The sequence below is a fragment of the Pseudomonas sp. BN505 genome, assembly GCF_029873175.1.
Lineage (GTDB): Bacteria > Pseudomonadota > Gammaproteobacteria > Pseudomonadales > Pseudomonadaceae > Aquipseudomonas > Aquipseudomonas putida.
The window spans coordinates 168,550-394,364 of sequence record NZ_SSOI01000067.1 but is presented as its reverse complement, the minus strand read 5'-3'; the positions used below and the strand labels follow the sequence as shown (position 1 = coordinate 394,364).

The window sequence follows — 225,815 nt, the reverse complement described above, 5'->3', positions numbered from 1 at the left end:
AACCAGATCAAGAAGATACCGCCGACGATCATCGGCAAGCAAAGCAACTGACCCATGGTCAACCAGCCGAAGGCAATGTAGCCAAGCTGGGCATCAGGCACCCGCACAAACTCCACGATAAAGCGGAAAATGCCGTAGAACAGCGCGAACATGCCGGAAACGGCCATGGTCGGGCGAGGTTTGCGCGAGTACAACCAGAGAATCACGAATAATGCCACACCTTCCAGGGCAAACTGGTACAGCTGCGACGGATGACGGGGCAACTGGGCAGGGTCGCTGAACGGCGGGAACACCATCGCCCACGGCACGTCGGTCGCCTTGCCCCACAGCTCGGCGTTGATAAAGTTGCCGATACGCCCGGCACCCAGGCCGATCGGCACCAGCGGGGCAACGAAGTCCATCAGCTCGAAGAACGACTTGTTGTTGCGCTTGCCGAACCACAAGGCCGCCAGCATCACGCCGATGAAGCCGCCGTGGAACGACATGCCGCCCTTCCACACCTCGAAGATCAGCGTCGGGTTGGCCAGGTAGGCATGCAGGTCGTAGAACAGCACGTAACCCAGGCGGCCACCGACGATCACCCCCATCGACAACCAGAACACCAGGTCGGAAAGCTTCTCGCGGCTCCAGGTGGGGTCAAAGCGGTTCAACCGGCGCGAAGCCAGCAGCCAGGCGCCGCCGATGCCGATCAGGTACATCAGCCCGTACCAATGGATTTTCAGCGGCCCGATGGCCAGGGCCACGGGGTCTATCTGCGGGTAAGGCAGCATGGAACTTCCTCTCGATTCAAATCAAAAAGCTGAGGCCGACACAGAACAGCAGCGCTGCGAACAGGCGTTTCAACAAACGGGGCGACAGCTTGTGCGCCAGACGCGCGCCAAAGCGGGCGAAAAACATGCTGGTCACGGCAATGCCGACCATCGCCGGCAGGTAGACGTAACCCAGGCTGTGGGCCGGCAGGTGCTCCTCGTGCCAACCCAGCAGCATGAAGCTCAGGGCACTGGCCACGGCAATCGGCAGGCCACAGGCCGAGGACGTGGCCACCGCCTGCTGCATGGGCAGGCTGCGCCAGGTCAGGAATGGCACAGTCAACGAACCACCGCCAATGCCGAAAATGGCCGAGGCCCAGCCAATTACCCCACCGGCCCCGATCAAGGCGGGTTTGCCCGGGATGCCGCGACTTGCCTTGGGTTTGAGGTCCAGGGCCATCTGCGCGGCGATAACCAGGGCGAACACGCCGATGATCTTCTGCAGCAGCGGGCCCTGGATCAGCGAGGCGGTCTTGGCACCGACACCGGCCCCCAGCAGGATGCCGAGGGTCATCCAGGCGAAGATCGGCCATTGCACCGCGCCCTTGCGGTGGTGCTCAAGCACGGCGTTGATCGACGTGAACACGATGGTTGCCAGCGATGTGCCGACCGCCAGGTGGGTCAGCACCGAGGCGTCGAAGCCCTGCAAGGTGAAGCTGAACACCAGCACCGGCACGATGATGATGCCACCGCCCACGCCGAACAGCCCGGCCAGCACACCGGCACAGGCGCCCAACAGCAGATAGAGCACGAATTCCATTCGGCTTCCCCGAAAAATCAATCCGGCATGGTAACGGAAGCCGGCCTCGGGGCTCTAGTGAACTCTGTGTCAGGATGGATCGGCCACGCCGCTGTGGGTACAGTGGCAGAAAACACAGAGGCCAAACCGATGTGCCTGATCGTATTTGCCTGGAGGCCGGGGCATGCCCTGCCGCTGATCGTCGCGGCCAACCGCGACGAGTTCTATGCCCGCCCCACTCAACCCTTGGCGGCCTGGGAAGATGCGCCCGGAGTACATGCCGGGCGCGACCTGGAGGCCGGTGGCACATGGCTGGGCGTGGGGCCGCAGGGGCGGTTTGCGGCGCTGACCAATATCCGCGACCCGGGCCAGGCACTGGGGCCGCGCTCGCGGGGTGAACTGGTGGCGGCGTACCTGCAGGGTGAGCTTGGGGTCGAGGCTTACCTGGACAAGGTGGCCAGCCGCAGCGGGCAGTATTCGGGCTTCAACCTGCTGGTGGGTGATGCGCGGCAGCTGGGTTATCTGCATGCCCGTGACGCTACGCCCTGCCTGCTGGACGCCGGGGTGTACGGGTTATCCAACGCCGGGCTGGATACCCCGTGGCCGAAGCTGGTGAAGGCACGTAGCGGGCTGGAGGGCCTGCTGGAAACGCCCGAACCGCGCCGGTTGCTGGATTTGCTGGCCGATAACGAGCCGGCAGCTGATGGTGACCTGCCCGAGACAGGCGTGGGGCTGGCGACCGAGAAACTGCTGTCGAGCGTATTCATCGCCAGCCAGAACTACGGGACCCGGGCGAGTACGGTGCTGATCGTGGATGATCAGGGACAAAGGCGGCTGATCGAGCGCAGTTTCGGGCCCTTTGGCGGGCATTTGGGGGAGGTTGAGTTAAAGGTTTGAGGGCCATGGGGCTGCTGCGCAGCCCATCGCGGCACAAGGCCGCTCCTACAGGGCTACGCGATCTCCTGTAGGAGCGGCCTTGCGCCGCGAAAGGGCCGCAAGCGGCTCCGAAAAATCAGAGGGTTTTGTTGGCCCCTGGGCCGATCATCCGCGCCAACCCGAGGTTTTTAAGGGCCAGCTGCAACGAGCTGTGGATAACTTGCGGGTTGTCATGGCTCAGGGCCTCGGCCAGCAGTTCCTTGGCCTTGCTCATGTTCACCTGGCGCAGCATCCACTTCACCTTCGGCAGGTTGGTGGCGTTCATCGACAAGCTGTCGAAGCCCATGGCCATCAGCAGGATCGCCGCCGCCGGGTCACCGGCCATCTCACCGCAGATGCTCACTGGCTTGCCTTCACCATGGGCATCGCGCACCACCGTGCTCAAGGCTTGCAGCACCGCCGGGTGCAGGTAGTCGTACAGGTCGGCAACCCGCGGGTTGTTGCGGTCCACCGCCAGCAGGTACTGGGTCAGGTCGTTGGAGCCGACCGACAGGAAATCCACCTGCCGCGCCAGTTCCTTGGTCTGGTACACCGCCGCAGGTATTTCCACCATCACGCCCACCGGCGGCATCGGCACATCGGTGCCTTCGTCACGCACCTCGCCCCAGGCGCGGTGGATCAGGTGCAGCGCTTCTTCCAGCTCGTGGATGCCGGAAATCATCGGCAGCAGGATGCGCAAGTTGCTCAGGCCCTCGCTGGCCTTGAGCATGGCGCGAGTCTGCACCAGGAAGATTTCCGGGTGGTCGAGGGTGACGCGGATGCCGCGCCAGCCCAAGAAGGGGTTTTCTTCCTTGATCGGGAAGTACGAAAGCGCCTTGTCACCGCCGATATCGAGGGTACGCATGGTTACCGGAAGCGGGTGGAAGGCCGCCAACTGCTCACGGTAGATGGCCAGCTGCTCTTTCTCGCTGGGGAAGCGCTGGTTGATCATGAACGGCACTTCGGTGCGGTACAGGCCTACCCCTTCGGCGCCGCGCTGCTGGGCACGGGCCACGTCGGCCAGCAAGCCGGTGTTGACCCACAGCGGCATGCGGTGGCCGTCGGGGGTGACGCATGGCAGTTCGCGCAGGGCGTCCAGGCCCTGGGCCAGCTGGCGCTCTTCCTCGACCACTTCGCTGTACTGCTTGCGCAGCACTTCGCTGGGGTTGGTGAACACCTCGCCCTTGTAGCCGTCGACAATCAGTTCGATACCGTCGACCTTGGAGTACGGCAGGTCGACCAGGCCCATCACCGTGGGGATGCCCATGGCGCGAGCAAGGATGGCGACGTGGGAGTTGCCCGAACCCAGTACCGAGACCAGGCCCACCAGCTTGCCTTCCGGCACTTCGCCGAGCATGGCCGGTGTCAGCTCTTCACTGACCAGAATGGTGTTGTCGGCATACACCAGCGACTGCGAGCGGGCTTCCTGCAGGTAGGCCAGCAGGCGCCGGCCAAGGTCCTTGACGTCGGAGGCGCGCTCGCGCAGGTAGTCATCGTCCATCAGCTCGAAGCGGCTGACGTGCTCGCCAACCACCTGGCGCAGGGCGCCCTGCGCCCACTGGCCGGTCTTGATGACTTCGGTCACCTCGCCGCCCAGGGCTGCATCTTCGAGCATCATCAGGTACACATCGAACAACGCGCGCTCTTCAGGGCGCAGCTGGGTGGCCAGCTTGGCCGACAGCTTGCGCATGTCGTCGCGCACGCCTTCAAGGGCGTTCTGGAACAGCTTGAGTTCGGCGTCGATGTCATCGACGGCCTTGTCCGGCACCACTTCCAGGTCGGCCGGCGGCAGCATCACCACCGCACGCCCCACGGCAGCGCCAGGCGAACCAGGGACACCGACGAAGCGGGCCTCCTGGATACCCTTGCCCTGGCGGCCAAGGCCACGGATCGAGCCAGTGGCTTCGGCGTGAGCAATTACCCCGGCAAGCTGGGCGCTCATGGTGACCAGGAAGGCTTCTTCGCCCTCGTCGAACTGGCGGCGCTCCTTTTGCTGAATGACCAACACCCCGACCACGCGGCGGTGGTGAATGATCGGTGCACCCAGGAAGGAGGCGAATTTTTCTTCACCGGTTTCGGCAAAGTAGCGGTAACGCGGGTGGTCGGCGGCGTTTTCCAGGTTCAGCGGCTCTTCCCGGGTACCGACCAGGCCAACCAGGCCTTCGTTGGGGGCCATGCTGACCTTGCCGATGGAGCGCTTGTTCAGGCCTTCGGAAGCCATCAGCACGAAGCGGTTGGTTTCCGGGTCGAGCAGGTAGACCGAGCAGACCTGGCTGCCCATGGCCTCCTTGACGCGCAAGACAATGATCCCCAACGCCGACTTGAGATCTTTGGCGGAGTTTACTTCCTGGACGATCTTGCGCAGCGTATTGAGCATGGCTCGGGGTCGAACTCCGTCGTCAGTCGCGCGTCAGCAGACGCGGTGCTAGCTCTTTCAGGGCGCGTCGGTACACCTCGCGCTTGAATGTCACAACCTGGCCCAGCGGATACCAATAGCTCACCCAGCGCCAGCCGTCGAATTCCGGCTTGCCGGTCAGGTCCATCCGCACCCGCTGTTCATTGCTGACCAGCCGTAGCAGGAACCACTTCTGCTTCTGGCCGATGCACAGCGGCTGGCTGTGGGTACGTACCAGTCGCTGGGGTAAACGATAACGCAACCAACCGCGGGTGCAGGCAAGAATTTCCACATCATCGCGTTCAAGGCCAACTTCTTCGTTCAGCTCGCGGTACAGGGCATCTTCCGGCGTCTCGTCAGGGTTGATACCCCCCTGGGGAAACTGCCAGGCATCCTGGTTGATCCGGCGAGCCCATAGCACCTGCCCGGCATCATTCGTGAGAATGATCCCGACATTGGGGCGAAAACCATCCGGGTCGATCACGGCAGCAACCTCGCAAACGCATGTCACCGCATTGTTCCACAAAGCTTGCGAGCGCAGCAACGCGCCCGCCAAGCTTATGTGCAGCCGGGTGAAAACTCCGTATTCTGCGGGCCTACCTGTAGCTGATGCGAGTGACCGCAATGCGCCTGGCTTTATTCGACCTGGACAATACCCTCCTCGGTGGCGACAGCGACCATGCCTGGGGTGATTACCTTTGCGAGCGCGGCATTCTCGACCCGGTCGCCTACAAGCAACGCAACGATGGCTTCTACCAGGACTACCTCAACGGCACCCTGGACCTGCAGGCCTACCTGGCCTTTTCCATGGAGATCCTGGCGGCAACGCCTGTGGCCCAGCTCGACGAATGGCACCGCGACTTCATGCGCGACTGCATCGAGCCGATCATCCTGCCCAAGGCCCTGGCCTTGCTGCAGCAGCACCGCGAGGCGGGCGACCAGTTGGTGATCATCACCGCCACCAACCGTTTCGTGACCGCCCCGATTGCCCGGCGCCTCGGGGTTCGGGTACTGCTGGCAACCGAATGCGAGATGCACGACGGCCGCTGTACCGGCCGCAGTACCGATATACCGTGTTTCCGTGAAGGCAAGGTGACACGGCTGGAACGCTGGATGCTGGAAAACGGCTTCGACCTGGAAGACAGCTACTTCTATAGCGACTCGATGAACGACCTGCCGCTGCTGGAACGGGTGACGCATGCGGTGGCGGTGGACCCGGACCCGAACCTGCGGGCCGAGGCCGAGAAGCGCGGGTGGCCGGTGGTTTCGCTGCGAGATTGAGGTTTTCCTGGGCCGGCCCTTTCGCGGGTGAACCCGCTCCCACAGGTACTGCGCTGCCCTCAGGCCTTGTGCAGTCCCTGTGGGAGCGGGTTTACCCGCGAAGAGGCCGGTACGGGCAACCCAGGACTGTCAGACTGGCTTGGCGCCCATCAGCCCGGCAATGGACAGGAAGCAGACCCCGCTGAACACCGCCAACGCCAGGGTAAACCGCAGCCCCACCGCTTCAGCCTTGCGCAGCCGGTTCAGCCGCACCAGCAGCCACCACACGGCAAAGGCGCCGACGGTATAGATGACGCTGGACGCCAGCACCCAGGTCTGCCCCAGCGGCCAGCCCACCAGGTGCACCAGCCACCAGCCGGTGAACGGCATGCTCACCAGGCACAGGCCCATCACCAGCCAGACAAACACCAACGGCCGGCGCAACAGCTTGGCGTAGGCCTCGGCATCGCCTTTGCGGCGAGCGCGCACCGTCCACACCGCCAGGCCCAGGGCGCCCAGTAGCAGCAGGGCGGTGGCGATGATGTGCAGGGTCTTGAGGGTGGTCAGGTGTTCCATGTCTTCACATCCTTGAGCGATAAGCCAAGCTTAGCCGCTCAGCCCAGGAACAGCTTGTACGCCGGGTTTTCGGTTTCGTCCCAGTAGGGGTAGCCGATCTTGGCCAACGCGGCTGGCACCAGGTGACGCTCGTCCTCCGGCACCTGCAAGCCCGCCACCACGCGCCCGTCAGCCGCGCCATGGTTGCGGTAATGGAACATCGAGATGTTCCAGCGCCCGCCCAGCTTATTGAGGAAGTTGAACAACGCCCCTGGCCGCTCGGGGAATTCGAAGCGCAACACCATTTCATCGCTGGCACCGGCCGAATGGCCGCCAACCATGTGACGAATGTGCAGCTTGGCCAGCTCGTTGTCGGTCAGGTCGGTAACCGGGAAGCCCTGCTCGGTCAGATGCTGCACCAGCGCCGCACGTGGGTCGTTTTCCGGGTGGGTCTGCACGCCAACGAAGATGTGCGCCTCGTCGGAGGTGTGCTTGCGGTAGTTGAATTCGGTGATCTGCCGCTTGCCGATAGCCTCGCAGAAGGCCTTGAAGCTGCCTGGGCGTTCCGGGATGGTCACGGCGATGATCGCTTCGCGCTTCTCACCCAGCTCGGCACGCTCGGCCACATGGCGCAGGCGGTCGAAGTTGACGTTGGCGCCGGAGTCGATCGCCACCAGGGTTTGCCCGGTCACGCCGTACAGCTCGACGTACTTCTTGATGCCCGCAACGCCCAAGGCGCCGGCAGGTTCGGTGATCGAGCGGGTATCGTCATAGATATCCTTGATAGCTGCACAGATTTCGTCGGTACTGACCGTCACCACTTCATCCACATGGTGGCGGCAGATATCGAAAGTGTGCTGGCCGATCTGTGCCACCGCCACGCCGTCGGCGAACAACCCGACCTGTGGCAGCACCACGCGCTCACCGGCCGCCATGGCCGCCTGCAGGCAGTTGGAGTCGTCGGGCTCGACACCAATCACCTTGATTTCCGGGCGCAGGTACTTCACATAGGCGGCAATGCCGGCTATCAGGCCACCACCGCCCACGGGCACGAAGATCGCGTCCAGCTGGCCAGGGTGCTGGCGCAGGATTTCCATGGCCACGGTGCCCTGCCCGGCAATGGTGTGCGGGTCGTCATAAGGGTGGACATAAACAAAGCCCTTCTCGTCGACCAGTTTCAACGAATAAGCCAGCGCTTCTGGGAACGAGTCGCCATGCAGCACGACCTTGCCACCGCGCGAGCGCACGCCTTCGATCTTGATCTCCGGGGTGGTCTTGGGCATCACGATAGTGGCCTTGATGCCCATCTCGCGCGCAGCCAGGGCCAGGCCCTGGGCGTGGTTGCCGGCCGAGGCGGTGACCACGCCACGGGCCAGCTCTTCCGGGGTCAGCTGGGCCAGTTTGTTGTACGCCCCTCGAATCTTGAACGAGAACACCGGCTGCAGGTCTTCACGCTTGAGCAAAATCTGGTTGCCCAGGCGCTTGCTCAGCTGCCCGGCGCTCTGCAGCGGGGTTTCGACGGCAACGTCATAGACGCGCGAGGTGAGGATCTTCTTGACGTACTGTTCGAGCATCGGGAAAGCATCACTGGGCCGCGGGACGAGGGCTGCGAGTCTACCCCAGCGCTACGTCGGGCGACCACAGCAAAGCCGCCCAAGCCGTTATACTAGGCAACTTTGAAAACCGCCCTGCCCCTTTTCGGAGCCCGCATGACCCAGGACCAACTCAAACAGGCCGTCGCCCAGGCCGCTGTCGACTTCATTCTGCCCAAGCTGGATGAAAAGAGCGTCGTCGGCGTCGGTACCGGTTCGACTGCCAACTTCTTCATCGACGCCCTGGCTCAGCACAAGACTGCCTTCGACGGCGCAGTCGCCAGCTCCGAAGCCACCGCCCAGCGTCTGAAGGGCCATGGCATCCCGGTCTACGAGCTGAACAGTGTCAGCGAGCTGGAATTCTACGTGGACGGCGCCGACGAGAGCGACGCGCACCTGAACCTGATCAAGGGCGGCGGTGCGGCCCTGACCCGCGAGAAGATCGTCGCTGCTGTGGCCAAGACCTTCATCTGCATCGCCGACGGCAGCAAACTGGTGCCAGTACTGGGCGCTTTCCCGCTGCCGGTCGAAGTGATCCCGATGGCGCGCAGCCATGTGGCCCGTCAGCTGGTCAAGCTGGGCGGCGATCCGGTGTACCGCGAAGGCGTGGTCACCGACAACGGCAATGTAATCCTCGATGTGCACAACCTGCAGATCACCAACCCGGTGGAACTGGAAGCGCAGATCAACGCCATCGTCGGCGTGGTGACCAACGGCCTGTTCGCGGCGCGGCCGGCGGACTTGCTGCTGCTGGGTACCGCTGAAGGTGTGAAGAGCCTGAAGGCCGAGTAATCTTCGGTGAAGGCTTTGCCCTCGTTTCGCAGCACAAGGCTGCTCCTACAGGGGTACGCGATTACCTGTAGAAGCAGCCTTGTGCTGCGAATGGGCTGCAAAGCAGCCCCACCTGCTCACTCCGCCGCCTGCTTGAACACATAGAACAGGTTAGGCTCACTGACCAGATAGATGGTCCCCGTCTCGTCCATCGCAATCCCCTCCGCCTGCGGCACTGTTGCCCGCAACCCCTGGAAGCCCTTGCGCAACGACAAGGTGCTCAGCGGCCGACCTTCAACATCCAGCTCCAGCACCAGGCGCGACTCGTCCGACAGCGCCAGCAAATGCCCACTGCGCTCATCGAACTGCAAACTCGACAGGTCCCGCACAAACAGCCGTGAATCACGCTTGCGGTCCTGCACCACATGCACGGCGTAGGGCTTTTCCGGGTTGTCATGCGGGAAGCCATGCACCTCATAGATCAGCATCGGGTCACGCTCCTTCGCCACGAACAGGCGCTTGCCCGCCGAATCGTAGGCCAGGCCCTCGAAGCCCTTGTTGCCGTTCAGGCCAATGCCCAAGCTGAGCTGTTCGGCATCAGCGGCATCGAGGAACATCGTGTCGTCTTCCAGCCGTACACGAATCAGCCGTTGTTGACGCTCGTCGGTGATCACGTAGCTGTTAGGCCCTACGTATTCCACGGCCTCCGGGTCGCCGAATCCCGTCAGCGGCACCCGCCGCAGGATGCGGCCGTCCAGCGACAACTCGATCAGTTCCGAGCGGGCGTTGGTGACGGTGAACAGGGTCTTGCGGTCAGGGTCGTAGGTCAGCGCGGAGATATCGTCATCCAGCCCTTCGACCGGCTGCGCCTCCACCACCACCCGGTAGCGGTCCAGGCCGATGCTCTGCCCGGCGGGCTGCCACCAGGTCTTCAGGTTGAACCAGCCACGCTCGAACAGGCGAAACTCCTGCCCGGCCCAGCCGAGCAGGAGCAGACCGATAACGGCCAGGGCAAGAAACAGGCGAACAAGAAGACGCATGGGGCAGACTCGACGTGGGGGTGGCGAATCTAACCATGTACAACTGAAATAAAGCTTAATGCCAGCATCAGAAACGTCGGATGTTGGGGTCAGTTCTTTCTGAAGCGATAAAACAGGGCCGGCTCGCTGACCATGTACAGGTTGCCCTTGTCGTCCATGGCTACACCTTCAGCGCGCGGAATGGTGTCTTCAAGCCCGTTGAAGCCGCCCAGCAAGGTCATGAAGCTGACTTGCTGGCCCTGCTCGTCCAGCTCCAGCAGCATGTTGGAGTCGGCCGAGAGCACCAGCAGGTGGCCCGTACGCGGGTCGACACCCAGTGCAGACAGGTTGCGCAGGTCGAGCTCTTCGCTAGGCAACGGCTGCTTCTGGCCCTTGAGAGGGCTGCGGCCATCGGTGTTCCAGGTGTACAACTTGGGCGGGCGCTCCTCGCCGATGACCAGGCGCTGACGCAGCGGGTCCCAGGCGATGGCCTCGAAGCCCTTGTTGCTCTTCACTGACGGGCCCAGGTCGTGGCTCTGGAAATCGGCGTGGTTCAACGCCGAGGTCTGCGCATCCACCTTGACCACGGTCAGGTCATGCAGGCGCTCGTCGGTGATGGCCAGGTAGCCATCCTCCAGCACGGCGACGCCTTCCGGGTTGTTCCAGCCGTTGAGCGGGATCTTGCGCAGTACATCGCCCTCCAGGCTCAGCTCGACCAGTATCGGGTTCTTGCCCATGACCGCGAACAGAGTGCGGGTATGCGGGTTGAAGGCCAGGTCCGAGGCTTCGTCATCGTCCATACCCGGTAGCGGCTTGGCATCGATATCGACCTGATAGTCCGGCAGCCACACGCTTTCGCTGCGCTCGGCGGTGCTTTCAAAGCTTTCCTTCAGCCACAGCGCGCCGCGGTCATCCCAGTGCATGGCCACCGCGACGCCATAACCAATCACCGCCGCCACGGCCAGGCCGAAGGGCCAGCGCAGGTAGAAGCGACGCTTGGGAGTTGCAGGGGCGCTGGAGGGTGATGGCATGCGGGTGTCCTGGGGAATGGGCGTAGGTCCGCGCATTATCCGGATAGGGTGTGAAAAAAGGGTAAACAGGGCCGGCCTCTTCGCGGGTAAACCCGCTCCCACAGGTTCAGCACAGTATTCAAGGCCTGTGCAGTACCTGTGGGAGCGGGCGAGCCTGCGAAGAGGGCGACGCGGTTTCGGGTTAAAGCACCCGGCTTTCGAAGCGGCTCACGCCCGGCAGCTCCAGCACCAGTTCGTCACCGACATTGAACGGCCCCACACCTGCCGGGGTGCCGGTGAGGATCACATCCCCGGCCTGCAGCGAGAAATGCGCCGCCATGTACTGGATCATCGGCACGATCGGGTTCAGCATCATCGCGCTGTTGCCGTCCTGGCGCACTTCGCCGTTGACGGTGAGGCGCACCGGGATGTCGGCCACGTCCTCGAAGCTGGCAGCGGAGACGAACGGCGGCAGCACGCAAGCGCCATCAAAACACTTGGCCAGTTCCCACGGCAGGCCCTTCTCTTTCAGCTTGGCCTGCACGTCGCGCAGGGTCAGGTCCAGGGCCGGGGAATAACCGGAAATGGCGTCCAGCACCTCTTCCTCGCTCGGATGGGTCGACAGCGGCTTGCCCAGCAGCACGGCAATTTCGGCCTCGTAGTGCACCGCACCACGCTCGGCCGGGATCTTGAAGCCGCCCTCGGCAGGCACCACGCAGCTGCCCGGCTTGATGAACAGCAGCGGCTCGGTGGGGATCGGGTTGTCCAGTTCCTTGGCATGCTCGGCATAGTTACGGCCAATACACACCACCTTGCCCAGCGGGAAGTGAATGCGCGTGCCGTCTACGTACTGGTGCTGGTAACTCATGGCCGACTCCTCTGGATACTGCTTTTTATTCAGGTGAAAAGATCTTACCCGGATTCATGATGCCGTTAGGGTCGAAGACGGCCTTTATTGCCTTCATGCAGGCAATTTCTTCCGGCGAGCGGCTGTAGCCTAAATAGTCGCGCTTGGTCATGCCTACACCGTGCTCGGCCGAGATCGAGCCGTTGTAGCGCTTGACGATATCGAACACCCACTTGTTGACCTTGGTGCACGAGGCAAAGAAGTCGTCCTTGCTCATGTGTTCGGGCTTGAGGATGTTCAGGTGCAGGTTGCCATCACCGATGTGGCCGTACCACACGACTTCGTAATCCGGGTAGTGCTGCGCGACGATGGCGTCGATATCACGCAGGAACGCGGGCACTTTCGACACGGTGACGGAAATGTCGTTCTTGTAGGGCGTCCAGTGCGAGATGGTTTCCGACAGGTACTCGCGCAGCTTCCACAGGTTTTTAAGCTGGGTGTCGCTCTGGCTCATCACCCCGTCCAGCACCCAGCCCTGCTCCACGCAATGCTCGAAGGTGGCCAACGCTTCGTTGGCGACTTCATCAGTGCTGGCTTCGAACTCCAGCAGTGCATAGAACGGGCAGTCGGTCGCGAACGGGGCGGGTACATCGCCGCGCGCGAGGATCTTGGCCAGGCCCTTGTCGGAGAAGAACTCGAAGGCTGTAAGGTCCAGCTTGCCCTGGAAGGCGTGCAGCACCGGCATGATCGAGTCGAAGTCCGGTGTGCCAAGCACCATGGCAGTGAGGTTGCGCGGGGCGCGGTCCAGGCGCATGGTGGCCTCGACCACGAAGCCCAGCGTGCCTTCGGCGCCAATGAACAGCTGGCGCAGGTCATAGCCGGTGGCGTTCTTGATCAGGTCTTTGTTCAGTTCCAGCAACTCGCCCTTGCCGGTGACCACTTTCAGCCCGGCCACCCAGTTGCGGGTCATGCCGTAGCGAATCACCTTGATTCCGCCCGCGTTGGTGCCGATGTTGCCGCCAATCTGGCTGGAGCCGCTGGAAGCGAAGTCCACCGGGTAATACAGGCCCTGCTCTTCGGCGTAGGTTTGCAGCTGCCGGGTGATTACCCCGGGCTGGCAGACCACGGTGCGGTCGAAGGCATTGAAGCCGAGAATCTGGTTCATGTAGTCGAAGGAAACGACAACCTCGCCGTTGGCCGCCACTGCGCCGGCAGAAAGCCCGGTGCGCCCACCCGATGGCACCAGGGCCACCTTGTGCGCATTGGCCCAGCGCACAATGGCCTGCACCTGTTCTACTGTCTTGGGGAAGACGATGGCGCTGGGCGCCGGGGGGTAATGCTTGGTCCAGTCCTTGCCATACGCTTCGAGGGAAGCCGCGTCGGTCAGGACCTTGCCAGGGTCGACAAGGGTCATCAGTTCTTCAATAACAGCGGGGTGGGTCATCGCTGGAACTCTCGACTTATTCATAGTCACCCTGAGCACTCTTCACCTGTCGGGATAAGCTCAGATTGTGTCGCGTATGCTAGCATAGCCCTCCCGCTGTTCATGCTAAGGCTGCCCTTGCGCCTGGCATCACCCCTCGCCATTTTTTCTCCGGGATACAGGTTTACGCAGATGAGCAAGACTTCTCTCGACAAGAGCAAGATCCGGTTCCTTCTTCTTGAAGGTGTGCACCAGAACGCGGTCGATACCCTCAAGTCCGCCGGCTACACCAACATCGAATACCTCACTGGTTCGTTGCCGGAAGCCGAGCTGAAGGAAAAGATCGCCGATGCCCACTTCATCGGCATCCGTTCGCGCACCCAGCTCACCGAAGAGATCTTCGACTGCGCCAAGAAACTGGTAGCCGTTGGCTGCTTCTGCATCGGCACCAACCAGGTCGACCTGGAAGCTGCCCGCGAGCGCGGTATCGCCGTGTTCAACGCGCCTTACTCCAACACCCGTTCGGTAGCCGAGCTGGTGCTGGCCGAGGCCATCCTGCTGCTGCGCGGCATCCCTGAGAAGAACGCCTCCTGCCACCGTGGCGGCTGGATCAAGAGCGCGGCCAACTCGTTCGAAATCCGCGGTAAAAAACTGGGCATCGTCGGCTATGGCTCGATCGGCACCCAGCTGTCGGTCCTGGCCGAGAACCTGGGCATGCAGGTGTACTTCTACGACCCGCTGACCAAGCTGCCACTGGGCAACGCCGTGCAGGTCACCAGCCTGAACGAGCTGCTGGGCCTGGCCGACATCGTCTCGCTGCACGTGCCTGAGCTGCCATCCACCCAGTGGATGATCGGCGAGAAGGAAATCCGCGCGATGAAGAAGGGCGCGATCCTGATCAACGCCGCCCGTGGCACCGTGGTCGAGCTGGACCACCTGGCCGCCGCCATCAAGGACAAGCACCTGATCGGCGCCGCCATCGACGTGTTCCCGGTCGAGCCACGCTCCAACGACGAAGAGTTCGAGAGCCCGCTGCGCGGCCTGGACAACGTGATCCTGACCCCGCACATCGGTGGTTCTACTGCCGAAGCCCAGGCCAACATCGGCCTGGAAGTGGCCGAGAAGCTGGTCAAGTACAGCGACAACGGTACCTCGGTGTCCTCGGTCAACTTCCCGGAAGTAGCCCTGCCGGCCCACCCAGGCAAGCACCGCCTGCTGCACATCCACGAAAACATCCCAGGCGTGCTCAGCGAGATCAACAAGGTCTTCGCCGAGAACGGCATCAACATCTCCGGTCAGTTCCTGCAGACCAACGAGAAGGTCGGTTACGTGGTGATCGACGTCGACGCCGAGTACTCGGACCTGGCGCAAGAGAAGCTGCAACAGGTCAAGGGCACCATCCGTTCCCGCGTCCTGTTCTAAGTTTGCTTGCAGCATGAAAAAGGGAGGCCATGGTGGCCTCCCTTTTTTTATTTCACGTCAACAGTGATCTTCTTCGACTCTACGCTTGGCTTGAACGGCACGTGATACTGGTCACCCAGGATCAGTTGCAGGGTGTGCTTGCCCGGCGTCAGGGTGATGCTGGTTTCGGTCTGCGCCTTGCCGAAGTGCAGCACTTGCGGGCCCGCCGGCAGTGCGGTGCCAGCTTCTGGCATCAGGCTGGTCGGCAGCGGCATGTCGGCCACGGGTTCTTTGTCCACATCCACCAGCAGGTGGTGGTGCCCGCTGTGCGGGGTCTGGTCACCCGCTGGCTTGAGTGCCATACCCTCGATGCCGAACTTGACGGTGAAGGTCTTGTCGACCGTTGCGCCATCGGCGGGGGAAACGATGAAGACCTTGGCATCCTTGGGCGGCTCCTGGCTCTTCAGGGCGTCCGCAGCAACGGCGAAAACCGACGCTCCCATCAGCAGACCGGCAACGGCAGCGCGCGAAAATAGGCTGTTCATTCACTTCTCCTGTGATTCACTTATTGACCGCCGCCCTTTATCCGGCGGCGACGGTAGTTCACCTTAGTTGAAATAATCGCCAAGGTGTTCACATTGCCTGACAGAAATATTTCGGTCAGGGTTAAACAATGCCGAGGCTTCAAGGTCATAGGCTGCGCTCGATCACGGCGAGGAAGAAAGCCGTGGCGAAAGTTATTCATCTGCTAAAAGAAAAGGGGCAATCATGCGTTCGACCATAGGGGTACTGCTGGCAGTACTGATCAGTCCATTGGCCCAGGCGGAGCTGATCGACGAAATCGCCGACCGGGGCGAACTGCGCATTGCCGTACAGGCCGACAACTCGCCGTACGCGTTCAAACAAGACGACCACCTGACGGGTTTCGACATCGAATTTGGCCAGGACCTGGCCAGGGAACTGGACTTGCGCGCCGAGTTCGTAGAAGCCCCGGCTGCCGAAGTATTGAGCGGCGTCGAGAGTGGCAAGTACGACGTCGCACTCACCCCATCGAGTGAGGCGCCCAAGGGCGACGGCCCGCTCGATGTGAGCCTGCCGTTTGGCGAGAAGAAGCTGGTGATCCCGTTCCAGAAGGACAACCCGGCGTTCGAAAGTGCGGTGAACAATGCGCTGCAACGCTTGAAAGACAGTGGCCGCACGGCCGAGCTTGAGCAGAAGTGGTTCAAGGGTGTGCAGGAGACTGCAGCCGGGCAGTAAGATTTTTATCGCCTGTGCCGGCCTCTTCGCAGCACAAGGCTGCTCCTACAAGGGTACGCGATCCCTGTAGGAGCAGCCTTGTGCTGCGAAGAGGTCTGTACAGGTTTACCCCAAAGCCCGCTGCGCCTGTTCCAGCTCCAGCTCGCTGAACACCTGCACCCCAGCCCGCCGCAACAGCGCCGTGGTCACCCCTTCCCCCGCCACCTTCACCCCACTGAACGTGCCGTCGTAGGTCAGCCGGTTACCACACGAGGGGCTGCCAGACTTCAGCACTGCCACACGGATGCCATGCCGACGCACCAGCTCCAGCGCCAGCTGCGCCCCGGCCAGAAATTCGGCACTGACATCTTCACCCGCCACCGTCAGCACCTGTGCAGTGCCATCAAGCACCTCGCCGCCCTGCCCGCCCGGTATCTCCGCTGGCGGGCGCGGGGTGGGCAAGCCACCGGCCACCTCGGGGCACAACGGCACCACGCGCCCTTCGGCCTGCCATAGCTGCAACAGGTCCGGGTGCCCGCTGGCCCGGCCGTCATAGCGCACCGGCTGCCCCAGCAGGCAGGCGCTGACCAGCACCTTGGGCAAATCAGAACGGGTCATTGCCACGTCGCCTGAACCAACCCGTCAACGACAACCGTTCACGGCCGGCCGGGAGCACTTCGTGGGGCACTTCACCCGACAGAAACACCACCAGGCAACCCGCCACAGGCTCGACGTCGAGCGCCACGTCGTCTGCCAGGAACATGCGCAACTGGCCACCGTCCTGCGGCTGCCAGCCTTCATTCAGGTACAGCACGGCCGAGACCATGCGCCGGTCATCGTCGCGAAAGCGGTCCAGGTGCCGGCGATAAAACGCCCCCGGTGGGTATAGGGCAAAATGGCATTCGAAGTCTTCCAGGCCCAGGAACAGGCCCTGGTTGATGGCCAGGCGCAGTTGGTCCATGGCCGACAGATACTGGTCGCAGGCCTCGGCCTGCCCCGGATCGATCCACTGGATCTGGTCGCCGCGAATGGCTTCGCGCACCTCCTGGGTAACACCGCGCCCAACTCCCGCAGGGTTGAGCTCGCCTTCGGCATCACGCCGCCGGCATTCGGCCGCCAGCGCGCGCACCAGTTCGCCAGGCAGAAAGAGTGCCTGCCGGGACCAGCCATGGGTGGCCAGATCGTCGACGACGGCCGCAAGCATCGGGTGTTCAGGGGAGATGTGCATGGCGCGCATCATATCCATTCGCCCTGTCGCCGCACAGCGCCACTTGGCCGAGAAACACGCGGATATCTCGACAAACCGGCGCCGGGCCAAGGACAATAGCCACCTGCCGACAGGAGTCCTGAATGCGCCGTCTGTTTTCCCTGATTCTGCTGATGATCTGCACCATGCCTGTCTGGGCAGACAACCTGGATCAACTGTACAAGGCCGCCGGCTGGCCCGACCAGCGCGCCCACTTCAACGATGCCCTGAGCGCTGCCCAGGAACGCTACCGCAACAGTTTGCCACCCGCCGTTTACCAGGCGCTGGTCAACAACAGCAACCAGCGCTTCCAGGCCCAGGCGGTGGACCGTCGCGCCCAGGCAAAGCTGCGCGCCACCCTGGCCAACCCGGCCCCGGCCCTGGCGTTCTTCCAGTCACCGCTGGGGCGCAAGGTGGTGGCGGCGGAACTCAAGGCCACCCGCAAGGATGAGCTGGCCAAGAACGCCAAGGGGCTGCCGAAGATCCAGGCCAGCGACGACCGCCTGCTGGTCATTGGCCACCTGGCCCAGGCCCTGCCGGCGCGTGAAGCCGGTGCCGAAGTGAGCCTGGCCATCGCCGGCGTGGCAGCCGATAGCCTCAGTTCGATGATCCCCGGCCTGTTCGGCGGCGGCCAGGCCCAGGGCCTGCTCGACGGCCAGCGCCAGCGGTTGATGGGGCAGATTGGCGAAGACCTCAACAACACGCTGCTGTACGTCTACCGCGATCTGTCCGACGCCGAGCTGGAAGAATTTGCCACCTTCGCCGAGTCCCCCGACGGCAAGGCTTACTACCAGGCGGCCCTGGCCGCTGTCCGCGCGGGCCTGGCGGTTGGCCAGAGCACCAACGACCTGAAGTGATCAGCCCAGGCGCTGGTCGATGAAGTCGAAGTAGCGCTGGCGAATGCCCGGCAGCTCGTTGGCCAGGTGGTGACGGGCTTCGGGCAGCATCAGGATTTGCGGCTCGGCAAACTTGGCCTTGAGCACTTCAAGGTTGTAGGGCCAATCCACCGTGCCATCGGCCTCCCCCTGCACGATCAACGGCCGCCGCGAACTAAGCGGCGCGGCCTCGATGCGTTTGACCCAGGCGATCAGTGCGCCCACCCAGGCAGTTGGCAGGCGACGGGGTTGCAGCGGGTCGGCCTCCAGAAACGGCAGGAAGGCCGGGTCGTTGGTGTTCTCGCTGAAGCGCCGTTCGATGCCGTTGACGAAATGCCGCAGCACCCGGTAGCTGAACTTCGACCAACGCCAGGAACACGGCCGCACCAGCGGTGCCAACAGGATGACCTGGCCATCGATGGGGCTGCGCGGGCCTTGGTGCAGCAAGTGATCCACCGCGATGGCGCCGCCCGTACTCTGCCCGCACAAGTGCCACGGGCGCGGCAGTTGCAGCGTGCGCACCTGTTCGAACAGCGCCTCCAGCACCTGCTGGTACACCGCGAAATCGCTGATGCTGGCCCGCTCGCCGCTGGACAGGCCGTGGCCGGGCAGGTCGCAGCTGATTACGGCGAAACCCTGCTTGAGTGCCCACTCGATCACATGCCGGTAGAGGCCCATGTGGTCGTAGTAGCCGTGCAGCAGGAACAGCGTCGCGGTTGGCTGGTCAGGCAACCAGGCCTGCCCGACCAGGTCGAAGCCCGCCGCCTGGAAACCGCCCAGCCAGCTGTGTACCGACAGGTTCAGGCCATAGAAGCGCTGGTAGTCCTGTGCCTCGACCGACAACGGCTGGCGAGCAGTAAACGGCAAAAGGCTGAGGCGCAGGTGGTCGGGGTGAAAAGCAGCGGGCATCGAGCACATCCACATTGATGCAATGTATTGATCTGGAATCTTCAGCTCTGGCCGGCGCCATGGCAAGCTTGGGCTATGTGTCACCTGAACTGGCCCTATCGCCGGCAAGCCAGCTCCCACAGGTATCCTCGGGCCTGAGGTCAGCGGATAACCTGTGGGAGCTGGCTTGCCAGCGATAGGGCCAGTGAACCCACCACAAGATATCCGCAGACATCCATGCAGACGCGACTCGTCAAACCAATCTTGATTGCCCTTGCCCTGCCACTCTGCACCGCTCTGGCCTGGCAGGCCTACACCACCTTTCAGGCCCGCTACCTGCGCCCGTTCGACAACCAGACCACGCTGTTCGACGGCAGCCAGCTGCATCTGCCTGCCGAGCTGGCCGGCCCCGGCCCGGTCCGGGTGGTGCATTTCTGGGACCCGGCGTGCCCGTGCAATGTCGGCAACCAGCAACACCTGGGCGACCTGGTAAACCAGTTCGCAGGCCACGGCGTTACCTTCCACGTGCTGCAAAAGCCCGGCAGCCACGGCCAACTACCCGCCAACCTCGCCGCCCTCAAGCCCATCGCCAACCTGCCGGGCAGCGAACACCTGCCGGCCTCCCCGGCCGTGGCCATCTGGGACCGGCAAGGCCGCCTGGCCTACTTTGGCCCGTACAGCGAAGGCGCAGTGTGCAATGCCAGCAACAGCTTCATCGAGCCAATCCTCAAGGCCTTGCTCGACAGTCGCCAGGTCAGCGCCTCCAATACCCTGGCAGTGGGCTGCTACTGCCCTTGGGCGGGCTGACGCACCCGCGCCGGGTTACCTACTACCGTCGCACCCGCCGGCACATCCCGCGTCACCACACTGCCGGCGCCCACCACGGCGTTGTCGCCAATGGTCACCCCCGGCAGGATGATCGCCGCACCGCCAATCCACACGTTGTTGCCAATAGTCACCGGCCGCCCACTCTCCAGCCCACTGCGTCGCACCTCGGGGTCAAGCGGATGGTCGGCGGTGTAGATCTGCACATTGGGCCCAATCTGGCAATCGTCGCCGATATGCACCTGCACCACGTCAAGGATCACGCAGTTGAAGTTCATGAAGGTATTGCGACCGACGCTGATGTTGTAGCCGTAGTCGCAATAGAACGGCGGGCGGATCACCGCGCCTTCGCCAACTTCATTGAAGTGTTCGGCCAACAGCCCGTGACGCGCATCGTTGAGCAGTTCGACGCTGCTGTTGTAACGGTGCATCCAGTGCTTGTTGGCGATCTGCTCGGCCTGTAGCTCGGGGCAGCCAGCGTGGTAGAGCTGGCCGGCGAGCATTTTCTGTTTTTCGCTGAGGGACATGGAAACTCCTTCCTGGGGCTATGCTCTGTTCGCGAATCCGCCGATGATCGGACCACATTTTCCGCTTGAACGCACAAGGAGTCTGCATGAAGCGCAGCCTGACCCTGTTGGCCGTGGTTGTGGCCGTGGCCACTGGCGCCGGTTACTGGTACGTGCAGGGCAAACTGCCACAACGCGAGGGCGAGGTGGCCATGGCCGGCCTGCAGGCGCAGGTCACTGTGCGCTACGACGGCCGCGGCGTGCCGCACCTGCAGGCGCAGAGCGAACCAGACCTGTATCACGCCCTGGGCTATGTGCATGCCCAGGACCGGCTGTTCCAGATGGAGATCCTGCGCCGGCTGGCCCGTGGTGAACTGGCCGAGGTGCTGGGCGACAAGCTACTGCCCACCGACACCCTGTTCCGCAGCCTGCGCATTCGCGATCAGGCCGCACTGATGGCCAAGCGTCAGGACCCGCAATCCCCTGCCTGGCAGGCCCTGCAAGCCTACCTCGACGGGGTCAACAGCTGGCAGGCCAGCCATGCCAAGCCCATGGAGTTCGACCTGCTCGGCATCACCCCGCGCCCTTTCACCGCCGAAGACACCCTGAGTATCGCCGGTTACCTGGCCTACAGCTTCGCGGCCGCGTTTCGCACCGAGCCCGCGCTTACCTACATCCGCGACCAGCTAGGGCCTGAATTCCTGAACATCTTCGACCTCGGCTGGCAGCCCGAAGGCGCCTTGGGCACGCCACTGGCGGCTGCCGACTGGCAAAGCCTGGAGGCCCTTGCCCGGCTCAGCCATGAAGCACTGGGCGACGCCGGTATCCCGCAGTTCGAAGGCAGTAACGCCTGGGCGGTGGCCGGCAGCCATACCCGCAGCGGCAAGCCGCTGCTGGCCGGCGACCCGCATATCGGCTTCGCGGTGCCGGCGGTGTGGTACGAGGCCGAACTGTCGGCGCCCGGCTTCAACCTGTATGGCTACTTCCAGGCGCTCAACCCGTTCGCCTTGCTGGGCCATAACCGCGACTTCGGCTGGAGCCTGACCATGTTCCAGAACGACGACGTCGACCTGATCGCCGAGCGCACCAACCCTGCCGACGCCAACCAGGTCATGGTCGACGGCAAATGGCAGGCGCTGGAAAAGACCGAACAGCAGATTGCGGTGAAAGGCGAAGCGCCGGTCACTCTCAGCCTGCGCCGCTCGCCCCATGGCCCGATCGTCAACGACGTGCTGGGCGCCACGGCCGGGCCCACGCCAATCGCCATGTGGTGGGCATTTCTGGAAACCGAAAACCCGATCCTCGAAGGGTTCTACCAGCTCAACCGTGCCGATACGCTGGGCAAGATGCGCGAAGCCGCTGCCAAAGTTCACGCGCCGGGGCTGAACTTTGTCTGGGCCAATGCCCGTGGCGATATCGGCTGGTGGGCGGCGGCAAAGCTGCCAATCCGCCCAGACGGCGTCGACCCGGCGTTCATCCTCGACGGTGCCAGCGCGCAGGCCGACAAGCTCGGCTTCTACCCCTTCAACGCCAACCCACAACAGGAAAACCCGGCGCGCGGCTACATCGTCTCTGCCAACTACCAACCGCCGGCAGCGGTGCCGATACCGGGTTACTACAACCTGCCCGACCGTGGCCGCCAGCTCGACCGCCAGCTGGCCAACCCTGAGGTGAAATGGGACACGCACAACAGCCAGTCGCTGCAGCTGGACGCCGCCAGCGACCATGGCCCGCGCACCCTTGCACCACTGCTGGCAACGCTGCGCGCGGTGGCCGAAGGTGACGAAGAGAAGGAACTGGTTGAGCAGCTGGCTGCCTGGCGCGGCGACTACCCGCTGGACTCGACCAGCGCCACGCTGTTCAACCAGTTCCTCTACGAACTGGCATTTGCTGCCCTGCATGACGAACTGGGTGACACGTGGTTCCCGGTACTGATCAGCACCCGCGCCATCGATGCCGCCTTGCCGCGCCTGGCGGCGGATGCCGATTCACCCTGGTGGAACACCCGCGCAGGCAACCTGCGCACCGACCGTACCGCAGTCGTGCGCACGGCTTGGCAGAGCAGTTTGAAGCACCTGCGTGACACCCTGGGCAGCGACCCGGTCAGCTGGCAATGGGGCAAGGCGCATACCCTGACCCACAACCACCCGCTGGGGGTGAAAAAGCCGCTGAACCTGCTGTTCAACGTCGGGCCGTTCGCCGCACCCGGTACGCACGAAGTGCCGAACAACCTCTCGGCGAAGATCGGCCCGGCGCCGTGGCCGGTCACCTATGGGCCGTCGACCCGGCGGCTGATCGACTTTGCCGATGCCGGGCAGGCACTGACCATCAACCCGGTCGGCCAGAGTGGCGTGCCGTTCGACAAGTATTATGCGGACCAGGCCGAGGGGTATGTGCAGGGGGAGTATCAGCGGGCGCAGATGGGGGTGATTCCGGCGCAAAGTACCCTGAGGCTGGTACCGGGTGGGTGATCGATGGGGCTGCTTTGCAGCCCATTCGCAGCACAAGGCTGCTCCTGCACAAGACCGCGCAATCCTGTAGGAGCAGCCTTGCTGCGAATGGGCCGCAAAGCGGCCCCAATCACACGGTCAGCCCTGCCACTTGCCGCCTTCGACGATCACGCTTTCCGGCTTGGTGTCATCGCTCAGTTCCTTGCGCACATACTGGTCATACAGCTTCAGCAGAAACTTTTCTTCCCCCAGCTTGGCCAGCTCGGCATTCACCCAGTCACGCAGCTCGGTGTTGCCCTTCTTCACCGCTGGCGCAATCGGTGCTTCGTCACCCAGCAGCTGCGGCAGCACGCGGTAGCCCGGGTTCTGCTTGGCCCAGCTGAACAGGATCAGGTTGTCCTGGGCATAGGCATCGCCACGGCCGGTGGCCAGGGCCTGCAGCGACTCGCTGTTCTTTTCGAACTTGAGCAGTTTCCAGTCAGGGTGATTTTTGGTCAGCCAGATATCTGCCGTGGTGCCGGTGGTGACGATGATGGTCTTGTCGGCCAGGTCGTCGAGCTTCTGTACCGAGCTGCCATCAGCCACGATGGCCTGCACGGCAACGCGCAGGTTGGGGTTGGTGAAGTCCACCGCTTCCTTGCGCTCCGGGGTCACGGTCATGTTGGCGAGGATCAGGTCGACCTTGTCGCTCTGCAGGAACGGAATGCGGCTGGCCGGTTCCACGGCAACGAACTCGACCTTGTTTTCATCACCCAGCAGGTCCTTGGCCAGGCGCCGGCCAATGTCGGTGTCAAAGCCCACATAGCGGCCTTTTTCATCGACGAAGCCGAACGGCGGCTTATCGGTGAACACCCCGACAATCAGCTTGTCGCGGGCCTTGATGGTTTCCAGGTAGCTGGTGGCTGGCGATGCCGCTGCCGGCTTGGGCGGTTCTTCGGCCTTGTTGCAGCCGGCCAGCAGGGCCAGGCCAAACAACGGCGCCAGCAGTTTGGTGAGGTTGGCAGTTTTCATGACAGTTCCTTGTGCAGTGTCTTTGGCAGGCTTTCTACGAAGGAGAATTTCTCCAGGAACTGCTGCGCGCGTGCGGTCTGCGGTCGGGTGAAGAAGCTCTCGGGGTCGCCCTGTTCAAGGATCCTGCCGGCCTCCATGAACACGATGCGGTCGGCCACCGCGCGAGCGAAGGCCATTTCGTGGGTAACGATGAGCAAGGTCATGCCGTCGCGGGCAAGGCCCTGGATCACCTGCAGCACCTCCTTGACCATTTCCGGGTCGAGTGCGGCGGTAACCTCGTCGAACAGCATCACCTCGGGTTTCATGCACAGCGAGCGCACGATGGCGATGCGCTGTTGCTGGCCGCCGGACAATTGCCGGGGGAAGGCGTCGCGTTTGTCCAGCAGGCCGACCCGCGCCAGCAGCGCCTCGGCCTGGGCCTGCGCTTCGGCTCGTTCGCGTTTTTGCACCTTGAGCGGGCCGAGCAGCAGGTTGTCGATCACGCTCATGTGGCCGAACAGGTGGTAGCTCTGGAACACCATGCCAACCCGCTGGCGAACGTCGCGCCAGTCGGTGCGCGGGTCAAGCAGCTCTTGCCCGGCCAGGCGCAGGTGGCCGCCATGGGCCTGCTCCAGGCCGTTGAGGCAGCGCAGCAGCGTGCTTTTGCCGCAACCGCTGGGGCCGAGGATGACCACCACTTCGCCGGCCGCCACCTTGAGGTCGACGTCCTTGAGCACCTGTTGCTCGCCAAAAAATTTGTTGAAACCCCGGAATTCGATCAATGCGCTCATGAGTGTGCCCAACGGCGTTCCAGCACGCGTGAAGCGGCGGACAGCGGATAACAGACGATGAAGAAGAACAGGAACAAGGCGCCATAGATCAGCACCGATTCGTAGGTGCGTTCGATGATCTGCTGGCCGGCCTTGATCACCTCGACCACGCCGATCAGCACCGCCAGCGAGCTGGTCTTGATGATCCGCGTGTAGATGTTGATAGTCGGTGGGGTCATACGCTTGAGCGCCTGCGGCAGCAGCACATAGCCGTACAGCTGCCAGCCGGCCAGGCCGATCGACAACCCGGCCTCGCGCTGGCCCCGCGGCAGCGAGGCCAGTGCACCGCGCACCACCTCGCCTACCTCGCTGGCGCCCCACAGGGCCAGTACCAGCACGGCGCACCAGAAGCTGGGGATGCTCAGGGCAAAGAAGATCGGCAGGCCGAAGAACACCAGGTACAGCCAGACCAGCACCGGGATGGCGCGGAACAGCTCCAGGTACACCTGCAAGGCGATGTTCAGGGCACGGTTGCCCAGGGTTGCCAGCACGCCGTACAGCACGCCACCCAGCGTTGCGAACAGAATACCCAGCGCCGAGATGGCCAAGGTCTGCGCGGCGCCGCCGGCGAGCTGCGGCAACACCTGCAGCAACAGGTCAAATCCCGAACTGGCCATGTTGCAGCCTCCTTTCCGCATAGCGCAGCAGCAACGACAGCGGCAAGAACAGCAGCACGCAGAGCAGGGTCAGCACGGTGAGCATTTCGTAGGTCTTGTAGTACAGCGCGATGTAGTTCTTGGTGGTGTAGAGGATTTCCGGCACGGCCACCGCCGACACCACAGTGGTTTCCTTGAGGAGGAAGATGAAATTGGCGAACAGTGCCGGCAGGCTGAGGATACCGGCCTGGGGCAGCACCACATGGCGCAGCAGTTGCCCCTCGGAAAGGCCGATGGAGCGCCCGGACTCAAGCTGGGCACGGGGCATGGCTTCGATGCCTGCCCGCAACACTTCGGTGAGGTAGGCACCGCCCATGAAGGTCATGGTGATGATCGCAGCGGAAAAACCGGAAATCTTCAGGCCCAGGCCCGGCAGTGCGAAGTAGACGAAGAACAGCTGGATGAGCAGCGGCGTGTTGCGGGCCAGCTCCACGTAGGCTTTGACCAGACGCCACAGGTAGGGGGTGCGTAGTACCAGCAGGGTGGCATTGACCAGGGCAACCAGTAGCGAGGTGGCGATGGCGATCAGGCCTACCTGCAAGGTCACGCCCACGGCCTTGAGGAAGGCGGGTAGCGTGCTGAGGATGAATGCGGTGTCGAGGGTCATGGGTAAAGCAAGTCTGCGGGGTGCGCGGGGGCACGATTGCTAGACTGTAATGATCTAAAAACTTTTTAATAAATATCTTTATTGCATATGCATAGTACCGGCAAACACGCCCTTTGCAGGAGCGGCCTTGTGCCGCGAAAGGGCCGCAAAGCGGCCCCGGCAATGGCAGGTGAATTGCAAAAATCCTGGGGGCGCTCCGCACCCCTTTCGCGGCACAAGGCCGCTCCTACAGGGGATCGCATCTCACCCAAATGCATAATCCCGAAATGAAAACGCCGACACAGGGGTGTCGGCGTTGGGTTATGCAGGGTATCGCAAGCGAATCAGAACGCCGGCAGCACAGCGCCCTGATACTTCTTGGCGATGAATTCCTTCACCTCCGGGCTGGTCAGGGCCTTGGCCAGTTTCTGGATGGCTTCGCTGTCCTTGTTGTCCGGGCGGGCAACCAGGAAGTTCACGTACGGCGAGTCGGCACCTTCGATCACCAGCGCATCCTTGGCCGGGTTCAGGCCGGCTTCCAGGGCGTAGTTGGTGTTGATCATGTCCAGGTCGACCTGGTCCAGCACACGCGGCAGCATGGCCGACTCAAGCTCGCGGAACTTCAGCTTTTTTGGGTTCTCGGCGATGTCCTTGGGGGTGGCCAGGGCATTCTTCGGGTCTTTCAGGGTGATCAGGCCAGCCTTCTGCAGCAGGATCAGGGCACGGCCGCTGTTGCTGCCTTCGTTAGGGATGGCAACTGTAGCGCCTTCCTTCAGCTCGGACAGGTTCTTGATCTTCTTCGAGTAACCACCGAAGGGTTCGACGTGTACGCCAATGACCGTTTCCAGGTGGGTGCCTTTACCTTCGTTGAAGCTCTTCAGGTATGGCAGGGTCTGGAAGTAGTTGGCGTCCAGACGCTTCTGGTCTACCTGCACGTTCGGCTGTACGTAGTCGGTAAAGACCTTGATCTGCAGGTCCACCCCCTCTTTGGCCAAGGTCGGTTTGATCAGCTCAAGGATTTCGGCGTGCGGTACCGGGGTAGCGGCAACCACCAGTTTCTCGGCAGCGGCGGCCAGGCCGGAGAACGACAGGGCAGCGGCCAGGGCGGTGGTCAGCAGGGTCTTCTTCATGGTGGTCCTTGTTCTGAATCTGGGCCATCGGCGATGGCGAATCGGTTGCCCAACCGGTTCACCAGCGGGCGTGAAACGGACAATACCTAGATTTTTTATTCCGTAACAATATCTTTTATTTAGCTGCTTATTCCAAAAGCAAACTGCCACCAGCCACTTTGCTTATGAGCGATGTCTAGCGTGCGGTGTTGGGCAAGTCGAGGTCCTCTGGCTGGATCTCTTCGCTGTCATTCACCAGCAAGGCAAAGTGAATGACGTTCTCCAGTTCGCGGGTATTGCCAGGCCAGAAATGCGCCTCCAGTACCTGCTGCGCCGCCTCGCTTACCAACGGCACAGGCCGCTGCAGGCGTACGCTGTAGATGCCCACGAAGTACTCGGCCAGCGGCAGGATATCGCCCGGCCGCTCGCGCAGTGGCGGCAGTTCCAGCGCGCCCTCGCGCAGGTACTGGTACAGGCGCTCGTTGAAGCGCCCCGCACGTACCACCCGTGCCAGGTCGATGCTGGTGGCGGCGACCAGTCGCACATCCACCGGCTGTGGCTGCTGCGCGCCCACCCGGGTGACCTCGCGGTTTTCCAGGGCCGCCAGCAGCTTGCCCTGGATGGCCAGCGGCAAGTCGGCAATTTCGTCCAGGTACAGCGTGCCGCCGTTGGCCGAACCGAACCAGCCAGCGCGGCTGCTGGCCGTACCGCCATGGCTGCCGGCGCTGTAGCCGAACAGCTCGGCATCGGCGTAAGTGGGGCTGATGGCCGCGCAGTTGACCGACACGAACAGCCCTCCACGGTCGCTGGCACGGTGGATCTGCCGGGCCAGCAACTCCTTGCCGGTGCCGGTTTCGCCACGGATCAGCACAGGCAACGGTTGCGGCGCCAAGCGCTCGAGGTCTTCGCGCAACTGCTGGGAACGCGGGTCAATGAACACCAGGGCCTTGGCACGGATGCTCAGCGGGCTTTTGTCCAGCTCGGGGAAGGTCAGCAGTGGCTGGCCAAACGGGTTTTGAAACGTCATGACGAACTCCCGCCCCAGGCCTTCATTGGCCGGGCGTCAGGTAAACGGAAAACGCTAAGGCCTATCAGGCGCGACGCAGTGCGCGCTGCTCGACCCGGCTTTGCAAGCGATACAAGTAGGCGAAGCCTTGTTCCCAGCGCTCATGGCCGGACTTGACGTTGATGTGCCCGGCATTGCTCAGCAACCCCGCTTCGGCGCCCCACGCCTGGGCCAGGTGCAGGGCCCGCGGCACGCTCACGGCAGGGTCGTTGTCAGAGCTGACGACCTGGCTGGGGAATGGCAAGGCTTCGGTCGGGATCGGCGCGAAGTTGCGCAGGGCCGGCGCGCAGGTCGGCCGTTCGACGTCTGCCGGTGCCACCAGCAGTGCACCCCGCACCTGCCGCCGCAAGGCCGGACGGGCCTGTGCAGCCCAATGGGCGACAGTGACGCAGCCAAGGCTGTGGGCAATCAGGATCACCGGCGAGGGCTCGGCGGCAATCGCCTGCTCCAGCGCCCGCACCCAGTCCTGCCGTTGCGGGGTGAGCCAGTCGTGCTGCTCGACCCGCGCACTGTTGGGCAGGGTGCGCTGCCAGTGACTTTGCCAATGGTTGTCTGGCGATCCTTGCCAGCCCGGCACAATCAGGTAACGAATGGACTCATGGCGCATGGGGACGCCTCCAGTAAGTTTGCGTGCTTGGAGACAAGTATAGGGAGGGAGTTATATTCGTAAAGGAATAAGAAGATATTTATTAATAACCAAAAACCAATAGCTTGTGCGATCCCTGTGGGAGCGGGCATGCCCGCGAAGCAAGCACCGCGGTGGATGGCACGGGCTTCGCCCGTGTTCGCGGGCACGCCCGCTCCCACACGGATCACGCAAAAAAAAGAGGGCCATCCCCTGCCAAGAGATATGGCCCCAACGCACTTGCGAGAGTCACTTGCCTGAAGAGGTTTTGCAGGTATCAGCGCGCGGTTATCACCGCCAGTTTGCTAATACCCGCACGTTCGATGGCTGCCATGGCCCGCGCCACTTCGCCGTAGTTCACGCCGTCATCGGCCTGCAGTTGCACGCGCACGTCCGCGTCCTTGTCCTTGGCCGCCTTGAGGTTGGTTTCCAGCAGGTCGGGCTGGATCTGGTCCTTGTTGATGAACAGCTTGCCTTCACCGTCAATGCTGACCACCAGCGGGTCCTTCTGCTCCACCGGGGCCACGGCCTCGGTCTTGGGCAGGTTGATAGGGATGGCGTTGGTCAGCAGCGGCGCGGTGACGATGAACACCACCAGTAGCACCAACATGACGTCTACCAAAGGCGTGACGTTGATTTCACTGAGGACTTCGTCGCTGTCCTGGGTCGAAAAGGCCATATCAGGACGCCTCCTTCACGGGTTGGGTGAAACCAGGCTGGGCTTTTTGCACAGCAGGGTGCACCAGCACACGGAAGGCACTCTTCTGCGCCAGGCTGTAGAAGTCGTGGGCGAAGTCATCCAGGTCGGCAGCCGTCAGCTTGAGGCGACGCAGGAAGTAGTTGTACACCAGCACTGCCGGCACCGCGACGGCGATACCCACACCAGTAGCCACCAGTGCCGCACCGATGGGCCCAGCAACAGTTTCCAGGCTGGCGGAGCCGGCCGCACTGATGCCCTTGAGCGCTTCCATGATGCCCCACACGGTGCCGAACAGGCCGATGAAGGGCGAGGTGCTGCCGATACTGGCGACCACCGCCAGGCCGGTTTCCAGCGAGCGGCGCTCACGCACGATCTGCTGACGCAGGGCGCGCTCCAGGCGGTCCTGATGGTTGATGGCGTGGCTCAGGTCATTGGCCTGGGTATCACCAACGGCAATCGCGGCATAGCCGGACTGGGCAACGCGGGCCGCCGGGCCGGGCAGCTCATGGCTGAGTTCGGCAGCCGAGTCCAGGCTGGAGGCAGCCCAGAACTGCTGGTGGAAGCGCTTGTCCTGGTTTTTCAGCCGCACGAACTGCGCGACCTTGACCAGGGCCAGGCCCCAGGTGACGACAGAGAAACCGACCAGCAGCCAGATGACTGCGCTTTCAACGGATTCGAGGGGGGATGCCAGCAGGCTCATGATGGTGTCTTCCTGTGTTCTGCGAAATAGTTAGCGAAGCTTGAAATCGATCGGCACGCTGACCCAGCCGGTCTGGGCCACATCGCCCTGCTTGGCGGGCACGAAGCTCCAGCGCTTGACCGCGGCCAGCGCGGCAGTGTCGAGGGCGTCACGGCCACTGCTTTTCTGTATCTGGATCTGCCCGGGCTTGCCGCTTGGCAGCACCTCTACGCGCAACAGCACGGTGCCTTCCCAACCACGGCGCTGGGCCATTTGCGGGTATTCCGGTGCCGGGTTCTTCAGGTACGCGGCGTTGGCCGATGCCGGGGTTATCGGGGCCGGCGCGGGTGGCGCTGGCGCAGGCGGTGCGGGGGCGGCCACCGGCGCTGGCGGTGGTGCCTCCACCGGTTTGGGCTGTGGCTTGGGCGCTTGCTTGACCACAGGCTTGGGCACGGGCTTTGGCTTGGGTTTGGGCTTGGCGGCCAGTTCGTCGACTACCGGTGGTGGCGGCGGTGGTTCGACCACGGGCGGCGCTGGCGCTGGCGGCGGTGGTTCGACCACGGGCGGCGCTGGCGCTGCGAACTCGATGGTCATGGGCGGCACCTGTGGCGGCACCACTGGCAGCTCGGGCGTTGGCGCCTGGCTGACCCAGTACGCTGCAGCGCCATGCAGCACCAGCACCAGCAGGCCCAACACCAGCTTGTCGCGGCGCTTGAGCCCGCTGACGGGCGTGCGTTGCAGGCGCAGCTGGCCAAGCGGGAGGCGAAGCGTGCGTCCAAGCTCGACCAGGTCACCCGGCGCCGGGCGCCATGGCTGGTCGTAGGCCCTGACGGCCGACTGGACATTACCCATTGATCAAACTCCTGGGGTCTCGATTCAGGTGTGTGGCTGAATCATCGGGGCCAGAGGCTTATCTCTTAAAGTAATGTTTAAAATTATGGTTAGAACTGAATTGAATATTGTTTTTTAGGGGGGGCGTGAAACCCACGAATTGCGCGGCCTGCGGCTTTCAGGGGTAAGTGCGATGCATTGTCGGCATGCAAAATATTCGCGCAAGGCATGAGAATGCCGCGAGGGCTGCGCCCTCGATCGCCGGCAAGCCAGCTCCCACATCGGCCGCGGCACACAGCCCCGGCAATCTGTCAGGCGAAAAAAAGCCCGGAACCAAGCCCGGGCTTTTTCATCTTCAACGGCGGCTCAGATATCCGCCACCTTCTGCCAAACCTTCGGCCGGAAGAACAACGTCTCGCCCCGCGCCAGCCCGGTCAGGCTGTCATGGTCCTTGACCACCTCGGCCTCGATCAACTCGCTCTGCCCTTCCACCTTCAAGGTCACCCGCGTGGTAGCGCCCAGCGGCCGGATATCCCGCACCTCGGCAGCATGGTGCCCTTCGGTCTCATGCCGCGACAGCGACACCTCGTGCGGGCGGAACAGCACATGGTGCCCTTCGCTCACCGCCAGGCGGTTGGAATCGCCCAGGAAGTGGTAGACGAAATCGTTGGCGGGCTTTTCGTACACCTCGCCCGGCGAGCCGATCTGCTCGATCACGCCCTTGTTCATGACCACGATGCGGTCAGCCACTTCCATGGCCTCTTCCTGGTCGTGGGTGACGAACACCGACGTCAGGTTGATGTCTTCGTGCAGCCGCGCCAGCCAACGGCGCAGCTCCTTGCGCACCTTGGCGTCCAGCGCACCGAACGGCTCGTCCAGCAGCAGCACCTTGGGCTCCACGGCCAGGGCGCGGGCCAGGGCGATACGCTGGCGCTGGCCGCCAGACAGCTGCTCCGGGTAGCGGTCGGACAACCAGTCCAGCTGCACCATGTTCAGCAGCTCGTGCACTTTCTCGGCAATCTTGCTCTCGCTCGGGCGCTCGCCCTTGGGCTTCATGCGCAGGCCGAAGGCGACGTTGTCGAACACGCTCATGTGGCGGAACAGCGCGTAGTGCTGGAATACGAACCCGACGTTGCGGTCACGCACGTCGTGGCCGGACACATCCTCGCCATGGAACACGATGTTGCCCTGGTCCGGGGTTTCCAGGCCGGCGATGATGCGCAGCAGGGTGGTCTTGCCACAGCCGGACGGGCCCAGCAGCGCCACCAGCTCGCCGCTGTTGATGTCCAGGTTGATGTTGTTCAGGGCCTGGAAGCTGTTGAAGCGCTTGCTGACATTACGAACTTCGATCGACATGAATCATTCCTCCGCGGCGCTGTGGCGCAGGCGGTTAATACGGTTCTCGCTCCACTGCTTGAGCAGCAGGATGAAGAGCGCCAGGATCAGCAACAGGCTGGCCACGCTGAAGGCTGCGACGTGGTTGTACTCGTTGTAGAGGATCTCTACGTGCAGCGGCAAGGTGTTGGTCACGCCACGAATGTGGCCCGACACCACCGACACTGCGCCAAACTCGCCCATGGCCCGTGCAGTACACAGCACCACGCCATAGATCAGGCCCCATTTGATATTGGGCAAGGTCACGTGCCAGAACATTTGCCAGCCATTGGCGCCGAGCAGGCGCGCGGCCTCCTCTTCTTGCGTGCCCTGCTCCTGCATCAGCGGGATCAGCTCACGGGCCACGAATGGCACGGTGACGAAAATGGTCGCCAGGACGATGCCCGGCAGGGCGAAGACGATCTGGATGTCATGGTCCTGCAGCCAGGGCCCGAACAGCCCCTGCGCGCCGAACATCAGCACGTAGACCAGGCCGGCGATTACCGGCGATACCGAGAACGGCAGGTCGATCAGGGTGACCAGGATACTTTTGCCACGGAAGTTGTACTTGCTGACGCACCAGGCGGCGCTGACACCGAACACCAGGTTCAACGGTACCGAAATGGCTACGGCGAGCAGGGTCAGCTTCAGCGCCGACAAGGCATCAGGCTCGAAGATCGCCTCGAAGAAGGTGCCAAAACCGTTCTTCAGCGCCTGCGACACCACGATCACCAGCGGCAGCAGCAGGAACAGGGCGAACACCAGCCAGCCAAGGCCGATGAGAATACGCCGCGAGGTAGCACTGCCACGGCGGGCTGCGTTGGCGGCGGCGCTTGCACTCAGGGATGAACTGGACATGCCGGCCTCCTTCAAGGGGTTTCGATGCGGCGCTGCAGCAGGTTGATCAGCAGCAGCAGGATGAAGGAAACCACCAGCATCAGCACGCCGATGGCAGTCGCGCCGGTGTAGTCGTACTGGTCGAGCTTGACCATGATCAGCAGCGGCAGGATCTCGGTCTTCATCGGCATGTTGCCGGCAATGAAGATCACCGAACCATACTCGCCCACGCCGCGGGCGAAGGCCAGGGCAAAGCCGGTGAGCCACGCCGGCAGCAGGGCTGGCGCCAGTATGTGACGGAACACCTGCAGCGGCTTGGCTCCCAGGCAGGCCGCGGCCTCTTCCACTTCACGCGGGATATCGGCCAGTACCGGCTGCACCGTGCGCACCACGAAGGGCAAGGTGACGAAGGTCAGCGCCAGGGTGATGCCCAGCGGGGTGTAGGCAATCTTGAAGCCCAGGTCGGTGGCGAACTGGCCAACCCAGCCCGCAGGCGCGTACAGGGCAGTCAGGGCGATACCGGCAACGGCGGTGGGCAGGGCGAACGGCAGGTCGATCATCGCGTCGATGACCTTGCGCCCAGGGAAGGTGTAACGCACCAGCACCCAGGCCAGCAGGGTGCCGATCACCCCGTTGATGATGGCGGCGAACAGGGCGGTGCCGAAACTCAGCTTGAGCGCGGCGATCACCCGCGGCGCACTGATGATGTTCCAGAACTGCTCCCAGGTCAGCTGCGAGGCATGAATGAACATGGCTGCCAGCGGTATCAGCACGATCAGGCTGAGGTACACCAAGGTGTAGCCCAGCGTCAGCCCGAAGCCGGGTATGACGGGGGAAATACGACGCGACATAAGTGTCCCTGGTTGAATGCACTTGGCCCAGTATCGATCCGGGGCCGGTGCAGGCTTCTGAATCCTGGGGCTGCTTTGCAGCCCATTCGCGGCACAAGGCCGCTCCCACAGGGATCGCGGTTCCACAGGGGATCGCGGCTCTGTGTGGGAGCGGCCTTGTGCCGCGAATGGGCCGCAAGGCGGCCCCCGCTTTTCCCTGGCGTTTACTGTGCCTGATAGATCTGGTCGAACACACCGCCATCATTGAAGAATTTGGGTTGTGCAGTTTTCCAGCCACCGAAGTCCTTGTCGATGGTTACCAGGTCCAGTTTCGGGAATTGCTTGCCGAATTCGGCGGCGACCTTCTCGTCACGCGGACGGTAGAAGTTCTCGGCGGCAATCTTCTGCCCGGCCGGGCTGTACAGGTGCTTGAGGTATTCGGTGGCAATGTCGGTATTGCCCTTCTTCTCGGCGTTCTTGTCCACCACCGCCACGGGCGGTTCGGCCAGGATCGACAGCGACGGTACGACGATGTCGAACTTGTCGGCGCCACCGTCTTCCTTCAGCGCCAGGAAGGCTTCGTTTTCCCAGGCCAGCAACACATCGCCCTGGCCGTTGTTGACGAAGGTGATGGTCGAGCCACGGGCGCCGGTATCCAGTACGGGTACATGCTTGAACAGCTCCTGCACATAGGCTTTGGCCTTGTCTTCGCTACCACCGGCTTTCAGGCCATAGGCCCAGGCCGCCAGGAAGTTCCAGCGCGCACCGCCGGAGGTTTTCGGGTTCGGGGTAATGACCGAAACGTCCTTCTTGATCAGGTCGCCCCAGTCCTTGATGCCTTTCGGGTTGCCCTTGCGCACCAGGAACACGATGGTCGAGGTGTACGGGGTGCTGGCATCCGGCAGGCGGGTCTGCCAGTTGTCCGGCAGGGTCTTGCCGAGCTTGGCCACTTCGTCGATGTCGCCGGCCAGGGCCAGGGTCACCACGTCGGCGCGCAGGCCGTCGATCACCGCACGGGCCTGCTTGCCCGAGCCACCATGGGATTGCTGGATCTTCACCTTGTCGCCCGGGTGGGCCTGCTGCCAGTGCTTGATGAACTCGGCGTTGTACTGCTGGTACAGCTCGCGGGTCGGGTCGTAGGACACGTTCAGCAGTTCGTAGTCCTTGGCGATGGCGGAACCGGCAAAAACAGCACTGGCCAGAGCGGCAAGCGCATAACGGCGAATGGACATGGTGAAGCTCCCGATTGGCATTTTTCTAATTTTGGAGGTGAGGCGCGATCAGCCGGACTTGTTGCCGGGCTGTTGCAGGCGGAACTTCTCCTTGCGCTCGATCTGTACGACCTGAGCGTTGTGCACAGTGATCTCCACCGCACCAAACCGCAGGTCGCGCAAGGCGCTCTGGATTTCACGCAGAATGGTGGCTTCGTCCTGACCGTCGATGCTACGCAGAGATGCACTCATGCTCGTTCTCCTTGGAGTGAGGGTGCCGGGCAGAGGTTTGAAGGGGATTTGCGCCTGGCTTGAGGGCAATAGTAGTGAGGCGGAGTTATTCTTAAAAATACTGTTTAAGAATGTTTATATAACCAAATTCAAATCGTGATTTTACAGGTGCTCAAATGCCTCTGTGGGAGCGGGCGTGCCCGCGAATGCGACAGTGAATCCACCATCGCATTCGCGGGCACGCCCGCTCCCACAGGGTTCAGTGTTGGGTTTTAGTGCTGTTTTCAGGCTCGCGGATCTTGTACCAGGCCACATACAAGGCCGGCAGGAACAGCAGCGTCAGCAGGGTGGCAACGATGATCCCGCCAATCATGGCGTAAGCCATCGGCCCCCAGAACACCTCGCGGGCAATCGGGATCATGCCCAGGCTGGCCGCCGCCGCAGTCAGCAGGATTGGCCGGCGCCGATGGTTGGTGGCCTCCACCACCGCATCCCAAGGCGAGAAGCCCTGGGCTTCGAACTCGTCGATCTGGGTCACCAGAATCACCGAGTTACGAATGATGATGCCCGCCAGCGCCAGGATGCCGAGGATCGCCACGAAGCCCATCGGGGTACCGGTGGGCACCAGCGCCAGCACTACACCGATCAACCCCAGCGGCGCCACGCTGACCACCAGGAACAGCTTCTGCACGCTGTGCAGCTGGATCATCAGGAAGGTCGCCATCAGGAACAGCATCAGCGGAATGACCTTGGCGATCGGGCCCTGAGCCTTGCTGCTCTCCTCTACCGTACCGCCAGTGGCCACTTCGTAACCGACCGGCAGCTGGCTGGCGAACTCATCGATCTTCGGCTTGAGCTGCGCCACCAGGTCGGTGGGCTGGATCTCGCCAGTGACCGAAGCCTTGAGGGTGATGGTCGGCTTGCGATCCCGGCGCCACACCAGCGGCTGCTCCAGCTCGTAGCGCACGGTAGCGAATGACAGCAGCGGGATCGAAGTTCCATTGGGGGTGAGAATCTGCAGGTTCTGCAGGGTATCGGGCGAGCCGCGCTCACTGTCTTCGGCCCGCGCGACCACGTCCACCAGGTAGATGTTGTCGTTGACCTGGGTGATCTGCACGCCACTGACGATGCTGTTCATCACATTGGCCACGTCTTCCGACGACAGCCCCAGCTGGCGTGCCTTGTCCTGGGCGATTTCCACCCGCAGCACCTTACCCGGCTCGTTCCAGTCGTAGATCATCTCGCCGATGTGCTTGTTCTGGTCAAGCAAGGTGGCCAGTTCGATCGCGTGCTTGCGCACCTGATCGATATCAGGACCACTGACCCGGTACTGGATCGGCCGCCCTACAGGCGGGCCCATTTCCAGCGACTGCACATTGGAGCCAATGCCGACGAACTCTTCATGCAGGATCTTCTGCAGACGCTCCATCATGCCCTGGCGCTCTTCGAAGCCTTTGCTGACAATCACCAGCTGCGCGTAGTAAGGGTTCTGCAACTGCTGGTCGAGGGGCAGGTAGAAGCGGACCGCCCCCTGACCAATGTAAGTGCTCCAGTGCACCAGGTCCGGGTCGTCCTTGATCCGCGCCTCGAAGCGGTCGACCACCTTGCGCGTTTCCTCGATCGAGGCGTTCTGTGGCAGGTTGAGGTCGACGAGAATTTCCGGGCGGTCCGAGGACGGGAAGAACTGGTTCTGCACGAAGCGCATGCAAAAGAGCGCCAGCGCGAACAGCACCACGGTACCGATGATGGTCAACCAGCGGTTGCGCATGCACCACAGCAACCCGCCTTCAAATGCCCGCCCGACACGGCCAGGCTCGGCCTCATGGGCCTTGACCTTGTCGCTCTTGAGAATATGCACCCCTAGCACCGGCGCAAAGAACACTGCCACCACCCAAGACACTATCAGGGCCACGGCGATCACCGCGAACAGGGTGAAGGTGTATTCACCCGCGGAGCTGGCGTTCAGGCCGATAGGCACAAAACCCGCCACGGTCACCAAGGTGCCGGTCAGCATGGGAAAGGCTGTGGAGGTGTAGGCGAATGTCGCCGCCTGCTCCTTGGTTTCGCCCATTTCCAGCCGCGTGACCATCACCTCCACGGTAATCATCGCATCGTCCACCAGCAGGCCAAGCGCAATGATCAACGCCCCCAGCGAAATCCGCTGCATGGTGATGCCGCTGTACTCCATGAACACGAACACCATGGCCAGCACCAGCGGGATCGAACAGGCCACCACAAGGCCCGCACGCACGCCGAGGCTGACAAAACTGACGGCCAACACAATCACCACTGCCTCGAACAGCGCACTGGTAAAGCCGCCGACCGCTTGCTTGACCACCACGGACTGGTCCGACACGGTGTGGACGCCGACACCTATCGGCAAGTCCTGGACCACTTTGTCCATGCGCTTTTTCAGCGCCTCACCGAACACCTGGATGTTGCCACCGGCCTTCATGCCGATGGCCAGGCCCAACGCCGTCTGGCCATTGTAGCGGAACATCGGTGAAGGCGGGTCGACGTAACCGCGCTCGATGTCGGCGATGTCGGCCAGGCGGAAGAAGCGGTCGTTGATCCTCAGGTTGACGGTTTGCAGGTCCTTTTCCGAGGCAAACTGGCCGGAGGTACGCACCGAAATACGTTCCGGGCCGGCCTCGATGACGCCAGCCGGGGTCACCGCGTTCTGCGATTGCAGGGCCTGCATCACCTGGCGCTGGTCAATGCCCAGGGCGGCCAGCTTGCGGGTGGAGAAGTTCAGGTACAGCACTTCGTCCTGAGTGCCGACCAGCTCGATCTTGCCGATGTTGGGCACATCGCGCACCTCGGCCCGGGTCTGTTCCACGTAGTCACGCAGTTGGCGCAAGGTCAGGCCGTCGGCGGTAAAGGCATAGATCGAGCCGAATACATCACCGAATTCGTCGTTGAAACCCGGGCCCTGGATGCCCGCCGGGAATTCGCCACGAATGTCCTGGATCTTCTTGCGCACCTGGTACCAGATATCCGGAATGTCCTTGGCCTTGGTGGTGTCGCGCAGGTAGACGTAGACCGTGGATTCACCGGGGCGGGTGTAGCTCTTGGTGTAGTCGAGCGAGTCGAGTTCTTCGAGCTTCTTCTCGATGCGGTCGGTGACCTGGTACAGGGTTTCGTCCTGGGTCGCACCGGGCCAGCGGGTCTGGATGACCATGGTTTTGATGGTGAACGACGGGTCTTCCTCACGCCCGAGGTTGAAGTACGAAAAAATCCCCATCAGCAGGCCAACGAACATCAGGTACCACACGAATGACTGGTGCTTGAGCGCCCATTCGGAGAGGTTGAAGCTTCCTTTCATTGCGCATCCTCGTCGAAGGTGACCTTCTGGCCAGGCTTCAGGCTGTTCACACCTGCGGTAACGACGCGCTCACCGGGCTGCACGCCCGACGTCAGCACGATGCTGTCGGCGGTGCGTTCGATCAGCGCCACGTCACGGGTTGCAACGGTCTTCTGCTGCGTATCGATCACCCACACCTGGGTCTTGCCGTCACGCTCGAGCAAGGCACTGCGGGGCAGTTCGCTGCGGGGCGTGACTTGCGAGCTCAAGGTCACGCTGATCGCGGTGCCCAGGTGAAAGGCCGCAGGCGTGCCGGCCAAGGTCAGGCGGGCGCGGCGGGTGCGGGTGGTGGCGTCGGCCTGAGGTTCCAGTTCGCGCAGCGTGGCGGTGGTGTTGATGGTGGGGTCGAGCTGCGAGGCGACGGTGAAGGTCAGGCCACTGCTCAGTTGTTCGGCCAGGCCGATGGGCAGGTCGATCACCGCTTCCTTCACGTCCGGACGGGCCAGGGTCACCACGGCCTGGCCGGCCGTTACGGTTTGCCCGGCTTCGGCCTGCCAGGCGGTAATCACGGCGGCGTGGTCGGTGCGCAGGGTGCTGTAGTCGAGCTGGTCACGGGCCTGGCTGAGCGCAGAGCGCGCCTGCTCCAGCGCTGCGCTGGTGGTTTTCAGGTTGGTCTGGGCGATATCCAGCTGGGCCTGGGCGCCAACGCCGCGGTCATACAGCTGTTGCTGGCGACGGGCATCGGCCTGGGCGTTGATCCACTGCGCCTGCACCTTGGCCAGGTCGCCTTCGGCGGCGCGCAGCTGGTTCTGCTGGTCGGTCGGGTCGAGGGTGGCCAGGGTGTCGCCCGGCTTCACCTGGGCGCCCACATCCAGCCAACGCCGGGCAATGCGTCCGGAAACACGAAAGCCCAAGGTACTTTCAAAACGCGCCTGGATACTGCCGGCGAAGCGGCCCAGTTGCGACTGCACCTGGGGTTCGACCTTGACCGACAGCACCGGCCGAATCGGCTCTGGTGCTTCTTCTTCGCTACTGCAGCCAGCCAGCAATACGCCGGCCGACAGCATCAGCAGCAGGCGTTTCATAGCTCACCCCCTTGGGCCTTGGCGTCGACCTTCTGCACCTTCATGCCGGGGTGCAGCAACTGCCCGCCAGTGACCACCACGGTTTCGCCGCCCTTCAGGCCGCTGGCGACCACAATCTTGCCGGTGAGATAACGGCTGACTTCGACTTTGCGCAATTCCACCTTGTCGCCCTCGCCCACCACCCATACGGCGGGGTCATGCAGGGCCTTGGTCAGCGCCGACCACGGCAGTTCGACGCTGGGCCGGCCCTGGGCATTGGTGGAGGCGGTGACTGGTGCACCCAGTTGCATGCCGGGTGGCACGTCTTTAAGGCCCACCTTGACCTGCACCGTGCCGCTTTGCGCCGACACCGTGGGCGTGATTTCGCGCACGAAACCCTGCGCCTGGACCTTGGGGTCGTCCAGCAGGCTCACGACTACCCCGGCATCGCTGGGCGGCGCCACCAGCAGCGACTCGTAGACATTGAACACCGCATCGCGGTCGCCATCCACGGCCAGGCTGAAGATCGGCATGGTCGCCTGCACCACCTGGCCGACTTCGGCCTGGCGCTCGGTGATCACCCCGGCGGCCTCGGAGACCAGTGCGGTGTAGCTGAGTTGCTCGTTGGCATTGGCCAGTTGCGCCTGGGCGGCCTTGAGCGCGCTCTGATTGCTGCGCAGCGCGGCCTCGGCAGCATCGTATTCGCTCTGGCTGGTGTAACCCTTGGGCAGCAGTTTTTGCTGGCGCACGAAGGCGGCGCTGGTCTGGGTGACCCGCGCCTGCGCGGCGAATACTTCGGCCTTGGCCGAGTCGACGTTGTTCTGCAGGTCTTTCGGGTCCAGCCGGGCCAGCACCTGGTTGGCCTTGACGTGATCGCCAACATCGACGCTGCGCGAAATGATCTTGCCGCCGACACGGAACGACAGATCAGTCTGCACCCGCGCCTGCACATCGCCGGTCAGGGTGACCCTGGCAGCGAAATCGGTGGACTGGACCTGTTGCACACCCACCCGAGGCAGCGTCTCGGGGACCTCTTCCTTGCTACAGCCGGTGAGCATGTAAAGCAGCCCCAGGCAGACGACCGACAGCGGACGCATCAACGCCATGCTGGCTCCTTGCTCGTGCACAAATGATTTGTGGAATGCGACTGTGAGCGTAGTTCAGGGTTCGATAAACATCACTGACGCGGATCAGTTCGGCATTTTCAAAGCCTGTGCCGGCCTCTTCGCGGGTGAACCCGCTCCCACAGAGATCGTGCATATGCTGAATCCTGTGCAGTACCTGTGGGAGCGGGTTCACCCGCGAAAGGGCCGGTCCTGCCATATCCAGAAATCATCTGCTTCCCTGGGGGTGCAACACAGCCACTACCTTGGGATGTTGATCTCTATTCAAGGAAGAACCTGATGCCCAGGGCCCAATCCCGTCTGCTTCGTCGTGGTCGCTATTCAGAACTTGACAGGCTTTATCTGCTGACCACTGTTACCCATCAGCGCAAGCCGCTATTCGATGACTTCCACCATGCCCGGTTAGTCATTCACCAATTGCGGCAAGCCGATCAGGAGCACGCCTGCCGCTCACTGGCGTGGGTGCTGATGCCAGACCATCTGCATTGGCTGATCGAGCTGAAAGGAACAACACTGGCTACCCTGATGCGCAGGTTCAAGTCCCGCTCCAGTCTCGCATTACATCAGGCAGGGGTTAGGCATGACCCGGTATGGCAGCCTGGGTATCAGGACCGGGCATTGAGAACGGAGAAAAGCATGGTGCATGTAGCCCGGTACATTGTTGCCAATCCATTGAGGGCTGGATTGGTCAGAAGTGTCCGGGAATATCCACACTGGGATGCAGTATGGCTTTGATTCGATGCTGGAGCCTTCGCGGCGGTTCGGCGCGAAAGGGCCGAACCGCCGCGAAAGGGCCGGGTCAGGCCGACGCAGCTACCTGTGTCGGGCGCTTGACCTGCGGCTGCGAAGCGTTGGCCGCAGCGCCTTCCTCGATCGCCTGCTGAATCGCCTTGCGACGACGCTCTTCGCTGCGGCGGCTGAAGTACCAGACAAAGAAGGTCACCAGCGACACCGATAGCAGGATCAGGCTGGCCACGGCGTTGATCTCCGGCTTCACGCCCAGGCGCACTGCCGAGAACACTTCCATCGGCAAGGTGGTCGAACCCGGGCCGGACACGAAGCTGGCCAGCACCAGGTCGTCCAGCGACAGCGCGAACGACATCATGCCGCCCGCCGCCAGCGACGGCGCGATCATCGGGATGGTGATCAGGAAGAACACCTTCCACGGCTTGGCACCCAGGTCCATTGCCGCTTCTTCGATCGACAGGTCCAGCTCACGCAGCCGCGCCGATACAACCACCGCCACATACGCCGCACAGAACGTGGTGTGGGCGATCCAGATAGTGACGATACCGCGCTCCTGCGGCCAGCCGATCATCTGCGCCATGGCCACGAACAGCAGCAACAGCGACAGACCGGTGATCACTTCAGGCATTACCAGCGGCGCGGTGACCAGGCCACCGAACAGCGTACGGCCCTTGAAGCGGGTGACCCGGGTCAGCACGAAGGCCGCCAGCGTACCCAGCGCCACCGCCGCCACCGCCGTGTAGCAGGCGATTTCCAGCGAGCGCATCACCGACCCCATCAACTGGGTGTTGTCGAGCAGGCCGACGTACCACTTGATCGACCAGCCACCCCACACCGTCACCAGTTTGGAGGCGTTGAACGAGTAGATCACCAGGATCAGCATCGGCAGGTAGATGAACAGCAAGCCGAGCACCAGCATCAGCTTGGAGAAACTGAAGCGTTTCATGCGCGGCCCTCCATTTCTTTGGCCTGGCTGCGGTTGAACAGCAGGATCGGCACAATCAGGATCGCCAGCATCACTACCGCAAGCGCAGAGGCTACCGGCCAGTCACGGTTGTTGAAGAACTCCTGCCACAGCACTTTACCGATCATCAGGGTTTCCGGGCCGCCGAGCAGTTCAGGGATCACGAACTCGCCCACCACCGGGATGAACACCAGCATGCAGCCGGCGATGATGCCGTTCTTCGACAGCGGCACGGTAATTTTCCAGAAGCTGTTGAAGGTGCTCGAACCCAGGTCGGATGCAGCCTCGAGCAGGCTCGGGTCATGCTTCACCAGGTTGGCGAACAGCGGCAGGATCATGAATGGCAGGTACGAATAGACCACACCGATGTACACCGCCAGGTTGGTGTTGAGGATCTGCAGCGGCTGGTCGATCAACCCGGTCCACATCAGGAAGCCGTTGAGCAGGCCGTTGTTGCTGAGAATGCCCATCCAGGCATAGACGCGGATCAGGATCGCGGTCCAGGTCGGCATCATGATCAGCAGCAGCAGGACGGTCTGGGTTTCCTTCTTGGCGTTGGCAATGGCGTAGGCCATCGGGAAGCCGATCAGCAGGCACAGCAGGGTGCTGAAGAAAGCCATCTTCAACGAGCCCAGGTAAGCCGAGAGGTACAACTCATCCTCGGTCAACAAGCCATAGTTGGCCAGGTTGAGCACCAACTGGATCTTGTCTTCGACGTAGCTGTAGATCTCGGTATACGGCGGGATCGCCACGTCGGCTTCGGCGAAGCTGATCTTCAGCACGATGAAGAACGGCAGCATGAAGAACAGGAACAGCCAGATGAACGGCACGCCGATCACCACGTGCCGCCCCCGCGGGGTCAGGCGCTGGAAGGCTCGCTTGAGCTTGCGCAGTTTCATGACCGCAGTACCACGCCGCTGTCGTCTTCCCACCACACGTACACTTCATCGCCCCAGGTCGGGCGGGTACCCTGGCGCTCGGCGTTGGCGACGAACGACTGCACAACCTTGCCGCTCGGCAACTCCACGTAGAACACCGAGTGGCCACCCAGGTAGGCGATGTCGTGCACCTTGCCGCGCGACCAGTTGTGCTCGAAATCCGGCTGTTTGGTGGTTACCAGCAGCTTTTCCGGGCGCAGCGCGTAGGTGATGTGCTTGTCTTCCACCGAGGTGGTGATGCCGTGGCCCACGTAGATCTTGCGCTCAAGCTCCGGGCTGGCAATGATCGCGTAGCCTTCGGCATCATCGACCACATCACCTTCGAAGAGGTTGACGTTACCGATGAACTCGCACACCAGGCGGCTGGTCGGCGTTTCGTAGATATCCACGGGCGAGCCGATCTGGGCAATCCAGCCCAGGTGCATGATGGCAATGCGCTGGGCCATGGTCATGGCCTCTTCCTGGTCATGGGTCACCATCACGCAGGTCACGCCCACGCGTTCGATGATCTCTACCAGTTCCAGCTGCATCTGCGAACGCAGTTTCTTGTCCAGCGCACCCATCGGCTCGTCGAGCAGCAGCAGCTTGGGGCGCTTGGCCAGGGAGCGGGCCAGGGCTACGCGCTGACGCTGTCCACCGGACAGCTGGTGCGGCTTGCGCTTGGCGTACTGGGTCATGTGCACCAGCTTGAGCATCTCGGCCACGCGGGCGTCGATGTCAGCCTTGGGCAGCTTGTCCTGCTGCAGGCCGAAGGCGATGTTCTGTGCCACGGTCATGTGTGGGAACAGGGCGTAGGACTGGAACATCATGTTGATCGGCCGCTCGTAGGGCGGCATGTCGGTGATGTCGACGCCGTCGAGCAGGATCCGCCCTTCGGTAGGGCGCTCGAAGCCTGCCAGCATGCGCAGCAGGGTCGATTTGCCGGAACCGGAGCCACCCAGCAGGGCGAAGATCTCGCCTTTGCGGATTTCCAGTGACACATCGTCTACGGCGATGGTTTCGTCGAACTTCTTCGTGACCCGGTCGATTTTGACCAGCACCTGCTTGGGTTGCTGGCCACCCTCGAGGGCTTTCTTATAGGCACCGGAGGCAACTGCCATGAGTGAAACTCCCAACAAGATTTGTGTGCCCGCCCCTGCTTGGGCGGCGGGCCTGGATTGTTACTTGCCCGACTTGACCTTGGTCCAGCTACGGGTCATCAAACGTTGCACCTTGGGCGGCAACTCTGAATTCACGAACATCTTGTCCAGCACTTCCTGCGGTGGGTAAACCGCAGCGTCAGTCCTCACGGCCTGGTCCATCAGGTCGCCAGCCTTGGGGTTCGGGTTGGCGTAACCGACGTAATCACTGACCTGGGCGATAACCTCAGGTTTCAGCAAATAGTTGATGAAGGCGTGGGCCTCTTTGACGTTCTTGGCGTCGGCGGGGATCGCCAGCACGTCGAACCAGAGGTTGCCGCCTTCCTTGGGAATGGCGTAGGCCAGGTTCACGCCCTTCTTCGCTTCTTCAGCGCGGGCCTTGGCCTGGAAGATATCGCCCGAGAAGCCTGCCGCGACGCAGATGTCGCCGTTGGCCAGGTCGGTGATGTACTTGGACGAGTGGAAGTAGGTCACGTACGGGCGCACGGCCAGCAGCTTCTGCTCGGCTTTTGCATAGTCCTTGGGGTCGGTGCTGTTGGGGTTGAGGCCCATGTAGTTGAGCACCGCCGGCAGCATTTCGTCCGCCGAGTCGAGGAAGGCCACGCCGCACTTGGAGAGTTTCTTCATGTTCTCGGGTTCGAACAGCACGGCCCAGGAGTCGATGGTGTCCACGCCCAGCGCGGCCTTCACCTTGTCGACGTTGTAACCGATGCCGTTGGTGCCCCACAGGTAAGGCACGGCGTACTGGTTGCCCGGGTCGTTCTTTTCCAGGCGTTTCATCAACGCCGGGTCCAGGTTGGCATAATTGGGCAGCAGGCTCTTGTCGAGCTTCTGGAACGCGCCCGCCTTGATCTGCTTGCCGAGGAAATGGTTGGACGGCACTACCACGTCATAGCCGGTGTTACCGGCCAGCAGCTTGCCTTCCAGGGTTTCGTTGGAGTCGAACACGTCCTGCACGGGCTTGATGCCCGTTGCTTTCTCGAAGTCCGCGAGTGTGGTCGGGCCGATATAGTCGGACCAGTTGTAAAAGTGCACCGTAGGCGCCGCTTGGACGCTGCATGCCAGCGTCAGGCCCGCACCGGCCATCAAGGCCTTGCGGAATACAGAAATAGACAAGTGGGTGCTCCTCACAATCAGTGCCTGGGTCGCGACAATGCTGCCGCACACGCAAAACCGGCGCGCAACTTACCTTCGCAGCTTCGATGCCGCAATCAACAATTGCCTTTCACTGGCTCCGGGCCGGTAAAGCCCGGCCCAGAGGTGTCGCATCGGGCTTATTTGCCCGATTTGATCTTGGTCCAGCTGCGGGTGATCACACGCTGCACAGAAGCGTCAGGCGCAGCGATTGCGTACAGCTGCTTCTTCACTTCGGCAGGCGGGTAAATGCTCGGGTCACCGCTGATGTCTTTATCCACCAGCGCAGTGGCAGCCTGGTTGCCGTTCGGGAAGCGCACGGCGTTGGTGATCTCGGCCATGATTTCCGGCTGCAGCAGGAAGTTCATGAACTGGTAGGCCTCATCCTTGTGCTCGGCATCTTTCGGGATGGCGACCATGTCGTAGAAAGTACCGGCGCCTTCCTTCGGAATGACGTAGTCCACTTTGACCTTGTCGCCGGCTTCGTGGGCACGGGCCTTGGACTGCTCCAGGTCACCCGAGTAACCGACGGCTACACAGATGTTGCCGTTGGCCATGTCGCCGATGTACTTGGAGGAGTGGAAATAGGTGATCGAAGGACGAATCTTGAGGAACAGGTCCTCGGCGGCCTTCAGGTCTTCTTTCTTGGTGCTGTCGCTCGGCAGGCCCAGGTAGTGCAGCGCGGCCGGGATCATTTCGGTCGGTGCATCCAGGAAGCTCACACCGCAGCTTTTGAGCTTGGCAATGTTCTCAGGCTTGAACACGACGTCCCACGAGTCGATCTTGTCCACGCCCAGCGCGGCCTTGACCTTCTCCGGGTTGTAGCCGATGCCGATCGAGCCCCACATGTACGGGAAGGCGTGCTTGTTGTCCTTGTCGCTGGCATCGCCAACGGCTTTGAGCAGGTCCGGATCGAGGTTTTTCCAGTTAGCCAGCTTGGAACGGTCCAGTTCCTCGTAAACCCCAGCCTTGATCTGCTTGGCCAGGAAGTTGTTGGACGGCACCACGATGTCGTAGCCCGACTTGCCTGCCAGCAGCTTGGCTTCGAGGGTTTCGTTGCTGTCGAAGACGTCGTACTTGACCTTGATACCGGTCTGCTTCTCGAACTTGGCGATGGTGTCCGGCGCGATGTAGTCCGACCAGTTGTAGACGTTCAACACCTTGTCGTCAGCCTGTGCAGCAGTAGCCATGGCACCCATCAGGGCTGCGGCCAGCAACGTCTTGCCCATTTTATTCATGCGTCATGCTCCAGAATTTTTATTTAGCCATCTGTTCAGCAGCCAGGACCTACGGTGCAGAGCGCGCGGCGACTGAATCAGTCGCTAGTCTGGCAAGTTACGAGGCTCTGTTTCAAGGAAAGCAGAGCCTTGTAACGACTTAATGTCACATCGCTAGCCTAGCAAATGCCTACCGAATCGCCTCAAGGGTCAAGTCGAGGCATTTGCGTGCCTTTTCCACCAGTTCGTCGATTTCCGCATGGCTGATGACCAGCGGCGGCGCGATGATCATGGTGTCACCCACCGCACGCATGATCAGGCCGTTTTCGAAGCAGAAGGTGCGGCAGATCATGCCCACGCCCTTGCCCTCGTAACGGCTGCGGGTGGCCTTGTCTTTCACCAGCTCGATCGCGCCAAGCATGCCAAGGCCGCGCACTTCACCCACCAGCGGGTGGTCCTGCAGCTCACGCAAACGCTTTTGCAAATACGGTGCCGCTTCAGTACGCGCCTTCTCGACAATTTGCTCGTCGCGCAGGATGCGCAGGTTTTCCAGGCCCACCGCCGCCGCTACCGGGTGGCCCGAATAGGTGAAGCCGTGGTTGAAGTCACCGCCTTCGCTGATCACCTTGGCCACTTTGTCACGCACGATCACACCGCCCATTGGGATGTAACCGGAGGTCAGGCCCTTGGCGATGGTCATCAGGTCGGGCTTGAGGTCGTAGTAATCAGAGCCGAACCACTCGCCGGTACGGCCGAAACCACAGATGACTTCGTCGGCAACGAACAGGATGTCGTACTTGGCGAGAATCTCCTTCACCTTCGGCCAGTAGGTTTCCGGCGGGATGATCACGCCGCCTGCGCCCTGGATAGGCTCGGCGATGAAGGCGGCGACGTTGTCTTCGCCGACTTCGAGGATTTTCTTCTCCAGCTGTTCGGCCGCCCAGATACCGAACGCATCCGGGGTCATGTCACCGCCTTCGCCGAACCAGTACGGCTGCGGGATGTGCACGATGCCCGGAATCGGCAGGCCGCCCTGCTCGTGCATGCCGCTCATGCCGCCCAGGCAAGCACCGGCGAAGGTGGAGCCGTGGTAGCCGTTGATACGGCCGATGATGGTCTGCTTGTGCGGCTTGCCCTTCAACGCCCAGTAGTGGCGCACCATGCGCAGCACGGTGTCGTTGCCTTCGGAGCCGGAGCCGGTGAAGAACACATGGGTCATGCCCTCGGGCGCCACATCGGTAATGGCCTTGGCCAGTTCCAGTGCAGGCGGGTGGGCCGTCTGGAAGAACAGGTTGTAGTACGGCAGCTCGCGCATCTGCTTTTCTGCTGCCTGCACCAGCTCTTCACGGCCGTAACCGACCGCCACGCACCACAGGCCCGCCATGCCGTCGAGGATCTTGTGCCCCTCGCTGTCCCACAAATGCACCCCCTGGGCCTTGGTGATGATGCGCGGCCCCTTCTCCTTCAGCTGCTTGTAGTCACTGAAAGGTGCGAGATGGTGCTCCCCGCTCAGGTTTTGCCATTCACGGGTTTGCGGGTTGTTGGTGCTCATGTGCTTCTCCGTTGTTCGACAGCCGCGCTCCAGCGGCCCCAGGGTTTATCAGACAGCGAACAGCAGGAACTCTCGCTCCCAGGAACTGATGACACGCTTGAAGTTTTCATGCTCGGCGCGCTTGGTTGCGACGTAGCCGGTGATGAACTTCTTGCCCAGGTACTGCACCAGCGCCCGGCTGTTTTCCATGCGCTCCAGGGCGTCTTCGATGGTCAGCGGCAAGCGCAGGTTGCGGCGTTCGTAGCCACGGCCCTGTACCGGCGCGCTGGCCTGAATGCCTTCGACCATGCCGATGTAGCCACACAGCAGGCTGGCAGCAATGGCCAGGTATGGGTTGGCGTCGGCGCCCGGCAGGCGGTTCTCGACCCGGCGGCTTTGCGGGCCGGCATCCGGTACGCGCAGGCCGACTGTGCGGTTTTCTTCGCCCCACTCCACGTTCACCGGCGCCGAAGTGTCGGGCAGGAAGCGGCGGAACGAGTTGACGTTGGGGGCGAACAGCGGCAGTGCCTCGGGGATGAACTTCTGCAGGCCACCGATGTGGTGGAGGAACAGCTCGCTCATGCTGCCGTCTTCATTGCTGAAGATGTTCTTCCCGGTGGCCACGTCGACCACGCTCTGGTGCAGGTGCATGGCACTGCCCGGCTCGCCGGTCATCGGCTTGGCCATGAAGGTGGCAGCCACGTTGTGCTTGAGGGCCGCCTCGCGCATGGTGCGCTTGAACACCAGGATCTGGTCGGCCAGGTGCAGGGCGTCGCCGTGACGGAAGTTGATTTCCATCTGCGCCGTGCCGTCTTCGTGGATCAGCGTGTCCAGGTCCAGCTGCTGCAGTTCGCACCAGTCGTAGACGTCTTCGAACAGCGGGTCGAATTCGTTGGCGGCTTCGATCGAGAACGACTGGCGGCCGGTTTCCGGGCGGCCCGAACGGCCTACCGGGGGCTGTAACGGGAAGTCCGGGTCTTCGCTGCGCTTGGTCAGGTAGAACTCCATCTCAGGCGCGACAATCGGCTGCCAGCCCTTGTCGGCGTAGAGCTTGAGGACTTTCTTCAAGACGTTGCGTGGCGACAGTTCGACCGGGTTGCCCTTCTTGTCGTAGGTGTCGTGGATCACCTGCGCAGTCGGCTCGATGGCCCACGGTACAAGGAACACGGCATTCTCGTCGGGGCGGCAGATCATGTCGATGTCGGCCGGGTCGAGCAGTTCGTAATAGATGTCGTCGTCGACGTAGTCGCCGGTCACAGTCTGCAGCAGCACGCTCTCGGGCAGGCGCATGCCTTTTTCGGCGATGAATTTGTTGGTGGGCGAAATCTTGCCGCGCGTGATGCCGGTCAGGTCACTGATCATGCATTCGACTTCGGTGATCTTGTGCTCTTTCAACCAATCGGTGAGCTGGTCGAGGTTGTTACTCATAAATACCTCAGGAGGTAAGGTGGGCCGCGCATTGATTCTGGATGGAGTAGATTGCTAAAGCAAAAACCCCCGCGCAGCGCCGCAGTGGATACACTGAAAACAAGTGTGTCCGTAATGAGTTCGAAGGGCAGGAAGACGAAGCGAAGGGCGGCAAGCCGCTACGAGGGCGGGCCCGGAAACGCCAAACGTCAATTATTGCGGCCAGGGCGACCACGCCATTGACGAAGCTTGCAAAAACGACAGAGGTACCCGTTGGCACTGCGCAGGCAGTGCTTTCAGGTCGCGGCAAGCGGACCATGTGACCCTCGTATTATTGTGTTCTGGGTTGTGACCGAGCTTAGCCTTGTTCATTTTTTTACACAACACCCGCGTAAAAAATAAAAGACGGTACGCTTGAGATAGCCCTTCACACGTGAAATAGCGGATAATGGCACGCCCCGATTTGCAGCAAATCTGCCGTAGATGTGCCATTTCAGGGCATCATGGGGTTGGCTTGACATCAGTATGGCTTTTCGATTGACTGGTCCTGCAAGCCCCCCTTGATTGATATTTTTAACAACAAAGGTGTTGCATCATGTCGGTACCCCCGCGTGCCGTTCAGCTTAACGAAGCGAACGCGTTCCTTAAGGAACATCCTGAGGTTCTCTACGTTGACCTTCTGATTGCAGATATGAATGGTGTGGTGCGTGGCAAGCGCATTGAGCGCACCAGCCTCCACAAGGTTTACGAGAAAGGCATCAACCTGCCGGCCTCCCTCTTCGCCCTGGACATCAACGGTTCCACCGTCGAAAGCACCGGGCTTGGCCTGGACATCGGCGATGCTGACCGCATCTGCTACCCGATCCCCGACACGCTCTGTAATGAGCCGTGGCAAAAGCGCCCCACTGCCCAACTGCTGATGACCATGCACGAGATCGAAGGCGAGCCGTTCTTCGCCGACCCTCGTGAAGTGCTGCGTCAGGTAGTGAGCAAGTTCGACGAACTGGGCCTTACCATCTGCGCTGCATTCGAGCTGGAGTTCTACCTGATCGACCAGGAGAACGTGAACGGCCGCCCACAGCCGCCGCGCTCGCCAATTTCGGGCAAACGCCCGCAGTCGACCCAGGTGTACCTGATCGACGACCTCGACGAATATGCCGACTGCCTGCAGGACATCCTTGAAGGCGCGAAAGAACAAGGCATCCCGGCCGACGCCATCGTCAAGGAAAGCGCCCCGGCGCAGTTCGAAGTCAACCTGCACCACGTGCCCGACCCGCTCAAGGCCTGCGATTACGCGGTACTGCTCAAGCGGTTGATCAAGAACATCGCCTACGACCATGAAATGGATACCACCTTCATGGCCAAGCCCTACCCGGGCCAGGCAGGCAACGGCCTGCATGTACACATTTCCGTGCTGGACAAAGATGGCCACAACATCTTCACCAGCGAGGATCCCGAGCAGAACGCCGCGCTACGTCACGCTGTCGGCGGTGTGCTCGAGACCCTGCCCGCGTCCATGGCGTTCCTTTGCCCGAACGTCAACTCGTACCGCCGCTTTGGCGCGCAGTTCTATGTACCGAACGCGCCAAGCTGGGGCCTGGACAACCGCACCGTAGCGCTGCGTGTGCCAACAGGCTCTGCCGATGCCGTGCGCCTCGAGCACCGGGTAGCCGGCGCCGATGCCAACCCGTACCTGATGATGGCGGCCGTGCTGGCTGGCGTTCACCATGGCCTGACCAACAAGATCGAGCCGGGCAAGCCGATCGAAGGCAACTCGTACGAGCAGCTGGAGCAGAGCCTGCCGAACAACCTGCGCGATGCCCTGCGCGAGCTGGACGACAGCGAGATCCTCAACAAGTACATCGATCCGAAGTACATCGACATCTTTGTCGCGTGCAAGGAAAGCGAGCTGGAGGAGTTCGAGCACTCGATCTCCGACCTCGAGTACAACTGGTACCTGCACACCGTGTAAGAAAACGCCGCCCACAAGGGCGGCGTTTTTCATTCCGGACCGCGCCGCTTGCTTCGCGGGTAAACCCGCTCCCACAGGTATTGCACAGCATTCAGTCCTTGTGGGAGCGGGTTTACCCGCGAAGAGGCCGGCACAGGCTTACAGGGGTTTCTCGAAAATCTTCGAGTTGCGCTGGTAGTTGTACAGCGATGCCCGCGCCGATGGCAGGCGCTCCACGCCGCTGGGTGCAAAACCGCGCTCGCGGAACCAGTGCGCAGTGCGCGTCGTAAGCACAAACAGGGTGTTCAAACCCATCTGCCGCGCCCGGCTCTCGATGCGCTCCAGCAATTCATCCCCGCGCCCGCCGTGGCGATATTCCGGGTTCACCGCCAGGCATGCCAGTTCCCCTGCCTCGGAGTCGGCAATCGGGTACAGCGCCGCACAGGCGATAATCATGCCCTCGCGCTCCACCACGCTGAACTGCTCGATCTCCCGCTCCAGCACTTCACGCGAGCGGCGCACCAGGATGCCCTGTTCTTCCAGCGGGCTGATCAGCTCCAGCAAGCCGCCCACATCCTCGATGGTCGCCTCACGCACCACCTCGAACTGCTCCTGCGACACCAGCGTACCGCCACCACCACGGGTGAACAGCTCGGTCAGCAGCGCGCCGTCCTCGGCATAACTGACAATGTGGCTGCGGGCCACGCCGCCCTTGCAGGCCTCGGCGGCGGCGTCCAGCAGCTCGCCCTGGTAGTCGCTGCCCAGGCGCTGCAGGTGCGGGGCAACCTGCTGCGGGCGCAGTTCCCGCACCAGCTTGCCGTCTGCGTCCAGCAGGCCCGGCTCGGCGCCGAACAGCAGCAACTTGTCGGCGCCCAGTTCGATGGCGGCACGGGTAGCCACGTCTTCGCAGGCCAGGTTGAAAATTTCCCCGGTGGGCGAGTAGCCCAGCGGCGACAGCAGCACGATGGAGCGCTCGTCGAGCAGGCGGCTGATGCCCTTGCGGTCTACCCGGCGCACTTCACCAGTGTGGTGGTAGTCCACCCCTTCGAGCACGCCGATCGGCCGTGCGGTAACCAGGTTGCCGGACGCCACGCGCAGGCGCGAGCCCTGCATCGGCGACGCGGCGATGTCCATCGACAGGCGTGCCTCGATGGCCAGGCGCAGGGCGCCTACGGCATCGATCACGCAGTCCAGGGTAGCGGCATCGGTAATACGCAGGCCATGGTGGTAGTGCGGGGTCAGCCCGCGATCGGCCAGGCGGCTTTCGATCTGCGGGCGCGAGCCATGCACCAGCACCAGGCGCACGCCAAGGCTGTGCAGCAATACCAGGTCGTGGACAATGTTGCCGAAATTAGGGTGTTCCACCCCATCGCCAGGGAGCATGACCACGAAGGTGCAGTCGCGATGGGCATTGATGTACGGGGAGGCATGACGCAGCCAGTTGACGTAGTCGGGCATGACAGGGCCTGTGAATAAGTGGACGGAGAACGGCGATACAAGGGGCGTTCAAGATCATCGTCGGAACAGGCTTGCGGTCACGCGCGGTCTCCTCTAGGCAGGAACGAATCAACTCGATTGACGTTTAGTGCAGGCAATAGTGCCGGATCAGGTCACGCAATAGACGCACGGTAGGCTCGATTCGTGACATTTCAAGGTATTCGCCGGGCTGGTGGGCACAGGCGATGTCGCCAGGGCCCAGCACGATGGTCTGGCAGCCCAGCTGCTGAAGATAAGGCGCTTCGGTGCCGAACGCCACCGCTTCGGCGCGATGGCCGGTCAGGCGTTCCGCCACTTGCACCAGCTCGGCATCGGCAGCCTGCTCGAACGGCGGCACCTCCGGGAAAAGTGGCGCGTAGTCGATGCGCACATCATGGCGCTCGGCCACGGGCACCAACTTCTCGCGAATGGCTGCGCGCAGTTGCTCTACATCCATGCCCGGCAACGGTCGCAGGTCGAATTCAAGCGCACACTGGCCGCAGATGCGGTTGGGGTTGTCGCCGCCGTGGATGCAGCCAAAGTTCATGGTCGGGGTCGGCACGGTGAACTGTGGGTTGCGATAGGTTTGCTGCCATTGCTGGCGCAGGCCCATCAACTCGCCCATTACCGCATGCATGGCCTCCATGGCGCTGCGGCCCAGGTTCGGGTCCGACGAATGGCCGCTGCGCCCGAGGATGTCGATGCGGTCCATGAGAATGCCCTTGTGCATGCGGATCGGCCGTAGCCCGGTAGGCTCGCCGATGACCGCCGCACGGCCCAGCGGCTGGCCGGCCTCGGCCAGGGCGCGGGCACCGGACATGGAGCTTTCTTCGTCGCAGGTGGCGAGGATCAGCAGTGGTTGCTTGAAATCGTGCTCCAGCAGCGGGATGACGGCTTCGATGACCAGGGCAAAAAAGCCCTTCATATCGCAACTGCCCAGGCCGACCCAGCGGCCATCGACCTCGGTCAGCTTCAACGGGTCGCTGGCCCACAGTTGTTCGTCATAGGGCACAGTGTCGCTGTGCCCGGCCAGCACCAGCCCACCCGGGCCGCTGCCACGGCTGGCCAAGAGGTTGAACTTGCCCGGCGTGACCTGCTGGATGTCGCATGTGAAGCCCAGGTCGCCCAGCCACCCCGCCAGCAGGTCGATGACCTGGCGGTTGGACTGGTCCAGCGCGGGCTGGGTGCAGCTGACCGAAGGCGCGGCGATCAAGGCGGCAAACTGGTCTTTCAGCGTCGGCAACGGCATGCGCAAACTCCTCGGAAGCGTTGCCCATCATAGGACTATCCGCCGTCTGGAATAAACCGTTGGCGGCTGACTGCTGTAGACTCTCCGCCAACCACGCCCCTCTTTCGAGTCTGTGATGCACAAAGAAACCGAACTGAAGCTCCGCGCCAGCCGCGAGACCCTTGCCGCCCTGCGCGAGCACCCTCTGCTGAAAAAGCGCAACAAGTCCGGCTGGCAGACCCGTGAACTGCTCAACCAGTACTTCGACACCCCCGAGCGTGAGCTGTCCGCCGCCCGTGTCGCCCTGCGCCTGCGCCGCGATGGCGATGCCGTCATCCAGACCCTCAAGTGCCGCGGCACCAGCGTGGCCGGCCTGTCCGAGCGCAACGAGTACGAATGGAACCTGGACAAGGTCAAGCTCGATCTGAAGAAGCTGGACGCCACCTGCTGGCCCGAGCAACTGGCAGGCCTGGACAAGAAAACCATCAAGCCGCTGTTCACCACCGACTTCAGCCGTGAATACGCCGAAATCGCCTGGGGCCGTGGCAAGAGCAAAGTCGTGATCGAGGCCGCGCTGGACCAAGGCTTCGTGATTGCCGGCAAGCGCAAGGAAGAGATCTGCGAGCTGGAGCTGGAACTGCGCGAAGGTGACCCGCAAGCGCTGTTGGAGCTGGCCGCCGAGCTGGCCGCCAGCCTGCCGCTGATGCCCTGCGACATCAGCAAGGCAGAGCGTGGCTACCGCCTGCTGGAGCCGGACAGCTACGAGCTGGGCCTGCCGCACACCGAGCTGGAAGCCGAAATGGCCCTGGACGACGCCTACGCCGCATTGGCCTGGCAACTGCTGGGCAGCAGCCAGCGCCTGGCCGAGCAGTACCGCCACAACGGCCACTGGCGCCTGCTGCAGGACTGGGTCGAGTGCCTGAGCGAACTGCGCGCCCTCACCGCCAGCCTTGGCCAGGCCGCGCCGCGTGCCAGCACCCGTGACCTGCGCAGCAGCCTCGATGCCCTGCTGGAAGACTGGCGCCCGCTGGTGCAGGCCGGCAACGACGACGAAGACATCCGCCGCGCCGCGCCCGAGCAGTTTGCCGAAGAGCTGGAAGACGTGCGCTGGGGCCAGTTCTCGCTGGAAACCTCGCGCTGGCTGCTGGCCCGCGCCTGGACCGTGGAGCGCAAAGGCCGTGGCGAGCGTCAGGGCAAGGCGCAGCTGGCCAGCTGGCTGGCTCACCTGCTGGGGGAGGAAGGCCGTGCGTTGAAGCTGCCGCTGTACACCCAGCGCCCGGAAGACCTGGCCGAGCAGCTGCCACGTATCGAGCAACTGCTGGGCTGGCTGCACCACGCCCGCCAGGTGCTGGAAGCGCCGCAGATGGACCGCCTGTATGGCGACCTGAAAAAGCTGCACGAGCTGGCCGAACTGCCGATCAGCGATGAAGTGCTGGAAGCGCGCATCGAACAAGCCCGGGCAGTGGATCAGAGCCGCGGCTGGAAGCACCTGATCAAGGCTTGATACCGCGTCGCCATTTCGCGGCGGTTCGGCGCCGCGAATGGCCTCACCGCGACAGCCGCAGGCTGGTGGTGGACTTGATCTCGGACAGCGCCACAATGGAGTTCACTTCCTGAATGCCCGGCACGTTCGACAGCTTTTCGAAGAAGAACCGTTCGTAGGCCTCGATATCCGACGTGACGATGCGCAGCAGAAAGTCCACCGCCCCCATCAGCACGTAACACTCAAGCACCTCCGGAAACCCGCGGATCGCCTCGGTGAACTCGGTGAAGTTGGAGCGCCCGTGAGCATTGAGCTTCACCTCGGCGAAAATCTGCGTGTTCAGGCCGACCTTCTTGCGGTCCAGCAAGGTCACCTGTCCGCGAATCACCCCCTCTTCCTTCAAGCGTTGTATGCGCCGCCAGCACGGCGACTGCGACAGCCCTACGCGTTCGGCGACCTGCGCGCTGGACAGCGAAGCGTCCTCTTGCAGCAGTTCGAGAATGCGGCGGTCGTAAGCGTCCAGCTCGCTATGCATTGTTCAATCTCCTGAGCGGCGTTATTTGAATTGATCAATTCATCAATACAGCGAAATGATCAGATCATAGCGAAAAAATTCCGCCACTGACGTGCAAGAATTTCTCCCACATTTGCGGAGACCAGCATGAACGCACAACCCCGTACCGACGCCTGGGCCGCCAGCAACGCCCACAGCACCGTGCACTACCGCCTGCAGGCCGACGCCGAGCCCGACAGCCTGTGCCGCGTGCTCAACCTGTTTGCCCTGCAGTTCCTGACCCCGCACAGCGTGCACGTCAGCCAGCAGGAAGACTGGCTGGATATCGAAGTCGGCATTGGCGGCCTGAGCTGGCACCGGGCCGAAGTGATTGCGCAGAAACTGCGTAATTTGGTGTGTGTGGGTGAGGTGAGCCTGACCAATGTACAGCGGGTGGCGTTGGCAGTGGTCTGACCCCTCTGCTGTGTCTGCGCCGGCCTCTTCGCGGGCTCGCCCGCTCCCGCAGGAACACCACAGTATTTGAGGTCGGTGGACATCCTGTGGGAGCGGGCGAGCCCGCGAAGAGGCCAGCACAGGCATAGCAAAATTCCGAAACCCTTCAGTTTCGGTAGATCTCACCCATCCGACTAGCCTGATCAGCACTCCCCATCAGGCACGGACGCCACCATGCACACCCCCGACAATCTGGAACTCGACCTGAAGCACGTGCTACAGGCCCTGCTCGCCGACCAGTACCTGCACGCCACCGACACCCTGCAAGTGCTCGAACACGCCGCCGCACACCCCACCGCCCACCCCTTGGAACAAGTCGCCGCCTGCTGCCTGAAAGACCGCCGCCATCCCGGCCAACTGCTGGACTTGGACAGCCTCTGCCAATGGCTGGCCAACAGGGTCGGCCAGCCCTACCTGCGTATCGACCCCATGCAACTCGACCTGCCCCAGGTCGCCGGCCTGGTATCCCCCGCTTTCGCCCAGCGCCACGGTATCCTGATCGTCGCCGACGACCCTTCCGGCATCACCGTGGCCAGCGCCCAGCCTTACCAGAACGACTGGCAGGCTGACCTGGCCCGCAGCCTGGGTCGGCCGATCCGCCGCGTGCTGGCCAACCCGTTGCAGATTCGCCAGTCAGGGCAGTCGTTTCACCGCCTGGCCCAGTCGGTAAAGGGCGCGCAGCACCAGCAATCGACCAGCCTGGGCGAACTCGAACAGTGGCTGGAGCTAGGCAAGCGCCAGGCCGAGGCCAGCGCCGACGACGCGCACATCGTGCATATCGTCGACTGGCTGCTGCAGTACGCCATTGATCAGCGCGCCAGCGATATCCACCTGGAACCCCGACGCGCACAGGGCCAGTTGCGCTACCGCATCGATGGCCTGCTGCACACCGTCTATGCCTTCCCCGCCGGGGTCACCCTGGCGCTGGTCAGCCGCCTGAAACACCTGGGCCGCCTGGACGTTGCAGAAAAGCGCCGCCCGCAGGACGGCCGCCTGCAAAGCCGGCTACCAGGTGGCGGCGAAGTGGAGCTAAGGCTGTCGACCCTGCCGACCCCGTTCGGCGAAAAGCTGGTACTGCGCCTGTTCGACCCGCACCAACTGCACGAGGGCTTCGAGCGCCTCGGTCTGGAGGGGCCACAACTGGCCCAGTGGCAAGGCCTGCTGCGCCAGCGCCAGGGCATCATCCTGGTCACTGGCCCCACCGGTTCCGGCAAGACCAGCACGCTGTACGCCAGCCTCAAGCTGCTGGCCACACCGCAGGTCAACCTGTGCACCATCGAAGACCCTATCGAGCGCCTGGAACCGGCCTTCAACCAGCTGCAGGTACATCCCGCGCTAGACCTGGGTTTTGCCAGCGCCGTGCGGGCCATGCTGCGCCAGGACCCTGACATCATCATGATCGGCGAGATCCGCGACCGCGAAACGGCGCTGGTGGCGGTGCAGGCGGCCCTGACCGGGCACCTGGTACTGTCGACCCTGCATACCAACGACGCCTGCGCTGCAATCACCCGCCTGCAAGAGCTGGGTGTGGCCGACTACCTGATCAAGGCCACGCTGGTCGGGGTCATGGCCCAGCGACTGGTGCGTACTGTGTGCCCAGACTGTGTGGCGAATCCATCAGCCAGTTGCCTGACCTGCCGTGGCACCGGTTTTCATGGGCGTACGGGCCTGTTCGAGCTGCTGCAGCCCAGCGAAAGCCTGCGTGCATTGATTGGCCCGAACGCCGACCTTACCCGTTTGCGGCAACAGGCACTGGACGATGGCCTGGTTGACCTGCGCCGTTGCGGCGAGGCCAAAGTGGCTTGCGGGCAGACCCGTGCCAAGGAAGTGCTGCGCGTCTGCAGCTGACGAAAAGTCCTTTGTATTCAAGGAACTTGCCTTGCCCGGAAAGATCCAACCGCGCATCTTCAACCCTCACCCTTCGAGGTGTTTCAACATGCGTCTCAAAACCGCCATCGCTGCCGCTGCCTTGCTTTCGCTGCCCATTGGCTCGGCCATGGCCGATACCTTCTGGCGTAACGTGATGACTTCCGGTGCAACCACGGCATCGAGCTACCTGACCTCGCGAGATCACAAACTGGTTGTGGCCGCACAGGATGACGCTAGCAGCTTCGTCGCCAGCGAAGGCGCGATCCGCGGGCCGTTCCTGGAAGCGGCCATGCGCCAGGCGCGGGCAGAGCACCCAGGGATGCAGGCTTCCGACATGGAGCTGGCCAATGCCATCCTGGCCAAGAATGCGGTAGCCGAGTAACCGCGTCGCCTGCTTCGCGGGCCTGCCCGCTCCCACAGGGACTGCACAAGGCTGAATCTTGTGCAATTCCTGTGGGAGCGGGCAGGCCCGCGAAAAACCCAGCACCAATCTCAGCGGTAAGCCTCCACCGGCACACACGCGCAGAACAGGTTCCTGTCCCCATACACGTTGTCCACCCGGTTCACCGCCGGCCAGTACTTGTGCTGGCGCACGTGAGCACTGGGCGCCACCGCCTGCTCCAGGCTGTAGGGTCGGTCCCACACCCCCAGCACATCGGCCAAGGTATGCGGCGCGTGCTTGAGCGGGTTGTTCTCCGCTGGCCAGTTGCCTTCCTGCACCTCGCCAATCTCTGCACGAATCGCCAGCATCGCCTCGACGAACCGGTCCAGCTCGGCTTTCGACTCACTTTCGGTTGGCTCTACCATCAGCGTACCCGGCACCGGGAACGACATGGTCGGGGCGTGGAAGCCATAGTCCATCAGGCGCTTGGCTACGTCCTCCTCGCTGATGCCAGTCAGTGCCTTCAACGGCCGCAGGTCCAGGATGCATTCATGCGCCACCCGCTGGCTGCGCCCGCGGTAGAGCACCGGGAAGGCGCCGCCCAGCTGGCTGGCCAGGTAGTTGGCCGAAAGGATCGCCACCTCGCTGGCATCGGCCAACTGCGGCCCCATCATGGCAATGTACATCCAGCTGATCGGCAAAATGCTTGCGCTACCCCAGGGCGCAGCGCTGACCGCGCTGTTGTTCGGGTCCAGGCCGGGCACCGGTACCACGGGGTGGCTGGCTACAAACGGCGTCAGGTGCGCGCGGATACCGATCGGACCCATGCCTGGGCCACCCCCGCCGTGGGGAATGCAGAAAGTCTTGTGCAGGTTCATGTGCGAGACATCAGCACCAATGTCGGCCGGACGCGTCAGGCCCACCTGGGCATTGAGGTTGGCGCCATCCATGTACACCTGGCCGCCGTGCTGATGGACCACTTCGCAAATTTCGCGAATACCCTCTTCGTACACCCCGTGGGTGGACGGATACGTGACCATCAGGCATGACAGGCGCTCCCCGGCCGCGTGGGCCTTGGCCTTGAGGTCGGCCAGGTCGACGTTGCCGTGCGCGTCGCAATCCACGATCACCACCTCCATGCCCGCCATTTGCGCCGACGCCGGGTTGGTGCCGTGGGCCGACGACGGGATCAGGCACAGCGTGCGCTGTGGCTGGTGGCGGCTGCGATGGTAGCGAGTAATGGCCATCAGGCCTGCGTACTCGCCCTGGGCACCGGAGTTGGGCTGCATGCAGATGGCGTCGAAGCCGGTAATCGCGCACAGCCAGCGCTCGAGTTCATCGATCATCGCCTTGTAACCCGTGGCCTGGGCCGCCGGGGCAAAGGGGTGCATCTGGGCAAAGCCGGGCCAGGTGATGGGGATCATCTCACTGGTGGCGTTGAGCTTCATGGTGCACGAACCCAGCGGGATCATCGACTGGTTCAGGGCCAGGTCCTTGTTCTCCAACTGCTTGAGGTAGCGCAGCATCTCGGTTTCGCTGTGGTGCAGGTTGAACACCGGGTGAGCGAGAAACGGCGTGCGCCGCACCAGGCCGGCAGGAATGCCTTCGGGCAGGGCCAACTGATCGAGGGCAGCGATCTCCAGGCCGTGGTCCACACCGAGAAAGATGTCGAGCAGGCGCAACACCGTGTGCTCGTTACAGGTTTCGTCCAGGCTCACGCCCAGGTGCCCCCGGCCAAGAATGCGCAAGTTGATGTGCGCGGCTTCAGCGCTTTCGATAATGGCCGCCTGGGCACCGCCTACATCCAGGGTGAGGGTGTCGAAGAAATGCTGGTTGAGCCGCTGGATGCCTTTGGCTTCCAGGCCAGCCGCCAGGATGAAGGTCAGCCGGTGCACACGCTGGGCGATGCGCTGCAGGCCTTCAGGGCCGTGATACACCGCGTAGAAGCCGGCAATGTTGGCCAACAACACCTGGGCCGTGCAGATGTTGGAGTTGGCCTTCTCGCGGCGGATATGCTGCTCGCGGGTTTGCAGGGCCATGCGCAGCGCCGTGTTGCCACGGGCATCGCGAGACACGCCAATGATGCGTCCCGGCATGGCACGCTTGTAGTCGTCGCGGCAGGCGAAGTAGGCCGCGTGGGGGCCACCGTAGCCCATCGGCACGCCGAAGCGCTGGGTCGAGCCCAGCACCACATCGGCGCCCAGCTCGCCGGGGGGCGCCAGCACCACCAGGCTGAGCAGGTCGGCAGCCACGCAGGCCAGCGCCTGCTGGCTGTGCAGATGGTCGATCTGCGGGCGCAGGTCGCGCACCTCGCCGTGGGTATCGGGGTACTGCAGCAACGCGCCGAACACCGCGTGTTTGCCAAGGTTATCCACAGCGTCGACGATCAGTTCGAAGCCAAAGCCCTCGGCGCGGGTCTTCAGCACCGACAGTGTCTGCGGGTGGCAATGCTGGTCGGCAAAGAAGGCGTTGCTCTTGTTGCGCGCCATCCGCTTGGCCAAGGCCATGGCCTCGGCGGCGGCGGTGGCTTCATCGAGCAGCGAGGCATTGGCCAGCGCCAGCCCGGTGAGGTCGATGACCATTTGCTGGAAGTTCAGCAACGCCTCCAGCCGGCCTTGGGCGATTTCGGGTTGATACGGCGTATAGGCGGTGTACCAGCCGGGGTTTTCCAGCACGTTACGCAGGATGACCGTGGGGGTGATGGTGCCGTGGTAGCCCATGCCGATGAGGCTGGTCCAGACCTGGTTCTGCTCGGCGTACCCGGCGAGCTTGGCCAGGGCGGCCTGTTCGTCCAGCGCCGCTGGCAGGTCGAGGGGGCGATTGAGGCGGATGTCTGGCGGTACGGTCTGCTCGATTAGCTCGTTGCGGCTGGCAACACCCAACACGTTGAGCATGGCCTGCTGCTCTGCGGCATCGGGGCCCAGGTGGCGACGCAGGAAAGGGTTGAGCTCTTGCAGTTGATGCAGGGATGGCGACTGGGACATGACGACGCTCTCTTCCTAGACCAGGTCTCATGGAGACTTACAAGTCTAGGAAGGGATTGCCGATTGTGCGGGGAAACTTGCTTGGTCAGTACCGGCCTCTTCGCGGGCATGCCCGCTCCCACAGGTTGATCAAAGGCCAGCGGCGGGCGCTATCCCTGTGGGAGCGGGCGCGCCCGCGAAGCAGGCGACGCGGTCTTACTCGCCGATAGCGGCCTGGTAGCCAGCAGCATCCAGCAGCTTGTCCAGCTCGGCCGGGTTGCTTGGCTTCAGTTTGAAGATCCACGCGCCGTAAGGTTCTTCGTTGAGCTGCTCCGGGCTGTCGGCCAGCTCTTCGTTGACTGCGATCACTTCGCCACCGATCGGGGCGTAGATGTCCGAAGCGGCCTTGACCGACTCGACCACACCGGCCGCATCGCCAGCGGCGAATACCTTGCCGACTTCAGCCAGCTCGACGAACACCACGTCACCCAGGGCTTGCTGGGCGTGGTCGCTGATACCCACGGTCACACTACCGTCGGCTTCCAGGCGAGCCCACTCGTGGCTTTCGGCAAAACGCAGGTCGGCGGGGATATTGCTCATGTCTTGAATTCCTCGATTGGCTCAGCGGTACGCCCGCCGGTTAAAAAATGTTCAGATCAGGATCTTGCCGTGGCGCACGAATGTCGGTTTGACCACCCGCACCGGGTACCATTTGCCGCGGATTTCCACCTCGGCCCGGTCACCGGTAGCCATGGGTACGCGCGCAAGGGCAATGGACTTGCTCAGCGTAGGTGAGAAACTACCACTGGTGATCTCCCCTTCGCCAATCCCGGCCACACGCACCACCTGGTGGGCACGCAGCACGCCGCGCTCTTCCAGCACCAGGCCGACCAGTTTTTCCTGCACACCCTGTTCGATTTCTGCCAGCAGGCCGGCGCGGCCGATGAAGTCCCGCTCGGCCGGCTCCCAGGCGATGCTCCAGCCTAGGTTGGAGGTCAGCGGGGTGTGGGCTTCGTCGATATCCTGGCCGTACAGGTTCATGCCGGCTTCCAGGCGCAGGGTGTCGCGGGCGCCGAGGCCACTTGGGGCGATGCCGGCGCCGACCAGGTCGTTGAAGAATGCCACCGCCTGATCGCCCGGGAAGATGATCTCCAGGCCGTCCTCACCGGTATACCCGGTGCGGGCAATAAACCAGTCGCCCTCGGCAACGCCTTCGAACGGGCGCAGTTCGCGAATCAGTGCTGCGCGCGTGGGGCTGAGCAGGGCTGCCACCTTTTCGCGGGCACGCGGGCCCTGGATGGCGAGAATGGCAAGATCGGGGCGGACCTGGAAATCCACTGCAAAACCGGCCTGCTGCTGTTGCAACCAGTCCAGCACTCTGGCCCGGGTGGCGGCGTTGGTGACCAGGCGGTAGCCGTTTTCCGTGCGATAGACGATCAAGTCGTCGATCACCCCGCCCTCCTCATGGAGCAGCGGGCTGTATAGCGCCTTGCCGGTTTCTTCGAGGCGGGCCACGTCGTTGGCCAGCAAACGCTGCAGCCAGGCAGTTGCGTCGCTGCCATCGACATCGACCACGGTCATGTGGGACACATCGAAAACCCCGCAATCGCTGCGCACCTGGTGGTGCTCCTCAACCTGCGAGCCATAGTGCAGGGGCATGTCCCAGCCACCGAAATCGACCGTTTTGGCGCCAAGCGCCAGGTGCAGGTCATACAAAAGCGTGCGCTGTCCCATGGGTTTCTCCTTCCGGGCGTGGCGAAGCGGCGGCGGTCGATGACGTTTGATCGTCAGCTCTTCTTGTAGGACCCACCGCGCGAATGCCGCGCATTGTAGCCGCAAGGACGCAGGCTGGCACCCTCAGTGATTGTGACCTGGTCGATGTGCCGAACGGCGGATCAGGCCGATGACCGGCAGCAGGCCCACCAGTACCAGCGTCAATGCTGGCAGCGAGGCACGTGCCCATTCGCCCTCGCTGGTCATCTCGAACACCCGTACCGCCAATGTGTCCCAGCCGAACGGTCGCATCAGCAAGGTGGCCGGCATCTCCTTGAGCACATCGACGAACACCAGCAGGGCGGCGCTGAGGGCACCGGGCACCAGAAGCGGCAGATACACCTTGAAAAACAATCTGGGCCCACTCACGCCGAGGCTACGGGAGGCCTCGGGCAGTGACGGGCGGATACGCTCCAGGCTGCTTTCCAGCGGCCCGTAGGCCACGGCGATGAAACGCACCAGATAGGCCAACAGCAATGCCGCAAGGCTGCCCAGCAGCAGCGGCTTGCCTGCCCCGCCCAACCAGCTGGACAGCGGGATGACCAAGTGGTTATCGAGGTAACTGAAGGCCAGCATGATCGACACTGCCAGCACCGAGCCGGGCAAGGCATAGCCCAGATTGGCCAGGCCAACCCCGGCGCGGATACCCCCAGTCGGCGCCTGCCGCCGGGCAAAGGCCAGCAACAGCGCCACGCTCACCGTGACCAGTGCCGCCATGCTGCCCAGGTACAAGGTGTGCAACACCAGACCGACATAGCGCTCGTCCAGGTCATGCCGGCCGCGTTGCCAGAACCACGCCAGCAGCTGCAGCAGCGGGATGACGAAGGCGCAAGCAAACACCAGCAGGCACCAGCCACTGGCCAGCAACGCCTTCATCCCACGCAGGTGGTACAACGCCTGCGCCCGCGGCCGCTCGTTGCCGCTGCGGCTGGCGCCCCGGGCACGGCGCTCGCCATACAGCACCAGCATCACTGCAAGCAGCAACAGGCTGGCCAGCTGGGCGGCGCTGGACAGGCTGAAGAAGCCGTACCAGGTCTTGTAGATGGCGGTGGTGAAAGTGTCGAAATTGAACACGGCCACCGCGCCGAAGTCGGCCAGGGTTTCCATCAAGGCCAGGGCGATGCCGGCACCGATCGCTGGCCGCGCCATGGGCAGGGCCACGCGCCAGAACGCTTGCAGGGGCGATAGCCCGAGGACGCGCGCCGCTTCCATCAGGCCTTTGCCCTGGGCCAGGAAGGCCGTGCGCGCCAGCAGGTAGACGTAGGGGTAGAACACCAGCACCAGCACGATGATCACCCCGCCGGTGGAGCGCACCCGCGGCAGGCGCATCGGCCCGAACACCTCACGCAGGGCGCTTTGCACCGGGCCGGCGAAGTCCAGCAGGCCGACGAAGACAAACGCCAGCACATAGGCAGGGATGGCGAACGGCAGCATCAGCGCCCAGTCCAGCCAGCGCCGGCCTGGGAACTCGCAGAGGCTGGTGAGCCAGGCGAGGCTCACGCCTAGCACGGTGACGCCGATACCTACGCCCACCACAAGCGTCAGGGTATTGCCCAACAGGCGGCTCATCTGGGTGTCGAGCAGGTGCGACCAGATCTGCATATCGATCGACTGCCACGACAGCAGCAGAACGCTCAGGGGCAGCAGCACCAGGGCGGCGATCAGGGAGACCGGGAGGTACCAGCGGCGTTGGGGGGTGTGGGGCAAGGCTGAAATCTCGAGTGCGATGGCGACCGCTGCGCGGTCGTTCGCGGGTGAACCCGCTCCCACAGGGACTGCACAAGATACAAGTATTGTGCGATCCCTGTGGGAGCGGGTTCACCCGCGAAGAGGCCCTGAAAGGCCCCGGAAGGATAAGGCCTGGCGCTTAGTTGTAGCCAGCCCGATCCATCAAGCGAATGGCTTCGGCCTGTCGCTTGCCGGCAATTTCAACCGGAATGCTGTCAGCCTTGAAGCTGCCCCATGCTGCCACTTCCTCGGAAGGCTTCACCTTCGGGTTGGCCGGGAACTCCTGGTTGATGTCGGCGAACAGCTTTTGCGCGTCTTCGCCCGTCATCCATTCCACCAGTTTTTTCGCCGCTTCCGGGTGTGGCGCGTGCTTGGTCAGGCCAATACCCGACAGGTTGACGTGCACACCACGGTCACCCTGGTTAGGCCAGAAGATCTTCACCGGCAGGTTCGGGTTCTGCTTGTGCAGGCGGCCGTAGTAGTAGGTGTTGACCACGCCCACGTCACACTGGCCGGCCTCGATGGCCTGGATCACCGCGTTATCGTCGGAGAACACATCGGTGGACAGGTTGTTGACCCAGCCTTTGACGATCTGCTCGGTCTTCGCCTCGCCATGGGTCTCGATCAGGGTGGCGGTGAGCGACTGGTTGTACACCTTCTTCGCCGTGCGCAGGCACAGGCGGCCTTCCCACTGTTTGTCGGCCAGGGCTTCGTAGGTGCTCAACTCCTCGGGTTTGACCCGCTCTGTGGAGTAGATGATGGTGCGGGCGCGCAGGCTCAGGCCGGTCCAGTCATGGGACGAGGCGCGGTACTGCGGCGGAATGTTCTGGTCGATGATGTCGGACTTGATCGGCTGCAGGATGCCCATCTGCTCGGCTTGCCACAGGTTGCCGGCATCGACGGTCAACAGCAGGTCGGCCACGCCGTTGTCGCCCTCGGCCTTGATGCGTTGCATCAGCGGGGCTTCCTTGTCGGTGATGAACTTGATCTTGACCCCGGTCTTGGCGGTATAGGCATCGAACACCGGCTTGATCAGCTCGTCGATGCGCGAGGAGTACACCACCACTTCGTCCGCCGCTTGGGCGGTGCCGCCGAACAGGGTCAGGGCCAGGGCGGCCAGTAGGGGCTTGCGTGGCAACATGGGAAGCACTCCTCGGATCGTTTGAGAGGTGCGAATGGTAGTGAATCCCATTTTCTGGCTCATCTACCTAGCAGTTACCGGATGTTGCAGAGCTTGCACCGCCCATTGCAGGAGCAGCCTTCAGGCTTTGGCCAGATCCGGCAGATCACCACTCAAACCCAACGCCTGGCGCACAAACAGCGCCTTGGCCTCCGGCATCTGCTCCACCAGTTTCAACCCGCTATTACGCAACCAGCGCAACGGCAGCGGGTTGGCCTGGAACAACCGCTCAAAGCCCTCCATGGCCGCCATCAGCGCCAAGTTGTGCGGCATGCGCCGCCGCTCGTAACGGCTCAACACCTTCACATCCGCCAGCCGCTCGCCACGCTCGCAGGCATTGACCAGCACCTCGGCCAGTACCGCAGCATCCAGGAAGCCCAGGTTGACGCCCTGCCCCGCCAGCGGGTGGATGGTGTGCGCAGCATCGCCGATCAAGGCCAGGCCCTCGTCCACATAGCGTTTGGCGTGGCGCTGGCGCAGCGGCACGCACACCCGCGGGTCGGCCTGCAGCACGTCACCCAGGCGCCCCTCGAAGGCCCGCTCCAGGGCCTGCAGGAAGGCGGCTTCATCCAGTGCCATCAACTGCTCGGCATGCTCCGGGGTGGTCGACCACACAATCGAGCACCAATCTTGCTGGCCATCGCGGGTCAACGGCAGAAACGCCAACGGCCCCTCATCGGTGAAGCGCTGCCAGGCCGTGCCCTGGTGCCCGGCACTGCAGCGCACGCTGGTGACGATGGCATGATGCAGGTAATCCCATTCGCGGGTTTCGCAACCGGCCAGGCGCCGCACCGCCGAGTTGGCGCCGTCGGCGGCGATCACCAGTGGAGCACGCAGTTGCCGGCCATCCGCGAGGGTCAGCAACCACTCGTCCCCCGAGCGACGCAACTGCTCCAGCCGCGCATTGGGCAGCAGGCCGATGTCGCTGTCGTGCAGGCGCTCCAGCAGGCCATCCTGCACCACCCGGTTCTCGACGATATGGCCAAGCACCTGGGCATGCACGCTGGCGGCCGAGAAGTGAATCTGCCCGGTGCCGCTGCCATCCCACACATGCATGTCGGAATACGGCGTAGCACGCCGCTGGGCGATGCCGTCCCACGCGCCGAGGCGCTCGAGGATGCGCTGGCTGGCCGCCGACAACGCGCTGACACGCGGTTCGAAGGGCGCCTGGGCATCGAAGGGCTTGACCGTCAGCGGGCCGCCATCGAGCAAGAGGATTTGCAAGCCACTGTGGCGCAACGCCAGGGCCAGTGCACTGCCGACCATACCGGCACCGACAATCAACAGATCTGCGCGCATTTCCATGCCTTACGCCAGCCTCGCTTGCGGCTTGAGCCGCACGTATAGGGTTTTATCGACCCGCGCCACCAGCTCGCCGGCGCCATCGCGGATATCGACCTGCAATCGCGGCAGGCACTTCTTGCCGGTGGCGGTCTGCTGGCGGATGTCGTCCAGCAGCGCGTCATCGACGTGGAACTCGGCATACACCGGGCCTTTGCCCGGCGAGATGAAGTCGATGCTGGCGGCCTTGTCCCAGACGATGTAGTCGCGGCCCAACTGCTCGATCAGCAGCAGCATGTAGAAAGGGTCGACCATCGAATACAGGCTGCCGCCAAACTGGGTACCGACATAGTTGCGGTTCCAGCGGGTCAGCTTCATCGCCACCTTGACGCTGCGCAGGTCGGGGCTGATGGATTGCACGCGGATGCCCGCCCCCAGGTACGGCGGGTAGAGGTTCAGCATCCAGCGCAACATACGCGCACGACGTGCCAGTTTACGCGAGTTGCTCATGCCTGCCCCCGCGGATCGGGGCGGGTGCCCAGGCCCATGGCCTGGCGGGCGAACCAGCTTTTGGCCGGCGGCAGCAAGTCGAGCCCGAGCAGCCCCAGGTTACGCCCGGCGGCCAGCAAGGGCTGGTTGCTACCGAACAACCGGGTGACCTGGTCGGAAAAGCCGATGGTCATGGCCTGGTCCAGACGCTGGCGCTTGGCGTAAGCCTGCAGCGTGGCCAGGTCGCCAGGCTGCTGCGGGCCGGCCAGCAATGCATCGGCCAGCGACTGCACATCGCGCAGCGACAGGTTGAAGCCCTGGCCGGCAATAGGGTGCAGGCTGTGCGCGGCATTACCCAGGACCACCAGGTGCGGCCGCACCTGCTCCTGGGCCTCGATCAGCGACAAGGGGTAAAGGTGCCGTGCCCCGACCTGGCGCAACGCGCCCAGGCGATAGCCAAACACGCCTTGCAGTTCGCGCAGGAAGCTGCGCTCATCGATGTCGGCAAGGCGCCGCGCATCCATGCCCTGGCGGGTCCACACCAGCGCACAGCGGTTTTCCGGCAACGGCAGCAGGGCCATGGGGCCTTCTTCGGTGAAGCGCTCGAACGCCTGGCCGCCGTGGGCTTCACCCGGGGTGATGTTGGCAATCAACGCGCTCTGCTGGTAGGGCGTGTGACGCACGTGAATCCCCAACTGCTCGCGCAGGCCGGAACGGCCACCGTCGGCCAGTACCGCCAGGTCGCATTCCAGCTGGGTGTCGTCATTCAACCCCAGGCGGTAACCCCCTTCGATCGCCTCCATCGAGGTCACTTCCGCCGGGCAGCGCCAGCTCACCACGTCGCTGTCCAGCCCTTGCCACAGGCACTGGCCAAGCCAGGCATTTTCCACCACGTAGCCCAGCGCCGGCACACCCTCTTCCTGGGCATCCAGGCGGGTGGCGCCGAAACGGCCACGGTCGGACACGTGAATTTGCCGAATCGGCTCGGCACGGCGGCCGATAGCCTGCCACAGGCCGTGCTGCTGGTAGATCTGCTGGGTGCCGAACGACAACGCCGAAGAGCGCGCATCGTAGCTGGGCTGGAAGCTGTCGCCGGGGGCGAACGGCTCGATCAGCAAGATCTTCCAGCCGCGCGCCTTGGCCCCGGCCTGCAGGGTCAAGGCCAGGCTTGCGCCCACCAGGCCACCGCCAATGATCGCCAGGTTCACGCGGTTCATGCCGCGTCCTTGCGGGCGGCCTGCATCAGCGCCTCGATCTCGGCAACCGTGCGCGGCACGCCCGAAGTCAGGATTTCACAACCTTGCCTGGTCACCACCACGTCGTCCTCGATCCTTACGCCAATGCCGCGCCATTTCCTGGCCACGGCCTGATTGTCGGCGCCTATGTAGATGCCCGGCTCGACGGTCAGCGCCATGCCGGGCTCCAGCACCCGCCACTCGCCGCCCACCTTGTACTCGCCCACGTCGTGCACATCCATGCCCAGCCAATGCCCGGCACGGTGCATGTAGAAGGCGCGATAGGCCTCGCTGTCGATCAGCGCCTGCACCTCGCCCGAAAGCAGGCCAAGCTCGACGAGGCCTTCGGTGATGACCTTCACGGTCGCCTCGTGGGCGTGGTTCCAGTGCTTGCCTGGGGCGATTTCGGCAAACGCCGCGGCCTGGGCCTTGAGCACAAGCTCGTAGATGGCCTTCTGCTCGGGGGAAAAGCGCCCGCTGACCGGGAAGGTGCGGGTGATGTCGCTGGCGTAGCAGTCGATTTCGCAACCGGCGTCGATCAGCACCAGGTCGCCATCCTTGAGCGGGGCGTCATTCTGCTGATAGTGCAGGATGCAGCCATTGCGCCCGGCCGCGACAATCGAGCCGTAGGCCGGCATCTTCGCGCCGCCCTTGCGGAACTCGTAGTCCAGTTCGGCTTCCAGGCTGTATTCGTGCAGCCCGGCCCGGCAGGCCTGCATGGCCCGCACATGTGCCCGCGCCGAGATGGCTGCGGCGGCACGCATCACCTTCACTTCCGCTGCCGATTTATACAGGCGCATGTCGTGCAGCAGATGATCCAGCGCAACGAACTCGTTCGGCGGCTGCGCGCCCAGGCGGGCCTTGGAGCGGATCACGTTGATCCAGTCCATCAGCCGCCGATCGAACTCGGGGTTGCTGCCCATGGCGCTGTACACCCGCTCGCGGCCTTCGATCAGGCCCGGCAGGATCTCGTCGATATCGGTGATGGGGAAGGCATCGTCGGCGCCGAAATCGCGCACCGCGCCTTCCTGGCCGGCCCGTAGCCCGTCCCACAGTTCGCGCTCCGGGTTGCGCTCACGGCAAAACAGTACGTACTCGCCATGTTCACGCCCCGGGATCAGCGCAATGACCGCCTCAGGCTCCGGAAAGCCGCTGAGGTACTGGAAGTCGCTGTCCTGTCGATACACGTGCTCGACGTCGCGGTTGCGGATGGCAACAGCGGCGGCGGGCAGGATGGCGATGCTGTTGGGGACCATCTGCGCCATCAGCGCCTTGCGCCGACGGGCATACTCGCCCTTGGGAATGTGGCTCATGGGCAGACTACCCCCGGTTGATCAGTGCAGCGATGGCTTGGGCGCGGGTGCGGCCGGCTTGGCCAGCTCGGAGAACAGCAGCAGAGGTGCCACGCGCAGGTACTCCATGACTTCCATGTAGTCGCTCTCGCCGTCTTCGGACTCTTCGAGGGCTTCCTGTACCTGGGAAATGGCCACCAGGTCCTGCAGCACATCCTTGGCTTCGTCAGACAAGTCCTTGCCGCCGGCATTCAGGCCGAAACCGGTAATGAAGCCTTGGCACCACTGGCCCAGCGCGGTGGCGCGGTCGCTCAGGGCGGCGTCGTCGGAAGGCAGCAACAGGACGATGGCCATGTCGTCGCTGGTCAGCTCGCCCTTGACCATTTCCTGCAGGCCGATCAGGGCGTTGCGCACGGTGTCACCCGGCTCGTTTTCCAGCAACTGGGCGGCATCGGCCAGCCAGGCATCGGCGTCGAAGCCGGCGCCGGCGCAACTGCGGCCGACCAGCAGGCCGTGCAGTTCGGCCGGGGTGACAGGATGACCATTGCTCGAGAGCAGCATGGCGAAGGCGATGTAAGGCGATTGGGTATTGGGCATGGGCAGCTAGGCGCCAGACGGCGCAATGACTAGAATGGAGACCTTGTATCCTAGCACCGGCAGGCGCGCCAAGACCATCGGCACTGGCCGTCGCCGCCCAGGGAGAGGCATCATCGCCAGGTGACTCAACGACGGAGCGAATCGAGTGCAACCCACGCAAGAGAACGACCTTCAGGCACTGATGAGCCGATTCGAGTTGCTGATCGAACGCGTCGAGCAACTAAAACGGCAAAATGCACTCCTAGTAGCTCAGGAAAAATCCTGGCGCGAAGAGCGCGCCCACCTCATCGAAAAGAACGAGATCGCCAAGCGCAAGGTCGAGTCGATGATCTTACGCCTCAAGGCTCTGGAGCAAGACTCATGAGTTCAAGCAATAGCGTCACCGTGCAGATCCTCGACAAGGAATACTCGATCATCTGCCCGCCGGAAGAGCGCAACAATCTGGTCAGCGCCGCGCGCTACCTGGACGGCAAGATGCGCGAGATCCGCAGCAGCGGCAAGGTGATTGGCGCCGACCGCATCGCGGTCATGGCGGCATTGAACATTACCCACGAAATGCTGCATCGCCAGGAAGACCGCGCCGAAGCCCCGGCCAGCGGCGCGAACCGCGAACAGGTGCGTGATCTTCTGGATCGGGTAGACAAGGCTTTGTCCGACGACACGGATACCAAAATCGGCTGAGATTGGTATACTGGCTCCACTCCCTGGTGGATGCGCCAGTCGGTTATGTCCCTGAGCCGATACGCACAACCACGGGGGTTGCACGCTGGGGCCGGTGTGCATGTCCGCCCGACGGAAAGCCTTAACGCCCCCTGCAATCTCCACCTTGAACTTTCGGGTTCAAGGGCTACACCGACAGCGGTCTGATCGGGGAGCCTGAATTTTTTTTGCCCGCCCCTTCAGGCGGGCAATTCGTTTTGGCCGACCGTCCAGTGCCGGCCAGTACATCTGGGATCGCCCGTGCCATGACCGACACCGCGCCGCTCACCCGCCCCCAGCTCCGTCGCCTGCTTCGCAATGCCCGCCGCGCCCTTACCCCTGCCCAGCAACGCAAGGCCACCCTCGGCCTGTACCGCCAGCTGGCGCAACACCCATTGTTCCGCCGCGCCCGCCACATTGCCTTGTACCTGCCCAACGACGGCGAAATCGACCCTTGCCTGCTGCTGCGCGAAGCCCAGCGTCGCGGCAAGCGTACCTACCTGCCGGTGCTGCACGCCTGGCCGCGCACGCGCATGGTATTCCAGCGGTTCGAGCAGGGCGAAAAGCTCAAGCCCAACCGCTTCCGTATTCCAGAGCCGGTGACCGACCGCAAGCGGCAGCGACCGGTCTGGGCGCTGGACCTGATCCTGCTACCGCTGGTCGGTTTTGACGAAGTGGGCGGGCGTCTGGGAATGGGCGGCGGCTTTTATGATCGCAGCCTGGCCTACCAGGCGCGTCGGCAAACCTGGAAAAAACCATTGCTGCTGGGGCTGGCGCACGAATGCCAGAAGGTCGAGCGGCTGGCGCAGGCCAGCTGGGATGTACCACTGCAGGGGACGGTCTCGGACCGTGGCTGGTACCTGGCACCGCGTTGAGCGGCGCCAGCGGGGGCATCAACGTTGTGGCTGGCTGGCGTCGACCGGCATCTGGTAGGCGCTGTCCAGCTTGCGCTCCCACAAACCCTGCGCATAACCGGTAGTGACCACACCCAGGCCAAAAATGAACACCAGGATCCACAGCAGATCCGGCTTTTTGCGTTGATTCATTGAAGATTGCCCCCCAGGCAAACTGTTCAGTGCTTGGCGATTTTCTGGGTATCGCCAGCGCATCGCGCTTTAAACGGGGCGCATTTTCCGACAACCTGCGTCCGCACGCAAACCTTGACGCCAACCGGCTGTCGGTTTCGTGCAACAGGTTATTTCAAACCTTTTCAGGAGCAGCATCCATGGCCTATTGGCTGATGAAATCCGAGCCCGACGAACTCTCCATCGAAGGCCTCGGCCGCCTTGGCGAAGCGCGCTGGGACGGCGTGCGCAACTATCAGGCGCGTAATTTCCTGCGGGCCATGAATGTGGGTGACGAATTTTTCTTCTATCACTCCAGCTGCCCGCAACCGGGCATCGCCGGTATTGCCAGAATCACACGCGCGGCGTACCCCGACCCCACCGCGCTGGACCCACAAAGCCACTACTACGATGCCAAGGCCACGGCCGACAAGAACCCGTGGAGTGCGGTGGATGTGGCCCACGTGCAAACTCTGCCACGGGTGCTGGAACTGGGCAGGCTGAAGCAGCAGTCCGGCCTGGCCGAGCTGCCGCTGGTGCAGAAAGGCAGCCGCCTGTCGGTGATGCCGGTGACACCCGAACAATGGGCGGTGATTGTCGCGTTGCGTTGAAACAGTGGCTAAGGTCAAGGGTTTGACCGATATCAACACGCCACGAATGGCCCCGCGCCATGATGTGGTGTGCAAAACCGCAAGGATGCAGATCGATGAACCGATACGCCCCCAGAATCTTCGCCACCGCGCTGATCGCCCTGCTCGCTGCAGCCGCAGGGCTGGGGTACTGGAAGTCGCTCCACGACCAGCTGCCCGAAGGCCTGAGCATGGGCAACGGCCGCCTCGAAGCCACCGAAGTGCAGATCGCCAGCAAGATCCCCGGCCGCTTGGCCGAAGTGCTGGTCGACGAAGGCGACAAGGTCACCCGCGGCCAGCTACTGGCGCGCATTGACACGCGCACCATGGAAGCCCAGCGCACCCAGGCCGAAGCCGAAGTGCTGCGCGCGCGGGAAAACTACGCCGCGGCCCAGGCCAGCGTACAGCTGCGCCAGAGCGAACTGTTGCTGGCCAGCCAGGACCTCAAGCGCGTGCGGGAAATCTTCCAGCGCAAATACGCCAGCCAGCAACTGCTCGACCAGCAACAGGCACGCTTTGACACCGCCAACGCCGCCGTGGTCGCCGCCCGCGCCCAGCTGGCAGCGATCAAAGCCGCCATCGGCGCAGCCGAAGCCCAGGTGGCCCAGCTCACCAGCGAAATCGACGACAGCAGCCTGCGTGCGCCCATCAACGGCATTATCCAGCTGCGCCTGGCCGAGCCCGGTGAAGTGCTGGGTGCCGGCGGCCGCGTGCTGATGCTGATCGACCCCAGCGACCAGTACATGAACCTGTACCTGCCGGCTTCCACCAGCGGCACGCTGACCGTAGGCGACCAGGCGCGCATCGTGCTCGACGCCCTGCCCGAGCGCGCCTTGCCGGCCAAGGTGGCCTTTGTCGCAGCCAAGGCCCAGTTCACCCCCAAGCAGGTCGAAACCCGCGACGAGCGGCAAAAGCTGGTGTTCCGCGTCAAGCTTCGCCTGACCGACCCCGGCGCAGTGCCGCAGGCCAAACCGGGTATGCCAGGCGCCGGGTATGTGCGCACGGCTGAGGTGGACTGGCCGGCCAACCTGCAATGAACGCCCCGGCACTGCTGGCCGAGGGCATCGGCCACCGCTACGGCGACCTGGTGGCCTTGCACACCCTCGGCTTCAGCCTGCCTGCGGGCACCCGCTGCGCGCTGATCGGCCCTGACGGCGCCGGCAAATCGACCTTGCTGGGGTTGATCGCCGGCGTTAAACGGCTGCAACAGGGCGAGCTGCAGGTGCTGGGTGGCTCGATCCGCCAGCGCCGTCATCGCGCGGCGCTGTACCCAAAAGTGGCGTTCATGCCGCAGGGGCTGGGCAATAACCTGTACCCGGAGCTGTCGATCAGCGAGAACATCCGCTTTTTCGCCACCCTGTTCGGCCTGGGCCGCCGCGAGTGCGAACAGCGCATGGCCAATCTGCTGCAGGCCACCGACCTGCAACGCTTTGCCGAGCGCCCGGCCGGCAAGCTGTCGGGTGGAATGAAGCAGAAGCTGGGGCTGTGCTGCGCGCTGATCCACGAGCCAGACCTGCTGATCCTCGACGAACCCACGACCGGCGTCGACCCGCTGTCGCGGCGGCGCTTCTGGGAGCTGGTCGAACAGGTTCGCGCACAGCGCCCGCAGCTGACCCTGCTGGTGGCGACCGCCTACATGGAAGAGGCCGAACAATTCGAGCATTGCCTGATGCTCGATGGCGGCCGCCTGCTGGCCGCCGGCCCCAGCCACGACTTGGCTGCAGTCACCCCCAGCGGCAAGCTGGACGACGCCTTCACCCACTACCAGGGCGAGGGCAAGGCGCAGCAGCAACCCTTGCGCATCCCGCCGCGCCCGGCCACGGACAGCCCGGTCGCCATCGAGGCCCACGACCTGACACTGCGCTTTGGCGACTTCACGGCGGTGAACAAGGTCAGTTTCGCCATTGGCCGTGGCGAGATCTTCGGCTTCCTCGGCTCCAACGGCTGCGGCAAGACCACCACCATGAAAGTGCTCACCGGGCTGATGCCGGCCAGCGAGGGCAGCGCCAGCCTGCTCGGCCGCCCGGTGGACGCCAGTGACCTGGGCACGCGCAAGCGGGTCGGGTTCATGTCGCAGAGTTTCTCGCTGTATGGCGAGCTCAGCACCCGGCAGAACCTGGCCTTGCATGCCCGCCTGTTCGACCTGCCCAAAGCCGAGAGCGCCCAACGCATCGATGAGCTGATCGAGCGCTTCGACCTCGCCGCTATTGCCGACCAACCGTCCGGCGCCCTGCCCCTTGGCCTGCGCCAGCGCCTGTCATTGGCGGTGGCGGTACTGCATCGCCCGGAAGTGTTGATTCTCGATGAGCCGACCTCCGGCGTCGATCCGGCCGCTCGCGACGACTTCTGGCGCCTGTTGGTGGAATTGTCACGCGAACAGGGCGTGACCATTTTCCTCTCCACCCACTTCATGAACGAAGCCCAGCGCTGCGACCGCATCTCGTTGATGCATGCCGGGCGGGTACTGGCCTGCGACACACCCGATGCCCTGCAGCGCCAGTACCAAGGTGACACTTTGGAGGACGCGTTCGTGCGTTGCCTGGAGCAGGCCCAGGAGCTCGCGCCGCCAGCCGCGGACAACGCCGTGCTGGAGCAGGCAGCTACGCCCGCTCCGCCGCTGCGCCAGGGCTTCAGCCTGCGCCGCCTGCTGGCGGTGGCCAGCCGTGAGGGCAAGGAACTGCTGCGCGACAAGGTACGCCTGGCCTTCGCCCTGGCAGGCGCGCTGTTCATGATGGTGATCTTCGGCTACGGCATTTCGCTGGATGTAGAAAACCTTGCCTTCGCCGTGCACGACCAGGACCAGAGCCCGCAAAGCCGGGCCTACCTTGAGGCCTTCCGTGGCTCACGCTATTTTGCCGAACAGGCGCCGATTCGTGACAGCCGCGAGATGCACCAGCGCTTGCAACGCTCGGAAATCAAACTGGCGCTGGAGATTCCGCCCGGCTTTGGCCGCGACCTGTACGCCGGGCGCCAACCGGTGGTGGCGGCCTGGCTCGACGGCGGCATGCCGTTCCGCGCAGAAACCAGCCGCAACTACGTGGAAGCCGTGCACCAGGCCAACCTTGAGCAACTGGCAAAGGCCAGCCCAGAGCCGCAGCCGCGTCAGGAGCTGGTGCGCCTGGAAACACGTTTTCGTTACAACCAGGACGTGGTCAGCGTGAATGCCATAGGCCCCGGCGTGATGGCGCTGATCCTGGCTTTCATCCCCGCCATGCTCACCGCGCTGGGCATTGTCCGCGAAAAAGAGCTCGGCTCCATCACCAACTTCTACGCCACCCCCCTCACCCGCCTGGAGTTCCTGCTGGGCAAGCAGATGCCTTACCTGGCCGTGAGCCTGATCAACCTGGCGCTGCTGGTGGCCATGAACCGCTGGCTGTTCGCCGTGCCGCTCAAGGGCAGCGTGCTGGCCCTGGCCTGTGGTGGCGTGGCCTACCTGCTGGCCACCACCAGCCTGGGCCTGCTGATCTCGGCCTTCACCCGCACCCAGATCGCGGCCATCCTGGGCACCATGATCATCACCAGCCTGCCAACCATCCAGTTTTCCGGGCTGATCGTGCCACGCTCGTCGCTGGACGGCGCAGCGGCGGTGATGGGCCAGCTGTTCCCGGCGGGCTACTTTCTCGATATCGCGGTCGGCACCTTCACCAAGGCGCTGGGGCTGCGTGAGCTGTGGCCGCAGTGCCTGATCCTGCTGGGCTTCTTCGCTGCCTTCACGGGCCTGAGCCTGGCCATGTTGAAGAAGCAGGAGGCCTGACATGTCGCGCCTGAACCACACCCTGCGCCTGGGCCTGAAAGAACTGACCAGCCTGCGCCATGACAGCGTGCTGCTGCTGTTCCTGCTGTATGCCTTCAGCGTGGCGATCTACATGCCGGCCGCCGGCTCGGTGATCGGCGTACACAACGCCAGCGTCGCGGTAGTGGACGAAGACCACAGCCTGCTGTCGCGCAAATTGACCCAGGCCCTGCAACCGCCCGAGTTCCAGCCCGCCGTGTCGCTGCCCGCAGAACGCCTGGACCAGGCCATGGACAGCGGCGAGTACACCTTCGTGATCAACGTACCGGTGAACTTCCAGAGCGACCTGATGGCCGGGCGCTCGCCGGAGCTGCAGGTCAACGTCGACGCCACGGCCATGAGCCAGGCGTTCATGGGCGCCGGCTACATCGGCCGCATCTTCGAGCGCGAGCTGCTCGACTACAGCCAGCGCGGCAACGTGCAAAGCCCGGTGCTGATCAACCCCAAGGCGCTGTTCAACCCCAACCTTGAGGGGGGCTGGTTCCTGGCGGTGATCCAGATCGTCAACAACATCACCATCCTGGCGATCATCCTCACCGGCACCGCGCTGCTGCGCGAGCGTGAGCATGGCACGCTCGACCACCTGCTGGTGCTGCCGCTCACCGCACTGGAAATCATGCTGGCGAAAATCGGCAGCAACGCGCTGGTGGTGGTGATCTGCACGTGGGTTTCGCTGGTGGTGGTCGTGAAAGGCGCGCTGGGTGTGCCGCTGTCCGGCTCGATGGGGCTGTTTCTGGCCGTGACCGCGCTGTACCTGTTCGCCAGTACCGCGCTGGGCATCTTCCTCGCTACCCTGGCACGCTCGACGCCGCAGTTCGGCCTGCTGGCAATCCCGGTGATTATCCCGATGCTGTTGCTGTCTGGCGGCAGCACACCCCTGGACAGCATGCCCCAATGGCTGCAATGGGTGATGCAGGGGTCACCGTCGACGCACTTTGTCAGCCTGGGCACTGCGATCCTGTTCCGGGATGCCGGCTGGGCAGTGGTTTGGCCGGATATCCTGGCGCTGGCGCTGATCGGCCTGGTGTTTTTCAGCGTCGCCCTGGCGCGGTTTCGCCGCAGCCTGGCCTCATGACACCTCAGGATCTATGGTCGGCAACTGTGGGAGCGGGCAAGCCCGCGAACACCGGCGAAGCCGGTGCCATTCACCGCGCCGCCTGCTTCGCGGGCTCGCCCGCTCCCACATTGATCACTGCACGATCAGGTTGTTGAACAGCAGGTCTTCGACGATCGGCTTGCCTTCTTCCGCTTCCAGCACCTGCTGCACCTGCTTCAACGCCTCCTGGCGAAGGTGTTCCTTGGCCTCGACGTTGCTCATGTTGTCCACGGTCTGCTGGGTGAACAGTGCTACCAGCTGGTTGCGGATCAGAGGTTCGTGATGCTTTACCGCCTTGGCCGCTTCGTCACCGGTCACGCGCAGGGCCACGTCGGCCTTGTACACGCGCAGCCGCGGGCCGCCGTCGAGGGCATAGTTGCCGACAAAGGGCGGGCTCAGGCTGATGTAGGCGACCTTGGGCGCCCCTTCCTTGGCTTCCTCGGCCATGGCCGCAGCCGGCAGCAGCAGCGCCAGTACCATCAAGATCCACGCTTTCACGAATTCGCTCCTCAATACAGTTGGCGCCAGCTTACCCAGCACGCCGCTCAAACCCAAGCCCGGGCTTATGCCGGCCCATCAGGGCGGGCCATGCTCGTTGACCCGGCAAGCGGCCCTCCTACACTTATCGGCCACTACCCGCAAAGGAATAGCCCCGATGAAAGCTGTGTTGTGCAAAACCCTGGGTCCGGCGCGCGATCTGGTACTGGAAGACGTGGCCAGCCCGCAGCCCAGGAAAAACGAGATCCTGCTGGATGTGCAGGCCGCCGGTGTCAATTTCCCCGACACCCTGATCATCGAAGGCAAATACCAGTTCCAGCCACCGCTGCCGTTCTCACCCGGCGGCGAAGCCGCAGGCGTGGTGGCCGCGGTCGGGGAAAAAGCCGGCGCGCTGAAGGTCGGCGACCGGGTCATGGCGCTCACCGGCTGGGGTGCTTTCGCCGAGCAGGTGGCGGTGCCTTTCTACAACGTACTGCCGATCCCGACCAGCATGGACTTCTCCACCGCTGCCGCCTTCGGCATGACCTATGGCACCTCGATGCACGCCCTGCGCCAGCGCGGCCAACTGCAAGCAGGCGAGACGCTGCTGGTACTGGGCGCATCCGGCGGGGTCGGTCTGGCGGCGGTGGAAATCGGCAAAGCCATGGGCGCGCGGGTGATCGCGGCAGCCAGCAGTGCCGAGAAACTGGCCGTGGCCAAGGCGGCCGGGGCAGATGAGCTGATCGACTACACTCAGGCCAGCCTGCGCGAAGAAATCAAGCGGCTGACCGGTGGCCAGGGCGTGGACGTCATTTACGACCCGGTGGGGGGCGAGCTGTTCGAGCAGGCAGTGCGCGGGCTGGCCTGGAATGGCCGACTGCTGGTAGTGGGGTTTGCCAGCGGCAGCATTCCACAGCTGGCGGCCAACCTGGTGCTGCTCAAGGGCGCGGCGGTACTGGGGGTGTTCTGGGGGGCGTTTGCACAGCGCCAGCCCGAGGATAACGCGGCCAACTTCAAGCAGCTGTTTGCCTGGCATGCCGAAGGCAAGTTGAAGCCGCTGGTGTCGCAGACTTATCCACTGGCCGAGGCCGGGGCTGCCATCGAGAAACTGGGGCAGCGGCAGGCTGTGGGTAAGTTGGTGGTGTTGATGCATTGATTATTTTGGGGCCGCACAGCGGCCCCAAAACCTCAAACTTCACGCAGGTTATGGCAACGCCTGAACCGCGCCTCCAGGTTACGATCTGGCATCTGGTGGCTGCGCAAGGCATTCAAGGTCTGCTCGACATAGTCGCGCGTAGTGCCATAACGCCCCTTGGCACTGGCCAGGATCTGGCTGAGCAAGGTATCCGGCAGGTTGCCCGCATAGCACGGCAAATGCCGCTCCAGCACAAAGCCCAAGGCCTGTACTTTGCTGCCATCGCCCAGCCGGCAGCTAAGCCAGTGCGGCCGGTAGGCCGGGTACGGCATCTCCCGTTGCCACAGGGCCATCAACGAGTCATCCAGGCTGCTTTCATCCAGCCGATAGGCAAAGCCGCTGCAGGAGCCACCACGGTCCAGGCCGAACACTAGCCCTGGGGTTTCCGGGGTGCCACGGTGCTCGTGCGACCACAGGTACAAGCCCCGGTGATAACCATGCACCCGCGCCCGCTGGCGTTCCACCGAACTGCACTCCGGGCGCCAGATCAAGGAACCATAAGCGAACAGCCACACGGGCCCGCCCTGATGCCGAGACATGGTCGTCTTCATGGAGTTGAACAACTGGTCGTGAGTATGTTGCTGACCGAAGTCGAGTGCCGGAGGGTATGAAACTTCCCAAGACATACTTTCAAGTGCCGACATAAGCTGCCGCCATTATCCCTATGAACTACGGATGTAGCGAGATTCGATTGAGATACGCCCCAAGCCTCTGTAGCAAGTGCGCTTGCAGTAACCATAGGCCAGAATTGCAGGAATACTCAAGCCCTCGCGGCAGAGTTTCATGCGCGGTTCCGACGACTGGGAATTACTGTTTCGGCAACTGTGAAAGTTATTAGCCAAGGCGGTAACAATTACCGCCTTATACCCACTCTTTCAAACTTCGGTTATTAACCGCGTGGCGCGTAGGCAAACACATCCGCACGCATGCGGTGTGCATCCATGCCGGCTTCGACCAAGGCGTCGAGGGTGGCATAGATCATGTTCGGTGAACCGCTGGCATACACATGCACGGTATTGAGGTCGGCGATGTCCTCGCAGACCGCCTCATGCAGCATGCCGCAGCGGCCTTCCCAGCCGCACAGGTCGCTGACGACCTGGTGCAGAAACAGGTTGGGCAGGCGCTGCCATTCGTCCCAGTGCTCGATCTGGTAGAAGTCTTCGGGCCGACGCACGCCCCAGTACAGGTGTACCGGGTGTTTGAAGCCGTTGGCGCGGCAATGCTCGAGCAGGCTGTGCATCTGGCCCATGCCGGTGCCGGCGGCAATCAGCACCAGTGGCCCGTCGGGCAGCTCGGCCAGGTGGGTGTCGCCAAACGGCATTTCGATGCGTGCCAAGCCATCACGCTTGAGCTGCTCGATCAGTTGCAATGCACTGGGCTCACGCGCCAGCACGTGCAGCTCCAGCTCTCGCCCTGCGTGGGGTGCGGAGGCCAGCGAAAACGCGGCAGGCTTGCCGCCCTCGCGCTCGATCATCAGGTACTGCCCGGCGTGGTATCGCAGTGGCTTGCCGGCTGGCGCACGCAGGCGCACCCGCCAGACGTCGCCACCAACGTCGACGCATTCACTGACGCTGCACGCCAGCTTGCGTACCGGCAGCTCGCCCAGGGCGAGCACACCATCCCAGAGCAAAACACAGTCCTCCAGCGGTTCGGCAATGCAGGTAAACAGCTCGCCATGGTCACGGACTTCGCCGTCCTGGCGTACCCGCCCTTCGACCAACAACGCGGCGCAGACATGGCAATTGCCATTGCGGCAGCTATTCGGGCAGTCATAGCCCAACCGCCGCGCTCCATCCAGGATCCGTTCCCCGGGTTCGAGCGCCAGCACCGCCCCGGACGGCTGCAACGTTACCTGCATCAATCTATTCCCAACTGATCCCACAGCTCATCGATACGGCGGGTGACGGCTTCGTCCTTGACGATGACCCGCCCCCATTCGCGTGTAGTCTCGCCCGGCCACTTGTGCGTGGCGTCCAGGCCCATCTTCGACCCCAGCCCCGATACCGGCGACGCGAAGTCCAGGTAGTCGATCGGCGTGTTGTCGATCATCACCGTATCACGCTTGGGGTCCATGCGCGTGGTGATGGCCCAGATCACATCGTTCCAGTCACGGGCGTTGATATCGTCATCGGTGACAATAACGAACTTGGTGTACATGAACTGTCGCAGAAACGACCACACCCCCAGCATCACGCGCTTGGCGTGGCCCGGGTACTGCTTTTTCATGGTGACCACCGCCATGCGGTACGAGCAGCCTTCCGGCGGCAGGTAGAAGTCGGTGATTTCCGGGAACTGCTTCTGCAGGATCGGCACGAACACTTCGTTCAATGCCACGCCGAGAATCGCCGGCTCATCTGGCGGCCGGCCCGTGTAGGTGCTGTGGTAGATCGGCTTCTGCCGGTGGGTGATGCGCTCGACGGTGAACACCGGGAAGCTGTCCACTTCGTTGTAGTAGCCGGTATGGTCGCCATACGGGCCTTCCGGGGCCATTTCGCCCGGGTGGATAACGCCTTCCAGGATGATTTCGGCGGTGGCCGGTACCTGCAGGTTGCTGCCACGGCACTTGACCAGCTCGGTGCGATTGCCGCGCAGCAGGCCGGCGAAGGCATATTCGGAGAGGGTGTCCGGCACCGGGGTCACGGCACCGAGGATGGTCGCCGGGTCAGCACCCAGGGCCACGGCAACCGGGAACGGCTGGCCGGGGTTTTTCTCGCACCACTCACGATAGTCGAGGGCGCCCCCACGGTGGCTCAGCCAGCGCATGATGACCTTGTTACGGCCAATGACCTGCTGGCGGTAGATGCCCAGGTTCTGGCGGTCCTTGTTCGGGCCGCGGGTGACGGTAAGGCCCCAGGTGATCAGCGGCGCCACGTCGCCTGGCCAGCAGTGCTGGATCGGCAGTGCGCCGAGGTCGACATCATCACCCTCGACCACCACTTCCTGGCACACCGCGTCCTTGACTACCTTCGGCGCCATCGACACGACCTTCTTGAAGATCGGCAGCTTGGACCAGGCGTCCTTCAGGCCCTTGGGTGGCTCGGGCTCCTTGAGGAAGGCCAGCAGCTTGCCGATTTCGCGCAGTTCTTCGACCGACTCGGCGCCCATGCCCATGGCCACGCGTTCGGGGGTGCCGAACAGGTTGCCCAGCACCGGAATGTCGAAGCCGGTGGGCTTTTCGAACAGCAATGCCGGGCCCTTCGCACGCAGGGTGCGGTCGCAGACCTCGGTCATTTCCAGGACTGGGGAGATCGGAACCTGGATGCGCTTGAGCTCGCCGCGCTGTTCCAGGCCACGGATGAAGTCGCGCAAGTCGCGATACTGCATGCAAAAGCCTCGTGTTGGCCGTATCGGTCGGGGTGCAGAGTGTAGCGCCGTTCGGGCATGGTTTGGGGGCAAAAATGCATTGGTGACCGCTTCACGCCTTGGTCGGGACGCTTACCTTGCGCCTCACCGATTATGCGATACAACCTTTGACAACCCGATTCCAAGGGCCTGCAGCACCTTCAACACAGTCGACAATCTCGGGTCCCCATCAGCAGCCAAGGCTCGATAGAGGTTTGGACGCGCAAGCCCCGTGGCCTGGGACAGATTACCCATCCCGCCACGCGCTTCCGCTACGCGCCGAACCGCCGTCAGAAAACCTGCGGCGCCACCAGGCTCATCGATTTCTTCAAGCGCAACCGCAAGATAATCGATGGCGAAAGACTCATCCTTGCGGAGCATTTCGAGAACACTTTCTTCATGCGAGCGTGTGCCGGTCATAGCGCTACCTTATGCCTCTGCCACAGAGATCTGGCTTGATCAATATCGGCCTGCTGCCGGTCTTTCGTGCCACCTCCGAGCAGGAAAATGATCTTCCGCCCGGAGATGGCGTAATAGACGCGATAGCCTGGCCCGAAGTCCAGTTTCATCTCGAACACGCCATCACCCACTGGTTGGGTCACGCCAAAATAGCCCTGCGCCGCCCGGTCGACCCTTGTAGTGATTCGCGCCTTCACCCTTGTGTCACGAATGGTGTTCAGCCATGCCTGGTAAACATCCACATCATTAGCGGATAGAACGTGATGAACTGCGTACATCCAAGTGTACCTTATAAGAGACATCCGTGTGACGATTCATCAACCAGCCCGGCTTCGCTGGTCTTCGGGAGGCAGGAGGCAAATGCCTGGATCAGGCAGGCCCCCACGCCACAAGCAGCATGTTGGCCTTCGTTCGGCGTGCTGGCGAACGGTCTTTTGTGACAAACAGCAAAAAGCCGGGTTTCCCCGGCTTTTGCGTGATGCCTGCGAAGCTTACTTGCGCTTCATCGACAAGAAGAACTCGTCGTTGGTCTTGGTCTGCTTGAGCTTGTCGACCAGGAACTCGATGGCGGCGATTTCGTCCATCGGGTGCAGCAGCTTGCGCAAAATCCACATGCGCTGCAGTTCGTCGTCGGCAGTCAGCAGCTCTTCGCGGCGGGTACCGGAACGGTTGATGTTGATGGCCGGGAACACGCGCTTCTCGGCGATGCGGCGGTCCAGCGGCAGCTCCATGTTGCCGGTGCCCTTGAACTCTTCGTAGATCACTTCGTCCATCTTCGAGCCGGTTTCGACCAGCGCGGTGGCGATGATGGTCAGCGAACCGCCTTCCTCGATGTTACGCGCGGCGCCGAAGAAGCGCTTCGGCTTCTCCAGGGCGTGGGCGTCGACACCACCGGTCAGCACCTTGCCGGAGCTTGGGATCACGGTGTTGTAGGCACGCGCCAGACGGGTGATGGAGTCCAGCAGGATGACCACGTCCTTCTTGTGCTCGACCAGGCGCTTGGCCTTCTCGATCACCATTTCGGCAACCTGCACGTGGCGGGTTGGCGGCTCGTCGAAGGTGGAAGCAACCACTTCGCCGCGCACGGTGCGCTGCATTTCGGTCACTTCTTCCGGGCGCTCGTCGATCAGCAGCACGATCAAGTGGCACTCGGGATTGTTACGGGTGATGTTGGCCGCGATGTTCTGAAGCATGATGGTCTTGCCCGCTTTTGGCGGGGCGACGATCAGGCCACGCTGGCCTTTGCCGATCGGGGCGCACAGGTCGATGACGCGACCGGTCAAGTCCTCGGTGGAGCCGTTACCAGCTTCCATCTTCAGGCGCTTGTTTGGGAACAGCGGCGTCAGGTTTTCGAACAGGATCTTGTTCTTCGCGTTTTCCGGACGGTCGAAGTTGATGGTATCAACCTTCAGCAGAGCGAAGTAACGCTCCCCTTCCTTTGGCGGGCGGATCTTGCCGACGATGGTGTCGCCGGTACGCAGGTTGAAACGGCGGATCTGGCTGGGCGAGACGTAGATATCGTCCGGGCCGGCCAGGTAGGACGCATCAGCCGAGCGCAGGAAACCGAAACCATCCTGGAGAATCTCCAGCACGCCGTCACCCGAAATCTCTTCGCCGCTCTTCGCGTGCTTCTTCAGCAGGGCGAAGATCACGTCCTGTTTGCGCGAACGGGCCATGTTCTCGATGCCCATCTGTTCGGCCATTTCCAAAAGATCGGTAATCGGCTTTTGCTTGAGTTCAGTCAGGTTCATAAGGGGAGTGACGTAATCATGTAAGAAGGGAGAATTAAGCTTCTGGCTTAATGAGGCCGCGCCGCTAGATGGCGACAGGATCGCGTACTGATTCGAATTAGGGATGCTTCGGCGACGGCGTGTAGAGGGCACTGGAAAAGCAGTGCGAGGCCGAATGTAACACTTGCTTTTTTCTGCGTCTAGTGCTCTGGAAAAGAAAAACCCCGCATTTGCGGGGCTTTTTTCACATCACAGGTGGGCGTCGAGGAACGCGGCCAGCTGCGACTTGGAAAGCGCGCCAACCTTGGTGGCTTCGACGTTACCGTTCTTGAACAGCATCAGCGTCGGGATACCACGCACGCCGTGCTTGGCCGGGGTTTCCTGGTTCTCGTCGATATTCAGCTTGGCGACGGTCAGCTTGCCCTCGTAGGTAGCAGCGATATCGTCCAGAACCGGAGCGATCATCTTGCATGGGCCGCACCATTCAGCCCAGTAGTCGACCAGCACCGGGCCTTGAGCCTGCAGTACGTCGGCTTCGAAGCTGGCGTCGGTGACGTGTTTGATTTTGTCGCTCATGGAAATCTCCAAGGTCGTAAGCAATAAAAAACGTTGCCCATCATAGCTGCCCCCGCCGCCGACAGGAAGCCACGGACGATTGACTGTAACTATAGTTGCGCAAGACGCCGCGAATCGAAACTGTCATACAGCCGTCATAGAATCGAATGGCACATTGCCTTGCATCAAGGCCAGCACATCGGCTGCGTGTCACGCGTTGGCGTCAGCCTGCTATCGTGGCACGATTGCCGGGTTAACGACCGAGAACAACCAGATCATGCCGCATACCATCGCGAAGAACCTGTCCCTGATCGCCGCCATCGACCTTGGCTCCAACAGTTTTCACATGGTCGTGGCCAAGGCCCACCATACCGAAATCCGCATTCTCGAGCGGCTCGGCGAGAAGGTTCAGCTTGCCGCCGGCATCGACGAAGAGCGCAAGCTCAGTGAAGAGGCAATGGAACGAGGCCTGGATTGCCTCAAGCGCTTTTCCCAGCTGATCAACGGCATGCCGGCAGGCTCCGTGCGTATCGTCGGTACCAACGCCTTGCGCGAAGCGCGCAACCGTAACGAGTTCATCCAGCGTGCCGAAGCCATCCTCGGCCACCCGGTGGAGGTCATCTCCGGCCGTGAAGAGGCGCGACTGATCTATCTGGGCGTTTCGCACACCCTGGCCGATACCCCCGGCAAACGCCTGGTGGCGGACATCGGCGGCGGCAGTACCGAGTTCATCATCGGCCAGCGCTTCGAGCCGCTGCTGCGCGAAAGCCTGCAGATGGGCTGCGTCAGCTTCACCCAGCGCTACTTCCGCGACGGCAAGATCACCCCGGCCCGCTACGCCCAGGCCTACACCGCCGCGCGCCTGGAGCTGATGAGCATCGAGCATGCCCTGCATCGCCTGACTTGGGACGAGGCCATTGGCTCGTCCGGCACCATCCGCGCCATCGGCGCCGCCATCAAGGCCGGCGGCTTGGGCAATGGCGAGGTCAACGCAGAGGGCCTGGCCTGGGTCAAGCGCAAGCTGTTCAAGCTGGGGGAAGTCGACAAGATCGACTTCGACGGCATCAAGCCGGACCGCCGCACGATCTTCCCGGCGGGCATGGCCATTCTCGAAGCGATTTTCGACGCGCTGGAACTGCAGCGCATGGACCACTGTGACGGCGCCCTGCGCGAAGGTGTGCTGTTCGACCTGCTCGGCCGCCACCACCATGAAGACGTGCGCGAACGCACCCTCAACTCGTTGATGGAACGTTACCACGTGGACCAGGGCCAGGCTGCGCGCGTGGAACGCAAGGCACTGCATGCCTTCGACCAAGTGGCCGATGCCTGGGGGCTGAAAGACGGAAATTGGCGCGATCTGCTGGGCTGGGCCGCGAAAGTGCACGAAGTAGGCCTCGATATCGCCCACTATCACTACCACAAGCACGGCGCCTACCTGATCGAGCACTCCGACCTTTCGGGCTTCTCCCGCGAGGACCAGCAGATGATGGCCTTGCTGGTACGCGGCCACCGCCGCAACATCCCCAAGGACAAGTTCGCCGAGCTGGGTGACGAAGGCATCAAGCTGCTGCGCCTGTGCGTGCTGCTGCGTTTCGCCATTCTGTTTCACCACATCCGTGGCAACCAGCAGATGCCGAAGGTGGTGCTCAAGGCTGGCGATGCAAGCCTGGATGTGGCCTTCCCTGAAGGCTGGCTGGAACAGAACCAGCTGACCCAGGCCGACTTCGCCAACGAGGCGGAGTGGCTGGCCCGGGTCGGCTTCGTCCTCAGCGTACGTTGAGGACCGGGTTGCTCAGGCGCTCCAGCAGGGTCGCCTGGGCACTGCGCGGGTTCTGGTTGCCGGTCGGGGTGATGCGCACGTAGCGCCCGTCTGGCTGCAAGGTCCAGGCGTGGGTGTTGTCGGTCAGGTAGCCTTCCAGCTCCTTCTTCACCCGCAGCAACAGCTTCTTGCCTTCCACCGGGAAGCAGGTCTCGACGCGCTTGTCGAGGTTGCGCTCCATCCAGTCGGCACTGGACAGGTAGATCTGCTCTTCGCCGCCATTGAGGAAGTAGAACACCCGCGTGTGCTCAAGGAAGCGGCCGATGATCGAGCGCACCTGGATATTGTGTGAAACCCCCGGAATGCCTGGGCGCAGGCAGCACATGCCACGCACCACCAGGTCGATCTTCACACCCGACTGACTAGCCTTGTACAGCGCCTTGATGACCTTGGCGTCGGTCAGCGAGTTGAACTTGGCAATGATGTGCGCCGGCTTGCCTTCGAGGGCAAACTGGGTTTCGCGCGCAATCATGTCGAGCATGCCCTTCTTCAGGGTGAACGGCGCGTGCAGCAGCTTTTTCATGCGCAGCGTCTTGCCCATGCCGATGAGCTGGCTGAACAGCTTGCCGACGTCCTCGGTGAGGGCGTCGTCTGAGGTCAGCAAGCTGTAGTCGGTGTACAGGCGGGCATTGCCGGCGTGGTAGTTGCCGGTGCCCAGGTGCGCATAACGCACGATCTCGCCCTGCTCGCGACGCAGGATCAGCATCATCTTGGCGTGGGTCTTGAAACCGACCACGCCGTAGATCACCACCGCACCGGCCGCTTGCAGGCGGCTGGCCATCTGCAGGTTGGACTCTTCGTCGAAGCGCGCGCGCAGTTCGATCACCGCAGTGACCTCCTTGCCGTTACGCGCAGCGTCTACCAGGGCGTCGACAATTTCCGAGTTGGCCCCGGACCGGTACAGGGTCTGGCGCACGGCGAGCACGTGCGGGTCCTTGGCGGCCTGGCGCAGCAGGTCGACCACCGGGGTAAAGGACTCGAAGGGGTGCATCAGCAGTATGTCCTGCTTGCTGATCACGCTGAAAATGTTGTCGGCGTTCACCAGCAGCTTGGGGATCGCCGGGGTGAACGGCGTGTACTGAAGCTCAGGGTGGCTGTCCAGGCCGGTAATGCTGAACAGGCGGGTGAGGTTGACCGGGCCATTGACCTGGTACAGCTCGCTTTCGCTGAGGCTGAACTGCTTGAGCAGGTAGTCCGACAGGTGTTTCGGGCAGGTGTCGGCCACCTCCAGGCGCACGGCGTCGCCGTAACGGCGCGAGAACAGCTCGCCGCGCAGGGCGCGGGCCAGGTCGTCGACTTCTTCGGAGTCCAGCGCCAGGTCGGCGTTACGGGTCAGGCGGAACTGGTAGCAGCCCTTCACCTTCATGCCCTGGAACAGGTCGTCGGCGTGCGCGTGGATCATCGACGACAGGAACACGTAGTTGGCACCCGGGCCGCCCACCTCTTCAGGCACGCGGATAACCCGGGGCAGCAGGCGCGGGGCCGGGATGATCGCCAGGCCCGAGTCGCGACCGAAGGCATCGACCCCCTCCAGCTCGACGATGAAGTTGAGGCTCTTGTTCACCAGCAGCGGGAACGGGTGGGTCGGGTCGAGGCCGATCGGGGTGATGATCGGGGCAATTTCGTCGCGGAAATAGCGGCGCACCCATGTCTTGAGCTTGGGCGTCCAGTAACGGCGGCGAATGAAGCGGATCTGGTGCTTTTCCAGCTCCGGCAGCAGCACGTCGTTGAGGATCGCGTACTGGCGCTCTACCTCGATATGCACCAGCTCGCTGATACGCGCCAGCGCCTGGTGCGGCTGCAGGCCGTCGGCACCGGCCTGTTCACGGGCGAAGTTGATCTGCTTCTTCAGGCCGGCGACGCGGATCTCGAAGAACTCGTCGAGGTTGCTGGAGAAGATCAACAGGAACTTGAGGCGTTCGAGCAGTGGGTAGTTCTCGTCCAGGGCCTGTTCCAGCACGCGGATGTTGAACTGCAGCTGCGAGAGTTCGCGATGAATGTACAGGCTGCTGTCGTCCAGGCCGGGGACGGTGATTGCCGGGGCCGGCGCGGGCGCCGGCGCTGCGGCCACAGGCTCGGCGACCTGTTCCTCTACAGGCTCCGGTTCGGGCGCCGGCGGCAGGTCTGGCGGGGTCTGCACCAACTCTTCCGGGAGCTCCTGGGCATCCTTGATCGCGACAGGGGTGAGCACTTCATTATTCATCTGGCGTTCCTGAGGACGTTAACGCCCTATCATCAATTGAGCGGCAAGATAAGCGCCCATTATGACGCCTGTGTTACACACCAGGGCAAGCCATGGCGCGTGGCCTCTGGCATTGTCTGTGTAGGAATTGTTCACGTCGAGACACATTTGGACACTTTCACGAATGCGCGCGAAGGGGTAGGCTGCGCGTTCATTTCGCCAGCACCTCAGAAAATGCTTCAACAATTCCTGCAGGATTTCGGCTACTTTGCCCTTTTTCTAGGCACCTTCTTCGAAGGCGAGACCATCCTGGTGCTTGCGGGTTTCCTTGCATTCCGTGGGTACATGGACATCAAGCTGGTGTGTCTGGTGGCGTTCCTCGGCAGCTATGCCGGCGACCAGCTGTGGTACTTCATGGGCCGCCGTCACGGGCGCAGGATCCTGGCGCGCAAACCACGCTGGCAAGCAATGGGTGACCGGGCGCTGGACCACATCCGCCGCCATCCCGACATCTGGGTGCTGAGCTTCCGCTTCGTCTATGGCCTGCGTACGGTCATGCCGGTGGCCATTGGCCTGTCGGGCTACCCGCCGCGCCGCTACCTGCTGCTCAATGGCCTTGGCGCGGCCATCTGGGCAATAGCCCTGGGCGCGGCTGCGTACCACTTTGGCGCCATCCTCGAAGGCCTGCTGGGCAACGTGAAGCGTTACGAGCTATGGGTACTTGGTGGCCTGGTGGGGCTGGGCGTTTTGTTGTGGCTGCGCCGGCGTTTCCGCGCCTTGCGCGCGGAGCGCAAGGCGGCGGACCAGGCCCAGGCCCCACAGGCTGAGAAGGCTATAGACCACGAGCAGGAACCAGGCCAGCGGCGCGACCACCGCTAGGCCCAGTGCGCCGGCCAGGTACAGCGCCGGCGCATTCACCACCTGCCGCGCCAGTTCCAGGCGCGCAGCCCAGGGCCGGTTCTCCAGCAACCCGCCCAGCACGAACAGACCAAACGCCATTAACGACCAGCCGAGCACCAGCGCGGCGGCCGGCACGCGTTCGGCTACGTCCATCAGGTAGCTGCCAAAGGCCACATACACCACGAACTGCGCCGCCACGTAAGCTTGCTGCGGGCGGCCCAGGGCAACCTCGAACTTGCGAAACTGCGCCAGGTCCTGCTTGGCCTGTGGGTAACGTGCGGCCACATCGGCCGGGCGCCAACCGGTGGGCATGAACCAGATGCGCAACTTGTCCCGCAGGCTGGCAGTGTGCCGGGCGTCATGCCAGAGCTGGGCATAGAACTGCAGGTTGGCCCACAGCGGGTTCCAGCTGGCCAGCGGCGTGGTTACCCCGAACACCACAGGCTCGGCCGGGTCCTCCTCTTTGAAGGTGCCAAACAGACGGTCCCAGAGAATGAACACACCGCCGTAGTTGCGATCCAAGTAAACAGGGTTTTGCGCATGGTGGACGCGATGGTTGGATGGCGTAATCAACACCCACTCAAGCCAGCCAAGCTTGGGAATGTGCCGGGTATGCACCCAGAACTGGTACAGCAGGTTGAGCGATGCCACGGTGATGAACACCAGTGGCGGCACGCCCAGCAGTGCCAGCGGCAGGTAGAAGATCCACGAGAAGATGAACCCGCTACTGGTCTGGCGCAACGCGGTGGTGAGGTTGTATTCCTCGCTCTGGTGATGCACCGAATGCGCGGCCCACAGCACGTTGCGTTCATGGCCCAGTCGGTGCAGCCAGTAGTAGCAGAAGTCGTACAGGACAAAGGCCAGCAGCCATACCCACCAGGCTTCGGGCGGCAGGCGCAAAAGTGCCAGGTGCTCGAACGCCAGGGCATAGGTCACCAGCCCCGCGCCTTTGGTCAGCAACCCGGTGCTGGTCGACAGCACGCCGGTACTCAGGCTGTTGATCGAATCGGCCAAGGTAAAGTTGCGCTGGCCACGCACACGGTCGGCCACCAGCTCCACGGCGATGAGCACGAAGAAGAACGGCACGGCCAGCAATATCAGGTCCATGGGTACGGCCTCAGGCGGTATCCATCAAGATTAGGCCGCGCCTGCGGCAACCCCTATGGCGACATCTGCCAAACTAGAGGACATTTAGCGCCTCGACACTGGAGTAATGAGCATGACAAAAAAAGTAGCGGTGATTCTTTCCGGCTGTGGCGTGTATGACGGCGCCGAAATCCACGAAAGCGTGATCACCCTGCTGCGCCTCGACCAGCGCGGTGCGCAGGTGCAGTGCTTCGCGCCGAACATTGCGCAGATGCATGTCATCAACCATCTGACCGGCGAGCAAATGCCCGAGTCGCGCAATGTGCTGGTGGAGTCGGCGCGCATTGCCCGTGGCGAGGTCAAGGACATCCGCGAAGCCAAGGCCGAGGAATTCGATGCGCTGATCGTGCCGGGGGGGTTCGGGGCGGCGAAAAACCTGTCCAACTTCGCCGTGGAAGGCGCCAACTGCAGCGTCAACCCGGACGTGCTGGAGCTGGCCGAAGCCTTTGCCGACGCCTGCAAGCCGGTTGGCCTGATTTGCATTTCGCCGGCACTGGCCGCAAAAATCTACGGGCCGGGCGTGGTCTGCACCATCGGTAGCGACGCCGGTACTGCGGCGGCTGTCGAGAAGATGGGCGGCACCCATGAGGAGTGCGATGTACACGACATTGTCGAAGACACCCAGCGCAAGCTTGTGACTACCCCGGCTTACATGGAAGCCAAGTCGATCAGCGAAGCGGCGGGCGGGATCTACAAGCTGGTGGACCGGGTGCTGGAACTCACACACGAGTAAGCCCCAAGCATGCGCGGCCCTGCGGGGCAGCCTTGCTAACACTCTAGAAGCTGGCGCAATCCCTGTGGGAGCGGCTTTAGCCGCGAACACCGGCGAAGCCGGTGCCATGCACCGCGCTGCCTGCTTCGCGGGTAAACCCGCTCCCACAGGTCAGCGAAATAGCCGATGCCCCGAACTGTATTCAGGCTTTGCAAAGCCGGGCAATGATCCGGTCCAGCGCATTGGCAAACGCCTGCTTTTCACGTTCACCATAAGCCGCCTGCCCTCCCCCCACCTGGCCCTGCTCACGCAGCTCGGTGAACAGGTTGCGCGCCGCCAGGCGGTCACCCATGTTGCGCTCGTCGAATTCGCGCCCGCGCGGGTCCAGCACGGTCACACCCTTTTTCACCAGGCGGTCAGCCAGCGGCACATCACTGCAGATCACCAGCTCGCCCGGCACAGCGTGTTCGACCAGGTAGTCGTCGGCTGCGTCCATGCCGCTGGGTACCACGATCAGGCGCACGATCGCGAACGCTGGTTTGGCCACGGCCTGGCCCGCCACCATCACCACTTCGAACTTGCGCTTGAGGGCGAACTTGACGATCAGATCCTTGGCCGCCTTGGGGCAGGCGTCGGCATCGATCCATACACGCATCGGAATTTCTCTACATGAAATCAGTGCGCCCATCATGCCTGAAGCGCAGCAAAAGCTGGAGCAGGCGCGCGCTGGAAAAATGGCGCCAAAAATCCCAATTAGCGCTTATCCGGCCCCACCACTCAGGCTACACTCGCCACAGCTTTACTGGCCTGCCCGAGCGCACAATGAACCACCCTCACGAAATCCGCCCTGACCTGGACGAAGGCATCGATCGCAAGGTCCTGGCGACATTGCGTGCGCGTTTCCTGCAGCTGAACCAGGGGAGGCTGCAACGGGCAATGGAAGGCCTGTCGACACGCCAGCAACAGGTACTGACGCTACTGCCGCTGCTGTTTCACGTGAACCATCCGCTGTTGCCGGGCTACGTCTCGGGTAGCACACCGGCTGGCGTGTCGGGCTACGAGCCAGGTGCCGAGCTGGTGGTCGAGGCCCAGCGCCTAGCCCGCTCGTTCACCTACAAGGCCCGCCATGGCAACCCGCCACGGCCGATCCATGGCCTCTACCTGATGGGCAGCCTGGGCTCACTGGCCCAGGCCGAGCACAGCGACATGGACCTGTGGGTGTGCCATGCGCCCGGCTTGCCCGAGCACTTGCTGGGAGAACTGCGCCGCAAGTGCCAATTGCTAGAGGATTGGGCGGCAAGCCTGGGCGCCGAGGCGCATTTCTTCCTGATCGACACGCAAGGCTTTGCCCAGGGCCAACGCGACGGCCAACTGGGCTCCGACGACTGCGGTACCACCCAGCACTACCTGCTCCTGGACGAGTTCTACCGCACCACCCTCTGGCTGGCAGGGCGCACACCCCTGTGGTGGCTGGTACCCGTCTACCAGGAGCACAATTACCGCGCCTACACGCAGACCCTGCTGACCAAGCGTTTCATCCGCAGCCAGGATGCACTCGACCTCGGCAACCTGGCGCACATCCCGCCCGGCGAGTTCGTCGGTGCCGGCCTGTGGCAACTGTTCAAGGGCATCGATTCGCCCTACAAATCGCTGCTCAAGCAGTTGCTGACCGAGACCTACGCCAGTGAACACCCGGCCGTCCGCTGCCTGAGCCTGGATTACAAGCAGGCGGTGTTCGCCAACCAGCTCGACCTCGACGAGCTGGACCCGTATGTGATGGTGTACCGACGCATCGAACGTTACCTGCTGCAACGTGGCGAGCCCGCGCGTCTGGAACTGGTAAGGCGCAGCCTGTACCTGAAGGTGAACAAGAAGCTCAGCGACCAGGGCCGCGCCAATGGCTGGCAGCGCCGGCTGTTGCAGCGCCTGGCAGACGAGTGGGGCTGGGACGAGCGTCAGCTGGCCCTGCTGGATAGCCGCAGCCAATGGAAAGTGCAGCAAGTCGCTGTCGAGCGCCGCGAACTGGTGGCTGAGCTGAACCATAGCTACCGCTTCCTCAGCCAGTTTGCCAGCACCCAGAACGCCAGCAGCCGCGCCGACCAGCGCGACCTCAATGTGCTGGGCCGGCGCCTGTATGCGGCCTTCGAGCGCCGCGCCGGCAAGGTCGAGGTGATCAACCCCGGCATCGCCCCGGACCTGGCCGAAGGCACCCTGACCCTGGTCCAGGCGCCCAACCGCAAGGAGCCCGGCAGCTACCACTGGGAGCTGTACAGCGGCAACCTGAGTACCCACGAGGTGGAGCACTTCAGCCCGATCAAACGCTGCCGCGAGCTGCTTGAACTGCTGGCCTGGGCCCACCGCAACGGCGTGATCGACAGCAGCACGCGCCTGGCGCTGCACCCGGGCGTCAGCGACCTCAGCGAGTTCGAGCTGTTCAACCTGATGGGTTGCCTGCAGCAAAGCATTCCCCTGCCCTTGCCGATCGTCAGCGAAGTGCGCCTGCTGCAGCCCAGCGTTGCCGACGAGGTGCTGTTGCTGGTCAATGTCGCCATCGACCCGCTGCGCCATCACCGCGACCTGAACATCCTGATGACCACCGAGCGTACCGATTCGTTGAGCTACGCAGGCGTGCGCGAAAACCTGGTGCTGACCCTGGACCAGGTCACCCTGAACAGCTGGAACGAAGTGCTGGTCCAGCGCTACGACGGTGAGCACGCGCTGGTGCGCTGCCTGCGGGACTTCCTCAACAGCCCGGTGCTGCGCGGCCACCGGCCACGGGTACGGGTGCGCTGTTTTTGCCAGAGCCGCGCGCAGGCCATCGGCCAGCGCGTGGAGGAAATTTTCGACACGGTGCAACTGCTGCTGGACCAAGGCTTGAACCACCGCTACCTGCTACAGGTGGCCCAACACACCCATGTGCTGGAGCTGTTGGCCGGGCATGTCGGCCTGGCCACCCTGGCCGAGCACGAAGCCCTGCTGGCCCACCTGGGCGAGGAGCGTAGCGCCTACAGCCCGCTGTACCTGGATAGCAACGCACTGCTGGACCACGACTTGCGCCTGGTGCTGGAACAGGGCCGCCCGGCTTGCATCCAGGTGTTCTACCGCCTGCAGGGTGGCTGGGCCGAGTTGTATGTGCTGGATGAATACAATGCCCTGTGGCAGCAGCGCCTTCCCCTGCATGACGAAGCGCACCTGCTGCTGCCACTGCAACGCTTCCTGCGATCAGTGGTGATGCGCCGTGATGCCCGGCTGCCGCTGGATACCCAGCGCGCTGCCTCGCTGGACATCCACTACGCGCAACTGTTGCCTTCCGGCGCTGGCAAGGCGCGCAGCATCGAGGCGCGCCAGGCTCCGGTCGAAGGCAGCGGCCAGCCTTACTATGAGGTGCAGGCCATCATCCAGGCCGGAGTGGCGGGTGCGGCACATGTGACGCTGTACTGCGACCAGCAAGAGTTTTCCGAGCTGGAGCATGGTGGTCAGCTGTATGCAGTGGTGGCCAGGCAGATCATCGGGCAACGCCGCGGTGCCGGACAATACCGGTGCTACATCACCGACCTGGATTTGTCCGAGCTGCTGGATGACCGGCTGGGCGCGACGCAGGTGTACCTGAGCTACAAGCGGGTGCTGGAGCAGGCGTTGAATGAGGGGTTGGAGCAGGTGCTAAGTGAATGATCGGGGGCCGCTGCGCGGCCCCCTTGCCCTTACAGGTCGTAATCGCCCGCCGCTTCGGGCTGGTACTCCACTTCCAGCAGCTTCAGCTTGAGGGTCTTGCCACCCGGTGCCGGCCAGTCGATCTGCTCGCCCACCGACAGCCCCAGCAAAGCGCAGCCGATCGGTGCCAGGACCGAGACATTGCCTTCCGGCCCTGCGTCCTTCGGATAGACCAACGTCAGGTGGTAGTCCTTGCCGCTGGCTTCCTCACGGCAGTGCACGCGCGAGTTCATGGTCACCACGCCCGCTGGCACGTCCTCGTGACCGACCACCTGCTCGGCGCGGTCCAGCTCGTCCTGCAGGGCGAGCACACCCGGCGTACTCTCGTCGAGGCTGTCGATAAGACGCTCCAGACGCTGTACGTCCAATCGGGTGAGGATGAGGGAAGGCTTGGTGCTCATGATCCAGTCAGACTCCTTTGAACAGGCGATTTTCGTCGGGCAGATAAAGCAAAACCCCGCCCAAGGGCGGGGTTTGTGAATGCTTTGGCGTCACCGACGCAGAACTCGACACTACCACAGCCGGGCAAATACTCAAGCCCCTGCTCTCAGTGTGCCTTAGCCTGGTCGCGCAGGAGCTGTGCCTCGCGGCAGATTTGCCGACGCCGTGCGTCATCGGCGGAACGCCATTCGCGAATGTGCTCCACATGCCGCTGGCAGCCGGTGCACACCCGCTGTTCGTCCAGCCGGCAAACGCTGATGCACGGCGATGGCACGGCGGGGCTGACGTTGCTGTAGAGCGGCTTGGGTGGCCGGGCCGGGGCGCTACTCATGTCAGATCTCGTCGAAGTCCAGCTTCTCGCCGGCCCGCTCCCAGACGATGCGCTCGAGCATTTCGCCCAGCAGCTCTTCGCTCTTCTCGCACACCCACTTGCCGCTTTCTTCGTCGTAGTCGAAGTGGAAGCCACCGGAACGGTCGGCCAGCCACAGCTGGCGCAGCGGTTCCTGGCGGCTGAAGATCAGCTGGGCGCCACCTTCGAACTTGACGGTGAGGACCCCGGCGGAGTTCTCCATGTCCAGGTCCATGCCGCTCTCGTCGAACAGGTCTTCCAGGGCCTGTTGGGTCGCGTCGACCAGATCATGGAAACGCGCTTCACTCAAACTCATTGCAGGAACCTCGAAATTGGCTGCTTTACAGGCAAGCCGGGCAAGATACGGGCGCTTGGCGCCGAATGCAAAGATTAGCCATTGAAGGCGGTAAGAATAGCCCGCCCGGCGGACCGGCCCTTGCATAGGCAAGCCGCCGGTCGCTCGGTATACTCGGGCGCAATACTGCATTTTTCTAAGGATTTCACCCATGAAGCGCCTGATTTCCTCCTTCGCGGCGCTGGTCGCTGTTGCCTGCCTCGTTTCGGCCTGCGGCCAGAAAGGCCCGCTGTATCTGCCTGAAGACGGCGATAACGGCAAAGCGCACAAGTCGCACCAGCACCAGCCAAAAGCCAAGCCGGCCCCGGCGCCAGCGCAGCAGCCCGAGCTGCAGTCCGAGCCCGAGCAGTCGCCTGCGCAGTAAGGAAACCAGATGAACGCTTTCAACTACCGCGACGGCCAGCTGTTCGCGGAAGGGGTGGCCCTGTCGGCCGTCGCCGAACGTTTCGGCACCCCCACCTACGTGTATTCGCGCGCCCACATCGAGGCCCAGTACCGCAGCTACACCGACGCCCTGCAAGGCGCCGAGCACCTGGTGTGCTTCGCGGTCAAGGCCAACTCCAACCTCGGCGTGCTGAACGTGCTGGCACGCCTGGGCGCAGGCTTCGACATTGTCTCTGGCGGTGAGCTGGAGCGCGTGCTGGCTGCTGGCGGGCGCGCCGACCGCGTGGTGTTCTCCGGCGTCGGCAAAACCCGCGAAGACATGCGCCGCGCCCTGGAAGTGGGCGTGCACTGCTTCAACGTCGAATCCACCGACGAGCTGGAGCGCCTGCAAGTCGTGGCCGCCGAAATGGGCAAGGTCGCCCCGGTGTCGCTGCGGGTAAACCCGGATGTAGACGCCGGCACCCACCCGTACATCTCCACGGGCCTTAAAGAAAACAAGTTCGGTATTGCCATCGCCGACGCCGAGGCCATCTACGTGCGTGCCGCGCAGCTTCCGAACCTGGAAGTGGTCGGCGTCGACTGCCACATCGGCTCGCAGCTGACCACCGTGGAGCCGTTCCTCGATGCCCTCGACCGCCTGCTGGACCTGGTCGATCGCCTCGCCGACTGCGGCATCCACCTGCGCCACCTGGACCTGGGTGGCGGCGTTGGCGTGCGCTACCGCGACGAAGAGCCACCGCTGGTGGCCGACTACATCAAGGCTATTCGCGAACGCGTAGGCAAGCGCGACCTGGCCCTGGTGTTCGAGCCGGGCCGCTACATCGTGGCCAACGCCGGCGTGTTGCTGACCCGCGTGGAATACCTCAAGCACACAGAACACAAAGACTTCGCCATCATTGATGCGGCAATGAACGACCTGATTCGCCCGGCCCTTTACCAGGCCTGGATGGGTGTCAGCGCGGTCATCCCACGCGAAGGCGAAGGGCGTGCCTACGACCTGGTCGGCCCAATCTGCGAGACCGGCGACTTCCTCGGCAAGGACCGCGTGTTGAACCTGGCCGAAGGCGACCTGCTGGCCGTGCAGTCCGCGGGCGCCTATGGTTTTGTCATGAGTTCCAACTACAACACCCGTGGCCGTTGCGCTGAAATCCTGGTCGACGGCGACCAGGCGTTCGAAGTACGCCGCCGCGAGACCATCGCCGAACTGTACGCTGGCGAAAGCCTGCTGCCGGAGTAAGCCCATGCTGCTGCGTTTTACCAAGATGCACGGCCTGGGCAACGACTTCATGGTCCTCGACCTGGTCAGCCAGCACGCGCATATCCAGCCAAAGCACGCCAAGCAATGGGGTGACCGCCATACCGGCATCGGCTTCGACCAGTTGCTGATCGTCGAGGCGCCGAACAACCCGGAAGTGGACTTCCGCTACCGCATCTTCAACGCCGACGGCTCTGAAGTGGAACAGTGCGGTAACGGTGCGCGCTGCTTCGCCCGTTTTGTGCTGGACAAGCGCCTGACCGCGAAAAAGCGCATTCGCGTGGAAACCAAAAGCGGCATCATCGTGCTGGACGTGCAGAACGACGGCCAGGTGAGTGTCGACATGGGCCCACCGCGGTTCATTCCTGCCGAAATCCCCTTTGTCGCTGACGAGCAGGCGCTGAACTACCCACTGGAAGTCGACGGCCAGCTGCATTCGATTGCCGCCGTGTCCATGGGGAACCCGCATGCCGTGCTGCGCGTCGACGACGTGCATACTGCCCCCGTGCATGAGCTGGGCCCGAAGATCGAAAACCACCCACGCTTCCCGCAGCGGGTGAATGCCGGCTTCCTCCAGGTCATCGACCGCCACCGCGCCAACCTGCGCGTGTGGGAACGCGGCGCGGGCGAAACCCAGGCCTGCGGCACCGGCGCTTGCGCTGCGGCCGTGGCAGCGATCAGCCAAGGCTGGATGGATTCCCCGGTGTCCCTCGACCTGCCCGGTGGCCGCCTGCACATCGAATGGGCCGGCCCCGGCAAGCCCGTGTTGATGACCGGCCCTGCCGTGCGCGTCTACGAAGGACAGGTTCGTCTCTAAGCGAGTAACCGCCATGACCGATCAGCCCAAGGTTGTACCCCAGCAGTCCGCCGAGCTCGATGCCGAAGCGGTGGTCGCCTACCTGCGCGCCCACCCCACCTTCTTCGCCGAGCACGATGAGCTGCTGATCGAACAGCACATCCCGCACCAGCGTGGCGACAGCGTGTCCCTGGTGGAACGCCAGCTCAAGCTGCTGCGTGACCGCAACATCGAGATGCGCCATCGCCTTTCGCAACTGATGGACGTGGCCCGCGACAACGACCGGCTGTTCGACAAGACCCGACGGCTGATCCTCGACTTGCTCGACGCCGGTACCCTGGAAGAGGTGGTGATGGCGGTCGAAGACAGCCTGCGCCAGGAATTCCAGGTGCCCTTCGTCAGCCTCATCCTGTTCGGCGACAACGTTGCGCCGGTCGGGCGCTGGGTCAGCAACGCCGAGGCGCAACAGGCCATCGGTGCACTGCTGGGCGGCGGCAAGACGGTCAGTGGCAACCTCCGTGAACACGAGCTGGCGTTCCTGTTCGGTGAAGAACAGCGCCGGGAGGTGGGTTCCAGCGCCGTGGCCACCCTCGAATACCAGGGGCTGCACGGGGTACTGGCGATCGGCAGCCGCGACCCGCAACACTACAAGAGCAGCGTCGGCACCCTGTTCCTCGGCTACATCGCCGAAGTGCTCGGCCGCGTTGTACCGCGCGTTACCCAGACCCTGCGCTCGGTACGCTGATGGAACGCCAGCTGGAGGCTTATTGCGCACACCTGCGCAACGAGCGCCAGGTGTCGGAGCACACCTTGCTGGGTTACCGCCGCGACCTGGACAAGGTCATCGCCTATTGCAAGGAACACGCTATTGACGGTTGGCAGGCGCTGCAGATCCAGCAGCTGCGCCAGCTGATCGCGCGCCTGCACCACCATGGCCAGTCCTCACGCAGCCTGGCGCGGCTGCTGTCGGCGGTGCGCGGCCTGTACCGCTACCTCAACCGCGAAGGCCTGTGCCAGCACGACCCGGCCACCGGCCTGAGCGCGCCCAAGGGTGAGCGCCGGCTGCCCAAGGTGCTGGACACCGACCGCGCCCTGCAGCTGCTTGATGGCGGCGTCGACGACGACTTCATCGCCCGCCGTGACCAAGCCATTCTTGAACTGTTTTATTCGTCTGGCCTGCGCCTGTCCGAACTGACCAACCTCGACCTCGATAACATCGACCTCGCCGCCGGCCTGGTGCAGGTGCTGGGCAAGGGTGGCAAGGCCCGCGTCCTGCCGGTTGGCCGCAAGGCCCGCGAGGCGCTGCAGGCTTGGTACCGCCTGCGCGGCATCGGCAACCCGCGTGACCGCGCAGTGTTCATCACCCGCCAGGGCAACCGCATCACGCCACGGGCTGTGCAGCAACGGGTGAAGAAGGCGGGTGAGCGCGAGCTGGGCCAGCACCTGCACCCGCACATGCTTCGCCATTCCTTCGCCAGCCATGTGCTGGAATCGTCCCAGGACCTGCGGGCGGTGCAAGAGATGCTCGGCCATGCCGACATCAGTACCACGCAGATCTACACCCACCTGGACTTCCAGCACCTGGCCGCGGTGTACGACAGCGCCCACCCTCGGGCCAAACGCAGCAAAGGCACAGACTCATGAGCATCAAGCTGATCACATTCGACCTCGACGACACCCTGTGGGACACCGCGCCGGTCATCGCCAGCGCTGAAGTCGTGCTGCGCGACTGGCTCGAAGCCAACGCCCCGATCCTGGGCGGCGTGCCGGTGGAGCACCTGTTCGCCATCCGCGAGCGCCTGGTACAGGCCGAGCCCGGCCTCAAGCACCGCATCAGCGCCCTGCGCCGACGGGTCCTGTTCCATGCCCTGGAAGAGGTCGGCTACAGCGAGAAGCAAGCGCAGGCGCTGGCCAACGAAGGCTTTGAAGTGTTCCTGCATGCTCGCCACCAGGTGGAGATCTTCCCCGAGGTGCAGCCGGTGCTGGAGATCCTGCGCCATCACTACACCCTGGGCGTGGTCACCAACGGCAATGCCGATGTGAGCCGGCTGGGGCTGGCGGACTACTTCCGCTTTGCCCTGTGCGCCGAAGACCTCGGCATCGGCAAGCCGGACCCGGCACCGTTCCTGGAAGCCCTGCGCCGCGGCGAGGTGGACGCCAGCGCCGCCGTTCACATCGGCGACCACCCCGGCGATGATATCGCAGGGGCCCAGCGCGCCGGGCTACGGGCCGTCTGGTTCAACCCCCAGGGCAAGGCCTGGACGGGTGAGCAGGCACCAGATGCCGAGATCCAGCGCCTTTCGCAGCTGCCCGACGTCCTTTCGCGCTGGCGCTGACAGGGGCCGCTGTGCGGCCCTATCGCCGGCAAGCCAGCTCCCACAGGGATCGCGCAAGGCTGAGGCCCTCGGTGATCCTGTGGGAGCTGGCTTGCCGGCGATAGGGCCAGTACAGCCAGCACAAAACCCACAGGCACAAAAAAAGCCCGCAGCGACGGCGGGCTTTTTTGCGTTCAGCCACTCAGATAGGGCGGCTGCCGTATTTGTTGTCCGGCTTCTTGGGCGGGTCGGCGACCACGTTGGCCTCGACTTCCTGCACCTTGCCACCGCGCGAAAGGAATTCTTCCATCGCCTTGGCCAGTGCATCACGCTCCTTCTGCTTGGCTTCCATGCTCGGCATCTCGTCTACCGAGACAGCCGCCTTGGATTTGCCCTTGGCAGCAGGTGCCGGGCTGCTGTCGTCATCGCCAGCGTCTTCAACGCCGTCGTCAGCCGCCGCTTCGAGGCCTTCATCAGCCTCGTCTTCATCGCCTACTTCGAGGTCGTCGTTTTCCAGATCGTCGTCGCTCATGTTCTACCTCATGACTTGCGAAAAGCAGGTTAGTTATAGACCAGTGCAGCCGTAGACCGGCAGCCACCAGTGAAAATTCAACTGGCCGTGGGTTAGGCCACTGCCCATGGGTCGGCGCTCCTGTTGGGAGGCGGCACCCAGCAGGCCCTGCTCCTGGCAGGACCTGACAAATCCATCTAGCCCCTGCTGGCCACACGCTATTGGCAAGCCTAGCAAAGGCTGGCGAAGTGTGTGGACTACACGTCAAACACCCTTCGGCGCGCATTCTAGCGCGCCCGTGGAAAAAGCAAAGCACCATAAACGCCCTACGACTTGTAAGTTTTTTACCTACGTCGCGAACGTGACGGATAAACCGTTTGCCAAGCGCGAAATGCTGAAAATCTGGCAAAAAAATGCCCGGCAAGCCGGGCAAGTTTTTACCGCGTCGCAGTTACAGGTTGTAGCCGCGTTCGTTGTGCTGAGCCAGGTCGAGGCCGACCGACTCTTCTTCTTCGTTGACCCGCAGGCCCATCACCACATCCAGCACCTTGAGGATCACGTAGGTGACGATGGCGGTGTAGACCACGGTAAAGATCACGCCCTTGGCCTGGATCCAGACCTGCATGCCGATATCGGTGACGGTACCGAAGCCGCCCAGCGCCGGGGCTGCGAACACACCGGTAAGGATGGCACCGATGATGCCGCCGATGCCGTGCACGCCGAAGGCATCCAGCGAGTCGTCATAGCCGAGCCTGCGCTTGAGGGTGGTGGCGCAGAAGTAGCAGATCACACCCGAAGCCAAGCCGATCACCAGGGCGCCCATCGGGCCCACGGTACCTGCAGCCGGGGTAATGGCAACCAGGCCGGCAACCACGCCCGAAGCGATGCCCAGTGCGCTGGGTTTGCCGTGACCGATCCACTCGGCGAACATCCAGCCCAGTGCAGCAGCAGCGGTGGCGATCTGGGTGACCAGCATGGCCATGCCAGCGGTGCCGTTGGCGGCAGCGGCGGAGCCTGCGTTGAAGCCGAACCAGCCGATCCACAGCATGGCGGCGCCCATCAGTGTATAGCCCAGGTTGTGCGGGGCCATCGGGGTGGTCGGGTAGCCCTTGCGCTTGCCCAGCACCAGGCAGCAGACCAGGCCTGCGATACCCGCGTTGATGTGCACCACGGTGCCGCCAGCGAAGTCCAGTACGCCCCAGTCCCACATCAGTGCACCGTCACCGCTCCACACCATGTGCGCGATCGGCGCATACACCAGGGTGAACCAGATGCCCATGAACACCAGCATCGCGGAGAACTTCATGCGCTCGGCGAAAGCACCCACGATCAGTGCCGGGGTGATGATGGCGAAGGTCATCTGGAAGGTGATGAAGACCGCTTCAGGGAACAGCGCGGTGGCCGACGTCAGGTTCTCGGGCGTGACGCCGCTGAGGAAGGCCTTGGAGAAGCCGCCGACGAAGGAATTGAAGTTGAGCACGCCCTTTTCCATACCGGTGGTATCGAAGGCCATGCTGTAGCCGTAGACGACCCAGAGAATGCTCATCAGGCCGGTGATTGCAAAGCACTGCATCATCACCGACAGCACGTTCTTGGAACGCACCATACCGCCATAGAACAGGGCCAGGCCCGGGATAGTCATGAACAGCACCAGCGCCGTTGCAGTCAGCATCCAGGCGGTGTCGCCGGAGTTCAGCGCTGGGGCAGCTTCCTCTGCCAAGGCAAGCCCGGGCATTACGAGGGACAATAGGGCTCCTAGCCCTGCGATCTTACGCAGAGTCATGTTGTTTTCTCCTGGGGCGTTGGGTTTGGTGAGGCTTTTTTGCTGCTTAGATCGCGTCGGTATCGGTTTCGCCGGTACGGATGCGGATCGCCTGCTCCAGATTCACCACGAAAATCTTGCCGTCACCGATCTTGCCGGTGTTGGCTGCCTTGGTGATGGCTTCGATTACCCGATCAAGGTCCTTGTCATCGATGGCGACATCGATCTTCACCTTGGGCAGAAAATCGACCACATATTCAGCACCGCGATACAGCTCGGTGTGGCCCTTCTGCCGGCCGAAGCCTTTGACTTCAGTAACAGTGATGCCCTGCACGCCGATTTCCGACAGCGACTCGCGCACGTCGTCCAGCTTGAACGGCTTGATGATGGCTGTGACTAGCTTCATGAAACTCTCTCCCGATTTGGTGGACTTGCCCCAGGAAAACAAACCCGTCTCAAGTCTAAGCGCAGCGGTTGGCTTTGTAACGCGTCGTCGGCATCCGGCTCCGCGTGCGCACTGCTTGGTCACAAAGAACTGCATCAGTGCATGGCTCGTACAGGTCTTTGCAGAAACCTTGCCAGTTCCGGCAAATCACCAGAAAACAGCGAGTTATGCGAAAGGGTCGGGATTGGCCAGTCGCCAGCATGGAAAACATGCACAGTTTCGGTGCGCACCGGCAGGGCGCATTGCGCGATAAATGTGCAATCCATTGAAAACGTCACCGGTCCCACAAGCCCCTCCCACAAGGGGCAATGTGCACTCAAGCGTCAGGTTTGTGCGTGCTACACTGCCGGCCATTTCTCAGTTTCAGTGGACAGCCCCATGCTTGCGCCCAAAGCCCTTCTCGATGCCCTGAGCGACCAGGCCTCGCGCCTGTTCAGCAGCGATACCGCCCAGCCCCGTGCAGAACTGGAAAGCCAGTTCAAGGTGCTGATGCAAGGTGCCTTCAGCAAGCTGGACCTGGTCAGCCGTGACGAATTCGACAGCCAGATGGTCGTGCTGGCGCGCACCCGCGCTCGCCTGGAGGCCTTGGAAAAACAAGTTGCCGAGCTGGAAGCACGCATGACGCCCGGCGCGCAAGAATAACTCGCAATACAAGGCGCTTTTGCCACCAAAGTCAGCGCACGCAATGCTTTGAAGGCAAAGTCACCGACGTTCAGCCCATCGCGGTCAGTGCCACGGTGTCAGGCCGAGCCCCCCATGCGGGCCGCCTCGAGGATTGCCTGTTTCGGCGGCAACTCGCTGGCATGCAAGGTGCCGCGAAACAAGGTCGCACCACATTGGGTAACCAAGGTCTTCACCCGGTTGTGCGAGTTGAGGATCTCGGCCTGGATGTCTTCGATGGCTGAATCCCCAGGCTGCAAGGCAGCCGCACGGTTGGCCCATTCGATGGCGGCAAAACGGCTCTGCTTGCGGGTGCCGCGCCCCTGCATCCAGGCCAACCCCAGTTCGGCACTGGCGCGCCCGGCAATCCACGCGTCCGGGTGCTCGACCAGGCTCGACAGGTAGGCAACCGCCTCGGATCGCTCCTGCGCTTCGCCAAACTGGCGCAACAGCATTCCCAGATGCAAGCGCGCGCGAGCATTGGTCTGCGGATTACCCAACGCATCGACCAGCAGGCGTCTGACAGCCAGCATGGCACTTCGCTCATTCAGGTCCTCATCGCCATCCATGCGCAGGCAGGCGAGGTTGTACTTGGCCTGCCTGCTGCCCGCCTCTACCGCACGCTGCAGCCAATACTCAGCCGCCTCGTCATCCAGATAGTGCGCCGGGGTGTTGCCCAGCCCGCCGCTGTGCAGCTCGTACAGGCCTAGGGCAGCCCCCGGCAAGCTCAGCTCGGCACAGCGCTCGTACAGGTAACACGCCACCTCATGCCGGTTGGCAGCCCACAGCAGCCGCGCAACAGCGAGCACCTCGAAGCCTGGCGCCTGGCCCTCGCGCTGGCGCGTTACCGCCACCTGCGACCATAGCCTTGCCTGCTCGGCCGAACGTGGCAGCCCCCACAGGCCGAAGCGATGCCCGGCAGCACGCATTGCACAGGCGCCAGCATGCGAGCGGCCTTCACACAGGCGCTCGATGGCGGTGCGCAACAGTTGGTGTTCATCTGCCATGCCATCGCGAAGTATCAGCCCGACCAGGCAGCGAAATGGCTCGCCCATGGCAGCGATGGCACCGTGATCGGCGTTACATGCCAAGCTCGCGGCGAAATCGCGCATACCGCCGGCATGATCTTGCAAGGCACTGCTACGCAGCGCGCCTCGCCAAGCCAGCACAACGGCGCTTTCCCTTGGCCTCAGCGGGAGCTGCAACCAGGCATCGAACAGTTGCTGCCAGTCGGCGACAGCCTGCAACTGTTCGCTATGTGGCAGTTTCAGCCGGTCTTCGACGGCCATCCAGCGCAACGCATTGCGCAACGCTTCGTCCCACGCCTCGCACAATGGCCCATTGGCCAACAGGTCTAACGCATCGAAGCTGGCGCCCCAACGGGGCAGCAGGTAATCGGCGAGGGCCTGGATCGCTTCATAACAACCAGGGCGTGCCACCAGCGCATGGCGCAACCAGTAATAGCGTGGTGCTTCGTTTTCGTGATCGACCCGCCTGCTGAGGCACGCCGGCAACGCTTGGGGCAGCTCGGCCAAGGGCAACAACCCATGCTTCACCAGTAATGGCGCCGCGGCTTCCTGCACTTCCACATCGGCATGGGCGCTGGGCCTGTACCGCGCAGGCTGCCCCTGAAACAGTTCGATCAACCAGCCAGGCTCGCGCAGCTGCGCACTGATACGCAGCATGCCAATGGCCGCTGCCACGGGTTGTGCGCAGCGGTCCATTGCACGCAACAGGTGCGCGGTCGCGGTTTCACATATTTGCTCGACGGCCAGCAAGCGCGCAGCGTTGCGCTGGCCAGCACCCTGCACCTGGCAAGCCCGGTGGAAGCAGTGCATGCCCATTACCACCTGTGGGTGATAAGCCTTCGGGCAGGCGTGAATCCAGGCTTTGATGACTTGGCTCAGGGCCCTGTCACCCTGGCTTTGCGGGTCGACCAACATGTGCCCTTCGATGGCCACAAGGTAGGCCGGGAACTCGCCGGGCGGGGCTTGGCGCCATTGCGCCTCAAGGCTGTCGAAAAAGCAGGTGAGTTCAATGAATGAATTGGCCTGCACCAGTTCGCGGATGACCTGGCGCATGTGGGTGAGCGTTTGCACGGCGCAATACCTCAAGTCCATTTGAAAGAAGACGCTGTGCCATCCCATGGCAACGGCATTTGCCCAACAACACTAAGCCATACCACGCACCTGCGCAAAGATTATTGGATCCATTTTTTGCCGATTTTTAAGAAAACACAGGGAAAAAACCTGCTCTGCAAAACCACGACGCACACTTGTTGCGCCTGTCGTGGCCACCATCGCTATCCTTGACCCAGCCGCAGGAAGCGGCCCTTTTTCAGCGACAACGGAGCGTCCATGTCCCTAGCCATCGTCCACAGCCGCGCCCAGGTGGGTGTGCAGGCACCCTCGGTCAGCGTCGAAACCCACCTGGCCAACGGCCTGCCTCATCTCACCCTGGTTGGCCTGCCAGAAACCACGGTCAAGGAGAGCAAAGACCGGGTACGCAGTGCCATCGTCAACTCCGGGCTGAACTATCCACAGCGGCGCATAACCCAGAACCTGGCCCCCGCCGACTTGCCCAAGGACGGCGGGCGCTACGACCTGGCCATTGCCCTGGGCATTCTGGCCGCCGACGGCCAGGTGCCAGCGGCCAGCCTTGCAGAGGTCGAGTGCCTGGGCGAACTGGCGTTGTCGGGCAAATTGCGGGCGGTGCAAGGCGTGCTGCCGGCGGCCTTGGCGGCACGCGAGGCGGGCCGCTCGCTGGTGGTTCCACGGGAGAATGCCGAGGAAGCCAGCCTGGCCGGCGGGCTGGTGGTGTATGCGGTGGGGCACCTGCTGGAGCTGGTTGCCCACCTGACCGGCCAGGTGCCGCTGGCGCCTTACGCGGCCAACGGGTTGGTCCTGCATCAACGTCCCTACCCTGACCTGAGCGAGGTGCAAGGCCAGCTGGCGGCCAAACGCGCATTGATGCTGGCGGCGGCTGGGGCGCACAACCTGCTATTCACCGGGCCACCCGGCACCGGCAAGACCTTGCTCGCCAGCCGCCTGCCAGGGCTGCTGCCACCGTTGGACGAGCACGAGGCGCTCGAGGTGGCGGCCATCCAGTCGGTCAGCGGGCATACACCGCTGAACAGCTGGCCGCAGCGACCCTTTCGCCACCCCCACCACTCCGCATCCGGCCCGGCACTGGTCGGTGGCAGCAGCCGTCCGCAACCGGGCGAAATCACCCTCGCCCACCATGGCGTGCTGTTTCTCGATGAGCTGCCAGAGTTCGAGCGGCGTGTGCTGGAGGTACTGCGCGAGCCGCTGGAATCGGGCGAGATCGTGATTGCCCGCGCCCGCGACAAGGTGCGCTTTCCGGCACGCTTTCAGCTGGTGGCGGCGATGAACCCATGCCCTTGCGGCTACCTGGGTGACCCCACTGGCCGCTGCCGTTGCAGCACCGAGCAGATCGCGCGGTACCGCAACAAGCTGTCCGGGCCGCTGCTGGACCGCATCGACCTGCACCTGACCGTGGCCCGCGAAAGCACCACGCTGAACAACCAGCCCTGTGGTGAAGCCAGTGCCGATGTGGCAGCCAGGGTGGCGCAGGCGCGGGAGGTACAGCAGCGCCGCCAAGGGTGTGTGAATGCGTTTCTCGACCTCGAAGGGTTGCGCCGCCATTGCGGATTGACGGCGGCGGACCAGGCCTGGCTGGAAGGGGCCTGCGAACGGTTGACGTTGTCGTTGCGGGCAGCGCACCGTTTATTGAAAGTGGCGCGGACGCTGGCGGACCTGGAGGGCTGTGAGGCGATTGGCCGGCCGCACCTGGCCGAGGCCCTGCAGTACCGGCCGGGGAGCAGTTAGATGAGGGCTGCAAAGCGGCCCTGGAAATTTCAGCCCCATCAGCAGAACCTGCAATTGGCAACGGCCCGCGGCAACTGTCCCTTTTTACGGGACAATGTTTCTTCCGGGCAGCTGATTGTCTGACGCCACCTCACCCCTCAGAATCGTCGGCCAAACTGTTCAAACGCTGCCCCGGCAGCTCATGGAGTAAGAGCCAATGCCACATGAAGGCAGCCTTCTGCAAACTGCGGTGATCTTTCTACTCGCTGCCGTCGTCGCCGTCCCCCTGGCCAAGCGCCTGCAACTGGGCGCCGTGCTCGGCTACCTGCTGGCCGGTGTAGCCATCGGCCCGCAGGCACTTGGCCTGATCCGCGACACCGAAAGCGTGGCGCACATTTCCGAGCTGGGCGTGGTCCTGCTGCTGTTCATCATTGGCCTCGAGCTGTCGCCCAAGCGCCTGTGGCTGATGCGCAAGTCGGTGTTCGGTGTGGGTACCGCCCAAGTGCTGCTGACCGGCGCGCTGATCGGTGCCATTGCCCTGTTCGGCTTCAGCCAGACGCTGCCAGCAGCCATCGTGCTCGGCCTGGGCCTGGCGCTGTCGTCCACCGCCCTTGGCCTGCAAAGCCTGGCCGAGAGCAAGCAGCTCAACGCCCCGCACGGCCGCCTGGCGTTCGCCATCCTGCTGTTCCAGGACATCGCTGCGATCCCGCTGATTGCCCTGGTACCGCTACTGGCCGCCAGTGGGCCGGACGCCAGCCACGGCGATAGCCTGCAACACGGCCTGAAGGTATTCGCCAGCATTGCCGTGGTGATCATCGGTGGTCGCTACCTGCTGCGCCCGGTGTTCCGCACCGTGGCCCGCACCGGCCTGCCGGAAGTGTCTACTGCCACCGCACTGCTGGTAGTGATCGGCACCGCCTGGCTGATGGAAGAAGCCGGCATTTCCATGGCCCTGGGCGCCTTCCTCGCCGGCCTGCTGCTGGCCGACTCGGAATACCGTCACGAGCTGGAATCGCAGATCGAGCCGTTCAAGGGCCTGCTGTTGGGGCTGTTCTTCATCAGCGTGGGCATGGGCGCCAACCTGCGCCTGCTGCTGGACATGCCACTGGTGGTGCTGGGCCTGACCCTGCTGCTGGTGACAGTAAAGCTGGCGCTGCTGATAGGCGTCGGCCGCCTTGTCGGTGGCCTGAACAGCGCCAGCGCCCTGCGCCTGGGCATGGTGCTGGCAGCCGGGGGCGAGTTCGCCTTCGTGGTGTTCAAGTTGGGCAAGGACCAAGGCCTGTTCGATACCCAGACCTACGACCTGCTGCTGATGACCATTACCCTGTCCATGGCCATCACCCCGCTGCTGATGCTGGGCTGCGCCCGCGCCCTCAAACGCCCGCAACCGGCGCGTGAAGTGCCCGAGCAGTATAAGCAGATCCAGACGGATACACCGCGGGTGGTGATCGTCGGCATGGGCCGCATGGGCCAGATCGTCGCGCGCATCCTGCGGGCACAGAAAATCCCGTTCATAGCCTTGGAAACCTCGGTGGACGCCATCGAGATGACCCGCATGTTCGAACAGGTGCCGGTGTTCTACGGCGACCCGCTGCGACCCGAGGTGCTGCACGCCGCCAAGGTGGGTGAAGCGGAGTACTTCATCATCACCATCGATGACCCAGAAGCTGCCATTCATACCGCTGAACGAGTAAAACGCCTGTACCCGCACCTGAAAGTGCTGGCCCGGGCACGTAACCGCCAGCATGTGCACAAGTTGGTGGATGCAGGCGCCGAGCCGATTCGCGAGACGTTCTACTCCAGCCTGGAGATGACCCGCCGAGCGCTGGTGGGATTGGGCTTGAGCGATGAACAGGCCGCGGACCGGATTGCGCGGTTTACCCAGCATGACGAAGAAGTGCTGGTGGCCCAGGGGCAAGTGCGCGATGACCGGGCCAAGGTGATGCAGACAGCCAAGGAGGCGCGGGTGGAGCTGGAGCGGTTGTTTGATTCGGATGCGGATTGAGTAGTCAGGCGAACACCAACCGCTCTATTTGAGGATGCTCACGCTGAGCGGCTTGCCAAAGATCGTAAGCTGCCTGTTCGGCAAGGTATTGCCGGGCAGGGCCAAGACCTGCAAGCTCAAGTCGATAAGCAAGATCGGCAGAAATGGCGGCGCGCCCATTGAGTACGGTGGACAATTGCCCCCGCGAATAGCCGAGGTGGCGAGCTAACTCAGAAACATTCATGCCAACTGCGGGCAACACATCTTCGCGCAAAGACTCCCCAGGATGGGGAGGATCGAACATAGGCATGACTCAAGCCTCCTAGTGGTAATCCAGATAGTCAACAAGCTCCACATCGGTACCCACGAAGCGGAGCACCACTCGCCAGTGACCCGAGACATTTGCTGCCCAATAGCTTTCCAGCTTTCCGTGCAGTGGATGAAGACGGTAACCCGGCCGGTTCATGTCTGCTGCGGTTTGTGCAACTTCAAGAGAAGCCAGTAAACGCCGCAAGCGATTCACATGATCTGCACGCACTCCAGACGTGTCGCGTTGCTGATGGAGCAGCCTCAGGCCTTTGTGCCTGAAACTTCTTATCATTGATGCTTGAGTCGTTGCGGAAAGGGATTGAGCCACAGCCTATGAATTGATGCTGCCTGTACCGCCCTCTTCGCGGGTGAACCCGCTCCCACAGGATCACCACTGCTTCTGAAACTGTGCAGTACCTGTGGGAGCGGGCGTGCCCGCGAAGAGGCCGGTACAGCAAACAAAAAAAGCCGGCTCCCTGCAGAGGGAGCCGGCATTTGTGCTTACTGTTACTGGTTGATTACTTACCCTCAGTCAACGCGTTGTAGCTGGTCATCAAATTCCGATAATCCGGAATGTGGTTGAAGCACAGCGCAGCCAGCCCTTCGACATCGTTGCGCCAGTCGCGGTGCAGCTCGCAGGCCACGCCGAACCAGGTCATCAGATGCGCACCGGCCTGAAGGGTTATGAATTTTTCAGCAATCCGGGGTGTTTCGCGTTGATGGGCACAGATTAAAATCATCACCTTTGCTGCACTAGACTGCGAAAACCGTCCTTAGCGTTCCGTTTGGAGAACGATTATTGGAAGACCTCAACTCCCTCTACTACTTCACCCAAGTCGTGGAGCACGGCGGCTTCGCCCCGGCCGGGCGGGCGCTGGACATGCCCAAGTCGAAACTCAGCCGGCGCATCGCCGACCTTGAAGACCGCCTGGGCGTGCGCCTGCTGCACCGCACCAGCCGGCACTGTTCGCTGACCGAAATCGGCCAGGCCTACTACAACCGTTGCCTGGCCATGCGCGTGGAGGCCGAGGGCGCGGCGGAAATCATCGAGCGCAACCGCAGCGAGCCACGCGGGCTGGTGCGCATCAGTTGCCCCACCACTCTGCTCAACTCCTGGGTCGGGCCGATGCTGACCCGCTACATGCTCAAGTACCCCCAGGTGGAACTGTTCATCGAGAGCACCAACCGCCGTGTCGACCTGCTGCACGAGGGCTTCGACATCGCCCTGCGCGTGCGCTTTCCGCCGCTGGAGAACACCGACATGGTGATGAAGGTGCTGAGCAACAGCACCCAGTGCCTGGTCGGCCAGCCGCACTACCTGGCGCAACTGCCCAAAGGGTTTGACCCGCAGCTGCTGGGCACGCTACCCAGCGTGCATTGGGGCAGTGCCCAGCGCGAGTATCAGTGGGAACTGTTCCAGGGCGAGGACAGCAGCCGCAGTATCGTCATCCCGCATACACCGCGCATGGTGACCGACGACCTGTTTGCCCTGCGCCATTTCGTGGTGGCTGGGGTGGGGATCGCGCATTTGCCGCGGGTGGCGGTCCGCGAGGACCTGGCTTCGGGGCGGTTGGTGGAATTACTGCCTGAATGGCACCCGCGTTGCGGCATCGTGCATGCGATCTTCCCGTCGCGGCGGGGGTTACTGCCGTCGGTGCGGGCGCTGATCGATCATCTGGCTGAGGAATTTGCGATCAGCGACATGGCGTGAGTCGGTGGTTGTCAGTAACGGCCCTTTCGCGGGACAAGCCCGCTCCCACAAGTTACCCCACTGCCCTCGGGATGAGGGGTGAACCTGTGGGAGCGGGCTTGTCCGGCGAAGCGGCCGTCATTTATGCAGGCAAAGAAGCTCAGAAAGCAAAGCAGGAACAACCCAGCGAACCCCAGAAGCCCTGGAAGTCACTCACCGGCACACTCGAATGCCGTGCCTTCTCATGGCTGTGCGCATGCACCCCGCATGGCCCGCTGCACTGGTGCACGGCGGCTGCCAACGATGGCGTACCGACGCGCCAGTGCCCCGGCACCTTGGCCACCGGCGACCATTCCGGCAGTACCGGCACCTGCGGCGGGCCGAGCCTGTCGAACTCGCCAGCGCCGTACACCACCTTGCCATCGACGATGGTCAGCACCGACTCGATGCCCTTGATCGCCTCTTCATCGACACTGAAGAAGTCCAGCGACAGCGCCGCCAGGTCGGCCAGCTGGCCCACCTTGATCTGGCCCTTCTTGCCCTGCTCGCTGGAGAACCACGCACTGCCCTGGGTGAACAGTTGCAGTGCGGTGTCGCGGTCGAGGCCTTCCGGGTACAGCTCCATGCCGCCGACGGTCTTGCCGCTGACCAGCCAGTACAGCGAAGTCCACGGGTTGTAGCTGGACACGCGGGTGGCATCGGTACCGGCACCCACCGGTACGCCCATTTCGAGCATGCGCTTGATGGGCGGGGTCTGCTCGGCAGCCTTGGCGCCGTAGCGGTCGACAAAATACTCACCCTGGAAGGCCATGCGGTCCTGGACGGCGATACCACCGCCCAAGGCGCGCACGCGCTCGATGTTCTGCGGGGTGATGGTTTCGGCGTGGTCGAAGAACCACGGCAGGCCGTTGAACGGGATGTCGCGGTTGACCTTCTCGAACACGTCCAGCATGCGCGTGATCGATTCGTTGTAGGTGGCGTGCAGGCGGAACGGCCAGCGTTGCTCGACCAGGTGGCGCACCACCGGTTCCAGCTCTTCTTCCATGGTCTGTGGCAGGTCCGGGCGCGGTTCGAGGAAGTCCTCGAAGTCGGCGGCGGAGAACACCAGCATTTCGCCGGCGCCGTTGTGGCGCAGGAAGTCGGTGCCGCTGTGCAGCTTTACGCTGGAGGTCCACTTCTTGAAGTCGTCCAGCTCTTCCTTGGGCTTCTGGGTGAACAGGTTGTAGGCGATGCGCACAGTCAGCTGGTTGTTGTCGGCCAACTCCTGGATGACCGAGTAGTCGTCGGGGAAGTTCTGATAGCCGCCACCGGCGTCGATGGCACTGGTCAGGCCCAGGCGGTTCAGCTCACGCATGAACTGGCGCGTCGAGTTGACTTGGTACTCCAGCGGCAGCTTCGGCCCTTTGGCCAGGGTGGCGTAGAGGATCATCGCGTTCGGGCGGGCGATCAGCATGCCGGTCGGGTTGCCGAACTTGTCGCGTTGAATTTCGCCACCCGGCGGGTTCGGGGTGGCCTTGTCATAGCCGACAGCCTTTAGCGCGGCGCGGTTGAGCAACGCACGGTCATACAGGTGCAACAGGAACACCGGGGTATCGGGCGCAGCCTGGTTGATCTCTTCAAGGGTTGGCATGCGTTTTTCGGCGAACTGGAATTCGTTCCAGCCGCCCACCACGCGAACCCACTGCGGGGTGGGCGTGCGCGCAGCCTGGTCCTTGAGCATGCGCAGGGCATCGGCCACCGACGGCACGCCTTCCCAGCGCAGCTCCAGGTTGTAGTTCAGGCCACCGCGGATAAGGTGCAGGTGCGAGTCGTTCAGGCCGGGGATGACCGTGCGCTGCTTGAGGTCGATGATCTGCGTGCTAGTGCCCTTGTGGGCCATGGCCTCGGCGTCGTTGCCCACGGCGATGAAGCGCCCATCCTTGATGGCGACAGCAGTCGCGGTGGGCTTTTCGCGGTCAACGGTGTGCAGTTTGCCATTGAACAGAATCAGGTCAGCGGTCATGGAACCTCCTTGGATGGATGCGTAAGCGGAACCGGCCTGGCCGGCGAAGGGCAATGCAGACCAGAGCGCGCCGGCGGCACCGAGCACGGTGCTGGTGGCGAGGAACTGGCGACGGGTCTTGTCGTTGTGGTCCTGGGACATAGGCTTCTCCGACTGGGGCCGGCAGGGCGACTGCGAAGCATGCCGGTTGATGCACGGTCAGGGCTTGGATGGATGTGCGGTGGGTTGAAGAAGGTTAGCCGTGTTCAAACTTTGTGCTGCCCGCGCAGCCAGTTGGCACAGCGGCGGGTTACCCAAGGCATGATGTAGAACACCACGGGCAGGATGACGAACAGGTTGACGATGAGGTTGCCTGTGATCGGGCCGCCCAATTGCGGGAAGCGTGCAAACAGCGGCGCCAGCAGCTGCGGAATGATCATGGTCATCGGGCAGATCACCAGGTAGGTCAGCAGCGCCTGCTTCCAGCGCGGCGGCTGGGCCGGCGTGGCGCCCGTCGGGCTAGCGAGAACCTGGTGTTGCAGGCATACGGTCACCACTTCACGGTTGTCCTGGAGTGCGGTGTTCATCGGCGTTCCTTTGGATGAGCTTGCCCGCATCCACTGTGCAACGGTGAACGGGCGGAGGATTGGATGGGTGTGCAGGCCTTGGCGGGCACCGACTGGCGGTGCCCGGGGAGGTCGGCTTACTTGCCGGCGTTGAAGGCGTTGTAGCTGGTCATCAGGTTGCGGTAGTCCGGGATGTGGTTGGAGCACAGCGCGGCCAGGCCTTCAACGTCGTTGCGCCAGTCGCGGTGCAGCTCGCACGCTACGCCGAACCAGGTCATCAACTGCGCACCGGCCTGGCTCATGCGGTTGTGGGCGGCGTCGCGGGTCATGGCGTTGAAGGTGCCGGAGGCATCAGTCACCACGAACACATCAAACTCTTCTTCCAGGGCCGCCAGGGCCGGGAAAGCAACACACACTTCAGTCACGACGCCGGCGATGATCAGCTGCTTCTTGCCGGTGGCCTTTACTGCCTTGACGAAGTCTTCGTTGTCCCAGGCGTTGATCTGGCCGGGGCGAGCGATGTACGGCGCATCCGGGAACAGGGCTTTCAGCTCGGGGACCAGCGGGCCGTTGGGGCCTTGCTCGAAGCTGGTGGTGAGGATGGTCGGCAGGTTGAAGAACTTGGCCAGGTCAGCCAGGGCCAGCACGTTGTTCTTGAAAGCGTCCGGTTCGATGTCGCGCACCAGCGACAGCAGGCCAGCCTGGTGATCGACCAGCAGTACGGCGGCGTCGTCTTTGTTCAGGCGGTTGTATTTGAAGTTGGTCATGGTCGTTGCTCCTAAGGGTTTCTGTCTTCAGTAAGTTGGGTGTTTCGCGTTGATGGGAGAAGATTAAAACCATCACCTTTGGAGCGGTAGATAGCGGTTTTTGGCTTTAGCGTTCTGTTTTAGGAACGATAGATTGGCGCTGGTTTTGCTGGCCTCTTCGCGGGTAAACCCGCTCCCAGAGGGCTCGCACATCCTGCAAGTCATGCGCAGTCCCTGTGGGAGCGGGTTTACCCGCGAAGAGGCCGGTGCAGGCCCCATTGCCTGCAGCAGCAACCTGCTCTATTACTACCCACAGCCCTCCCCTCATCCCCGAGACCACCATGCTGGCGTTCATCCAGTCGTCCCCGTTGTTGCTCGGCACTACCCTCATCCTGCTCGACCTCGTGCTCTGGCAAGTCATCCCCATGCAGCGCCGTGCCTGGCGCATCGGCACGCGGCTGGTGATATTCCTGCTGTTCAGCTCGGTGCTGGTGGCCGCCGGCATGAGCCCGCTGCAACCGCCACCCTGGCCCGACGATGTCTCGCGCAACCTCATGGCCACGGTACTGGCCATCGGCTGGTGGCTGTTTGGCGCGCGCACGGTCACGGTGGTGTTCGGCCTGCTGCTGGTGGCCCGGGGCAGCCATGGCGGGCGGTTGCTGCAGGATGTGCTGGGGGCGTTGATCTTTCTGGTCGCTGTAGTGGCTGCCGCGGGCTATGTGATGCAACTGCCGGTGAAGGGCTTGCTGGCTACGTCCGGGGTGATGGCCATCGTCATCGGCCTGGCGTTGCAGAGTACCTTGGCGGACGTGTTCAGCGGCATCGTGCTGAACACCACGCGGCCCTATCAGATTGGCGATTCAATCTCCATCGACGGCACCGAAGGCAAGGTGCTGGACATCGACTGGCGCGCCACGCGGCTGCTGACCGGCACCGGCAGCCTGGCGGTGATACCCAACTCGGTCGCGGCCAAGGCGCGGCTGCTCAACCACAGCCGCCCGGCCGATGTGCATGGGGTGTCGATCAGCGTGGTGGTGCCGGCCAAGGTGCGGCCCAAGCGGGTGTTCGATGCGCTGGAAAAGGCCTTGCAGGGCGTGAGTGCCATTCTTGCGACCCCAAAGCCGAAGGTGACGGTGAAGGCCTCGACGCTGGAGTCCGTGGAGTACGAGGCCAGCGGCTTCGTGGCCGACGCGGGCACCAAGGGCGACGCACGCAATCAGCTGTTCGACCTTGCCCACCGGCACCTGGAGGCCAGCGGGGTGATGTGGAACGTGGACCTGGCCCTGCCGCCGCGCAGCCGCCAGCGCGAGGTGCTGGACGAAGTGCGGGTGTTCCGCTCGCTAAGCGATGAGGAGCGTGACGCGCTGAGCCAGCGCATGACGGCGGTGGAGTACCTGGCGGACCAGGTGATCCTGGGCGTGGGTGAGCATTCCGAACACCTGCTGGTGATTGGCAGCGGGGTGGTGTCGGCGTCGGTGCGTGATGGCGACAAGCGGATCGAGGCTGGGCGCATGGGGCCGGGTGAGGTGCTGGGGATCGAGGGGATCATCGATGAGGATGACTCGTTCGCCGAGTTCCGCACACTGACCGGTTGCGTGCTGTACCGCATCGAAAAGGAACAGGTGAAGAGCTGTTTGCAGCAGCGTGGCGAGGTGCAGACGGCGTTGAGCAAACTGCAGCGGTTCCGGCGGCAAAGCCGGGAGTCGTTGTTGCTGCAAAAGCCAACCCTGATCAAGAAAGGCGGCTTCCTCAGCTGGTTGCACAAGTAAACCTGGCCGGCCTCTTCGCGGGCATACCCGCTCCTACAAGAACCCAACAGGCTTCAGCATCTGCGCGATTCCTGTGGGAGCGGGCGTGCCCGCGAAGAGGCCAGTCCTTACAACACAACCCTCAGGCACTGCCCCGCGTGGTACAGCGAGAAGCCGGATTCGTAGAACGCGGTCCGCAGCGAAGGCGCACTCACGCCGCTCATTGGCGAGAACGGAATCGGCAGGCTGTCCGCGTCACCCTTGAGCAGAAACTCCGCAAACGCACGGCCGATTACGGTACCCGTGGTGTTGCCCCGCCCGTTGTAACCCGTAACCGCGACCAACCCTGGCGCCGGCTCGAACAGGCGCATCAGGTGGTCAGGGGTAAAGTCGATACAGCCGGTCCAGTGCATTTCCCACTCGACCTTGCCCAGCTCCGGGTAGTAGTGGCTCTGGATACGGTCTGCCCAGCTGCGCACAAACCACGCCGGCTTGTTGTCGACCCGCCCCAGGCTGCCGAGCAGCAGGCGGCCCTGATCGTCGCGGCGGATGCTGCTAAGCACGGTGCGGGTGTCCCACGAGCCTTGGCCATGTGGCAGTACCTTGTCGGCCGCGGCACCCTGCAGCGGCTTGGACGCCACCTGATAGTAGTAACCACGGAAGAACTGCTTCTGCAGGTTGCTCCAGTCGCCTTCGGTGTACGCGCCAGTGGAAACAACCACCTTGTCGGCGCGCACCGAGCCACGCGCAGTCTTCACCCGCCAGCCATCGCCATCACGTTCCAGGCCTTCGACCGAAGACTGCTGGAACAGCTTGCCACCCAGGCGCGCCACGGCAGCCGCCAGGCCCTGGGTGTAGCCCATGGGGTTGATGGTGCCGGCGCGGCGGTCGAGCAACGCGGCGGAAATCTTGTTGGTACCGCAGTATTCCTGGCACTGGGTGCCGGTCAGCAACTCCACGTCGGCACCACGGCGGCGCCATTGTTCGTGGCGGGCCTCGAGGTCAGCGATGCCGGTGGCGTTGTGCGCCATGTGCAGCGTGCCTTTGTGCTGGGCCTGGCAGTCGATGCCCAGGCGCTCGATCATCGCGAACACTTCAGCCGGGGCTTCGCCAAGCACCTTGTTCAGGCGGCTGCCCTGCTTCTGGCCAAGGGTGGCCTCGACGTCGTCGGGGCGGATCCAGGTACCGGCGTTGACCAGGCCGACGTTGCGCCCGGAGCCACCGTGGCCGATCTTCCAGGCCTCAAGCAGGATCACCGACTTGCCCTGTTCGAGCAGGTGAATGGCCGCCGACAGGCCAGTGATGCCACCGCCGATCACGCAGACATCAGCCTTGTGCTCACCGGCCAGGGCCTGGGCGGCAACGGTCGGTTTGCTGACGAATTCCCACAAGCATTCTTGACGCAGTTCGGACATGGCCGGCTCCAGCAATTTGTTCTTGTTGGGGCTGCTTCGCAGCCCATTCGCGGCACAAGGCCGCTCCTACAGGAGATCGCGATGCCTGTGTAGGAGCGGCCTTGTGCCGCGAACCGGGGGCTTTGCCCCCGGCCATGCAGCATCGAATCAGTCGAACACGATACCCTGCGCCAGCGGCAGCTCGCGCGAGTAGTTCACGGTGTTGGTCTGGCGACGCATGTAGCCTTTCCAGGCATCCGAACCCGACTCACGACCACCGCCGGTTTCCTTCTCGCCACCAAACGCACCGCCGATCTCGGCGCCGCTGGTACCGATGTTGACGTTGGCGATACCGCAGTCGCTGCCCGAAGCACTCTGGAAGCGCTCGGCTTCACGGATGTCGGTGGTGAAGATGCACGACGACAGGCCTTGGGGCACTTCGTTGTTCAGGCGCAGGGCCTCTTCGAAGTCGTCGTAGGCCAGCACATACAGGATCGGGGCGAAGGTTTCGTGGCGCACCACGTCGCTCTGCGCCGGCATTTCGGCAATGGCAGGCGACACGTAGTAGGCGTTCGGGTACTGGTCGGCCAGCTGACGCTCGCCACCAAACACCTGGCCACCTTCGTCGCGGGCCTTGGCCAGCGCGCCCTGCATGGCGTCGAACGACAGCTTGTCGATCAGCGGGCCCACCAGGTTGTCCTTGCGCGGGTCGCCGATACGCACTTTGCCGTAGGCGGCTTTGACGCGGGCAACCACTTCGTCCTTGATCGAGCGGTGCACGATCAGGCGGCGCAGGGTGGTGCAACGCTGGCCGGCGGTGCCGACAGCCGAGAACAGGATGCCGCGCACGGCCAGGTCCAGGTCGGCGCTCGGCGCCAGGATCATGGCGTTGTTGCCGCCCAGTTCGAGGATGCTGCGGCCGAAGCGGGCAGCCACACGTGGGCCGACTTCGCGACCCATGCGGGTGCTGCCGGTGGCGCTGACCAGCGGTACGCGCGGGTCATCGACCATGGCTTCGCCGGCTTCACGGCCACCGATTACCAGTTGTGCCAGGCCAGCCGGGGCGTCGCCGAAGGCTTTCAGGGCTTTTTCGAACAGCGCCTGGCAGGCCAGGGCGGTCAGCGGGGTCTTTTCAGACGGTTTCCACACCACCGAGTTACCGGCCACCAGGGCCAGGGCGGTGTTCCAGGCCCAGACGGCGACCGGGAAGTTGAAGGCGCTGATCACGCCGACCACGCCCAGCGGGTGCCAGGTTTCACGCATGTGGTGGCCCGGGCGCTCGGAGGCGATGGTCAGGCCGTACAGCTGGCGCGACAGGCCCACGGCGAAGTCGCAGATGTCGATCATTTCCTGCACTTCGCCCAGGCCTTCCTGGGTGATCTTGCCGGCTTCGATCGAGACCAGCTCGCCCAGGTCGGCCTTGTGCTCACGCAGCACTTCACCGAACAGGCGCACCAGTTCGCCACGGCGCGGGGCCGGCACAGTGCGCCAGGCGTCGAAAGCGCTCTGGGCCTGATCGATGCGCGCGATGGTCTCGGCCTTGCCGAGCAGTTTCACCGAGGCGATCTGGCTGCCGTCGATCGGCGTGTGAACAGGGTAGTCGCCCTGGGTATAAGCCTCGGCGGCAACGCCAAGGCGCTCGAGCAATCCAGCAACCATTTGTGCATCTCCTACATCGGTGATGGGGTGGAAAAATGATGTGGATCAGTATTAATCCGATCACATAGGTACAACAAACGACCTTTATTCCGCATATCATTCCGTCAGGTAATGATTTGAGCCGCAGAGACCGCTATGTCCAAACGCCTGGTGCCATCCATGACCGCCCTGCAGTGCTTTGAAGCTGCAGCCCGCCATTTGAGCTTTACCCGTGCCGCCGAAGAACTGCACCTGACCCAGAGCGCCGTCAGCAAGCAGGTGGCGCAGCTTGAAGACATGCTGCGCCACCACCTTTTCCTGCGCATCCGGCGGCGCTTGCAACTGACCCCAGCCGGCAGCCTGTACCTGGCCGAGGTCAACAAGATCCTCACCCAGGTGGATATGTCCAGTCGCTACGTGCTCACCTACGGCGAGCAGACCGAGATATTGAAGGTAGCCACTCAACCGAGTTTTGGCGTGCGCTGGTTGATCCCGCACCTGAAGGGTTTTGGCAAACGCCACACCAACATCCACCTGGACATCCGCAACGAGATGGAGCCGTTCGCCCTGCTGCAGGGTTCGGCGGACGTGGTGTTCTTCTATGGCCAAGGCACGTGGCCGGGGGCCACCTGCGTGGAGCTGTTCCGTGAGGAAGTGGTGCCGGTGTGCGCGCCGGAGCTGCTGGCCGGGCGCACGCTGGGCGATGCTGCAGACCTGGCCGACCTGGTGCTGCTGCAAAGCACTTCGCGGCCGGAGGCCTGGCATGAGTGGTTCCTGGAGCTGGGATTGCAGAGCGTCAGCGCCTACCACGGGCCACGCTTTGATACGTTCTATATGGCCTTGAGCGCGGCGCAGGCTGGGTGCGGGGTGGCGCTGGTGCCGCGTTACCTGGCGGCGAAGGAGTTGGCCGAGGGTAGCCTGGTGGTGCCGTGGAACCATGCCATGCGCAGTGCCGGGGCGCATTACCTGGCGTATGCCGAGCATGCGGCGGAGGTGCCCAAAGTGCGGGCGTTGGTGGAGTGGATTCAGGAGCAGCTTCAGCCTTGAGATTGCCGGGGCACAAGGCCGCTCAATAGCAACGCGGTCCCCTGTAGGAGCGGCCTTGTGCCGCGAATGGGCTGCAAAGCAGCCCCAATGGCCCTGAAGGTCGATCAAAAAAGGAATGACACACTCACTTTTTTTCGCTTGTGAGCCAAGTGCATTCCCAGCTTTCATGTAAGCGTCCGAACCCAACCAGGAAGCTAGCGATGCCCGCCCACGATTTCGTCAGCCCAGACAGCATCCGCGCGCAGTTCTCTGCCGCCATGTCGCTCATGTACAAACAGGAAGTGCCGCTGTACGGCACGCTGCTGGAGCTGGTGAGCGAAATCAACCAGCAGGTCATGGCCCAGCAGCCCAAGGTTGCCGAAGCCCTGCGCTGGACCGGCGAAATCGAGCGCCTGGACCACGAACGCCACGGCGCCATCCGCGTCGGCACCGCTGAAGAACTGGCCACTATCGCCCGCCTGTTTGCCGTCATGGGCATGCAACCGGTCGGCTACTACGACCTGAGCTCCGCCGGCGTGCCGGTGCACTCCACCGCTTTTCGCGCAGTACACGAGCAGTCGCTGCACGTCAGCCCGTTCCGTGTGTTCACCTCGCTGCTGCGCCTGGAGCTGATCGACAACCCGCAGCTGCGTGAGCTGGCACAGAGCATCCTGGCCAAGCGGCAGATCTTCACCCCCCGCGCCTTGGAACTGATCGCCCAGTGCGAGCGCGATGGCGGCCTGAACGCAGCCGATGCCGAAGCGTTCGTGCAGGAAGCGCTGCACACCTTCCGCTGGCACCATGACGCCACCGTCACCGCCGAGCAGTACCAGCAACTGCACGACCAGCACCGCCTGATTGCCGATGTGGTGGCCTTCAAGGGCCCACACATCAACCACCTCACCCCACGTACCCTGGACATCGATGCGATCCAGCTCGGCATGCCGGCCAAGGGCATCCCGCCGAAGGCCGTGGTCGAAGGCCCGCCCACCCGCCGCCATCCGATCCTGCTGCGCCAGACCAGCTTCAAGGCCTTGCAGGAAAAGGTCGCGTTCAGCGACCAGCAGGGTAGCGAAGGCAGCCACACCGCGCGCTTTGGCGAGATCGAGCAACGTGGCGCGGCCCTGACGCCGAAAGGCCGCCAGCTGTACGACAAGCTGCTCGACGCCACCCGCGCCGCCCTGGGTGGCGCACCGGCCGAAGCCAATGCCGAGCGCTACATGACCTTGCTCAAGGATACCTTTGCCGAATTCCCGGATGACCTGGCGCAGATGCGTGAACAGGGCCTGGCGTACTTCCGCTACTTTGCCACTGAGAAAGGCCTGGCTGCGCGTGACCAGGAGGGCCGCCCGACCACCCTGCAAGGGCTGATCGACGCTGGCCATGTGCATTTCGAGGCGCTGGTGTACGAGGACTTCCTGCCGGTGAGTGCGGCGGGGATATTCCAGTCCAACCTGGGCGACGATGCACAGGCCGAATACGGCAGCAATGCCAACCGCGATGCGTTCGAAGCGGCGCTCGGGCTGCCGGTGCAGGATGAGCTGGCGCTGTATGCGCAAAGCGAGCGCCGCTCGCTGCAGGCCTGTGCGCAGGCGTTGAACCTGGGTTCGATGTAAAACCGTACGGGCCTCTTCGCGGGCTTGCCCGCTCCCACAGGTAATGCACAGTATTAAAGGCTGTGCGATCCGTGTGGGAGCGGGCGAGCCCGCGAAGAGGCCGGTACAGGCGATCAGAGAGGCGGCAGGATTTCCACATCCGGCAAATCCATCGCCGCCACCTCGTCTGCCAGAAAATCACTCAAGCGCCGCAACCGTTCGCCACCCGGCCGGGTGCGCGGCCATACCAGGTAGTAGTCCATCCCACTGGGCACCGCTGTCGGCCAAGGCAGGCTCAACCGCCCCTGCGCCACATCTTCGGCCACCATCAGCAAATCACCCATGGAAATCCCGTAGCCCCGTGCAGCGGCAATCATGCCCAGCTCCAGGGTGTCGAACACCTGCCCGCCCTTGAGCGAAACCTTGTCGCCAAGCCCCATGCGCTCCAGCCATTCCCGCCAGTCACGCTTGTCTACCGTGGGGTGCAGCAGTTCGATAGAGGCCAGCCGGCCCACGTCCCAAGGCTCTTCGTCGAGCAGGTCCGGCGCACCGACCGGGATCAGCAACTCCGGAAACAGCTTGCGCACCTCCCACTCCGCCGGGAACACGCCGTCGCTGAGCAACACTGCGCAATCGAACGGTTCCTGGTTGAAGTCCACATGGTCGACGTCCATCCATGCGCTGGTCAGCTGCACTTCGTTGCCCGGTTGCAGGTGGCGGAACCGGCTAAGGCACGCCAGCAACCAGCGCATGGTCAGGGTCGATGGGGCTTTCATGCGCAAGATGTCATCTTCGCCGCGCAAGTTATCGCAGGCCCGCTCCAGCGCCGCAAAGCCTTCGCGCACCCCGGGCAACAGCACCCGCGCCGCTTCGGTCAACTGCAGGCTGCGGCCACTGCGCACGAACAGGCGGCAGGCAAAGTGCTCTTCCAACGTACGGATATGCCGGCTGACAGCACTTTGGGTAATCGACAGCTCTTCGCCCGCACGGGTGAACGAGCAAAGCCGTGCAGCAGCTTCGAATGCGCGCAGGGCATACAACGGAGGGAGCTGTCGGGACATGAGGCACCTGCCATACGGGACTGTGGAGCGAATCACCAATGAGCATATATACATGAGTCAGACTCATGCCAAGGATCGCTTTTATCCTTTTGTGCAAAGTTGACCGAAGCCTCAGAATCGCCCTTCGTTGTTTTCCCCAGGAAAAAGGACCACCCCATGCATGTCGCGCCCACCACAGAACTCAAGGCTTTGCTGCGCCTGGCCGGGCCGCTGATCGCCTCGCAGTTGGCGCACATGCTGATGGTGCTGACCGACACCCTGATGATGGCCCGTATCAGCCCGCAAGCGCTGGCCGGTGGCGGCCTGGGCGCGGCAAGCTACTCATTCGTGTCGATCTTTTGCCTGGGCGTGATCGCTGCGGTCGGCACGCTGGTGGCGATCCGCAAGGGCGCCAACGACATCGAAGGTGCCACCCGCCTGGCACAGAACGGCGTGTGGCTGGCCTGGGGCCTGGCGCTGATCGCCGCGCTGGCCCTCTGGAACCTTGAGCCGGTACTGCTACTGTTCGGGCAACAGCCCGAAAACGTTGCCTCGGCCGCCGAATTCCTCACCCTGCTGCCGCTGGCGCTGCCCAGTTACCTGACCTTCATGGCCTTGCGTGGCTTTACCAGCGCGCTGGGTCGCTCGACCCCGGTGATGGTGATCAGTGTGGTCGGCACGGTGCTCAACTACCTGTTCAACGTGGCGTTGATCGAAGGCATGTTCGGCCTGCCAAAGCTGGGCCTGATGGGCATCGGCCTGGTCACCGCAGTGGTATCGCTGGGCATGGCCATCGCCCTTGCCCTGTACATCCGCTGGCATTCGGCCTACGCCGCCTACCCGCTGCGCAAAGGCCTGTCACGCCCGTCGCTGCCAGCCCTGCGCGAGCTGTGGCGGCTGGGCCTGCCAATTGGTGGTACCTACATGGTGGAAGTGGGCCTGTTCGCCTTCGCCGCGCTGTGCATGGGCGTGCTGGGCAGTACCGAACTGGCGGCACACCAGATCGCCCTGCAGATCGTGTCCACGGCGTTCATGGTGCCGACGGGCTTGTCCTATGCGGTTACCATGCGCGTGGGCTTGTACTACGGCGCTGGCAACCTGCTGGCGGCGCGCAGTGCCGGGCGCGTGGGTATCGGGTTCGGGGCAATGATCATGTTTGCCTTCGCCGCCCTGTTCCTGCTGCTGCCCGAAGCGCTGGTGGGGCTGTTCATCGACCGCAATGACCCGGCCTTTGCCGCGATCTTCCAGGTGGCCGTGCAGTTGTTGATGGTGGCGGCGTGGTTCGAGCTGTTCGATGGCATGCAGACGATTGCCATGGGCTCGATCCGTGGGCTGAAAGATGCCAAGACCACCTTCCTGATCGGGCTGGTGTGCTACTGGCTGGTGGGGGCGCCGAGCGCCTGGTTGTTCACCTTTACCCTGGGCGGTGGTGCGGTGGGCATCTGGTGGGGGCTGGCGCTGGGGCTGGCGTGTGCGGCGGTGGCGCTGACCTTTGGCTTTGAGTGGCGGATGAAGCGGCTTTTGAGAAAGGCGGTGGCGCGCGCAGGGGCTGCTGCTTCGGCCTGACTTCAGGGCCTCTTCGCGGGCACGCCCGCTCCCACAGGGTTGCGCGGTCCCTGTGGGAGCGGGCGTGCCCGCGAAAGGGCCCTAAAGGACAGCATCCAACTGACAGCCAGGCACCTTCAGCAAAAAATCGATCAACTCCCCGACCGGCAGCGGCTTGCTGACCAAAAAGCCCTGCACCTGGTCACAGCCAAACCCACGCAACAACGCCAGCTGCTCTTCGCTCTCCACCCCCTCGGCCACCACTTCGAGGTTGAGGTTGTGCGCCAGGTTGATCATGGCGTGCACCAGCTTGCGGTTTTCCTCGCGCATTTCCATTCCCGCAACAAAACTGCGGTCCACCTTCAGCAAAGTGATCGGCAAGCTGTTGAGGTGTACGAACGAAGAAAACCCGGTGCCGAAATCGTCGAGCGAGAAGCGCACGCCCAGGCGGCCGAGGGCGTCCATGGTCTGGCGTACCAGCTCGTTGCGGCGCATCACCGCCGTTTCGGTCAGTTCGAACTCCAGCCAGCGGGCGTCCACGCCATGCTCAAGGATCAGGCGACTCAGGGTGGCTAGCAGCTGGCTGTCCTGGAACTGGCGGAAACTCAGGTTGACCGCCATGTGCAGCGGCTCCAGGCCGCGCTCGCACAGCGCCTGCATGTCGCGCAAGGCACGGGAGATGACCCAGTAGCCCAAGGGCACGATCAGGCCGCTCTGCTCGGCCAGAGGCACGAATTCGCTGGGCGGTAACAGCCCGCGTTCGGCATGGCGCCAGCGCACCAGCGCCTCCAGGCCGACAATGCGCCCGTCGGCCAGGTCGAGCCGCGGCTGGTAATGCAGCTCCAGTTCGTCACGGCGCAGCGCGCGGCGCAGCTCGCTTTCCAGGTCGGCAAGGCTGCGGGCGTTGCGATTGATGCGTTCATTGAACACATGGAAGGTGCAGCCCTGGCTGCCCTTGGCCTGGCGCATGGCGATGTGCGCATGCCACATCAGCGGGTCGGCACCGCTCTGCGCGCGGGCATGGGCCAGGCCCAGGCTGCAACCCAGCAGCAGGCTTTCGCCGTCGATCCAGTAGGGTTCGGCCAGGGCCTCGACGATGCGCTCGGCAATCCACTCGGCACGGTTGGCGTCGCGGCGGGTGTCGATCAGCAAGGCGAACTCGTCGCTGCCCAGGCGAGCCAGCTGGTCGCCTGCTTCGAGCTGGTTTTGCAGCCGCGCCACCACCTGCAGGATCAAGCGGTCGCCGCTCTGGTGGCCGAGCGCATCGTTGACGTGGCGGAAGTTGTCCAGGTCCAGGTGGCCCAAGGCAATGCCACGGCCCTCGTTCTCGGCCAGGCGCGCGGTCAGCAAGGCCTGGAAGCCCTGGCGGTTGGCGATGCCGGTCAGTGGGTCCTGTTCGGCCAAGCGCTGCAAAGTGGCCACCAGCACCCCGCGTTCGCGCACATGGCGCAGCGAGCGGCGCAGGGTGTCGGCATTGAGCTGGTCGCGTACCAGCCAGTCGCTGACGGCGCTGGGCGCCACCTCGGGCTCGTGGTCCAGCAGCAGAATAGTTGGCAGCTCGCAGCGCCCAGGCACCGGCTGCAAGGCCGGAGTTGCCAGCACCACGGCCTGGCGATCATGGCTGAACAGGCTATCGACCGAGTCCCAGTCAGGCGCGGTCAGCAGCACGGCACTGCCGTTAAGGGCAGGCATGCAGGCGTGCAACAAGGCGGCCCATTGCGGCTCATCAGCCAACAGCAGCAAACGCAAAGGTTCGACAGGCGTGGACAAGCGGGCTCCTTAGGACTTCACGGTGCAACGATATCTGCCAGTATGCTACTGCATTAATGAAAATGATTTTCACTTTTATACATGCATTTGCGGGCGTAGCATCCCGACGTATTTTGTCGTGCATCGTGCTCGAAACCAGACGAGCCGGCAAATATGATTTTTTCAGTTGCTAGCATTAGTGGCGCTAATAATGAGGCGGACAAAAGTCTGACTCAGACGTCAGACGGTCGCGCCACAACCGCCCCATGCCTGTTAGAATGCGCGGCTATTTTCTGGCGACCCCCGGTTTCTAGCATGTCCCGACTCAATCCCAGGCAGCAAGAAGCCCGTGACTACGTCGGCGGCCCTCTTTTGGTGCTCGCCGGTGCAGGTTCGGGCAAGACCAGCGTGATCACGCGCAAGATTGCCCACCTCATCCAGAACTGCGGCATCCGTGCCCAGTACATCGTGGCGATGACCTTCACCAACAAGGCCGCACGCGAGATGAAGGAGCGGGTCGCCACCCTGCTGCGCCCGGGGGAAGGCCGTGGCCTGACGGTGTGTACCTTCCACAACCTGGGCCTGAACATCATCCGCAAGGAGCACGACAAGCTGGGCTACAAGCCAGGCTTCTCGATCTTCGACGAGTCCGACATCAAGGCGTTGCTGTCGGACATCATGCAGAAGGAATACTCCGGCGACGACGGCATCGACGAGATCAAAAACATGATCGGTGCCTGGAAGAACGACCTGGTCCTGCCACCCGAGGCCCTGGAAAAGGCGCGCAACCCGCGCGAGCAGACCGCCGCCATCGTCTACACCCACTACCAGCGCACGCTCAAGGCGTTTAACGCGGTGGACTTCGACGACCTGATCCTGCAGCCGGTCAAACTGTTCCAGGAGCACCCCGAGGTACTGGAGCGCTGGCAGAACCGCGTGCGCTACCTGCTGGTGGACGAATACCAGGACACCAACGCCAGCCAGTACCTGCTGGTGAAAATGCTGATCGGCATGCGCAACCAGTTCACCGTGGTGGGCGACGACGACCAGTCGATCTACGCCTGGCGCGGTGCGCGCCCCGAAAACCTGATGCTGCTCAAGGAGGACTACCCCTCCCTGAAGATCGTCATGCTCGAGCAGAACTACCGCTCCACCAGCCGCATCCTGCGCTGTGCCAACGTGTTGATCGCCAACAACCCGCACGCGTTCGAGAAACAGCTGTGGAGCGAGATGGGCGTGGGCGACGAGATCCGCGTCATCCGCTGCAAGAACGAGGAAGCCGAGGCCGAACGCGTGGCCATGGAAATCCTCACCTTGCACCTGCGCACCAACCGCCCGTACAGCGATTTCGCAATCCTCTACCGCGGTAACTACCAGGCCAAGCTGATTGAACTGAAGCTGCAGCACCACCAGGTGCCGTATCGCCTGTCGGGCGGCAACAGCTTCTTCGGCCGCCAGGAGGTAAAGGACCTGATGGCCTATCTGCGCCTGTTGGTGAACCCGGACGATGACAACGCCTACCTGCGGGTAATCAACGTACCGCGCCGGGAAATCGGCTCCACCACCCTGGAAAAGCTCGGCAACTATTCCACCGAGCGCGGCATTTCTATGTACGCCGCTAGCGAGGAGCTGGGCCTGGGTGAGCACCTGGACGCCCGCTACACCGAGCGTTTGCAGCGGTTCAAGCACTGGCTCGACGGGGTACGCCACAAGGTCGCCCTGGAAGACCCGATTGCCGCGCTGCACGAGATGATCCGCGATATCGACTACGAGAACTGGATCCGCCAGCAGACCGCCAGCGACAAGGCGGCGGAGTTCCGGATCAGCAACGTCTGGTTCCTGGTCGAAGCGCTGAAAAACACCCTCGAGAAGGACGAAGAGGGTGACATGACCATCGAGGACGCCATCGGCAAGCTGGTGTTGCGTGACATGCTCGAGCGTCAGCAGGAAGAAGAAGAGAACGCCGAAGGTGTGCAGATGATGACCCTGCACGCCTCCAAGGGCCTGGAATTTCCCTACGTGTTCATCATGGGCATGGAAGAGGAAATCCTCCCGCACCGCTCCAGCATCGAGGCCGACACCATCGAAGAGGAACGCCGCCTGGCCTACGTGGGCATTACCCGCGCGCGCCAGACCCTGGCCTTCACCTTCGCTGCCAAGCGCAAGCAGTACGGTGAAATCATCGACTGCACGCCCAGCCGGTTCCTTGACGAACTGCCTCCGGACGACCTGGCCTGGGAGGGCCTGGACGATGCGCCGGTCGAGGTAAAGGCCGCACGCGGCAACAACGCCCTCGCCGATATCCGGGCAATGCTCAAACGCTGATCAACCATTACTCTTAAACTTTGCCGCTATTTGCGGCCACCTTTGCTACATCGAGGAAAACAAAGTGGAAGCACTGCATCAGAAGATTCGCGAAGAAGGCATCGTGCTTTCCGACCAGGTTCTTAAAGTCGACGCGTTTCTCAACCACCAGATCGACCCTGCTCTGATGCAGTTGATCGGTGACGAGTTCGCCCGCTTGTTCGCCGACGCCGGCGTGACCAAGATCGTCACCATCGAAGCCTCGGGCATTGCCCCGGCCGTGATGACTGGCCTGAAGCTGGGCGTACCGGTGATCTTTGCGCGCAAGCACCAGTCGCTGACCCTGACCGAGAACCTGCTGACTGCCTCGGTGTACTCCTTCACCAAGCAAACCGAGAACACCGTGGCCATTTCGCCACGCCACCTCAACAGCAGCGACCGCGTGCTGGTGATCGACGACTTCCTGGCCAACGGCAAGGCGTCGCAGGCGCTGATCTCGATCATCAAGCAAGCCGGTGCCACCGTGGCCGGCCTGGGTATCGTGATCGAGAAGTCGTTCCAGGGCGGCCGTGCCGAGCTGGACAGCCAGGGCTACCGCGTTGAATCGCTGGCCCGGGTGAAGTCGCTGGAAGGCGGTGTGGTCAGCTTCATCGAGTAAGCCTGAACCGGCCCCATCGCCGGCAAGCCAGCTCCCACAGGTACTGCACAAGGCTCAGCCTTTGTGAAACTCCTGTGGGAGCTGGCTTGCCGGCGATGGGCTGCAAAGCAGCCCCGGCAATCTTCAGGTCGCCGCCAACCCTGCCAGCAAAAGCCGCTGATACAGCTCTTCCTTCAATCCCTGAGGAGCGTCCAGCCCCATCCGCTCCAGGTGCCCTTGATACCCCTCAGGCCCCGGCGCATCCAACGCTGCCTTGCCCAGCTCCAGCACCTCGCTCAGCTTGAACTTGCTCTTCAACCAGTTCAGCGCCCGCAACAGGTCCCGCTCCTCAGCTGTAAAGTCCGTCCCCATCGGATACTCCGGGAACAGCCGCGCATGCCGCGCCCTGATCGCCTCCAACCGCTGCGGCGTATTGTCAGTAAAGCGAGCGTCCAGCTCAAAACCCTTGGGCAGCTTGCCAGCCTCTTTTGCCTGCTCGATGAGCCCCTGCTGGAACCGCGAATCGCTCACCGCCAGCAACCGCGCAATCACCTCGCTGTCTGTCTGCCCACGCAAGTCGGCAATGCCGTATTCGGTCACCACGATATCGCGCAGGTGCCGGGAGATGGTGCAGTGGCCATAGGTCCAGAACAGGTTCGAGGTCACCTCCCCGCCTGCCTCGCGCCAGCTGCGCAAAAGCAGGATCGAACGCCCGCCGTCCAGCGCATGGCCCTGGGCGACGAAGTTGTACTGCCCGCCCACGCCACTGAGCACGCGGCCGTCTTCCAGCTGATCGGCCACGCCGGCGCCGAGCAAGGTCATGGCAAACGCAGTGTTGAGGAAGCGCGCATCGCGGCGCTGGCGTCGCTTGAGTTCTTCCTGCCCGTACAGCTCGTTGATAAAGCTGATACGGGTCATGGCAAAACGTGCGCGCTGTTCGAGCGGCATCTCCCTTAACCGCTGGTAAAACGCCTGCGGGCCAAGGAAAAAGCCGCCATGCACCACTGGCCCTTCGTCATCGGCCGGGCGCCGCAGCAGGCCTGCTTCGGCCAGTACCAGCAGGCCATTGACGAACATCTCGCTGCAGCCGTACAGGCCTTGGGCAAACGTCCCCAGCCCTCCTTCGCGCTCGATCAGCGCATGCCAAGGGCCCGTATCCAGCTCGTCTAGCAAGGCGCGGTAGCCTGCGTTGTCACCCTGGCGGGCCAGCAACGCGGCGGCGACTGCATCGCCCATGGCACCGATGCCGATCTGCAGGGTGCCGCCATCGCGTACCAGTGTGCTGGCGTGCAGGCCGATGCAGTGGTCCTGGGTGCCCACCGGCATGTTCGGTGTGGAGAACAGACGACGTTGCTCGGCCTCGTCGATCAGCAGGTCGAACGCATCAATGGGCAGTTCCGCATCGCCGGGCATGTAGGGCAGTTCGGCGTGCACCTGGCCAAGCATGAGTATGGTCTCGCCGGCCGCGCGGCGCTTGGCGATCATCGGCAGCAGGTCGAGGGTGATGTCGGGGTTGCAGGCAAGGCTCAGGTGAACAGGCTTTTCAGGTGTGGCAGCCACCAATTGCGCGACCAGGTTCAGGCCCTTGGCGTTGATGTCGCGTGCGGCGTGGCTGTAGTTGCTGCTGATGTAATCCTGCTGGGCAGCCTCGCTGTGTAGCAGGCTGCCGGGCTGCATGAAAAACTGCTCGACGCGGATGTTCGGCGGCAGGCTGTCGTTGCGCAGGTCGGCGAGGTAGTCGAGCTCTTCGTAGTCGGCGAAGACGCGCTCGACGAAGGGTTCGAGAAAGCGCCGCTGCAGGCCATCGCCCAATGGCGGGCGGCCGAGGGACAGCGCGGTGTAGATAGTCAGGCGCCGTTCGGGCAGCTCACGCACCCGGGCGTAGAGGGCGTTGACGAAGGCATTGGGCTTGCCCAGGCCCAATGGCAGGCCCATATGGATATGGGTTGGCAGCCGGGACAAGACCTGCTCGACAGCCTGGTCGATGGAGCAGAGGTGCATCGGGGCCTCCTGAGACATCCATGGGTTCAGGGGTTGGACATGGCACTGGCGGGTTGGTTGCCTGTACCGGCCCTTTCGCGGGCAAGCCCGCTCCCACAGGATAACCACAATCCTCAGGTTCTGTGGGGGGCTTGTGGGAGCGGGCTTGCCCGCGAAAGGGCCAGCACAGACGCCACAAAAACAAAGCCCGCCATCAACGGCGGGCCTCGTGCGATTCAGCGGTGTCTTACAGACCGGACATTTTCTTGATCGCCCCTTTCAGGTCGTCATCCGAGCAGTCCGCGCAAGTGCCTTTGGGTGGCATGGCGTTGATGCCGGTAATGGCCTTGGCCAGGATGCCATCCAGGCCGCCCTGATGGTCGGCGCGTTCTTTCCACGCGGCGGTATCGCCAATCTTCGGCGCGCCGAGCAGGCCGCTGCCATGGCAAGCATTGCAGTGCTTGGCGATGATCTCATCTGGGGTCTTGGCACCCCCTCCCCCCGCTGCAACAGCCACTTCCATGCCTTTGCATTCCTGGCCCTGGACGCACACCTGGCCAACCGGCTCTAGGCGTTTGGCAATGTCGTCATTGGTCGCAGCGGTTGCGCTCATTGCCCAGAGGGCGAATACGGCTGCTGGTACGGCCAGCATCTTCTTGATTTGGTTCACGCGAACACCCTCATGGTGGCTAATCACGCTCGCGGCCACGGAACGGCGAGCGTTGAAAAGTATAGCGGGAACCCAGAGGCCGTGAAACGACCCTACACGGGAAAGGGGTATTGCCGAATCAATGCACTGCGCTGGATCAAAAGTTTGAAGGCGTCGCCGCACTGATCAGGCGCGCAGGCTGGTTGAAAGGGTTGCGAAAGCGGTGCGGGCGGGTGCTTTCGAAGTAGTAGCTGTCGCCTTCTTCAAGGATGAAGATCTCGTTGCCGACCACCAGCTCCAGCCGCCCTTCGAGCAGGATGCCGGTTTCCTCGCCGTCATGGGTGAGCATCTCGGCACCGGTGTCGGCACCTGGCGGATACACCTCGGTGAGAAACGCGATGGCACGGTTGGGGTGCGACTTGCCGACCAGCTTCATGGTCACCGCGCCATCCGAGATATCAATCAGCTCGTGGGCCTTGTAGACGATTTGCGCGGGGCTTTCAGGTTCCAGCTCGACTGAAAAGAACTCGACCATGGACATGGGAATGCCGCTCAACACCTTGCGCAGCGAGCTGATAGAAGGGCTCACGCTGTTCTTCTCGATCATCGAGATGGTGCTATTGGTCACGCCGGCACGCTTGGCGAGTTCACGCTGGGACAGGCCCTTGAGCTTGCGGATGACTTGCAGTCGTTCGCCGACGTCCAAAGCTGGAGCCTCCTGAAACGGTGGTAAAGGGGGTGGATGTGAACGATATCATGGCAATGCCGTTCAGTATTTACAACACACCGCCCTGCAACCTGTCCGCTTCAGCGTTTCATTCGCCGATGTAGTCCCGAGGTACCCGTTTCAGATTGCAGAAGATCTGGTAGGGAATGGTGCCCGCTTGCGCGGCTACTTCGCTGGCCAGAACCTGCTTGCCCCACAATTCGACCGGGCTGCCGACGGTGGCTTGCGGCACGTCGGTCAGGTCGATGTTGAGCATGTCCATCGACACCCGGCCGATCAGCTGGGTGCGCTGGCCGGCGACCAGCACCGAGGTGCCGTTGGGCGCCTGCCGTGGGTAGCCATCGGCATAGCCCATGGCGACCACGCCAACACGGGTTGGCCGTGGGCTGACGAACTTGGCGCCGTAGCCCACCGGCTCGCCGGCAGGCAGCTCGCGCACGCTGATGACCCGCGATTGCAGGGTCATCACCGGTTGCAGGCGTGCGGCCTGGGCCTGGGGCACTTCGAACGGCGTGGCGCCGTACAGCATCAGGCCTGGGCGTACCCAATCGCCGGGCGCTTGCGGCCAGCCCAGCACGCCGGGCGAGTTACGCAGGCTGCACTCGGCAGCCAGGCCCTGGCGGGCGGCTTCGAACACGGCGATCTGCTGGGCGGTGGCGTCGGCATCCAGTTCGTCAGCGCGGGCAAAGTGGCTCATCAGCACGATGCGCGAAACCTTGCCGCTGGCCAGCAGGCGCTGGTAGGCGTCATGGTAGTCCTTGGGGTGCAGGCCGACGCGGTGCATGCCGCTGTCCAGCTTCAGCCAAATGGTGAGCGGCTTGTGCAGCTGGGTTTTCTCGATGGCTTCCAGCTGCCACAGCGAGTGCACCACGCACCACAGGTCGTGCTCGGCAATCAGCGCCAGCTCGCTGGCTTCGAAGAAGCCTTCCAGCAACAGCACCGGGGCCTTGATACCGGCGGCGCGCAACTCCAGCGCCTCTTCGATGCAAGCCACGGCAAAGCCGTTGGCTTCGGCCTCCAGGGCCAGGGCGCAGCGTACGGCACCGTGGCCATAGGCGTCGGCCTTGATCACTGCGAGGGCTTTGGCACCGGTCAGTTCACGGGCCAGACGGTAGTTGTGGCGCAGGGCCTGGAGGTCGATCAGGGCGCGGGCGGGACGCATGGCGGCTGCCTTATGGTGGTTCGGGTTGAAATCGGTGTTGGATTCTTCGCGGGCTCGCCCGCTCCCACAGGAGCATCACAGGTATTGAAAACTGTGCAGTACCTGTGGGAGCGGGCGAGCCCGCGAAAAGGCCGGTACGGGCTATTACTGCTGGTGAACCGGCGCGCCCTGCCCGTGCTTGGTCGCTTCCCGGCTGTTGCCATAACGGGAAATGTCCAGGCCTTCGGCACTGATCTGCGGTTTCTTGCGCGCAATCAGGTCGGCCAGCAGGCGACCGGAGCCGCACGCCATGGTCCAGCCCAGGGTACCGTGACCGGTGTTCAGGAACAGGTTGCGGAAAGCCGTGGCACCAACGATCGGCGTGCCGTCCGGGGTCGCCGGGCGCAGGCCGGTCCAGAAACTGGCCTGGCTCAGGTCACCACCGCGAGGATAAAGGTCGTTGACGATCATCTCCAGCGTTTCGCGCCGACGCGGGTTCAGCGACAGGTCAAAACCGGCAATTTCAGCCATGCCGCCAACCCGGATACGGTTGTCGAAACGGGTGATCGCGACCTTGTAGGTCTCGTCGAGAATGGTCGAAGTCGGGGCCATGTCGCCGTTGGTGATCGGTACGGTCAGCGAGTAGCCCTTCAGCGGGTACACCGGCGCCTTGATGCCCAGCGGCTTGAGCATCTGCGGCGAGTAGCTGCCCAGCGCCAGCACGTAGCGGTCGGCGGTTTCCAGCTTGCCGTCGATCCACACGCCATTGATGCGGTCGCCCGCGAAGTCCAGGCGTTGGATGTCCTGGCCAAAACGGAACTCCACACCCAGCTTGATGGCCATGTCGGCGAGCTTGGTGGTGAACATCTGGCAGTCGCCGGTCTGGTCGTTAGGCAGGCGCAGGGCGCCGGCCAGAATGTCCTTCACGCCAGCCAGGGCGGGTTCGACGCGGGCAATACCCTCGCGGTCCAGCAGTTCGTAAGGCACGCCGGACTGCTCGAGCACGGCAATATCCTTGGCCGCGGCATCCACCTGGGCCTGGGTGCGGAACAGCTGGGTGGTACCCAAAGAGCGGCTTTCGTAGGCAATGCCGGTTTCGGCGCGCAGTTCGTCCAGGCAGTCGCGGCTGTACTCGGACAGGCGCACCATGCGCTCCTTGTTCACCGCGTAACGGCTGGCGGTGCAGTTGCGCAGCATCTGTGCCATCCACAGGTACTGGTCGACGTCGCCGGTGAGCTTGATGGCCAGGGGAGCGTGGCGCTCCAGCAGCCACTTGATGGCCTTCAGCGGCACGCCTGGGGCGGCCCAGGGCGAGGCATAGCCGGGCGAGATCTGGCCGGCGTTGGCAAAACTGGTTTCCATGGCCACCGCCGGCTGGCGGTCGACCACCGTCACTTCGAAACCTTGCCGGGCCAGGTAGTAGGCACTGGCGGTTCCGATTACACCGCTACCAAGTACCAGAACTCGCATCGTTATATCCCTCACACGCGGCACGCCGCAGACTTTTATTGATATGGCATGAATGGGCGCAGTATAGGAATTTGAGACCAGTGCAATTCACTATATAAAAGCCTATTATTGGCGAGAATTCTCGGCAAAATCGCCTTTCACGGAGGGGCATCCCCTATGAGAACCCAGCACCAGAGCAAGCGTGAACTGGACAAGATCGACCGTAACATCCTGCGGATCCTGCAGAATGACGGGCGTATTTCCTTCACCGAACTGGGCGAGAAAGTTGGGCTGTCCACCACCCCTTGCACCGAGCGGGTTCGCCGCCTGGAGCGCGAGGGCATCATCATGGGCTACAACGCCCGTCTGAACCCGCAGCACCTCAAGGGCAGCCTGCTGGTGTTCGTGGAAATCAGCCTGGACTACAAGTCGGGCGACACCTTCGAGGAGTTCCGCCGCGCGGTCTTGAAGCTGCCCCACGTGCTGGAATGCCACCTGGTGTCAGGTGACTTCGACTACCTGGTGAAGGCGCGCATTTCGGAGATGGCGTCGTACCGCAAGCTGCTTGGCGACATCTTGCTGAAGCTGCCGCACGTGCGCGAATCGAAGAGCTACATCGTGATGGAAGAGGTGAAGGAAAGCCTCTGCCTGCCGATCCCGGACTGAGGCTAGACCAGCACCTGCCGGGTTGTGGCGATGAACTGGTGCACGAGTTGCTCGGCTGCGGGCTCGATCATCGGCTCAGGGCCACGGCCACGCGGGCAGGCCATGCGTGGCGTGGTGCCAAACAGGCGGCAGATCATCGGGCGCTCTTCATACACCGTACAACCGTTGGGGCCCAGGTGCACACAGTCCAGGCGCTCCAGGGCAGCTGCCTGCTCGGCCTGGGACTTGCGCGGCAGGCGGGCCATTTCTTCTGTCGACGTAGTGACCGGGCCACAGCAGTCGTGGCAGCCGGGCTCGCACTCGAACGAGGGAATGAGTTCGCGCAGGAAGTGGATCTTGTGGCGGTTGCAGGACATGACCAAGTACAAAGCTGATGGAAAAGTTGGATTATAAGCCCATTCGCGGGCTTGCCCGCTCCCACAGGTAACTCGCAGGTCTCAAGATTGTAGAGTACCTGTGGGAGCGGGCGAGCCCGCGAACGAGGGCGCAGCCCTCGCCTTGTTGCCCACTACCCCACCCCGACTTATCCTCCTCCCCTAGCCCACCAGCCTCAGGACCAACCCCATGATCCACAGCGCGCAGCATGCCGCCTCCTACTACGCCGCCAGCAGCGCGCCACACCCTGACTACTCCTTCCTGCAGGGCGAGCACAGCGCCGATGTATGCATCGTCGGCGGCGGCTACTCGGGCCTGAACACTGCCATCGAACTGGCCGAACGCGGCCTGTCGGTCATCCTGCTGGAAGCGCGCAAACTGGGCTGGGGCGCCAGCGGGCGCAATGGCGGGCAGTTGATCCGCGGCGTCGGCCACGGCCTGGAACAGTTTCTGCCGGTAATAGGCGAGGAAGGCGTGCGCAGCATGAAGCTGATGGGCCTGGAGGCCGTGCAGATCGTCCGCGAGCGGGTCGAGAAGCATGCCATCGCCTGCGACCTGACCTGGGGCTACTGCGACCTGGCCAACAAGCCGGCCGAGCTGCTGGGCTTTGCCGAAGAAGCCGAAGAACTGCGCAGCCTGGGCTACGCGCATGAGCTGCGGCTGGTCGGCAAGGACGATATCCACAGCGTGGTCGGCGCCGACTGCTATGTGGGCGGGCTGATCGACATGGGCTCCGGCCACCTGCACCCGCTCAACCTGGCCTTGGGTGAAGCGGCCGTGGCCAGCAGCCTGGGCATAAAGCTGTTCGAGCAGTCCGAGGTTAACCGCATCGACTACGGCCCCGAAGTGCAGGTGCATACCGCCCAGGGCCGGGTACGCGCCAAGACCTTGGTGCTGTGCTGCAACGCCTACCTCAATGGCCTCAACCGCGAGCTGGGCGGCAAGGTGCTACCGGCCGGCAGCTACATCATCGCCACCGAACCGCTCGGCGAAGAGCGCGCCCGCACGTTGCTGCCACAGAACATGGCGGTATGTGACCAGCGCGTGGCGCTGGATTACTACCGCCTGTCCGCCGACCACCGCCTGCTGTTCGGCGGTGCCTGCCACTATTCAGGCCACGACCCGAAAGACATCGCCGCCTACATGCGCCCGAAGATGCTCAAGGTGTTCCCGCAGCTGGCCGACGTGCGTATCGACTACCAGTGGGGCGGCATGATCGGCATTGGCGCCAACCGCCTGCCGCAGGTTGGCCGCCTCGCCAGCCAGCAGAACGTGTATTACGCCCAGGCCTACTCAGGCCATGGGCTCAACGCCACCCACCTGGCCGCGCGCCTGCTGGGCGAGGCCATCAGTGGCCAGGAAAGCGGGCGTTTCGATCTGTTCGCCAAAGTGCCGCATATCACCTTCCCCGGCGGCAAGCACCTGCGCTCGCCGCTATTGGCGCTGGGCATGCTGTGGCACAGGCTCAAAGAGCTGATCTGAAAACTGACGCGGTCGGTGTAGGACCGGCCTTGCGTCTCGTTGTTAGTCTTTCCAGAAGGGTTTACGCCCTTCGGTACGGGCCTGCTCCCAGCTCAGCCCGACATCACGCAACTCGTCATCCGTCAGCTGCAGCAGCGCCCTACGGGTGTGCCAGCGATGCAGCATCAGCCCCCAACGTCCAAGCCCTTCCGGCGCGTTGAATACCTTGGCCTGCTGCCCGGCTTCCAGTTCCCTGGCCATCAGTTGCAAGCGCACATCGCTCATGCCGCCCATCACCGCACCCTCTCGTTCAGTTGATACCGTGGAGACAGGATGCGCGTCGGCACCATCGACAATACAGATCCAATACAGCCTTATTATTCCCATACAGAATTGGCCGTCGGCCGACTGAATGCTGTATTTTCAGCCCAACTGTACCGGTCGCTATGCCAATGCAGCGCAGGAGTATGCCGTGACCCTCTACCTGAACCTGGCCGAACTGCTCGGCGCCCGTATCGAGCAAGGCCTGTATCGCCCCGGCCAGCGCCTGCCATCGGTGCGCGCCCTTAGTGTGGAACACGGGGTAAGCCTGAGCACCGTGCAGCAGGCCTATCGCCTGTTGGAAGACGGCGGCATGGTCTCGCCCAGGCCCAAATCCGGTTATTTCGTCAGCGACCACCGCCTTTTGCCCGCCCTGCCCGCCGTCAGCCGCCCGGCCCAGCGCCCGGTGGATATCTCGCAGTGGGAGCAAGTGCTGGAGCTGATCCGCAGCACGCCGCGCCAGGATGTGGTCCAGCTCGGCCGTGGCATGCCCGACATCAACAGCCCTACCCTCAAGCCGCTGTTGCGTAGCCTGGCTCAGTTGAGCCGGCGCCAGGACATGCCTGGCCTGTATTACGACAACATCCACGGCAACCTGGCCCTGCGTGAGCAGGTGGCGCGGCTGATGCTCGACTCCGGTTGCCGCCTGAGCCCGGCCGACCTGGTCGTGACCACCGGTTGCCACGAGGCGCTGTCGTGCAGCATTCGTGCGGTCTGCGAGCCAGGCGACATCGTCGCGGTCGACTCGCCCAGCTTCCACGGTGCCATGCAAACCCTGAAGGGCCTGGGCATGAAGGCGCTGGAAATTCCCACCGACCCGGTGACCGGCATCAGCCTGGAGGCGTTGGAACTGGCGCTGGAACAGTGGCCGATCAAGCTCATCCAGATCACCCCCAGCTGCAACAACCCGCTCGGCTACATCATGCCCGAGGCCCGCAAGAAGGCCCTGCTGAGCCTGGCCCAGCGCTACGACGTGGCGATTCTGGAGGACGATGTGTACGGCGACCTGGCGTACACCTACCCGCGCCCGCGTACGCTCAAGTCGTTCGACGACGATGGCCGCGTGCTGTTCTGCAGCTCGTTTTCCAAGACCCTCGCCCCCGGCCTGCGGGTGGGCTGGGTGGCGCCCGGGCGCTACCTGGAGCGGGTGCTGCACATGAAGTACATCAGCACCGGCAGCAGCGCCAGCCAGCCGCAGCTGGCCATCGCCGACTTCATCGCCGGCGGCCACTACCAGCCCCACGTGCGGCGCATGCGCAGCCAATACCAGCGTGGCCGAGACCTGATGAGCGAATGGGTAACCCGCTACTTCCCGCCGGGCACCCGGGTCAGCCGCCCCCAAGGTGGCTTCATGCTGTGGGTGGAACTACCCGAACATTTCGATACGCTGCGCCTGAACCGGGCTTTACTGGAGCAAGGTGTGCAAGTTGCGGTGGGCAGCATCTTCTCGGCCTCGGGCAAGTTTCGCCACTGCCTGCGCATGAACTTCGCCGCGCGGCCGACGCCGCAGATCGAGGCTGCCGTGCGCAAGGTAGGGGAAACCGCCCTTCGTCTACTGGATGAAGAAAGCGCTGACGCGTAACTTTGCGCCGCCCGCCACGGTCCAACCTCAAAGCCCTTGCTGCACAGGACGATCCACCCTTGAGACTCCAGCACACCTTGCCTCTGCTGCTGGTGCTGCTGCTCGGCCTTGCCGGCTGCGCCAGCGTCAGCTCGCCCCGCGAAACCAGCCAGGCGCTGCCCGCCAATGACTCCGCCTTCGGCCGCTCGGTACTGCGCCAGGCAGCACCCTACGGCGGCCGTTCGGGCTTTCGCCTGCTGCCCAACAGCAATGAAGCGTTCCGCGCCCGTGCCGAACTGATCCGCAACGCCCAAGCGAGCATCGACCTGCAGTACTACATCGTCCACGACGGCCTCAGCACCCGCGCCCTGGTGCATGAACTGCTGCGTGCCGCCGACCGTGGCGTGCGTGTGCGCATCCTGCTGGACGACACCACCAGCGACGGCCTGGACACCATCATGGGCACCCTCGATGCCCACCCCAACATCCAGATCCGCGTGTTCAACCCGCTGCACCTGGGCCGCAGCACAGGCGTAACGCGCGCCATGGGCCGGCTGTTCAACCTGTCGCGCCAGCACCGCCGCATGCACAACAAGCTGTTCCTGGTGGACAACAGCATGGCAATTGTCGGCGGGCGTAACCTTGGCGACGAGTATTTCGATGCCGAGCCCAACCTCAACTTCACCGACATCGACCTGCTGGGTATAGGCCCGGTGGCCGAGCAGTTGGGGCACAGTTTCGACCAATACTGGAACAGCGCCCTCAGCCGGCCGATCACCGACTTCCTCTGGCGTGAGCCGGATGCCAACGACCTGCGTGCCAGCCGCCATCGCCTGGAAGTGTCCCTGGCCGAGGCGCGCACCCAGCGCAAAGCCCTGTATGACCGCTTGATGGCCTACCAGTCGCAACCGCGCCTCGATGTGTGGCGCAACGAGCTGATCTGGGCACACGCCCAAGCGCTATGGGATGCCCCAAGCAAGGTGTTGGCTGACGACGAGCCAGACCCGCAACTGCTGCTGAGCCAGCAACTGGCACCAGACCTGGCCAACGTGCACCACGAGCTGATCCTGGCTTCGGCCTACTTTGTGCCGGGTGAACCGGGGCTGCTGTACCTGACCGGCCGCGCCGACGCCGGCGTTTCGGTGAAACTGCTGACCAACTCGCTGGAAGCCACCGACGTGCCGGCGGTGCATGGCGGCTATGCACCCTATCGCCGGGCCTTGCTTGAGCACGGGGTGGAGCTTTACGAGCTTCGCCGCCAGCCAGGCGATCCCAGCGCAGGGCGGTTGAGCTTCCGTGGTAGCTCGGATTCGAGCCTGCACACCAAGGCGATCGTTTTCGACCGGCGCAAGACCTTCATAGGCTCGTTCAACTTCGACCCACGTTCAGTGCTGTGGAACACCGAGGTCGGGGTGCTGGTAGACAGCCCGGAGCTGGCCGCATACACACGCGAACTGGCCCAACAGGGCATGGCGCCCGCGCTGAGCTATCAAGTGAAATTGATGGGTGACAAGCTGGTGTGGGCCACCGAGGACAATGGCCAGCGGCACGTACTGACGTCTGAACCGGGTGGGATGTGGCGGCGGTTCAATGCCTGGATCAGCAAGGCGGTTGGCTTGGAGAAGATGTTGTAGGCGCTATCGTTGGGGCTGCTTCGCAGCCCATCGCGACACAAGGCCGCTCCCACAAGGGTACGGTGTACACCGATCAATGTGGGAGTGGCCTTGCGTCGCGAAAGGGCCGCAAAGCGGCCCCAAAATCCATCAGGCAGAAACCGGTTCAAACGCTCCACGCCGCTGAGTCAGCACCACCAGCCCCGCAGCCCCCGCCGCCATCAGCCACAGCAGCGCATGCCCGCTGACCCACTGGCTCCCCGCCCCCGCCAGCAACGGCCCGAGCAGGCAACCAATACCCCACAGCTGCGCAACATGGGCGTTGGCCCGCACCAGCGCATCATCACGGTAGCGCTCGCCAATCAGCACCAGCGACAAGGTGAACAAGCCCCCTGCACTGGCCCCGAACAACACCCACAACGGCCAGATCGCCGGGGTATGCAGCAAGAGCGGAATCGCCAGGCTGGACACCAGCAACGTCACCGCGCAGCCGGTGAACAGGGTGCGGCGCGACATATGATCGGCCAACGCGCCGATGGGCAACTGCAGCACCGCATCCCCCACCACCACGGTACTGACCATGAACAGGGCGATCTCGGTGGTGAAGCCCTGCTGCAGGCAATACACCGGCAGCAAGGTAAGAATCATTGCCTCGAACGAAGCGAACAGGGCAATGGCCCAGGCGATCACCGGCAAACGCCGGCAGAAACGGAACAGGTCGCCGAAGGTAACGTTGCAGGCTTCCGTGCTCGGTGCACCGCCACGCCCCAGCAGGATCAGCGGCGCGACCAGCAGCAGGCCCGTCGCGGCCCAGAAACCGAAGTCGTCATCGGAGCCGAGAAAGCCCAGCACCAGCGGCCCGGCCAGCTGGCTCAAGGCGTAGCTGCTGCCGTACAACGCCACCAGGCGGCCACGCCACTGCTCGACCACCAGCTGGTTGATCCAGCTTTCGCCGAGGATGAACACCACGGTCAGGGACATGCCGATCATCAGCCGCAGCAGCAGCCACAGAGGGTAGCTTGGCAACAGGGCCAGCAGGCCGATCGACAGCGCCCCACCCCACAGGCACAGGCGCATCGCCGAGGGCACGCCAACCCAGCCTGCCAGGCGGCTGGCCAGGCTGGCACCGGCCAGTACGCCCAGCGCCGGCATCGCCGCCATCACACCGATGGCAAAGCTGCCGTAGCCCCAGGCCTCCAGGCGCAGGGACACCAGCGGCATGCTCACGCCAAGCGCCAGCCCGACACTGAGCACCGATGCCAGTACGGCGAAGTAGGTACCCCAACGCATTGCAGCCTCCCAGGCAGAATTCGTGAACAGCAAAAACGACGAAGCCGGGTCAGCGTGAGCCGACCCGGCTATTGTTGGGGCTGCTGTGCAGCCCATCGCCGGCAAGCCGGGCTCCCACAGGTACAACGGAGGCCTTGCGGGCTGCGAAGAACCTGTGGGAGCTGACTTGCCGGCGATTGGGCCGCAACGCGGCCCCCTGGAGTTACAGCTTGATCCAGGTCGCCTTCAGCTCGGTGTATTTCTCCAGCGCATGCAGCGACTTGTCACGGCCGTTGCCCGACTGCTTGAAGCCACCGAACGGTGCGGTCATGTCGCCGCCGTCGTACTGGTTGACCCAGACGCTGCCAGCGCGCACGGCACGGGCGGTCTTGTGGGCCTTGGAAATGTCCGACGTCCAGATGCCAGCGGCCAGGCCGTATGGCGTGTCGTTGGCAATGGCGATGGCCTCTTCGGCGGTGTCGAAGGCAATCACCGACAGCACCGGGCCGAAGATTTCTTCCTGGGCAATGCGCATGGCATTGGTCACGCCGTCGAAGATGGTCGGCTCGACGTAGGTGCCGCCAGTCTCTTCCAGGGTGCGCTTGCCGCCGGCCAGGAGCGTGGCGCCGTCCTTGTGGCCAGCCTCGATGTACGACAGCACGGTGTTCATCTGCTGGGTGTCAACCAGGGCACCGACCGTGGTCTGTGGGTCCAGCGGGTTGCCTGGCTTCCAGCCTTTCAGGGCCTCGACCACCATCGGCAGGAACTTGTCCTTGATCGAACGCTCGACCAGCAGGCGCGAGCCTGCGGTGCACACTTCGCCCTGGTTGAAGGCGATGGCGCTGGCAGCGGCTTCGGCAGCAGCTTGCAGGTCCGGCGCGTCGGCGAAGACGATGTTCGGGCTCTTGCCACCGGCTTCCAGCCAGATGCGCTTCATGTTCGATTCGCCTGCGTACACCATCAGCTGCTTGGCGATCTTGGTCGAACCTGTGAACACCAGGGTGTCGACGTCCATGTGCAGGGCCAGGGCCTTGCCTACGGTGTGGCCATAGCCTGGCAGCACGTTCAGCACGCCAGCCGGGATACCGGCTTCGATCGCCAGTTGGGCGATGCGGATGGCGGTCAGCGGCGATTTTTCGGACGGCTTGAGCACCACCGAGTTACCGGTAGCCAGCGCTGGGCCGAGTTTCCAGCAGGCCATCAGCAGCGGGAAGTTCCACGGTACAATGGCACCGACCACACCTACCGGCTCGCGGGTAACCAGGCCAAGCTGGTCGTGCGGGGTCGGGGCGACTTCGTCGTAGACCTTGTCGATGGCTTCGGCAGTCCAGTGAATGGCTTGCGCCGCACCCGGGATGTCGATGCTGGAGGAGTCGCCAATCGGCTTGCCCATGTCCAGGGTTTCAAGCAGCGCCAGCTCTTCAACGTTCTTGCGCAGCAGGTCGGCGAAGCGGATCAGCTTGGCCTTGCGCTTGGCCGGGGCCAGCTGCGACCACACGCCAGCGTTGAAGGTGGCGCGGGCGTTTTCCACAGCGCGGTTGGCATCGGCCAGGTCGCAGCTGGCAACCTTGGCCAGGAAGCGTCCGTCGACCGGGCTCAGGCACTCGAAGGTTTCACCGGATGCGGCATCGGTGTATTCGCCGTTGATGAAGGCGCGGCCTTCGATCTTCAGTTGCTGGGCACGTTGTTCCCAGTCCGCACGGGTCAGGGTAGTCATACGAAACTCCTCCTCTTGTTTAGGTGCAACGCCGCACTGAGGACTCACAGGCGTTGTCAGAATTCTGGCCGGGCGACGAGCGCACACTGGCAAGCGATACCCTAAACCAGCCGGTGTAAACTATCAATATATTTGACACGAAAGGCTCAAAAGCCTACTGATGTTCATTTTATTAAACAAAAACAGGAGCCGCACCATGAGAATCGACAGCATCATCGACTTCGCGCAGGTCATCACCGAGGCCGAACGCTACCGCCCGGCGGCGGAAAAAATCCTCAAGGGCGAGCCAGACCAGGCGGTCTACAACCACTACTCCAGCCCTTGCGGGCAGTTTGCCGCTGGCGTGTGGGAAGGTGAGGTGGGGCAGTGGACGGTGAACTACACCGAGCACGAGTACTGCGAGATCGTCCATGGCGTTTCGGTGCTGCGCGACCAGGACGGGGCTGCAAAGACCCTGCGTACCGGTGATCGGTTTGTCATCCCGGCCGGTTTCAAGGGCACCTGGGAGGTGCTGGAGCCTTGCCGCAAGATCTATGTGATGTTCGAGCAGAAATGAGCTGACGCCCGTGCAGCCATAAAAAAACCCGCGTCCTTTCGGATGCGGGTTTTTTTCAGGTCGCCGATCAATTACTTGATCTTGGCTTCCTTGTACACCACGTGCTTGCGAACAACCGGATCATATTTCTTGATCTCGATTTTGTCCGGGGTGGTGCGCTTGTTCTTGTCGGTGGTGTAGAAGTGGCCGGTACCGGCACTCGAAACCAGACGGATCAATTCACGCATGATGTTCTCCCTTAAACCTTGGCGCCAGCTTTACGGATGTCAACCAGAACGGCGTCGATGCCGCGCTTGTCGATGATACGCATGCCCTTGGCGGAAACGCGCAGACGCACGAAACGCTTCTCGGATTCAACCCAGAAACGGTGGTGCTGCAGGTTCGGCAGGAAACGACGACGGGTTTTGTTGTTTGCGTGGGAAATGTTGTTCCCGGTTACTGGACCCTTACCAGTAACTTGACAGACTCTCGACATGACTCAGCCCTCTAAAACCACATGCCCAACCCGGCATGGGTTGGCCGCTTAATCTCTCAGTCTTTGGCGCCTGGGCGCCGTGATTCTGGAGGTCTTATCGACCGGATCCGCTTATGCGACAGGCCGAGCCCCTAGAAAAGAGCGCTGCTTTATACCAGAAAGACTTGCTTGCAACAACAGTAGATACACATTGCCGCAAGCCAGAACGCGCCGGGCCAGCATAGCGGCAGGCCCCGTCAGCCGTCGACCGCTCGTCGCCAGATTTGTAAAAAAGGGTGTGGTCATTTACCGGCAGGCACACTAGGGTAGGCCTTTTCCAGACTGCACTGGCAGATGGGCCACCGACAGCCAAGGAGCCACCATGCGTGCTGCCGCCCTTTCCTTATTGTTCAACTCTCTGTTCGCCGCCGGCGCCCTGTTCGCTGCCGGCGTAGCCCAGGCCGCGCCGCTGAGCGTTTGCAGCGAAGCCAGCCCCGAAGGCTTCGACGTGGTGCAGTACAACTCGCTGACCACCACCAACGCCACAGCTGACGTGCTGATGAACCGCCTGGTGGAGTTCGACGCGGCGCAAGGCAAGGTGGTGCCGAGCCTGGCAGCCAGCTGGACAGTGTCGACCGACGGCCTTGTGTATGATTTCACCCTGCGCGATGGCGTGAAATTCCACACCACCCCCTACTTCAAGCCAGGCCGTGAGCTGAACGCCGACGATGTGCTGTTCAGCTTCCAGCGCATGCTCTACCCCGCCCATGCCTGGCACAAGACCGCACCGGGTGGCTACCCGCATGCCCAGTCGCTTCAACTGGGCAGCCTGATCAAGGCAATCGAGGCCCCGGCGCCAAACACCGTGCGCTTTACCCTCAGCCACCCGGACGCCACATTCCTGGCCACGCTGAGCATGGGCTTCGCCTCGATCTACTCCGCCGAATATGCCGACAAGCTGCTGAAGGCCGGCACCCCCGAGAAGCTCAACAACCAGCCGATTGGCACCGGGCCGTTCGTCTTCCAGCGCTTCCAGAAAGACGCCGTGGTGCGCTATCGCGCCAACCCTGACTACTTTGCCGGCAAGCCGGCGGTCGACCCGCTGATTTTCGCCATCACCACCGATGCCAACGTGCGCCTGCAGAAGCTCAAGCGTGGCGAGTGCCAGGTGGCCCTGTCGCCCAAGCCGCTGGACATTGCCGAAGCAGGCAAGGACGGCAACCTCAAGGTGGCCACCACCCCGGCCTTCATGACCGCCTTCGTCGCCATCAACAGCCAGCACCCGCCACTGGACAAACCGGAAGTGCGCCAGGCCATCAACCTGGCGTTCGACAAGCAGGCCTACCTCAAGGCCGTGTTCGAAGGCTCCGCAGTGGCCGCCAACGGCCCCTACCCGCCCAGCACCTGGAGCTATGCCAAGGACCTGCCCGGCTACCCGCTGGACCTGAAGAAAGCCAAGGCCCTGCTGACCAAGGCCGGCCTGGGCGATGGCTTCAGCACTACCATCTGGACCCGCCCGTCGGGCAGCCTGCTCAACCCCAACCCCAGCCTTGGCGCGCAGATGCTGCAGGCCGACCTGGCCAAGATCGGCGTCAAGGCCGAGATCCGCGTAATCGAATGGGGCGAGTTGATCCGCCGCGCCAAGGCCGGCGAGCACGACCTGCTGTTCATGGGCTGGGCGGGCGACAACGGCGACCCGGACAACTTCCTCAGCCCGCAGTTTTCCTGCGCTGCGGTCGAGTCGGGGACCAACTTTGCCCGCTTCTGCGACAACCGCCTGGACCAGCTGATCAGCGCCGGGCGCACCACCAACGACCAGAGTGTGCGTAGCCGGCTGTACCAGCAGGCGCAGACGTTGATCCAGCAGCAGGCGCTGTGGGTACCGCTGGCGCACCCGAAGGCGGCGACGCTGCTGCGCCAAGGTGTGGAGGGGTACCAGGTGAGCCCCTTCGGGCGGCTGGATTTCAGCAAGGTGTCGGTGACCAAGTAATCCTGTGCTGGCCTTCTCGCGGGCTTGCCCGCGAGAAGGCCAGCACAGGCAGTACCAAGGCCTAAGCCACAATCCACCCATGCTCGACCATCGACAACGGCTCCCCGTCGCCGATGATGATGTGGTCCAGCACCCGCACGTCGATCAACGCCAACCCCCGCTTCAGCGACAAGGTCAGATGCACATCGTCCTGGCTCGGTTCGTTGTTGCCTGAAGGATGGTTGTGGCACAGGATCAACGCCGCCGCGTTGTGCAGCAGTGCCCGCCGCACTACCTCCCGCGGGTAGACACTGGCCCGGTCTATCGTGCCCCTGAACAGGATCTCAAACGCCAATGGGCGGTGCTTGGTATCCAGAAACAGGCAACCGAATACCTCACTGATCTCATGACGCAACATGGCCTTGAGATAGCGCCGCACCGCCGCAGGGCCCTCAAGCGCGGCTGCGCGCTCCAGGTTCTCATCCAGATAACGCCGGCCAATCTCCAACAGCGCCTGTAACTGTGCGTATTTCACAGCGCCAATGCCCGGCTCGCGCAGCACCGCTTCCCGTTCGGCCTCCAGAAACTGCCTGAGCCCGCCAAAACGCACCAGCAGCCCTCGCGCAAGGTCCAGCACATTGCGCCCGGCAACCCCGGAGCCCAGCAGTACGGCAAGCAACTCTGCATCCGACAGCGCAGTAGCCCCACGCTGCAACAACTTCTCCCTCGGCCGTTCTTCCGCCGGCCACTCCCTGATATTCATCCCTGCCCCTTGCTGCGGCCCATTTCGGCCATGTGTTAATCTATTTCGCCTCGTACATGCGACGTACTGCCGCAGGCAATTTCAAACGTCGCCGCCCGCTCTCACTGGAAAAAGGCAAGCCTATGCAGCGGCTGTATCGCAAGCGCATCGTTCTCGGCGTGGGTGGCGGCATTGCCGCCTACAAAAGCGCCGAGCTGATCCGCCGTCTCCTGGAGCACGGCGCGCAGGTGCGCGTCGTCATGACCCGTGGTGGTGCCGAGTTCATCACCCCGCTGACCCTGCAGGCGCTGTCGGGCCACCCGGTGCACATGGACCTGCTTGACCCTGCCGCCGAAGCGGCCATGGGCCATATCGAACTGGCCAAGTGGGCCGACCTGGTGCTGATCGCCCCGGCCACGGCCGACCTCATGGCGCGCATGGCCCAAGGTATGGCCGACGACCTGCTGACCACCCTGGTGCTGGCCACCGACGCAACCGTCGCCGTGGCCCCGGCCATGAACCAGGCCATGTGGCGCGACCCGGCTACCCAGGCCAACCTCGAACTGCTCAAGAGCCGTGGCATCCAGGTGTTCGGCCCGGCGTCCGGCAGCCAGGCCTGTGGCGACGTGGGCCTGGGCCGCATGCTCGAAGCCAACGACCTGGCCTGGTGCGCCGCAGAAAGCTTCAAGCGCCAGGCGCTGACCGGCAAGCACGTGCTGATCACCGCCGGCCCGACCCAGGAAAACATCGACCCGGTGCGCTACATCACCAATCATAGCTCCGGCAAGATGGGCTTCGCCTTGGCCGAAGCGGCTGCCGAGGCCGGGGCTCGGGTCACCCTCGTTACCGGCCCTGTGCACCTGCCAACCCCCGACAGGGTCAGCCGCATTGACGTGGTCAGCGCGCGGGACATGCTCGCGGCCTGTGAAGCGGCCATGCCGTGCGACCTGTTCATCGCCTCGGCGGCGGTTGCGGACTACCGCCCGGAGGTCGTTGCCACGCAAAAGTTGAAGAAAGATCCTACGACCGGCGACGGCATGCTGCTGCAGATGGTGCGCAATCCCGATATCCTTGCCACCATTGCTGGCCGCAGCGACCGCCCGTTCAGCGTCGGCTTCGCCGCCGAAACCGAACACCTGCTCGATTACGCCACGCGCAAGCTCAAGGACAAGAACCTCGACCTGATCGTCGCCAATGATGTGGCCAACCCCAGCATCGGCTTCAACAGCGAAGAAAACGCCTTGACCGTGATCGACCGCCAGCAGCACCAGACCCTCTTCGCGCAGACCAGCAAGGGCAAGATCGCCCGGCAACTGGTCGCCTTCATCGCCGATCGGCTCAATCAGGTTCAATAAGTTACATGCACGCTCTTCAAGCCAAGATCCTCGACCCACGCCTGGGTACCGAATTCCCCCTGCCGGCCTACGCCACCCCCGGCTCCGCCGGCCTGGACCTGCGCGCCCTGCTCCAGGAGGACACCGTCCTCGAGCCAGGCCAGACCCTGCTGATCCCTACCGGCCTGTCGATCTACATCGGCGACCCGGGCCTGGCGGCGATGATCCTGCCGCGTTCGGGCCTGGGCCATAAGCACGGCATCGTGCTGGGTAACCTGGTCGGCCTGATCGACTCGGACTACCAAGGCGAGCTGATGGTGTCTTGCTGGAACCGTGGCAATACGCCGTTCACCATCGCAGTTGGCGAACGAATCGCCCAGCTGGTGCTGGTCCCGGTGGTACAGGCCCACTTCGACATCGTCGAAGCGTTCGATGAAAGCCAGCGTGGCGCTGGCGGCTTCGGTCACTCCGGCAGCCACTGAGCTGGCAAATGACCGTTCAGGCCAAGGATGGCGAACTCTCTGGCGAAAGCACCGTCCAAGCGTTCAGTCTGCGCCTGCCCAGAAAGCCTTTGACTAACGGAGCTTCCAGAGATGAACGATATGGCCCACCTGGTCCCCGCCGCACTACCCGACAGCATTTTCCGCGCGTATGACATCCGCGGCGTGGTCGGCAAAACCCTCCACGCCCAAACCGCCTACTGGATCGGCCGCGCCATCGGCGCGCAGAGCCTGGCCCAGGGAGAACCGCAGGTTTCTGTAGGCCGCGATGGCCGCCTGTCGGGCCCAATGCTGGTCGAACAGCTGATCAAGGGCCTGGTCGACGCCGGTTGCCAAGTCAGCGACGTCGGCCTGGTGCCCACCCCGGCGCTGTACTACGCGGCCAACGTGCTGGCCGGCAAGTCGGGCGTGATGCTGACCGGCAGCCACAACCCGTCAGACTACAACGGTTTCAAGATCGTCATCGCCGGCGACACCCTGGCCAATGAACAGATCCAGGCCCTGCTGACCCGCCTGAAAACCAACGACCTGACCTTGGCCGAAGGCCGCGTGGAAAAAGTCGAAATCCTGGAGCGTTATTTCCAGCAGATCGTCAGCGACGTGAAACTGGCCAAAAAACTCAAAGTGGTGGTGGACTGCGGCAACGGCGCTGCCGGCGTGGTCGCGCCACAGTTGATCGAAGCCTTGGGCTGTGAAGTGATCCCGCTGTTCTGCGAGGTCGACGGCAACTTCCCCAACCACCACCCGGACCCGGGCAAGCCGGAAAACCTTGAAGACCTGATCGCCAAGGTCAAGGAAACCGGTGCCGACATTGGCCTGGCCTTCGACGGTGACGGCGACCGCGTCGGCGTGGTGACCAACACCGGCAGCATCGTCTACCCCGACCGCCTGCTGATGCTGTTTGCTCAGGACGTGCTGGCACGCAACCCGGGCGCCGAGATCATCTTCGACGTCAAATGCACCCGTCGCCTGACCCCGCTGATCGAACAGCACGGCGGCCGCGCACTGATGTGGAAGACCGGCCATTCGTTGATCAAGAAGAAGATGAAACAGACCGGCTCGCTGCTGGCCGGCGAAATGAGCGGTCACATCTTCATCAAGGAACGCTGGTACGGTTTCGATGATGGTATCTACAGCGCTGCGCGCCTGCTGGAGATCCTCAGCAAGGCCGGGCAGAGCGCCGAAAACCTGTTTGCCGCCTTCCCGAACGATATTTCCACGCCGGAAATCAATATTGATGTGACCGACGAGGGTAAATTCAGCATCATTGATGCACTGCAACGCGACGCCGACTGGGGCGAAGCCAACCTGACCACCATCGATGGTGTGCGGGTCGACTATCCCCACGGCTGGGGCCTGGTTCGCGCCTCCAACACCACCCCGGTGCTGGTGCTGCGCTTCGAGGCCGATAGCGACGCCGAGTTGCAACGTATCAAGGATGTTTTCCGTACCCAGTTGCTGCGGGTTGAGCCTGAGCTGCAACTGCCGTTCTGACCGACTATCTGTTCCTTACAGGAGCCCTGCATGACCCTCGATCGCGATGCCGCTTCCCATGTAGCCGAGGTTTTGTCCGAAGCACTGCCTTACATCCGCCGCTTTGTCGGCAAGACCCTGGTGATCAAGTACGGCGGCAACGCGATGGAAAGCGAGGAGCTGAAAACAGGCTTCGCCCGTGACATCGTGCTGATGAAGGCTGTGGGCATCAACCCGGTGGTGGTCCACGGTGGTGGCCCGCAGATCGGCGACCTGCTCAAGCGCCTGTCGATCGAAAGCCACTTCATCGACGGCATGCGTGTCACCGACTCGGCGACCATGGACGTGGTGGAGATGGTGCTGGGTGGCCAGGTCAACAAGGACATCGTCAACCTGATCAACCGCCACGGCGGCAGCGCCATCGGCCTGACCGGCAAGGACGCGGAGCTGATCCGCGCCCGCAAGCTGACCGTCAGCCGCCAGACGCCTGAGATGACCACCCCGGAAATCATCGACATCGGCCACGTGGGCGAAGTGGTGAGCGTGAACACCGATCTGCTGAACATGCTGGTGAAGGGTGACTTCATCCCGGTGATCGCGCCAATCGGCGTGGGCGCCAACGGTGAGTCATACAACATCAACGCCGACCTGGTGGCGGGCAAGGTAGCCGAGGCGCTGAAAGCCGAGAAGCTGATGCTGCTGACCAACATCGCCGGCCTGATGGACAAGCAGGGCCAGGTACTGACCGGCCTGACCACCGAGCAGGTCAACGAACTGATCGCCGACGGCACCATCTACGGCGGCATGCTGCCGAAGATCAAATGCGCACTGGATGCGGTGCAGGGCGGCGTGAACAGCTCGCACATCATCGACGGCCGCGTACCGAACGCGGTGCTGCTGGAAATCTTCACCGACAGCGGCGTGGGTACCCTGATTACCAATCGCAAGCCACGCTGATCGTTGACCTGTCCCGGCCTCATCGCCGGCAAGCCAGCTCCCACAGGAGCTTCATAGCGCTCAAAGGCAGCGCGGTACCTGTGGGAGCGGGCAAGCCCGCGAAGAGGCAGGAACTGGCGGCACAAAAAAAGGCGACCTTCACACGAAGGTCGCCTTTTTATTTACCCGGCCAGGGATCAGATCCCGTACTGCGCCCGGTAAGCCTCGACAGCCGGCAGATGCTGCTTGAGCTGCGGGTCATCGGCCAGGAACTCCAGCACCTGGGTCAGCGAAACGATGCTGACCACCGGGATACCGAAGTCGCGTTCCACTTCCTGGATCGCCGACAGTTCGCCATTGCCACGCTCTTCGCGGTTCAGCGCGATCAGCACGCCAGCGGCCTTGGCCTGCTGGGCGTTGATGATCTGCATGACCTCGCGGATAGCGGTACCGGCGGTGATCACGTCGTCGATGATCAGCACATCACCGGCCAGCGGCGCGCCGACCAGGCTGCCGCCTTCGCCGTGGTCCTTGGCTTCCTTGCGGTTGAAGCACCATGGCACGTCGAGCTGATGTTGATCGGCAAGGGCCACGGCAGTGGTCGCCGCCAGAGGGATACCCTTGTAGGCCGGGCCGAACAGCACGTCGAACGGGATCTTGCTGTCGACGATGGCTGCGGCATAGCACCGCCCCAGCTCGGCCAATGCAGAACCGGTGTTGAACAGGCCGGCATTGAAGAAATACGGGCTGGTACGCCCCGATTTCAGGGTGAATTCACCGAAACGCAGTACCCCGCGATCGATGGCAAAACGGATAAAGTCGCGCTGATACGGCTGCATGAATAGTCCCGGACACCACGGATTTAGCTAAATGGGTTGAGCTCGGGTATCATACACGCACGAGATTTTTGGGGCCATTTATGCGGATCATCAGTGTGAACGTAAATGGCATTCAGGCTGCGGCCGAGCGTGGTTTGCTCAGCTGGCTACAAGCCCAGAATGCCGACGTCATCTGCCTTCAGGATACCCGCGCCTCGGCCTTTGAACTCGATGACCCAGCTTTCCAGCTCGATGGCTATTTCCTTTATGCCTGCGACGCGGAGGTGCCTGCCCAAGGTGGTGTGGCCCTTTACTCGCGCATGCAGCCCAAGGCAGTCATCACCGGCCTGGGCTTCGAGACAGCCGACCGCTACGGGCGTTACCTGCAAGCAGATTTCGACAAAGTCAGTATTGCCAGCCTGCTGCTGCCTTCGGGCATGAACGGCGACGAAGACTTGAACCAGAAGTTCAAGTTGATGGACGACTTCGCCAAGTACCTGGACAAACAGCGTCGTAAACGTCGCGAATACATCTATTGCGGCTCGTTCTACGTGGCGCAGCAGAAGCTCGATATCAAGAACTGGCGTGACAGCCAGCAGTCGCCGGGCTTCCTGGCGCCGGAACGCGCCTGGATGGATGCGATCACCGGCGAGATGGGTTACGTCGATGCCCTGCGCGAAGTCAGCCGTGAAGGCGACCAGTACAGCTGGTGGCCGGACAACGAGCAGGCCGAGATGCTCAACCTGGGCTACCGGTTCGACTACCAGATCCTCACCCCGGGCCTGCGCCGCTTCGTGCGCAACGCCCGCCTGCCGCGTCAGCCGCGCTTCTCCCAGCATGCGCCGCTGATCGTGGACTATGACTGGACGTTGACCATCTGATTGCTGTTCAAACACGAAAAAGCCGACATTGATGTCGGCTTTTTCGTATCTACAGGAACAGTCAGTCAGCCAGAGCAGCCTGCTGCAGCTCGAAGATATCGTTCATGCCCTTCTGCGCCAGGGCGAGCATGGCGTTGAAGTCTTCCGGCTGGAACGGCGCACCTTCGGCGGTGCCCTGCACTTCGATGAAGCCACCGGCGCTGGTCATCACCACGTTCAGGTCGGTTTCGGCAGCGGAGTCTTCCGGGTAGTCCAGGTCGAGCACGGCTTCGCCCTGGTACATGCCTACCGACACGGCAGCAATCATGTGCTTGAGCGGGTTGCCGCCCTTCAGGCCGCCGCGCTTCTTGATCACCGCCAAGGCGTCGCACAGTGCGACCATGGCACCGGTGATGGACGCAGTACGGGTGCCGCCATCGGCCTGGATCACGTCGCAGTCGACATACAGGGTGATGTCACCCAGCTTGCTCATGTCCAGCGCGGCGCGCAGCGAACGGCCGATCAGGCGCTGGATTTCGAGGGTGCGGCCACCCTGCTTGCCACGGCTGGCTTCGCGCTGGTTACGCTCACCGGTGGAGCGCGGCAGCATGCCGTACTCGGCGGTCAGCCAACCTTGGCCCTGGCCTTTGAGGAAGCGCGGCACACCGTTTTCCACGCTGACCGTGCAGATGACCTTGGTGTCACCGAACTCGACCAGTACCGACCCTTCGGCGTGCTTGGTGTAGTTGCGGGTGATGCGGATCGAGCGGAGCTGATCGGCGGCGCGACCACTTGGACGTTTCATCTGGGATACCTGTACTGGGACTTTGAATCTGCCGAGCATTATAGAGCCCGCAGCGCGGGGAAGACATGCCTATTGTCGCGCCCGACACAGCCCGTCGCCTTTTCCGACTGCCATGGCCCCCCCTCTGTAACATAGGCGGATTGGGCGCCGAGGCCCCACTGCGCTACAATCCTGCGCCTTGCAGCCGAGAGGCTCCCACCGTTCATTCATCTACGCGAGGTACTCCCCATGGTGCACAGCATGACCGCTTTTGCTCGTGTCGAGCGCGCCGGCAGCCAAGGCACCCTGATCTGGGAGCTGCGTTCGGTCAACCACCGTTACCTGGAACCCCACCTGCGCCTGCCCGAGGCCCTGCGCGACCTTGAAGGTGCCGTGCGTGAAGGCCTGCGCCAGGGCCTTTCGCGGGGCAAGGTGGAATGTACCCTGCGCCTCAATGAAGACAGCAACGGCAAGCCGCTGAAGGTAGACCGCGAGCGCGCGGCACAGCTGGTCGCAGCCGCCGAGGAAGTGGCCGGCCTGATCAAGCAGCCGGCACCGCTGAACCCGCTGGAAGTGCTGTCGTGGCCGGGTGTGCTGGTGGCCGACACCAGTGACCCACAGGCGCTGAACGCCGAAGCCATGGCCCTGTTCGACGAAGCACTGGCCGAACTCAAAGCCGGCCGCCAGCGCGAAGGCCAGGAACTGGCCCGGCTGATCAACGAGCGCCTGGACAACATGACCAGCGAAGTCACCACCCTGCGCGCCCTGGTGCCGCAGATGCTGGCGGCGCAGCGGCAGAAGATTCTCGACCGTTTCGGCGACATGCAGGCCGAACTCGACCCGCAGCGCCTGGAGCAGGAAATGGTGATGCTGGCCCAGAAGAGCGACGTGGCCGAGGAGCTCGACCGCCTCAGCACCCACGTCACCGAAGTGCGCCGCGTGCTCAAGGGTGGTGGCGCCGCCGGCCGCCGCCTGGACTTCCTGATGCAGGAACTCAACCGCGAAGCCAACACCCTCGGCTCCAAGGCCTTCGACCCACGCAGCACGCAAGCGGCGGTCAACCTGAAGGTATTGATCGAACAGATGCGTGAACAAGTACAGAACATCGAGTAAGGCCAACCCGACCATGAACCACAGCAGCGGCACCCTCTACATCGTTTCGGCCCCTTCGGGCGCCGGCAAGACCAGCCTGGTAACAGCCCTGACCAAGGACGACCAGCAAATCCGCGTCTCGGTCTCGCACACCACCCGCGCCATGCGCCCGGGCGAGGAACACGGGGTGAACTACCACTTCGTTGTCCACGAGGAGTTCAAGGCGCTGATCCAGCAAGGCGACTTCCTGGAGCATGCCGAAGTGTTCGGCAACTTCTACGGCACCTCGCGCAGTGCGCTGCAGCAGACCCTGGACCAGGGCTATGACTTGATCCTGGAGATCGACTGGCAAGGCGCCCAGCAGGTGCGCAAGCTGATGCCGCAGGCATTGTCGGTGTTCATCCTGCCGCCAAGCCAGGAAGCGCTGCGTCAGCGCCTGGACGGCCGCGGGCAGGACAGCGAAGAGATCATCGCCGGGCGCATGAAGGAAGCGGTCAGCGAGATGGTGCACTACGACGAGTATGACTACCTGATCATCAATGATGATTTCGACGCGGCGCTGGAAGACTTGAAAGCGGTGTTCCGCTCGAACCGGCTGGTGCTGAAGAAACAGCAACAGCGCCACGGGTCTCTACTGAAGCAGTTGATCGGCTGAAAAACGATTGGGGCTGCTTTGCAGCCCTTCGCGGGCACGCCCGCTCCCAAAGGTTGGTCACCGCCCTGAGGCGTGCGCTGTACCTGTGGGAGCGGGCGTGCCCGCGAAGGGCCGCAGAGCGGCCCCAATTATTTATTCCTGCAAAGGCAGGGTAGCCTGCTGGCGCAGGGTAGCCCCCAGGAAGTAAGCCGGCGCCCGCATGCGCGACAGCATCATCAACCCGATGCCGAGCACCGAGATGATTGCGGCAATCACGAATACCAGCCCCAACCCGCCCACATGCGAGCCACTGCCGAAGTCCGGCGAGGCGCTGTCGATGGCGGTCCGCGCGAAGATCACCGACAGGATCACCCCACCGACCAGCGGGCACAGGCCACGCATGATGAAATGGCGCACGCTGTCGAACAGGCTGTCGCGGAAATACCAGACGCAGGCGAACGCGGTCAGCGAATAATAGAAGCAGATCATCATGCCCAGCGCGGTGATGGTATCCGCCAGCACGTTCTCGCTCAGGGTACGCATGGTCACGTAGAACAGGCCTGCTGCCAGGCCGGCGCAGATGGTGGCGTAGCGCGGGGTTTGCGAACGCGGGCAGACGCTGGCGAACTTCTGCGGCACCGCACCGTAGTAACCCATGGCCAACAGGGTGCGCGCAGGTGCCACGAAGGTGGACTGCAGCGACGCCGCGGTGCTGGCCAGCACGGCGATGGACATCAGGATTGCCAGCGGCCCCATGACCGGGCCGGCCAGGTGGGCGAAGACGTTCTCCTGGATGCGCGGGTTGTTCAGGCCCAGCCCGGTTTCGCTGATACCGGCAAACTGCAGGGTGGCGATGGCGGTGAACAAGTACAGGCCGAGGATCAACATCACGGTCCAGGTAGCGGCCTTGCCCGGCACCTCTTCGCTGCCCACCGACTCTTCGCTGACGGTCAGGCACGTGTCCCAGCCCCAGAAGATGAAGATCGACAGCGACAGCCCGGCGGCAAAGGCCGAGAACGACTCGACACCGAACGGGTTGAACCAGGCGAAATCGAACTCCAGCGGTGGCGGCGCAGTGGTGCCGCCGAAGGCGGCAAAGGCAAAGCCGATCAGCACCAGCAACTGCAGGGCCACCAGGCCGTATTGCACGGTCATGGTGGTGGCGATGCCGCGACAGCAGATCCACACGGCCAGGCCGATGAACACGCAACAGGTGCTGATGTTGATCAACAGGTTGTCGGCCAACGCTGCCAGCTCATGCTTGCCGGTGATCTGGCCAAGGAACAGGTAGAAGAAATCGACCGCCACCCCCGCCAGGTTCGACAGCACGATGGTAGTGGCGACCACCAGCCCCCAACCGCCGATCCAGCCGATCATCGGGCCGAAGGCACGCGCCGACCAGGTAAACGAAGTACCGCTGTCCGGTTCTGCCGAGTTCAGTTCACGGTAGCCCAGGGCCACCAGCAGCATCGGCAGGAAGCCGACGATGAATACGGCGGGCAGGTGGGCACCCACCTCGCGCACGGTCGGGCCAAGAGCGCCCGTCAGGGTGTAGACCGGGGCGATGGTGGAAATGCCCAGCACCACGCTGGCCAGCAGGCCCAGGCGGCCTTTGGCCAAGCCCTTGCCGCGTTGGGTGTTGCCCGCGTCGGCCGCCACATCGGGTGGGCGGCCGGCTTCTGTATAATTGCTCATGAGTATTTGCCGTAAATTTTGGAATTGTTTTCGCAGGCCTTGCGCACAAGGCCTGCTTTCACTCATTGAAAGCTTGCTGCCGGGAACCAGTCATCCAAGACCTTCGGCTGACGTCAGAATGTCTCCTGCCGTGCGCCCTCCCGTGCCGCGTAGGCAACGCAGGCCTCGCGAAACGCCTGGAACAGGCGCAGCGAGACCGGGTTTTCGGTGAAGCGCCACTCCGGGTGCCACTGCACGCCAAGCACAAAGCCCGGCGCCGCAGGCATGGATACCGCTTCGATCAGGCCATCCGGGGCCCGTGCCTCGACACGCAGGCCCGGGGCGAGGCGGTCGATGCCCTGGCTGTGCAGCGAGTTGACCTCGAACTGCGCCGCCAGGCCCAGGCGCTCGAACAACCCGCCTGGCTCGATGCCGACAGGGTGACGAGGGCCGTATTGCACCTCCAGGGGTGCGTCCTCAGGTTCGCGGTGGTCAAGGTACCCGGGCATTTCCTGCACGCGCTGGTGCAGGCTGCCGCCAAGCGCCACATTCAGTTCCTGGTAGCCACGGCAGATGCAGAACACCGGCACGCCGGCGGCAATCGCTGCCTGCAGCAGCGGCAGGGTCAGGCGATCGCGCGCCAGATCGTGCCGGGTGCCGGCTACGCTAGGGGCGCCATTGTAATGATGCGGTTCGATATTTGAAGGCGAGCCGGTAAAAACAATGCCGTGCAGCCGGGCCAACAGCGCCTGCGTGTCGCTGCCCCCGTCTCGGGCCGGCAGGATCAGCGGCAAACCGGCAAAGCCGGCCGCCTCGACATACTTGTCGCCTACCGTGTGCGACGAGTTCTTCCCCACCTGCTGGCGGCAGGCGCTGACACCGATCAAGGGGACCGCATTTGCGCTCATGGGCTTACACCGTGTGCAGGTACCAGTTGTACTCAAGGTCGGAAATCGACACTTCGAACTCGGCCAGCTCGCTTTCCTTGCAGGCCACGAAGATATCGATGTAGTCCGGGCTGATGTATTGGTTGAGCACTTCGCTGTCGTCCAGCGCGCGCAGGGCATCACGCAGGTTGTTCGGCAGGCTCTGTTCCAACTGCTCGTATGAGTTGCCCTCGATCGGGGCATCCGGCTCGACCTTGTTGGTCAGGCCGTGATGCACGCCGGCAAGGATTGCCGCGAGCATCAGGTACGGGTTGGCATCGGCGCCGGCCACGCGGTGTTCCAGGCGCACGTTTTCGCTGCTGTCGGTAGGCACGCGCACGGCGACGGTGCGGTTGTCCAGGCCCCAGCTCGGCGCATTGGGCACATAGAACTGCGCGCCGAAGCGGCGGTACGAGTTGATGTTCGGGCAGAGGAAGGCCATCGACGCTGGCATGGTCTCCAGCACACCACCAATGGCGTGGCGCAGCGTGTCGCTTTGCAGCGGGTCATCGCTCGAGAAGATGTTCTTGCCGGTTTTCTTGTCCAGCAGCGAGATATGCACGTGCAGGCCGTTGCCGGCCTGGCCCGGGTAGGGCTTGGCCATGAAGGTGGTGTCCATCTCATGGTCGTAGGCAACGTTCTTGATCAGCCGCTTGAGCAGGATCGCGTAGTCGCAGGCCTTCAGCGGGTCGGCCACGTGGTGCAGGTTGACCTCGAACTGCGCCGGGGCGCTTTCCTTGACGATGGCATCGGCAGGCAGGCCCTGCTCCTTGGCCGCTTCCAGCATGTCCTGCAGGCAGTCGGCGTATTCGTCGAGGTCGTCGATCAGGTACACCTGGGTCGACTGCGGACGCTTGCCGGAAATGGGCGAGCGCGGCGGCTGCGGGCGGCCGTTGAGGTTGTCCTGATCGATCAGGTAGAACTCCAGCTCGAACGCCGCGCAAATAGTGAGGCCCAGGTCGTCGAACTTGCTCACCACCTGACGCAGCACTTCACGCGGGTCGGCGAAAAACGGCGCGCCTTCGATCTCGTGCATGGTCATCAGCAGCTGGGCGGTGGGGCGTTTCTGCCACGGCTCATCCGACAGCGTGCCGGGGATAGGGAAGCAGATGCGGTCGGCATCGCCGATGTCCAGGCCAAGGCCGGTGCTCTCTACCGTGGAACCGTTGATGTCCAGGGCGAACAGCGAAGCCGGCAGGTTGATGCCTTTCTCGTACACCTTGTGCAGGCTGGCCCGCTCGATGCGCTTGCCACGTACCACGCCATTCATGTCGGAGATCAGCAGGTCGACGTACTGCGTTTCCGGATGGGCCTGGAGGAAGTCATTCATCTCGCTGGAAGAACTGGCGCACGGGGTTACCGACGTCATGGTGTACATCCTTTGATGTGCTGCGGCGATGTGGGGATACGGCTGGCGCCTCACGGGCGACGATGGTTGCAGCTGTTGTTTTTTTCACTTTCCCATCGTGGGGATTGGTTACCCGACCGGACGCATTGATTCCGGGGGGCCGTTTCACTATAAAATGGCCCCGACGCAACAGACATTGGCAATTCGGCAAGCAGAGCGTGCACCAATGCAATATCAGATCACCCACGCCGACCTCTCCCTGGTCCTGGCACTGGAGCGCGGCCGCTCACTGGCCAAAGCCGCCGAGCTCCTCAAAGTCGACGTTTCGACGGTATTCCGCTCGATCCGACGGCTGGAGTCGGCGCTGGGCACCGCCTTGTTCGTCAAGAGCCGCAAGGGCTACCTGCCGACCGACACTGCCCAGGCCCTGGCCGAGCAGGCCGAGCGCGCGGAACAGGCGCTGGAGGCGGCGCGCATTGCCATGACCAGTGGCGAGCAGGTTGTAAGCGGCACGGTGCGGGTGACCTGCACCGAGGCGGTGATGCATAGCCTGCTGCTGCCGGCGCTGGCCGAGTTCATGCCCAACTACCCGGCCTTGTCGCTGGAGATGGGCACCTCGAACACCTTCGCCAACCTCAGCCGGCGCGATGCCGACATTGCCCTGCGCCTGACCAATACACCACCGGAACACCTGGTGGGTCGCAACCTGGGGTCCACCTCCTATGTGGTCTGCGGCAAGCCGCAGTGGCGCGAGCGCCTGGCAGAGTCGGCCGTCAGCGTGCCATGGATCGCCCCAGACGACTCGATGCAGGACCACCCCACGGTGGTCTGGCGCAACCGGCAGCACCCTGGGTTGAGCCCGCGCTATCAGTGCAGCGGCATGTCGACCATCGCCCAGCTGGTAACTGCCGGCCTGGGCGTGGCGGCGCTGCCGGACTACATGGTGCACGCCCTGCCCGGCGTGGATGCGCTGAGCGGACCGCTGCCGGGTTGCGACACGCAGCTGTGGCTGCTGACCCGGCCGGACTGCCGGGCGCTGCGCTCGGTGCAGACCCTTTTCGAAGAGCTGACGCCGCGGTTGCGTGGCGCGATGCTCTGAGGTTATCGTCGGCTCAAGTATTGCGGCTGTCTGGTCCGGCCCTTTCGCCGGAAAACCCGCTCCCACAGGGTAGGCGGTGCCTGTGGGGGCAGGTTGGCCCGCGAAGAAGCAAACACAGTGCTTCAAGGTGACCACCCGGCAAAACAGCGCTTCCCTATTGGCTGGTGAATTTTTATACTATCGAGTCCGCCTGCCCATTACTGGGCTGCACGCCCACCGCATTTGCTACTGAGGAAGACCATGGCCCGCGTAACTGTTGAAGACTGCCTGGAACACGTGGATAACCGCTTCGAGCTGGTCATGCTCTCGACCAAGCGCGCTCGCCAGCTGGCGACCGGCGGCAAAGAGCCCCGCGTTGCGTGGGAAAACGACAAACCGACCGTTGTTGCCCTGCGTGAAATCGCCGAAGGCATCGTCACCAACGAGTTCATCGCCGCTGAAGAGATCGTCACCGAGGATCCGGTCTTCGCCGCCTTCGAGGACGAGAACAACGAGGCTGTCTGATTGATGCCAGGTCGACGTCGCACGGCGCAAGGCCCTCGTCCTCCGCAGGAGGTGAACCCATGCCGGGTATAGAAGCCTTGGCCGAACGGCTGTCGACCTACCTTGGCCCCGAACAGGTCAACCTGGTTCGGCGCGCCTATTTCTACGCCGAACAGGCCCACGATGGGCAGCGCCGCCGCAGTGGCGAGCCCTACGTGACCCACCCGCTGGCCGTGGCCAGCATCCTCGCCGACATGCACATGGACCATCAAAGCCTGATGGCGGCCATGCTGCACGATGTCATCGAAGACACCGGTATCGCCAAGGAAGCCCTCAGCCAGCAGTTTGGCGAGACGGTGGCCGAACTGGTCGATGGGGTCAGCAAGCTGACCCAGATGAACTTCGAGACCAAGGCCGAGGCGCAGGCCGAAAACTTCCAGAAGATGGCCATGGCCATGGCCCGCGACATTCGCGTGATCCTGGTCAAGCTGGCCGACCGCCTGCACAACATGCGCACCCTGGAAGTGCTGTCCGGCGAAAAACGCCGGCGCATCGCCAAGGAAACCCTGGAAATCTACGCCCCCATCGCCAACCGCCTGGGCATGCACACCGTGCGCGTGGAGTTCGAGGACCTCGGCTTCAAGGCCATGCACCCGATGCGCTCGTCGCTGATTCACCGGGCGGTGAAAAGCGCACGCGGCAACCGCAAAGAGATCGTCGCCAAGATCGAGCATTCGCTGGCCAACTGCCTGGCTGCCGACGGCATCGAGGGCGAGGTCAGCGGCCGGCAGAAACACCTCTATGGCATCTACAAGAAGATGCGCGGCAAGCGCCGTGCCTTCAACGAGATCATGGACGTGTATGCCTTCCGCATCATCGTCGACAAGGTCGATACCTGCTACCGCGTGCTTGGCGCCGTGCACAACCTGTACAAGCCGCTGCCCGGTCGCTTCAAGGATTACATCGCGATCCCCAAGGCCAACGGCTACCAGTCGTTGCACACCACGCTGTTCGGCATGCACGGCGTGCCCATCGAAATCCAGATCCGCACCCGTGAGATGGAAGAGATGGCCAACAACGGCATTGCCGCGCACTGGCTGTACAAGTCCAACGACGATGAACAGCCCAAGGGCAGCCACGCCCGCGCGCGCCAGTGGGTCAAGGGCATCCTCGAACTGCAGCAGCGTGCCGGCAACTCGCTGGAATTCATCGAGAGCGTGAAGATCGACCTGTTCCCGGACGAGGTCTACGTGTTCACGCCCAAAGGCCGCATCATGGAGCTGCCCAAAGGCTCCACGGCGGTGGACTTCGCCTACGCGGTGCACACCGACGTCGGCAACAGCTGCATCGCCTGCCGCATCAACCGCCGCCTGGCGCCGCTGTCCGAACCGCTGCAAAGCGGCTCGACGGTGGAAATCGTCAGCGCCCCAGGCGCACGGCCGAACCCGGCCTGGCTCAACTTCGTGGTGACCGGCAAGGCGCGCACGCACATCCGCCACGCGCTCAAGCAACAGCGCCGCTCCGAGTCCATCAGCCTGGGCGAACGCCTGCTGAACAAGGTGCTCACCGGCTTCGACAGCAGCCTGGAGAAAATCCCCCAGGAGCGCATCCAGGCGATTCTCGCCGAGTACCGCCTGGAACTGATCGAAGACCTGCTCGAAGACATCGGCCTGGGCAACCGCATGGCCTACGTGGTCGCACGCCGCCTGCTGTCGGCCGACGGCGAGCAACTGCCTGCACCTGAAGGCCCGCTGGCGATCCGTGGTACCGAAGGCCTGGTGCTGAGCTACGCCAAGTGCTGCACGCCAATCCCTGGCGACCCGATCGTCGGCCACCTGTCAGCCGGCAAGGGCATGGTCGTGCACCTGGAGAATTGCCGCAACATCAGTGAAATCCGCCATAACCCGGAGAAGTGCGTACAGCTTTCCTGGGCCAAGGACATCACCGGTGAGTTCAATGTCGAACTGCGTGTCGAACTGGAGCACCAGCGCGGCCTTATCGCCCTGCTGGCCAGCAGCGTCAACGCCGCCGACGGCAACATCGAGAAGATCAGCATGGACGAACGCGACGGCCGTATCAGCGTGGTCCAACTGGTGGTCAGCGTGCACGACCGTGTGCACCTGGCGCGTGTGATCAAGAAGCTGCGTACCCTGACCGGTGTGGTCCGCATCACCCGCATGCGTACGTAGTCCGCCAACCGCAAGGAGTCATCATGAGCAAGACCGTCATCACTAGCGACAAGGCCCCAGCCGCCATCGGCACCTACTCGCAGGCGATCAAGGCCGGCAATACGGTGTACATGTCGGGCCAGATCCCGCTGGACCCTAAGACCATGGAACTGGTCGAAGGCTTCGAAGCCCAGACCGTGCAGGTGTTCGAGAACCTGAAGTCCGTGGCTGAAGCCGCGGGCGGTTCGTTCAAGGACATCGTCAAGCTGAACATCTTCCTCACCGACCTGAGCCACTTCGCCAAGGTCAACGAGGTAATGGGCCGCTACTTCGAACAGCCCTACCCGGCCCGTGCCGCCATTGGCGTTGCCGCGCTGCCGAAAGGCGCCCAGGTCGAAATGGACGCCATCCTGGTCATCGAATGATGCCCCCGGTGACGGGCGCCCTGCCCGTCACCCCTCCTTTGCAAGGTTACCCCGTCATGCGTCAAGCACTGCCCCTCGCGCTGGCAGCCCTGCTACTGGGCGGCTGCGCCAGCCACAAACCCGAAGATTTCAACGGCACCTGGATCAACCAGGAGGCCATCACTGCTGCGGTAAAAGGCGGAAGCCTGCGCCAAGCGCTGAATGAACACGGCCCGGTGTTCGAATGGAAGCTCGACGTTGCCAGCCAGCAGGCCAGCTACAGCAATGGCTTCGAGGCCGCTGACGGCCAGCTGAGCAGCAACGAAAAGCAATGGCAGGCCAGCTTCGAGGGCGGCCAGACCGAGCAGCTGTCGCTCGACGGTGACGAGCTGCAAGCCGTCGACCAGCGTGGCGCCAAGCAGACCTTCGTCCGTGCCAAGGCACCGGCGACTGCCAATGCGCCGCTGGGCAGCAGCTTCGAGAAAGCGCTGTACCAGGCCTACCTGGGCGGCAACTGGAAGGTGGTCGAAGGCGAGGGCAAAGGTGCCAGCGTGCGCTTCAGCGACACCGGCAACGTCACAGGCCTGCCGGGGCCAGACCGTTTCGCACTGTGCCTGGCAGGCGACTGCGCGACCATGGGCGGCAGCAATGACAGCCTGTGGCTGGAGCGTAACCAGCGCGGTGCACCGTTCATCATCAAGCGTGATGGCGACAAGCTGGAGATTTTCCAGGCGGTAAACCGTGCGCAACCGGATGAAATGCCGGAACTGGCTGCGGGCAAGCGCCAGTGGGTGCTGGAGCGCAGCTGAGTCCTGCTGCGTTTGCACTGAATGCACTGGCCTCTTCGCGGGTTTACCCGCGAAGAGGCCGGTAAATTCAACGCCCTCCTTTCAGGATGGCGGCATAGCCTTCCTTGTAGCTTGGGTACACCGGCGCCCAGCCCAGCGCCCGTGCCCGGGCGTTGCTGCAGCGCTTGCTGCCGGTCCGCCGCACCCGTTGTTCATCGGACCACTCGGTAACCCCCATGTATGCCCGCAGCCAGGCCACCACGTCAGCCAGCGGCGCCGGGTCGTCATCAACGCCAATGTAGTAGTCGTCCAGTACCTTGCCATCGGCATCGGCCTGCAGCAGAAACGCCAACAGGCTGGCGGCATCCTCGGCGTGGATGCGGTTGCCATACAGCGGTGGCTCCTCGGCCACACGGTAACCCTGGCGCACCTGGCTCAGCAGCCACTCGCGGCCTGGGCCGTAGATGCCCGTCAGGCGCACAACGCTCGCAGGGATACCACTGGCCAGCGCCAGCCGCTCAGCCTCCAGCATCACCCGCCCGGAATAACCTTCAGGCTCGGTGGCCGCGCCTTCCTCGATCCACTCGCCGTCCTTCTGCGCATACACACTGCTGCTGGAGACGAACAGCAGGCGACGGGGGCGCTGGCCTCGCTCGGCCAGCCAGGCCAGCACATGGCGCAAGCCATCCACATAGGCCGCCTGGTAACCGGCCTCGTCGTGCTGGCTGGCCGCCACGCAGTACACCAGGTAATCCAGCGGACCCTGTGGCCAGGCTTGCGGGATCGACGGTTCGGCCAGGTCCGCGGCAACCGGTTGAACGCCCGCAGGCAGCTGCCCGACAGCGCGGCGCAGGCCGCTTACCTGCCAGCCTTTGCCCAGCATTTGCAGGGCCAGACGCCCACCTACATCACCACAACCCACCACCATCACGGAAAGGTCTGACATCTCTGAACTCCCTAGACCAATTGATCAGCCCGGCCACGCTACACGATGGGCGGCTAGACCATAGGCGAAAAAAGCAACAAGATTACTTTTGTTAACAAGAATTACTTGCAATAATGGCCGCCAATTTGTTCTCGGCCTACCTCGAGGCCTTGGAGAACGCTCACTTTATTTCTTCATCAGGTCCGGCCAGCATGACACGTATTCAACCTTCCGCTTCGCCAACCCCGTCGCGCGCCTGGCGCGCCATCGCCGCGCTGACACTCAGCCTGGTGCTGGCCCCGGTGGCCATGGCCGATGAGCCCACCGCCAGCGCCGCCGCGCCTGCTGCTGCCACTGCCCCGGCCGCACCTGCTGCAGCCCCGGCTGCCGACGCGCAGGCGCCTGCTGCCAACGCCACTGCTGCCACCCCGGCCGATGCAACGCCCCCGGCAGACTCGAACGTTCAAGCCTTGGTAGAAGACACCTCGCTGGGCATGGCCCACGACCTGTCCCCATGGGGCATGTACAAGAACGCCGACATCGTGGTGAAGATCGTCATGATCGGCCTGGCCATCGCCTCCATCATCACCTGGACCATCTGGATCGCCAAAGGCTTCGAGCTGATGGGCGCCAAGCGTCGTCTGCGTGGTGAAATCGCCCAGCTGAAGAAGTCCACCACCCTGAAAGAAGCCAGTGACCTCTCCAACAAGGAAGGCACCCTGTCCCACACCTTGGTCCACGACGCCCTCGAGGAGATGCGCCTGTCGGCCAATGCCCGCGAAAAAGAAGGGATCAAGGAGCGCGTCAGCTTCCGCCTGGAGCGCCTGGTTCATGCCAGCGGTCGCACCATGAGCAGCGGCACCGGCGTACTTGCCACCATCGGTTCCACCGCGCCGTTCGTCGGTCTGTTCGGTACCGTATGGGGCATCATGAACAGCTTCATCGGCATCGCCAAGACCCAGACCACCAACCTGGCCGTAGTTGCACCAGGTATCGCCGAAGCCCTGCTGGCCACCGCCCTGGGCCTGGTCGCTGCAATCCCGGCTGTAGTCATCTACAACGTCTTCGCCCGCTCTATCGCAGGCTACAAGGCCCAGGTGTCCGACGCCTCCGCCCAGGTACTGCTGCTGGTCAGCCGTGACCTGGACCACCAGGGCAGCGAGCGCGCTGCCCCGCACATGGTGAAAGTGGGGTAAGCCATGGGCCTGCATCTCAACGAAGGTGGCGACGACCTCGCCGAAAACCACGAAATCAACGTTACGCCGTTCATCGACGTGATGTTGGTGCTGCTGATTATCTTCATGGTCGCGGCCCCCTTGGCCACGGTCGACATCAAGGTCGACCTGCCCGCTTCAACCGCCAAACCGGCGCCGAGGCCCGAGAAACCGGTGTTCGTCAGCGTCAAGGCCGACCAGAAACTGTACGTCGGCGACGATCAGGTTGCTGCGCCCGACCAGCTTGGCCCGATGCTCGACGCCAAGACCAAGGGTGACAAGGAAACCACCATCTTCTTCCAGGCTGACAAAGGCGTGGATTACGGCGACCTGATGGAAGTGATGAACAACATGCGCGCGGCCGGCTACCTCAAGGTCGGTCTGGTAGGTCTCGAGACGGCAGCCAAGAAATGACGAAAACGCGCTCAAACATGGCGCGCTACGGTGGCAGCCTGGCGATCGTGCTGGGCGTGCACGTGGTCGCCGTGCTGCTGACGCTCAACTGGTCGGTGCCCCAGGCCATCGAACTGCCCCCGGCAGCGATGATGGTCGAGCTGGCACCGTTACCGGAGCCAGCGCCACCACCGCCACCGAAAGCGGCGCCACAGCCACCGGCACCGGTCGAAGAACCGCCACTGCCCAAGCTGGCCGAAGCCCCCAAGCCCAAGATCGCCATCCCCAAGCCGCCCAAGCCGAAGGCCAAGCCCCAGCCGCCGAAGCCCGAGAAAAAGCCTGAGCCGCCGAAGGAAGCGCCACCCACTGAGCAAACGGTAGACGCACCGCCAAGCAACACGCCACCGCAGAAGTCCGCGGCACCGGCGCCGAGCATTGCGTCCAACAGCAACGCCCTGCCAACCTGGCAGAGCGACCTGCTGCGCCACCTGGCGAAGTACAAGCGTTACCCGGAAGACGCGCGCCGTCGCGGCCTGCAAGGCATCAACCGCCTGCGCTTCGTGGTCGATGCCGAAGGCAAGGTGGTGTCGTACTCCATGGCAGGTGGTTCGGGCAGTGCTGCACTGGACCGGGCGACCCTGGAAATGATCCGTCGGGCCGGCACGGTACCCAAGCCGCCACCCGAGTTGCTGAACAATGGCACGATCGAAGTCGTGGCACCGTTCGTCTACTCGCTGGACCGCCGCTAAGACTTTTGCTTCTGTCACAAATCGGCAACTCTGATAACGTGCGTCTATCGATTGCAGCCGCTATGCTGGGCCCGCAACTTCATGGACGCACGTTATGACCCTCACCGAATTACGCTACATCGTCACACTCGCCCAGGAACAGCACTTCGGCCATGCCGCCGAACGCTGCCACGTGAGCCAGCCGACTCTGTCGGTCGGTGTGAAGAAGCTCGAGGACGAGCTTGGCGTTCTGATCTTCGAGCGCAGCAAAAGCGCGGTACGCCTGACCCCGGTCGGCGAAAGCATCGTCGCCCAGGCGCAGAAGGTACTGGAGCAGGCCCAAGGCATTCGCGAACTGGCCCAGGCTGGCAAGAACCAGCTGACCGCCCCGCTCAAGGTCGGTGCCATCTACACCGTCGGCCCCTACCTGTTCCCGCACCTGATCCCGCAACTGCACCGCGTAGCGCCGCAGATGCCGCTGTACATCGAAGAAAACTTCACCCACGTGCTACGTGAAAAGCTGCGTAATGGCGAGCTGGATGCAGTAATCATCGCCCTGCCGTTCAACGAAGCCGATGTGCTGACCCTGCCGCTGTACGATGAGCCGTTCTGCGCCCTGATGCCCGCCGACCACCCATGGACGGCAAAAAAGACCATCGACACCGCCATGCTCAACGACAAGAGCCTGTTGCTGCTCGGTGAGGGCCACTGTTTCCGCGACCAGGTACTGGAAGCCTGCCCGACCCTGAACAAGGGCGGCGAAGGCGCCAGGCACACCACGGTCGAATCCAGCTCGCTGGAAACCATTCGCCACATGGTGGCCTCGGGCCTTGGCGTGTCGATCCTGCCGCTGTCGGCGGTGCACAGCCATCATTACGCCCCAGGCATCATCGAAGTGCGCCCACTGACTGCACCGGCACCGTTCCGTACCGTGGCCATCGCCTGGCGCGCCAGCTTCCCGCGGCCGAAGGCCATCGAGATCCTCGCCGACTCGATCCGCCTGTGCTCGGTCGCCAAAGCCCCTGCGGAACAACCGGCCTGAGTCATGAGTGAGCTGTCGAAGGTCCCGGTCACGGTACTCAAGGGTGTTGGCGAGGCCATGGCGGAAAAACTCGCCAAGGTTGGCCTGGAGAACCTGCAGGACGTGCTGTTCCACCTGCCCCTGCGCTACCAGGACCGCACCCGCGTGGTGCCGATCGGCCAACTGCGCCCCGGCCAGGATGCGGTTATCGAAGGTGTGGTCAGTGGTACCGACGTGACCATGGGCAAGCGCCGCAGCCTGGTGGTACGCCTGGGCGACGGCAGCGGCGTGCTGACCTTGCGCTTCTACCACTTCAGCAACGCGCAGAAGGAAGGCCTGAAACGTGGCACCCACCTGCGCTGCTACGGCGAAGCCCGCCCCGGTGCCTCGGGCCTGGAAATCTACCACCCGGAGTACCGCGCGCTGAACGGCGACGAGCCGCCGCCACCGGTCGAACAGACCCTGACGCCGATCTACCCGTCCACCGAAGGCCTCACCCAGCAACGCCTGCGCCTGTTGTGCCAGCAGAGCCTGGGCCTGCTTGGCCCCCGCAGCCTGCCCGACTGGCTGCCTGACGAGCTGGCCCGGGACTACCAATTGGCGCCGCTGGACGATGCCATCCGTTACCTGCACAACCCGCCAGCCGACGCCGACCTCGACGAACTTGCCGAAGGCCAGCACTGGGCCCAGCACCGCCTGGCCTTCGAAGAATTGCTGACCCACCAGCTGTCGCAGCAACGCCTGCGCGAGAGCCTGCGCAGCCTGCGGGCGCCGGTGCTGCCCAAGGCCACGCGCCTGCAGGCGCAGTACCTGGCCAACCTGGGCTTTCAACCGACCGGCGCACAGCAGCGGGTGGCCAACGAAATTGCCTACGACCTCAGCCAGCACGAGCCGATGATGCGCCTGGTGCAGGGAGATGTCGGTGCCGGCAAGACCGTGGTCGCCGCCCTGGCAGCGCTGCAAGGGCTGGAAGCCGGCTATCAGGTGGCGCTGATGGCGCCCACCGAGATCCTCGCCGAACAGCACTTCATCACCTTCAAGCGCTGGCTCGAGCCGCTGGGCATTGAAGTGGCCTGGCTGGCCGGCAAGCTCAAGGGCAAGGCCCGGGCCAGCGCCCTGGAGCAGATTGCCAACGGTGCGCCGATGGTGGTCGGCACCCACGCGCTGTTCCAGGAAGAAGTGAAGTTCAAGCACCTGGCCCTGGCGATCATTGACGAACAGCACCGTTTTGGCGTGCAGCAACGTCTGGCCCTGCGCAAGAAAGGCGTAGCCGGCCAGTTGTGCCCGCACCAGCTGATCATGACCGCCACGCCTATTCCGCGCACCCTGGCCATGAGTGCTTACGCCGACCTGGACACTTCGGTGCTCGACGAATTGCCGCCTGGGCGCACCCCGGTAAACACCGTGCTGGTAGCCGACAGCCGACGCTTCGAGGTGGTCGAAAGGGTTCGCGCAGCCTGCGCCGAGGGGCGCCAGGCCTACTGGGTGTGCACCCTGATCGAAGAATCCGAAGAGCTGACCTGCCAGGCCGCCGAAAGCACGTATGAAGAACTCGGCAGCGCCTTGGGCGAACTGCGTGTGGGCCTGATCCACGGCCGTATGAAGCCGGCTGAAAAAGCCGAAATCATGGCGCAGTTCAAGGCAGGTGAATTGCAGCTGCTGGTCGCGACCACCGTCATCGAAGTAGGCGTGGACGTACCCAACGCCAGCCTGATGATCATCGAAAACCCCGAACGCCTGGGCCTGGCCCAGTTGCACCAGCTGCGCGGCCGGGTTGGCCGGGGCAGTGCCGTCAGCCATTGCGTGCTGTTGTACCACCCGCCGCTGTCGCAGATCGGCCGCGAACGCTTAGGGATCATGCGCGAGACCAACGACGGCTTCATCATTGCCGAGAAAGACCTCGAACTACGCGGCCCAGGCGAAATGCTGGGGACACGCCAGACCGGCCTGCTGCAATTCAAGGTCGCCGACCTGATGCGCGATGCCGACCTTTTACCGGCTGTGCGCGATGCCGCCCAGGCCCTGGTGGCCCGCTGGCCGGACCATGTCAGCCCGCTGCTCGACCGCTGGCTGCGCCATGGCCAGCAATATGGCCAAGTGTGACGCTAGTCCCAGAATGGATCCAGATTTGCTCGCAGGCTGGTTATACTTCGCGTTTAAAAGAATCAGTGGATACGGACCATGACTGAAGTTGCCCTGGACACCGCAACCCCACACGCCCCCTCTGTCATCAAGCTGCTGCTCGACAAGCTCGGCGTGGTCTACCGCGAGGTGGTCGAACACCCGCAGCTGCCTGCGGCTTCGCGGGTACAGGCGGTGCTTCTCGACGACGAGGTCGGCGCCCTTATGGTGCTGTTCCCGCAGAGCCAACTGCTGGACCTTAGCCGCCTGGCCGAGCTGACCGGGCGCAAGCTGACCGCAGTGTCGGTGCCACGCCTCAAGCAAATGCTCGACAAACACCATCTCAAGGCCCTGCCCGGCATTCCCGCCCTGACCAGCTCACCGTGCCAGTACGAAAAGAGCCTGCTCAGCGCCGAGACCGTGTACATCCAGTCTGGCGAAAGCGGGCTGCTGCTGGAGATCGAGCGCGCCCACTTCAAGCGCATGCTGGCCAAGGCCAGCGAAAGCAGCTTCGGCCAGGAGGTCGAGGCCATCAGCCCCAACCTCGACCGCCCCCATGACGACACCCAGGAAATCACCGATGCCGTTCAGGCCTTCACCGCCCGCCGCATCCAGAAACGCCTGGAAGAAACCATCGAGATCCCGCCACTGGCCGATACCGCGCAGAAGATCATCAAGCTGCGGGTAGACCCCAACGCGAGCATCGATGACATCACCGGCGTGGTCGAAACCGACCCGGCGCTGGCGGCACAGGTGGTGAGCTGGGCCGCGTCGCCCTACTACGCTTCGCCGGGCAAGATCCGCTCGGTAGAAGACGCCATCGTGCGAGTGCTGGGCTTCGACCTGGTGATCAACCTGGCCCTGGGCCTGGCGCTGGGCAAGACCTTGAGCCTGCCGAAAGACCAGCCGCAGCAGGCCACACCCTACTGGCAGCAGTCGATCTACACTGCCGCGATCATCGAAGGCCTGACCCGCGCCATGCCTCGGGCAGAGCGCCCCGAAGCCGGTCTGACCTACCTGGCCGGGCTGCTGCACAACTTCGGCTACCTGCTGCTGGCGCACGTGTTCCCGCCACACTTCTCGCTGATTTGCCGCCACCTGGAGGTCAACCCGCACCTGAACCACACCTATGTGGAACAGCACCTGCTGGGCATCAACCGCGAACAGATCGGTGCCTGGCTGATGAAGCTGTGGGACATGCCCGAAGAGCTGTCGACCGCGCTGCGCTTCCAGCACGACCCGGCCTACGACGGCGAGTTCTCGGCGTTCCCCAACCTGGTGTGCCTGGCCACCCGCCTGTTGCGCTCGCGGGGGATTGGCTCCGGGCCGCAGGAAGAGATTCCTGACGAGCTGTTGGAGCGCCTTGGGATTACCAGGGAAAAGGCCGAGGATGTGGTGAACAAGGTGCTCGAAGCCGAGAACCTGTTGCGCGAACTGGCTTCGCAGTTTCAAGCACCGCACTGATATCACGAGGGGCCGCTTTGCGGCCCCGGCAATTTCAGCCTTTCTTCTTCGGTCTCAGGTACTTCATCAGCCCCTGGAACCACATCACCAGCGCCAGGTTGCCCTTGATCTGGATGTTCTTGTCCTGAATTCCCTGCATGAACGCCAACTGCTTGTTGCCCGCCTGCATCGTGGCGTAGCCGTAGGCAGCGTCCTTGAAGGCGATGGCGAAGGCCGGCTGCGGATGTGCGCCGCCCTTGCTGCTGATGCGCTCGTTGTTGACGACGAAGTGCCGGGCAACCTTGCCGTCCAGGGTCTGCATCTGGAACACCAGGTCCTTGCCCTTGAGCTGCTGCTGGAATGCCGGGTTGTTACGGCTGGCCCTGGCCATCAAAAGCCCCATGGCCCAGAGAAGAAAGCGGAACTTCATCGACACGCCTCGATTGAAAAGTGACTAAGTTTCGCAGTTTATCCTCTTAACGACCTTTTTATGCAAGTTCGCAGCAGTTACCCCGTGTAAAGCACAACGGGCGCCATGAAGGCGCCCGTTCGGGATCAACGAATCGTCAGCGGAAGCTTACTTTTTCTTGGCGGCCTTGGCTGGCGCGGCCGGTGGATTGACGCTGTCCTTGAGGTTCTTGCCTGGCTTGAAGGCCACGGTATTGCTGGCTTTGATCTTTACCGGCTCACCCGTCTGCGGGTTTTTGCCGGTACGCGCGCCGCGATGACGTTTTTCGAAGGTGCCGAAACCGACCAGGGTCACCGTGTCCTTGTCCAGGGCACCGGTGATGCTGTCGAGAATCGCGTTCAACACCTGATTGGCCTTTTCCTTGGTCAGATCAGCCTTATCGGCGATGACGGCGGCGAGTTCTGGTTTGCGCATAGTGAAGCCTCTTTGACGGAATTCTTGTTGTTATGCCGTGCTGCCTTTGGGAGCAGCGCTCAAGGCACCGCAGGCTCTAATCTGCGGCAGACGGAAGTGAGAATGGCACGTGCTCAGGGGCCGCGCCAGTATCAGGCCGGCCATTGTGCAGGCAACAACAGGATAAATCCGACAGAACGCCCTCTATTTACGCCATTACCGGCGGTAACTGGCGATTCAGTGCCAGCTTCTCCATCACGGCAGCCCCGGTCAGGGCATAGCCCAGCAATGCGCCGTCAGCCCCGTGGCAGAGCACCTTGAGGTCACTGCCCTGCCCCTCTACCTGCCAAATGCCCTCGTGGTCCAGGGGCGGCGGCGAAACCACCAGCGGGCAGGCCGGGGTTTTCACGGTGATCGGCATGGGCCCGTAGGCAACCGCGGTCGGTTTGCCGGCCAGGGTTTGCGCCAGCGCCCGGGCACAGCCCATCAGCGGCATCACGTAGAGCAGGTTGATGCCATCGACCTCGGCACAGTCGCCGAGGGCGAAGATGTTGGCGTGAGAGGTACGCAGCTCGCGGTCTACGCTGACGCCACGATTGGTCTGCAAGCCGGCTGCGGCAGCCAGGTCGATCCGGGGGCGCAGGCCGATGGCCGAAACCACCAGGTCGCAGGCTATCACACTGCCATCCGATAGGTGCGCCTCCAGACCCTGGGCCACCTGCTGCAGGCGGGTCAGCACCGGCCCCAGATGAAAGCGCACACCCAGGCCCTCCAGCCCGCCCTGCACCGCTGCCGCAGCGGCCGGGTGCAGCAGGGTCGGCATGATCTGTTCGCACGGTGCCACCACGTCGACCTGGAAGCCACCCAGGCTCATGTCGTTGGCGAATTCGCAGCCGATCAGGCCGGCACCGAGGATCAGCACACGTTGTTTGCCTACGGCGGCGGCACGGAAGCGTGCGTAATCTTCCAGGTCGTTGATCGGGAACACCAGATGGCTGCCATCGCCTTCGATCGGCACCTGCACGGTCTGCGCCCCCCAGGCCAGCACCAGGTCGCGGTACTCCACGGCCTCTTCGCCGATCCACAGGCGCTTGTGGCCCGGGTCGATGCCGCTGATGCGGGTATGGGTGCGAATCTCGGCGTTCAGTTGCTCGGCCATGACGCCCGGTTCGGCCATGCACAGGCCGTCGGCGTCCTTCTGCTTGGCAAAGCCCATGGAGAGCATGGGCTTGGAGTAGGAGCGACCATCGTCGGCGGTGATCAGCAGCAGCGGCGTCTGCGCATCGAGCTTGCGAAATTCACGGGCCAGGTTGTAGCCCGCCAGGCCAGTACCGATGATTACCACAGGGGACGTCATGTCGTGCTTTCCTCGATTAGCCGATGGAGATCATTTCAAAGTCGCTTTTACCCACGCCACAGTCCGGGCACAGCCAGTCGTCAGGCACATCTTCCCAACGAGTGCCGGGGGCGATGCCGTCGTCGGGCCAGCCTTCGGCTTCGTCGTAGATCAGGCCACAGACAATACATTGCCACTTTTTCATCAGGTCTTTTTCCTCGGTTCAGGCTGGGGGCTTTATCTGGCGGGTCTTCGCCCTGCTTCAGGCATTATGCAAGCAGTCGGGGCAATCATGCTAAGCTCGCCGCCTCATTGGTTGTAACAAGCAGACCGACGTGTCGTACGAATCCCCGCAAGCAGCCGCTGTCGCGTGGCTGCCGTATTCACAGCTGGCGACCGACTTCGACCAGCCTACCCTTGACTGGCTGTTCGACGAAGGCTCGCTGACCCGCCGCCTGACCCGCCTGTCTTCTGATCACTTCTCCGTTACCCCGCTGTTCGAGGGCTGGCAAGCGCTGCGCGAGGATGAATGCCAGGCGTTGGGCATTGCTGCCGGCAGCGAAGGCTGGGTGCGCGAGGTGTACCTGCGCGGCCATGGCCAGCCTTGGGTGTTCGCCCGCAGTGTGGCCAGCCGCAGCGCCCTGGAGCGCGGCGGGCTGGACCTGGAAACCCTCGGTAGCCGCTCGCTGGGCGAGTTGCTGTTCTGCGACCAGGCGTTCATCCGCCACCCGATCGAAGTGTGCAGTTATCCACAGGCCTGGCTACCGACCGACGCAGCCCATGCAGCCCTGTGGGGCCGTCGCTCGCGCTTTGAACGAGGCGGCCTGGAGCTGCTGGTGGCAGAAGTGTTTCTGCCGGCATTGTGGCAAGCGGCCAGGGAGGAAAACCGCTGATGTACCTGCAACTGCTCAAGTCGCTGAACCGCCTGCACCCGCGCGCCTGGGACTTCGTCCAGCTCAGCCGCATGGACCGCCCGATCGGTATCTATCTGCTGCTGTGGCCAACCCTGTCGGCGGTGTGGATTGCCGGCAACGGTTCTCCCACCGTGGCCAACGTGCTGATCTTCGGCCTTGGCGTGGTGCTGATGCGGGCCGCGGGCTGCTGCATCAACGACTTTGCCGACCGCAAGGTGGACGGCCACGTCAAACGCACCGCCGACCGGCCGCTGGCCAGCGGCCGGGTCAAGCCGCGCGAGGCGCTGGCACTGTTTGCGATTCTGGTCGCGGTAAGCTTCCTGCTTGTGCTGTGCACCAACAGCCGCACGGTGTGGCTGTCGTTCGGCGCGGTGGCGCTGGCGTCCTGCTACCCGTTCATGAAGCGCTACACCTATTACCCACAGGTGGTGCTGGGGGCGGCGTATTCCTGGGGCATCCCCATGGCCTTCACTGCCGCGGGCGGCGAGCTGCCGGCCAGCGCTTGGCTGCTGTACATCGCCAACCTGCTGTGGACGGTGGGTTACGACACCTATTACGCCATGGTCGACCGCGATGACGACCTGAAGATCGGCGTGAAGTCGACCGCCATTCTGTTCGGCGAGGCCGACCGCTCCATCATCCTCACCTTGCAGCTGCTGTCGCTGGGCTGCCTGTTGCTGGCGGGCAGCCGCTTCGAGCTGGGGGGCTGGTTCCACCTGGGGTTGCTGGGCGCTGCGGCGTGCTTTGCCTGGGAGTACTGGTCGACGCGCAAGCTGGACCGCGAGTCGTGCTTCAAGGCGTTTTTGCACAACCACTGGGCGGGGTTGCTGGTGTTCATTGGTGTGGTGCTGGATTACGCGTTGCGCTGAATATCATGGGGCTGCTTTGCAGCCCATCGCGACGCAAGGCCGCTCCCACACTGATCGGCGTATGCAGGCCCCTGTAGGAGCGGCCTTGTGTCGCGATGGGCCGCACAGCGGCCCCGGCAATCTCAAGGCTTGGCGATATGCCAGACGTCTTTCACGCCGTCACCGGTCTTGTCCCCGGCCTTCTTGTCCTTGATGAAGGTATACAGCGGCTTGCCGTCGTAGGCCCACTGCATCGAGCCGTCGTCACGCTTGATCTGCGTCCACTTGCCATCGGCCTTTTCGCCATCCATTACCTTCAATGGCGGCCAGTTGGTGGCGCAATCGCCATTGCACATCGACTTGCCGCCCGCATCCTTGTCAAAGGTGTACAGGGTCATGCCGGCATGATCGACCCACATGCCGTCCTTCTCCATGGCATGGTGGGCCGACGCCACCCCCGGGAGCGCCAGCGCAGTGAAAAGGGCCATCCAGCTCAGCGTTTGTCGTGTCATTGGATTCACCATTGTTTCGGGGGAAATTGGGTTCAGGTGCCACAATTGCGGCCCTTTCAAGCCTAGTTCAGTCACGCAATGTCGCCAGAACGGCCAACACCCTGTCACACAGCTGCAATAATTCCGTTATCTAATGCGGGCCAAGACACCGAATCCAGGAGAGGTTTTGAGCATGGTTGGCAGGAACATTCTGATCGTCGACGACGAAGCACCCATTCGCGAGATGATCGCCGTTGCCCTGGAAATGGCCGGCTATGACTGCCTGGAAGCGGAAAACTCCCAACAGGCCCACGCGATCATCGTCGACCGCAAACCGGACCTGATCCTGCTCGACTGGATGTTGCCCGGCACCTCCGGTATCGAACTGGCCCGCCGCCTGAAGCGTGATGAGCTGACGGGCGACATCCCGATCATCATGCTCACCGCCAAGGGTGAAGAGGACAACAAGATCCAGGGCCTGGAAGTGGGCGCTGACGACTACATCACCAAGCCGTTCTCGCCGCGTGAGCTGGTAGCGCGCCTGAAAGCCGTGCTGCGTCGTACCGGCCCGAGCGACAGCGAAGCACCGATCGAAGTCGGCGGCCTGCTGCTCGACCCGATCAGCCACCGCGTCACCATTGACGGCAAGCCCGCCGAGATGGGCCCCACCGAATACCGCCTGTTGCAGTTCTTCATGACCCACCAGGAGCGCGCCTACACCCGTGGCCAGTTGCTGGACCAGGTGTGGGGCGGCAACGTCTATGTCGAGGAACGCACGGTCGACGTGCACATCCGTCGTCTGCGCAAGGCGCTGGGTGAAGCCTACGAAAATCTGGTACAAACCGTCCGGGGCACTGGCTACCGCTTCTCGACCAAGAGCTGATCGAGCTCCAGAGCGCCAAGCTGCACGTCGTTGTACAAGGACCGTCAATTGAACCAGAACTGGCACGCAACCCTGATTCGCCATCTGTTGTTGCTGATTACCGTCTGCCTGATCGGCGGGCTGGTCAGCGGCTACTATGGCTGGAGCCTGGCCATTGGCCTGGCGCTCTACTTGGGCTGGACCCTCAAGCAACTGCTGCGCCTGCACGACTGGCTGCGCAACCACCAGCCCGATGAAGCACCGCCCGATGGTTACGGCCTGTGGGGCGAGGTGTTCGACAGCATCTACCACCTGCAACGCCGCGACCAGCGCGTGCGGGGCCGTCTGCAGGCAGTGATCGACCGGGTTCAGGAGTCTACCGCCGCGCTGCGCGACGCGGTGATCATGCTCGACAGCGACGGCAACCTGGAATGGTGGAACCGTGCCGCCGAAACCCTGCTGGGCTTCAAGACCCCACAGGACGGTGGCCAGCAGGTCACCAACCTGGTGCGCCACCCACGCTTCAAGGAATACTTCGAGGCGGAGAACTACCTCGAACCGCTGGAAATCCCCTCGCCCATCAACGACCGCATGCGCGTGCAGTTGCACATCACCCGCTACGGCAACAACGAACACCTGATGCTGGTGCGCGATGTCACCCGCATCCACCAGCTGGAACAGATGCGCAAGGACTTCGTCGCCAACGTGTCCCACGAATTGCGCACACCACTGACGGTGATCACGGGTTACCTTGAAACCCTGCTGGACAACGTCGAGGATGTGAACCCGCGCTGGACCCGCGCCCTGCAGCAGATGAGCCAGCAAGGTTCGCGCATGCAGACGCTGCTCAACGACCTGCTGCTGCTGGCCAAGCTGGAAGCCACCGATTACCCGTCGGACAACCAGCCGGTGGCGGTCGAAGCCCTGCTCGCCGCGATCAAGAACGACGCCCAAGCCCTGTCTGGGCCACGCAACCAGCGTATCACCCTCGAAGCCGCGCCCGGCGTCAAGCTGAAGGGCAGCGAGTCGGAACTGCGCAGCGCCTTTTCCAACCTGGTGTTCAACGCGGTGAAGTACACCCAGGACGAGGGCAACATCCGCATCCGCTGGTGGGCCGATGCACAGGGTGCGCACTTGTCTGTGCAGGACTCGGGGGTGGGCATCGACGCCAAGCACTTGCCGCGCCTGACCGAACGCTTTTACCGGGTGGACTCCAGCCGTGCATCAAATACCGGTGGCACCGGGCTGGGGCTGGCGATCGTCAAGCATGTGCTGATGCGCCACCGCGGCAAGCTGGACATCAGCAGCGTGCCGGGCCATGGCAGCACCTTTACCTGTCACTTTGCGCCGACCCAATTGGCCAACGAAAAGGCTTGAGATCGGGGCTGCTGCGCAGCCCTTCGCGGGCACGCCCGCGCCCTCAGGGACCGCAATAAGCCCGCTACCCTTTGCTTTTACGGCCCTAGCCGCTACATTGGATCCCCTGTGCCAGCAAGAGCTGGCACTTTTTTTCTCTCAATCTCAAAGACGGACCCCGTAAAAACTCCATCATGGACCCTTCCCCTGGTATCAGCGTCACCTCGTTATTCGCCGATTTCGGCATGATCATCTTTGCCTTGCTGCTGGTGCTGCTCAACGGCTTTTTCGTTGCCGCCGAGTTCGCCATGGTCAAGCTGCGCGCCACCCGCGTGGAATCCATTGCCGAGCAGCATGGCTGGCGCGGCAACATCCTGCGCAAGGTACACAACCAGCTCGACGCCTACCTGTCGGCCTGCCAGCTGGGCATCACCCTCGCCTCCCTGGGCCTGGGCTGGGTCGGCGAGCCGGCCTTTGCCCACTTGCTCGAGCCGCTGCTCGCGTACTTCGGTGTCGACTCGCCCGAACTGATCAAGGCGATCTCGTTCTTCGTCGCGTTCTTTGTCATTTCCTACCTGCACATCGTGGTCGGTGAGCTGGCGCCCAAGTCCTGGGCCATCCGCAAGCCCGAGCTGCTGTCGCTGTGGACGGCCGTGCCGCTGTACCTGTTCTACTGGGCGATGTACCCGGCCATCTACCTGCTCAATGCCAGCGCCAACACCATCCTGCGCATTGCCGGCCAGGGCGAACCGGGCCCGCACCACGAACACCACTACAGCCGTGAAGAGCTGAAGCTGATCCTGCACTCCAGCCGTGGCCAGGACCCGAGCGACCAAGGCATGCGTGTGCTCGCCTCGGCCGTGGAAATGGGCGAGCTGGAAGTGGTCGACTGGGCCAACTCGCGTGAAGACATGGTCAGCATCGATGCCCATGCGCCGCTGAAGCAGATCCTGGCTTTGATACGTCGCCACAAATTCAGCCGCTACCCGGTGTACGACGCCGAGCGTGAAGAATTCACCGGCCTGCTGCACATCAAGGACCTGCTGCTGGAGCTTGCCGAGCTGGAGCACTTGCCCGAAACCATCGACCTGGACGACCTCGCCCGGCCGCTGGAGCGCGTATCGCGGCACATGCCGCTGTCACAACTGCTGGAGCAGTTCCGCAAGGGCGGCGCGCATTTCGTGCTGGTGGAGGAAGCTGACGGCAAGGTCATCGGCTACCTGACCATGGAAGACGTGCTGGAAGTACTGGTGGGCGATATTCAGGACGAACACCGCAAGACCGAGCGCGGCATCCTCGCCTATCAGCCGGGCAAGCTGCTGGTACGGGGTGATACGCCGCTGTTCAAGGTGGAGCGCCTGCTCGGCATCGACCTTGATCACATCGAGGCGGAAACCCTTGCGGGGCTGATCTACGAGACGCTCAAGCGTGTGCCCGAAGAAGAGGAAGTGCTGGAGGTCGAAGGGCTGCGCATCATCATCAAGAAGATGAAAGGGCCCAAGATCGTGCTGGCCAAGGTGCTCAAGCTGGATTGAGGGGTATGGGGCTGCTGCGCAGCCCATCGCGACGCAAGGCCGCTCCCACAGGGGTTCGCGTAATCCTGTAGGAGCGGCCTTGTGCCGCGAAAGGGCCGCAAAGCGGCCCCAAAAATCTCAAGGGTTACCCGCAGTAAAGTCGGGTAACCCGCTGATCGGCCGGTCGAACCGGTAAGGTATCGACTCCAGCGCCAACCCCACATTGCGCTGCACCACGAAATGCAGGTGCGGGCCTGTGCTGTTGCCGGTATTGCCCGACTTGGCCAGCATCTGCCCCTGGCGTACCCGTTGCCCCTCCGCCACCACCACCGAACCACGCATCAGGTGCAGGTACACACCCATGGTGCCGTCCGGGTGCAGGATCCTGACAAAGTTACCCGAGGGGTTGGGCGCGCGCCCGCTCTGGCTGTTTTCCATCTTCACCACCACGCCCTCGCGCGCCGCGATGATGGTAGTGCCTTCGGGCATGGCGATATCCATGGCGTAGCGCCCTTTGGGCCCAAAATGGCTGACACGGCCGTTAGGGCCCTGGGTGACGCGGAACGGCCCACCGACCCAGGGGAACGCATACCGGAAGCCCTGGGGCCGCTTGCCCGGGTCACCCATGGCCTGCAGCAGGGTCGAACGGTAGTTCAGCAACAGCCCGGGCCGCCCCCTGAGCACGCTAAGCATTTGCGTGGTGCGCGGCGGCAGCAGCCGGCGCACGATACGCGGGGCATCGCCGCCTTGCGCGTTTACCAGGTTGTCCAGGCGCAATTCGACCTCTACCGGCACATGCAGCTCGTTGCGTGCCGAAAAGCTGACGCCGCCGTCGAAGGTTTTCGCGTTCAGCAGCACCTGGCCTTCGAGCGTTTCGACCATGGGCTCGCGCAGCACCAAGGGCTTGGCGCCCGGGCCTGGCCGGTCGGAATATGAGATGACACCGAAGTCGTCGGTGATCTTGTAGAGCGTCACACCCAGGCTCGACGCCGAGGCCATGAGCAATGCACAGAACAGCAGCAGGCGGGCGGGCATGATAGTGGCTTTTTGACAGTTATGATCTATCGAAGCCTAGCAGCGGGTTTTGAGGCAGGTATTGCAGTTGGTCGGATGGCGCTTTCTCTGTGGGAGCGGCCTTGCCGGGGCGCTCCCACAAGGGTTGACCTGCTGCCTGGTTGTCAGGCGCCGGGGGTGAAGTGCTTCTGCGCCGTCCCGCGGGCAATCAGGCGCGACAGGTAATCGAGCTTCTGGGCGTCCTGGTCGACAAACTTGAAGGTCAACTGTAGCCAGTCGCTGTCGGGCTTGGGCTCCAAGGCTGCGACGGCATGCAGGTAGCCGTTCAAACGCGCAACTTCAGCGTTCTCGCCCTGCTCCAGGTCCAGCACGGCGCCCTCCAGCACCTGCGGCAGCGCTTCGCTGCGGCGTACCACCAGCAGTGCCTCTTTCAGGCTCAGCGCCTTGATCACGCACGGTTGCATGCCGCTAGCCAGGCGCAACTGGCCTTGGCCACGCCCCGTCGGAGCAGGGGCCGACGGCGTGGGTGCATTGACCAATGGCTTGGCAGCGCCCGGCGCTGGCGCGGGGGCCGTCACCTTGGCCGCCTCTGGCTTGCCACCTGTCAGGGCACTCAGCGAATCGTTGGCGAATGCCGAGTTGGCCCGCGCCGGGCCGATGGCCATCAGGCTGTCGAGCTTGCCAATCTTGGTCAGCGCCTTTTTCACCTTGGTCAGCAGTTGCTCGTTGGTGAACGGCTTGCCGACAAAGTCGGACACGCCCGCCTGGATCGCCTGAATGACGTTTTCCTTGTCGCCACGGCTGGTCACCATGATGAACTGCAGGTTCTTCAGCGCAGGCTGCTGACGGCACCAGGTGAGCAATTCCAGGCCGGACATTTCCGGCATTTCCCAGTCGCACAGGACCAGGTCGAAGGCTTCCTTGCCGAGCATGGCCATGGCCTTGCGACCATTGACTGCGTCGTCGATGGCCATGCCCGGGAAGGCATTGCGCAGGCACTTGCGGACCAGGTCACGGATAAACGGGGCGTCATCCACGACCAGCACATTCACTTTACTCATCAACACTCCTTCTGAATCCCGACTAGCCTACTGCCAAATAATGGCTATTTGCTACAACCTGGTCACGCCGGGACTTCTTCACATCGTTCGCGGGTGCCTGCCGGCTCCTCGACCGCAAACGAAAACGCCCGGCCGAGGCCGGGCGTCGAAGCTCGGGAGCAACCTTACTTATCGTCAGATTCGCCCGAAACATTAGCCTTTTCGCCATCGGCGACAGCGGTACCCTGCACTTCTGCCGTCATGCGCTTGAGGCCCATGTGGCGCACGTCGGTGCCGCGCACCAGGTAGATCACCAGCTCGGAAATGTTGCGCGCGTGGTCACCGATACGTTCCAGCGAACGCAGCGCCCAGATCACGCTCAGAACCCGCGAGATGGAGCGCGGGTCTTCCATCATGTAGGTCACCAGCTCGCGCAGGGCGGTCTTGTACTCGCGGTCGATGGTCTTGTCGTACTGGGCCACCGACAACGCCAGGTCGGCATCGAAGCGGGCAAAGGCGTCCAGCGCATCGCGAACCATGTTGCGCACCTGGTCGCCAATGTGGCGCACCTCGACGTAGCCGCGCGGCGACTCGCCTTCTTCGCACAGCTGGATGGCGCGGCGGGCGATCTTGGTCGCCTCGTCACCGATGCGTTCAAGGTCGATCACCGACTTGGAAATGCTGATGATCAGGCGCAAGTCAGACGCCGCCGGCTGGCGACGGGCGAGGATACGCACGCATTCCTCGTCGATGTTGCGCTCCATCTGGTTGATCTGCTCGTCGACTTCGCGCACTTGCTGGGCCAGGCCCGAGTCGGCCTCGATCAGCGCCGTAACGGCGTCGTTGACTTGTTTTTCCACCAGGCCACCCATGGCCAGCAGATGGCTGCGCACTTCTTCGAGCTCGGCGTTGAACTGCTGGGAAATATGGTGCGTAAGGCTTTCTTTGTTGATCATCGTTCGCTCCGCGAAGAGGCTGCAAGCTTCATGTAGTTCGTGTCATTCCCTGTGGGAGCGGGCCGCGTGGCTGCTAGCCGTAGCGACCGGTGATGTAGTCTTCGGTCTGTTTCTTCGCCGGGTTGGTGAACAGGGTATCGGTGTCCCCGAATTCGACCAGTTTGCCCATGTACATGAACGCGGTGTAGTCCGAAACCCGGGCCGCCTGCTGCATGTTGTGGGTCACGATGACGATGGTGTACTTGGATTTCAATTCGTAGATCAGTTCTTCAACCTTCAGGGTCGAGATCGGGTCCAGTGCCGAGCAAGGTTCGTCGAGCAACAGCACTTCCGGTTCCACGGCAATGGTGCGGGCGATGACCAGACGTTGCTGCTGGCCGCCGGACAGGCCCAGCGCCGACTCGTGCAGGCGGTCCTTGACCTCGTCCCACAGGGCCGCGCCTTTCAGCGCCCACTCGACAGCTTCGTCCAGCACACGCTTCTTGTTGATGCCCTGGATACGCAGGCCGTAGACCACGTTCTCGTAGATGGTCTTGGGGAACGGGTTGGGCTTCTGGAACACCATGCCCACACGGCGGCGCAGCTCGGCCACGTCTTCGCCCTTGCGGTAGATGTTGTTGCCGTACAGGTTGATGGCGCCTTCCACGCGGCAGCCGTCAACCAGGTCGTTCATGCGGTTGAAGGTGCGCAGCAGGGTCGACTTGCCGCAGCCGGACGGGCCGATGAAGGCGGTCACGCGCTGCTTGGGAATGTTCATGCTGACATCGAACAGCGCCTGCTTGTCGCCATAGAACAGGCTCAGGCCCGGCACTTCGATGGCCACGGTTTCTTCGGCCAGTTGCAGGCCCTGCTTGTTGCGGCCCAGGGCAGACATGTCGATGCCGTGGGTATGAGAATCTTGCTGCATGGTCTCACTCCGTTTGTAGCTGCGAGCTTGAAGCTGCAAGCTGCAAGTTAGGGCAAAGCGGCAATCTGCTTGGAGCTTGCCGCTTGTGACTTAAAGCTCTGATCAGCTGTCCAGCGCCTTGTACTTCTCGCGCAGGTGGTTGCGGATCCACACGGCCGAGAGGTTGAGGGAGGCGATCACCAGTACCAGCAGCAGTGCCGTGGCGTACACCAGCGGCCGCGCGGCCTCGACGTTCGGGCTCTGGAAGCCGACGTCATAGATGTGGAAGCCCAGGTGCATGATCTTCTGGTCCAGGTGAAGGTACGGGTAGTTGCCGTCCACTGGCAGCGAAGGCGCCAGCTTCACCACACCCACCAGCATCAGCGGGGCCACTTCACCGGCGGCGCGGGCCACGGCGAGGATCATGCCGGTCATCATGGCCGGGCTGGCCATGGGCAAGACAATCTTCCACAGCGTCTCGGCCTTGGTCGCGCCCAGGGCCAGCGAGCCCTCGCGTACGGTACGCGGAATACGCGCCAGGCCTTCTTCGGTGGCCACGATCACCACCGGTACGGCCAGCAGTGCCAGGGTCAATGATGCCCACAGCAGGCCCGGGGTACCCAGGGTAGGCGCCGGCAGTGCTTCAGGAAAGAACAGGCGGTCGATAGAACCACCCAGCACGTAGACGAAGAAGCCCAGGCCGAACACGCCGTAGACAATCGCCGGCACGCCAGCCAGGTTGTTCACCGCAATGCGGATCAGGCGGGTCACCGGGCCTTGCCGTGCGTATTCGCGCAGGTAGACGGCAGCCAGCACACCGAACGGGGTGACGATCACGGCCATGATCAGGGTCATCATCACGGTACCGAAAATGGCGGGGAAGATACCGCCTTCAGTGTTGGCTTCACGCGGGTCATCGCTGAGGAATTCCCACACCTTGGCAAAGTAGGTACCCAGCTTGGTGAAGCCGGACATGCCGTTCGGCTGGATGGCGTGCACCACCTTGCTCAGGTTGATTTCCACTTCGCGGCCGTTGCCATCGCGTGCCACCAGGCTGTCGCGGGCGAAGGCCTGGTGCAGGCCGCTCAAGCGGTCTTCGATGCCCTTGTAGCGGCTGTTCAGCTCGGCGCGGTCGGCGTCCATGTCGGCCTGGGCGGCGGCGTCCAGCTTGCCGTCCAGCTCCAGCTTGCGGGCCTGCAGGCGCAGGCGCTCGAGGCCATGGTTGATGGCACCGATGTCCTTCTTCTCCAGCTGCTGCAGCTCACCGTTGAGCTGGCTGGCGCGCTTGAGGCGGGCCTGCAGTTCGTTCCAGGCAGCAGGGCCTTCGGCAACCACGCGGCCTTCTTCCTTGACGCTGACCAGGTAGCCATAGAAGTTGCCCCACTCGCGGCGCTCCAGGGCGATGAGGTCGGCCGGGCGCTGTTCATCGACCAGCCAGTCGCCGACCACCCAGGTGAAATCGCTGCCGTTGAGGTCGCGGTTACCCACCTTGATCAGCTCGCGGGTCATGAACTCCGGGCCCTGCTCCGGTACCGGCAGGCCGGCCCCCTTCAGGCGGGCACGGGGTACCTCTTCCTTTTGCACCACTTCGCCGATGACGATGTGGTCAGCCTGGCCCGGTACCTTGTAGGTGGCCTGGACAAGATCGGCCGGCCAGAAGTGGCCCAGGCCGCGCACGGCAATTACCGCCAGCAGGCCAACGGTCATGATCACCGCCATGGCCACGGCGCCGCCGCTCATCCAGACGCCTGGGGCGCCGCTCTTGAACCAGCCTTTGAGGGAATCCTTTTTCACGGATCGCTACCTTTCTATCAAAGCGACGAGTATTTCTTGCGCAGACGCTGGCGAATCAGCTCGGCCAAGGTGTTCATGACGAACGTGAACATCAACAGCACCAGCGCGGCCAGGAACAGCACGCGGTAGTGGCTGCCACCGACTTCCGATTCCGGCATTTCCACGGCCACGTTGGCGGCCAGGGTGCGCATGCCCTCGAACAGGTTCATCTCCATCACCGGAGTGTTGCCGGTGGCCATCAGCACGATCATGGTCTCGCCCACCGCACGGCCCATGCCGATCATCAGCGCCGAGAAGATACCCGGGCTGGCGGTGAGGATGACCACGCGGGTCAGGGTCTGCCAAGGCGTCGCACCCAGCGCCAGCGAGCCCAGGGTCAGGCTGCGCGGCACGCTGAACACGGCGTCTTCGGCAATGGAATAGATGTTCGGGATGACCGCAAAGCCCATGGCGATACCCACGACCAGGGCGTTGCGCTGGTCGTAGGTGATGCCCAGGTCGTTGGTGATCCACAGGCGCATGTCACCGCCGAAGAACCAGTTTTCCAGGTGCGGGCTCATGGTCAGGGCGAACCAGCCGGTGAACAGGATGACCGGTATCAGGATCGCGGCTTCCCAACCATCGGGCACACGCAGGCGGATCGACTCCGGCAGGCGGCTCCAGGTGAAGCCGGCCAGCAGGATGCCGAGCGGCATCAGCAGGAACAGGCTGAACACGCCTGGCAGGTGGCCTTCGAGGTAAGGGGCCAGGAACAGGCCGGCGAAGAAGCCGAGGATCACCGTCGGCATCGCTTCCATCAACTCGATCACCGGCTTGACCTTGCGGCGCATGCCCGGGGCCATGAAGTAGGCGGTGTAGATGGCGGCGGCAATGGCCAGCGGGGCGGCCAGGATCATCGCGTAGAACGCGGCTTTCAGCGTACCGAAGGTCAGCGGCGAAAGGCTCAGCTTGGGTTCGAAGTCGGTATTGGAAGCGGTCGATTGCCAGACGTATTTCGGTTCGTCGTAGTTCTCGTACCACACCTTGCCCCACAGCGCGCTGAAGGAGACTTCAGGGTGCGGGTTGCGCAGGCTCAGCGGCAGCAGCTTGCCGCCTTCTTCAATAATGATGCGGTTGGCACGCGGCGACAGGGCCAGAATACCAGGGCCTTCGGCAGCGGGCTCGACCAACAGGGTGCGGTGCGCGGTGCTGTGGAACACGCCCAGCTTGCCGTCGGCGTCCAGGGCGATGAAGCCCTTGCGGCGCTCTTCGGCGTCAATCTGCACAACCGGGGCCTTGCCCATCTGGAAGGTACGGATCTGCTTGAAGCGCGATTCGCCGTCCGGGTCTCGTGCCATGAACCATTGGGCCAGGCCACCTTTGGAGTCACCGATGATCAGCGATATGCCGCCGACCAACTGGGCGCTGGCGGTAATTTCGGTGTCAGCGCTTTCGGCCAGCTTGTAGCGGCCGTTGAGGCTCTTGTCACGCAGGCTGAACACGTCGGCGGTGGCGCGGCCGTTGATCACGTAGAGCCACTGCTGACGCGGGTCGATGAAGATGTTCTTCACTGCTTCGGTCATCTGCGGCAGCACGATACGGTTCTGCTCGGTGGTGACCTCTTCGGTCATCATGTTTTCGGTGCGGGTCAGCTGCACCACCTGCAGGTGCGCGCCGGTGGACCCGGCCAATACCAGGGTGTCGCCATTGACGTTGACGTTGACGTGCTCCAGCGCACGGCCCTGTTCGTCGAGCACGAACGGCTGCTCGCCGTAGGGGTAGTCGATGCCGGGGGTGATGGTTTTCTTGTTGTCCGGGTAGGTGATCTTGTAGGTGTGGTGGAACACCAGCGCCTGACCATTGGACAAGCCCAGCACCACCAACGGGCTGCCCGGCTGGTCGCTACTGATCGAGGTTACCTGGGTGTCTGCCGGCACTGGCAGGTCGACCCGCTTGAGCTCGTTACCGGTCTTGGTATCGAAGAACAGTGCCTGGCCCTTGTCCGAAACTCGCATCCCCACCAGGTTCTGTTCTTCAAGCGCAATCAGCAGCGGCTTGCCGGCATCCTGCTGCAGCCAGGTCGGCTCCAGGGCCTTCTTGCTGGTCAGCTCGGCACCTTGGAACAGTGGCAACACCACATAGGCCAGGTAGAAGAAGATCAAGGTGATTGCCGCCAATACGGCAAGCCCGCCCACCAGCACGTACCAGCGGGTCAGGCGGTCCTTCAGCGCGCGGATGCGGCGCTTGCGTTGCAACTCGGGCGTATTGAAATCAATGCGCACGGGCTGGGAGTTTTGGGTCATGTTGGAATTGGCCAGATCATTCATGCGCACACCCTAGCGGTCCCGTGTGACAAAAACATTACAAAGTGGTGACGCACGAAAGCCCGCCGCACAGGGGACCTGGCTTCGGACTGGAAATTCGTGGAAGAGGCCGGGCGTCAGCACCGGCCCCTTCTTCAGTTACTTACTTCTTTGCTACGTTACCAGCGTGCGACAGGCCCAGGTCAGCCAGGGTCTTGGCGACGACTTTGGACGGCAGCGGGATGTAGCCATCCTTCACCACGACCTGCTGGCCCGCTTGCGACAGCACCAGCTTGACGAACTCGGCTTCCAGCGGGGCCAGAGGCTTGTTCGGGGCCTTGTTGACGTAGACGTACAGGAAGCGCGACAGCGGGTACTTGCCGTTCAGGGCGTTTTCTTCGTTGTCCTCGATGTACTCGGTGCTGCCTTTCTTGGCCAGCGGAACAGTCTTCACGCTGGCGGTCTTGTAGCCGATACCCGAATAGCCGATGCCGTTCAGCGAGCTGCTGATCGACTGCACGACCGAAGCCGAGCCAGGCTGTTCGTTCACGTTAGGCTTGAAGTCGCCTTTGCACAGGGCTTCTTCCTTGAAGTAGCCGTAGGTGCCCGACACCGAGTTACGGCCGAACAGCTGCACTGGCTTGTTGGCCAGGTCGCCGGTCACACCCAGGTCGCCCCAGGTTTTCACGTCTGCTTTGCCACCGCACAGGCGGGTGGAGGAGAAGACCGCGTCGACCTGCTCCATGGTCAGGCCTTTGATCGGGTTGTCCTTGTGCACGAACACGGCCAGGGCGTCGACGGCGACCGGGATGGCGGTCGGCTTGTAGCCGTACTTCTGCTCGAAGGCCTGCAGCTCGACGTCCTTCATCTTGCGGCTCATCGGGCCGAGGTTCGCGGTGCCTTCGGTCAGCGCGGGTGGCGCAGTGGAAGAGCCGGCAGCCTGGATCTGGATGTTTACGTTCGGATATTCCTTCTTGTAGGCCTCGGCCCACAGAGTCATCAGGTTCGCGAGGGTATCGGAACCGACGCTGGAGAGGTTGCCCGAAACACCGGTGGTTTTGGTGTAGGTCGGGATTGCAGGATCGACAGCGGCTACCGCGTTGGCGGTTGCAACGCCAGCGGCGGCAAAGGTGAGGGCCGCCATCAAACGCTTCAGTTTCATGCCTTGCTCCTAGCAGGAATATTGGGGTGTTGGATGGAACGGGCCCAAGTATCGGCAGGCCGCATGAACACGATATGACTTCATTGTGACAATTGGATGAAAGGCCATCACTGATAGCAGGTCTGGCCTCTTCGCGGGCGTGCCCGCGAAGAGGCCAGCAGCCCCGAAACAGATCAGCGCTTGTTGGCGAGCAGGTACAGGCCCACGGCCAGACCAACGGCGCACAGCCCTGCCACATAGTAGGCAGGCGCCATCGGGCTTACTTTCAGCAGCGCGGTCACCACCATCGGCGTCAAACCGCCGAAGATCGCGTAGGCCACGTTGTACGAGAACGACAGCCCGCTGAAGCGCACCGCCGCCGGGAATGCCTTGACCATTACATAAGGCACCGCGCCGATCACACCCACGCACAGGCCGGTCAGCGCGTACAGCGGGAACAGCAGCTCGGGCCGGGTCGGCAGGCTGTGGTAGAAGGTCCAGGAGCTGGCCAGCAGCAACAGGCTGCCGATCACGAACACCCGCCCCGCGCCAAAGCGGTCGGCCAGGCTGCCAGCGCCGATGCAGCCGAAGCTGAGCAGCACGATGGCCATGCTGTTGGCCTTGAGCGAGTCGATCGGGCTGATGTGGTAGAAGCTCTGCAGCAGCGCAGGAGTCATCAGGATAACCACCACGATACCGGCCGACAGCATCCAGGTCAGCAGCATCGACAGGATGATCGGGCCGCGGTGGTCGCGCAGCACGGCGCGTAGCGGCAGCTCCTCGGCCAGCGCCTTGCGTTGCTGCATCTCGGCGAACACCGGGGTTTCGTGCAGCCAGCGGCGCAGGTACACCGAGAACAGGCCGAACACACCGCCGAGCAGGAACGGAATACGCCAGGCGTAATCGGCCACTTCTTCAGCGCTGTACACGCTGTTGATCAGGGTTGCCACCAGCGAGCCCAGCAGAATGCCCGCCGTCAGGCCTGCGGTGAGGGTGCCGCAGGCATAGCCGGTGTTGCGCGCCGGTACGTGCTCGGAGACGAACACCCAGGCGCCCGGCACCTCGCCACCAATCGCAGCGCCCTGGATCACCCGCATCAGCAGCAGCAGGATCGGCGCCCACATGCCGATTTGTGCATAGGTAGGCAGCAGGCCCATGATCAGGGTCGGCAGGGCCATCATGAAGATGCTCAGGGTGAACATCTTCTTGCGCCCGAGCAGGTCACCGAAGTGGGCCATGATGATGCCGCCCAGCGGCCGCGCCAGGTAGCCGGCGGCGAAGATGCCGAACGTTTGCATCAGGCGCAGCCACTCGGGCATGTCGGCCGGGAAGAACAGCTTGCCGACCACCGTGGCGAAGAACACGAAGATGATGAAGTCGTAGAACTCCAGTGCGCCACCCAGGGCGGACAGTGAGAGTGTCTTGTAATCACTGCGGGTCAGCGGCCGCGGGGGCTGCTCGATACTGCTCGGCACGGAAGTCATCGCTCGTTGTTCTCTTGTAGGGCATGCAGGCCGCTTGGCACGCGGCTTCTGGATTGGGAGACAGGCGAAGATAGCAAATTGCCGAGGCGCGCCGAAAGCGATACAAAATCCATACAGATATTCATGAATGCGCGGTCGTCGCTGGCGGTTATGCTCTATATACTGGCGATTCGTAGGAAAAGGTTGCTGCCAGCGTGGGATGTTGTGCGAAAACGCCGGTCTTTATGTCAGACGGTTTCGCAGAGTTTCCCTACGGCCGTCCAGTGAAACGAAATCGGCGTAGTATGTTTCAAGCTGAATCGTTTACCCGGCCTTTGCGCCACATCAACGGAAAGCGTCACGGGTCAGAGGCCCCATCGCATGATTGAGCTCGAACAAGAAGATCCAATCCCGCAAGGCGACCTGGCCTTGCAGATCACCGCACTCCCGCGCGAGACCAACGGATTTGGCGACATCTTCGGCGGCTGGCTGGTTGCCCAGATGGACCTGGCCGGCACCGCCATGGCCAGCCGCGTCGCCGGTGGCCGCGTGGCGACCGTGGCCATCGAACGCATGGCGTTCCTGGTACCCGTCGCGGTGGGCGCACAGCTGTCGTTCTATACCCAGACCCTGGAAATCGGCCGCAGCTCGATCCAGATGATGGTCGAAGTGTGGAGCGACGACCCGTTGTCCAGTGAATGGCGCAAGGTGACCGAAGCAGCATTCGTCTTCGTTGCCATCGACGGCAGTGGCCGCACCCGTTCCGTGCCTCGTCGCTGAGCCACGCGGGCGGTAAACTCATTGCATGTGCCCGGGTCCAAGGCCCACTGGCAATCAATGAGACTAACGCAATGGCTACCTACCAGGTCGTAACCGAGCAACATGGCGAACTCAACTGCTGGCGTATCAGCAGCGACCGCGCCGAACTCCTGATCGCCCAGCAGGGCGCGCAGATCCTCAGCTACCAGCGGGTCGGCGAGCCGCCGCTGCTGTGGCTGAGCGACCAAGCCATCTTCCGCCAGGGCAAGTCGGTCCGCGCCGGTGTGCCGGTGTGCTGGCCGTGGTTCGGCAACCTGCAGCGCAACCCCCAAGCCGTTCAGGCCATGTACCACGGCGAGCAGGCGCCTGCTCACGGGCTGGCGCGCTCGCGTGACTGGCAGCTGCTAGGTATCGAGGAAGCGGGCACCGGCCTGCGCATCGAATTCCAGTTGCCTGAAGCGCGGGGCGATCTACCCGGCTGGCCTCATGATGTCGAACTGAAGCTGGTGGTGGAGCTGGACGAGGCGCTGAAGCTGAACCTGACCAGCCGCAACATGGGCAACACCCCCGTTACTATCAGCCAGGCACTGCACAGCTACTTCGCGGTCAGCGATGTGCGCCAGGCGCGGGTCGAAGGCGTCGAAGGCCTGGGCTATATCGAAACGCTGGCGGGCTGGGAACAGCGTCAGCAGCAGGGGGCACTGGCGTTTGCCGGGGAGACTGACCGGATCTACCTCGACACCCCTTCGCAATTGAGCATTGTCGACCCGCACTGGAACCGGCGGATAAACCTGACCAGCAGCGGCTCGCGGTCGGCGGTGATCTGGAACCCATGGACTGATCGGGCGCGGGAGCTGGCGGACATGGCTGACGACGGCTGGCAGCGGATGCTGTGCATCGAGACGGCGAATGTGTGGAATGACCTGGTGGAATTGAAGCCTGGGGCGAGTCATTCGCTGGGTGTACAGATCGGTTGTGAAATGATCTGAGGCCTGAAATGTTTTTGCCGGCCTCTTCGCGGGCTTGCCCGCTCCCACAGGTTCTCCACAAGCCTCGAAGATTGTGGGTTACCTGTGGGAGCGGGCAAGCCCGCGAAGAGGCCGGGCCAGGTGTCAGAGGTCGGCGTCTTCCACCACCCTCACCTTCCCCGCATCCAGCGCATAGGCCGCATCGGCCAGGTCATTGCTGACCTTTTCCACCTTCAGCTTGCCGCTGACCCACAGCGGTGTGTAGATATCATCGATCTTCAACCCTTTCGGGTAGCGCACCAGCACCAGCTGGTTCGGCGGCGGAGGCGGCACATGGATGCACGCGCCTGGGTAAGGCACCAGGAAGAACAGCGTGCTGTTGCCCTTGGCGTCGCTTTCCAGTGGCACCGGGTAGCCGCCCAGGCGAATGTCCTTGCCGTTCATGGCCGCCACGGTCTTGGTCGAATACATCACCGCTGGCAGGCCCTTGCTCTGCTTCAGCCCGCCCTTGTCGGTAAAGGTGCCCATGGCTTCCGGCGAGTTGTGGTCGATTTCGGGCATTTGCTCGAGCGCCTTCTGGTCCGACTTGGGCATCAGCTCCAGCCAGTCGGTTTCAGGCAATTCGGCATGGGCCAGGGTACTGGCCAACAATAGGGGGACGAGGAAAAAGGCTCGCATGGCAATGCTCGGCAGCTCGAATGAATTGCCGGGCATTCTAACCAGTATTCAGCGTTTCTTGATGAATCCGTAGATCACCAGAAGGACCACGGCGCCGACCAGCGCGCCAAGGAAGCCCGCCGCCTGCCCGGCCTGGTAGATGCCCAGGGCCTGGCCGCCATAAGTAGCCAACAAGGAGCCGGCGATACCCAGCAGGATGGTCATGATCCAGCCCATGCTGTCGTCGCCCGGCTTGATGAAGCGGGCCAGCAGGCCGACGATGAGGCCGATGAAGATGGTTCCAATGATGCCCATGGCAATCCCTCTGCAGTGAATATGGAACAAGCCAAAGCCTAGACGGGCTTTAGCTTGTTGCCATGTTCAGAGGGCAAGCCGCTTGCAGAAGTTCGATTTACAGCCCGATCAGTTGCTGATCAGAGCCTCTACCTCGGCAATCTTGCGCTCGAGGGTGGCCATGTCATGGCAGCGCAGGGTGGCGTGGCCAACCTTGCGGCCGACCTTGAAGGCCTTGCCGTAGTGGTGCAGGTGGCAGTCGCCGATGGCGACAACCTTGTCCACGGCCGGCACTTCACCGATGAAGTTGAGCATCGCGCTCTCGCCCACCTTGGCGGTCGAGCCCAGCGGCAGGCCGGCAACGGCGCGCAGGTGGTTCTCGAACTGGCTGCACTCGGCACCTTCAATCGTCCAGTGCCCGGAATTGTGCACGCGCGGGGCGATTTCGTTGGCCTTCAGGCCACCGTCAACCTCGAAGAACTCGAAGGCCATGACGCCGACGTAGTCCAGCTTCTGCAGCACACGGCCCACGTAGTCTTCGGCCAGGGCCTGCAGCGGGTGCGCCTGGCTGGCTACCGACAGGCGCAGGATGCCGCTTTCGTGGGTGTTGTGCACCAGCGGGTAGAAGCGGGTTTCGCCATCACGGGCACGCACGGCCACCAGCGACACTTCGCCGGTAAACGGTACGAAGCCTTCCAGCAGGCACGGCACGCTGCCCAGCTCGGCGAAGGTGCCTACCACGTCTTCTGGCGTGCGCAGCACCTTCTGGCCCTTGCCGTCGTAACCCAGGGTGCGGGTTTTCAGCACGGCCGGCAGGCCGATGCTGGCTACCGCAGCGTCCAGGTCTGCCTGGGAGAGGATGTCGGCGAAGGCCGGGGTCGGGATACCCAGGTCGCGGAACATGCTCTTTTCAAACAGACGGTCGCGGGCGATGCGCAGCGCTTCGGCGCTGGGGTACACCGGCACGAACTGCGAGAGGAAGGCCACGGTCTCGGCCGGGACGCTTTCGAACTCGAAGGTGACCAGGTCGACTTCGTCGGCCAGCTGGCGCAGGTGGTCCTGGTCGCCGTAGTCGGCCCGCAGGTGCTCGCCCAACGGCGCGGCACAAGCATCCGGTGCCGGGTCGAGGAAAGCGAAGTTCATGCCCAGCGGGGTGCCCGCCAGGGCCAGCATGCGGCCCAGCTGGCCGCCACCGATTACACCGATCTTCATGGGTTGAGCCTCAAGCCTGGCGCGGGTCTGGGTTGTCCAGCACAGTGTCGGTCTGTTCCGTGCGGAACTGCTTGAGCGCCGCGTGGTACTGCGGGTACTTGGCGCCCAGGATGCTGGCCGACAGCAGCGCGGCGTTGATCGCACCGGCACGGCCGATGGCCAGCGTGGCAACCGGCACGCCGGCTGGCATCTGCACGATCGACAGCAGCGAATCGACACCCGACAGCATCGACGACTGCACCGGCACGCCCAGCACCGGCAGGTGGGTCTTGGCGGCGCACATGCCTGGCAGGTGGGCTGCGCCACCGGCACCGGCGATGATCACCTCGATGCCGCGGCCTTCGGCCTCCTCGGCATACTGGAACAGCAGATCCGGGGTGCGGTGGGCAGAAACCACCTTCACTTCGTAGGGAATGCCGAGTTTTTCCAGCATATCGGCGGTGTGGCTAAGGGTGGACCAATCGGACTTGGAGCCCATGATCACGCCAACCAGTGCACTCATCGTCGAGCCTCTTCGCTTGTGCGCCCGCGGGCGCGTCAAAAAACAACAAGCCACGCGGGACGACCGGCGTGGCTTGTTTGCTGATCTGGACCGGACGCATCCGGTCGAAAGGCCGCGCAGTATACCGTAAGGTGGTGCGTTTAAGGCACCCCGGCGACCAACTGTCGGGCCTTATTTTTCGGGGCTTTGGCTGACTTTTGGGTCAACCGTCGCCGTACCCTCGAGCTTGCGCCACAACAGCCTGACGTTGGCCTTGCGCACCAGGGCGCAGCGGTACAGGCGAATTTCCAGTGGCACGTGCCACTGGCTGCCGCCGCAGACGGCCAGCTCGCCCCGTTCCAGCTCGCCACGCATCGACAGGCGCGGTACCCAGGCAATACCCATGCCCTCAAGCGCCATGCTCTTGAGGCTGTCGGCCATGGCGGTTTCATAGACCGTGGTATAGCGCAGGTTGCGCTGACGCAGCAGCAAATTGACCGACCGGCCCAGGAAGGCGCCAGCGGTATAGGCCAACAACGGCACGCTGCCCTCACCTTCCAGGTCGAACAACGGCTTGCCCTCGCCATCCACGGCGCACACCGGCAACATTTCGGTGTTGCCCATGTGCAACGACGGGAAGATCTCGGCATCCATCTGCAAGGCCGCGTCCGGGTCATAGAAGGCCAGCATCAGGTCGCAGCCACCTTCACGTAATGCATGCACGGCATCTCCGACGTTAGTCGCAACCAGGCGGGTGGCGATGTTCAAACCGTCGTTGCGCAACTGGGCCACCCACCGGGGGAAAAAGCCCGACGCCAGGGAGTGTGCCGCAGCCACCTGCACCACCTCGCCCTGCCCGCCCTCAAGATGATGCAAATGGCGGAGAATTTCGCTCAACTGGTCGACAACAGTGCGCGCCGTGACGAGAAAAAGCTGGCCGGCCTCTGTCAGTTCGATGGGCGTGCGGGAACGATTCACCAGTTGCAGCCCCAACGCCGCTTCGAGGCTGCGGATACGCCGGCTGAAGGCCGGTTGGGTGACGAAACGCCGCTCTGCGGCCTGGGAAAAACTGCGGGTAGAAGCCAGCGCACTGAAATCTTCCAGCCATTTGCTTTCAAGGTTCACGAAGCACATCTCCCGGCGTGCACCAAAATGGAACACGCTCGAATGTCAATTGGCGTCACATGAAACACTATGCCGTTTGTGCATAGGTTAGCGTGCAACAGCATTGGCCGCAAAATCACCTTCAGGCCTAGGATTGGCGCCATTCCGGCATGTGCCGGGTCAATATCGAGATGATATACATCATGTCCTCCGCTGCATCGTTCCGCGTCGAAAAAGATCTGTTGGGTACCCTTGAAGTTCCTGCTGATGCCTACTACGGCATCCAGACCCTGCGCGCTGCCAACAACTTCCACCTCTCCGGCGTTCCGCTGTCGCACTACCCGAAACTGGTAGTCGGCCTGGCGATGGTCAAGCAGGCAGCTGCTGACGCCAACCGTGAGCTGGGGCACTTGAGCGATGCCAAGCACGCCGCGATCAGCGCAGCCTGCGCACGACTGATCAAGGGCGACTACCACGAGCAGTTCGTGGTGGACATGATTCAAGGCGGTGCTGGTACTTCTACCAACATGAACGCCAACGAAGTCATCGCCAACATCGCGCTGGAGGCCATGGGCCACCAGAAGGGTGAGTACCAGTACCTGCACCCGAACAACGATGTGAACATGGCGCAGTCGACCAACGACGCCTACCCGACCGCTATCCGCCTGGGCCTGCTGCTGGGTCACGATGCCCTGCTGGCCAGCCTCGACAGCCTGATCCAGGCCTTCGCTGCCAAAGGTAAAGAGTTCGACCACGTACTGAAGATGGGCCGTACCCAGCTGCAGGACGCCGTGCCGATGACCCTGGGCCAGGAATTCCGCGCCTTCGCCACCACCATGACCGAAGACCTCAACCGTCTGCGTTCGCTGGCGCCTGAGCTGCTGACCGAAATCAACCTGGGTGGTACTGCCATCGGTACCGGCATCAACGCCGACCCGGGCTACCAGATGCTCGCCGTACAGCGCCTGGCAACCATCAGCGGCCAGCCGCTGGTACCGGCTGCCGACCTGATCGAAGCCACCTCCGACATGGGCGCCTTCGTACTGTTCTCCGGCATGCTCAAGCGTACCGCGGTCAAGCTGTCGAAGATCTGCAACGACCTGCGCCTGCTGTCCAGCGGCCCGCGCACCGGCATCAACGAGATCAACCTGCCAGCGCGTCAGCCAGGCAGCTCGATCATGCCAGGCAAGGTCAACCCGGTTATCCCGGAAGCCGTCAACCAAGTCGCCTTCGCCATCATGGGCAACGACCTGGCCCTGACCGTCGCCGCCGAAGGTGGCCAGCTGCAGCTGAACGTGATGGAGCCGCTGATCGCCTACAAGATCTTCGACTCGATCCGCCTGCTGCAACGCGCCATGGACATGCTGCGCGAGCACTGCATCGTCGGCATCACTGCCAACGAACAGCGCTGCCGTGAACTGGTCGAGCACTCGATCGGCCTGGTCACCGCCCTGAACCCGTACATCGGCTACGAAAACGCCACCCGTATCGCCCGCGTTGCCCTGGAAACCGGCCGCGGCGTACTGGAACTGGTGCGCGAAGAGAAGCTGCTGGACGAAGAGATGCTCAACGACATCCTGCGTCCGGAAAACATGATCGCTCCACGTCTGGTTCCGCTGAAGGCGTAACCCGGCCGCTGCAAACAGTCTCACCAGGTTAAGGGACTAGACACCTCTCAACCTTTCAAGGCCCGAGCGATTGCTTCGGGCCTTTTTTTTGCCTGAGAGATGGTGGGGTCGCAAGCGGCACCGGGATATCGGCACACAACTTGCTCCATAATGCATCCCAGCCCCCCGGGATTACCCAGCATGCTGCACAGTCACCTGACCACCCTGAACGCAGTTTCGCTGATCCTCAACGTCTTCCAGGCAGACGGTTGCGAGGCTTCTGCGCTGCTGGCCGGCAGCGGCATTGGCCCGGCAGACCTGGGGCACGCCGATGCGCGCATCACCACCCAGCAGGAACTGCAGGTGTGCGCCAACGCCGTAGCCCGGCGCGAGGACATCGGCCTGGAACTGGGCCGCCGCATGCACGTGTCGTGCTACGGCATGCTGGGTTACGCCCTGCTCTCCAGTGCCACTTTGGGTGACGCCTTGCGCCTGGCGCTGCAATATCCGGCACTGCTGGGAACAGTCTTCAAGCTGCGGTTGATCGACGATGGCCAGCGGGTCTGGTTCAGCGCCAGCGATTACCACGACAGCCCGGCGCTGAGCGCTTTCAACGCAGAATTCTGCATGGTGTCGCTGAAAGTCATTTGCGACGACCTGCTTGGCCGCACGCTACCATTGCTGGCCGCCCGCTTCGAGCACCCACGGCCCGGCTATCACGCGCGCTATGCCGGTGCATTCCAGTGCCCCGTCGGTTTCGCCGCCGAGGACAATGCCTTTGCCTTCGAGCGGCGCTGGCTGGATACGCCCCTGCCGCTGGCCGACCCGATTACCCACCAAGCCATGAGCGAGCGCTGCCGGCGCCTGAACCTTGAGTTCACCGGCCGTCAGGCCTGGCTGGGGCGGATCCGTCAGTTGCTTACGCAGCAACTGGATGCCGCGCCTGGGCTGGAAGGCCTGGCACGGCAGATGAACTGCTCCTCGCGCACCTTGCGCCGGCATTTGCAGGCGCTGGGCAGCAGTTATCAACAGCTGCTGGACGAGCTCAGGTTCGAGCGCGCCAAGCAGTTGCTGGCCGATGAGCAGATGCCCATCTACCGTATTGCCGAAACGTTGGGGTTCAGCGAGACGGCCAGTTTCCGCCATGCCTTCCAGCGCTGGAGTGGTGTGGCACCCAGCCACTTCCGCGGTTGACCTGTTCCGGCCCTATCGCCGGCAAGCCGGCTCCCACAGGTACTGCGCTGCATTCAAGGCCTGTGCGGTACTTGTGGGAGCTGGCTTGCCGGCGATAGGGCCAGCACAGGCTAATCAACCTTGGCCACATCGATCCCCTTTTGGCCATTTGCGTCGTTCTCCGCTACTGACCCGCCGCTGACAATGGACCCACGCCAGTACCCACCGGAGAACAACAATGCTGACGATCTATTCCGATGACCACCGCCTGCACCATGGCCGCTGCGAGCTGATCGACGGCAAGCTGATGCCCTGTTTCGAAATGCCTTCGCGCGCCGACCATGTGCTCGACCAGGTGAAAAAGCGCAACCTCGGCGATATCCAGGGCCCGACTGACTTCGGCCGCGCGCCGTTGCTGCGTGTCCACAGCGCCGATTACCTGAACTTCTTCGAAGGCGCCTGGGCCCGCTGGGCTGCACTGGGCCAGGAAGGCGACCTGCTGCCGTTCACCTGGCCTGCTCGCACCCTGCGCCAGGTAAAACCCACTGGCCTGCACGGTGAGCTGGGCTATTACAGCTTCGATGCCGGTGCGCCGATCACCGCTGGCACCTGGCAAGCGGCCTACAGCGCTGCCCAGGTCGCCCTTACCGCCCAGGCAGCAATCCAGCAAGGCGCCCATTCGGCGTTCGCGCTGTGCCGTCCGCCAGGGCACCACGCCGCAGGTGAAGTGATGGGCGGCTACTGCTACCTGAACAACGCTGCCATCGCCGCTCAGGCGTTCCTCGACCAGGGCAAGCGCAAAGTCGCCATCCTCGACGTCGACTACCACCACGGCAACGGCACCCAGGACATCTTCTACAGCCGCGACGACGTGTTCTTCGCCTCGATCCACGGTGACCCACAGGATGAATTTCCGTTCTTCCTCGGTTATGCCGACGAAACCGGCGAGGGTGCCGGCGAGGGCTGCAACATCAATTACCCATTGCCGGCCGGTAGCGATTGGGCCGCCTGGAACGCCGCCCTGGAAGACGCCTGCCAGCGCATTGCCCGCTATGACGCCGATGTGCTGGTCATTTCGCTGGGCGTGGACACCTTCAAGGACGACCCCATCTCCCAGTTCAAGCTCGACAGCCCCGATTACCTGGAAATGGGCAAGCGCATCGCCCAGCTCGGCAAGCCGACCCTGTTCGTGATGGAAGGCGGCTACGCTGTGGAAGAAATCGGTATCAACGCGGTCAATGTGCTGGAAGGCTTCCAGCGCGCCCAGCCAGGAGCCCGGTAATGGTCCGACTCAAGCGTCTGCTCGCCCCGTTCATCGCTGCCACCCTGTTCACCGGTGCCCTGCAAGCCCAGGCCGAGCAGCGCACCTTGCGTGTGTATAACTGGTTCGATTACATCACCCCGCAGACCTTGACCGACTTCCAGAAGGACAGCGGCGTCAAACTGATCTACGACATCTTCGACACCAACGAAGCGCTGGAGGCCAAGCTGCTCACCGGCAACTCCGGCTATGACGTGGTGGTGCCATCCAACGTGTTCCTCGCCAAGCAGATCGAGGCCGGGGTATTCCAGCCGCTGGACCGCAGCAAGCTGCCGAACTGGCAACACCTGGACCCGGCACTGATGAAGCTGATCGAGGCCAACGACCCGGGCAACAAGTTTGCCGTGCCGTACATGTACGGCACCGTGCTGATCGGCTTCAACCCGGCCAAGGTCAAGGCGGCGCTCGGCGATAATGCGCCGGTAGACAGCTGGGACCTGATCTTCAAGGAAGAGAACATCGCCAAGCTCAAGCAGTGCGGCGTGGCCCTGCTCGACTCGCCTTCGGAAATTCTGCCGCTGGCCCTGCAGTACCTGGGCTTGCCACCGAACAGTGACAAACCGGCCGACTACAAGAAGGCTGAGGCACTGATGCTGAAGATTCGCCCGTACATCACCTACTTCCACTCCTCGAAGTACATGGCAGACATCGCCAATGGCGATATCTGCGTGGCGGTGGGCTACAGCGGCAGCTTCTCACAGGCCGCCAACCGCGCCCGCGAAGCCAAGAACGACGTGGTAGTGGACATGCGCCTGCCCAAGGAAGGCGCGCCGATCTGGTTCGACATGCTGGCGATTCCGAAGAATGCGGCCAACCCGGAAGATGCCCATACGTTCATCAACTACCTGCTGCGGCCAGAGGTGATTGCGCCGATCAGCGACTTTGTCGGGTACCCCAACCCGAACAAGGATGCGACCGACAAGGTGAACCCGGCGATTCGCAACAACCCCAACCTGTACCCGACGGCGGAGGCGATGGCCAAGCTGTATACCCTCAAGCCCCTTGCGCGGGATGCCGAGCGGGCCAGGACCCGGGCCTGGACGCGGATCAAGTCCGGCACCTGAGTCGCCCACTTCCACATTGGTCGCATGCCACGCGGACTCTGTGGGAGCCGGCTTGCCGGCGATTGGGCCGCATAGCGGCCCCATTCACTTTCTCCAGGCCTTGCGCAGTTTCAACAACGCCTCGGCAATCTCCACCTCCGGTACCGCTGCAAAGCCCAGCACCAGCCCTGCCCGCTTATCCACAGGCACCTCGCTGTCCGCCAACCAGAAATTACTCAGCGGCGTAACCTCCACACCCACCGCTTCAGCCTTGGCCACCAGTGCCTGCTCCCGCGCGAAGTTATCCACATCAACCTTCACATGCAGCCCGGCTGCCACTGCCGGCATGGCGCCCAAACCTGGAATATCCACAGGCCAGCCTGCCTTGAGCACATTGCGTCGGCTCAACGCTGCCTTGCGCATGCGCCGGATATGCCGCTGAAAGTGCCCGCGGGCGATGAACTCGGCCATCACGCATTGGTTGCTGACCTCTGAATGTCGCACCGCAAGCGCCTTGCCCTGGCTGAACGCCTGCGCCAACTGCGGTGGGAGTACCAGATAGCCCAGGCGCAGCGCCGGGAAGGCAATCTTGCCGAAGGTGCCGACGTACAGTACCCGCCCGTGCCGGTCGAGTGCCGCCAACGGAGCCAAAGGCGCGCCGCTGTACCGGTACTCGCCATCGTAGTCGTCCTCGATGATCCAGCCATCGTTGCGGTCAGCCCAGGCCAGCAGTTCCAGGCGACGCGCCAGGCTCATGGTTACCCCGGTCGGGTATTGGTGAGCAGGCGTCACGTAGGCCAGCCGGCAATCCTCCAACTGACCGAGCCGGCCGCAGTCCATCCCCTCTTCATCCACCGGTACGCCAAGCACTCGGCCACCCGCCAGTGTGAAAGCATGGCCAGCCGCCCGATACCCCGGGTTTTCCACAGCCACACCGTCGCCAGGTTGCAACAGCAACTGTGCACAAAGGCTGATGGCCTGCTGTGCACCACTGGTGATCACAATTTGTTCAGCCATGCAACTCAGCCCACGCGAGCGACGCAAGTAGGCAGCGATCAGTTCGCGCAGCATCGGCTCGCCCGCAGGGTCGCCATAACCCAGTTGTGCGGGGCTAGGATTACGCCAGAAACCCGCCTGCAGCTTGGCCCAGACGTCAAACGGGAACAGGTCGAATGCGGGAATACCGACGCGAAAAGCACGCGGCTGGCCGCTTCTTGGCGGCGGCAAGTGGTTGGTTTTCAGCCGCTGAAAAGCCCCGCTGGAACGTCGGTTGCTGGATAAATCCTCAGTGTCTTTTACTGGAAATGTGGATAAGTCTGTTGATAACCCATGGGATAACCCTGTGGATACTTGTGTGGATAGTTTTGGTAGCCGGCTTACATAGGTGCCATCGCCCACCCGGCTTTCGATGTAGCCCTCGGCGTACAACTGGTCATAGGCCCGCACCACGCTGTTGCGTGACAGCACCAGCATGGTGGCCAACTCGCGGGTGGCCGGCAGCCGGGTACCGCTGCTCAAACGGCCGTCCAGCACTCGCGCGCGCAGCGCCTGGTACAGCTGCTGGCTGAGCCCGCGGCGGCGGTCCAAGGCGATTCCGGAAGGGTCGAAAGGCAAGACGAGGGGGTTATCGCGCATGGCATTGGACCTATCAAAACAGGCAGTAATGGCTCTTACCCAGAACCAATAGCCTGCCTAGGATGGCACCATTGCACAAGGAAACCGAGCATGTACAACAGCAAACCCCACCAGGAGCACGACCTCGGCCGCCTGCACCAGCACATGCTCGACACCCGCCTGGCCGTGCTGGTCAGCCAAGGGGAGCAAGGCCTGTTGGCCACACACCTGCCGGTACTGGTCGACACGGGCGAAGGCGAGTTTGGCACCGTCTATGCGCACCTGGCACGGGCCAACCGCCAATGGCAGGACCTGGCACAAGGTGGCGAAGCCCTGCTGGTCTTCCCCGGCGCCGATGCCTATGTCAGCCCCGGCTACTACCCAAGCAAAGCCGATAACCCCAAGGTCGTGCCGACCTGGAACTACCTGGCCGTACACGCCTATGGCCCGGCGGAGGTGATCCACGACGCAGCAACGTTACTGACTATCGTCAGCCGCCTGACCGAGCGCCACGAACAAGGCCGCAACGAACCATGGAGCGTCGCCGATGCCCCGGCTGATTACATCGACGGCATGCTCCGCGCCATCGTCGGTATCCGTCTGCCCATCGCCCGCCTGCAAGGTGCGCGCAAGCTCAGCCAGAACCGCTCCGAGCAAGACATCTCCGGCGTGCGTGAAGGCCTGAGCGCCAGCCCTGATCAACTGGACAACCAACTCGCGGCGCACATGCGCCAACTGTGAAGGAATAGCCCCATGCCCAGCGTTACCCTGCGCCCCGTCAACGCCCAAGACCATGCCGCCTGGCTCGCCCTGTGGCAGGCCTACCTGCACTTCTATGAAACCGAGTTGGCCGATGAAGTCAGCCTCAGCACCTGGCAGCGCCTGCTCGACCCACGTGAGCCGACCCATTCGGCACTGGCCTGGGTCGATGGCAAGGCGGTGGGGATGGTCAACTTCATCTACCATCGTTCCAACTGGAGCATCGAAAACTCCTGCTACCTGCAGGACCTGTACGTGGACAGCTCGCAACGTGGCCTGGGCATTGGTCGCCAGCTGATCGAGCACGTCTACACCACAGCCAAGGCCGACAACTGCATCAAGGTGCACTGGCTGACCCACGAAACCAATGCCACCGCCATCAGCCTGTATCAGCAGGTTGCCGAGCGCTCGGGCTTCATTCAATTCCGCAAAGGCTTGTAGGCCGAACATGACAGACGTATTGAACTGGAAACCCGCCGCAACGCCCGAGGCCGAGCCTATTGACGGCCGCTTCATCCGCCTGGAAAAGCTCGACACGGCGCGCCATGGCGACGACCTCTGGGAAGTGCTGCAAGGCCCAACCGCCGACCCGGCGCTGTGGGACTACCTGCCCTATGGCCCGTTCGCCGAACGTGCTGCCTTCGACCGTTGGCTGGAGGGCAACGCCGCGGGGCGCGACCCGCTGTTCTACACCGTCATCGACCGCCCCAGCGGCCAGGCCCAGGGCATTCTCAGCCTGATGTCGATCGTGCCCGACCACGGCCGCATCGAAATCGGCCACATCGCCTTCGGCGCCGCCATGCAGCGCACACCCAAGGGCACCGAGGCGGTGTACCTGCTGGGCAAGCTGGGCTTCGAACTGGGCAACCGCCGGCTGGAGTGGAAGTGCAACAACGCCAACGCGCGCTCCAAGCGCGCGGCGCAACGGTTCGGCTTCGTCTACGAAGGGGTGTTCCGCAAGCACCTGGTGGTGAAGGACCACAACCGCGATACGGCGTGGTATTCGATCACCGATGATGAATGGCCAGCAGTGGCTGCGGGGTTCGAACGGTGGTTGAGCGAGGAAAACCAGCAGCCGGGAGGCCAGGTAGAAACGCTTGAGGCATGCCGTAAAAGCTGACAAATGTGGCTGATCAGCTGGCCTCTTCGCGGTTAAACCCGCTCCCACAGGTTCACCTCTGACCTCAAGGCTTGTGGAAATCCTGTGGGAGCGGGTTTACCCGCGAGGAGGCCGGCAAATCCAGCACAAAAAAAGGGGAGCATCCGCTCCCCAGAGGTTAACCGCTTGTAGATGAAGGCTTATCTCAGCCTTCGATCTCGATCAGGATCTCACCCGGCGTCACGCGATCGCCCTTGGCCACATGGATGGCCACGACCTTGCCGGCGATGGCCGCCTGCACTTCGGTTTCCATCTTCATGGCTTCGGTGATCAGCACGGCCTGGCCAGCCTTGACCACGTCACCTTCCTTGACCAGTACATCGACGATGTTGCCTGGCATGTTGGTGCTGACGTGGCCTGGGTCTGTGGCTTGCTTGCGCTTGCTGCCCCCGCCGACGAACTCGTTGAGTGGCTCGAACACCACTTCTTCCGGCATGCCGTCGATCGACAGGTAGAAGTGGCGCTTGCCTTCGGCCTTCACGCCAACGCCAGTGATGTCGACACGGTAGGTTTCGCCGTGCACGTCGATGACAAACTCGGTCGGGACGCCTTCACCGCCTGGCGCAGAAACGGCGCCAGCCTCTGGAATTGGCAACAACGCTTCCGGGGTAAGGGTGCCGGCTTCGCGCTCTTCGAGGAACTTGCGGCCAATGTCCGGGAACATGGCGAACGTCAGCACGTCTTCTTCGCAACGGGCCAAGGCACCGATGTCGGCACGCAGCTTGGTCATCTCCGGCTTCAGCAGGTCGGCCGGGCGCACGTCGATCACTTCTTCGCTGCCGATGGCCTGGCGGCGCAGCTGCTCGTTGACCACACCCGGGGCCTTGCCGTAACCGCCTTGCAGGTACAGCTTCACTTCGTTGGTGATGGTCTTGTAGCGCTCGCCGGCCAGCACGTTGAAGAACGCCTGGGTACCGACGATCTGCGAGGTCGGCGTCACCAGCGGCGGGAAGCCGAGGTCTTCACGCACACGCGGGATCTCTGCCAGCACTTCGTTCATGCGGTTGAGCGCGCCCTGCTCTTTCAGCTGGTTGGCCAGGTTGGAAATCATGCCGCCCGGCACCTGGTTGACCTGCACGCGGGTGTCCACGGCGGTGAACTCGCTTTCGAACTGGTGGTACTTCTTGCGCACGGCGTAGAAGTACAAGCCGATTTCCTGCAGCAGCTCCAGGTCCAGGCCGGTGTCGAACTCGCTGCCCTTGAGCGCAGCAACCATCGACTCGGTACCCGGGTGGCTGGTGCCCCAGGCGAAGCTGGAGATCGCGGTGTCGATGTGGTCGGCGCCGTTTTCCACCGCTTTCAGCTGGCACATGGCGGCCAGGCCGGCAGTGTCGTGGGAGTGGATGAACACCGGCAGCGACTGCTCGGCCTTCAGCGCCTTGACCAGTTCACCAGCGGCGAATGGGGTCAGTAGGCCGGCCATGTCCTTGATTGCCACCGAGTCGCAACCCATGGCTTCCATCTGCTTGGCCTGGGCAACAAAGGCGTCGATGGTGTGCACAGGGCTGACCGTGTAGGCGATGGTGCCCTGGGCGTGCTTGCCGGCGGCCTTGACCGCTTCGATGGCCACGCGCAGGTTACGCACGTCGTTCATGGCGTCGAAGATGCGGAACACATCGATGCCGTTTACCGCAGCCTTGGCGACAAAGGCCTTGACCACGTCGTCGCTGTAGTGGCGGTAGCCCAGCAGGTTCTGGCCGCGCAGCAGCATTTGCAGGCGGGTGTTGGGCAAGGCTGCACGCAGCTTGCGCAGGCGCTCCCATGGGTCTTCCTTGAGGAAGCGCACGCAGGCGTCGAAGGTGGCGCCGCCCCAGACTTCCAGCGACCAGTAGCCGACTTTGTCGAGCTTGTCGCAGATCGGCAGCATGTCTTCGGTACGCATGCGGGTGGCCAGCAGGGACTGGTGGGCGTCGCGCAGGATCGTGTCGGTTACGTGAATTTTCTTGGACATTATAGGTTTCCTCACAGGCCTGCGTGGGCGGCGATGGCGGCGGCGATGGCCAGGGCCAGCTCTTCGGGTTTGCGCTTGATCGAGTAGTTGGTCAGCTCAGGGTGGCTTTCGACGAAGCTGGTATTGAACTGCCCACTACGGAATTCCGGGTTGCGCAGGATTTCCTGGTAGTACGCGGCGGTGGTCTTCACCCCTTGCACGCGCATGTCATCCAGGGCTCGCAGGCCGCGGTCCATGGCCTCTTCCCAGGTCAACGCCCACACCACCAGTTTCAGGCACATGGAGTCGTAGAACGGCGGAATGGTGTAGCCGGTGTAGATCGCTGTATCGGTACGAACACCCGGGCCGCCGGGGGCGTAGTAACGGGTGATCTTGCCGAAGCTAGGCAGGAAGTTGTTCTTCGGGTCTTCCGCGTTGATGCGGAACTGCAACGCGTAGCCGCGGTGCTGGATGTCTTCCTGCTTCACCGACAGCGGCAGGCCCGAGGCGATGCGAATCTGCTCACGGACAATGTCGATACCGGTGATTTCCTCGGTGATGGTGTGCTCCACCTGCACCCGGGTGTTCATTTCCATGAAGTACACCTCGCCATCGGCGAGCAGGAACTCCACGGTGCCGGCGTTCTCGTAGTTCACCGCCTTGGCCGCACGTACCGCCAGGTCGCCGATGTAGGCGCGCTGCTCGGGCGTGAGCTGGGGGCTTGGAGCAATTTCGATGAGCTTCTGGTTACGGCGCTGGATCGAGCAGTCGCGCTCGAACAGGTGCACCACGTTGCCGAAGCTGTCACCGAGGATCTGTGCCTCGATATGCTTGGGGTTGACGATGCACTTTTCCAGGAACACTTCGGCCGAACCAAAGGCCTTGGTGGCCTCGGAAATCACCCGTGGGAAGTTCTGTTCCAGCTCTTCGCGGCTGTTGCAACGGCGAATACCGCGGCCGCCGCCTCCGGAGGTGGCCTTGAGCATCACCGGGTAACCGATGCGCTCACCTTCGCTCAGGGCTTCATGAATATCGGCAACGTTGCCTTCGGTGCCCGGGGTTACCGGTACACCGGCGGCAATCATGGTGCGGCGCGCTTCGGTCTTGTCGCCCATGCCGCGAATGACGTTTGCGGCGGGGCCGATGAACTTGATCCCGCGCTCGGCGCAGATCTCTGCCAGTTCAGCGTTTTCCGACAGGAAGCCGTAGCCCGGGTGCAGGGCATCACAGCCGGTTTCCACAGCCAGGTTCACCAGCTTGCGCGGGTTCAGGTAACCGGCCAGCGGCTCGGCACCAATGCTGTGGGCTTCGTCGGCGCGCTTGACGTGCAATGCGTGCCGATCGGCGTCGGAATAGATCGCTACCGAGCGTATGCCCATCTCGGCGCAGGCACGCACGATCCGAACTGCGATTTCACCTCGGTTGGCGATCAGGATTTTTTTTATCACTGGAGTCTTCCCAAAGCCGTAGGAACAGTCGAGCCGGTTCTACCGGTCGGCGCGTGGCCAGGCGTTGCTGGCCAGTCGCGTATTCACCCTAGCGCTGTGGTTCGATAAACAAAAATCAATATTTGTTAGAGGCAACATTAGTAAAAGCTTATAGTGCAGTTACAAGGTGTTGCCGAAGGGCGGGTAAAAATGCGTAAGTCATTGATGCGTATGACTTTGCGTCAATTGCAGATCTTCAATGAGGTGTGCGATTTGCGCTCGTACAGCCGTGCGGCGGAGGAGATGTCGCTGACGCAACCCGCCGTTAGTCTACAGATCCGCCAGCTCGAAGAGCTGATTGGCCAGCCGCTGTTCGAGTACGTGGGCAAGAAGCTCTACCTGACCGAAGCGGCCGAAGCCCTGCAACGCGCCAGCCGCGACATCTTCGGGCGCCTCGAGAGCCTGGACATGCAGCTGTCGGACATGCAGGGCTCATTGCAGGGGCAGCTCAAACTGGCGATCGAGTCCAGCGCCAAGTACTTCGTGCCACACCTGTTCGCCGCCTTCAAGCAGCGTCACCCGGAGGTCAACCTGACCCTTACGGTGGTCAATCGCGCCCAGGCCATCCGCCGCCTTTCGGACAACCGCGACGACATCATCATCATGTCGATGGTGCCGCAGGACATGGGCCTGGAGTTTCTGCCGTTCCTCAACAACCCGATCATCGCGGTGGCACCGCCCGAGCACCCGCTGTGCAAGCTTGAGCAGCTGCGCCTTCAGGACCTGGAGCCTCATACCCTGCTGGTACGCGAACAAGGCTCAGGTACGCGCAAGGCCTGCGAGGAGTATTTCAAGGACAAGCGCGTGCATTTCACCCAGACCCTGGAGGTGGCCTCGGCCGATGCCCAGCGCGAGTGCGTCATCGCCGGCCTGGGGATTGCCCTGCTGACCCGCCATGCTGTCAACCTGGAACTGGCCACCGGTGCGCTGAAGGAGCTACCGGTGGAAGAGCTGCCGCTGTACCGCAGCTGGTGCGTGGTGCAGTCCAAGGCCAAGCGGCAGTCGCCGGTGGCCTTGGCGTTTCTGGCGTTCATCCGCAGCGAACGTGCGCTGATCAGCGCGCTTGTTGAGCGTTTTTCGGGGAAGTTGCCGCTGAAGACTGCCACACTGTGAGTGCTTGCAACTCGGGATAATCCACCAGGTCGCGCAGCAGTTGACGTTGGTCGCAATACACCTCGATCGCGCGGCGGTATTCCATGCGGCGCTGATCTTTTTCCTGCTGCTTGCGAGCTTTGGCGTTGGGTTGGTAGATACCGTCGTGGTCACGTGCCATTGCCTGTCTCCCAGATAGGATGCGGGAGTTTCAGACTGGCCTTGAAGGTTTACGGTTTTGCTGTGGAACGATGACAAAACAGTTAAATCTGCTTCGCCTATGCTGGCATTTTCGCGGGTAAACCCGCTCCCACAGGGAGAACGCCGATTTCAAGAGCTGCGCAGTACCTGTGGGAACGGGTTTACCCGCGAAAGGGCCTGCGCAGACAAAGAAATCAGTCGTCTGTAGCCTTGATCGACTTGGGCGACAAACGCAGGCTGCGCAAGCTGCGCTTCACGCTTTTCAGGTGGTTGACCAGGCTCGGGCCGCGCGCCATGGCCACGCCCATGGCCAGCACGTCGATTACCACCAGGTGAGCGATACGCGAGGTCAGCGGGGTGTAGATTTCGGTGTCTTCATGCACGTCTATCGCCAGGTTCACGGTCGACAGCTCGGCCAGCGGCGTCTGGCTTGGGCACAGGGTAATCAGGTTGGCACCGCTCTCACGCACCAGGTTGGCGGTGATCAGCAGGTCCTTGGAACGGCCCGACTGGGAAATGCACACCGCCACATCGCCAGGCCTCAAGGTTACTGCCGACATCGCCTGCATGTGCGGGTCGGAATACGCGGCCGCACTGAGCAGCAGGCGGAAGAACTTGTGCTGGGCGTCCGCCGCAACCGCGCCGGATGCACCAAAGCCATAGAACTCCACACGCTGCGCCTGGGCCATGGCGCTCACGGCCTGTTGCAGCGCATGCGGGTCGAGGTGCTCGCGCACTTCCATCAACGTATGCAGGGTGGTGTCGAAAATCTTCAGGCTGTAGTCGGCAACCGAGTCGTCTTCATGAATGGCGAACTGGCCAAAACTGGCCCCGGCGGCCAGGCTCTGCGCCAGTTTCAATTTCAGGTCCTGGAAGCCCGAGCAACCGATCGCCCGGCAGAAACGCACGATCGTCGGTTCACTGATACCCACGCTGTGCGCCAGGTCGGCCATCGAGCTGTGCATGACCGCAGCCGGGTCGAGCAGCACGTGGTCGGCCACTTTGAGTTCCGATTTGCGCAGCAGGTGGCGCGATTGGGCGATATGTTGCAACAGATTCACGGGCTGGACTCGGTTATGATCGACTGGCCGGGTTGTAGCTTTCTTGTAGTTATACTACATGGACGCCAACCCGCCCAGTTAAACGAACGTGGAGAGTGGCGGTTTGACTATTCCTTGCGACATTCTGGTGTTCGGTGGCACCGGCGATCTGGCCCTGCACAAACTCCTCCCGGCGCTCTATCACTTGTATCGCGAGGCGCGTCTGAACAACGCGGTACGCATCATCGCCCTCGCCCGCCGCAACATAAGCCGTAACGAATACCTCAAGCTCGCAGAACGCCATTGCCGAGCGCAGATTGCCCGCAATGACTTCGACGAAGACATATGGCAACGGTTTGCCGCGCGCCTCGACTACTTCCCCATGGATGCTTCGCAAAGCGCCGACTTCGGCCGCCTGGCGCGCTACCTGGGCGAACCTGGCGGACTGACGCGCATTTTCTACCTGGCCACAGCTCCCAACCTGTTCGTGCCGATTGCCAATCACCTGCGTAACGCAGGCCTGGCCGACCCCGAAGCGCGCATCGTGCTGGAGAAGCCGATTGGTCACTCGCTAGCCTCGGCCACCGCCATCAACGAAGCGATTGGCGCAGTGTTCGACGAAAACCAGGTATTTCGCATCGACCACTACCTGGGCAAGGAAACCGTGCAGAACCTCATGGCCCTGCGCTTCGCCAACGCCCTGTTGGAGCCGGTGTGGCGCAACAATCAGGTCGACCACGTCCAGATCAGCGTTTGCGAAACCCTGGGGGTAGAAAACCGCGGCGCCTACTACGACCGCGCCGGGGCAACCCGCGACATGCTGCAAAACCACCTGTTGCAGCTGCTGTGCCTGGTGGCCATGGAGCCACCTGCGCAGTTCGAGGCTGAAGCGGTGCGCGACGAAAAGGTAAAGATCCTGCGGGCCCTCAAACCCATCACCGGCCAGGACGTGCAGGACAAGACCGTGCGCGGTCAGTATGGTGCCGGGCACATCGGCGGCCAGGAGGTGCCGGCCTATTACTTCGAAAAGGACGTCGACAACGACAGCGATACCGAAACCTTCGTGGCCATCGAAGCGCACATCGACAACTGGCGCTGGGCAGGTGTGCCTTTCTACTTGCGCACCGGCAAGCGCATGGCGCGCCGCTCGTCGCAGATCGTCATCCAGTTCAAGCCGGTACCCCACGAGCTGTTCAGCGGTGGCCAGGTCAACCAGCTTTTGATCCAGTTGCAGCCGGAGGAGCGCATCAGCCTGCGCATGATGACCAAAAGCCCGGGCAGGGGCATGCGGCTGGAACCGGTCGAGCTGGACCTGAACCTGGCTCAGGTATTCAGCCAGACCCGCCGCTGGGAAGCTTACGAACGCCTGCTGCTGGACATCGTGGAGGGTGATTCGACACTGTTCATGCGCCGCGATGAGGTGGAGGCGGCCTGGCACTGGGTCGACCCGGTAATCAAGGGTTGGCAGGAACACTTTCAGGCGCCACGCCACTATGCCGCCGGCAGCAATGGCCCGGAGCAGGCCGTTAGCCTGCTGGCCAGGCATGGCAGGCTTTGGTACAGCTGAAGCGCTTCGCTCTGCTTTGCCGGTAGGTGCTGCAAGCAATCTGTCGTTCGGAAGGTGCACACCGCGCTTTCCAGGACAGGAGTTTTACCATGATCATCGAATGCAAAGACTGGCAAGCCCAGCACGACAAAATGCCACCAGGCACTCGCCTGCGGGTGAACGGGACCATCACCGTAAGCCACCCAGGCATAGTGCCGGTACTGGTCAAGCGCAGAAGGCAGGACAAGTCCTTTGCACTGGCCCTGGAGCTTGAACTGCAGCAACAGGACGGTAACTTCATACAGGTTGTGTGCGACAAGGAAGTGACGTTCGAAACGCAAGACGAGCACGGCCTGATCCCGAGGGTGGACATTATCCACGACGGTAAACTGATCGCCTCCATTGCCGACATCGTGGAAACCCATTGATGTAGACGCGGTGGCCACTGCAAGCGCATCGCCTGTAGTGGCCGCTTTGTATGTTTGGCAGGGTGAATATTTATACAGTGCCATTTACCCTTCCCCTGCTGCGCCCTAGAATGGCCCGATGCACACAGATGACCTCTCCCTCCTGCTGAACTCCCTCAACGATGCTCAACGCCAGGCCGTCGCGGCCAAGCTCGGGCGTCAACTGGTGCTTGCTGGCGCCGGCTCCGGTAAAACCCGCGTGCTGGTGCACCGCATCGCCTGGCTGATCCAGGTGGAGCAGGCATCGCCGCATTCGATCCTGTCGGTGACCTTCACCAACAAGGCGGCGGCAGAAATGCGCCACCGGATCGAGCAACTGCTGGGGATCAACCCGGCAGGCATGTGGGTCGGCACCTTCCACGGCCTGGCCCATCGCCTGCTGCGGGCCCACTGGCAGGAAGCACGGCTGGTGCAGAACTTCCAGATCCTCGACAGCGATGACCAGCAGCGCCTGATCAAGCGGGTCATGCGCGAACTGGGCCTGGACGAGCAGAAGTGGCCGGCACGCCAGGCCCAGTGGTTCATCAACGGGCAGAAGGACGAAGGCCTGCGCCCGCAGCATATACAGGCTGGGGGCGACCTGTTCCTGGCGACCATGCGCGAGGTGTATACCGCCTACGAACAGGCCTGTGAGCGCGCCGGGGTCATCGACTTCTCCGAGCTGTTGCTGCGCGCCCTGGACCTGTGGCGCGACCACCCGGGCCTGCTTGAGCACTACCAGCGGCGCTTCCAGCATGTGCTGGTAGACGAATTCCAGGATACCAACGCCGTGCAGTACGCCTGGCTGCGCCTGCTGGCGCGCGGTGGTGCCAGCCTGATGGCGGTGGGCGACGACGACCAGTCGATCTACGGCTGGCGCGGTGCCAAGATCGAGAACATCCACCAGTACACGGCCGACTTCCCCGACGCCGAAATGATCCGGCTGGAGCAGAACTACCGCTCCACCGGCGGCATCCTCAAGGCCGCCAACGCGCTGATCGTCAACAACACCGGGCGCCTGGGCAAAGAACTGTGGACCGACATGGGCGAAGGCGAACCGCTGACCCTGTACGCGGCCTACAACGAGCACGACGAAGCGCGCTACGTGGTGGAAACCATCGAAAGCCTGGTCAAGCAGGGCAATGCGCGTAACGAAATCGCCATTCTGTACCGTTCCAACGCCCAGTCGCGGGTGCTGGAAGAGGCCCTGCTGCGCGAGCGTATCCCCTACCGCATCTATGGTGGCCAGCGCTTCTTCGAACGCGCCGAAATCAAGAACGCCATGGCTTACCTGCGGCTGATCGAAGGGCGTGGCAACGACGCGGCCCTGGAGCGGGTGATCAACGTGCCGCCACGCGGCATTGGCGAGAAAACCGTCGAAGCCATCCGTGAGCATGCCCGCCACAGCCAGGTGTCGATGTGGGAAGCCATGTGCCAGCTGCTGGCGGCCAAGGCCATGAAGGGCCGCGCCGCCAGCGCCCTGGGTGCCTTCATCGAGCTGATCGAGGGGTTGGCTGCCAAGGTCACGGACATGCCCCTGCATACCATGACCCAGACCACCATCGAACAGTCCGGGCTGATCACCTATCACCAGGAAGAAAAGGGTGAAAAGGGCCAGGCACGGGTAGAAAACCTTGAGGAACTGGTGAGCGCGGCGCGCAACTTCGAGTCCACCGACGAAGACGCCGATCTCTCGCCGCTCTCGGCCTTCCTCGGCCATGCCTCGCTCGAAGCCGGCGATACCCAGGCCGACGAGCATGAGGACAGCGTCCAGCTGATGACCTTGCACAGCGCCAAGGGCCTGGAGTTCCCGTATGTGTTCCTGGTGGGTATGGAAGAAGGCCTGTTCCCGCACAAGATGAGCCTGGAAGAGCCCGGCCGCCTGGAAGAGGAACGCCGCCTGGCCTATGTCGGGATTACCCGCGCCATGCGCCAACTGGTCATGACCTACGCCGAAACACGTCGCCTGTATGGCAGCGAGACCTACAACAAGGTGTCGCGTTTCGTACGTGAAATTCCGGCCGGCCTGATTCAGGAAGTGCGCCTGTCCAACAGCGTCAGCCGCCCGTTCAGTGGGGCCAAGACGGCCACCAACAGCAACCTGTTCGCCAATGCCAATATTCCGCAGACAGCGTTCAACCTCGGTCAGCGTGTGCAACATGCGGTGTTTGGCGAAGGCGTGATCCTCAACTTCGAGGGTTCGGGCGCCCAGGCACGGGTGCAGGTGAACTTTGCCGAAGGCAGCAAGTGGCTGATGCTGGGGTACGCCAAGCTCGAAGCCATCTGAAGACCAAGGCCGCCCTGCCGGGGGGCCTTGTAACATTCAGGCAAAAGCTCGAAACACTATGTCGCTGGTCATGTGCCCGGGAACCTGTGCACCATGACGCGCGTGCAAACCACAACAGGGGATATCCCACTTATGCAACGTTTTCTTAGCATCGCACTGGCGCTCTGCGTCGGCCTGACGCTGAGCCTGGACGCCAACGCCAAGCGTTTCGGCGGCGGCAAGAGCTCGGGCTCCGCGCCTATCCACCAGACCCGTCAGGCTACGCCAACCACGCCTGCCGCCGCACCGGCTGCCGCACCTGGTCGTGCAGCTCCGGCCGCCAGCGGTGCTTCGCGCTGGCTGGGCCCACTGGCCGGCCTGGCCGCCGGTGGCCTGCTGGCGTCCATGTTCATGGGCGACGGTTTCGAGGGCTTCCAGATCATGGACTTCCTGATCGTGGCGCTCATCGCCTTCCTGGTGTTCCGCTTCATTGCCGCACGCCGCCGCCAGCAGCAGCCGCAAATGGCCATGCCAGGCCATGCGCCGATGCAGCGTGAAGCTCACAACCAGCCGGCACAGCCATCGGTGTTTGGTGGTTCGGCTGCACCTGCCGCCGCTGCCCCGGTGATCAACGCCCCGGCCTGGTTCAACGAGCAAAGCTTCCTGGCTGCTGCCCGTAACCACTTCCAGTCGCTGCAGCAGCACTGGGATGCCAACGAAATGGACAAGATCACCGAGTTCGTCACCCCGCAAATGCTCGAGTTCCTCAAGCGTGAGCGTGCGGAACTGGGTGACGGCTTCCAGTCCACCTACATCGACAACCTCGAAGTACAGCTGGACGGTATCGACGACCGAGCCGACCGTACCGACGCCACCCTGACCTTCCGTGGCGTGTCGAAGAACTCGCGCTTCGACCAGGGCGAAGTGTTCAGCGAAAGCTGGCACATGGTTCGCGCCCCAGGCGAGAACCAGCCTTGGCTGGTCGCCGGTATCCGTCAAAACGGCTAACCGCAGCGTGCTGTACAAAAAACCCCGGGCCTGTCCCGGGGTTTTTGCTTTTGCCAGAGTGGCCTACTAGGGTATAACGCGCAGCGTTGTCATCTAGGTCAGAGGAAGTGAACCGTGGAAGAAGTGATCGAACAACTCCGTGAAGCCAATCAGCCAGTGCCGGTGCCCCTGGAGCTTCCCGACGAGGACCAGTTGGTCGAAATCGAAGAAGAGCTGTTCATCAACATACCCTTCGTGTTCAAAGAGTTTCTACTGACCGTCAGCGACGTGGTGTATGGCTCGCTGGAGCCGGTGACTGTCACCGACCCACAATCGCACACCTACCTGCCCGACGTCGCCGCCAACGCCTGGGATGCCGGCGTGCCGCGCGACCTGATTCCGCTGTGCCAGGATGGCGACAACTACTACTGCGTCGAAGAAGACGGCACCGTGGTGCTTTGGGATGCGGAAGAGGAAATCGCCGGTGAAGAGAGCTGGGAGTCGGTGTGGCACTGGGCGCGGGATGTGTGGCTGGAGAGCTGATCCCCCATTGCCTGCGTTACCACGATCCCTGTAGGAGCAGCCTTGCGCTGCGAAGAGGCCATTGCAGCCGCAGATAGTCGTTAGCCTTACCGGCCTCTTCGCAGCACAAGGCTGCTCCTACAAGTGATGTGTGATGTGCAAGAAAGTTGCTCCCACCAAGCCCGTTCACAGCCTGCAGCTGTAAAATTTATGGCTTAGTGCCACCACCCTGATTAAAATCGCCAGGCTTTCTGCGCCTGGCGACATTGCTACCGCTCCATCCCCTCGGACGACGATGAAATCTTGCGCAGGGAGCATTGCTCCCTTCAGTGCGTATTCTCGCGACTGTTTTCCAGCGTCTCCAGCAAGGCAATCTGCATGCGCGTGTGCACGCGGATGAACCAGCGCCACAACAAGGCCACCACCACTGCGGCCACTACGGCAATGACCAACAGCAACTCGCTGGTGGGCAGAATGCTCGCCGACAATGCCGACAGCAGCAGGAAAATCACCAGCAGTGACAACAGCGGAATAACTTCGGCGATCACGCGGCGTACACGCTGGGTATGCCGCCCGGCCATTTCCGCCTTCACGCCCATTTCTGCCAGCAGCATCGACAGCGCCTTGAGCTTGCGATAGGCAGCGATCAGGAATGGCAGCGACAGCAACAACGCCGCCCCCCAGATCATCGCCTTCTGCTGGCTGACATCGCTGACCCACTCGCTGAGCCAGTTGCCGATACGCCCTGCAAAGTAACCACCACTGAAGAAGATGGCGATCACCAGCGCCAGGTTCACCCCCACCTGCAACAGGATGCGCCGGATCATTGCGGCCAGCATGGCGCTCTCGCCCTGCGGCTGGATGTTGCGCAACCACTCGCCATACAACGAAAGCACCCGCGCCAGGCGGCTGGGCACCACATTGCCAAGCTTTTGCGACAGCGGGTCCGCCGCACGGATCAGGTAAGGCGTCAACAGCGTGGTGATGGCCGATACTGCGACCGCCACCGGGTATAGGAAGTCGCTGGTCACCTGCAGCGTCATGCCCAGCGCCGCGATGATGAAGGAAAACTCGCCAATCTGCGAAAGGCCCATGCCCACCCGCAGCGACGTGCGCCCGTCATTACCGGCAATGAACGCCCCCATGCCACAGGAGAGCATCTTGCCCAGTACCACCGCCAAGGTAATGACCACGATCGGCCAGGCGTAATCGACGAGTACCTGAGGGTCGATCATCAGGCCGATGGCGACGAAGAAGATGGCGCTGAACAGGTCACGTACCGGCTCGATCAGGCGTTCGATCTTCAGCAACTGACGCGATTCGGCCATGATCGCGCCAATCAGGAAGGCGCCCAGCACCATGCTGTATTCCAGCTTCACCACCAACAGGCAGAAGCCGAAGCACAGGCCAAGCACGGTAATCAGCAGCATTTCGTTGCTTTCGAACTTGGCCACATAGGCCAGCAGCCGCGGCACCAGCAGAATGCCGATGACCAAGGCAACGATCATGAACAGCGACAATTTTCCTACGGTGGAGAACACTTCCCCCGAACTGACCGAGCCGCTGACAGCGATGCCGGACAGCAGGGCGATGATGCCGATGCCGAGGATGTCCTCCACGATCAGTACGCCGAAGATCAGCTGGGCGAAGCGCTCGTTCTTCATCTTCAGGTCGTTGAGTGCCTTGACGATGATAGTGGTCGAGGAAATGGCCAGGATCGCGCCGAGGAACAGTGAATCCATGGTGCTCCAGCCGAACCAGCGGCCGATCTCGAAACCGATCCAGATCATCAGCACGATTTCCAGGAACGCCGCGATGAACGCCGTGGCGCCCACCTTGAACAGCTTGCGCAGGCTGAATTCGAGCCCCAGGCAGAACATCAGGAAGATCACCCCCAGTTCGGCAAGGATCTTGATGGTCTCTTCGTCATGGATCAGGCCGAATGGCGGGGTGTGCGGGCCGATGATGAAGCCGGCGACAATGTAGCCCAGCACCACCGGCTGCTTGAGGCGGTGAAAAACAATGGTGACCACGCCAGCGACCATCATGATGACTGCCAGGTCCTGGATGAAGCTGATGGCATGCATGGCGTGATACTCCTTTTCTCGTCTTTTTATGGATGCCTGGGCAGACCGCTCCTCTGCCAAGGCAAACCTGAGCGAGCAGCAAGTACATACTGTATTGAGTGCAGGAAAGCCCATGGTGCATGGGCGTACTCAGGTTAACATCGCGCCTCGCCGCAAATAGCCGGTGCAATATGCAGAAACAGATCGGCTGGAAAAGCGCCGCTGATGGCATGATCAGCGTGACGATGGCGCGTCAGGCAACGTCCCGTATTCGTACGGCAAATTCAAAAGAGGGGAACAGAAGTGTCAGCAGATAACGCCCTCCATTCGCCCGATTCAGCGCAACCTCACCGTGAGCACACTATGGAACCTGGAAACGCCCAGCTGAGCATGACCGTCCTGATGACCCCGGACATGGCCAACTTTTCTGGCAACGTACATGGCGGCACCTTGCTCAAGTACCTCGACGAAGTGGCCTACGCGTGCGCCAGCCGCTATGCCGGCAGCTATGTGGTGACCCTGTCGGTCGACCAGGTGATTTTCCGCGAGCCCGTGCACGTGGGTGAACTGGTGACCTTCCTGGCGTCGGTCAACTACACCGGCAACACCTCGATGGAAGTCGGCATCAAAGTGGTGACCGAGAACATCCGCGAGCGCTCGGTGCGTCATTCCAACAGCTGCTTCTTCACCATGGTCGCAGTCGATGACAACCGCCGCCCGGTGCCGGTGCCGCCGCGCCAGCCGCACAGCAGCGAAGAAAAACGCCGCTTCCTGCAAGGCCAGCAGCGCCGCCAGATCCGCCAAGAGCTGGAGAAGCGCTACCAAGACCTGAAAACCGACGCGATCTAAAACGCCAGCAACTGCGCCTCAAAGCGCACCCGCGGGTGGGCGATACGGTCCTGGGCCCGTACCAGCTGCAGTTCGTAGCTGGCACAGGCCTGGGTTTCCAGCAGCACCTCATGCACGGCTGCAGCGGTGAATTCGAACGCCTGCACCCAGCTGTCGCCGAGCAGCACGCGGGCCAGGAACAAACCTGAGGTCAGGTCACCCACCCCCACCGGCTGACGCGGGAACGCCAGCAGCGGGCGGCGCAGGTGCCAGCTTTGCTCGGCGGTCACCAACAGCATTTCGAACTGGTCCTCGGCCCGCCCGGGGTAAACCAGGTGCTTGACCAGTACCACCTGCGGCCCACGCTGCAACAGGCTGCGCGCCATGCTCACGCAATCCTCCAGCGACTGCGCGCGGCGCCCACAGAAGCTGTCCAGCTCCAGCTGGTTGGGGCACAGAATGTCGGCCCGGGTCGCCGCCTCGTCAAGCAGGAACTCGCTGACCTCCGGTGGTACGATGCAGCCCTTCTCCGGGTGCCCCATGACCGGGTCACACAAGTACAAAGCCTTCGGGTTTACCGCCCTGATCCGCTCGACACCCGCCAGGATAGCCCGCCCCTGCTCGGCACTGCCCAGGTAGCCAGAAAGCACCGCATCGCAGTGACCCAGTTCGCCAATGTTGGAAATACCTTCCACCAACGCTGGAATTTGCGCCGGGGCAAGCACTTCACCCGCCCACTGGCCATACTGAGTGTGATTGGAGAACTGCACGGTATTGAGCGGCCAGACATTGACCCCGATACGCTGCATGGGAAACACCGCGGCGCTGTTGCCGGCGTGGCCGAACACCACATGGGACTGGATGGCGAGCAGGTGCGGGGTACGTTTCATGCGGGGGTTTCCAAAGCTGTTTCAAGGATTGTGCGCAGCGCAGTATGAACTCGATTGCCACCTGTACGACAGGCCAGGGACGCAGTTAAGCTGGATCTACCTGTTTGGAGCATATGCAAATGTTGACCCTGGAGAATGTCTTCGTCCTGATGCTGTTAGCCACGGCGGGCGGCTGGTTGTGGCACAACCATGGGTTGCGCGAAAAAGCCCTTGAACGGGTCAAACAGCACTGCGCCAAGCTCGACCTCGAGCTGCTCGACGATGCCGTCGCACTCAAGCGCATCGCCTTTGTCCGTGATGCCAATGGCCGCAAGCGCCTGGCACGCGTCTATGCCTTCGAATTCACCGTTACCGGCGAGCAACGCCACCCCGGTACCGTGACCCAGTTCGGCGCGCACAGCGTACAGATCGAGCTGGCGCCCTACCCGTTCGAAATCAAGACCCCGCCACGCACCGACAATGTTATCGAGATGCAGCAGTGGCGCCAGGAGCACAATCGCTGGCGCAATTGATCAGCTGACGCGGCATTCGCTCAACCCCGCTTGCAGCATGGGTTGCGATTGCGGCTGATCAAAAATCAGCTCGATACGGCTATCCCTTCGCCATTCACTGGGCTGCCACATCGGCATGTCACCCTTGAGCCCATTGAATGACTGCCAACCTTCCACGCTGTGGATAACCCCTTTCGCACGCCGCCATGGCAAGGTCCGCAAGAACGCCAGTAGCCGCTGTGGATAAAACTGCTGTGCGGGATGCCAGCGCCAGCCAATGCTCCAACCTCCCTCCCCCTCCTGGGCAAGACAGATCGGCTGGCTGGGGTCTGTCCACAATATTATTGGGGGCCCCCCAAGATTGTCGACAATCTGATTTTCCTCAAATGGGCTGTCGACAATCTCTACCAGCGCGCCAGGAAGGCTTGATAGCGGCACCTGGCCCTGTACCGACCAAATCACATTCTTGTCGTTAAATTTATTAGTTATCAACAACTTAGATTTTTCATCCACAGCCTCTGACTTGTTGAAAACCACGTATTCAGACGCGTTGAAAGCCTGCTGTTGTGCCTCCGGAAGCGGCTCGTTTCGCACCATGGATTGCGCATCGACAACCATCAACAACGGCTGAATTGTCAGCACTCCAGCCCACGGAGCCTGCTTCAGCTGAGCAAGGAGCTGCAGCGGGTGGCCCAGGCCAGACGGCTCGATAAACAGCCGGTCAGGCCGGGATTTGCGCAACAACCGGCCCAGGCCAACCTGAAACGGCATGCCGTTGACACAACACAGGCAGCCGCCTGCAACCTCGCCGATGGCGATGCCATCTTCGTCGCGGCTGAGCAAGGCCGCATCCAGGCCAACCAGGCCGAATTCGTTGATCAATACCGCCCAGCGTTCGTTGCCCGGGCGCTGGGCAA

The 225,815-nt window shown here is 63.0% G+C and carries 212 protein-coding genes, 1 other RNA gene and 2 pseudogenes (2 of these 215 only partly in view); 89 read left to right on the top strand and 126 right to left on the bottom strand.

Annotated features, from left to right (window positions below; genetic code table 11):
- Positions 1–770: the 5' portion of a prolipoprotein diacylglyceryl transferase gene (gene lgt, locus E8E78_RS24300; RefSeq protein ID WP_016502103.1), read on the bottom strand. The gene continues 40 nt to the left of window position 1, outside the view; only the first 770 of its 810 coding nucleotides appear in the window; it begins with the start codon at positions 768–770; its stop codon lies off the left edge, out of view.
- A gap of 16 nt (positions 771–786) precedes the next feature.
- On the bottom strand, positions 787–1,569 hold the full coding sequence (locus E8E78_RS24295; protein ID WP_016502104.1) for a sulfite exporter TauE/SafE family protein: 783 nt from the start codon (positions 1,567–1,569) through the stop codon (positions 787–789).
- 129 nt (positions 1,570–1,698) lie between these two features.
- Between E8E78_RS24295 and E8E78_RS24290 the strand changes: the two genes are divergently transcribed.
- The gene (locus E8E78_RS24290; RefSeq protein ID WP_280314874.1) at positions 1,699–2,445 is read left to right on the top strand and encodes an NRDE family protein; all 747 of its coding nucleotides are present in this window, start codon (positions 1,699–1,701) and stop codon (positions 2,443–2,445) included.
- Positions 2,446–2,560: 115 nt separating this feature from the next.
- Here the strand turns inward: E8E78_RS24290 and ptsP are convergent, their stop codons facing one another.
- Both ptsP and E8E78_RS24280 read right to left on the bottom strand, forming a co-directional pair.
- On the bottom strand, positions 2,561–4,840 hold the full coding sequence (gene ptsP / locus E8E78_RS24285) for a phosphoenolpyruvate--protein phosphotransferase (protein WP_049276495.1): 2,280 nt from the start codon (positions 4,838–4,840) through the stop codon (positions 2,561–2,563).
- A gap of 22 nt (positions 4,841–4,862) precedes the next feature.
- A complete protein-coding gene (locus tag E8E78_RS24280; protein ID WP_003249017.1) occupies positions 4,863–5,342 on the bottom strand; it encodes an RNA pyrophosphohydrolase in 480 nt (159 codons plus the stop codon).
- A gap of 140 nt (positions 5,343–5,482) precedes the next feature.
- Here E8E78_RS24280 and E8E78_RS24275 point away from each other — a divergent pair, with 140 nt between their 5' ends.
- Positions 5,483–6,139 carry an HAD family hydrolase gene (locus E8E78_RS24275; protein ID WP_084966671.1) on the top strand — a complete coding sequence of 219 codons (657 nt, stop codon included), beginning with the start codon at positions 5,483–5,485 and terminating at the stop codon, positions 6,137–6,139.
- Positions 6,140–6,268: 129 nt separating this feature from the next.
- Here E8E78_RS24275 and E8E78_RS24270 read toward each other — a convergent pair whose 3' ends face one another.
- Positions 6,269–6,694, bottom strand: coding sequence for a DUF2269 domain-containing protein (locus E8E78_RS24270; protein ID WP_059394494.1), 426 nt, complete (start codon positions 6,692–6,694; stop codon positions 6,269–6,271).
- 38 nt (positions 6,695–6,732) lie between these two features.
- Entirely contained in the window at positions 6,733–8,247 is a 1,515-nt protein-coding gene (gene ilvA, locus E8E78_RS24265) for a threonine ammonia-lyase, biosynthetic (RefSeq protein WP_016502109.1), read from the bottom strand.
- Positions 8,248–8,382: 135 nt separating this feature from the next.
- On the opposite strand from ilvA, the gene rpiA reads away from it, so the two are divergent.
- Complete coding sequence (gene rpiA / locus E8E78_RS24260) at positions 8,383–9,057, top strand: ribose-5-phosphate isomerase RpiA (protein WP_016502110.1); 675 nt, start codon at positions 8,383–8,385, stop codon at positions 9,055–9,057.
- Positions 9,058–9,173: 116 nt separating this feature from the next.
- Here the strand turns inward: rpiA and E8E78_RS24255 are convergent, their stop codons facing one another.
- The 4 genes from E8E78_RS24255 to E8E78_RS24240 all read right to left on the bottom strand — a co-directional run bounded on the left by E8E78_RS24255 (position 9,174) and on the right by E8E78_RS24240 (position 13,356).
- On the bottom strand, positions 9,174–10,076 hold the full coding sequence (locus E8E78_RS24255) for an SdiA-regulated domain-containing protein (protein WP_049275966.1): 903 nt from the start codon (positions 10,074–10,076) through the stop codon (positions 9,174–9,176).
- Between the two features lie 89 nt (positions 10,077–10,165).
- Positions 10,166–11,086 carry an SdiA-regulated domain-containing protein gene (locus tag E8E78_RS24250; protein ID WP_049275965.1) on the bottom strand — a complete coding sequence of 307 codons (921 nt, stop codon included), beginning with the start codon at positions 11,084–11,086 and terminating at the stop codon, positions 10,166–10,168.
- Between the two features lie 181 nt (positions 11,087–11,267).
- Complete coding sequence (locus E8E78_RS24245) at positions 11,268–11,933, bottom strand: fumarylacetoacetate hydrolase family protein (RefSeq protein ID WP_197863381.1); 666 nt, start codon at positions 11,931–11,933, stop codon at positions 11,268–11,270.
- A gap of 25 nt (positions 11,934–11,958) precedes the next feature.
- Positions 11,959–13,356, bottom strand: coding sequence for an FAD-binding oxidoreductase (locus E8E78_RS24240; RefSeq protein WP_280314885.1), 1,398 nt, complete (start codon positions 13,354–13,356; stop codon positions 11,959–11,961).
- Positions 13,357–13,527: 171 nt separating this feature from the next.
- Between E8E78_RS24240 and serA the strand changes: the two genes are divergently transcribed.
- Positions 13,528–14,757 (top strand): phosphoglycerate dehydrogenase, encoded by a 1,230-nt coding sequence (serA, locus tag E8E78_RS24235; RefSeq protein ID WP_016502115.1) that lies wholly within the window; start codon positions 13,528–13,530, stop codon positions 14,755–14,757.
- Positions 14,758–14,804: 47 nt separating this feature from the next.
- On the opposite strand, the gene E8E78_RS24230 is transcribed toward serA, so the two are convergent.
- Positions 14,805–15,281: a DUF4399 domain-containing protein gene (locus tag E8E78_RS24230; RefSeq protein WP_197864823.1), complete on the bottom strand. Its 477-nt coding sequence runs from the start codon at positions 15,279–15,281 to the stop codon at positions 14,805–14,807.
- Positions 15,282–15,504: 223 nt separating this feature from the next.
- Here E8E78_RS24230 and E8E78_RS24225 point away from each other — a divergent pair, with 223 nt between their 5' ends.
- Entirely contained in the window at positions 15,505–15,993 is a 489-nt protein-coding gene (locus tag E8E78_RS24225; protein WP_016502117.1) for a transporter substrate-binding domain-containing protein, read from the top strand.
- A 105-nt stretch (positions 15,994–16,098) separates the two neighbouring features.
- Here E8E78_RS24225 and E8E78_RS24220 read toward each other — a convergent pair whose 3' ends face one another.
- Positions 16,099–16,590, bottom strand: a complete 492-nt coding sequence (locus tag E8E78_RS24220; protein WP_059394499.1) for a DUF523 domain-containing protein — start codon at positions 16,588–16,590, stop codon at positions 16,099–16,101.
- Positions 16,577–17,212 (bottom strand): 2OG-Fe(II) oxygenase, encoded by a 636-nt coding sequence (locus E8E78_RS24215; RefSeq protein ID WP_080889153.1) that lies wholly within the window; start codon positions 17,210–17,212, stop codon positions 16,577–16,579. The genes E8E78_RS24220 and E8E78_RS24215 overlap by 14 nt, the downstream gene beginning before the upstream one ends.
- A 110-nt stretch (positions 17,213–17,322) precedes the next feature.
- Between E8E78_RS24215 and E8E78_RS24210 the strand changes: the two genes are divergently transcribed.
- Positions 17,323–18,075: a DUF2059 domain-containing protein gene (locus E8E78_RS24210; protein ID WP_016502120.1), complete on the top strand. Its 753-nt coding sequence runs from the start codon at positions 17,323–17,325 to the stop codon at positions 18,073–18,075.
- Here E8E78_RS24210 and E8E78_RS24205 read toward each other — a convergent pair whose 3' ends face one another.
- A complete protein-coding gene (locus E8E78_RS24205) occupies positions 18,076–19,002 on the bottom strand; it encodes an alpha/beta hydrolase (protein WP_049278330.1) in 927 nt (308 codons plus the stop codon).
- Between the two features lie 216 nt (positions 19,003–19,218).
- On the opposite strand from E8E78_RS24205, the gene E8E78_RS24200 reads away from it, so the two are divergent.
- Complete coding sequence (locus tag E8E78_RS24200; RefSeq protein WP_049278328.1) at positions 19,219–19,788, top strand: DUF6436 domain-containing protein; 570 nt, start codon at positions 19,219–19,221, stop codon at positions 19,786–19,788.
- Here E8E78_RS24200 and E8E78_RS24195 read toward each other — a convergent pair.
- Positions 19,767–20,333, bottom strand: a complete 567-nt coding sequence (locus E8E78_RS24195) for a sugar O-acetyltransferase (protein ID WP_016502123.1) — start codon at positions 20,331–20,333, stop codon at positions 19,767–19,769. The genes E8E78_RS24200 and E8E78_RS24195 overlap by 22 nt on opposite strands.
- Before the next feature lie 86 nt (positions 20,334–20,419).
- On the opposite strand from E8E78_RS24195, the gene E8E78_RS24190 reads away from it, so the two are divergent.
- On the top strand, positions 20,420–22,783 hold the full coding sequence (locus tag E8E78_RS24190) for a penicillin acylase family protein (RefSeq protein WP_280314892.1): 2,364 nt from the start codon (positions 20,420–20,422) through the stop codon (positions 22,781–22,783).
- Between the two features lie 117 nt (positions 22,784–22,900).
- Here E8E78_RS24190 and E8E78_RS24185 read toward each other — a convergent pair whose 3' ends face one another.
- The 18 genes from E8E78_RS24185 to E8E78_RS24100 form a co-directional block, all read right to left on the bottom strand.
- Complete coding sequence (locus E8E78_RS24185; RefSeq protein WP_049278324.1) at positions 22,901–23,773, bottom strand: transporter substrate-binding domain-containing protein; 873 nt, start codon at positions 23,771–23,773, stop codon at positions 22,901–22,903.
- Positions 23,770–24,543 (bottom strand): amino acid ABC transporter ATP-binding protein, encoded by a 774-nt coding sequence (locus E8E78_RS24180; protein ID WP_049278323.1) that lies wholly within the window; start codon positions 24,541–24,543, stop codon positions 23,770–23,772. The genes E8E78_RS24185 and E8E78_RS24180 overlap by 4 nt, the downstream gene beginning before the upstream one ends.
- The gene (locus E8E78_RS24175; RefSeq protein ID WP_016502127.1) at positions 24,540–25,199 is read right to left on the bottom strand and encodes an amino acid ABC transporter permease; all 660 of its coding nucleotides are present in this window, start codon (positions 25,197–25,199) and stop codon (positions 24,540–24,542) included. The genes E8E78_RS24180 and E8E78_RS24175 overlap by 4 nt, the downstream gene beginning before the upstream one ends.
- Complete coding sequence (locus E8E78_RS24170; RefSeq protein ID WP_151326471.1) at positions 25,180–25,845, bottom strand: amino acid ABC transporter permease; 666 nt, start codon at positions 25,843–25,845, stop codon at positions 25,180–25,182. Before E8E78_RS24170 ends, E8E78_RS24175 begins: the two co-directional genes overlap by 20 nt.
- A gap of 323 nt (positions 25,846–26,168) precedes the next feature.
- Complete coding sequence (locus E8E78_RS24165; protein WP_016502129.1) at positions 26,169–26,954, bottom strand: MetQ/NlpA family ABC transporter substrate-binding protein; 786 nt, start codon at positions 26,952–26,954, stop codon at positions 26,169–26,171.
- 175 nt (positions 26,955–27,129) lie between these two features.
- Positions 27,130–27,960 carry a sigma 54-interacting transcriptional regulator gene (locus tag E8E78_RS24160; protein WP_016502130.1) on the bottom strand — a complete coding sequence of 277 codons (831 nt, stop codon included), beginning with the start codon at positions 27,958–27,960 and terminating at the stop codon, positions 27,130–27,132.
- Between the two features lie 64 nt (positions 27,961–28,024).
- A complete protein-coding gene (locus E8E78_RS24155) occupies positions 28,025–28,606 on the bottom strand; it encodes an alpha/beta hydrolase (RefSeq protein ID WP_280314901.1) in 582 nt (193 codons plus the stop codon).
- Between the two features lie 295 nt (positions 28,607–28,901).
- A complete protein-coding gene (locus E8E78_RS24150) occupies positions 28,902–29,303 on the bottom strand; it encodes a biopolymer transporter ExbD (protein ID WP_012274719.1) in 402 nt (133 codons plus the stop codon).
- Between the two features lies 1 nt (position 29,304).
- Positions 29,305–30,024 (bottom strand): MotA/TolQ/ExbB proton channel family protein, encoded by a 720-nt coding sequence (locus tag E8E78_RS24145; protein WP_016502132.1) that lies wholly within the window; start codon positions 30,022–30,024, stop codon positions 29,305–29,307.
- A gap of 30 nt (positions 30,025–30,054) precedes the next feature.
- Positions 30,055–30,855: an energy transducer TonB gene (locus E8E78_RS24140; protein WP_016502133.1), complete on the bottom strand. Its 801-nt coding sequence runs from the start codon at positions 30,853–30,855 to the stop codon at positions 30,055–30,057.
- 345 nt (positions 30,856–31,200) lie between these two features.
- A complete protein-coding gene (locus E8E78_RS24135) occupies positions 31,201–32,190 on the bottom strand; it encodes a sulfate ABC transporter ATP-binding protein (RefSeq protein ID WP_016502134.1) in 990 nt (329 codons plus the stop codon).
- Positions 32,191–32,193: 3 nt separating this feature from the next.
- A complete protein-coding gene (gene cysW, locus E8E78_RS24130) occupies positions 32,194–33,066 on the bottom strand; it encodes a sulfate ABC transporter permease subunit CysW (RefSeq protein ID WP_059394509.1) in 873 nt (290 codons plus the stop codon).
- An 11-nt stretch (positions 33,067–33,077) separates the two neighbouring features.
- A complete protein-coding gene (gene cysT, locus E8E78_RS24125) occupies positions 33,078–33,896 on the bottom strand; it encodes a sulfate ABC transporter permease subunit CysT (protein WP_049278315.1) in 819 nt (272 codons plus the stop codon).
- Positions 33,897–34,099: 203 nt separating this feature from the next.
- Complete coding sequence (locus E8E78_RS24120) at positions 34,100–35,107, bottom strand: sulfate ABC transporter substrate-binding protein (protein ID WP_016502136.1); 1,008 nt, start codon at positions 35,105–35,107, stop codon at positions 34,100–34,102.
- Positions 35,108–35,155: 48 nt separating this feature from the next.
- The gene (gene oscA, locus E8E78_RS24115) at positions 35,156–35,338 is read right to left on the bottom strand and encodes a sulfur starvation response protein OscA (protein WP_016489716.1); all 183 of its coding nucleotides are present in this window, start codon (positions 35,336–35,338) and stop codon (positions 35,156–35,158) included.
- A 238-nt stretch (positions 35,339–35,576) separates the two neighbouring features.
- Entirely contained in the window at positions 35,577–38,642 is a 3,066-nt protein-coding gene (locus E8E78_RS24110) for an efflux RND transporter permease subunit (protein ID WP_280337144.1), read from the bottom strand.
- On the bottom strand, positions 38,639–39,706 hold the full coding sequence (locus E8E78_RS24105) for an efflux RND transporter periplasmic adaptor subunit (protein WP_016502138.1): 1,068 nt from the start codon (positions 39,704–39,706) through the stop codon (positions 38,639–38,641). Before E8E78_RS24105 ends, E8E78_RS24110 begins: the two co-directional genes overlap by 4 nt.
- A complete protein-coding gene (locus E8E78_RS24100; protein WP_197864818.1) occupies positions 39,703–40,791 on the bottom strand; it encodes an efflux RND transporter periplasmic adaptor subunit in 1,089 nt (362 codons plus the stop codon). The genes E8E78_RS24105 and E8E78_RS24100 overlap by 4 nt, the downstream gene beginning before the upstream one ends.
- A 297-nt stretch (positions 40,792–41,088) precedes the next feature.
- On the opposite strand from E8E78_RS24100, the gene E8E78_RS24095 reads away from it, so the two are divergent.
- On the top strand, positions 41,089–41,544 hold the full coding sequence (locus E8E78_RS24095) for a transposase (RefSeq protein ID WP_197864817.1): 456 nt from the start codon (positions 41,089–41,091) through the stop codon (positions 41,542–41,544).
- Between the two features lie 64 nt (positions 41,545–41,608).
- Here E8E78_RS24095 and E8E78_RS24090 read toward each other — a convergent pair whose 3' ends face one another.
- From E8E78_RS24090 to E8E78_RS24060, 7 genes are all read right to left on the bottom strand, one after another.
- Positions 41,609–42,502 carry an ABC transporter permease subunit gene (locus E8E78_RS24090; protein ID WP_016489721.1) on the bottom strand — a complete coding sequence of 298 codons (894 nt, stop codon included), beginning with the start codon at positions 42,500–42,502 and terminating at the stop codon, positions 41,609–41,611.
- A complete protein-coding gene (locus E8E78_RS24085; protein WP_016489722.1) occupies positions 42,499–43,419 on the bottom strand; it encodes an ABC transporter permease subunit in 921 nt (306 codons plus the stop codon). The genes E8E78_RS24090 and E8E78_RS24085 overlap by 4 nt, the downstream gene beginning before the upstream one ends.
- Positions 43,416–44,558 carry a polyamine ABC transporter ATP-binding protein gene (gene potA / locus E8E78_RS24080; RefSeq protein ID WP_016502141.1) on the bottom strand — a complete coding sequence of 381 codons (1,143 nt, stop codon included), beginning with the start codon at positions 44,556–44,558 and terminating at the stop codon, positions 43,416–43,418. Before potA ends, E8E78_RS24085 begins: the two co-directional genes overlap by 4 nt.
- 60 nt (positions 44,559–44,618) lie before the next feature.
- Positions 44,619–45,713, bottom strand: a complete 1,095-nt coding sequence (locus E8E78_RS24075) for a polyamine ABC transporter substrate-binding protein (RefSeq protein ID WP_041167936.1) — start codon at positions 45,711–45,713, stop codon at positions 44,619–44,621.
- A 158-nt stretch (positions 45,714–45,871) separates the two neighbouring features.
- On the bottom strand, positions 45,872–46,969 hold the full coding sequence (locus tag E8E78_RS24070) for a polyamine ABC transporter substrate-binding protein (protein ID WP_016502143.1): 1,098 nt from the start codon (positions 46,967–46,969) through the stop codon (positions 45,872–45,874).
- A 169-nt stretch (positions 46,970–47,138) separates the two neighbouring features.
- Positions 47,139–48,500, bottom strand: a complete 1,362-nt coding sequence (locus E8E78_RS24065) for an aspartate aminotransferase family protein (protein ID WP_049278307.1) — start codon at positions 48,498–48,500, stop codon at positions 47,139–47,141.
- A 48-nt stretch (positions 48,501–48,548) separates the two neighbouring features.
- On the bottom strand, positions 48,549–49,907 hold the full coding sequence (locus E8E78_RS24060; RefSeq protein ID WP_016502145.1) for a glutamine synthetase family protein: 1,359 nt from the start codon (positions 49,905–49,907) through the stop codon (positions 48,549–48,551).
- Between the two features lie 574 nt (positions 49,908–50,481).
- Here E8E78_RS24060 and E8E78_RS24055 point away from each other — a divergent pair.
- Positions 50,482–51,858, top strand: a complete 1,377-nt coding sequence (locus E8E78_RS24055; RefSeq protein ID WP_016502146.1) for a glutamine synthetase family protein — start codon at positions 50,482–50,484, stop codon at positions 51,856–51,858.
- A gap of 138 nt (positions 51,859–51,996) precedes the next feature.
- On the opposite strand, the gene argA is transcribed toward E8E78_RS24055, so the two are convergent.
- Both argA and argE read right to left on the bottom strand, forming a co-directional pair.
- Positions 51,997–53,295, bottom strand: coding sequence for an amino-acid N-acetyltransferase (gene argA / locus E8E78_RS24050; protein WP_016502147.1), 1,299 nt, complete (start codon positions 53,293–53,295; stop codon positions 51,997–51,999).
- A gap of 124 nt (positions 53,296–53,419) precedes the next feature.
- Complete coding sequence (gene argE / locus E8E78_RS24045) at positions 53,420–54,562, bottom strand: acetylornithine deacetylase (RefSeq protein WP_019473412.1); 1,143 nt, start codon at positions 54,560–54,562, stop codon at positions 53,420–53,422.
- Between the two features lie 115 nt (positions 54,563–54,677).
- On the opposite strand from argE, the gene E8E78_RS24040 reads away from it, so the two are divergent.
- Positions 54,678–56,045, top strand: a complete 1,368-nt coding sequence (locus E8E78_RS24040) for a CYTH domain-containing protein (protein WP_016502149.1) — start codon at positions 54,678–54,680, stop codon at positions 56,043–56,045.
- A gap of 43 nt (positions 56,046–56,088) precedes the next feature.
- Here the strand turns inward: E8E78_RS24040 and E8E78_RS24035 are convergent, their stop codons facing one another.
- On the bottom strand, positions 56,089–56,559 hold the full coding sequence (locus E8E78_RS24035) for an Lrp/AsnC family transcriptional regulator (RefSeq protein ID WP_280312577.1): 471 nt from the start codon (positions 56,557–56,559) through the stop codon (positions 56,089–56,091).
- 126 nt (positions 56,560–56,685) lie between these two features.
- Here E8E78_RS24035 and E8E78_RS24030 point away from each other — a divergent pair, with 126 nt between their 5' ends.
- The 3 genes from E8E78_RS24030 to E8E78_RS24020 all read left to right on the top strand — a co-directional run bounded on the left by E8E78_RS24030 (position 56,686) and on the right by E8E78_RS24020 (position 59,281).
- Complete coding sequence (locus E8E78_RS24030; protein WP_016502151.1) at positions 56,686–56,991, top strand: hypothetical protein; 306 nt, start codon at positions 56,686–56,688, stop codon at positions 56,989–56,991.
- Positions 56,992–57,204: 213 nt separating this feature from the next.
- A complete protein-coding gene (locus tag E8E78_RS24025; RefSeq protein ID WP_280312579.1) occupies positions 57,205–58,878 on the top strand; it encodes a GspE/PulE family protein in 1,674 nt (557 codons plus the stop codon).
- A gap of 88 nt (positions 58,879–58,966) precedes the next feature.
- Entirely contained in the window at positions 58,967–59,281 is a 315-nt protein-coding gene (locus E8E78_RS24020) for a DUF2388 domain-containing protein (RefSeq protein ID WP_016502153.1), read from the top strand.
- Positions 59,282–59,391: 110 nt separating this feature from the next.
- On the opposite strand, the gene gcvP is transcribed toward E8E78_RS24020, so the two are convergent.
- From gcvP to E8E78_RS23970, 10 genes are all read right to left on the bottom strand, one after another.
- Complete coding sequence (gene gcvP / locus E8E78_RS24015) at positions 59,392–62,265, bottom strand: aminomethyl-transferring glycine dehydrogenase (protein WP_280312580.1); 2,874 nt, start codon at positions 62,263–62,265, stop codon at positions 59,392–59,394.
- A 195-nt stretch (positions 62,266–62,460) separates the two neighbouring features.
- Positions 62,461–62,844, bottom strand: a complete 384-nt coding sequence (gcvH, locus tag E8E78_RS24010) for a glycine cleavage system protein GcvH (RefSeq protein ID WP_049278300.1) — start codon at positions 62,842–62,844, stop codon at positions 62,461–62,463.
- 51 nt (positions 62,845–62,895) lie between these two features.
- Entirely contained in the window at positions 62,896–63,978 is a 1,083-nt protein-coding gene (gene gcvT, locus E8E78_RS24005) for a glycine cleavage system aminomethyltransferase GcvT (protein ID WP_061204024.1), read from the bottom strand.
- Between the two features lie 123 nt (positions 63,979–64,101).
- Positions 64,102–65,619, bottom strand: a complete 1,518-nt coding sequence (locus tag E8E78_RS24000) for an iron ABC transporter permease (protein WP_240495555.1) — start codon at positions 65,617–65,619, stop codon at positions 64,102–64,104.
- Positions 65,620–65,884: 265 nt separating this feature from the next.
- The gene (locus tag E8E78_RS23995) at positions 65,885–66,886 is read right to left on the bottom strand and encodes an extracellular solute-binding protein (protein WP_016489739.1); all 1,002 of its coding nucleotides are present in this window, start codon (positions 66,884–66,886) and stop codon (positions 65,885–65,887) included.
- A gap of 120 nt (positions 66,887–67,006) precedes the next feature.
- The gene (locus tag E8E78_RS23990; RefSeq protein WP_162838454.1) at positions 67,007–68,224 is read right to left on the bottom strand and encodes a 2-octaprenyl-3-methyl-6-methoxy-1,4-benzoquinol hydroxylase; all 1,218 of its coding nucleotides are present in this window, start codon (positions 68,222–68,224) and stop codon (positions 67,007–67,009) included.
- Between the two features lie 9 nt (positions 68,225–68,233).
- Entirely contained in the window at positions 68,234–68,716 is a 483-nt protein-coding gene (locus E8E78_RS23985; RefSeq protein ID WP_016502160.1) for a DUF4442 domain-containing protein, read from the bottom strand.
- A complete protein-coding gene (gene ubiH / locus E8E78_RS23980) occupies positions 68,713–69,912 on the bottom strand; it encodes a 2-octaprenyl-6-methoxyphenyl hydroxylase (RefSeq protein ID WP_016502161.1) in 1,200 nt (399 codons plus the stop codon). The genes E8E78_RS23985 and ubiH overlap by 4 nt, the downstream gene beginning before the upstream one ends.
- A complete protein-coding gene (pepP, locus tag E8E78_RS23975) occupies positions 69,909–71,243 on the bottom strand; it encodes a Xaa-Pro aminopeptidase (RefSeq protein ID WP_016502162.1) in 1,335 nt (444 codons plus the stop codon). The genes ubiH and pepP overlap by 4 nt, the downstream gene beginning before the upstream one ends.
- A gap of 21 nt (positions 71,244–71,264) precedes the next feature.
- Positions 71,265–71,819, bottom strand: coding sequence for a YecA family protein (locus tag E8E78_RS23970; protein WP_016502163.1), 555 nt, complete (start codon positions 71,817–71,819; stop codon positions 71,265–71,267).
- A 181-nt stretch (positions 71,820–72,000) separates the two neighbouring features.
- On the opposite strand from E8E78_RS23970, the gene E8E78_RS23965 reads away from it, so the two are divergent.
- The 4 genes from E8E78_RS23965 to E8E78_RS23950 all read left to right on the top strand — a co-directional run bounded on the left by E8E78_RS23965 (position 72,001) and on the right by E8E78_RS23950 (position 73,393).
- On the top strand, positions 72,001–72,183 hold the full coding sequence (locus tag E8E78_RS23965; RefSeq protein ID WP_029886233.1) for a TIGR02449 family protein: 183 nt from the start codon (positions 72,001–72,003) through the stop codon (positions 72,181–72,183).
- Positions 72,180–72,500 (top strand): cell division protein ZapA, encoded by a 321-nt coding sequence (locus tag E8E78_RS23960; RefSeq protein ID WP_049278290.1) that lies wholly within the window; start codon positions 72,180–72,182, stop codon positions 72,498–72,500. The genes E8E78_RS23965 and E8E78_RS23960 overlap by 4 nt, the downstream gene beginning before the upstream one ends.
- Before the next feature lie 17 nt (positions 72,501–72,517).
- Positions 72,518–72,697: non-coding RNA, 6S RNA (gene ssrS / locus E8E78_RS23955), on the top strand.
- 87 nt (positions 72,698–72,784) lie between these two features.
- Positions 72,785–73,393, top strand: coding sequence for a 5-formyltetrahydrofolate cyclo-ligase (locus tag E8E78_RS23950; RefSeq protein WP_016502165.1), 609 nt, complete (start codon positions 72,785–72,787; stop codon positions 73,391–73,393).
- Between the two features lie 18 nt (positions 73,394–73,411).
- Here the strand turns inward: E8E78_RS23950 and E8E78_RS23945 are convergent, their stop codons facing one another.
- On the bottom strand, positions 73,412–73,564 hold the full coding sequence (locus E8E78_RS23945; RefSeq protein WP_016489747.1) for a hypothetical protein: 153 nt from the start codon (positions 73,562–73,564) through the stop codon (positions 73,412–73,414).
- Between the two features lie 179 nt (positions 73,565–73,743).
- Here E8E78_RS23945 and E8E78_RS23940 point away from each other — a divergent pair, with 179 nt between their 5' ends.
- The 4 genes from E8E78_RS23940 to E8E78_RS23925 all read left to right on the top strand — a co-directional run bounded on the left by E8E78_RS23940 (position 73,744) and on the right by E8E78_RS23925 (position 79,079).
- Positions 73,744–74,193 (top strand): EVE domain-containing protein, encoded by a 450-nt coding sequence (locus tag E8E78_RS23940; protein ID WP_151326490.1) that lies wholly within the window; start codon positions 73,744–73,746, stop codon positions 74,191–74,193.
- Between the two features lie 95 nt (positions 74,194–74,288).
- Entirely contained in the window at positions 74,289–75,248 is a 960-nt protein-coding gene (locus E8E78_RS23935) for an HlyD family efflux transporter periplasmic adaptor subunit (RefSeq protein ID WP_059394518.1), read from the top strand.
- Entirely contained in the window at positions 75,245–77,965 is a 2,721-nt protein-coding gene (rbbA, locus tag E8E78_RS23930) for a ribosome-associated ATPase/putative transporter RbbA (protein WP_061204028.1), read from the top strand. Before E8E78_RS23935 ends, rbbA begins: the two co-directional genes overlap by 4 nt.
- A 1-nt stretch (position 77,966) precedes the next feature.
- A complete protein-coding gene (locus E8E78_RS23925; protein WP_061204029.1) occupies positions 77,967–79,079 on the top strand; it encodes an ABC transporter permease in 1,113 nt (370 codons plus the stop codon).
- 114 nt (positions 79,080–79,193) lie between these two features.
- On the opposite strand, the gene E8E78_RS23920 is transcribed toward E8E78_RS23925, so the two are convergent.
- Positions 79,194–79,598 carry a flagellar basal body-associated protein FliL gene (locus E8E78_RS23920; RefSeq protein ID WP_016489751.1) on the bottom strand — a complete coding sequence of 135 codons (405 nt, stop codon included), beginning with the start codon at positions 79,596–79,598 and terminating at the stop codon, positions 79,194–79,196.
- Positions 79,599–79,755: 157 nt separating this feature from the next.
- Here E8E78_RS23920 and E8E78_RS23915 point away from each other — a divergent pair, with 157 nt between their 5' ends.
- Positions 79,756–80,733: an NADPH:quinone oxidoreductase family protein gene (locus E8E78_RS23915; protein WP_049275807.1), complete on the top strand. Its 978-nt coding sequence runs from the start codon at positions 79,756–79,758 to the stop codon at positions 80,731–80,733.
- A gap of 32 nt (positions 80,734–80,765) precedes the next feature.
- On the opposite strand, the gene E8E78_RS23910 is transcribed toward E8E78_RS23915, so the two are convergent.
- The 7 genes from E8E78_RS23910 to trxA form a co-directional block, all read right to left on the bottom strand.
- Positions 80,766–81,416 (bottom strand): gamma-glutamylcyclotransferase, encoded by a 651-nt coding sequence (locus E8E78_RS23910; RefSeq protein WP_041167937.1) that lies wholly within the window; start codon positions 81,414–81,416, stop codon positions 80,766–80,768.
- Between the two features lie 245 nt (positions 81,417–81,661).
- Positions 81,662–82,630 carry a CDP-6-deoxy-delta-3,4-glucoseen reductase gene (locus E8E78_RS23905; RefSeq protein ID WP_016502173.1) on the bottom strand — a complete coding sequence of 323 codons (969 nt, stop codon included), beginning with the start codon at positions 82,628–82,630 and terminating at the stop codon, positions 81,662–81,664.
- The gene (ubiD, locus tag E8E78_RS23900) at positions 82,630–84,096 is read right to left on the bottom strand and encodes a 4-hydroxy-3-polyprenylbenzoate decarboxylase (RefSeq protein ID WP_016502174.1); all 1,467 of its coding nucleotides are present in this window, start codon (positions 84,094–84,096) and stop codon (positions 82,630–82,632) included. Before ubiD ends, E8E78_RS23905 begins: the two co-directional genes overlap by 1 nt.
- A 123-nt stretch (positions 84,097–84,219) precedes the next feature.
- Positions 84,220–84,534 (bottom strand): addiction module antidote protein, encoded by a 315-nt coding sequence (locus E8E78_RS23895; protein WP_016489756.1) that lies wholly within the window; start codon positions 84,532–84,534, stop codon positions 84,220–84,222.
- Positions 84,531–84,851, bottom strand: a complete 321-nt coding sequence (locus E8E78_RS23890) for a type II toxin-antitoxin system RelE/ParE family toxin (protein ID WP_019470978.1) — start codon at positions 84,849–84,851, stop codon at positions 84,531–84,533. The genes E8E78_RS23895 and E8E78_RS23890 overlap by 4 nt, the downstream gene beginning before the upstream one ends.
- 213 nt (positions 84,852–85,064) lie before the next feature.
- On the bottom strand, positions 85,065–86,324 hold the full coding sequence (gene rho / locus E8E78_RS23885; protein ID WP_003253661.1) for a transcription termination factor Rho: 1,260 nt from the start codon (positions 86,322–86,324) through the stop codon (positions 85,065–85,067).
- Between the two features lie 228 nt (positions 86,325–86,552).
- Complete coding sequence (gene trxA, locus E8E78_RS23880; RefSeq protein ID WP_012274768.1) at positions 86,553–86,879, bottom strand: thioredoxin TrxA; 327 nt, start codon at positions 86,877–86,879, stop codon at positions 86,553–86,555.
- A gap of 256 nt (positions 86,880–87,135) precedes the next feature.
- Between trxA and ppx the strand changes: the two genes are divergently transcribed.
- Positions 87,136–88,638 (top strand): exopolyphosphatase, encoded by a 1,503-nt coding sequence (gene ppx / locus E8E78_RS23875; protein ID WP_016502176.1) that lies wholly within the window; start codon positions 87,136–87,138, stop codon positions 88,636–88,638.
- On the opposite strand, the gene ppk1 is transcribed toward ppx, so the two are convergent.
- Positions 88,625–90,880 carry a polyphosphate kinase 1 gene (gene ppk1, locus E8E78_RS23870; RefSeq protein WP_049275804.1) on the bottom strand — a complete coding sequence of 752 codons (2,256 nt, stop codon included), beginning with the start codon at positions 90,878–90,880 and terminating at the stop codon, positions 88,625–88,627. The two genes, ppx and ppk1, sit on opposite strands and share 14 nt — an antisense overlap.
- A 213-nt stretch (positions 90,881–91,093) precedes the next feature.
- On the opposite strand from ppk1, the gene E8E78_RS23865 reads away from it, so the two are divergent.
- Entirely contained in the window at positions 91,094–91,738 is a 645-nt protein-coding gene (locus E8E78_RS23865; RefSeq protein WP_080642828.1) for a DedA family protein, read from the top strand.
- Positions 91,739–92,239: 501 nt separating this feature from the next.
- Here the strand turns inward: E8E78_RS23865 and E8E78_RS23860 are convergent.
- Positions 92,240–92,866: pseudogene (locus E8E78_RS23860) on the bottom strand (sterol desaturase family protein); the annotation flags it as partial.
- A 112-nt stretch (positions 92,867–92,978) separates the two neighbouring features.
- Between E8E78_RS23860 and elbB the strand changes: the two are divergent.
- Positions 92,979–93,638, top strand: coding sequence for an isoprenoid biosynthesis glyoxalase ElbB (gene elbB / locus E8E78_RS23855; protein WP_049275801.1), 660 nt, complete (start codon positions 92,979–92,981; stop codon positions 93,636–93,638).
- A 181-nt stretch (positions 93,639–93,819) separates the two neighbouring features.
- Here elbB and E8E78_RS23850 read toward each other — a convergent pair whose 3' ends face one another.
- The gene (locus tag E8E78_RS23850; protein WP_049273686.1) at positions 93,820–94,272 is read right to left on the bottom strand and encodes a YaiI/YqxD family protein; all 453 of its coding nucleotides are present in this window, start codon (positions 94,270–94,272) and stop codon (positions 93,820–93,822) included.
- Between the two features lie 167 nt (positions 94,273–94,439).
- Here E8E78_RS23850 and E8E78_RS23845 point away from each other — a divergent pair, with 167 nt between their 5' ends.
- Entirely contained in the window at positions 94,440–97,289 is a 2,850-nt protein-coding gene (locus tag E8E78_RS23845; protein WP_059394524.1) for a class I adenylate cyclase, read from the top strand.
- A gap of 29 nt (positions 97,290–97,318) precedes the next feature.
- Here E8E78_RS23845 and rnk read toward each other — a convergent pair whose 3' ends face one another.
- The 3 genes from rnk to cyaY form a co-directional block, all read right to left on the bottom strand.
- Positions 97,319–97,729: a nucleoside diphosphate kinase regulator gene (gene rnk / locus E8E78_RS23840; protein ID WP_016502183.1), complete on the bottom strand. Its 411-nt coding sequence runs from the start codon at positions 97,727–97,729 to the stop codon at positions 97,319–97,321.
- A 146-nt stretch (positions 97,730–97,875) separates the two neighbouring features.
- Positions 97,876–98,100 (bottom strand): DUF1289 domain-containing protein, encoded by a 225-nt coding sequence (locus E8E78_RS23835; protein ID WP_049273682.1) that lies wholly within the window; start codon positions 98,098–98,100, stop codon positions 97,876–97,878.
- 1 nt (position 98,101) lies between these two features.
- Positions 98,102–98,434, bottom strand: coding sequence for an iron donor protein CyaY (gene cyaY, locus E8E78_RS23830; RefSeq protein ID WP_016502185.1), 333 nt, complete (start codon positions 98,432–98,434; stop codon positions 98,102–98,104).
- A 190-nt stretch (positions 98,435–98,624) separates the two neighbouring features.
- Between cyaY and E8E78_RS23825 the strand changes: the two genes are divergently transcribed.
- Genes E8E78_RS23825 through E8E78_RS23800 form a run of 6 tightly spaced genes read left to right on the top strand, consistent with a single transcriptional unit; the run spans position 98,625 to position 103,244 of the window.
- Complete coding sequence (locus tag E8E78_RS23825) at positions 98,625–98,837, top strand: lipoprotein (protein WP_016502186.1); 213 nt, start codon at positions 98,625–98,627, stop codon at positions 98,835–98,837.
- Between the two features lie 9 nt (positions 98,838–98,846).
- The gene (gene lysA / locus E8E78_RS23820) at positions 98,847–100,094 is read left to right on the top strand and encodes a diaminopimelate decarboxylase (RefSeq protein ID WP_016502187.1); all 1,248 of its coding nucleotides are present in this window, start codon (positions 98,847–98,849) and stop codon (positions 100,092–100,094) included.
- Positions 100,095–100,098: 4 nt separating this feature from the next.
- Positions 100,099–100,929, top strand: coding sequence for a diaminopimelate epimerase (gene dapF / locus E8E78_RS23815; protein ID WP_016502188.1), 831 nt, complete (start codon positions 100,099–100,101; stop codon positions 100,927–100,929).
- Positions 100,930–100,942: 13 nt separating this feature from the next.
- Positions 100,943–101,653 carry a DUF484 family protein gene (locus tag E8E78_RS23810; protein ID WP_049273680.1) on the top strand — a complete coding sequence of 237 codons (711 nt, stop codon included), beginning with the start codon at positions 100,943–100,945 and terminating at the stop codon, positions 101,651–101,653.
- The gene (xerC, locus tag E8E78_RS23805) at positions 101,653–102,552 is read left to right on the top strand and encodes a tyrosine recombinase XerC (RefSeq protein WP_016502190.1); all 900 of its coding nucleotides are present in this window, start codon (positions 101,653–101,655) and stop codon (positions 102,550–102,552) included. The genes E8E78_RS23810 and xerC overlap by 1 nt, the downstream gene beginning before the upstream one ends.
- Positions 102,549–103,244 carry an HAD family hydrolase gene (locus E8E78_RS23800; RefSeq protein ID WP_049273678.1) on the top strand — a complete coding sequence of 232 codons (696 nt, stop codon included), beginning with the start codon at positions 102,549–102,551 and terminating at the stop codon, positions 103,242–103,244. The genes xerC and E8E78_RS23800 overlap by 4 nt, the downstream gene beginning before the upstream one ends.
- A 181-nt stretch (positions 103,245–103,425) precedes the next feature.
- Here the strand turns inward: E8E78_RS23800 and sutA are convergent, their stop codons facing one another.
- The 3 genes from sutA to glnK form a co-directional block, all read right to left on the bottom strand.
- Positions 103,426–103,755: a transcriptional regulator SutA gene (gene sutA, locus E8E78_RS23795; protein WP_019473552.1), complete on the bottom strand. Its 330-nt coding sequence runs from the start codon at positions 103,753–103,755 to the stop codon at positions 103,426–103,428.
- Between the two features lie 430 nt (positions 103,756–104,185).
- A complete protein-coding gene (locus E8E78_RS23790; protein ID WP_016502193.1) occupies positions 104,186–105,517 on the bottom strand; it encodes an ammonium transporter in 1,332 nt (443 codons plus the stop codon).
- Between the two features lie 46 nt (positions 105,518–105,563).
- Positions 105,564–105,902, bottom strand: a complete 339-nt coding sequence (glnK, locus tag E8E78_RS23785; RefSeq protein ID WP_002555808.1) for a P-II family nitrogen regulator — start codon at positions 105,900–105,902, stop codon at positions 105,564–105,566.
- A 417-nt stretch (positions 105,903–106,319) separates the two neighbouring features.
- Here glnK and E8E78_RS23780 point away from each other — a divergent pair, with 417 nt between their 5' ends.
- Positions 106,320–106,583, top strand: coding sequence for an accessory factor UbiK family protein (locus E8E78_RS23780; protein WP_049273661.1), 264 nt, complete (start codon positions 106,320–106,322; stop codon positions 106,581–106,583).
- A 98-nt stretch (positions 106,584–106,681) separates the two neighbouring features.
- Here the strand turns inward: E8E78_RS23780 and E8E78_RS23775 are convergent, their stop codons facing one another.
- Positions 106,682–108,700, bottom strand: a complete 2,019-nt coding sequence (locus E8E78_RS23775; RefSeq protein WP_049273660.1) for a DUF4034 domain-containing protein — start codon at positions 108,698–108,700, stop codon at positions 106,682–106,684.
- 258 nt (positions 108,701–108,958) lie between these two features.
- Here E8E78_RS23775 and E8E78_RS23770 point away from each other — a divergent pair, with 258 nt between their 5' ends.
- On the top strand, positions 108,959–110,449 hold the full coding sequence (locus tag E8E78_RS23770; RefSeq protein ID WP_049273658.1) for a YifB family Mg chelatase-like AAA ATPase: 1,491 nt from the start codon (positions 108,959–108,961) through the stop codon (positions 110,447–110,449).
- Positions 110,450–110,645: 196 nt separating this feature from the next.
- Positions 110,646–112,433 carry a monovalent cation:proton antiporter-2 (CPA2) family protein gene (locus E8E78_RS23765; RefSeq protein WP_049273656.1) on the top strand — a complete coding sequence of 596 codons (1,788 nt, stop codon included), beginning with the start codon at positions 110,646–110,648 and terminating at the stop codon, positions 112,431–112,433.
- A 4-nt stretch (positions 112,434–112,437) separates the two neighbouring features.
- On the opposite strand, the gene E8E78_RS23760 is transcribed toward E8E78_RS23765, so the two are convergent.
- From E8E78_RS23760 to E8E78_RS23750, 3 genes and pseudogenes are all read right to left on the bottom strand, one after another.
- Complete coding sequence (locus E8E78_RS23760; protein ID WP_016502199.1) at positions 112,438–112,722, bottom strand: HigA family addiction module antitoxin; 285 nt, start codon at positions 112,720–112,722, stop codon at positions 112,438–112,440.
- Between the two features lie 12 nt (positions 112,723–112,734).
- Positions 112,735–113,013, bottom strand: coding sequence for a type II toxin-antitoxin system RelE/ParE family toxin (locus E8E78_RS23755; RefSeq protein ID WP_080889155.1), 279 nt, complete (start codon positions 113,011–113,013; stop codon positions 112,735–112,737).
- A 226-nt stretch (positions 113,014–113,239) separates the two neighbouring features.
- Positions 113,240–113,398 (bottom strand): annotated as a pseudogene (locus E8E78_RS23750) (hydrolase); the annotation flags it as partial.
- Between the two features lie 122 nt (positions 113,399–113,520).
- Here E8E78_RS23750 and E8E78_RS23745 point away from each other — a divergent pair.
- Complete coding sequence (locus E8E78_RS23745) at positions 113,521–114,432, top strand: LysR substrate-binding domain-containing protein (RefSeq protein ID WP_049273652.1); 912 nt, start codon at positions 113,521–113,523, stop codon at positions 114,430–114,432.
- 139 nt (positions 114,433–114,571) lie between these two features.
- Here E8E78_RS23745 and E8E78_RS23740 read toward each other — a convergent pair whose 3' ends face one another.
- From E8E78_RS23740 to ycaC, 3 genes are all read right to left on the bottom strand, one after another.
- On the bottom strand, positions 114,572–116,413 hold the full coding sequence (locus E8E78_RS23740; protein ID WP_165605172.1) for an amidohydrolase: 1,842 nt from the start codon (positions 116,411–116,413) through the stop codon (positions 114,572–114,574).
- Between the two features lie 245 nt (positions 116,414–116,658).
- Positions 116,659–116,979: a hypothetical protein gene (locus tag E8E78_RS23735; RefSeq protein WP_049274593.1), complete on the bottom strand. Its 321-nt coding sequence runs from the start codon at positions 116,977–116,979 to the stop codon at positions 116,659–116,661.
- A gap of 116 nt (positions 116,980–117,095) precedes the next feature.
- Entirely contained in the window at positions 117,096–117,725 is a 630-nt protein-coding gene (gene ycaC / locus E8E78_RS23730) for an isochorismate family cysteine hydrolase YcaC (protein WP_016502202.1), read from the bottom strand.
- A gap of 320 nt (positions 117,726–118,045) precedes the next feature.
- On the opposite strand from ycaC, the gene E8E78_RS23725 reads away from it, so the two are divergent.
- The gene (locus tag E8E78_RS23725; RefSeq protein WP_049274592.1) at positions 118,046–119,473 is read left to right on the top strand and encodes a mechanosensitive ion channel family protein; all 1,428 of its coding nucleotides are present in this window, start codon (positions 118,046–118,048) and stop codon (positions 119,471–119,473) included.
- A 107-nt stretch (positions 119,474–119,580) separates the two neighbouring features.
- Here the strand turns inward: E8E78_RS23725 and E8E78_RS23720 are convergent, their stop codons facing one another.
- Complete coding sequence (locus tag E8E78_RS23720) at positions 119,581–120,867, bottom strand: FAD-binding oxidoreductase (RefSeq protein ID WP_016502204.1); 1,287 nt, start codon at positions 120,865–120,867, stop codon at positions 119,581–119,583.
- Between the two features lie 147 nt (positions 120,868–121,014).
- Complete coding sequence (locus E8E78_RS23715) at positions 121,015–122,505, bottom strand: aldehyde dehydrogenase family protein (protein WP_012274799.1); 1,491 nt, start codon at positions 122,503–122,505, stop codon at positions 121,015–121,017.
- A 135-nt stretch (positions 122,506–122,640) separates the two neighbouring features.
- Between E8E78_RS23715 and E8E78_RS23710 the strand changes: the two genes are divergently transcribed.
- Entirely contained in the window at positions 122,641–123,531 is an 891-nt protein-coding gene (locus E8E78_RS23710) for a LysR family transcriptional regulator (protein WP_049275904.1), read from the top strand.
- A gap of 200 nt (positions 123,532–123,731) precedes the next feature.
- Positions 123,732–125,126 carry a VOC family protein gene (locus E8E78_RS23705; protein ID WP_280312605.1) on the top strand — a complete coding sequence of 465 codons (1,395 nt, stop codon included), beginning with the start codon at positions 123,732–123,734 and terminating at the stop codon, positions 125,124–125,126.
- 113 nt (positions 125,127–125,239) lie between these two features.
- On the opposite strand, the gene E8E78_RS23700 is transcribed toward E8E78_RS23705, so the two are convergent.
- Positions 125,240–126,166 carry a LysR substrate-binding domain-containing protein gene (locus E8E78_RS23700; protein ID WP_016502207.1) on the bottom strand — a complete coding sequence of 309 codons (927 nt, stop codon included), beginning with the start codon at positions 126,164–126,166 and terminating at the stop codon, positions 125,240–125,242.
- A 156-nt stretch (positions 126,167–126,322) separates the two neighbouring features.
- Here E8E78_RS23700 and E8E78_RS23695 point away from each other — a divergent pair, with 156 nt between their 5' ends.
- Positions 126,323–127,711, top strand: coding sequence for a NorM family multidrug efflux MATE transporter (locus tag E8E78_RS23695; RefSeq protein ID WP_016502208.1), 1,389 nt, complete (start codon positions 126,323–126,325; stop codon positions 127,709–127,711).
- A gap of 81 nt (positions 127,712–127,792) precedes the next feature.
- Here E8E78_RS23695 and E8E78_RS23690 read toward each other — a convergent pair whose 3' ends face one another.
- The gene (locus tag E8E78_RS23690; protein ID WP_016502209.1) at positions 127,793–129,460 is read right to left on the bottom strand and encodes a bifunctional diguanylate cyclase/phosphodiesterase; all 1,668 of its coding nucleotides are present in this window, start codon (positions 129,458–129,460) and stop codon (positions 127,793–127,795) included.
- 294 nt (positions 129,461–129,754) lie between these two features.
- On the opposite strand from E8E78_RS23690, the gene rep reads away from it, so the two are divergent.
- A complete protein-coding gene (gene rep, locus E8E78_RS23685) occupies positions 129,755–131,764 on the top strand; it encodes a DNA helicase Rep (RefSeq protein ID WP_016502210.1) in 2,010 nt (669 codons plus the stop codon).
- Positions 131,765–131,828: 64 nt separating this feature from the next.
- A complete protein-coding gene (locus E8E78_RS23680; protein ID WP_003253535.1) occupies positions 131,829–132,401 on the top strand; it encodes a xanthine phosphoribosyltransferase in 573 nt (190 codons plus the stop codon).
- A 123-nt stretch (positions 132,402–132,524) separates the two neighbouring features.
- Here the strand turns inward: E8E78_RS23680 and E8E78_RS23675 are convergent, their stop codons facing one another.
- From E8E78_RS23675 to dadA, 5 genes are all read right to left on the bottom strand, one after another.
- Positions 132,525–134,381, bottom strand: coding sequence for an acetyl-CoA hydrolase/transferase C-terminal domain-containing protein (locus E8E78_RS23675; protein ID WP_280312609.1), 1,857 nt, complete (start codon positions 134,379–134,381; stop codon positions 132,525–132,527).
- A 226-nt stretch (positions 134,382–134,607) separates the two neighbouring features.
- Entirely contained in the window at positions 134,608–135,012 is a 405-nt protein-coding gene (locus tag E8E78_RS23670) for a c-type cytochrome (RefSeq protein WP_041168151.1), read from the bottom strand.
- A gap of 154 nt (positions 135,013–135,166) precedes the next feature.
- Complete coding sequence (locus E8E78_RS23665) at positions 135,167–135,715, bottom strand: cupin domain-containing protein (protein ID WP_016502213.1); 549 nt, start codon at positions 135,713–135,715, stop codon at positions 135,167–135,169.
- A 109-nt stretch (positions 135,716–135,824) separates the two neighbouring features.
- On the bottom strand, positions 135,825–136,898 hold the full coding sequence (alr, locus tag E8E78_RS23660; protein ID WP_016502214.1) for an alanine racemase: 1,074 nt from the start codon (positions 136,896–136,898) through the stop codon (positions 135,825–135,827).
- Between the two features lie 144 nt (positions 136,899–137,042).
- On the bottom strand, positions 137,043–138,347 hold the full coding sequence (dadA, locus tag E8E78_RS23655; RefSeq protein ID WP_019472517.1) for a D-amino acid dehydrogenase: 1,305 nt from the start codon (positions 138,345–138,347) through the stop codon (positions 137,043–137,045).
- Between the two features lie 156 nt (positions 138,348–138,503).
- Between dadA and dadR the strand changes: the two genes are divergently transcribed.
- Complete coding sequence (dadR, locus tag E8E78_RS23650; RefSeq protein ID WP_003258963.1) at positions 138,504–138,992, top strand: transcriptional regulator DadR; 489 nt, start codon at positions 138,504–138,506, stop codon at positions 138,990–138,992.
- A gap of 2 nt (positions 138,993–138,994) precedes the next feature.
- Here dadR and E8E78_RS23645 read toward each other — a convergent pair whose 3' ends face one another.
- Positions 138,995–139,348 (bottom strand): YkgJ family cysteine cluster protein, encoded by a 354-nt coding sequence (locus E8E78_RS23645; protein ID WP_016502216.1) that lies wholly within the window; start codon positions 139,346–139,348, stop codon positions 138,995–138,997.
- Positions 139,349–139,556: 208 nt separating this feature from the next.
- Here E8E78_RS23645 and E8E78_RS23640 point away from each other — a divergent pair, with 208 nt between their 5' ends.
- On the top strand, positions 139,557–140,849 hold the full coding sequence (locus E8E78_RS23640; RefSeq protein WP_061204038.1) for an FAD-binding oxidoreductase: 1,293 nt from the start codon (positions 139,557–139,559) through the stop codon (positions 140,847–140,849).
- A 42-nt stretch (positions 140,850–140,891) separates the two neighbouring features.
- On the opposite strand, the gene E8E78_RS23635 is transcribed toward E8E78_RS23640, so the two are convergent.
- Positions 140,892–141,122, bottom strand: coding sequence for a DUF1127 domain-containing protein (locus tag E8E78_RS23635; protein ID WP_016502218.1), 231 nt, complete (start codon positions 141,120–141,122; stop codon positions 140,892–140,894).
- Positions 141,123–141,300: 178 nt separating this feature from the next.
- On the opposite strand from E8E78_RS23635, the gene E8E78_RS23630 reads away from it, so the two are divergent.
- Entirely contained in the window at positions 141,301–142,731 is a 1,431-nt protein-coding gene (locus E8E78_RS23630; protein WP_162465303.1) for a PLP-dependent aminotransferase family protein, read from the top strand.
- Between the two features lie 59 nt (positions 142,732–142,790).
- Positions 142,791–144,344, top strand: a complete 1,554-nt coding sequence (locus tag E8E78_RS23625; RefSeq protein WP_280312612.1) for a phospholipase D family protein — start codon at positions 142,791–142,793, stop codon at positions 144,342–144,344.
- Between the two features lie 129 nt (positions 144,345–144,473).
- Here the strand turns inward: E8E78_RS23625 and E8E78_RS23620 are convergent, their stop codons facing one another.
- On the bottom strand, positions 144,474–145,613 hold the full coding sequence (locus tag E8E78_RS23620) for an MFS transporter (protein ID WP_016502221.1): 1,140 nt from the start codon (positions 145,611–145,613) through the stop codon (positions 144,474–144,476).
- A gap of 202 nt (positions 145,614–145,815) precedes the next feature.
- Positions 145,816–147,309, bottom strand: a complete 1,494-nt coding sequence (locus E8E78_RS23615) for an aldehyde dehydrogenase (RefSeq protein WP_049275895.1) — start codon at positions 147,307–147,309, stop codon at positions 145,816–145,818.
- Positions 147,310–147,505: 196 nt separating this feature from the next.
- Here E8E78_RS23615 and E8E78_RS23610 point away from each other — a divergent pair, with 196 nt between their 5' ends.
- Positions 147,506–147,865, top strand: a complete 360-nt coding sequence (locus tag E8E78_RS23610) for a cupin domain-containing protein (RefSeq protein WP_049275894.1) — start codon at positions 147,506–147,508, stop codon at positions 147,863–147,865.
- A 71-nt stretch (positions 147,866–147,936) separates the two neighbouring features.
- Here E8E78_RS23610 and rpmG read toward each other — a convergent pair whose 3' ends face one another.
- Positions 147,937–148,092, bottom strand: a complete 156-nt coding sequence (rpmG, locus tag E8E78_RS23605) for a 50S ribosomal protein L33 (protein ID WP_003253507.1) — start codon at positions 148,090–148,092, stop codon at positions 147,937–147,939.
- 11 nt (positions 148,093–148,103) lie between these two features.
- The gene (rpmB, locus tag E8E78_RS23600; protein WP_003253504.1) at positions 148,104–148,340 is read right to left on the bottom strand and encodes a 50S ribosomal protein L28; all 237 of its coding nucleotides are present in this window, start codon (positions 148,338–148,340) and stop codon (positions 148,104–148,106) included.
- 361 nt (positions 148,341–148,701) lie between these two features.
- Between rpmB and E8E78_RS23595 the strand changes: the two genes are divergently transcribed.
- Entirely contained in the window at positions 148,702–150,309 is a 1,608-nt protein-coding gene (locus E8E78_RS23595; RefSeq protein WP_049275893.1) for an ABC transporter substrate-binding protein, read from the top strand.
- A gap of 61 nt (positions 150,310–150,370) precedes the next feature.
- On the opposite strand, the gene radC is transcribed toward E8E78_RS23595, so the two are convergent.
- Positions 150,371–151,051: a DNA repair protein RadC gene (gene radC, locus E8E78_RS23590; RefSeq protein WP_049275892.1), complete on the bottom strand. Its 681-nt coding sequence runs from the start codon at positions 151,049–151,051 to the stop codon at positions 150,371–150,373.
- 122 nt (positions 151,052–151,173) lie between these two features.
- Between radC and coaBC the strand changes: the two genes are divergently transcribed.
- The 4 genes from coaBC (at position 151,174) to argB (ending at position 155,294) form a co-directional block, all read left to right on the top strand.
- Positions 151,174–152,385, top strand: coding sequence for a bifunctional phosphopantothenoylcysteine decarboxylase/phosphopantothenate--cysteine ligase CoaBC (gene coaBC, locus E8E78_RS23585; RefSeq protein WP_049275891.1), 1,212 nt, complete (start codon positions 151,174–151,176; stop codon positions 152,383–152,385).
- A gap of 5 nt (positions 152,386–152,390) precedes the next feature.
- Positions 152,391–152,846 (top strand): dUTP diphosphatase, encoded by a 456-nt coding sequence (dut, locus tag E8E78_RS23580; RefSeq protein ID WP_049275890.1) that lies wholly within the window; start codon positions 152,391–152,393, stop codon positions 152,844–152,846.
- A gap of 111 nt (positions 152,847–152,957) precedes the next feature.
- The gene (locus tag E8E78_RS23575; protein WP_049275889.1) at positions 152,958–154,358 is read left to right on the top strand and encodes a phosphomannomutase/phosphoglucomutase; all 1,401 of its coding nucleotides are present in this window, start codon (positions 152,958–152,960) and stop codon (positions 154,356–154,358) included.
- 30 nt (positions 154,359–154,388) lie between these two features.
- Positions 154,389–155,294 (top strand): acetylglutamate kinase, encoded by a 906-nt coding sequence (argB, locus tag E8E78_RS23570; RefSeq protein ID WP_004575216.1) that lies wholly within the window; start codon positions 154,389–154,391, stop codon positions 155,292–155,294.
- A gap of 176 nt (positions 155,295–155,470) precedes the next feature.
- Here argB and pyrE read toward each other — a convergent pair whose 3' ends face one another.
- Positions 155,471–156,112: an orotate phosphoribosyltransferase gene (pyrE, locus tag E8E78_RS23565; RefSeq protein WP_003253405.1), complete on the bottom strand. Its 642-nt coding sequence runs from the start codon at positions 156,110–156,112 to the stop codon at positions 155,471–155,473.
- Positions 156,113–156,192: 80 nt separating this feature from the next.
- Between pyrE and E8E78_RS23560 the strand changes: the two genes are divergently transcribed.
- Positions 156,193–156,972, top strand: coding sequence for an exodeoxyribonuclease III (locus tag E8E78_RS23560; protein ID WP_003253401.1), 780 nt, complete (start codon positions 156,193–156,195; stop codon positions 156,970–156,972).
- Positions 156,973–157,033: 61 nt separating this feature from the next.
- Here the strand turns inward: E8E78_RS23560 and rph are convergent, their stop codons facing one another.
- The gene (rph, locus tag E8E78_RS23555) at positions 157,034–157,756 is read right to left on the bottom strand and encodes a ribonuclease PH (RefSeq protein ID WP_016489819.1); all 723 of its coding nucleotides are present in this window, start codon (positions 157,754–157,756) and stop codon (positions 157,034–157,036) included.
- A 228-nt stretch (positions 157,757–157,984) separates the two neighbouring features.
- On the opposite strand from rph, the gene E8E78_RS23550 reads away from it, so the two are divergent.
- Positions 157,985–158,848: a YicC/YloC family endoribonuclease gene (locus E8E78_RS23550; protein ID WP_016502227.1), complete on the top strand. Its 864-nt coding sequence runs from the start codon at positions 157,985–157,987 to the stop codon at positions 158,846–158,848.
- A gap of 13 nt (positions 158,849–158,861) precedes the next feature.
- Positions 158,862–159,482 carry a guanylate kinase gene (gmk, locus tag E8E78_RS23545; protein ID WP_016502228.1) on the top strand — a complete coding sequence of 207 codons (621 nt, stop codon included), beginning with the start codon at positions 158,862–158,864 and terminating at the stop codon, positions 159,480–159,482.
- Between the two features lie 132 nt (positions 159,483–159,614).
- On the opposite strand, the gene E8E78_RS23540 is transcribed toward gmk, so the two are convergent.
- The 3 genes from E8E78_RS23540 to E8E78_RS23530 all read right to left on the bottom strand — a co-directional run bounded on the left by E8E78_RS23540 (position 159,615) and on the right by E8E78_RS23530 (position 163,430).
- Positions 159,615–161,156: an APC family permease gene (locus E8E78_RS23540; RefSeq protein ID WP_049275886.1), complete on the bottom strand. Its 1,542-nt coding sequence runs from the start codon at positions 161,154–161,156 to the stop codon at positions 159,615–159,617.
- Positions 161,157–161,269: 113 nt separating this feature from the next.
- Complete coding sequence (locus tag E8E78_RS23535) at positions 161,270–162,043, bottom strand: gamma-glutamyl-gamma-aminobutyrate hydrolase family protein (RefSeq protein WP_049275885.1); 774 nt, start codon at positions 162,041–162,043, stop codon at positions 161,270–161,272.
- A gap of 4 nt (positions 162,044–162,047) precedes the next feature.
- Complete coding sequence (locus tag E8E78_RS23530) at positions 162,048–163,430, bottom strand: glutamine synthetase family protein (RefSeq protein WP_016502231.1); 1,383 nt, start codon at positions 163,428–163,430, stop codon at positions 162,048–162,050.
- A gap of 205 nt (positions 163,431–163,635) precedes the next feature.
- Here E8E78_RS23530 and E8E78_RS23525 point away from each other — a divergent pair, with 205 nt between their 5' ends.
- From E8E78_RS23525 to E8E78_RS23505, 5 genes are all read left to right on the top strand, one after another.
- Entirely contained in the window at positions 163,636–164,508 is an 873-nt protein-coding gene (locus tag E8E78_RS23525; RefSeq protein WP_049275884.1) for a LysR family transcriptional regulator, read from the top strand.
- Between the two features lie 240 nt (positions 164,509–164,748).
- Positions 164,749–165,012, top strand: a complete 264-nt coding sequence (gene rpoZ / locus E8E78_RS23520; protein WP_003253383.1) for a DNA-directed RNA polymerase subunit omega — start codon at positions 164,749–164,751, stop codon at positions 165,010–165,012.
- 59 nt (positions 165,013–165,071) lie between these two features.
- Positions 165,072–167,180, top strand: a complete 2,109-nt coding sequence (gene spoT, locus E8E78_RS23515) for a bifunctional GTP diphosphokinase/guanosine-3',5'-bis pyrophosphate 3'-pyrophosphohydrolase (RefSeq protein ID WP_016502233.1) — start codon at positions 165,072–165,074, stop codon at positions 167,178–167,180.
- Positions 167,181–167,203: 23 nt separating this feature from the next.
- Positions 167,204–167,584 carry a RidA family protein gene (locus tag E8E78_RS23510; RefSeq protein ID WP_016489827.1) on the top strand — a complete coding sequence of 127 codons (381 nt, stop codon included), beginning with the start codon at positions 167,204–167,206 and terminating at the stop codon, positions 167,582–167,584.
- Positions 167,585–167,640: 56 nt separating this feature from the next.
- Positions 167,641–168,372 (top strand): hypothetical protein, encoded by a 732-nt coding sequence (locus E8E78_RS23505; protein WP_049275883.1) that lies wholly within the window; start codon positions 167,641–167,643, stop codon positions 168,370–168,372.
- Positions 168,373–168,439: 67 nt separating this feature from the next.
- On the opposite strand, the gene E8E78_RS23500 is transcribed toward E8E78_RS23505, so the two are convergent.
- Positions 168,440–169,297, bottom strand: coding sequence for an NAD-dependent epimerase/dehydratase family protein (locus E8E78_RS23500; protein WP_049275881.1), 858 nt, complete (start codon positions 169,295–169,297; stop codon positions 168,440–168,442).
- 191 nt (positions 169,298–169,488) lie between these two features.
- On the opposite strand from E8E78_RS23500, the gene exbB reads away from it, so the two are divergent.
- From exbB to E8E78_RS23470, 6 genes are all read left to right on the top strand, one after another.
- Positions 169,489–170,472: a tonB-system energizer ExbB gene (gene exbB / locus E8E78_RS23495; RefSeq protein ID WP_049275905.1), complete on the top strand. Its 984-nt coding sequence runs from the start codon at positions 169,489–169,491 to the stop codon at positions 170,470–170,472.
- 3 nt (positions 170,473–170,475) lie between these two features.
- A complete protein-coding gene (gene exbD, locus E8E78_RS23490; protein WP_003253367.1) occupies positions 170,476–170,904 on the top strand; it encodes a TonB system transport protein ExbD in 429 nt (142 codons plus the stop codon).
- A complete protein-coding gene (locus E8E78_RS23485) occupies positions 170,901–171,632 on the top strand; it encodes an energy transducer TonB (protein WP_016489831.1) in 732 nt (243 codons plus the stop codon). The genes exbD and E8E78_RS23485 overlap by 4 nt, the downstream gene beginning before the upstream one ends.
- A 94-nt stretch (positions 171,633–171,726) precedes the next feature.
- Positions 171,727–172,653: a hydrogen peroxide-inducible genes activator gene (locus E8E78_RS23480; RefSeq protein WP_016502238.1), complete on the top strand. Its 927-nt coding sequence runs from the start codon at positions 171,727–171,729 to the stop codon at positions 172,651–172,653.
- Positions 172,654–172,656: 3 nt separating this feature from the next.
- Complete coding sequence (recG, locus tag E8E78_RS23475; protein ID WP_016502239.1) at positions 172,657–174,735, top strand: ATP-dependent DNA helicase RecG; 2,079 nt, start codon at positions 172,657–172,659, stop codon at positions 174,733–174,735.
- A 78-nt stretch (positions 174,736–174,813) separates the two neighbouring features.
- A complete protein-coding gene (locus tag E8E78_RS23470; RefSeq protein ID WP_049275880.1) occupies positions 174,814–176,217 on the top strand; it encodes an aminoacyl-tRNA deacylase and HDOD domain-containing protein in 1,404 nt (467 codons plus the stop codon).
- Between the two features lie 34 nt (positions 176,218–176,251).
- Here the strand turns inward: E8E78_RS23470 and E8E78_RS23465 are convergent, their stop codons facing one another.
- The 4 genes from E8E78_RS23465 to rubA all read right to left on the bottom strand — a co-directional run bounded on the left by E8E78_RS23465 (position 176,252) and on the right by rubA (position 178,599).
- Entirely contained in the window at positions 176,252–176,626 is a 375-nt protein-coding gene (locus E8E78_RS23465; RefSeq protein WP_280312625.1) for an SCP2 sterol-binding domain-containing protein, read from the bottom strand.
- A gap of 147 nt (positions 176,627–176,773) precedes the next feature.
- Positions 176,774–177,079: an HU family DNA-binding protein gene (locus E8E78_RS23460; RefSeq protein ID WP_016502242.1), complete on the bottom strand. Its 306-nt coding sequence runs from the start codon at positions 177,077–177,079 to the stop codon at positions 176,774–176,776.
- Between the two features lie 187 nt (positions 177,080–177,266).
- Positions 177,267–178,415, bottom strand: coding sequence for an FAD-dependent oxidoreductase (locus E8E78_RS23455; protein WP_049275878.1), 1,149 nt, complete (start codon positions 178,413–178,415; stop codon positions 177,267–177,269).
- A gap of 16 nt (positions 178,416–178,431) precedes the next feature.
- A complete protein-coding gene (gene rubA, locus E8E78_RS23450) occupies positions 178,432–178,599 on the bottom strand; it encodes a rubredoxin RubA (RefSeq protein ID WP_016502244.1) in 168 nt (55 codons plus the stop codon).
- A 130-nt stretch (positions 178,600–178,729) separates the two neighbouring features.
- On the opposite strand from rubA, the gene E8E78_RS23445 reads away from it, so the two are divergent.
- Both E8E78_RS23445 and ubiA read left to right on the top strand, forming a co-directional pair.
- Positions 178,730–179,287, top strand: a complete 558-nt coding sequence (locus E8E78_RS23445; protein ID WP_016502245.1) for a chorismate lyase — start codon at positions 178,730–178,732, stop codon at positions 179,285–179,287.
- Entirely contained in the window at positions 179,287–180,177 is an 891-nt protein-coding gene (gene ubiA, locus E8E78_RS23440) for a 4-hydroxybenzoate octaprenyltransferase (protein WP_016502246.1), read from the top strand. Before E8E78_RS23445 ends, ubiA begins: the two co-directional genes overlap by 1 nt.
- 122 nt (positions 180,178–180,299) lie before the next feature.
- Here the strand turns inward: ubiA and E8E78_RS23435 are convergent, their stop codons facing one another.
- Positions 180,300–180,668, bottom strand: coding sequence for a hypothetical protein (locus tag E8E78_RS23435; protein WP_016502247.1), 369 nt, complete (start codon positions 180,666–180,668; stop codon positions 180,300–180,302).
- 172 nt (positions 180,669–180,840) lie between these two features.
- On the opposite strand from E8E78_RS23435, the gene phoB reads away from it, so the two are divergent.
- From phoB to E8E78_RS23420, 3 genes are all read left to right on the top strand, one after another.
- Entirely contained in the window at positions 180,841–181,530 is a 690-nt protein-coding gene (gene phoB / locus E8E78_RS23430; protein WP_003253341.1) for a phosphate regulon transcriptional regulator PhoB, read from the top strand.
- 48 nt (positions 181,531–181,578) lie between these two features.
- Complete coding sequence (phoR, locus tag E8E78_RS23425) at positions 181,579–182,886, top strand: phosphate regulon sensor histidine kinase PhoR (protein ID WP_041167940.1); 1,308 nt, start codon at positions 181,579–181,581, stop codon at positions 182,884–182,886.
- Between the two features lie 173 nt (positions 182,887–183,059).
- A complete protein-coding gene (locus E8E78_RS23420) occupies positions 183,060–184,400 on the top strand; it encodes a hemolysin family protein (RefSeq protein WP_016502249.1) in 1,341 nt (446 codons plus the stop codon).
- Between the two features lie 117 nt (positions 184,401–184,517).
- Here the strand turns inward: E8E78_RS23420 and E8E78_RS23415 are convergent, their stop codons facing one another.
- The 8 genes from E8E78_RS23415 to E8E78_RS23380 all read right to left on the bottom strand — a co-directional run bounded on the left by E8E78_RS23415 (position 184,518) and on the right by E8E78_RS23380 (position 194,976).
- Positions 184,518–185,414: a peptidoglycan DD-metalloendopeptidase family protein gene (locus E8E78_RS23415; RefSeq protein ID WP_049277684.1), complete on the bottom strand. Its 897-nt coding sequence runs from the start codon at positions 185,412–185,414 to the stop codon at positions 184,518–184,520.
- A 143-nt stretch (positions 185,415–185,557) separates the two neighbouring features.
- On the bottom strand, positions 185,558–186,454 hold the full coding sequence (locus E8E78_RS23410) for a response regulator (RefSeq protein ID WP_059394544.1): 897 nt from the start codon (positions 186,452–186,454) through the stop codon (positions 185,558–185,560).
- Positions 186,455–186,618: 164 nt separating this feature from the next.
- A complete protein-coding gene (gene phoU, locus E8E78_RS23405) occupies positions 186,619–187,389 on the bottom strand; it encodes a phosphate signaling complex protein PhoU (RefSeq protein WP_049277688.1) in 771 nt (256 codons plus the stop codon).
- A gap of 73 nt (positions 187,390–187,462) precedes the next feature.
- Positions 187,463–188,296 (bottom strand): phosphate ABC transporter ATP-binding protein PstB, encoded by an 834-nt coding sequence (pstB, locus tag E8E78_RS23400; protein WP_016502253.1) that lies wholly within the window; start codon positions 188,294–188,296, stop codon positions 187,463–187,465.
- Between the two features lie 102 nt (positions 188,297–188,398).
- Entirely contained in the window at positions 188,399–190,015 is a 1,617-nt protein-coding gene (gene pstA, locus E8E78_RS23395) for a phosphate ABC transporter permease PstA (RefSeq protein WP_280312761.1), read from the bottom strand.
- A 71-nt stretch (positions 190,016–190,086) separates the two neighbouring features.
- On the bottom strand, positions 190,087–192,375 hold the full coding sequence (locus tag E8E78_RS23390; protein ID WP_049277689.1) for an ABC transporter permease subunit: 2,289 nt from the start codon (positions 192,373–192,375) through the stop codon (positions 190,087–190,089).
- A 139-nt stretch (positions 192,376–192,514) separates the two neighbouring features.
- A complete protein-coding gene (locus tag E8E78_RS23385; RefSeq protein ID WP_049277691.1) occupies positions 192,515–193,513 on the bottom strand; it encodes a phosphate ABC transporter substrate-binding protein PstS in 999 nt (332 codons plus the stop codon).
- 173 nt (positions 193,514–193,686) lie between these two features.
- Entirely contained in the window at positions 193,687–194,976 is a 1,290-nt protein-coding gene (locus E8E78_RS23380; RefSeq protein ID WP_049277693.1) for an MFS transporter, read from the bottom strand.
- 360 nt (positions 194,977–195,336) lie between these two features.
- Between E8E78_RS23380 and E8E78_RS23375 the strand changes: the two genes are divergently transcribed.
- Both E8E78_RS23375 and E8E78_RS23370 read left to right on the top strand, forming a co-directional pair.
- Positions 195,337–195,735, top strand: a complete 399-nt coding sequence (locus E8E78_RS23375; protein WP_016489852.1) for an acyl-CoA thioesterase — start codon at positions 195,337–195,339, stop codon at positions 195,733–195,735.
- A gap of 71 nt (positions 195,736–195,806) precedes the next feature.
- Complete coding sequence (locus tag E8E78_RS23370) at positions 195,807–196,703, top strand: D-hexose-6-phosphate mutarotase (protein WP_061204047.1); 897 nt, start codon at positions 195,807–195,809, stop codon at positions 196,701–196,703.
- Between the two features lie 123 nt (positions 196,704–196,826).
- Here E8E78_RS23370 and E8E78_RS23365 read toward each other — a convergent pair whose 3' ends face one another.
- The 5 genes from E8E78_RS23365 to E8E78_RS23345 all read right to left on the bottom strand — a co-directional run bounded on the left by E8E78_RS23365 (position 196,827) and on the right by E8E78_RS23345 (position 200,451).
- Positions 196,827–197,360 (bottom strand): DUF3299 domain-containing protein, encoded by a 534-nt coding sequence (locus E8E78_RS23365; protein WP_161775560.1) that lies wholly within the window; start codon positions 197,358–197,360, stop codon positions 196,827–196,829.
- Between the two features lie 48 nt (positions 197,361–197,408).
- A complete protein-coding gene (locus E8E78_RS23360) occupies positions 197,409–197,654 on the bottom strand; it encodes a GlsB/YeaQ/YmgE family stress response membrane protein (RefSeq protein ID WP_003253308.1) in 246 nt (81 codons plus the stop codon).
- A gap of 108 nt (positions 197,655–197,762) precedes the next feature.
- On the bottom strand, positions 197,763–198,845 hold the full coding sequence (locus tag E8E78_RS23355; RefSeq protein ID WP_016502259.1) for a 5-(carboxyamino)imidazole ribonucleotide synthase: 1,083 nt from the start codon (positions 198,843–198,845) through the stop codon (positions 197,763–197,765).
- Between the two features lie 10 nt (positions 198,846–198,855).
- Positions 198,856–199,347, bottom strand: coding sequence for a 5-(carboxyamino)imidazole ribonucleotide mutase (gene purE, locus E8E78_RS23350; protein WP_016489856.1), 492 nt, complete (start codon positions 199,345–199,347; stop codon positions 198,856–198,858).
- Between the two features lie 171 nt (positions 199,348–199,518).
- Positions 199,519–200,451: a LysR substrate-binding domain-containing protein gene (locus E8E78_RS23345; protein WP_162471777.1), complete on the bottom strand. Its 933-nt coding sequence runs from the start codon at positions 200,449–200,451 to the stop codon at positions 199,519–199,521.
- 182 nt (positions 200,452–200,633) lie between these two features.
- On the opposite strand from E8E78_RS23345, the gene aspA reads away from it, so the two are divergent.
- From aspA to E8E78_RS23325, 4 genes are all read left to right on the top strand, one after another.
- The gene (aspA, locus tag E8E78_RS23340; protein WP_041168153.1) at positions 200,634–202,058 is read left to right on the top strand and encodes an aspartate ammonia-lyase; all 1,425 of its coding nucleotides are present in this window, start codon (positions 200,634–200,636) and stop codon (positions 202,056–202,058) included.
- A gap of 180 nt (positions 202,059–202,238) precedes the next feature.
- Positions 202,239–203,231 carry an AraC family transcriptional regulator gene (locus E8E78_RS23335; protein WP_049273962.1) on the top strand — a complete coding sequence of 331 codons (993 nt, stop codon included), beginning with the start codon at positions 202,239–202,241 and terminating at the stop codon, positions 203,229–203,231.
- Between the two features lie 217 nt (positions 203,232–203,448).
- Positions 203,449–204,492 (top strand): histone deacetylase family protein, encoded by a 1,044-nt coding sequence (locus E8E78_RS23330; protein WP_049273960.1) that lies wholly within the window; start codon positions 203,449–203,451, stop codon positions 204,490–204,492.
- Entirely contained in the window at positions 204,492–205,595 is a 1,104-nt protein-coding gene (locus tag E8E78_RS23325) for a polyamine ABC transporter substrate-binding protein (protein WP_016502264.1), read from the top strand. Before E8E78_RS23330 ends, E8E78_RS23325 begins: the two co-directional genes overlap by 1 nt.
- 84 nt (positions 205,596–205,679) lie before the next feature.
- Here the strand turns inward: E8E78_RS23325 and E8E78_RS23320 are convergent, their stop codons facing one another.
- Positions 205,680–207,209: a PLP-dependent aminotransferase family protein gene (locus E8E78_RS23320; RefSeq protein WP_049273958.1), complete on the bottom strand. Its 1,530-nt coding sequence runs from the start codon at positions 207,207–207,209 to the stop codon at positions 205,680–205,682.
- A gap of 90 nt (positions 207,210–207,299) precedes the next feature.
- On the opposite strand from E8E78_RS23320, the gene E8E78_RS23315 reads away from it, so the two are divergent.
- Genes E8E78_RS23315 through E8E78_RS23305 form a run of 3 tightly spaced genes read left to right on the top strand, consistent with a single transcriptional unit; the run spans position 207,300 to position 209,067 of the window.
- Positions 207,300–207,929 carry an FMN-binding negative transcriptional regulator gene (locus E8E78_RS23315; protein WP_049273957.1) on the top strand — a complete coding sequence of 210 codons (630 nt, stop codon included), beginning with the start codon at positions 207,300–207,302 and terminating at the stop codon, positions 207,927–207,929.
- Positions 207,930–207,941: 12 nt separating this feature from the next.
- Complete coding sequence (locus tag E8E78_RS23310) at positions 207,942–208,388, top strand: GNAT family N-acetyltransferase (protein ID WP_016502267.1); 447 nt, start codon at positions 207,942–207,944, stop codon at positions 208,386–208,388.
- 7 nt (positions 208,389–208,395) lie between these two features.
- Positions 208,396–209,067 (top strand): GNAT family protein, encoded by a 672-nt coding sequence (locus E8E78_RS23305; protein WP_049273955.1) that lies wholly within the window; start codon positions 208,396–208,398, stop codon positions 209,065–209,067.
- A gap of 184 nt (positions 209,068–209,251) precedes the next feature.
- Here the strand turns inward: E8E78_RS23305 and oadA are convergent, their stop codons facing one another.
- Complete coding sequence (oadA, locus tag E8E78_RS23300; protein WP_016502269.1) at positions 209,252–211,057, bottom strand: sodium-extruding oxaloacetate decarboxylase subunit alpha; 1,806 nt, start codon at positions 211,055–211,057, stop codon at positions 209,252–209,254.
- 11 nt (positions 211,058–211,068) lie between these two features.
- Positions 211,069–212,484 carry an acetyl-CoA carboxylase biotin carboxylase subunit gene (locus tag E8E78_RS23295; RefSeq protein ID WP_016502270.1) on the bottom strand — a complete coding sequence of 472 codons (1,416 nt, stop codon included), beginning with the start codon at positions 212,482–212,484 and terminating at the stop codon, positions 211,069–211,071.
- Between the two features lie 189 nt (positions 212,485–212,673).
- Here E8E78_RS23295 and E8E78_RS23290 point away from each other — a divergent pair, with 189 nt between their 5' ends.
- Positions 212,674–213,636 (top strand): LysR family transcriptional regulator, encoded by a 963-nt coding sequence (locus tag E8E78_RS23290; RefSeq protein ID WP_049273953.1) that lies wholly within the window; start codon positions 212,674–212,676, stop codon positions 213,634–213,636.
- Here the strand turns inward: E8E78_RS23290 and E8E78_RS23285 are convergent.
- Together E8E78_RS23285 and hexR are read right to left on the bottom strand one after the other, a co-directional pair.
- Positions 213,578–213,796, bottom strand: a complete 219-nt coding sequence (locus tag E8E78_RS23285; RefSeq protein ID WP_080889157.1) for a hypothetical protein — start codon at positions 213,794–213,796, stop codon at positions 213,578–213,580. The genes E8E78_RS23290 and E8E78_RS23285 overlap by 59 nt on opposite strands.
- 214 nt (positions 213,797–214,010) lie before the next feature.
- Positions 214,011–214,877, bottom strand: coding sequence for a transcriptional regulator HexR (gene hexR, locus E8E78_RS23280; RefSeq protein ID WP_016489869.1), 867 nt, complete (start codon positions 214,875–214,877; stop codon positions 214,011–214,013).
- 103 nt (positions 214,878–214,980) lie between these two features.
- Between hexR and zwf the strand changes: the two genes are divergently transcribed.
- From zwf to E8E78_RS23255, 5 genes are all read left to right on the top strand, one after another.
- Positions 214,981–216,423: a glucose-6-phosphate dehydrogenase gene (gene zwf / locus E8E78_RS23275; protein WP_049273951.1), complete on the top strand. Its 1,443-nt coding sequence runs from the start codon at positions 214,981–214,983 to the stop codon at positions 216,421–216,423.
- Positions 216,424–216,512: 89 nt separating this feature from the next.
- Positions 216,513–216,830 carry a hypothetical protein gene (locus tag E8E78_RS23270; RefSeq protein WP_049273949.1) on the top strand — a complete coding sequence of 106 codons (318 nt, stop codon included), beginning with the start codon at positions 216,513–216,515 and terminating at the stop codon, positions 216,828–216,830.
- 118 nt (positions 216,831–216,948) lie between these two features.
- On the top strand, positions 216,949–219,135 hold the full coding sequence (uvrD, locus tag E8E78_RS23265) for a DNA helicase II (protein WP_049273947.1): 2,187 nt from the start codon (positions 216,949–216,951) through the stop codon (positions 219,133–219,135).
- 132 nt (positions 219,136–219,267) lie between these two features.
- A complete protein-coding gene (locus E8E78_RS23260; RefSeq protein WP_049273944.1) occupies positions 219,268–220,122 on the top strand; it encodes a TIM44-like domain-containing protein in 855 nt (284 codons plus the stop codon).
- Between the two features lie 114 nt (positions 220,123–220,236).
- Positions 220,237–220,644, top strand: coding sequence for an SMI1/KNR4 family protein (locus E8E78_RS23255; protein ID WP_016502277.1), 408 nt, complete (start codon positions 220,237–220,239; stop codon positions 220,642–220,644).
- A 305-nt stretch (positions 220,645–220,949) separates the two neighbouring features.
- Here E8E78_RS23255 and E8E78_RS23250 read toward each other — a convergent pair whose 3' ends face one another.
- The gene (locus tag E8E78_RS23250) at positions 220,950–222,710 is read right to left on the bottom strand and encodes a cation:proton antiporter (protein WP_049273942.1); all 1,761 of its coding nucleotides are present in this window, start codon (positions 222,708–222,710) and stop codon (positions 220,950–220,952) included.
- Positions 222,711–223,052: 342 nt separating this feature from the next.
- Here E8E78_RS23250 and E8E78_RS23245 point away from each other — a divergent pair, with 342 nt between their 5' ends.
- Positions 223,053–223,538: an acyl-CoA thioesterase gene (locus E8E78_RS23245; protein ID WP_003253263.1), complete on the top strand. Its 486-nt coding sequence runs from the start codon at positions 223,053–223,055 to the stop codon at positions 223,536–223,538.
- On the opposite strand, the gene pdxY is transcribed toward E8E78_RS23245, so the two are convergent.
- Complete coding sequence (gene pdxY / locus E8E78_RS23240; RefSeq protein ID WP_049273939.1) at positions 223,535–224,407, bottom strand: pyridoxal kinase PdxY; 873 nt, start codon at positions 224,405–224,407, stop codon at positions 223,535–223,537. The two genes, E8E78_RS23245 and pdxY, sit on opposite strands and share 4 nt — an antisense overlap.
- A 119-nt stretch (positions 224,408–224,526) precedes the next feature.
- Between pdxY and E8E78_RS23235 the strand changes: the two genes are divergently transcribed.
- Positions 224,527–224,919 (top strand): DUF3301 domain-containing protein, encoded by a 393-nt coding sequence (locus tag E8E78_RS23235; protein WP_049273938.1) that lies wholly within the window; start codon positions 224,527–224,529, stop codon positions 224,917–224,919.
- Here the strand turns inward: E8E78_RS23235 and E8E78_RS23230 are convergent, their stop codons facing one another.
- A protein-coding gene (locus E8E78_RS23230) for a CobW family GTP-binding protein (protein WP_049273936.1) crosses the window boundary here: on the bottom strand, positions 224,920–225,815 show its 3' portion. Its footprint extends 76 nt past the window's final position; the window shows 896 of its 972 coding nt (coding positions 77–972); its start codon lies beyond the right edge, outside the window — the gene reads right to left on this strand; the stop codon is at positions 224,920–224,922.

Coding starts and splice junctions, on each gene's coding strand:
- E8E78_RS24295 (WP_016502104.1), bottom strand. CDS start 1,569: ATGGAATTCGTGCTCTATCTGCTGTTGGGCGCCTGTGCCGGTGTGCTG.
- E8E78_RS24290 (WP_280314874.1), top strand. CDS start 1,699: ATGTGCCTGATCGTATTTGCCTGGAGGCCGGGGCATGCCCTGCCGCTG.
- ptsP (WP_049276495.1), bottom strand. CDS start 4,840: ATGCTCAATACGCTGCGCAAGATCGTCCAGGAAGTAAACTCCGCCAAA.
- E8E78_RS24275 (WP_084966671.1), top strand. CDS start 5,483: ATGCGCCTGGCTTTATTCGACCTGGACAATACCCTCCTCGGTGGCGAC.
- E8E78_RS24270 (WP_059394494.1), bottom strand. CDS start 6,694: ATGGAACACCTGACCACCCTCAAGACCCTGCACATCATCGCCACCGCC.
- ilvA (WP_016502109.1), bottom strand. CDS start 8,247: ATGCTCGAACAGTACGTCAAGAAGATCCTCACCTCGCGCGTCTATGAC.
- rpiA (WP_016502110.1), top strand. CDS start 8,383: ATGACCCAGGACCAACTCAAACAGGCCGTCGCCCAGGCCGCTGTCGAC.
- E8E78_RS24255 (WP_049275966.1), bottom strand. CDS start 10,076: ATGCGTCTTCTTGTTCGCCTGTTTCTTGCCCTGGCCGTTATCGGTCTG.
- E8E78_RS24250 (WP_049275965.1), bottom strand. CDS start 11,086: ATGCCATCACCCTCCAGCGCCCCTGCAACTCCCAAGCGTCGCTTCTAC.
- E8E78_RS24245 (WP_197863381.1), bottom strand. CDS start 11,933: ATGAGTTACCAGCACCAGTACGTAGACGGCACGCGCATTCACTTCCCG.
- E8E78_RS24240 (WP_280314885.1), bottom strand. CDS start 13,356: ATGACCCACCCCGCTGTTATTGAAGAACTGATGACCCTTGTCGACCCT.
- serA (WP_016502115.1), top strand. CDS start 13,528: ATGAGCAAGACTTCTCTCGACAAGAGCAAGATCCGGTTCCTTCTTCTT.
- E8E78_RS24230 (WP_197864823.1), bottom strand. CDS start 15,281: ATGAACAGCCTATTTTCGCGCGCTGCCGTTGCCGGTCTGCTGATGGGA.
- E8E78_RS24225 (WP_016502117.1), top strand. CDS start 15,505: ATGCGTTCGACCATAGGGGTACTGCTGGCAGTACTGATCAGTCCATTG.
- E8E78_RS24220 (WP_059394499.1), bottom strand. CDS start 16,590: ATGACCCGTTCTGATTTGCCCAAGGTGCTGGTCAGCGCCTGCCTGCTG.
- E8E78_RS24215 (WP_080889153.1), bottom strand. CDS start 17,212: ATGATGCGCGCCATGCACATCTCCCCTGAACACCCGATGCTTGCGGCC.
- E8E78_RS24210 (WP_016502120.1), top strand. CDS start 17,323: ATGCGCCGTCTGTTTTCCCTGATTCTGCTGATGATCTGCACCATGCCT.
- E8E78_RS24205 (WP_049278330.1), bottom strand. CDS start 19,002: ATGCCCGCTGCTTTTCACCCCGACCACCTGCGCCTCAGCCTTTTGCCG.
- E8E78_RS24200 (WP_049278328.1), top strand. CDS start 19,219: ATGCAGACGCGACTCGTCAAACCAATCTTGATTGCCCTTGCCCTGCCA.
- E8E78_RS24195 (WP_016502123.1), bottom strand. CDS start 20,333: ATGTCCCTCAGCGAAAAACAGAAAATGCTCGCCGGCCAGCTCTACCAC.
- E8E78_RS24190 (WP_280314892.1), top strand. CDS start 20,420: ATGAAGCGCAGCCTGACCCTGTTGGCCGTGGTTGTGGCCGTGGCCACT.
- E8E78_RS24185 (WP_049278324.1), bottom strand. CDS start 23,773: ATGAAAACTGCCAACCTCACCAAACTGCTGGCGCCGTTGTTTGGCCTG.
- E8E78_RS24180 (WP_049278323.1), bottom strand. CDS start 24,543: ATGAGCGCATTGATCGAATTCCGGGGTTTCAACAAATTTTTTGGCGAG.
- E8E78_RS24175 (WP_016502127.1), bottom strand. CDS start 25,199: ATGGCCAGTTCGGGATTTGACCTGTTGCTGCAGGTGTTGCCGCAGCTC.
- E8E78_RS24170 (WP_151326471.1), bottom strand. CDS start 25,845: ATGACCCTCGACACCGCATTCATCCTCAGCACGCTACCCGCCTTCCTC.
- E8E78_RS24165 (WP_016502129.1), bottom strand. CDS start 26,954: ATGAAGAAGACCCTGCTGACCACCGCCCTGGCCGCTGCCCTGTCGTTC.
- E8E78_RS24160 (WP_016502130.1), bottom strand. CDS start 27,960: ATGACGTTTCAAAACCCGTTTGGCCAGCCACTGCTGACCTTCCCCGAG.
- E8E78_RS24155 (WP_280314901.1), bottom strand. CDS start 28,606: ATGCGCCATGAGTCCATTCGTTACCTGATTGTGCCGGGCTGGCAAGGA.
- E8E78_RS24150 (WP_012274719.1), bottom strand. CDS start 29,303: ATGGCCTTTTCGACCCAGGACAGCGACGAAGTCCTCAGTGAAATCAAC.
- E8E78_RS24145 (WP_016502132.1), bottom strand. CDS start 30,024: ATGAGCCTGCTGGCATCCCCCCTCGAATCCGTTGAAAGCGCAGTCATC.
- E8E78_RS24140 (WP_016502133.1), bottom strand. CDS start 30,855: ATGGGTAATGTCCAGTCGGCCGTCAGGGCCTACGACCAGCCATGGCGC.
- E8E78_RS24135 (WP_016502134.1), bottom strand. CDS start 32,190: ATGTCGATCGAAGTTCGTAATGTCAGCAAGCGCTTCAACAGCTTCCAG.
- cysW (WP_059394509.1), bottom strand. CDS start 33,066: ATGTCCAGTTCATCCCTGAGTGCAAGCGCCGCCGCCAACGCAGCCCGC.
- cysT (WP_049278315.1), bottom strand. CDS start 33,896: ATGTCGCGTCGTATTTCCCCCGTCATACCCGGCTTCGGGCTGACGCTG.
- E8E78_RS24120 (WP_016502136.1), bottom strand. CDS start 35,107: ATGTCCATTCGCCGTTATGCGCTTGCCGCTCTGGCCAGTGCTGTTTTT.
- oscA (WP_016489716.1), bottom strand. CDS start 35,338: ATGAGTGCATCTCTGCGTAGCATCGACGGTCAGGACGAAGCCACCATT.
- E8E78_RS24110 (WP_280337144.1), bottom strand. CDS start 38,642: ATGAAAGGAAGCTTCAACCTCTCCGAATGGGCGCTCAAGCACCAGTCA.
- E8E78_RS24105 (WP_016502138.1), bottom strand. CDS start 39,706: ATGAAACGCCTGCTGCTGATGCTGTCGGCCGGCGTATTGCTGGCTGGC.
- E8E78_RS24100 (WP_197864818.1), bottom strand. CDS start 40,791: ATGGCGTTGATGCGTCCGCTGTCGGTCGTCTGCCTGGGGCTGCTTTAC.
- E8E78_RS24095 (WP_197864817.1), top strand. CDS start 41,089: ATGCCCAGGGCCCAATCCCGTCTGCTTCGTCGTGGTCGCTATTCAGAA.
- E8E78_RS24090 (WP_016489721.1), bottom strand. CDS start 42,502: ATGAAACGCTTCAGTTTCTCCAAGCTGATGCTGGTGCTCGGCTTGCTG.
- E8E78_RS24085 (WP_016489722.1), bottom strand. CDS start 43,419: ATGAAACTGCGCAAGCTCAAGCGAGCCTTCCAGCGCCTGACCCCGCGG.
- potA (WP_016502141.1), bottom strand. CDS start 44,558: ATGGCAGTTGCCTCCGGTGCCTATAAGAAAGCCCTCGAGGGTGGCCAG.
- E8E78_RS24070 (WP_016502143.1), bottom strand. CDS start 46,969: ATGAATAAAATGGGCAAGACGTTGCTGGCCGCAGCCCTGATGGGTGCC.
- E8E78_RS24065 (WP_049278307.1), bottom strand. CDS start 48,500: ATGAGCACCAACAACCCGCAAACCCGTGAATGGCAAAACCTGAGCGGG.
- E8E78_RS24060 (WP_016502145.1), bottom strand. CDS start 49,907: ATGAGTAACAACCTCGACCAGCTCACCGATTGGTTGAAAGAGCACAAG.
- E8E78_RS24055 (WP_016502146.1), top strand. CDS start 50,482: ATGTCGGTACCCCCGCGTGCCGTTCAGCTTAACGAAGCGAACGCGTTC.
- argA (WP_016502147.1), bottom strand. CDS start 53,295: ATGCCCGACTACGTCAACTGGCTGCGTCATGCCTCCCCGTACATCAAT.
- argE (WP_019473412.1), bottom strand. CDS start 54,562: ATGCCGTTGCCGACGCTGAAAGACCAGTTTGCCGCCTTGATCGCCGCG.
- E8E78_RS24040 (WP_016502149.1), top strand. CDS start 54,678: ATGCACAAAGAAACCGAACTGAAGCTCCGCGCCAGCCGCGAGACCCTT.
- E8E78_RS24035 (WP_280312577.1), bottom strand. CDS start 56,559: ATGCATAGCGAGCTGGACGCTTACGACCGCCGCATTCTCGAACTGCTG.
- E8E78_RS24030 (WP_016502151.1), top strand. CDS start 56,686: ATGAACGCACAACCCCGTACCGACGCCTGGGCCGCCAGCAACGCCCAC.
- E8E78_RS24025 (WP_280312579.1), top strand. CDS start 57,205: ATGCACACCCCCGACAATCTGGAACTCGACCTGAAGCACGTGCTACAG.
- E8E78_RS24020 (WP_016502153.1), top strand. CDS start 58,967: ATGCGTCTCAAAACCGCCATCGCTGCCGCTGCCTTGCTTTCGCTGCCC.
- gcvP (WP_280312580.1), bottom strand. CDS start 62,265: ATGTCCCAGTCGCCATCCCTGCATCAACTGCAAGAGCTCAACCCTTTC.
- gcvH (WP_049278300.1), bottom strand. CDS start 62,844: ATGAGCAATATCCCCGCCGACCTGCGTTTTGCCGAAAGCCACGAGTGG.
- gcvT (WP_061204024.1), bottom strand. CDS start 63,978: ATGGGACAGCGCACGCTTTTGTATGACCTGCACCTGGCGCTTGGCGCC.
- E8E78_RS24000 (WP_240495555.1), bottom strand. CDS start 65,619: ATGCAGATCTGGTCGCACCTGCTCGACACCCAGATGAGCCGCCTGTTG.
- E8E78_RS23995 (WP_016489739.1), bottom strand. CDS start 66,886: ATGTTGCCACGCAAGCCCCTACTGGCCGCCCTGGCCCTGACCCTGTTC.
- E8E78_RS23990 (WP_162838454.1), bottom strand. CDS start 68,224: ATGCGCGCAGATCTGTTGATTGTCGGTGCCGGTATGGTCGGCAGTGCA.
- E8E78_RS23985 (WP_016502160.1), bottom strand. CDS start 68,716: ATGAGCAACTCGCGTAAACTGGCACGTCGTGCGCGTATGTTGCGCTGG.
- ubiH (WP_016502161.1), bottom strand. CDS start 69,912: ATGAACCGCGTGAACCTGGCGATCATTGGCGGTGGCCTGGTGGGCGCA.
- pepP (WP_016502162.1), bottom strand. CDS start 71,243: ATGAGCCACATTCCCAAGGGCGAGTATGCCCGTCGGCGCAAGGCGCTG.
- E8E78_RS23970 (WP_016502163.1), bottom strand. CDS start 71,819: ATGCCCAATACCCAATCGCCTTACATCGCCTTCGCCATGCTGCTCTCG.
- E8E78_RS23965 (WP_029886233.1), top strand. CDS start 72,001: ATGAGCCGATTCGAGTTGCTGATCGAACGCGTCGAGCAACTAAAACGG.
- E8E78_RS23960 (WP_049278290.1), top strand. CDS start 72,180: ATGAGTTCAAGCAATAGCGTCACCGTGCAGATCCTCGACAAGGAATAC.
- E8E78_RS23950 (WP_016502165.1), top strand. CDS start 72,785: ATGACCGACACCGCGCCGCTCACCCGCCCCCAGCTCCGTCGCCTGCTT.
- E8E78_RS23945 (WP_016489747.1), bottom strand. CDS start 73,564: ATGAATCAACGCAAAAAGCCGGATCTGCTGTGGATCCTGGTGTTCATT.
- E8E78_RS23940 (WP_151326490.1), top strand. CDS start 73,744: ATGGCCTATTGGCTGATGAAATCCGAGCCCGACGAACTCTCCATCGAA.
- E8E78_RS23935 (WP_059394518.1), top strand. CDS start 74,289: ATGAACCGATACGCCCCCAGAATCTTCGCCACCGCGCTGATCGCCCTG.
- rbbA (WP_061204028.1), top strand. CDS start 75,245: ATGAACGCCCCGGCACTGCTGGCCGAGGGCATCGGCCACCGCTACGGC.
- E8E78_RS23925 (WP_061204029.1), top strand. CDS start 77,967: ATGTCGCGCCTGAACCACACCCTGCGCCTGGGCCTGAAAGAACTGACC.
- E8E78_RS23915 (WP_049275807.1), top strand. CDS start 79,756: ATGAAAGCTGTGTTGTGCAAAACCCTGGGTCCGGCGCGCGATCTGGTA.
- E8E78_RS23910 (WP_041167937.1), bottom strand. CDS start 81,416: ATGTCGGCACTTGAAAGTATGTCTTGGGAAGTTTCATACCCTCCGGCA.
- E8E78_RS23905 (WP_016502173.1), bottom strand. CDS start 82,630: ATGCAGGTAACGTTGCAGCCGTCCGGGGCGGTGCTGGCGCTCGAACCC.
- ubiD (WP_016502174.1), bottom strand. CDS start 84,096: ATGCAGTATCGCGACTTGCGCGACTTCATCCGTGGCCTGGAACAGCGC.
- E8E78_RS23895 (WP_016489756.1), bottom strand. CDS start 84,534: ATGACCGGCACACGCTCGCATGAAGAAAGTGTTCTCGAAATGCTCCGC.
- E8E78_RS23890 (WP_019470978.1), bottom strand. CDS start 84,851: ATGTACGCAGTTCATCACGTTCTATCCGCTAATGATGTGGATGTTTAC.
- rho (WP_003253661.1), bottom strand. CDS start 86,324: ATGAACCTGACTGAACTCAAGCAAAAGCCGATTACCGATCTTTTGGAA.
- trxA (WP_012274768.1), bottom strand. CDS start 86,879: ATGAGCGACAAAATCAAACACGTCACCGACGCCAGCTTCGAAGCCGAC.
- ppx (WP_016502176.1), top strand. CDS start 87,136: ATGCCGCATACCATCGCGAAGAACCTGTCCCTGATCGCCGCCATCGAC.
- ppk1 (WP_049275804.1), bottom strand. CDS start 90,880: ATGAATAATGAAGTGCTCACCCCTGTCGCGATCAAGGATGCCCAGGAG.
- E8E78_RS23865 (WP_080642828.1), top strand. CDS start 91,094: ATGCTTCAACAATTCCTGCAGGATTTCGGCTACTTTGCCCTTTTTCTA.
- elbB (WP_049275801.1), top strand. CDS start 92,979: ATGACAAAAAAAGTAGCGGTGATTCTTTCCGGCTGTGGCGTGTATGAC.
- E8E78_RS23850 (WP_049273686.1), bottom strand. CDS start 94,272: ATGCGTGTATGGATCGATGCCGACGCCTGCCCCAAGGCGGCCAAGGAT.
- E8E78_RS23845 (WP_059394524.1), top strand. CDS start 94,440: ATGAACCACCCTCACGAAATCCGCCCTGACCTGGACGAAGGCATCGAT.
- rnk (WP_016502183.1), bottom strand. CDS start 97,729: ATGAGCACCAAGCCTTCCCTCATCCTCACCCGATTGGACGTACAGCGT.
- E8E78_RS23835 (WP_049273682.1), bottom strand. CDS start 98,100: ATGAGTAGCGCCCCGGCCCGGCCACCCAAGCCGCTCTACAGCAACGTC.
- cyaY (WP_016502185.1), bottom strand. CDS start 98,434: ATGAGTTTGAGTGAAGCGCGTTTCCATGATCTGGTCGACGCGACCCAA.
- E8E78_RS23825 (WP_016502186.1), top strand. CDS start 98,625: ATGAAGCGCCTGATTTCCTCCTTCGCGGCGCTGGTCGCTGTTGCCTGC.
- lysA (WP_016502187.1), top strand. CDS start 98,847: ATGAACGCTTTCAACTACCGCGACGGCCAGCTGTTCGCGGAAGGGGTG.
- dapF (WP_016502188.1), top strand. CDS start 100,099: ATGCTGCTGCGTTTTACCAAGATGCACGGCCTGGGCAACGACTTCATG.
- E8E78_RS23810 (WP_049273680.1), top strand. CDS start 100,943: ATGACCGATCAGCCCAAGGTTGTACCCCAGCAGTCCGCCGAGCTCGAT.
- xerC (WP_016502190.1), top strand. CDS start 101,653: ATGGAACGCCAGCTGGAGGCTTATTGCGCACACCTGCGCAACGAGCGC.
- E8E78_RS23800 (WP_049273678.1), top strand. CDS start 102,549: ATGAGCATCAAGCTGATCACATTCGACCTCGACGACACCCTGTGGGAC.
- sutA (WP_019473552.1), bottom strand. CDS start 103,755: ATGAGCGACGACGATCTGGAAAACGACGACCTCGAAGTAGGCGATGAA.
- E8E78_RS23790 (WP_016502193.1), bottom strand. CDS start 105,517: ATGACTCTGCGTAAGATCGCAGGGCTAGGAGCCCTATTGTCCCTCGTA.
- glnK (WP_002555808.1), bottom strand. CDS start 105,902: ATGAAGCTAGTCACAGCCATCATCAAGCCGTTCAAGCTGGACGACGTG.
- E8E78_RS23780 (WP_049273661.1), top strand. CDS start 106,320: ATGCTTGCGCCCAAAGCCCTTCTCGATGCCCTGAGCGACCAGGCCTCG.
- E8E78_RS23770 (WP_049273658.1), top strand. CDS start 108,959: ATGTCCCTAGCCATCGTCCACAGCCGCGCCCAGGTGGGTGTGCAGGCA.
- E8E78_RS23765 (WP_049273656.1), top strand. CDS start 110,646: ATGCCACATGAAGGCAGCCTTCTGCAAACTGCGGTGATCTTTCTACTC.
- E8E78_RS23760 (WP_016502199.1), bottom strand. CDS start 112,722: ATGCCTATGTTCGATCCTCCCCATCCTGGGGAGTCTTTGCGCGAAGAT.
- E8E78_RS23755 (WP_080889155.1), bottom strand. CDS start 113,013: ATGATAAGAAGTTTCAGGCACAAAGGCCTGAGGCTGCTCCATCAGCAA.
- E8E78_RS23740 (WP_165605172.1), bottom strand. CDS start 116,413: ATGACCGCTGACCTGATTCTGTTCAATGGCAAACTGCACACCGTTGAC.
- E8E78_RS23735 (WP_049274593.1), bottom strand. CDS start 116,979: ATGAACACCGCACTCCAGGACAACCGTGAAGTGGTGACCGTATGCCTG.
- ycaC (WP_016502202.1), bottom strand. CDS start 117,725: ATGACCAACTTCAAATACAACCGCCTGAACAAAGACGACGCCGCCGTA.
- E8E78_RS23725 (WP_049274592.1), top strand. CDS start 118,046: ATGCTGGCGTTCATCCAGTCGTCCCCGTTGTTGCTCGGCACTACCCTC.
- E8E78_RS23720 (WP_016502204.1), bottom strand. CDS start 120,867: ATGTCCGAACTGCGTCAAGAATGCTTGTGGGAATTCGTCAGCAAACCG.
- E8E78_RS23715 (WP_012274799.1), bottom strand. CDS start 122,505: ATGGTTGCTGGATTGCTCGAGCGCCTTGGCGTTGCCGCCGAGGCTTAT.
- E8E78_RS23710 (WP_049275904.1), top strand. CDS start 122,641: ATGTCCAAACGCCTGGTGCCATCCATGACCGCCCTGCAGTGCTTTGAA.
- E8E78_RS23705 (WP_280312605.1), top strand. CDS start 123,732: ATGCCCGCCCACGATTTCGTCAGCCCAGACAGCATCCGCGCGCAGTTC.
- E8E78_RS23700 (WP_016502207.1), bottom strand. CDS start 126,166: ATGTCCCGACAGCTCCCTCCGTTGTATGCCCTGCGCGCATTCGAAGCT.
- E8E78_RS23695 (WP_016502208.1), top strand. CDS start 126,323: ATGCATGTCGCGCCCACCACAGAACTCAAGGCTTTGCTGCGCCTGGCC.
- rep (WP_016502210.1), top strand. CDS start 129,755: ATGTCCCGACTCAATCCCAGGCAGCAAGAAGCCCGTGACTACGTCGGC.
- E8E78_RS23675 (WP_280312609.1), bottom strand. CDS start 134,381: ATGCACCTCTGCTCCATCGACCAGGCTGTCGAGCAGGTCTTGTCCCGG.
- E8E78_RS23670 (WP_041168151.1), bottom strand. CDS start 135,012: ATGCTGGCCGTACCAGCAGCCGTATTCGCCCTCTGGGCAATGAGCGCA.
- alr (WP_016502214.1), bottom strand. CDS start 136,898: ATGCGTCCCGCCCGCGCCCTGATCGACCTCCAGGCCCTGCGCCACAAC.
- dadA (WP_019472517.1), bottom strand. CDS start 138,347: ATGCGAGTTCTGGTACTTGGTAGCGGTGTAATCGGAACCGCCAGTGCC.
- dadR (WP_003258963.1), top strand. CDS start 138,504: ATGAGAACCCAGCACCAGAGCAAGCGTGAACTGGACAAGATCGACCGT.
- E8E78_RS23645 (WP_016502216.1), bottom strand. CDS start 139,348: ATGTCCTGCAACCGCCACAAGATCCACTTCCTGCGCGAACTCATTCCC.
- E8E78_RS23640 (WP_061204038.1), top strand. CDS start 139,557: ATGATCCACAGCGCGCAGCATGCCGCCTCCTACTACGCCGCCAGCAGC.
- E8E78_RS23635 (WP_016502218.1), bottom strand. CDS start 141,122: ATGGGCGGCATGAGCGATGTGCGCTTGCAACTGATGGCCAGGGAACTG.
- E8E78_RS23620 (WP_016502221.1), bottom strand. CDS start 145,613: ATGCGTTGGGGTACCTACTTCGCCGTACTGGCATCGGTGCTCAGTGTC.
- E8E78_RS23615 (WP_049275895.1), bottom strand. CDS start 147,309: ATGACTACCCTGACCCGTGCGGACTGGGAACAACGTGCCCAGCAACTG.
- E8E78_RS23610 (WP_049275894.1), top strand. CDS start 147,506: ATGAGAATCGACAGCATCATCGACTTCGCGCAGGTCATCACCGAGGCC.
- rpmG (WP_003253507.1), bottom strand. CDS start 148,092: ATGCGTGAATTGATCCGTCTGGTTTCGAGTGCCGGTACCGGCCACTTC.
- rpmB (WP_003253504.1), bottom strand. CDS start 148,340: ATGTCGAGAGTCTGTCAAGTTACTGGTAAGGGTCCAGTAACCGGGAAC.
- E8E78_RS23595 (WP_049275893.1), top strand. CDS start 148,702: ATGCGTGCTGCCGCCCTTTCCTTATTGTTCAACTCTCTGTTCGCCGCC.
- radC (WP_049275892.1), bottom strand. CDS start 151,051: ATGAATATCAGGGAGTGGCCGGCGGAAGAACGGCCGAGGGAGAAGTTG.
- coaBC (WP_049275891.1), top strand. CDS start 151,174: ATGCAGCGGCTGTATCGCAAGCGCATCGTTCTCGGCGTGGGTGGCGGC.
- dut (WP_049275890.1), top strand. CDS start 152,391: ATGCACGCTCTTCAAGCCAAGATCCTCGACCCACGCCTGGGTACCGAA.
- E8E78_RS23575 (WP_049275889.1), top strand. CDS start 152,958: ATGAACGATATGGCCCACCTGGTCCCCGCCGCACTACCCGACAGCATT.
- argB (WP_004575216.1), top strand. CDS start 154,389: ATGACCCTCGATCGCGATGCCGCTTCCCATGTAGCCGAGGTTTTGTCC.
- pyrE (WP_003253405.1), bottom strand. CDS start 156,112: ATGCAGCCGTATCAGCGCGACTTTATCCGTTTTGCCATCGATCGCGGG.
- E8E78_RS23560 (WP_003253401.1), top strand. CDS start 156,193: ATGCGGATCATCAGTGTGAACGTAAATGGCATTCAGGCTGCGGCCGAG.
- rph (WP_016489819.1), bottom strand. CDS start 157,756: ATGAAACGTCCAAGTGGTCGCGCCGCCGATCAGCTCCGCTCGATCCGC.
- E8E78_RS23550 (WP_016502227.1), top strand. CDS start 157,985: ATGGTGCACAGCATGACCGCTTTTGCTCGTGTCGAGCGCGCCGGCAGC.
- gmk (WP_016502228.1), top strand. CDS start 158,862: ATGAACCACAGCAGCGGCACCCTCTACATCGTTTCGGCCCCTTCGGGC.
- E8E78_RS23540 (WP_049275886.1), bottom strand. CDS start 161,156: ATGAGCAATTATACAGAAGCCGGCCGCCCACCCGATGTGGCGGCCGAC.
- E8E78_RS23535 (WP_049275885.1), bottom strand. CDS start 162,043: ATGAGCGCAAATGCGGTCCCCTTGATCGGTGTCAGCGCCTGCCGCCAG.
- E8E78_RS23530 (WP_016502231.1), bottom strand. CDS start 163,430: ATGACGTCGGTAACCCCGTGCGCCAGTTCTTCCAGCGAGATGAATGAC.
- E8E78_RS23525 (WP_049275884.1), top strand. CDS start 163,636: ATGCAATATCAGATCACCCACGCCGACCTCTCCCTGGTCCTGGCACTG.
- rpoZ (WP_003253383.1), top strand. CDS start 164,749: ATGGCCCGCGTAACTGTTGAAGACTGCCTGGAACACGTGGATAACCGC.
- spoT (WP_016502233.1), top strand. CDS start 165,072: ATGCCGGGTATAGAAGCCTTGGCCGAACGGCTGTCGACCTACCTTGGC.
- E8E78_RS23510 (WP_016489827.1), top strand. CDS start 167,204: ATGAGCAAGACCGTCATCACTAGCGACAAGGCCCCAGCCGCCATCGGC.
- E8E78_RS23505 (WP_049275883.1), top strand. CDS start 167,641: ATGCGTCAAGCACTGCCCCTCGCGCTGGCAGCCCTGCTACTGGGCGGC.
- E8E78_RS23500 (WP_049275881.1), bottom strand. CDS start 169,297: ATGTCAGACCTTTCCGTGATGGTGGTGGGTTGTGGTGATGTAGGTGGG.
- exbB (WP_049275905.1), top strand. CDS start 169,489: ATGACACGTATTCAACCTTCCGCTTCGCCAACCCCGTCGCGCGCCTGG.
- exbD (WP_003253367.1), top strand. CDS start 170,476: ATGGGCCTGCATCTCAACGAAGGTGGCGACGACCTCGCCGAAAACCAC.
- E8E78_RS23485 (WP_016489831.1), top strand. CDS start 170,901: ATGACGAAAACGCGCTCAAACATGGCGCGCTACGGTGGCAGCCTGGCG.
- E8E78_RS23480 (WP_016502238.1), top strand. CDS start 171,727: ATGACCCTCACCGAATTACGCTACATCGTCACACTCGCCCAGGAACAG.
- recG (WP_016502239.1), top strand. CDS start 172,657: ATGAGTGAGCTGTCGAAGGTCCCGGTCACGGTACTCAAGGGTGTTGGC.
- E8E78_RS23470 (WP_049275880.1), top strand. CDS start 174,814: ATGACTGAAGTTGCCCTGGACACCGCAACCCCACACGCCCCCTCTGTC.
- E8E78_RS23465 (WP_280312625.1), bottom strand. CDS start 176,626: ATGAAGTTCCGCTTTCTTCTCTGGGCCATGGGGCTTTTGATGGCCAGG.
- E8E78_RS23460 (WP_016502242.1), bottom strand. CDS start 177,079: ATGCGCAAACCAGAACTCGCCGCCGTCATCGCCGATAAGGCTGATCTG.
- E8E78_RS23455 (WP_049275878.1), bottom strand. CDS start 178,415: ATGACGTCCCCTGTGGTAATCATCGGTACTGGCCTGGCGGGCTACAAC.
- rubA (WP_016502244.1), bottom strand. CDS start 178,599: ATGAAAAAGTGGCAATGTATTGTCTGTGGCCTGATCTACGACGAAGCC.
- ubiA (WP_016502246.1), top strand. CDS start 179,287: ATGTACCTGCAACTGCTCAAGTCGCTGAACCGCCTGCACCCGCGCGCC.
- E8E78_RS23435 (WP_016502247.1), bottom strand. CDS start 180,668: ATGACACGACAAACGCTGAGCTGGATGGCCCTTTTCACTGCGCTGGCG.
- phoB (WP_003253341.1), top strand. CDS start 180,841: ATGGTTGGCAGGAACATTCTGATCGTCGACGACGAAGCACCCATTCGC.
- E8E78_RS23420 (WP_016502249.1), top strand. CDS start 183,060: ATGGACCCTTCCCCTGGTATCAGCGTCACCTCGTTATTCGCCGATTTC.
- E8E78_RS23415 (WP_049277684.1), bottom strand. CDS start 185,414: ATGCCCGCCCGCCTGCTGCTGTTCTGTGCATTGCTCATGGCCTCGGCG.
- E8E78_RS23410 (WP_059394544.1), bottom strand. CDS start 186,454: ATGAGTAAAGTGAATGTGCTGGTCGTGGATGACGCCCCGTTTATCCGT.
- phoU (WP_049277688.1), bottom strand. CDS start 187,389: ATGATCAACAAAGAAAGCCTTACGCACCATATTTCCCAGCAGTTCAAC.
- pstB (WP_016502253.1), bottom strand. CDS start 188,296: ATGCAGCAAGATTCTCATACCCACGGCATCGACATGTCTGCCCTGGGC.
- pstA (WP_280312761.1), bottom strand. CDS start 190,015: ATGAGCGGCGGCGCCGTGGCCATGGCGGTGATCATGACCGTTGGCCTG.
- E8E78_RS23390 (WP_049277689.1), bottom strand. CDS start 192,375: ATGAATGATCTGGCCAATTCCAACATGACCCAAAACTCCCAGCCCGTG.
- E8E78_RS23385 (WP_049277691.1), bottom strand. CDS start 193,513: ATGAAACTGAAGCGTTTGATGGCGGCCCTCACCTTTGCCGCCGCTGGC.
- E8E78_RS23380 (WP_049277693.1), bottom strand. CDS start 194,976: ATGACTTCCGTGCCGAGCAGTATCGAGCAGCCCCCGCGGCCGCTGACC.
- E8E78_RS23375 (WP_016489852.1), top strand. CDS start 195,337: ATGATTGAGCTCGAACAAGAAGATCCAATCCCGCAAGGCGACCTGGCC.
- E8E78_RS23370 (WP_061204047.1), top strand. CDS start 195,807: ATGGCTACCTACCAGGTCGTAACCGAGCAACATGGCGAACTCAACTGC.
- E8E78_RS23365 (WP_161775560.1), bottom strand. CDS start 197,360: ATGCGAGCCTTTTTCCTCGTCCCCCTATTGTTGGCCAGTACCCTGGCC.
- E8E78_RS23360 (WP_003253308.1), bottom strand. CDS start 197,654: ATGGGCATCATTGGAACCATCTTCATCGGCCTCATCGTCGGCCTGCTG.
- E8E78_RS23355 (WP_016502259.1), bottom strand. CDS start 198,845: ATGAAGATCGGTGTAATCGGTGGCGGCCAGCTGGGCCGCATGCTGGCC.
- purE (WP_016489856.1), bottom strand. CDS start 199,347: ATGAGTGCACTGGTTGGCGTGATCATGGGCTCCAAGTCCGATTGGTCC.
- aspA (WP_041168153.1), top strand. CDS start 200,634: ATGTCCTCCGCTGCATCGTTCCGCGTCGAAAAAGATCTGTTGGGTACC.
- E8E78_RS23335 (WP_049273962.1), top strand. CDS start 202,239: ATGCTGCACAGTCACCTGACCACCCTGAACGCAGTTTCGCTGATCCTC.
- E8E78_RS23330 (WP_049273960.1), top strand. CDS start 203,449: ATGCTGACGATCTATTCCGATGACCACCGCCTGCACCATGGCCGCTGC.
- E8E78_RS23325 (WP_016502264.1), top strand. CDS start 204,492: ATGGTCCGACTCAAGCGTCTGCTCGCCCCGTTCATCGCTGCCACCCTG.
- E8E78_RS23320 (WP_049273958.1), bottom strand. CDS start 207,209: ATGCGCGATAACCCCCTCGTCTTGCCTTTCGACCCTTCCGGAATCGCC.
- E8E78_RS23315 (WP_049273957.1), top strand. CDS start 207,300: ATGTACAACAGCAAACCCCACCAGGAGCACGACCTCGGCCGCCTGCAC.
- E8E78_RS23310 (WP_016502267.1), top strand. CDS start 207,942: ATGCCCAGCGTTACCCTGCGCCCCGTCAACGCCCAAGACCATGCCGCC.
- E8E78_RS23305 (WP_049273955.1), top strand. CDS start 208,396: ATGACAGACGTATTGAACTGGAAACCCGCCGCAACGCCCGAGGCCGAG.
- oadA (WP_016502269.1), bottom strand. CDS start 211,057: ATGTCCAAGAAAATTCACGTAACCGACACGATCCTGCGCGACGCCCAC.
- E8E78_RS23290 (WP_049273953.1), top strand. CDS start 212,674: ATGCGTAAGTCATTGATGCGTATGACTTTGCGTCAATTGCAGATCTTC.
- E8E78_RS23285 (WP_080889157.1), bottom strand. CDS start 213,796: ATGGCACGTGACCACGACGGTATCTACCAACCCAACGCCAAAGCTCGC.
- E8E78_RS23270 (WP_049273949.1), top strand. CDS start 216,513: ATGATCATCGAATGCAAAGACTGGCAAGCCCAGCACGACAAAATGCCA.
- uvrD (WP_049273947.1), top strand. CDS start 216,949: ATGCACACAGATGACCTCTCCCTCCTGCTGAACTCCCTCAACGATGCT.
- E8E78_RS23260 (WP_049273944.1), top strand. CDS start 219,268: ATGCAACGTTTTCTTAGCATCGCACTGGCGCTCTGCGTCGGCCTGACG.
- E8E78_RS23250 (WP_049273942.1), bottom strand. CDS start 222,710: ATGCATGCCATCAGCTTCATCCAGGACCTGGCAGTCATCATGATGGTC.
- E8E78_RS23245 (WP_003253263.1), top strand. CDS start 223,053: ATGGAACCTGGAAACGCCCAGCTGAGCATGACCGTCCTGATGACCCCG.
- pdxY (WP_049273939.1), bottom strand. CDS start 224,407: ATGAAACGTACCCCGCACCTGCTCGCCATCCAGTCCCATGTGGTGTTC.
- E8E78_RS23235 (WP_049273938.1), top strand. CDS start 224,527: ATGTTGACCCTGGAGAATGTCTTCGTCCTGATGCTGTTAGCCACGGCG.